Genomic DNA, 230,686 nt, shown 5'->3' with positions numbered 1-230,686 from the left:
GAAGATAATCAGTATCTTCGCCCATCGCAAACTTCCTCTTAAGATCTAAGGAAACGTCAAGCATTGTGTCAATTTCTTCTTTAGTAAAGTCCTCTAAGTTGATAAAATGTCTTCCTCTGAATACTGTATTCATTAATATATTCCTCCTAAAAATTGTTCGTTTTAACTTTATTACAGTAGCCATGAAGACTACAAAATTAATATAACTATCTCTGGCGCAACCTTATAAGTATCCTAAGGTAACCCCGGAGCGCAGTAGCGTTAACCGAAAGTCAACGCCTAATCGCGACAAAGCCCCCGTCGTCCCCAGCCACCCGCGACCTTGCAACAGGAGGCGTCATTACAGAATGAACACTTTAGTGGAGTCGCGTAAGCGGAGGCTGACGCTGAAGCGTGAAGAAACGTCGTGGTTCACATGCAGAAAGCACAAGGGTTTAGACGTTTTAGCTTCAGTGACAGCCGGAGTAGCGACGCAACGTGTGTGAATGGAGTAATGACGCCTCCTACTCCATTCAAAACTTATTTCTTAATCTCTACTAAATTCTCTGTATCCTTCGGCATCTTATCAGCATACTCCTGAACATAAATACTTGGAATCGCTGCATACATAGCTGCACAATCCACGAGTTCCTTTTTCCAAGTCCGCTCATTCGGAGCATGTGCTTGGTCTTCATGTCCTGGTCCAAAACCGATACAAGGGATTCCATAACGTCCCATGATTGAAACGCCATTTGTGGAGAATGTCCACTTGTCTACCACTGGATCTTTGCCAAATAATCCTTTGTAAGCATCCTCGAGAGTGCTGGTTACCGGATGACCCTCTTCAATAAGCCATGTTGGGAAATAGCATTCCGTAGGATAAACAAGATTAGTGTAGGATGGTCTTTCATAGGTGTACATCGTGACTTCCGCTCCTGCAGCTTTGACCGAAGGAAGGTTTTTAATCTGTTGTACAGCATATTCCCATGACTCTCCAGCAGTTAAGCGACGATCGACGGAGATCCAGCAGCTATCCGCAACTGCGCAACGTGAAGGAGAAGTATGAAAGATTTCCGAAACTGTCAAGCTACCTTTACCAAGAAACGGATGATCCATGAGGTTTTCATGTAAGCTACGAAGTTCTTGTAGAATCGGAGCCATTTTGTAAATTGCATTGTCGCCACGTTCAGGAGCAGAGCCATGACAACTAATACCTTTCGTCAATACCTTAATTTCCATACGACCGCGATGTCCGCGATAAATCTTGCCATCAGTTGGTTCGGTAATTACAACAAATTCGGGTACAACCTTGTCTTCTTTAATAATGTACTGCCAGCATAATCCATCACAATCTTCTTCTTGTACGGAACCGACAACAACCAGGGTGTAATCATCTTCTAAGCCAAGATCCTTAATAATCTTACCAGCATAGACCATCGAGGCCATTCCACCGATTTGGTCTGAGGCTCCTCGGCCGATGATGATCTCATCATCTTCAAATCCTTTGTAAGGGTCATACTGCCAATTTTCAAGACTACCTACGCCCACTGTGTCAATATGTGCATCCATAGCAATTAGGTGTTTACCATGTCCAATATAACCAAGAACGTTACCCTGCGGGTCAATCTCAACTTTATCAAAGCCGACTTTTTCCATCTCTTCCTTGATGCGAAGTACTGTCCCTTTTTCTTCACAGCTTTCCCCCGGGATGGCGATAAGGTCTCGTAAAAACCGACTCATTTCCGGTTCATATTTCTTTGCTAGATCAAAAACTTTTGCAAAATCTGTTTTCAAAATAAATTCCCCTTTCCGCTACTCTTGGATATTAGTCTGATCATGGTTTAATATGATCTTTCACGACTTAAATATTGCAAGAACCGTGCCAAGACTTATTTAGTCTTTAAGACAATCTTTTGCCTTGTTTAATGCGGCCTTAGCCTTAATTCACCGCAATTTGTCCCCATAGCAGTCTCATATTGAGACTGAATCTAAATGAAAATGCCTGATTATTCTCTCCAAAGCGGTTATCAATTCGACTTATTTTGCAACCAATCTCATTTTGATACATTCGTCTATCTATGATACACCAATCTTCATGGGCAATAAGACACCCTATTTAAACAACACAAACTAAGAAAATCTTTTACTTTCTTCGATTTGATATTCCTTAATCTTACGATAGAGAGATGCTCTGCTAATTCCCAATAGTTTCGCCACATCCTCCTTGTGCCCCTCGGTCTCCACGAGAGTTAAGGCCTTCATGATCGCTTCCCGTTCCAGCTCTTTTAAGTTTAAGGAGGAAATCTGGAATTCAGGTTTGGGTCCCGTTTTAATCCTTTGTGGCAAAAATTCCGAAGTAATCATACCTCCTGCCACCATTGTAACGCAGTATTCAATCACATTACCTAGTTCTCGAACATTACCCGGCCAAGGATAGCGGGTCAAGATTTCTATAGTTTCCTGGGTAATTCCGCTCACCGACCTGTCAGTTACCGTCGAATAATAATCCAAATAAAATTGGATTAACGCTGGAACATCTTCCCTACGATCACGAAGTGGCGGAATCGTTAAAGGAATTACATTTAATCGATAGTAAAGATCCTCTCGGAACTCTCCCGTTTTCACCATTTCATCTAAGTCTCGGTGAGTTGCAGCGATCACGCGAACATCCAGGGGAATTGAACGCGTACTGCCGATGCGTTCAACTCGTCTTTCCTGCAAGACTCTTAAGATTTTGACTTGCAAGTGAAGCGGCATATCCCCTATCTCATCTAAAAAGATCGTACCATTGTGTGACAGCTCGAATTTCCCTAATTTCCCCCCACGTTTAGCACCGGTAAATGAGCCTTCTTCATACCCAAACAATTCACTTTCTAGTAGATTTTCAGGAATAGCACCGCAATTTATGGCGATAAACGCATGCCCTTTTCGGCTACTACTCTGATGAATCGCGCGAGCTAACAGCTCTTTCCCCGTTCCACTTTCACCTTGAATCAATAAAGTTGCCTTACTAGGAGCCACGTGCAAAGCCATTGCCTTTAGTTCCTTCATCCGGGTAGAATTACCGACAATCTGAGAAAAATGGGTTTCAATTTCACTAACGGTAGCCGCTTTAACTAACTTCTTGATTTGCTGCATATCTCTAAGAGTAATAACAGCGCCTTCAATAACCTCATTGTTTTTGATAGGCACTACATCACAGTAGAGTTGAGTGGCGACCCGCTTCCCCTTGATCGGACCAGAGAACGGTTCACCCCGTTCCACTGCAAGCCAAAGTTTCTTATTATCTAACAATTGATATAAAGCGTGCTCTTTTTGCGCGTCAATATCCAACATCTTTCCAGCCAACGTATTATAATGTGTCACCTGCTGTTGGTTATTGATCAGAAGTATTCCATCATGTAATAGATTTAAGACAGTAAGCAGTTGACTTGTTAGCCGTTGTTGCTCATCATTCTGCTGACTTTCGACGACCTTTCCGACGAGAAGTTCGGCCATCTTTTCCAGAAAGAGCTGAAGGGACTTTTTATTGTCCATCAACCGTTTTGTCTGCTCCTCGTCAAAGCTGACTAAGCCAATAACCCCAATGATTTGATCTTCGACACGAATGGGTATCGCTACTTCGGCATACTCTAAACAGTTTCCCCGGCAAGTACAAGGCTGACAAAGCTCATTAAATCCGGGATTGTCAATAATAACCGCTACCCCAGTTTTCATCACATGTCGATAGACAAAACCCGCGTCCATGGGGCAACCGCATCGACTTTTATACTTTCCCGTCCCTGCAACCCGTATGAGATCGGCATCTGCAATTTCGACCTCGATTTTTAGCGCTTCAGCAATAGCGTCAGCAGTCTGTTGTACTGTACTTTTGATATCGCGCAGGTGATACATGCTTTACACCTCATATTATTTGCTCTAAATGATATTATATACGACTCTTAGGTGCTTTTCCCTAGTATCTTAATTCAAAAGGTGTAATAACCAAATTCATCAAACTAAAAGGGAAGCACCATAATCTCCAAAGACCGTGTGCTTCCCTTACTTATTAATTATCGGCCAGCCGATGGTAGTTCTCCATCCCACACAATGCTTCGGTATTTATACGGATCAGTATTTCCTTCTGTATTAAAGACTAATATCTGTGATTTTTCATCCAGTTGGAGTGCTTCTCGTGCCCCTTTGAATGCTTCGTCTAGCAGGAACGAACTGAGCAACCCGGCTGTCACAGCACCGGACTCGCCAGAGATTACTTTCGGATCCCCAAGTAGAGGATTAGCCAATACTCGCATTCCCTTTGCAGCAATCCAGTCAGGGCAAGAAACAAACATGTCGCTGTAATCTCGCAAAATATTCCACCCAATCAGATTAGGTTCTCCACAGGCTAGTCCAGCCATAATCGTTGGCATATCTCCACCGACTACCCTTGGTTTGCCATCCCCCGCTAGGGCTGATTTATATAAGCAATCCGCCTGGTTGGCCTCAACAATCACAGTTTTAGGGCGATCTTCTTTAAACATGGACGCAAAAAAACCTTGCACAGACCCCGCTAAGGCTCCTACACCTGCCTGAACAAAAATGTGGGTAGGTTTCTCCACGCCTAAGTTATTCAACTGTTCTAAGGCCTCTGCTGACATCGTACCATACCCTTGCATAATCCAACTGGGAATTTCCTCATACCCTTCCCAAGACGTATCTTGTACAATCACCCAACCATTCTTTTCAGCCTCTTCAGCCGTCATACGCACAGCATCATCGTAATTTAGATCTGTGATTTCTGCATATGCGCCTTCCTCTCTTATTTTGTCTAGACGGTATTGTGAAGATCCCTTTGGCATATAGACCACGGATTTTTGCCACAATTGCCTAGCAGTCCAAGCAATTCCCCTACCATGATTACCGTCCGTAGTGGTAGCAAACGTAATGTCCCCCAATTGTTCCTTAACCTCGGGGGAAGTGAGAACATCATAGGGCAGTTCACTAATATCCTTGTTAAGCTGCCGTGCGAGGTATTTACCGATCGCATACGAACCCCCTAGGGCCTTAAACGCATTCAATCCAAAACGATAAGACTCATCTTTAACATAGATTCCGCCTACACCATAATTCAGTGCAAGTTTCTTTAGTGAACGCAACGGAGTGGGCTCATAATCAGGGAATGTCGAGTGGAATTTCCTGGCTTTATCTATTTCCAGCTTACTAAAAAGTTCGGTGGAAACACCGCCTCCAGCGTTTTTAAGCATATTGTTTTGTACCCATTTAATTTTATCGTTCATATTAATCCTCTCCTATTCCTTGATATTGTGTAACCAAAAAGCACTTTCCATACGGTATCAAAAAACAATTTCTTGTTTCTTTATAACTCTATATCTCCCCCTAAACGAATTGATTGATCCTTGGTTTTCACTTAGAAATTAATGCAATCATTGTGCCAGCTTCTAGATTTTCCTTGAAAAAATTTGAAAAAAAATAATCCTAAGGCATTATTAGTGACCTCATGATTATTTTAAAATGTTACAGCTCTTGCTTATTTTGTTGCTGCAATTTGCAGTTTTCGGGAGTTAGGCGATGATTTCATTTTGATCCTGCTTAGGAATGGGAAAAAATATAAGGAATGTAGTCCCTTTGGCACTTGAATCGATATGTATTTTGGCGTTATGAGATTCTGCAATTTTGTAGCATGTTGCCAGGCCCAATCCAGTCCCGCTATCTTTGGTAGTAAAGAAGGGGGTTCCTAACTTATTAAGATTTTCTAGCGGTATACCACATCCCTCATCCTCAATCGCAAGAACTACCTTATCATCCTCTACATAACTTTTAATGGTCAGGGAACCTCTTTCCTTCATGGCTTCAAGTCCATTACGAGCCAAGTTAAGAACCAGTTGGGAAATTTCTTTCCCATTTAGTTTTAGGTTGAAAATCTCTCCCGGGATGAAACGAATTTGTTTATTTTGAGTAAACGTGTCCGCTTCTAATAGAGGGTATAAATTGTTTAGAATGTCATTTAGATTTTGAGATTTTAGTTCAGTTTGTTTCGTACGAGCTAGAGAGAGGAATTCTGTAATAATCGAGTTTGCGCGATCTAATTCCGAAATCATTAACGCGAAGGTAGATTTTTGAGCTGCATAATCAGGTTTTTCACCCAAGAGTTGGAGGTAACCACGCACGGTAGTCATAGGATTCCTTATTTCGTGTCCGATTCCAGCAGCCAATTGCCCTACTAGGTTGAGACGGTCGAGTCTAGCAATTTCATTTTCTGCTATCTTGCGACTTGTTATATCACGAAAATAACAGGTCAGTCCAGTTTCCGATGGGTAGAGACTTATCTCTAGCCATTTGTTACCTAAAAGTTCAGAAATAATTTCAAAATTAACAGACCTCTTCTCGTTCATTACTTCATGAAAGTGTAGTTGGGAGGTATCGTTGATCTCAAATACTTCAGTGAAGTTTCGGCCCAACAACTCATCACGAGAATTCCCGAAGGCTATTTCTCCTGCGCGATTGACATAAGTAATTTGCCAATTCCTATCCATGGCAAAAAAACAATCTGTCATGCTTTCGAGAATTGAAGCTGTCTCTTCTTGTGACTTAGTTAATTTCTCACGCGATAATTTCTGTTCAGTAATATCCCTATAATAAACTGACAATCCAATCTGAGAGGGGTACACGGTTACTTGATACCATGTGTCTCTAAGGAAAAGACTTGGATTTTCAAACGTGATAGAAACGCAATCATTCTTCGCCTTTTGATAATTCGGTTTGAGTAAGCTACCTCTCGTTTCAGGAATTACCTCCCAGAGAACTTTACCTAAAAGCTCCTCACGTGTTTTTAGCATTAACTCCTCTGCTTTTTTATTTATAAATGTAAAACGCCATTGATTATCTAAGGCATAAAAACCGTCTGGCATATTATCAATAAGATCTGCTATAAGTTGGTTACTTTTAGAAAGTTCCGCCTCTAATTCTAAATGTTTGGTAAGTTGTTCTACTCTTTCTGTTTGCATTCGTTTCATTTCAGTAACGTCATTATACGCAAACAAAATACATTCCTGATCATCTACATGTATCGTTTCAGCAGAAAGAATTACTGAACCTTTTGAACCATATTTCGTAAATAGGGCACATTCCAAGTTTTGTACTGAACCTCGTTCCTCAAGAGTCTTAATGATTCTTTTAAATTCACTTCCGGATACACCAAGTTCGATGGGTGTTTTACCGATAGCATCTTCATAGGCAAAACCCCGTGCTTCAAGGAAACGACGGTTTACATCCACATATCTATAGTCTGACTTCCTAATAATGGTCATCATATGGGGCCCTAATTGAAAAGCTTTAGCGAATCTCTCTTTTGCTCCTCTGAACATTTCCTGTTCCCATTTCCGCTCAGTTACATCGTTTATAATTGCTAAACATGCAGATGTTCCACTAGGCATCTGAAAACTAGATAAATCAGTAGCAAAGTGCCTTCCGTCTTCTGTGGTAATGTATCTGAATTGCTGGTTTTCCCCATTCGGCCACGTTTTATCGGTGTCCAACAGGATCGAATTTTCGATGTTTGAGGAAAGTCCTTGTTGTCTTTTTAGATTTTTACTGAGTAGGATTGGTCCATTGGTATCAAAAATCATTAGGTTTATGGGACTGAAGTTAATTATAGTATTTAAAATCGAAGCTTTACCCAAGAATTCATAGATCCAGAAGTAAAAGTTAAATATTATAGTAGTTGCCAACGGAGTAATTATTAAAAAAGGGCCGGCAACAATTCTAAGAACCTTGACGGAATCGCTTTTCCACGGGGGGATAAAGGCAATAATAAATATTAAAATAAATGCCATAACTATGCCGACGATAAACCAGAATAATACTTTCTTTCCATTTTGGCTACTCTTTACACGTCTACCCAAGATACTTCCAAAACACGCAAAAACAAGAATATTTGTGATTCCGCCCATCGAACCACTTCCGCCCACATTATACCGATACAGAGAACTGATCATAGCGGCAATTATAGCGGTCACTGGACCACCGGCGAAGCCCGCCATCGTCATAGTGATATGCCGAAAATCATAAAAGCGACCTTCGATAACCATGATTTTGCCAGTCATTGTGAAAATAGTAATCAGACCGAACATAATTCCCAAAATGTAACGTGAGTATTTTCTATTAAACGACAAGTCTAGGAAGGTAACAACGCCACAGAGAAATAAGACTACAATCACATTAATTATAAACTGATAGTACAAAATAGCTTCCTCCATTTTTCGAAATGCTAGCAACGTCAACGTCTCAAGAGTTACATAACGTTGTGTCCTATCTAATAAGTATCTCTATTGTACCTCCAGCACTAGTAGAAGTTTGTCGTATTATGTTAGTGATTGCGCTCATCGAGCATAAAGAAATAACTCACTGAACAACCAAAATTGGTATCCAGCAAGTTATTTCTTTACGCTAAAAGCGTGTCCGCACCAATAGTTTGGGCTGATACTTTAGTCCAGTAGATACTTGATTACTTAAATACCCCAAAAGATATTGTAAAGATGGCCAGCAATACCAAACCAAGCCCTAATGTATAGGAAATAAGTTTTTTCTCGATGGGCAGCAAGTCGTACCACTCATCCACTTCGAGCTCTGGCTGAGTCGCTGTTGGCTGCTTAGCTTTACTGAATTGAGTTTTTTCCATAGTCACACCCCTCTCTATCGCGTTATAAGCTAGCCGCCAATTACTGGTGGTGTAATACCGTGGTAGAAAATCCAGGAGACAAAGAGACCGATCCAAAGAATAAAGCCAAACAGGCAAACGGCATAAACCCCTACAATACGGCCCATACCTGCGGCCCAGAGCTTCCGTACGTTGGTTACCAGACCTATTGAGAAGAAACACAAAGCAAAGAAAAATGTCCTCAAAGCGTTTGCCTGATCTGAGCCTGCTGTCGCGGCCTTTACAATACCTGGGTTCTTCAAGCCCATCACAAGCAGTATCACAAAGGTCAGTACAAAACCGATAACAAATTTAGGGAAACGCTCCCAGATCTCCCCCGCTGAAACCTTGCTTCCCGCATTCGGGTTCTTGGATTTATCAATCCGGAAAACAGACCAGATGACCGCTAGGATAAATGCCCAAACACCAATAAATACATCAATAAATACTTTGGTAGTAGTGGCAGCCATCAGGATCCAACCTTCTTGCCAATTAATCCCAAGTTCTTTCAATGCCTTGGCTCTAATAAGCGAATCAGTGATCGCGCCGCTAGCTACCGCACCGCCGTCACTCTTCACGGCCAGGCCCATCCAGGCTCCGGCTACCATTGGTTCACGAAATAGCCAAGACTGTGCCAGCCAAGGCAAAAAGAGCAGTTCCACGGCTACAAATACAATAATAACTGCAGACAAAACAACCGGTATCATTTGCCGGGCTCGTATTGCCCCACCCGTGGCGATGGCTGCCGCAACCCCACAGATAGAGATGCCGGACGCCAGAGGTGCAGCCCATTCTGGTGTGAATTTAAAGTATTTACGCGAAATGAAGTAAACTATTGGCCAATAAATCAGATAGGCTTCGACCACTGCGCAAAGTCCACGGACAATGACCGTGCTGGCCAGTCCCATTGCACCAACAGTCTTTATACCGATAGCGGCGCCCAGAATCACGATCCCTGTTTTAATGAACCATTCTGGCTTAGCAGCCTCTTCCAGAAACTTAGCAAAACCGAGAAAAAAATTACCAATAATAAGTCCGATAATCATAGCAAAAACAAAGCCCATCTCTCCCAGGCTCAAAGACCAGGGAATTTTTAGACTTGCTTGTTTATCCGGGGTGGCGGCAATAAAAGCATAGTTACCTAAAAACAAGCATGCAAACGTTATCCAGTAAATTATGCTAAAACCGACGAGGTATTTCGCGGGCCTTGCGCCCATAGCCACTGCGCCGATGGTGGTTATTACTAACAAAAACAGATAGGTTAACAAGGCGGCGTTAGTGCCAGACATAGTTTGAAAGGTTTTGGACACCGGCGCCAGTGCCTTGGACGTGTCGATCCAAACATTAAATTTGACAACCCACCCCAACAAATCCATCCCGATAATGGGACCGAGACTTAGCACAAAGACAAACAACCCAAGCCAGACCGCCCACCAATCTTCACTTTTGAGCACTGGTTTCTTTTGGAAAAGTTCACCCTCCGAGATCATGTTTTTCACCCTTTCTTCCCTTCATTTAAGACACAGCTTATTAACGTTTGCTAAGCCATTATCTCACCCCCCTTATCCTCTTTTATTCTATTTCTTAAAAAATATAACAAATCATTATACTTGTTTCTTGTTTGAAATTTTTTGATGTTCTTCATTTCCAACACCACAACTAATTTAGAAATGATTGTAGAAGATGCCGATAATGCATTGTATAAAGATAAAAATATGGGTAGGAACAGAGTAGAAGTGATATAGTTGAAAAAACTCAGTGATTCTTTTGCGATTATCTTGCAATATCTCTAATTAAATGGTTATTATAGGAAGAAAGATGTTCATTAAGGGAGCGATATGATGGAATTAATGGAATGGGTAAAAATCCAGACCCTCTATGACTCGGAGAAACAAGCCTTAAAAACCGCCAATATTGTTGCTACGACCGAAGCAAGGTTAGCTAATCAACAACGCGGACCCCAGTATGAAGTAGAAACCCGTGTCGAACAAACAGATGAAAAATGGCAAGTTTTTTGGCGCAAAATATTTATTGGTAATAAAACGGGCTGTGGCGGAGGATGCGAATCTTGCAGTGACAGCGAGCCCTCACCTAGGAAACGTGAAGGCAAGGTGATACCTTTTAAGCGACCTTCTGTCTAAGACAAATAAATTGGAGATAATTAAGCAAAAAACACCGTCATCGAAACATAGTAAAATGTGCTCTACAGAATAGACTTTTTTATACTGTCTACTCCAAGGTGTACATTTTATAGTGTCTGATGACGGTGTTTTGAGCTCCACCCACTTTGATTTAGCGGTACCAATTTATTTTTTCAATCCCCGCTCCTTCTGCACGAGTTCGCTAGCCACTTGATGAGCTTTTTTCCGAATTTCTTCAGTATCTTGAGTGAGAAGTTGTCCCTTCTTCACAACCACTTTTCCGTTAACAATTGTGGTGTCTACCAGGCTCTGGTTCCCGCAGCACACGAGTGAAACCAATGGATCATGACAGCCCGCATAGGCCACGTCTTGGAGATCAATAAGGATGATATCCGCCGCTTTACCCGCTTCAAGTCGCCCAGTATCTGGACGTCCTAAGACATCTGCTCCCCCACGCGTAGCACATTTCAGGGTCTCGTAAGCTGATAGACCTTGATCTTTATAACGCAGATGATTTAACAGATAAGCCCTACGGACTTCTTCCCACATATTTGAGCCATCATTACTAGCACTTCCATCAACCGCAATCCCAAGCTTGGCACCCGCGTTGACCAGATCTGAAGTTGGGCAAATCCCACTTCCGAGTTTCATATTCGAGCTTGGACAGTGTGCGACTCCAGATCCACTCCGGGCCAATAGATCAATTTCTCGCTCACTGAGATGAATGGCATGGGCAAACCAGACGTTCGGTCCTATCCAGCCCACATCTTCCATTAATTCAACTGGACGACGTCCGTAGCGTTCCAAGCAAAACGTTTCTTCATCGAGTGTTTCTGCCAAATGAGTATGAAGCATAACTCCTTTTTCTCCTGCCAAGATTTGAGACTGGCGCATCAAGTCAAGGCTCACAGAAAATGGCGAACAAGGGGCCAGTGCCAGTCGAGTCATGGCATAAGGAGACGAATCATGGTACCGCTCAATCAGACGTAGCGAATCTCTAAGAATGGTCTCTGCATCCTGAACCACTTCATCCGGGGGGAGCCCCCCTTCGCTTTTACCTAAGGACATAGAGCCACGGGTAGCGTGAAAGCGAATTCCGATCTCACGAGCTGCCGTGATTTGTGAATCAATTAAATCATTAGCTTGTCCTCTCGGAAAAACATAATGGTGATCGGTTGTTAAGGTACAGCCCGTACGCAGAAGCTCGCTAAAACCTACCATAGCCCCATAATAAACTGCGTCTGGGGTGATATGACGCCAAAACTCATAAAGATTAATAAGCCAAGAGAAAAGTGGCATTCCCTGAACTTCTGGAAGCCCACGAAACAAGGTCTGATAGAGATGGTGATGAGTATTCACTAACCCCGGAAGGACGACCATTCCTCGTGCGTCAATAATTTGAGTGTTCTCAGAAGGAGTTAAACTCAAATCTGACCCAACCGCAAGAATTTTTTCTCCTTCTATTAGAAGATCGCTATTCTCTACTATTTCGTTACGATCATTAAAGGTAACTAGATAAGAAGCATTTTTGATTAAAAGTGACAAGGAAGTATCCCCTTTCTTTAAAAAAGAGGCAGTGGTTCCTGCGCAAGAACCGCTGCCTTCTTTTTATCTAACTATTTTACAAATGAATAAACCCTTATAGTAAGCAATGTTGGGCAAGGAAATTTAATTATTTGCTTGTCAAGCCCGTTTGTTCATTGAATCGTTCGATTAGTTTATCGAGATCTGGCCCCATTTGATGTAACTTACCCCAGTATTCATCATAATCGTACCATTGTGCATTCAGCTCATCCAGATCATACTCTTGTTGTTCAATCCAAGTGTAATACTTGAGGTTATGAATGCGCTTTTTGCTTTGGTACGTTAACTCTTCCATACTGTCGGTTCTAACACCCAAAACATTTCTGTTGTGATCAACGGCCGCATTCAGGGAAGTATACTCTTTACCTCTCTCAGCTTGCATTTCTTGCAATCTCGACTGATACATTTCCGCAGAGTCTGTGAGGACTGTTATGACAATATCATCCTCTGTCAGCTCGTAGTATTTTGCAAATTTGATGCAGGATAGAATATTAGCTGCACCAGAAATCCCTACCCAGGAAAGCTTGGAAATGACCTCTTCAGAAATCCCTTGTTCTCTTAGATAGTCCTGCCCAGCAGGTTCATTAAAGAGACGGAACATGCCCAAACTATCATTGTCATCAATCGCGATCACCATATCGGTATTCTTAACATTATGAATCCAAGGTATATGTTTATCCCCAATACCTTCAATTCTATGGTCGCCAAAACCGTTATTTAGTAACGTTGGACATTGTAGTGCTTCACCCACTGCAATTTTAGCATTCGGATATTGATCTTTCAAGTAATCTCCGCTACCAAGTGTGCCAGCAGAACCTGAAGTTAAACATACCCCTGCAAGTCTGCCCTTTGAACCGGCTTCTGCTTTGATAATCTCATCCATGGCATTACCCGTGACTTCATAATGCCATAAATGATTGCCAAGTTCTCCGAATTGATTAAAAATCACAACATTATCTCGGGTTCTTCTTAGTTCCCAAGTTTTATCATAAATTTCCTTCACGTTACTTTCACAACCAGGCGTCGCAATAACTTCACCGGCGACTGTTTTAAGCCATTCGAAACGCTCTTTACTCATATTTTCCGGTAAAATAGCAATTGACTTACAGCCTAATAACGCTGAATTATACGCTCCGCCTCGACAGTAGTTACCTGTTGAAGGCCAAACAGCTTCATGATATTTTGGATCAAATTGTCCAGTCACTAAACGAGGAACTAAACAAGCAAAACTTGCTCCAACTTTGTGCGCGCCTGTCGGAAAATATTTCCCCGCCATAGCAATAATCCTTGCTTTAACACCTGAGATTTCAGGCGGGATCTCTACATAATTTGGTAATTTATTGTATAATCCGCTTTCTTTGACCGGTTCGTTTTTCCAAGAGATTCTAAATAAATTAATGGGGTCCACGTCCCATAACCCAGTCTTCTTCAACTTCTCTTTTACAGTTGCAGGTATCTTATTAGGATCCTTCATCTGAGCTAGAGTTGGGATTACGACGTTTTTTTCTTTAACACTCTGCACCGTTTTTTTAAGTTGTTCCTCATTAATGGTTAAATCGATCAAGTTTTTCATTCTACTACCTCCCGCAATCAATTTTAGATTATCTGCTGCCCAAGGCAACTTGATTCTCATCCGATTTCTACGGCTTCGATGTACGAGGTTAGAATATCACATTCCATACATCACTAAATACTTTAGATCTTGCCATCCAACTTCACCAACAGTTCTTTCAATGAAGGCTCGACTTTGATGGGCTCACCCACAGCCTTAATTGCATTGCTTACATCCTTTAATCCATTACCGGTGACAATAGAAACCACTTTTTCATCGGTTCCTATAATTCCTTTTTCCACCAAAACTTTAAGCCCCGCTGTTCCTGTCACACCTGCTGGTTCCCCGAAAATACCACTAGTTCGACCTAACTCGCGCATCGCATCCAAGATCGCCTCATCGGATACAGCAACCATTGTACCACCCGATTCGCGAACAGCGTTTAAGGCCTTATCTGGGTTGCGCGGCACTCCGACGGCAATACTATCAGCGATTGTGTTCTCTTCCTTTGGACGCCAAGGGCGATCTTCCAAGAAGGCATCGACGAGTGGACAACATCCTGTTGACTGAACTCCCGCAATTTTAGGCAAGCGTTCGATCCACCCAGCTTGATAGAGATCCTTAAAACCTTTCCAAACCCCCGCTATGGTGCAACCGTCCCCAACGGAAAGGATCACCCAGTCAGGCACTTCCCAATTTAACTGCTCCGCGATTTCCAACGCAACCGTCTTTTTACCTTCAACAAGGTAAGGATTTATCGCTGCATTTCTATTATACCAACCGAAGCGATCAATCGCCTCTGCAGAAAGTCTAAAGGTATCTTCATAAGACCCCTGAACACTGATCACCGTTGCGCCGAAGACCAGCAACTGGGCAATCTTTCCTTGTGGTGCGCGACTTGGGACAAAGATAACTGATTTTATTCCCATAGCAGCAGCGCTTCCGGCCAATGATGAGGCCGCATTACCCGTCGAAGAAGCGGCAACCGTCGGGGCCTTTTCCTCGACTGCTTTAATGACAGCAATAATCGAGGCCCGATCTTTCAAGGAAGCGGTCGGATTCTGTCCATCGTCTTTGATATAAAGGTTACTCATTCCCAAACTCTTGCCCAGCCCTTGAGGTTTGTAAAGAGGGCTCCAGCCCACTCTCAGATGGGGGCGGGCAGAATCAGGACGAATCGGCAGAAAAGGTAGATAGCGAAAGATGGAATTATCTTTTGATTGACTTATTTGCTCACGAGAGGTCAGTCGATTAATCTCTTTATAGTCGTATTCGACATCCATGATCCCGCCCTTTGAGCCGCAAGTCGGGCAAGTATACGTCCCTGCCTCAGCAAGATGTTCCTTGCCACATTGAACACAGCGTAATCCCAATACGTTTTTCAACTCAATCACCTCAAATTCTCTTCCAAATGTCCTGCGCCAATTCCCTTGAACGGGCACAGATGGCTTCTTCGTCAATATCTATGAGTTTTCTGTCGAGCATGCGCACGCGCCCATTAATAACCGTCGTTTCAACACAGTGCCCCGAAACGCCAAATAGAAGGTGTCCGCTCCAATTGTTCGCATCCATGGGGGTTGGCGGCACATAATCAACCACGATGACATCCGCCCATGCTCCTTCACTCAATTCGCCGAACGTCCCGCCGAAAAGGCCTGAAGCGATCTGCGGGTTATTTGCATAAAGCATTTGCGGAACTTCAGCCCAAGCCACACTAGGATTGGCTGCCGCATGTTTTTGGAGTACATTTTCCACTTTAGCACTTTCGAACATATCGCAGGTATACCCATCCGTTCCCAGTCCCACTAAGACCCCTTCGCTTAGCATTTTAAGAACTGGAGTGACTCCTACAGCGTTGCCCATATTTGATTCAGGGTTATGCACAACTTGAGTTTTTGAAGCCTTAAGCAGTCCAATTTCATGATCATTAATATGCACGCAGTGCGCTGCGATGCTCTTGGGTCCCAGGACGCCAAATTTATTCAAACGTTCCACCACACGCATTCCGTGTTTCGCGAGACAGTCTTCCACATCTTCAATCCCTTCGGCAACATGAACATGAAAACCTGCTCCGAGCCGTTTGGCTGATTCACTACTCGCAGCCAAGGTTTGATCTGATAACGTTAACGAAGCATGGAGCCCAAACATCCCAGCAACCATGGAATCCGGCTGAGCCTGACAAGCCGCAATGAAGTCAGCATTTTCCTTAATGCCTTCTTGTGCTATTTGATCCCCATCTCGATCAGAAACCTCATAACAAAAAGCTGCACGAATTCCCATTTCTTTAGCCGCCTTGGCAAGGGTGGACAAGCTTCCCGTGATAGCCATAGGGCTAGCATGATGATCAATAATCGTCGTTGTACCTGTTTTGATGCACTCAATCAAAGGAGTCAGTGCGCTATAATAAACATCCTCGAGCGAAAGCAATTTATCAAGTTTCCACCAAAGTCCTTCTAATATATCGCGAAAGTTTTCGGGTGATTTACTTTTGGAATCCATTCCCCGAGCAAAGGTGCTGTAGAGATGCATGTGGGTATTGATCATCCCCGGCATAATCAGCTTACCATGAGCATCGATAAACCTCGCGTCAGGAAAGCGTGTTTTTAGATCTTGCGTTGATCCGATTTCTTGCACCTTACTTTCTTGAATTAGAACGGCGCCATTTGGAATCACTTGATTACGTTTGCCGAGGGTTAAAACTGTACCATTACCAATTAGTAGCATTGAATTCATCCTCTCTAGTAATTAATTTTCCTAGAATACTTTGTACGCTACGCCTTATGTCTCAAACGGGTCGAATTAAAGTTATGGCCTTTGCGGAACACATCGCCCGACAAAGACCGCACCCTATACATTCACTCCTGATAACCTGTGGAAGTCCTTCGACTAAAGCAATTGCTTCATGCCCACCTGTTCTACACGCGGTATAACAACTACCACAGCCATCGCAGTCTTCTGTCCGAATATGTGAAACAACTTGAATACCCCTTGGAAGCTGAGAATGTTCAACTAAGTAAGGTAATGAACGTCCTATAACATCCGTCATACTCTGGAAACCTTTTTCCTCCATCCAGCCGTCCAATCCTAGTATAAACTCTCCAATGATTCCTATACCGAAACGCAAGACCGCAGTGCAAACTTGTAAGGTGCTCGCTCCAAGAAGAAGGAATTCAGCACTATCTTGCCAAGTGGTAATCCCACCGCTTCCCGCGATATCCAGATCCACTTTTTGCGCGATCTCCGCAGTACAACGCAAAGCAATTGGTTTTATAGCTGGCCCAGAAAGGCCTCCGTAGGTTGAAAGCCCGGCTACATTGGGGTAAGGAATCAAGGTATCTAGGTTAACGCCAGTTATACTTTTTATGGTATTTATAGCACACACTCCATCAGCTCCACTACGTTGTACGGCTTCGGCTGTGGCAATGATGTCGGAATCCTGTGCTGATAATTTGATGACAACGGGAACGTCTCCGACAGCTTCCTTCACCCAACGAGCGATTTGCTCTGTACCAACGGGCTCTTGAACCCTAGTACATAAACCCCATTCCGCTCCATGCGGACACCAAATACTACACTCTATAATGTCTGCTCCCGCATCGGCAAACCTTTTGGCCAGGGATTGCCAATCTTCCTTGGTGCTAGCCATGATACTGGGGATTACTATTTTAGTTGGAAAACGTTTTTTTAAACTTCTCACGTTTTGTTCTATGTGCTCTACCGAATGTTCAGAAACGAGATCTATGTTCTGCAGGCCTAAAAAACCAGCCTCATGTTCAATACTCATGACCAAAGGAAAAACACGACTCACTATATTGGAACCTACTGCGACCGTCTTCAACACAGCCCCAGCCCAACCGGCTTCGAAAGCCTGTATTAAGAGATCGAGATGATCTGTACTAGGCGAGGGAGCCAAGATAAAAGGGTTTTCTAGTCTAAGTCCGCAAAAATCTACCGATAAATCGACTGGCATTTCCATAACCCCTTCGCGTCACCGGATTTGTCTTAAGTTATAAAGGTGGAAAAGGTGGGAAAGGACTCACTTTCCCACCATAAAAATTATTCTCTAATTCCTGCATTTGCTGCAAGTTCTTTTTTAACGTCCTCTCCGCCTTTGCTCCCATTAAAGAAAGCATTGAGGATAATAGCCGTTAGTGAACCTAAGGTAATTCCACTGTGTAGTATTGTCTGGCTCCAGTTAGGAAAGAGTTGGAAAAACTTCGGATCCACCACTGGAATTACACCCATCCCGATACTAATAGCAACAATGAAAATATTGTTAGCATTTTTCTCGAAGTCCACTTTAGCAAGCGTCTTAATTCCACTTGCAGCAACAATTCCAAACATGGCGATCCCTGCACCACCGAGCACCGCATTCGGCAGTGAGGCAATAATTGTGGCTAATTTAGGGAAAAGACCCATCACAACTAAGATCACCCCTGAGGTTGCAACGACGAAACGACTCTTGACACCCGTCAAACCCACCAAGCCGACATTCTGTGCAAATGCAGTGTAGGGGAAAGCATTGAAAATGCCACCCAGTGTCGTAGCTATGCCATCTGCACGTAGTCCCGCAGTGAGTTCTTTCTCGCCGATCTTTTTCCCTACCATCTCACCAATAGCCAGGAAATCACCAGTGGACTCAACCATAACCACCAACATAACAATAATCATGGCGACGATCGCGCCGACATCGAATATGGGCATACCATAGGCAAATGGAGTGTCAATACCGATCCAAGCAGCTGACGAAACTCCCGAAAAGTTTACAAGTCCTAAGGGAATAGCAATTATAAGACCGACACATAAACCTATCAAAACAGAAATATGGGCGAGAAAGCCCGTGAATAGTTTATTGATCAAGAGAATCGTTAAAAGTACAACACCGGCAACACCTAGGAAGGTTAAGGAACCATAATTCTTATTCCCCGTTCCTCCCGCAGCCCAGGCTATCCCTACCGGCAAGAGAGAAATACCGATGACTGTAATAACACTCCCTGTAACAATGGGTGGGAAAAAGCGGATCAGTTTGCTAAAGAAAGGAGCCAATAGGAACGTCACGAGTCCCGCTACAATAACAGACCCAAAGACTGTGGGCATGCCACCCGTTTTAGCAATCATGATCATCGGTGTTACCGCAGCAAAGGTGACCCCTTGAATGACGGGAATTTTGATTCCTATTTTCCAGATACCTAATGTTTGGAGTAGTGTAGCCAGACCACAGGTAAATAAGTCAGCATTAATTAGAAAAGCCGTTTGTGATTTCGAGAGACCAGCTGCTGCAGCAATAATCAAGGGCACCGCAACCGCTCCAGCGTACATCGCCAGTACATGTTGAAGCCCATAAATGAATAGTTTTCCAGCGGGCATCATCTCATCGACAGGGGCGACTGAACCTTTCGTGTTAGCCATTTACTTTCCTCCTCTATTTCCAATGCGGGTTAACTCTATAAGTCTCAGTCACCTCCGTCTTTTCATCGTCCTTGAATAAAGTCCCGCCACTACTTCAAGGTCAGGAAGCAATTTAACGCTTCCATTCAGTAAACGATGCAAGTTTCGTGCCAATTAGACAAAATACTACAAACGAGTCAAGACAGGACTTTGTGCCGACACTATCATAAGTCTTTATCTCAAAATGATAAACTCAGATTTGGATTTCTGAAGAATCTCTCAATAAACGCAAGCATATAGCACTAATTTCACAAGAAGCTCGCACAATATTCTTCTCACTATGATAAGTATATTACTAAATTGATAAGGAGCAAGGGGCCAAGGCGGACCTTAACCCCTTCATAAACTAAGAAAACTTCTTAAATCTAAGCTTAGAAAATATAACGATGCTGATCGAAGGAAGTCCAGATAATGGCCGCAATAGAGTCATCGATGGACACGTTCGGTTTACCAGATTCATTAAATTTAATATTAGTAATTTCCTCATTAAGGCGAAGTTTGAATTCCGGCTCTGCTCCATCACTCAGGAGTACGAAACCAGAATTGGCGCTTTCTTGGAATTCCTTTTCACTCCAGAATAGTGTTAATTTAGCTTTGTATGGCTCACTTGAATACGGACAGAAGGTCGCGCAGTTACCGCATTCATTACACATTCCGTCGACATGAAGGATCTGATTTTGATTAGTCAAGCCAGGTCCTTTAACAGGAATCATCAGGTTTGCACGATTCGGGCAAACCTCCGCACAAATATCACATACTTTATTACATTCTAAACATCGGCCTGCTTCTTCTTCGTTATCGCAAACTGCCTTCATAACTGCTTTTTTCTCAGTAATTTCCAATAACTGCTTTTCCTTCTCAAACGAGATTCGTGAAGCAAACTCTTGATTTAATTCAAACGCTTCTTTCGCTAGAATTGCCTTGGCAACTTGCGTACCATGCTTAATAGCTCCGACCACAGTCCACGGCCCCGCTAAGGCATCCCCACCAACAAAGACATTCTCGACACTGGTCTCGAGTGTCTTGTCATTGACAATGATTTTACCCTTACCCTCAAGTTTGATTCCATTATCCTTCAGAAGATCATAATCAACCAGTTCCCCAATCGCCGCTAAAACGGTGTCGATCGTTAACTCTTCAAAGGCTCCTTCTTTGGCCTTCGGGCTCCTGCGTCCAGAAGCATCCGGTTGTCCCAGTTCCATCGTCTGACACTTCAACACTCCCTCTGTTAAAGAGATTGGAGCAAGAAGCTCTTTGAAAATAACCCCATCCTCAGTCGCAAAATGTAATTCCTCTTTATCTGCTGGCATGTACTCTTTCGTTCGACGATAGATGATGTAGACATTCTCTACGCCTTTAACACGTAAGGCAGCTCGCGCCGCATCCATGGCCGAATTACCGCCTCCGACTACTGCTACATTCTTCCCGAGCTTTAAGGAATCCCTGTTCGTGTTATATGTTTCTAAGAACGGAATGGCTCCCATAACCTTTTCGGTATCCCCTTTTATATCGAGAGCATTCGTTTTGCCTGCCCCAATCGCAAGGTAGACGTAGTTAAATCCTTTGGCTTTGTAGTCAGTCACGGAAAAATTAGGATTAATTCCGAACTCGAACTTCACACCCATTTTCCTGATAAGTTCAATATCTTTATTGATGGCTTCTCTAGAGATCCTAAAATCCGGAATCACGTATTCGACCGTACCGCCAGCCTTTTCACGTTTATCAAAAACGGTGACATCCAAACCCGCTTTAGCCAAGAAATATGCCGCTGCAAGACCAGAAGGCCCTGCTCCAATAATTCCAACTTTAGCAGATGATTTGGAACTAGGTGTAGAAATCTTCTTCATATATCCCTCATACCCGTTTTGAGCGGCGACCAATTTTTGCCCACGGATATGCACAGATTCATCATAGTCCAGACGAGTACACTTCGTCATACAATTATGAGTACAGATCGTCCCAGTAATGAAAGGTAACGGATTTTTGGAGACTACGACATCAAACGCTTCCTCATAACGCTTTTCACCCACCAAGCGGATATATTCAGGAATGTCCTGTTCAATCGGGCAGCCTACAGCACAAGGCGCGATGAAGCAATCTGTGATAGGTAGCTTTAGTTCCGTTTTGCGATTTATGATATCTCTCTTCTCTTTCAAATGATTGGCATCATCAAACGCACTTTCAGCGAGACTCTTTAACTTTTCCACATCTAATTTGCTCGACTCCATATTATCTAGCTGAGAATCCAAAATTTCCGCAAGTTGCTTAAAGCGTTGGTACCCACCCGGCTTTAGAAGGGTTGTAGCCACGGTAATCGGTCGGATTCCTGTTGCAAAAATCCGCTCAATATTGAAGGCATCGGCACCGCCCGAATAGGAAATCTTTAGATCACCATCGAACTCAGACGCCAATTTCAACGCCAAATTTATCGTCAAAGGATAGAGCGCTCGTCCAGACATGTACATCTCTTCGCCCGGCAGTTCGGATTTACCAATTCTAACCGGCAATGTGTTGGACATCTTAACACCGAAGTCCTTCTTATGGTCCAGAGCAAAGGCTTTAAGTCGTCTTAACATAGCAACACCGTCATCAAACTGAAGGTCATGAGTAAAGGACTCTTCTTTCAGTTCAATATAGTTGTAGCCCATCTTATCAAAGGTATCTCGCACATACTGATACCCCAGTAGCGTCGGATTCATCTTTACAAACGTGTGCAATTTCTTTTCGCTGAGTAGGTATTTGATAATAGCTTCAATCTCTGCAGGTGGGCAGCCGTGCATGGTCGATAAGGTAATAGACGAACAAATATTAGGTGAAATACCCTCTACAAATTCGCGATCCACCGTCTCAAAGTTCCCTAGTTCCTCGAGTAAAGCCGCTTGGCATTCTTTGAAAATATCAGTCTTAGACGCATCTTTCAGTCCTTCAACGAATTGATCCACTTTGGGTGATTGAATCCCCTTGAGATCATATCCCACACTCATATTGAACATAAAGCGACGGTCGCTTTGCTTAAACAGCTCTTTCTGAAGTACATGAAGGACAAACCATGCCTTCACATACTCGTCAAACGCACCCATAATTGGAAGTTCCGTGGACCACTCAGTATTGTAGCATTCATCTTCTGCAAGGATACATGGTTTAGGAATTTCTAACTCATCCATGATTTGAACGGATTTCAGCTCAAAAAAACGACTTCCGCTTAAATACGATGCAATAATATTTTGGGCTAGTTGGGAATGTGGGCCAGCCGCTGGCCCGACTGGAGTGTCGAGAACTTCCCCAAAAAGTTGAATGTGCTTGTCATCCGCTTTACGGTAAAATTTTGTTTCAGGTATACCGTAAATAGTTTTATTCTGTTTGTATTCAGAAATCACCCAATGAATTAGTTTCTTAAAAGGAATTAGTTCCATCTTGTCACTCATATTATCGCTCCTCAACTTTCTCTGCTTGTTGCTGCTTATAATGGGGGCTATCGACGCACGTGCAAATATGCCCTTCCAAGGATTTTTCCGCTGCTTTTAGAATGTCCTGATACCCTGTACAACGGCATAAATGACCTGAAAGTTCTCGCTTAATCTCTTCTCGGGTGTAGTCTTTTCCGCTCTCAGTCAGAGCCGTAGTGGTTAGAACGAGACCAGGGGTACAAAAACCACACTGCACGGCGCCTTCTTCGACGAAGGCTTTTTGGACATCTGACAAATCGCCATTTTTCGAAGCCACGCCCTCAATGGTCGTAATTTGCTTTCCATCCGCCCAAACAGCTAAATAAATGCAAGAATCGAAAGGAACGCCGTCAATAAGGACACTACAAGCACCACATTCTCCGACTCCACACCCTTTTTTGGCTCCGGTGTAGCCTAAACGATTTCTCAAGACCTCCAGCAACGATTCCCGAACGTCCACTTCATAATTGAAGGCTTTTCCATTGACTGTAAAAGATATTCTCTTAAACAAGCTCCACACCTCCCGCGTTGACAATGGCAATTTTGAGTGCTCTTTGCGTGAGTTCTTCGACGAGATGTTCCCGATATTCTTTAGAAGCCCGCCAAGAAGTTCTAGCTTTGGCAGATTTAACGGCTAACTTTCCGATCTCAGACAGCGTTTCAAGGGAAACTGTTTTCCCTTTAGCATACTCCTCCGCTTCGAGGCACCTCAAAGGGGTTGGGCCCGCAACCCCAAGTCCCAATCGAACATCCTCAAACTTTCCATCCTGTAGTTTGCAAACGGCCGAGACGGCAAGCGTGGCTATATCCATCGCTTCACGCATAGCAAACTTAATATAATGCCCTCCGAATCCTTCGTAGTCTGCTGGAGAGATAAGGATTTCGATAAGAATTTCTCCAGGTTTCAAAGCCACCTTGCCTGGTCCAAGATAAAATTCACGGATTGGAACAAGGCGCTCCCCTTGCTGACTCTGTAGCTTCAACTGAGCATTGAGCGCAAACAAGGAAGATGCACTGTCCGCCGACGTTGCCCCGTTGCAGACATTTCCGCCAATGGTGGCGATATTACGGATTTGTGGCCCCCCCATGGAAATAGCCGCTTCCGTTAATATAGGAATCGTTTCCCGAAGAATAGGATCATTGAAAACCCGAGTAAAGGTAGCCATCGAACCGATTGCAATCGACCCGTCCTCCGCTCTCCGAATAGTTTCCAGGGATTTTATCTTGCGGAGACTCAGGAGCTCAGCCTCTTCCAGTTGCCCGCCGTGCATTTTTATGAGCACATCCGTCCCACCTGCAATGATTTTCAAATTAGGGTTTTCCGCGAGTAATGCCACTGCCTCATTGACAGTTTCAGCTTCATAATATCCTTTAATATCGTACATCTTATCACCGCCTTTTCTAGATTAATCCAGCCTTTTTAAACCCTTCAAAAACACGTTGTGGATTCATAGGTATGCGATTAAATGCCAAGTTCGTTGCGTCTAACACCGCGTTACGGAGAGCTGGTGCTGGGCTAATCACCGGAGGTTCTCCCAGTGCCTTCACACCAAAAGGCCCCGTAGGATCGTCTTTTTCTACAAAGGCTACCCCAATATCCGGTGTATCCATCATGGTAGGGAGCTTATAATCCAGCAGATTATTGTTAAGGGGTTTACCCGTCACTTCATCAAAGAGTAACTGTTCAGACAGAGCATAGCCAATTCCCATACTCACACCGCCATGCACTTGTCCTTCCGCCAGAAGTGGATTAATAATTTTACCAGAATCATGAACATTGAAAATCTCCAGAACCTTGATTTTTCCAGTCTTCATGTCTACTTCCACCTCTGCAAAAGTGACACCAAAAGGAACTGCATTAATGCGGGCATTATTGGAGGTATCACTCGTTATAGGTTTGGCATGAACTCGGTCATAGTAAGACTGCATTGCGACTACTTCCAACGCCAGAACATTCTCACCAGTTTGTTGAATGACAATGGTTTGATCCTTGAGATCTAAAAGGTGAGCCGGAATATCCGTCATGCGCTGTGCGAACTCGAGGATTTTCTCCTTAACTTCGAGGGCAGCCTTTTCCACCGCCATTCCAGTTACGTAGGTTTGTCTCGATGCATAAGATCCTGTATCAAAAGGGGTTATGTCCGTATCTTGAGTAGAAATCACATGAACCATATACATAGGGATGCTTAGTACCTCAGCAACCATCTGGGCAAAAACCGTATCACTACCCTGTCCAATTTCAGTCGACCCTAGTTGCAGCTGAACCGAACCATCTTGATTCAAAACAATACGTGCGCTTGCAAGTTCTAAGGCGACAGGATAAGTTCCTGAACCATAACTGAAGCAAGCCATACCCACCCCTCGGCGTTTCTCTCCACTTTGTTGTTTATACAAGGCCTTTTTCTCATCCCATTTAATCAATTCTCTGCCTTTATCGATACACTCGCGGATGCCGCAACTCATAATCTTATTCTTACTGTGCGGATCTACATATCCGACGTCAACTAGGTTTTTCTTTCGGATCTCAATGGGATCCATGTTAAGTTTTTTAGCAATATCTTCAATGTGGGATTCGAACGCAAAAAATATCTGAGGGGTTCCGTACCCTCGCATCGCCCCGGCAACTGGCAAGTTAGTGTAAACCGTAATCGGGTCATATTTCAAAGACTTTACCGGATAGAGATACCGGAATTTGCCTCCAGCACTACCTGCAATAGAATGCCCATGTGAAGCATAGGCTCCCGTATTAGAAATGGCCGAAATATGAATTCCATTCATGGTTCCGTCATTATTGATTCCCGTTTTTATTTTAAACTTAAACGCATGGCGAGTTCTTGTGTCAATCATAGTTTCTTCCCTAGAGAGTTCGATTTTCACCGGACGACCACCCACCGCTAAGGTCATAGCTGCATTTAGAGGTTCAATGCAGACATCTTGCTTGTTTCCGAACCCGCCGCCAACATATGGCTTAATGACACGTACCCTGCCCCAGGAAATACCCAAGGCTTGAGCAACGATCCGTCGCACAATATGTGGAATCTGGGTCGAGGTTACAATCACAACTCTGCGATCCGTGTCCACATAAGCATAGGACGTCTGATTTTCCATATGGCAATGCTGTACAATGCTCGTTTCGTACTCTCCTTCAATGACATGATCGGACGCTTTAAAGGCTTCCTCCACATCCCCCCTGGCGAACCCACCCGAAGCAAGGATGTTTCCCTCACTCTCATCATGAATCAAAGGGGCGCCTTCTCTGAGTGCAGAGTCTGTGCTCGTTAAAGCCTCTAACACTTCATATTCAACTTCAATTAATTTCAAGGCCTTCTCGGCGATCAGTTCATCCGTGGCCACCACCGCCGCAATATTATCTCCTACAAAGCGAGCTTTCTTCGTCAAAATATGACGGTCCTCTTTGTCTCTATGACTTTCATCAAGCGAAAAAGGATGCCCTGCCGTACCGTATTTGAGCTCTGCAACATCGACTTCATCCGTGGCAATCGCCTCTATAACACCCGGCAAGGCCGTCGCATATCGGATTCTTGGTAGATCCTTGTACGTTAAAACAGCCTCTACACCAGGCAACGCCTCCGCTTTACTCACATCAATATTTTTAATAATAGCGTGAGCATGAGGACTGTGTAGGATTTTTCCGATCAACATATCCCGTTCGGAAAAATCATCCGTATATTTGGCCTTGCCTGTCACTTTGGCAACAGCATCAACTCTTTTAACACTTTTTCCCACAACTGAATAAGCCATATTAATTCCCTCCATTCCAAACATTCAATAGATCTTTCTGCCGCCCAAGTAGCTTTAGTCAGAGAAAGTAACTACATTTCACGTTTCTTCTAGTCTTTCTCTTTTACTGTGCAAAATACGTGCCAACGAGTAAGCGAGGTAACAAAAGCCTAAAATTCAACTTTTCTTGTCAAACTAAATAAGTTGGCTTTATCAATGTGATAAAGCCAACTTATTGCCTACACCTTATATAGCAATCTATGCAGCAGTTTTAAAAATACTCAAGTTTACGAAGGCTTCCAGAGACTACCATCTATCCGACCCCTTCTCAAGGCACTTCTCAGGTAATATCCTTACCTTCCCCAATTACTCCTTATGAACAAAAGACTACCAGTAAGTGTACCGCCAAGCCGGCAATCTCTTTAGATATACACTATCTAAAAACGATAATACCCCTATCATATTGATAAAAATATTATCGTTTTGATAAATTCCAGGCACAATTTTCTTTTCACATTGGGTATTTGCTCTCGTTACCTCAAAAAATTACTCAATATTATAGCGCGCTAGTTTCCGATAAAGTGTTGCCAATCCAATTCCCAAGGCTTTCGCTGCTCTTTCTTTACCTCGAACACCAGGTTCGCAATTTTGAAAACAACGCAAGATGGTTTCTCGTTCAATTTTTTCTAAATTAAAACTCCCTAGGTCATCGTACATTGAATTCTGTTTCAACCTTGAGGATAAATGTTCCTCAATCAAAGTAGCTCCCTCTGTCAAGTTCATGGCATATTCGATCACATTCTGCAGCTCACGAACATTGCCAGGCCACATATACTCTTGTAACCTCTGTCGAAATCCATCTGATAAAAACTGGACATTTTTATTAAGCCGCTGATTATAATCTTTAACAAAATGCTCACATAAAATTGCTAAGTCTTCTTTTCTATCACGTAAAGGTTTTATATCCATAGGAATTACATTAATCCGATAATACAAATCCTCACGAAACTCACCCTTCGCCATCATATCTTCAAGGTTCCGATGAGTTGCTGCAATCACTCGGACATCCACTGGAATCGGGGTCGTTCCCCCAATTCGTTCAATTTGACGTTCTTGGAGCACACGGAGAATTTTAGCCTGTAGAAATAACGGCATATCTCCAATTTCATCTAGGAAAAGCGTCCCCTTGCTTGCCAATTCGATCTTTCCAATTTTGCCTCCTTTGCGCGCGCCAGTAAAAGCACCCTCTTCATAACCGAAGAGTTCGCTTTCAAGCAAAGATTCAGGAATAGCCGTACAATTAATCGCCATAAACGTCCCGTGTTGTCTAGGGCTGAGATTATGAATTGACCGGGCTAACATCTCTTTACCCGTCCCGCTTTCTCCTCGAATCAAAACCGTCGAGATACTCGCGGCAACTATTTTTGCCCGTTCGCGGATTTGGCACATAGCCTCACTGACTCCTAAAATATCCCGAATCGTATAGCTGGCATCTTGAAGAGCAAGTCGATTGGCAATTCGAGTAATTTCATCAAACGACCGCAGGACCACAGCAATACTTTTTACCCCGTCTTCACCATCAATCGGTGTGGCTCTCAAAACCATTCGAACCCGATTTTTCTTCGTATCAATATGAACTTCTCGTTCAACAATTTCGTCCCGATCACGAGCTACCTTGAGAATATCTGCGACAATTTGCTCGGATAATAGGGTCTTTAAATTGCTTCGCGGTGTCAGCAAACTACCGAACAAGCCCTTGGCCGCTTGGTTGAAGTGCAGGACTGAGCCGTCGAGATCAACCGTAAGCAACCCTTCTTCCAAGCAGTCGATTATCGAATTCAGATAGTGATTGGCCGAAACCAGACCCGCTAAATACTCTTGTTCCTTCAATTTCAAGGCAATAGTTTCAGCCATTTTTGTTAGGAAAATAAGATAGGAGTGTTGATTTTCTTCGATAAGCTTCGCTTGCACTTCTGTAAAACAAATAAGTCCGATTGCACCCACTGCCTTACCGTTCACATTAATTGGAGAGACCACTTCATATTTTTCCGAACAATTTCCACGGGCTTTACAAGGAGCACATAGTGGATGGTTTCCCGGTGTTTCTATAACAAACTGATGTCCAGTTCGCAAAACCTCTTTATAGATGTACCCCTGCCGGTCCATTGACTGACCGACCCCCTTGTGATATCTCCCTGTTCCAGCAATGCGCACCAGATTATGATCTGCAATCTCAATATCAATTTTAACAACGGTCGCTATCGCTTCAGCTATTTGTTGAGCATAGTCTTTGACGGCCATGAGTTCAACCATTCGAGTTACCCCCATAAGAACTATTATTCATCATAAAGTTAATTATTTCGACAGTTATCTACTTTATATCCCTTTCATCTATTCGTTGAGAGTTAGATAATATCCTTTAATAGTCCTTATAACACTTGAAATATTCTCACGTGCCCCCATGATTATAATTTTTATTTTCTTTACCAATCCAAGCCCAGATATCTGTTAAAATCTAAAATAGATTTAACCGAAAATGCCCAGTGTATAATAATAAGCTAATCACCAAAAAGTTCACAACAATTAAGACAGGCGCACCGATGACAAACTTTGAATGGGCAGTCTTATGACGGAAATACTTCATTCCAGTATAAAGTCCAACTCCCCCGAAAGCTGCTCCCATCCAAAGTAAACTTGCCTCAGAAATCCTCCAACGGTGCAACCTAGCTCGGCGTTTATCTCTCCCCATTGCAACAAATACATAACCATTCCAAATGACATAAACTACCACGAAAACCTTCAAGATAGGCATTCTAAGCACCTCCAATCCAATCTACTGACATTCCGAGTTAAGGTAAGGATCATTCGTTCACACACGCACTCTAAAAAATCCCTTTTCTCAGCACAAGCATTTCTCTTTCTGCACTTAGCCATTCAAAAGACCCCTAGCATAATGTAATGCAGGAGCCTTCTACATTTAGCATAATTTAATAATTGTATCATTGTCCCCCTACTCTTACAATGGAATTTTCCAAATACCACTGTAACGTAAACTTATGAATGACTTTCAAAGAGAAGAATTTGCTATTGACAAACTGTCCCTCTTCTCATATAATAACCTATGTTACGCGGTCGTGGCGAAACTGGCAGACGCGCTAGATTCAGGTTCTAGTGCTCGCAAGGGCATGGAGGTTCAAGTCCTCTCGACCGCACCATACATAGCAAGGCATTGAGAGATTTACAAAGTATTTTGTAATCTCTCTTTTTCTATTTTTCTCCCTTTTACTAATGGTTTACTAACGGACTCTTTTCTCCTTTTTTTACTAACCTTTTCGTCACCTTTACTAATATCAAATAAATTGTTGATCATGAGTGCTGCATTTTGCTTCATTTCCATATCAACATGTGAATAAATATTTGCCGTTGTACTCATATCAGCATGACCCAACCAAACTTGAACTTCTTTCATGCTTAACCCTTGTTTCAACAGGTAACTGGCTGTCGAATGTCTCAGATCGTGAAATCTGATATGAGGTAATTCATTATCTCCAAGTGTTTGCTTAAACTTGTGATTGATAAAAGTAATGTCCAATGGGTTACCATTATCCCAACAACAAACATAATTTTCGTCAATGTACTCGTCTCCAAATTCTTGTTTGTTCTGAAAATGTTTTTTCCTTAATTCTAATAGGTACTCCTTAATCTTTGGAAAAGAGGCAAGGAAATTTACCCTGCACTCCCCTGCCCTTCTCAGTTCTCCCCTGTGTTACTTTTCACATACGCTAATTAACTAATAGGAAATGCAATCTGAACAGTTGTGCCTATTCCAACTTTTGAATTAACTGTAATGCTTCCATTATGTCTTTGCATGATCCTTTTACACACTCCTAGACCCAATCCTGTCCCATCCGTTTTCGTCGTATAAAAAGGATTAAATATTTTGCCTAGATCCTCCTCGTTAATTCCACTACCAGTGTCTGTAATACATAATATTGCTTGGTTAGTTTGATGATCAACCCACGTCGAGATCCTTAAAGTTCCTGAGTAATCCATGGAGTCCGTTGCATTTCTAACAATGTTAAAAATTACTTGCTTAATTTCTCCTATATCAATAATAACATTCGGCAAACAATCTGACAGGTCTAGAATAATTCTAATCCCTTTGTTGACACATGCAGCATAGAAAAGCGGATACTCACTTGTTATAAGGTCATTAATACTATGATCTTTCATCACAATCCCTTTATTACGAGCTAATGGCAAGAAATTTTCAATGACCTGATTTATGCTCTTTATTTCATTAATAATCAATTGAAAGCGTTCTAACGACTTGCCCTCGAAATTTTGAGACATCAATTGACAATAGCCCATCACGACCGTCATAGGATTACGAATTTCATGTGCAAGGGTTGCTGCCATTTCTCCTACAATGCTTAGACGATCCAATTGGGCTATTTCATATTCTTGCTTTTTTATTTTTTCTTCTGCTATTTTACGCTCTGTAATATCTTGCACTACTCCATATCGAAATAATTGGTTTTCCTCATTTTTTGAACTTGACGTGAAACGGTCACTAAGCCAACGATACGTACCATTTTTACATAAAAAGCGATATTCCATTTCTGTGACAATCTCGCCGCCCTGTGAGGTTTCTATTAGCGTCTTGGTGACATGAGGTAAATCCTCTGGATGGACTTTTGCCAAAACGATGTCGAAGGGCATAGTCTTTAATTCTTCTACTGAATAACCTATAATTTTCTCGATAACAGGACTTAAATATTCATACTCGTTCTTAGTATAATTTCTTCTGTATAAAGCATCTTGGGAATGCTCGACCAGACAGCGAAATCGGTCCTCAGATTCAGCTACTATCAAGTTATATGTTTTAGTTGCTGTTATGTCATTAAAGATTACTGCAAAATGATCTTTCTTTGTTGAACAAACTGTAACCTCGAACCATTTGTTCAATTCCTGAGAATAATTTTCAAATTTCTCAGCAGATCCAGTTGTTGTTACTCTACAATAGGTTTCAATCCAATAACTTTCAGTGTTTGGCAATACTTCAAGAACACTCTTACCAATAATATCTTTAGTTTTTAAACCTGTTAGCTTTTGAAAGGCATCATTAGTTTGGACAAAAATATAATCAATTGGTCTTCCATCAATATCATAAACAACCTTATGATAAGCAAATCCATATAGCATATTTTCGAATAAAGACCTAACACTTTGTTCGTCATTAAAAAAGTTATACTCGCTCAAACTAAGTCATTTCCTTTCCCCTATGCCCCATTATTCTCTTATTCTTTCTATATTTTATCAATAGTTCCTGCAGACCAAGTATAAATTAATAAATATTTAAAATTACAAATTCTTTTACATCAGCAGAGGTCGTAGTGTCAAGCGAAAAGCTGACCACTGTGACAGTCAAGAATTGACCACCCCAAGGCGGTTCTTTTCGTTACTTAATTTAGCGTGACGATGTAAGTGGATCTACTCTACAGGGATTGCATGATAGAAAAGGTATCATTTGGTGTTAAACCACGCCCCCACTACCTTAATCTCGCATACAGATAAAAAGAACTGGCTTTCACCAGTTCAAATCTTCTAAGCTCTTATCCATTTTATCTTGTGTAGTCTTTGTATAGATAGCAGTAGTCTCCAATCTCTCATGTCCCAAAATTCCTTGAACTGTAGTAATATCGCTACCTAACTCAACAGTTTCCTAGCTAATGTATGTCTTAAAGTATGAGGACTAACCCTATACCAATTCGATCAGCATATTTCTTGATGGACTTAAATACTCCATTCCTAGTTAGTTAACCCCTTTGTCCTAGAAACAAAACATCACAATTAGCGATTTGTATATATCATTGTTGTCCGGATTGACACATGTCCGCTTTATTTACACTTCAGCTACACTATAACCAGTTTCAATTAAGCAAAGCAAATGAAAGGAAGCCTCGCAAGACTCCCTTTGATTTGCTTTGCTATATGAAGTCTTTATATTCATTCTTTATAACTATTATTTACTAACAGGCATTATACTGATATCCGTATATGACCAAGAAATGTATTTCGTCTGAATATTTAGGTTACTATCCCCAACCTTTGGCAAACCTTGAATACCTGTGGTGATGTGTACTTCTTTTATTGTAGAAAGCGGATAGATAGTTACATCCTTTTTAAATCGCCTTGTATCAACAATATTTCCGTTGTCATCTTTCACATTTATTTCTATTGTAAATCCATTAATGATAAAGTCTGTTCCATTATAAATGTCAAAGTATGCTTCGCCATAATTTAGTATGTAAGCAGTGGTTTTAATTTTTGTAAAATCTTCTTTAGGTAAGAATTTTGGCATTTGAACGCCACTTTTAGAATTTTCAACAGAGGTATTTTGGGTTTAAACTCCTTTATAGCTAGTATTATATATCATGATAAGAACGAGGATGTAGGGTCTACGCCCTACAACATCTTTGCTATAAATAAAAAGATTTGGTAATGTTTTGATTAAGCAAGAAGAATCCCGTCCGCAAAAAAGTTGAATGCAAAACAATGTTTAATCCTATTTAATCTCTATATTCAATTCTCATTATTCTGAAATGTACTGATCATATAGTCAATAAATGGATTCAAATACGGAAGTCCATCGATATACCTACCAATGCATTATTTATTTCAAGAAATAACAGGAGGATGACAACCAAAGCTATTCAAAATGTTGTTAAAAAATATATTATTGCATCTGGTCTTGACCCTAAATCCATATCGACTCATAAGCTCCGGCATACGGCCGCAACACTTATGTACAAATATGGACGGGTTGACATACGATCACTTCAACAGATTCTTGGGCATGAGAGCGTAGCAACTACTGAGATATATACCCATATTGATGAGCATCAATAGCAGTCTGCTGTAAATTCCAACCCTCTTGCAATGATGTTTAATTAAGTGATTTCCCTCAACTGAGCTATAAGATTATTTCGGTTTTCTTGTTGATGCCGCCCTAAAACTTAGAGATTAGGCGGCATTTGTACTTACGGGTTTAAGAATAACGTGAATTAAGTATGTTCGACCCCAGTTATTTTATTATGCAACCCAATGCCCTTCCATCGGTATTTCTCTGGTCTCTTTATATTTCCTAAATATATGTCTGATGGTCATTAGCCCTAATATATCCGTTCCGTACATATTCTTACAGGCATAGAAGCAATCTTTTACGATTTTAGCCTTCTCTGATTTTATTTCATCATCCTCAAATGCTGATAATAAAATTTCAATTCGACCATCATAAGAGCGGGCAATTTCTTTATCATACGGAAACTAAAGTCGTCTCCAGAATAGGCAAATATGGCTTTTCCATTTTCAAGATTTAATAACTTATAAACAGCTTCTAATCCTCGACTCATCAATTTTCTCCTTTTCGGTTAAATTTTCCCTACCTATGATGGTACCAGTTTAAGAATAACAGGAATTACACCTATTCGGGATAGAAAGTGGAATAGTGCCAATTACTGTTACAGATGAAAATAGATTTTTTATTACCCTTCGATAATTGATGAAGGGTATATTTTTTCGCTCGAAATGTCCATGTGTTAAAACTTCAGAAAGTCTTTAGATTTTCCCTCCCTAAAACTTTATTTTTATCAAGTATTATTAGTTTCATTGAAAGGGAGTGAAAACATGGAAATTACAAATTCCAATCTCAGCTCAAATTTAGCTAACAAATTATTTTTTCTATTTAAATTCATGGAATCCCCATTTCAAGTAGGGAGTGTTACACCTAGTTCGAAATTTCTTGCTGCTAAAATGCTCGAACCCCTCGATTGGAGTAGTATTAGGTCTATTGCCGAGTTGGGTGCAGGTACGGGTGCGTTCACAAAATATATTCACTCAGTTAAGCATCCTGATTGCAAAGCTGCTGTGTTTGAAAAAGACAATGAGATGCGTTGCAAACTGAAGACTTGTTATCCTGAAATGATGTATTTTGAAGATGCACTAACATTATCCGAACAGCTCCAATCGGCTGAAATGGGTTCGCTTGATGCCGTTGTTTCAGGATTACCCTTCGCACTGTTTGAAACTTCTGTTCGGAAACGAATTATTGATGTTGTTATAGACTCTTTAAAACCGAACGGAATCTTTGTTGCGTTCCAATATTCGCAGCAGATGAAAACGTTACTAAAGAATAATTTCTCAAAGGTTGAGATTTCCTTTGTCCCACTTAATCTTCCCCCTGCCTTCGTCTACGTCTGTCATAAGTAAGGAGGAAATGAAGTGTATTACGATATATTACTTAATTTAATTGGACATTACGGCTATCTAGCCTTGTTCTTTGCATTATGGCTGGGGATTGTTGGGATGCCCATTCCTGATGAAGCCATTGTGATGACAGGCGGATTAGCGACTACCCTTGGGTTACTTAACCCGATTCCAGCGTTTATTCTTACGTATATGGGAGTAATATCAGGTTTATCTTTAGGATATATCCTAGGAAATCGTATAGGTGTAAGAATTCTTAATCGAATAATTAAGAATAAGCAATCAACCAAGAGCTATCTTTATAAATCCCAAGATATACTTGAAAAATTCGGACAGTATGCTCTAGTTATTAGTTACTTTCTGCCAGTTGTTCGCCATCTAATGCCATACCTTGTTGGAATCGGCAAAATGCCTTATCCTAAATATGCATTATATTCTTACTCAACAGGCTTAATATGGACCTTAATCTATTTCTTTCTGGGAAGGCTATTTGGAAATCATATTGAACAACTTGGTATCCTGGTCGAAAAGTATGGTTGGTATACACTTGGCTTATTATTTATAGTTCTCATAGTCTTTCGCTTATATCGTTATGTAAAACCAAGCCCAACTGTTTAGGAGGTTTATCATGGAACAACCCGTAATTTTAGTGATTGATGATGATACTGAGATACGTAATCTTATTGAAGTCTACCTAAAGAATGAGGGATTTCAAGTCATTAAAGCTGGAGATGGTTTGGAAGCTCTGGAGATACTTTCTAGTAATAATGTACAACTTATAATATTGGATGTCATGATGCCTAAACTTGACGGGATTCAAGCGTGTCTAAAAATTCGTGAAGAAAACCAAGTACCGATTATAATGTTATCAGCAAAGACTGAGGATATGCATAAAATTCACGGACTCAGCGTTGGAGCTGATGATTATATGACAAAACCTTTCAATCCCCTGGAGCTGGTTGCCAGAGTTAAGTCCCAGTTAAGACGTTACCTTCGTTTTAATCACTCAAATGAATACACAGATGCTGCCTACGAAAATGAAATAGATATTGGCAATTTAAAAATCAATACATCAACTCATCAAGTCAGAGTTAATAAGAAAGACGTTAAACTTACTCCCAAGGAATTTGCTATTTTAGAGCTGCTCACACGTCATAAGGGAATGGTTTTTAGCAGTGAACGGATTTATGAGAGTGTGTGGAAAGAACCAATGATGGAATCTGAGAATACCGTCATGGTTCATATTCGTAATATCCGTGAAAAAATAGAGGATAATCCTCGTAAGCCTAAATACATTAAAAACGTTTGGGGAGTCGGATACAAAATTGAATAAAATACGAACTAAAATTAGTCTACAATTATTTTTGGCAATTATACTGAGTTTTTTTGTTTCATTAGGAGCCACCATAATTATTTTTAATTTTATATCATGGTTGAATAATGTTTTTAATATCCAAGAAAAGAGTGTTAACATTCTTATTGCTATTTCATTGTCAGTATTTGTTATTAGCATTGGAATCTTTGTCCTTACCTTCTTTCTTATTATTAACAGGAAAATCAAATACCTTAAATATATTTCTCAACGAGTTAAATATATTGCTCACGAAGAGTTCGGTTCGACGATTGAAATCCGAGGTAATGATGAAATTTCAGACCTCTGCCTAAACATTAATTTAATGTCGCAAGAGTTAAAGTCAAAATTTGACCATGAAAGAGAAATTGAAAATAGTAAAAGTGAACTAATTAGTGACGTTTCCCATGATTTACGAACTCCGTTAACATCAATCAAAGGGTATCTTCAATTGTTAAAGGATAAACAATATAAGACTTTAGAAGAGCTTGAAACTTATATAAACATTGCTTTTGGTAGAACCGAAATGCTTGAAGACTTAATTGAAAACCTGTTTGAGTACACAAAGCTTCAGGGAAAGGAAATTGAATTAAATTATAAAAGATTATGCCTAAACGATATCGTTCAGCAAATTGTAGTGGACTATGGACCTCTGTTTGACAAAGAACATCTAAATTTACAGCCTTCTATCCCCAATGATAAATACTTTGTAAAAATCGACCCTGAGAAATATGTAAGAGTTATAGAAAATTTATTGGGGAATGCACTAAAATACAGTCTTAAGCCTGGAATTGTCGCTGTAAGTCTTTTTTCGGAAAACAACGGAGTAAGAATGGCCATAAAAAACAGAGCTAAGTCTATTGATGCTGAAAGCTTAGCCCATCTATTTGACCGATTTTATAGATTTGAAAAATCCAGGTCAAAAGAAACAGGCGGTACAGGTTTAGGACTAGCTATCGCAAAGAGTATTGTAGAACTACATGATGGGTCAATTTGGGCAGAAGCTGAAAATGAAACCCTTAGCTTTAATGTCTGGTTGCCATTAAGTTTACAATGATTTCTCGTTAACCTATATATCCTATTAACAACTGCACATTATCCTACTAACTATGACTTAGCCTAAGCTAAGCGTAGCCTCCAGTTATAGACAATATTGGCACTCATACTCGATAACTCCACTTTCACTGAAATCAAGATTCATTGCCTAGTTGGTTATCGCAAACCTCACTTCGGATAATTTTTGCACCCCTTAAAATCTCCATATTTGCCCTTTCTCGTGATTAACTCACACCACCACATTTAGGACAACTATTAGCGCCAATTTAACTCACTTTTTCTGCTTTCTTTTTATGTATTCCTTCGACATGCTGAGTTCTGACTTCCTTATCACTTATATTTAAACCTAGTAGTTTCGAATATATTTCTTCCTTTTGCTGTTCAGTAATGGTTTCGGCCGTGAATTCTTTTATCGTTTTAAGCAATTTAACTGAATGAAATAAGCAACCGGCTCAAGATCATCGTGATAATCGAACCATCCCTGTAATCTTGATATAACGGAAATGTTTGACTTATACTTTCTTTTTCGCCGAACTTCCTGTATCTCCTTCCACCAATCACCAAATTTTTCAATAACTATGTAAAAGGGCACCAATCAAGTTCTATAACCTGATTAGTGCCCAAATATTTTTTCAAGCAAAGATGATAATTTCTTATAACCCGGGATCGACAAGTGACTAAAGTAACAATTGAAAGGCGTTTTTAGCAAATGGTACGACATAAAAGTAACGCAGATTATTACGCTCCAATCGGTAACTTTCTACTTATTGATTAAATCTGTACCATATGAGTTATCTATTGCACAAAACCATTCCCCTTGTGAATTTTTCTTAAACACATATGTTGACTTTCCTTCCATGGAATATTCTGAGTCCTTTTTATCGGCAGAAAGTAGCGCTTGATTCTAAAGCAAGAGGATCGAGTAGCTGAGCTGGCCGCTACAGTCCAACTGCTCCAAGCGCTACGGTAGAAATTTCCATTCTGCCTGGGTCAACTTTCCGGGGATTTTGAGCAATTCATCCTTTTCGAGCTGCCCGCCGCAGGAATAATAGTAACCATTGTCCTGCCAATCGAGCATGTATTTGACACCCACCAATTCGATCTTGATGAGTCCTCCTGTTGCTTTCCTGCCGTCAAACTTAAGTTCTACGGGTTCCGTGCTTGCATTTGGAGGCAGATTGGTATGCGGCACAGGCCCTTGTGTGACAATCAACAACGGGTTTTGCTCACCGAGGACGGAATACATACTGAGCAGAACACCTTTACCCTCTTTTACTTCAACCCATTGATGTTTGATCTTATAATTCTGACCAGCCAAAACATATGGCGCTTGATCAAAACGCTCTGCTGCCTCAGTCAGCGTTATATCCTGAGGAAGATTGACGACTTGACTGTTTTCTTCCTCAAGGGTTACCCCTTCAGGAAGATCCAGTTCAAACAGGGAATCAGGCAATCCCTGATTGAGGCGAAGCTCTCTCACTTCTCGGCGGTTTACCAGCTCTCCTTTGACATTATAATATTCCGTTCGTATTGGCATCCAGGTTTCTTTGTCCATCCAGTGATGAGTATTCATTTCCCCCAACCCTGGAACTTGTTCGCTGAATTGTACATGAAGAACCGGCCGGCCTTGCAGGTATTCCGTACCTAAGATCCGGCTGGATTTATTCTCGGCCATCGCTTTGAGGCTGTCCGGGAAACTAAAGTTGCCACGTTCTCTGTATTCCTGGCTTAAAATGAGTTTTCTGACGTGGCGCTTATCGGCAAGCCAACTCAGCATTATTCCATCTTTCATAATTACCGTAATGGGACCTGTTGCCGCACTGTCCCCGTCTGTCCGATAGCGATCAGGCTTCTTGAACCAGATATGAGAGGTCACGGTCGACGGTTTTCCCTGCTCAAAGAAAGTAGCATCCACGATTTCCTCGTAATCCTCTGTTTTCTCTATCACCGCCTGCACCTTATCCTTAATCTCAGCTACGGAAAGGGTTATTTTTCCTGTCAGTAAATGCAAGAATGTCAAAAAGTCCTTCTGCTTTTTCATCTCCTGTTGCCATGCAGGGTTTTGCAACAGTTCTTGTTCAAAGGCATTTCTGGCAGTAGCCTCCATGGTTCCTTCCAAATAGTCACAAATTCGGTCCTTTATATCGGAAGACTCTATAGTCATGTCGACTCGCTCCTTTGGCTTTTTTCTATACTGTTTCAGTGTCTCCTGCAGACGAGCCCGGGCCCGGAACAACCGCGACTTGACCGTTCCCAGCGGAAGATTGTATTCTTCCGCAGCTTCCTGTAAATTAAATCCTCTTACATCAATATCAAGCAGAATTTGCTGTTGTTCCAGAGGAAGCCTTTTAATCGCCTGCCCCATTTCCAACTTCAGCGTGACAGCATCCTCGACAGATAGTTCCCCGGTGTTAAGCAGTTCCGGTGTTATCCCCGACATTACCCTACTGCTGAAGCGTAGCAACAAGTATATTTCGTTGGTTAATATCCGCCGCCACCAACCGGTAAAAGCGCCGTCATCTTTTAAACCTGACAGGTTATTAAAAACCTTAAGCATAGTGTTTTGTACGGCGTCCTGGGCCAGATCTTTATCCCTCAGCAGGCAGAAAGCCTGTTTGGAAGCCTGGGGATAGATTTCCCGGATTAATACTTCCCAAGCGTCAAGGTCACCCTGCCGAGCCCGCCCAATCAGATCAATATTCACGCTTTAATCCTCACCTCAACTATTTTAATTCGAAATGCATTTCAGTACTTAGGATTCATATTGGGGTTAAAAAGTTCCACTGTTTTTTAAACATCATGAGCATAGTCTAGTCATTTATATTTAGACCGAGCAAGCTGGCCAGAGAAACGGCCTGCAAAGTATTGACGATCGCGCCGTCAACATCTGCGATATTCACAAAAAGAAAGGACTGAAGGATGACCTTAAAATGAATGCCGTTGGCTTGTTTGTCAATGATATGAATCCTGAGGCTAAATAAACCTAATGCAGTTGTCAAGTATTCCTTGACAACTGCATTTTAACAAGTTCTCCTTTTGGATGGATGGCAACTCTCGAAACCTCAGTAGATATTATCTCTAACCAAAATCCATTCCTGTTGTCAAACTCGATTATAAAATTTCATTGAGTTTGGGATAAACCTTAAGTGCATTTCGATAAAACACAGCCTCATGGTACTCCTCCGGTATAAGCTGTTTAATAAATTCCACATATGGTTCAATCGGTACAAGTGGCCAGTCCGATCCATAGAGAACTTTATCGTAACGATTCGATATAACTAAGGCTTGTTGAATATACTCGATGTAAAGCCTTTTCTCTTTCATTTTCATCACGTGCTCTTTATTACCTGCCAGGAGTCCAGATAAGTCCGCGTAAACATTAGGATTCTTGGCCACGACCTCTACCGCATCAATCACCCAGGGGACGCCCATATGGCAGATCACAAACGTGACCTCCTCTTGTTTTACGGCTAGCTCATCGATCGTTAACGGATGGGAGTATTTCAAGAGTCCTTTGGGGGATTGTGTATCACCACAATGAATCGCCACGGGAACCCGGTATTTCCGAGCAAGCTCATAGATGGGATCATAGATCGGGTCATAAACATAATACGGAAAATAACCGGGATAGAGTTTAATCCCAGTCACCCACCTTTTTTTAAGTTCCCCTTCAATATAATCGAGTTCATTGTGATCTTCCTTTAGTTTTTCAGGATTGACTCCGACACAAGAAAGTAAACCTTCTACAGTCCCATCCTCTAAATCAAATTCTTCTTGACTCCCCGATGGCTGATCGGGTTCCAGCCTAGATGTTGCCATGATGATCCCAGCCACCACCCCTGCTTGCCCAAACTCTTGTCTTAGCCCATGAGCACTAAATTCTACTTGCGATATATGTTTGGCAGTTTCTTTAAAGCCAAGCCGATTCGAAAAATGAAAATGGGCATCAATGATCTTCAAAACAACATTCCCCGTTCGGAATTAATTCGGACCTAATTATTACCTATCTTCTCACACTTATTTGTAATTTACCCAGTTTAATTTTGTCTTCTGGCAGGAATCATAAGAATCGTTACGGTCATTAAGTAAATGCGTTTAGTGCCGATCATGATAGCTATTAAAATTGAAAGCGTCATTTTAATGGTGCAACTTGTTTGACTCCAATCTTCCGTCCGGCAAAAAGAAGCATTAATCCGAGAAAAATAGCTCCAACAATATAGGGCAGCCCGATGTAGAGCCCATAGAACGCTCCCCCTGCAATGGGGCCGATAACACGACCCAGACTGGCAAAGGATTGAAAGATACCAAGAGAAGTTCCTTGCCCGTAAGTACTTTGTTTTGTCACCATGCTCGAACTTGTAGGTCCCATTAAGGAGGTTCCTACCATAAGGAGTAAAGTCGCCGTAACTAGTAACAGGGCATTTGGGGCAAGTAGGATAGAGATCATACCCAAGGCACTGAAGATTGTTCCCGTTTTGAAAATAGGACTATCCCCGAAGCGTTTAACCAGTTTTCCGATCAGCCAGCCTTGCACAATCGTACCCGCGATGCCAAGGATCATAAAGGTCGTTCCCATTTGCTTCGGGCCAAAGCCAACCTTCACCATAGCTAATAAGGCAAAGGTACTCTCAAACATAGCCATTGTAAAATTCAGAGCAAAGTTCATGGCAAAAAGGGGTCCTTTAGCACGGCCAAACTTAATCTGGGTACTTGCTTTGTTGGTTTATCTTTAGGGTTCGTGAGGGTCTCCGGTAAGAATTCCCAGGCAAAGGGCAAAACCAGCAGGGCCAGCCCTCCTGCGACAAAAAAGGGTAAGGTGAAACTATTCTGGCCTAACACGCCTCCTAAAGCCGGACCAAAAATCATTCCCAAACCCGATGCAGCACCTATCATGCCCATACTCTTTGACCGATCATCCCCTTCGGTAATATCCGCCAGATAGGCCATTACCGTGGGTAAGGTGGCCGAAGAGACCATTCCGGAGAGAGCCCGGAATACAATGAGGAGTGGTATAGTGTTAGCCAAACCAAAAAGGAAGAACGTTACACCATAACCACTCAATCCGATTAATAAAACCGGGCGTCTGCCGATTCGGTCGGAAAGTCTGCCCCAAAAAGGAGCAAAGAAAAATTGCATAATTGAATAGGCTGACATAAATAAACCGAGTGCTAAGGCTCCCCCGCCTAGTTTTTACACCAGGTACGGGAGAATCGGAATAACCAGCCCAAATCCCACCATGACCAGGAATTGCACGATAAAAGGAATAATCATTGGGCGAACATGTTTCTTCATCAGATCGATCTCCTATCCCTTTAATCGGTTACTCTCTAAAAGTTCAATTAACCGGGCATCTTGAATTGCACGGGGAATTTTAACCTGATTTAAAGACGCACCCCGCTTAACTAGTTCCTGCCGAAGCCTATCAAAGGTTCCGGATCGAACAAGATGTACAACACAGGGAGCAATGCGGTGACTTTCAACCCCCGCTCGGTAACGAGGATTTGCTGCATAAAGTTTCGTTTCTAGGGTATCACACAGCCGAGATAGTTCTTCTGACTTAACACCGTCGGATTCAACTTCAAGGTAAAAAGCATACTTACCCACCGCAGAACTTAGGTCTAAAGTGATCGTAAAATCCACGATACGTTGCTTAAGAGTCTCCATCGTTTGGGTCATTGCTAGCCGAACTGCTTCCTCAGATGTTTTTTCGCCGGCAATATTGAGCAACTGACCTTTACGATAAAGAAACTCTACTACCGGAGACTCGTTATAAAAGTCCACGACCTTTACAATATCCCCTAAGCGATAACGATAAAATCCGGCATAATTTGTAATAACAATTTCATAGGTTTCCCCCACCTTAACCTCGTTTAAATTCAAGGTGGCAGGATTAACCGCATCGATCTCCTCCGCTTTAATAAATTCAAAGTAACCTGCGCGGGGGACTAACACATAGGTTGGTTCGTTGACCCTCGGGGATAAGCCAATGAGTGATTCGGTTGCCCCGTAAACGGCCGAGTAAATCGGTAATTGACCGGTATAAAACTTAAGTTTTGGTTCATAAACGCTAAAACTTCCCCCTGCAACACAGGAAACATGGCTTAGCTTTGGCCAGATACGCGGCACAATATGAACCATCCCCTTTTGATAGGCCCATTCTAGTTCTCGAGCGCGTTGCGGGTCCGGGGCAACCTGGTTCTCGAGGTCTGCCCGAATTTCCGGTGCCAGGTTAAGCTTTGACGAAATGCTTCCTATTTTAATATCCTCCACAAGTTCTTGATACCGTTCCTCCAGAACACCCAGTAATTGGACAACTCCAGAAGCAAAGGGAGCCATAATATAGGCTAAATCACGATCTTTTAAAGCAAAAAGGAGATGGAGATAATTCGCCTCTTTTTGGTCCGGTAATGCAAGAACCTCCATGGGTGTGGTCCAAAAATACGGTAAAACTTTCCTCATGGACTGGACCCCGCCGGAAGTGCCGGAACCGGTAGGTATACCCGCAGAACTATTACTTGACTGAAGCATGTTCATCAGCAGCAACCCCCTACCCCCTTTGCGGGCAGAGGGTAAAGCCTGGCGTAAGAGGCCTTCCTGTAAAAGCATCATAGCCATAGTAACAATTTTTCGGGAACGACTGGTAACGGGTATTCTCTTTTGTTTTCCGGTCGTTCCAGAACTTAAGCCAAAATATATAATCGGATCTGAGGTTAGAACATTTTCCTTACCCGCAGCAATTTCATCAATAAAGCCTTCATAATCTTGATAATACGTTAAAGGCACCTGTTTTTTATAATCCTCGGGATGAAGACCGTAAAATTTGTAGCTTTGGCCATAGGTAGTGGCAGCATTTAGCCGCAGAATTTCTTGTAAAACCTGTTTGTTTATTTCCCCTGCATTTTTAGTATCCTTATTAAACTTTCTATAGGATGTATCCGCACTGAAGCCGTAAATTAAGTTAATTAAAGTCTGCAGGAACTTCAATCGATCACTCCCTCTTGGTTAGTTCGTTTAAAACCCCAGCAAATTTGCCCAAAGCTTGGTTCAGTTCTTGAATTTCCCCTTCACTCACCCGCTTAATAATTTCGGCATGCCTTTCCTTCCGATGGAGATAAAACTCTTCAAGCCTCTTTTGACCCTCGGCAGTCAGTTCAACTAAGACTAACCGACGATCCTCTTCACTCCGGGTTCTATTTATGAGTCCTAGTTTATAGAGACGATCAACAAAGCCCGTGACCGCACCCAGAGTAATGCCAAATTGATCGGCAATCTCCGAAGGGGTGACGGTCTTCTTTCTCTGTAAATAATTTAAAAAGTATAACTGATGGGGCGAAATCTGACTTGAGTCCGGCATAAGGTATGCCTCATAATCCTGCCAAATCTTTCGAATGAGTTGCCCGGTTTCATCTAAAAGATCCACCTTACATTCCCCTGACAAAGGTATCACCCTTCCACATTTAATAAGTCTTTCTATATTGTATATCTCATAAATATTTTGTGTAAATTATTATTTATTGCTATTATTATTTAGGCAAAAACATAGCCTCCTATGCTATCAGGGGGCACAAAGAGCAATAAGATCGTATCCTGTCTACAATAACCAAAACTATTGGTTCAACGTATTTCCATAAATTCGAATATTTGCCCATCTATACTGAATATTTCATCAATGGGAATCGCTGTGCCATCGGTCATAACGACAACCCGTTCATATTCGTCTATCTTTTTAGCCGTACTGATAGTAGTAACATAGGCGCCGCCATTCTTCTTCGCATCCGGCTGAAAGTAGGTAATTGCGATTTCAGGATACTCTTTAATCCGATCTGCTATGATTTGCAGCCTATCACTCAAAGCGTCCTTCATATATTCGTCCAATTTTACTCTCTCGTCAGTCAGTCTTGCGGTTTCTTTGATGGCGGCCTCATAGCCGGTCAGTGCGGCGAAAGGGGAAAACTGAGCTGCCCGGTCAATAGCAGTCATATGAGGGCGCGTCGTAGTGACATGGTGAGGTAGATTAATGATGTCGTCATATGTCCTCGTCATGCCTTGTGCCCTCCAATCTGCCTGTTCCGGTCTACAGTGGTAGCGCCTTCCTCCAGATTCATACCCTTTAGAATGGCGTTCTTGCCGTATTTCTTTTTTATTTCAAGCATTGCTTGCTGCATCTTTTTTTCTCGTGCAAGCTCAGCTTCTTCATCTTCTTTTTTCGTCTGCGCAGCCGCGTAATCCGTAAAGAGATCAAGTTGTTCAAAGTTGCCCGTCTTTTGAACAGTTGCCTCATCAACGACATGATTCGCAGTGATGTTGACTCTTCTGATCAGAAGATTTTTGTCAACGATGCGTTCAAACAGATCTGTGACGGCATCCAGGATTAGCTTTGTAGAGGAGGTCTGTCTGCCAAGATTTACTGAACCATGCGCGGATTTCGGAACGGCGCGTCCGTAGTGGTCAGTGGTGATTGCCCCGTGATATGATTTTTTTATCTCTGTATTTGTTAGATTATCGATATCATATCCGACCGTCAAAACAAGCTGGTCGCTCACAAGCCTTTTATCTACCAGATCAAGTACCAGCAGATCTGTCATTTCCCGTACGATCAGCTTCGCTTTGTCAAAAGTATAGGCATAGTGCAGTACCTGACCCGATCCAATACTGTTTGTGCTTGGCTTATACGCTTTAATATCGGCAATTGTGCATGGCTCCCACCCCCACGCATGGTCGATCAGCAGCTCAGCGTTGATGCCGAACAGCTTATACAGTAAATCCTCGTTGTAGTAATCGGTAGGTTTACCGAGAGAGCATCTTGCAATATCTCCCATTGTAAAGAGACCTTTTTCCTCCAGCTTGTTGGCATATCCTTTTCCAATGCGCCAAAAGTCTGTTAGAGGCCGATGCGACCACAGGGAGCGACGGTAGCTCATTTCGTCCAGCACGGCGATCCGCATACCGTTGTTATCAGCAGGTATGTGCTTTGCCTGAATATCCATAGCGATCTTGCTAAGATACAGGTTTGTGCCAATTCCCGCCGTTGCTGTGATGCCAGTTGTTTTGAGTACATCCAGAATCATTTTCGCGGCAAGCTCACGGGCTGAAAGATTGTAGGTGTTCAGATAATCGGTGGCGTCAAGGAATACCTCGTCAATGGAGTAAACATGAATATCTTCGGGCGCGATGTACTTCAAATAGATATTGTAAATCTGCGTGCTGTACTCTATATAATACGCCATCCTTGGTGGAGCAACAATGTACTCCAACGAGAGACCCGGTGAGGATTTCAATTCAGTATCGTTGCAGGAAACGCCGGAAAAGGCTCGTCCTGGTGCTTTGCGCAGCCTTGCTGCATTTGCTTCCTTGACCTTCTGTACGACTTCAAACAGCCTCGCCCTACCGGGAATGCCGTATGCTTTGAGGGAGGGAGAGACAGCGAGACAGATGGTTTTTTTTGTGCGGCTTGCGTCAGCGACAACAAGGTTGGTGATCAGCGGATCAAGCCCTCGTTCCACACATTCGACCGAAGCGTAGAAGGATTTCAAATCAATTGCGATATAGGTTCTGTTCTTCATGCTTATTCTCCGGTTGTCTACTTAATTACAAATTATCTACTCGACAAATTTCTGTTTATATGTGCGTTATATTATTAGTTACTCAACTTTCGCTATGCGAAAGTTGAGTTAATTATTATCTAGTTTCGAAAAACACATTTAATGAACAGTTTATAGTACCAATGTACAGTTTAATTTGTTTTTTGACAGCAGCAATTTTTCTGCACCTGTCACGTTTTAACCTTCACAAATTGAGAAGGCAGCTGATTATGCTTGATGTTGAGGATTGGCTTTTTCATTCTGATCTCATATTGTCCTATAATGTTGGAGTTATAAATTTTGAAGTAATAGGACAAAAGTACGTTCCAATATAAATGTTATAGCGACGTCCAAAATTAAGGAGCAGCATGACATGTTTTATATAATAGGAAAAAGTGTATTTAGAAAAGAAGCCTTGGATAAAGTTACAGGCGAAGCTAAATATACAGGTGATTATAATATTACCGGACTATTGCATGCTGGCATTGTTGCAAGTCCTTATGCACATGCAGAAATTAAACAAATTGAAACCTCTGAAGCATGGAAAGTACCTGGCGTACGTGCCATCGTGACCGGAAAACAGTACCCTATCCTCACAGGTTCTGTTATTTTAGACAGACCACCTATTGCTTTAGATAAAGTACGATATCACGGAGAGCCGGTAGCAGTAATCGTCGCTGATAGTGAACAATCCACAAGAAAAGCAGCCGCTTTAATAAAGGTAGATTATATTCCTCTGGATGTTGTAAATTCCTCTAATGATGCTATTAAAAGTAATGCTCCACTCATTCATGAAAATCTAAAAGATTATAAGCTCTTAGAAGAGGCTTATCCGGTACCCGGCACAAACATTGCCAATCGCACCAAAATCCGCAAAGGGGATCTTAAAAAAGGCTGGGCTAAAAGTCAAATTACTATTGAATCTACTATTTCATTCCCACAATCTGACCATGTGGCAATGGAAACCAGGTGCTCTATCGCTCAAATCAAGCCTGATGGAGAAATCATTATTCATACATCTACCCAAGACCCTTTTTCAGTAAAAAGATTAATCGGTTTATATTTTAATATTGAGCCGCGAAAAGTTACAGTGAAAACGCCTCTCGTGGGCGGGGCTTTTGGTGGCAAAACGACTATCCAATTAGAGATTTTAGCCTACATTGCTTCAAAATCCGTAGGTGGTAAAGCTGTTAAAATGTTAAACTCCCGGGAAGAAGACATGATCACATCCCCGGTTCATATAGGACTTGATGCAAAAGTTAAACTTGGATGTACAAAAGAGGGGAAAATTACTGCAGCAGAAATCACCCATTTATTCGACAGTGGTGCTTATTCAGACAGAGGAGCAATTATTAGCAGGGCTGCAGCAGTCGATTGCACCGGTCCCTATAATATCGAAAACTTATGGTGCGATTCATTATGCCTATATACAAACCATCCCAATGCTGTGGCTTTCAGGGGTTTTGGTCACCTTGAGCTTACCTTTGCTATAGAAAGAGCAATGGACATTTTAGCTGATCAGTTAAATATGGATCCGTTAGAATTAAGACTGAAGAACGCCATTATCCCCGGAAATACCACACCTACCCAAACTTTGCTTAACTCCAGTAATATTGGTAATTTGCCGGCCTGCTTAAAAAGATTGAGAGAACTCATCTTATGGGATGAAGGAAGAAGGATCCCAATCGGAAACAACAAAGTTAGAGCAAAGGGTGTCAGTTGTATTTGGAAAAACTCAAACACACCCATTAAGGCAAGTGCAGGGGCTATTCTTACCTTTAATCACGATGGAAGCATCAATATCCATACCGGAGCAGTTGAAATTGGCCAGGGAACAAAAACAGTACTTGCTCAAATACTAGCCGAAAGAATGAAAATGGATATCTCTAAAATTCATGTTAACATGGAGGTTGATACGAAAATTGATCCGGATCATTGGAAAACAGCTGCAAGCAGGACTATTTATCTCGTTGGAGGCGCAGTTTTGGAAGCTGCTGAAGATGCAATGAATCAGCTCAAAACTACTGCCTCTAGAGTTTTAAACACCTCCACTCAAGATCTGGATGTATCGGAAGGCAGGGTATTTTGGAGGCAAAATCCAAGGGTGGGCCTTGGTTTTGAAAGTATTGCCTTTGGCTATAAGTATCCTAACGGCACAACTGTAGGAAGCCAGGTAATCGGACAGGGACGTTTTGCTATGAAAGGTCTAACCGGTCTGGATCCTGAAACCGGCAGAGGAAATCCAGGTCCTGAATGGACAGTAGGCGCTCAAGGGGTTGAAGTAGAACTGGACTTGAAAGAATATACCTATAAAATTTTGAAAGCAGTATCGGTCATAGATGCTGGAAAAGTGCTGAATCCGGAAGCTGCAAAAGGGCAGATTACAGGTGGTATGAGCCTAGGCCTCAGCTTTTCAAGCAGAGAATATTTTATTTTTAATGATAAAGGAATCATTCAAAACCCACAATTACGTACATACAAGATATTACACTTTGGAGAAAACCCTGAATACATAGTAGATTTTGTAGAAACACCTCAGATGGATGCTCCCTACGGTGCCCGGGGAATTGGTGAACATGGTGTTATTGGAATGCCGGCGGCACTGGCAAACAGCCTATCTGCTGCCATACAGGTACCACTTAATTTTATGCCTCTCTTACCGGAATTTATTTGGAAAGCAAAAAGGGGGGTTAAGAAGTGATTCCATTTGACTTTGAATATTATAAACCATCTTCAATGATGGAAGCAGTAGATACATTTAGATTATTGAATACCCAAGGAAAAGCGCCTTTATATTTTAGCGGCGGAACAGAAATTATAACCATGGCAAGAAGATCCCATATTTTCACCAAAGCTGTAATTGATATAAAAGGAATACCTGAATGTAATACCTTTAAGGTGCAAAATGAAAAACTTGTCATAGGTGCCTCAATAACGCTTACACAGCTTGAAGAATCCAAAATTTTTCCCCTTCTGGGGAGAGCAGCCAGAAAGGTTGCAGATCATACGGTCCGCAATAAATTAACTGTAGGCGGCAATATTTGCGGTAAAATAACGTTTAGAGAAGCTGTTCTGCCTTTTTTGATTTCAGACAGCACGGTGGTTTTGGCAGGACAAATAGGAATAAGAAATGTTTCTATCAATCAAGTATTTAATAAAACATTAAATCTGGAAAAAGGAGGGTTTTTAGTCCAGCTTGTAACAGATATAGGCTACAGTCAATTTCCTTTTATGAGTATAAAAAAGACGAAGCAGGAAAAGTCTGCTTATCCGCTTATTTCTATCGATTCATTAAAAAAGGACGGACAAATCCGGTTTGCTTTTAGCGGTGTCTGTCCTTTTCCCTTTAGATCAGCCAGTATAGAGCAAGTATTAAACGATAAGAATATTCCCTTGGAACTCAGAATAAATAAGGCACTGTCCATCCTTCCGACTCCTATCAATAACAATATTGAAGCATCCGCTGAATATAGAGAATTTGTCCTTGAAAATACATTATCAGATATTATTAAGGTGCTTGAAAGGAGTTAATATGCTGGTATCCCGCAACAAAAATAAATTCCCTCTGGAAATTGACGTTAATGGTGAAATAAAAAGCGTTGTGGCAAGACCTGCAGATACTCTGCTTTACGCACTGCGTGATTCCCTTGGTCTTACAGGTGCCAAACCAGGTTGTGAGAATGGAGATTGTGGAGCCTGTACAGTTCTTGTAGACGGATGGCCTGTTAAATCATGTCTGATGCTCGCCGTTGAAACAATAGGGCACAAGATAACGACAATAGAAGGTCTTAAAGATACTCCTATTCAAAAGTCTTTTATAGAAAACTGGGCTTTTCAATGCGGCTATTGTACATCTGGATTTATCATGAATTGTTACGCATTATCAAAAATCCACCCGGATGCAAATGACGAAGTCATTCAAGAGTGGTTACAATCTAATCTTTGTAGATGTACCGGCTACGAAGAAATAAAAAAAGCTGTAAAATCGGTGTTATCTAAAAACAATTCTAAAAATCCAGATTCGAATCATCATCATTCTTCTCTTGGAATAACTATTAAAGAAAATTGGAGGGATGCAAAAATGAATTATACCATCCAACCAGGTGATTCGTTTTATTTAATTGCGCAAAAATATAATTTACCGCTAAATGAACTGATAAGAGCAAATCCTCAGATTTATAACCCCGAGCACATTTCTCCCGGGCAAATAATTAACATACCCCTAAGCAGTTGTTCGCAATTACCTAATCGATATCGTCTGCCGGATCCTTACCCTGAAAGACGTGTTGCCGGTAAAAATCCCTACTATGCTCAACTTATATTAGACGATTATGCCGGAAAAGTGAGCGAGACAACAGCCATCATGCAGTATATTCATCACCACATGGAGATGTATTCAGTCCCTTCCTGGCAGGAAGTATCCGACCTTGAAGAAGGGATCAGCATTGTTGAGATGCTTCATCTGGAAATGTTAGGGGAAATAATCATCCACTTAGGTGCATCACCCTGCTATAACGACGGCAGACAACAGCCCTGGACCCCTCAATATATCGCCTATCACAACTTCGACCCATGTGCACAGCTGCGTGCGGATATCCAATCCGAACACGATGCCATCCGCCAGTATCAGGCCCATATCCAAATTATTCAGGATCCCTTTATTCAAGCCCTTCTTGCCCGGATTATTAAGGATGAGGAGTTTCATATCAAGCTCTTTTCCGAAAAACTGGCGAAATTCTGTGGATCTTAAATCTCTCTTAACCCTTAACCTTTCCCATAATAGTATCAACAACCCATTTTACTAATATGGCTATAAGTACACCAATTATGGTATCTCTGACTCGATCTATAGTATATCCCCCATTATTTTGGACTGCCAAAATCAGGAGAGCACTTATTGCTGCATGATTTCCGACCTCATTGCTTAAAGCCAACAGCTTGGCCATTCCCATCCCTAATAAAACAACAAGTCCGATACTCCAAGCGTTGCTTCCTATAAAAGGAGCAATAAAACCAGTCGTGAATGCTCCTAAAAACGTACCAATTATTCTCCGGTACCCGTGCAGAATGGATTCATCTAGCGTTGCATGTAAACATATTATCACTGCAAGAGGAGCTAGAAAAGGATGACTTGACCCGGCAATCTTAGATAATTCCCAAGCTAAAGATACACCGATAACATTTTGGATAATGGTAATAATGGTAATATTTTTTTTATTCGAATTATTGATACTCGTTGACATATATTCTATTCTTCCTAACGTTTCGAATTAGATTTTATTGTTCTATATCTTTCTTAAGGTGAATTACAGGATTAGTTTATATTTTACAACTTAATTAACTTATATTCTCAAAATATTGTAATGAACTTTTCTGAATATACAAAATTTATCTGGCGCCCGCGGCCGCCATTAACGGATTGGTTGATATACCTCTGCCCTGTCATCGATTCCACTGTCGTTCTGCTCTGCGATTGCCAACGAAATAGCTCCTCACTGATGGAATAATCCTGATACATAGTCGAAGAGGAATTGCCACTTCCTGCATGAATTAGAACAAAAAATACCCACCGCAACGCCCAAAACGCTCCGGTGAGTACTAATGTTATCATAAGTATAGAAGCTATGAAATTAATCAATTAACCTAAGTCCACATGAAGGGCACTCTATGTCCTCCTATGCGGCCAGAAGTAAGCTCGACCCAGACTTGGGATTACAACTGATCGTTTAGCATTTTGACAAGCTCCTTTTTTCCATGGAGACCAGCGATTATGTCAACCACCTTGCCCCCTTTGAAAATAGCGAGTGTCGGAATACTAACGACTGAATAGTTGCTGACAATAGGATCATTATCATCCACATCGACCTTACCTACCACAATTTGGCCGAGGTACTCATCCGCAAGTTCATCGATGATAGGAGCTTCCAAACGGCATGGTTTACACCACGAAGCCCAAAAGTCCACTAAAACCGCTTTCTCAGATTTCAGAACCTCCGATTCAAAGTTTGCTGTAGTAAAAGTTTTAACGTTTGCACCTGCCATTTTGAAATTTCCTCCTTAAAAATATATTTAAATTCAAACAAAATGGATCTAGCTACATCCGGTCCAGAGCCAGCATTAAACCGTGAATAATAGCTTGTGGCCGTGGAGGACAGCCAGGCACGTAGATATCAACGGGAACGAAGGAATCAACGGCTCCTCTAATGGCATAGCTCTCACCGAAAATCTGGTCGCCGCTGCAGGCACATGCCCCCAGGGCCATGACCAGTTTAGGTGTGGGTGTTGCCTCATAGGTCATCATAAGAGCCTGGGTAGAATTACGGGTGACAGGCCCGGTTACCATCAACAAATCAGCATGGCGTGGAGAGGCTACGAAGTCAATACCATATTGTTGGATATCGTAAACGGGGTTGCAGACGTGGTTCATTTCAAAATCACAACCATTGCAAGAACCGATGTCTAAATGCCTGATATGAAGAGATCGACCAAGGACCCGGCGGATTTTATTTTTCAGTTCTGAACCGGTATTGTCAGCCAGTGAACCACCTAAGGTTGCCAATTTGTAATTAGAGGTTTGTTTTAAACAGCCATCCTGGCAAGAATCTACGCAGAGTCCACAAAAGACACAAGCCTTTTGGTTAATCACGGGAGAACCCTCGATCAATTTTATAGCATTGGTCGGACAAACATTAACGCATAAAGTGCAACCCTTGCAGGGTACATTTTGAACAACCACTTCACCCCTCGAACGTTCCGGGGGTACTGACTTTTCCCAGGGTTCTGTTACATTACCGGTGGCGATAACTTTTTTCCAAACCTTTAACATTGCCGTACCCTCCTATCTGTCAACACAGGCGTATGATAACTCATAGCTCTTATTTATGAGCGGGAAGTCGGGGATGATGTTACCGGGCGCTGCTACGGTTAGGGCCGGCCAGTTAGGATAAGCGGCCGCCCGGGCATATAGGCGGTAAACCGTATTGTTTTCCCCAACCATCAGCCAGTGAATGTTATTGCCCTGGGGTGATTCGCACCAGCCAAACCCGCTGCTGTAAGGTTTAATAGCGGGGATAGCTGTCTTGAGGGGACCTTGAGGCATTTTGGCTAATATCTGGCGGATCAGGTTCACAGTCTGTGCCACTTCATCGACACGGACCCACAGGCGGGCTGCTACATCACCGCTTGTGTAGACCGGAACGTCGAATTTTAGTGAGGAATAACATCCATAGGGGAAATCCCGCCGGATATCTACATCAACACCGGAGGCCCTGGCGCCAACCCCAACGACTCCCAAATCCAGGGCTGCCTGCCGGGGCACAATGCCGGTAGTTTCAACACGGTTCAGGAAGGCATCGTTTCCTATAAAGAGTTCGATCATCTCCTTGAAGTCAGGCATCAGTTTGTCCAGCATTTCCGTAATCTCAGCACTCAACTGATCATTAATGTCAAGGCGCACACCACCAGGGACAACCATGCCCCGCAGGAAACGGTGGCCGGTAAGTGCTTCGTTAACCCTCATGATATCTTCTTTCAGACGGGCACCTGCCATAATTCCTACAGCAAATCCCATACCGGCACAGAGGTTGCCAATATCGCCGACATGGTTATAAAGGCGCTCCATTTCACCCACAAGCGCTCTTAAATACTGCGCTCTGGGCGGAACGGTTACGACCGCAATGTTTTCGATAGCGTGGCAATAGGACAAAGAGTGGGCAACTGTGCAGATACCCGAGATCCGTTCTACCTGGTAAAAAGCTCTTTCAATCGGCGCCCCTTCAATGGCTTTTTCAATGCCGCGGTGCAGGAAAAACAACTTGGCATCCAAGCGGATAATGTCCTCCCCTGCCTGGCTAAAGCGGAAGTGACCGGGTTCAATAATTCCGGCGTGGATTGGACCTACAGGGACCGTAAACACTCCTTCCCCTTCCACCCCAGCCATAGGGAATTCTTTCTTAGCAGTGGGTACAGGTGTTTTGCTGTTAAAGTCTTTGCGCAGCGGGAAGATCCCCTGGGGCCAGTTCTCATGCAGGGCCAGCGGTCTTAAATCAGGGTGACCCACAGGCTTTAGACCAAACATGTCGTAAATCTCACGCTCATACCAGGCCGCGCCTGAGATCTTAGGTGTAATCGAAGGGAACTCCAATTTCGCTTTTTCTTTCAAGACAGCTTTAATGACCTGCATACTTTTACCTACAGAAAACAGGCAGTAGATGGCATAATAACCGTTTAATTGCCGTTCGTCATTGGCGAACATGGACATAAGACCATTTTGTCCGTCACCATATAGCTCGTAGGCAGTCTCCCTTAACTCGGCAGCCGGAATCGTTTTGTAATTTTTCATGCTTCCTAACCTCCTATCACAATTTCTGCTGCCTTGGTTAAGATTTCATTTATAAAGGTTGGCAGGTAAACTCCACCGACTATCATTAGGCAGATGGAAAGACCAATGGCGGTTAGAGCGACAGGCGAAACATTGGCAGGCTTCATTTTTTCAGGAACGTTGCTAAAGGTCATCTTTAAGCAGTAGTTCATTAAACCGGCAAAGACGCCGACCAGCAGCAGGAGAATTAAACCACCCAGGAGCCACATTTTGCTCTCGAACATGGCCAAGATCAGCGTGAACTTACTAATAAAAATGTTCAGCGGAGGTGTACCTGTGATGGCTAAAACGCCAATGACAAACATAGTGGCTACGGCAGGCATAACCCGGGCAATACCTTGAATCTCTTTAATGTGTCTGGTTTTATACTCCTGGCTAATGATACCGACCAGATAAAACAGAGATGACTTGGCTATGGCATGGTTAATGATGTGTAGTAGTGCCGCATACACAGCCAGGGGGGTACCAACACCGAAACCGATGGCGATAATGCCCATGTGCTCTACGGAAGAATAGGCCAGCAATCGTTTAACATCATGCTGTATCAGGACAAAGGGTATGGCAAGCAAGATTGACAGGATACCTAGTCCGAGAAGCACTGTATGAATAAATTCTGTACCAATGGTTCCTTGGATAATAATGACGTTGCGAATCAGAGCGTAGAAAGCACAACTCAAAAGCGCGCCGGATAAAAGTCCACTGACGGGAGACGGGGCCTGACTGTGGGCGTCCGGCAGCCAGGTATGCATGGGGGCCAGGCCGGCCTTTGTGCCGTAACCAATCAAAATGAAGACAAACGCTAATTTAATAATGGAAGGATTAAGGGTGTTACTGATTTCCTTCAGGTAGAGCCAATTCAAGGCGTGGGCCTCGCCAACCGCATTTACCTGAGCGTAATAGAGAATCATAGTACCCAGCAAGGCTAAACAAATACCAACGGTACAAATCATGACGTATTTCCAGGCAGCTTCCAGGGCAGAACGGTTGAAGTAGAAGGCCACCAGCAGCGCAGAAGCCAGAGTTGTACCTTCCACAGCCACCCACATCAGGCCGAGGTTTCCCACAACCAGAACACTTACCATCGCAAAGGTAAACAGGTTAAGCAGGGCATAGTAGCGGGGAATCATCGCTTCCGTAACATGTCCTTCTTTTACTTCCTTCTCCATATAAGGCAGGGAAAATAATGTGGCGGTAAAGGTAAGCAGAGCTACAACTAAAAGCAGTACAGCACTCAGGTAGTCCACATACAGAAACTCGCTGCTAAACACTTTAATTTCTGTAATCTTATTGATAATCGCCAGTATAATGCCACTGGTTAAGGCACTCCCTACCAGATTGGTATAGCGGATGGAAGTTAGATTCTTTTGCGGCAGTGTAATTAACCCTATTATGATAGGCAGCACTAAGGCCACTAATATCAATTCGAACATCGATATCACCCCTTTAGCTCGTTTAATATGCTGGTGTCTGTGGTCTCAAAGGAGTACTTCAGTCTATGAGTAAGAATGACCAACACAACCACAGCAACCAGGATATCAAAGAAGATACCCATCTCGATGATCAGCGGTAACCCTTTGGTGATGGATAAGCCTAAAAGGTATAATCCGTTCTCCATTGTTATTAGACCGACAACCTGCATAATGGCCTGGGACCGGGCAATGATCATCAAGAGACCGATAACAGTTAAGGCGATGGCTGCTCCCAATGTTTCTCCGGGCACCTGGGGCAATGCTTTACTTACAAACCCGTAAGAAGCGATAATCGCCAGAATTGCCAGGAGGAAGGAGAAATTGAAGTTAGCAATTTCCCTTTCATTTTTTAATTGTAAGGTAACCTTCCAAAGAGAATAAACGATCAAACCGACTTTAATGACCGCCGTCAGAACAGCAGCAATATACATATGAAATTCACCAGTATTAAGGCCAATTATCAAACAGGCCAGGGCCACAATCACCGATTGGAACCCTAAGATACCGACAGCAGTCCGCAGAGAGGATACCCTGGTTAAGATAACCGCACCGGCTAAAAGCAGGACTGTCAATAGTGTCATTTTTATTTCCTCCTTGCTACATGGCGATGATCGCCAGTAGTGATAAGCAGCCGGTTGCGATCAACAAACCTGGCAATCTAAACAGACGCATCTTGTTGGTGCTGGTTTCGATACCGGCCAGAACCACAGCAATTACCAACACTTTAATGATCATCCAAACAACGGGTGTCAGAATACCAACAGGGTTCCAAGGCAGAAAGAGGTTGACCATCAGTAGGATTGTGACAAGCTGCTTAATAGCGGAACCCCAAAAGATTAAACCAACAGAGCGTCCGGAATACTCTAAGACCATAGCTTCGTGGACCATTGTTAACTCCAGGTGTGTATCCGGGTTGTCTACCGGGATACGTCCAGTTTCAGCCACAGTAAGAATCAGAAAAGCGATGGCTGCCAGGATGGAAGACAGGGAAATTCCGGAAGAGGCTGCGGCAACCGCCATTTGAGACATTCCTGTGCCATTGGCCCGCAGGGCCACAGTGAACAAGGTCATCATCATTACTGGCTCAACCAGGACATTGATAAACATTTCCCGGGAACCACCCATCCCGCCAAAGGTACTGCCTGCATCCAGGGAGGCCAGGGCCAGAAAGAACCTGCCCAGCCCCAGCATGTAAACTAGGATAAAGATGCTGTCATAGTTCAAACCCCGGTCAAAGATGAGGGTCGGTGCCAGGGCTGCCGCTCCCAGAGCGGTGGCAAAGTAGATATAGGGTGCTCCGTGGAAAATCCAGGAAACTGTTGGAGAAATTACATTATCTTTTTTGAAGAATTTTCTTAGGTCGAAGTAAACCTGAAAGTAACCAGGTCCCCTTCTGCTTTGCATTTTGCCCTTGGTGTTTTTGATCACACCGGCTACCAAAGGAGCCAGCACTGCCAGCACGACAACCTGTAAAATCGTGAACAATACTGCCATGCTTACCACCTCACTCCCAGAATTAGAATAACGACCGTCACAAAAAGGACATAACCAATGTAATGTTGTAAATTACCGGATTGCAGGGGCTTGATACAGTTGGCTAATACGAAGATCCACTTTTTGGCCGGTTGATAAAGCCAACGGTTGATTAGATAGCTGACCTCCACTGCCACTTTCATCTTAACCCCGTGGTAGGGATTAAGGGATTGATCAGCAACAACATTTTGTTTCGAACGAAGAAAAGCCTTATAGGCCCTGCGAACCGGTTGAGCAAAACCAGTAGCAGTGTATTCCATCCGGGCATTGGGGATAATCCCGCAGGTCCAGGTTTCACCTTCAACATTTTGCGGTTTACCATTGAAGTTATAGGCCAGCACAGCGACGATTAGACCAACAACCAGCATACCCACGACCACCGGCATAGCGATGACGCCATTGGCCTGTTGGATGTTAAAAGCCACGGCATACCAATGATTGTTGAACAGACTGCTGACATCAAGTCCGGCAGATTGGGATAAAACACTCTGTAAAAGGTTGAGCATCCATTGGGGCCAAAGACCCAGGGCCAAGCACATTAGGGACAGAAGGCCCATGCCCGCGAGCATTGTGCCGGGAACCTCTTGAGCATGTTCTGCGTGTTGACTGCGGGGCTTGGCCAGGAACGTTACTCCAAAGGCCTTGACAAAACAGTTAGCTGCCAGGGCACCCGTTAAGCCCAGCAAAGCAATCAGAATCACAGCTCCTAAACGAGGAAGCATACCTGTTACAGCCTGGGGCAGATAGAAAAGTGACTGGTAGGTCAGCCATTCACTGACGAAACCGTTAAGGGGCGGCAACGCTGAAATTGCTGCGGCACCGGTCAGGAAGAATACTGAGGTGTAAGGCATTTTCTTAATCAGACCGCCCAAGTCCTCTATGTTTTTAGTATGGGTTGAATATAGTATAGAGCCGGCACCCAGGAAAAGCAGGGATTTAAAGACCGCGTGGTTAAAAACGTGGTAAAGTCCTGCCGCAAAAGCAAGTCCCGCTAGGACAGGCTGATTTTTACTCATGAAAACCATACCCGCGCCAATACCAAGTAAGATGATACCGATGTTTTCTACCGAGCTATAAGCCAGCAGGCGCTTTAGGTCGTTCTGCATCAGGGCATATAAAACACCGAGGACTGAGGAGATTATGGCCAGGAAAAGAACCACTTCACCCCACCAGGCAGGTCCGACACCCAAGAACTCCAGGTAAAACCGGCACATGCCGTAAATTGCCGTTTTGATCATAATACCGGACATCAGGGCCGATACATGGCTGGGTGCCGCCGGATGTGCTTCAGGTAGCCATATGTGCAGCGGGATCACACCTGCCTTGGTACCGAAACCAATTAAGGCACATAAAAAAACAATATTGCGCATGGTATTCGTTAAGGAAGCACCTTTGAACATTTGGAAGTCCAAACTGTGAACTGTCATACTTAGGATTAAAAATGCCGTTGTAATAAAGACAGTTCCCAGGGTAGTCATCAAAATGTACTTATAGGCGGCCCGGGTGTTTTCTGTCTTTTCATATTCATGGTTTACCAGGAAGAAAGAAACTACGGCCATTAGCTCCCAGGCGATGAGGAAGTAGGCCACCTGGCTAACGGTCAGGACCAGAGCCATTGATAAGATAAAGCAGTTATAAAGTGCGGCCATCAGTCCTAATCGCTGCTTGTAATACTCCTGGCTGTAACCGAGAGCATAAATACTGGCCGCTGTCCCTACAACTCCCAAGGCCAGCAGGAAAAAAGCAGATAGATTATCAATTCTGATGATTAAGGAGCCAACCGGCAGGCCCATAGAATAGGTGAACGTCACGCCGCCGGAAATAAATACTTCAACTGAACAGGCCACAATGGCTAAACAACCTAACAATGATAGACCGTGAGACAAAATGTTCGTTACTTTTGGGCTACTGTTCGTTAGGCAGGGCAGTAAAATACCTGCGGTAAAAAGCAGCAGCATAACTAGATAGATATTTTCTATCACGAAATTCACCACCTACTAATTTATTTTTTAAGAATCAAAGTACTTTTGTTACTCATTAGGTCGTCAGAATTCGGACTACAGAATTCTGAATGCCGGTCGTATAGGTACTTTGGGACCAACTTGGTAATTATTTCACTAGCGTGCCAACTCCTTCCCCTGAAAAATATTAGTTGCTTCATGGTTGAGTGGTTTGACATGTTACAACATTATTTTGCAATAACTATGCCACAATATTAACTTTTTATAGTTCTGCCAAATACAGGGTTAAACCCGCATATTTACTGGATTCGATGGGAGTTTGCGGCCAGATCAAAAACTTATCATCTTCCGTGCAATCTATAAATGACGTATACGTTATTGTAACGGGTATGAAAATATTGCATGGTTTTGCGTAAAGAAATCCCCCAATCCATCATTCATAAGTAAACTCTTACAATGATGGATTGGGGGAAGATATTTAGATATTTAGGTATTTACTTCTTTCTGACAACGGTTTTCTGCATTCTTTCAAGGCGGTAGTAAAGAGCACGCACAGAAATTCCTAGATGATGGGCTGCTTTTGTTTTGTTGCCATTGTATAGTCTCAGGGCTTCCTCAACTAGATCATCTATGTGCTCATCAAGGTTAATAGGGTCAGGCGTTAAAGATTTAGTTTCCTTCCTCTCCCCTGTACCCTTTGGAGTAAGATTACTCAGATGTTCTAATTTTAACTCTTCATCATCAAACATAAATGAAACCCATTCCATGGCGTTGCGAAGTTCCCGCACATTACCCGGCCATTGATAGGACATTAGAAACTTTGCAGCTGGTTCGCTTATCCTGCTAAAATGTTTTCCCCTGCGTTTTGAAAAGTCTGTTAAGAACATTAGGGTGAGCGGCAGAATGTCGTCTTCTCTTTCACGCAGGGGAGGAATTAAGATCCGCCCTACTTTGAGCCTATAGTATAAATCTTTACGGAACATACCATCCTCAATTTGCTTTTCTAAATCCAGGTTTGCAGTGCAAATAATCCGCACATCCGTTTTAATCTTTTTCAAGCCACCAACACGATAGAAACTTTTTTCTTCTAATACTCGGAGAAGTTTAGCTTGCAGTTCCAAAGGTAGTTCGACTATTTCATCCAGAAATAGGGTGCCGCCGGCTGCAATGTCAAATTTGCCTTTTTGCCCTTTGGTCACCCCTCCGGTAAAAGAACCGCCCTCGTAGCCGAATAATTCACTTTCAAACAATGTTGGGGAAATAGCAGCACAGTTTATATCCACAAAGGGCCCCGGGGTTTCTAGATTCCCATAATGGATGATTCTGGCAATGACCTCTTTCCCCACTCCCGTTTCACCTTGAATCAATACAGGAACCGTTCGATCAGTATGGTATTGCTGGGCATGCTTGACCAGGCTTTTCATATCATCAGAAAAAACCCCAATATTTTCAATCCCGGCCTGTTTAGCAACCAGTTGCTTTAGTTGGGTTAATTGATGTTCAGCGTCCCTGGTGGCCTCTTTCAACTTCTCATCAAAGTGCTCTGTAAGCTCTTTATTTTCATAGAGGAGATTCTGATGTTCCTCAACACGTTCTAGGATAGACGTTAATTCCTCAAAGTTAATGGGTTTGGTCAAATAATCATAGGCTCCTGCTCTTAAAGCGGAAATAGCCAGCGATACGTCAACAAAACCTGTATAAAGTACTAGGTCTGCTTTTGGTTCCATGTCTAAGGACTTAATTGCCTCAATCAGTTCTATACCTGACATACCCGACATTTTTATGTCTGATAAAACCATCTGAAAGCGGTTCTCTTTGTAAACCTCCAAAGCTTCTTCGCCGGAATCACACTCGATTATAGTATGACTCTGGAGAGCTAAGTAGTTGGCTAAAAACGACCTGCTCTCCCGTTCATCATCTACAAGTAAAATCTTCACAGCTTCTCGCCTCCATGATGATTAACAACTAGGAAAGGTAATATGAATAATAGCTCCACCACTGGGGTTATTAGCAACTGAAATAGTTCCGTTACTTGACATAACAATGGAATGAACGATAGACATCCCAAGGCCCATTGAGTTACTTGCATCCTTAGTACTAAAAAACGGTTCAAATATTTTTTGGGCAATCTCCTGGTCAATCCCAGGCCCATTATCACTAACAGTTAGATGGATTTTATGATCTTCTACCCAGGTACTAAGAACGATTTCTTTTTGTTCCTGTTTACAGGGTTCTAAGGCCTGTACGGCATTCATTATTAAGTTTAACACAACTTCCTCAAAACGAACAAAGCAGCCACAGACAGGTAAAACTGCCTCTAGTCTTTTGGTTACTTTAATACGCCTTGATAAGATCTGGTTTTTTACCAGTGGCAAGGAATTTTCAACCACTTCATTTATATCACAGGGTACATACTCAAAACTCTGGCTATATTTAAGGAAGGAACGCAAGTGGTTTACTATGGAATCGATGCGGTCAACCTGTCGGGATATATTTGTTACACTTTTTATAATTTCGTGGGAAGGTACCTCTTTCCTGGAGTTATATAGATATAGCATTGTTTCAGCCAAAACCTTAATAGCGTTTAATGGTTGGTTAATCTCGTGAGCAATTCCCCCGCCTATAACGGCAAGGGTGGCAACCCTGGAAGCCCTTTCAGTAGCTTCTCTGGCTTCGGCAATCTTTAATTCCGCTTCTTTTTGTGCAGTTATATCTCGTCCCACAGACTGGTATTCCACAATTTCACCATGCTCATTTAAGATAGCCCGGTTCACCCACTGGGTCCAATGTACTTGACCTTGATTGTCAACAAATCTCGGTTCCGTAACGACAACAGGGTTTTCCGGGGTCAAAGAGTAAACTTTTTTCCTTATTTCCTCCCGGTCATCGGCACGAATAAACGTAGTAAAATTTTGCCCAATAATTTCTTCGACAGGTTGACCAATAAATTTGGCAAAGGAACCATTTACATAAGTAAAGGTCCCATCAGTATTAAACCGCCTTATCAGTTCAACCTGATCCTCCACAATCGCCCTGAACCTGGCTTCACTTCTTTTTAGCTGCTCCTCTACTTGCTTTTTTTTTGTAATATCCCTGCCAACGGATTGATACTCAACAATTTGACCGCTCTCGTTAAAGACAGCCCTATTTGTCCACTGCTGCCAAACTACTTCCCCATTGGGTCTGATAAAGCGGCGCTCAGCTATAGCCACAGGGTTATCTTTGTTAAGGGAAAATATTTGCCGTTTTACTGTTTCCCGATCCTCCGCCGGGAATAAATTCATGAAATTTTGTCCCAGCAATTCATCCATGTCCTTACCATAGTATTTGCAAAAGGCACTATTGAGAAAGGTCAGCGTACCGTCAGGTCGAAAACGTCTGATAAGTTCTATCTGATCTTCTACCACTGCCTGGTAGCGGGCCACACTTTCCTTTAAAGCCAGTTCAGTCTGCCTGTATTTGGTAACATCCCGGGCAATCCCTTGCAGTCTGCCGCCGGCAAGTATATTAATTGTTAATTCACACAAGAAAACAGAGTTATCTTTGCGTCGGCACCATAATTCTTCAACAATTGTCTTACCTTCCTGAATATTAGAGGAAAGTTCATACCCGTTATTTAGGCTTTCCGTAACGATTAACTCAACGAAATTTTTCTCTATAAGTTCCTCCTTAGCATAGCCAAACATTGAGCAGAGCCAAGAATTTATGTTTATCAAGCGGTATTCGCAATCGGTTACAAAGATGCCAACCCCAGCTTGATTGACTAGTACCCTGAACAATTCTTTGCTTTGACTATAGGATTCCATTTTTCGAGATATATCTATAGATGGAGCAGCGCTAGGGCTTATATTGATTTTTCTTCTGTATTGTCTTGACATTTACATAACTCCTTTGAGCAATGCTTTATAAAGCTCTAAATGGAACTTCGCTGTTTATACCCTCAAACCCTTCAACATTACCTCTCTCTTGGGTGGATTTTTAACCGCACAGACACTGTCTTCGCAACGTATTAACCTTCTCATAGGATAGCGAGAGGGGACCGCTAGCAAGACAGTAAGGGTATAAGGGCATCGGCAATCTTGTTCATTTCCGCTTCTTCTGTCCTAAAGTCACCTATGCCTATGTTACTTTCCTGACTACTTGGGCTTATATACCAAGGAAGCCATCTTATCCTCGACTACGGTAAGGCTTGGATTGTTTAATCGAGTGTAAATGTAGCCTTTGTCCTATCCCCTAAAACGGGCACTGGCTTGCTCAATAGAATCAAACTTAAAAAGGCTCACTGACATTTTGCAGTGAGCCTCACAAATAATATAAAAGCACTATCTGTGAATCATTTATTTATTAATTTGTGAATGACTCCAATGGATATCGACTTAAAAACGGCGTTGCGCCAATTGAAATAAGTCTCCATCAATTTCAATATTAAAGTTTCCCTTCTGAACTTCAATTAGGTGATAATGGAGGTTAAGGGAGTTCATATATCATGAGATACGTTGGGATTAACTCTGTTTTTTTGAAAGATTCACTTTATAACCATCTCGTACTGGTATATAAATACAAAAATATCATTCTCGTCACCATTGGTTAAAAGGAATTGTTGGTCCTGTAGAAATTCTTTTAGTCTTACGTTAAGAACACTAAAATAGTCAAATTCACGAATATTGCCAAATGTGATTTCAATGACGGGCAGCCGGATATCCTTGTCGTCTATTCTAACGACTCCACGGTTTAATTCCACAGTTAACATATTAAGATCAGAAATAAGTATCCTTGTAATAAAATCTTGGATCGACCTTGGAGATCTCATGCTATGTTCACCCCTTTCCGATTATCGGCTTGTTTCGTCGGTTTTGCCGCGGTTAGTTTTTTTGTTGAGCAGCCCAGCCGAAGCGATAAACTTAATAGCATCTTCTGAAGAAACTTCAACTTCCTGGACCTTTTCTTCCGGTACCAAAATTAGATTCCCTGCCCATTGCATTGACTGCATTAAGTAGACAGCCACGTAACCCTTAGGAATAAAGATGCTTTCCTCCTCATTTGTTAGAAATCCCAAAAGCTTAATATCATCTGATATATTGACAAGAACTAAGCGAGAAAAGCCCTTTTTATTCGACGAAAAGGAACTCACCGTATCTTTGATAATACCGTAGATATTACCGGCGAGTGGTATTTTAATTAAGATCTTATCTAAATAATTCAAAAGCCTGTTCGAAAACCAGTTTGAGGCAAGTAATCCTACTATAAAAATTACTGCAACTGTAACAATCACTCCAAGCCCAGGAAAATATAACCCGACTCGTTCCAGCAATCCTTTAAATAATCCATCAGTCATTAGAAACATTTTATAAAGGATGTAAAACGTTATCGCTACTGGCATTAAAACAAAGAGACCCTTCAGAAAAATTCCGATAACCTTTTTCAAATCTGCTCACCCTACTAACTTAAAATAATGATAGTCTTACTATAAATATAGCGTTTCGAGCAGCGTAAGCAGCTCATAGCAAGAATGGAAGATATCAAGAAAACGCTAGAACTCCTTAATCATAAAATCGAAAGTTACTAGAATGCACCAATTTTAATACCAACACCGATTGTATTAATCATAACAAAAAATGAAAAAACAGCTGCTCCTATCAGCAAATATCCACCTTTAAATTTTTTCTTTACTTGGGAATTAGTATGTATACCCATGAATAGCATCATTAAGCTAAGACTTCCTTGCATAAAAATCCGAAGGAACCAGTTCTCGATATTAAAGAATGATGAAACCGCAAATATTAAGGTTGTAACGGAAAAGAACTTATGTAGAAATTTTACTAGCCCCTTTTCCCACCCGAATTTCATGAGCAATAACCTTCCCTTCCTTTTGCAACGCCAGCAATTCTCGTTTAGCCAAAGCTTTTCTCCCCTACGAACTAGGGTTTAATATGAACTTTTTAGCCATCCCGACCTAGGGTTGCATCGGGTTTTGGCCGAGCGTTGTCCACAGCTCCGCTCTTTCGCATATCATTCCAACAAGAGATTGAGCATCTTTTGAGTATTATTTAAGAAAGTGCGCATAACTTGGTAATGTTCTGTTTCTTCATAACTTACCTGTTCAATTTCATCTTTTATTTGGTATATCATAGCGTCTGGATATGCCATTATTACTGGGGAATGCGTTGCAATAATAAACTGAGACCCCTTTCTAACTAATTCGTGTATCCTAGTGAGCATGGACATTTGTCGAGATGGGGATAATGCAGCCTCAGGTTCATCCAGAATATATATACCTTCTCCACTAAACCTATTAAGAAATACCGCGAAGAATGATTCTCCATGTGATTGTTCATGTAATGAACGACCTCCATAAGAGTCGATTAAAGGCGGTCCAAAAGACATTTCCGAATCCAAATCATCAATATTTGAAGCAAAATTATAGAAACTTTCGGCCCGCAAGAAAAATCCAGTGCGAGGTTTTTTTATACCTTTAACAACCTTCACATAGTTATTTAAATCAGAATGAGTTGCTCTGGATGAAAAACCGAAGTTTTTGGTTCCCCCCTCAGCATTAAAACCATAAGCAACAGCTATTGATTCCAAAATTGTTGACTTTCCGGAACCATTTTCACCAACAACAAATGTTACTTTTGGATGCAATAATAACTTATCTAAATTCTTTACAGCTGGTAAATTAAAAGGATATTGAGAAAATGATGGAACCTTACTTCTGTCTAATTCAATATATCTGATGTACTGCCTGAAGTCATTTAAATCCATCATACATCATCTCCACATAAAAAGAAGCTTTTCTTAAACAATCCACGACACGGTGTCGTTGCCGTGCGAGTGGCGGAATTCGCCACTTCTTTGGAACAAGTTTTACAGGGCTTTAGTTCATCATTCATGACCTTACTCCCACTCCATTCTTTGGTCTAAAAGGAAGAGACCCTAAGTTGCACGATGCTATTTCTCCCACAAACTATATCCCTCAATACTGGGATGGACTCGGACCTAACGTTTCAATTCAAAGTATCTTGGAGATCAATCCAGAGATAACTAATCCTAATACAATCTTTGCGGGTCAAGTTATAAGAATCCCCGCAAATTAATAAATTCCTTTATTAAAGAAAGTCTACGGCTAAATAGTACATTATCAGTTCTCTCAAAACAAAGTTTCGGGTAAAATAAATGCTTTGTCAATAGTACAAACAAATATCGTATCGTTGTTTCCGCTTACGGAAAAAGAGCACCTTACCGATGCTCTTTGCTGAATTAATTTATTATAGAACGAACACATCATAACAATGTGGAGCATGCCCAGGTCACCGACCCCGGGGAAGCTAAATATCCAAGACTCGCTATGAGCGAGTTGCTAAATCTTACTCACTTTGGATAATGAGCGGTCTCCCTCGCATCCGAGCCTTCGGGCAAATTAATCCGAGTTCGAACCATTCCGGCAAACTCCCCATCCTTAAAATAGCTACTATAAGTAATGACCATCCCGAAGGCTATTTTTGTAAAGGATTTTAATTCCCCGGTTTTAAATCGTGCCACAAAGTCGGCAATCTTTTGGCGATTTTCTTCCTTGTGGCACTCTACAGCCCACAAATCCATAACGGGTTTCCCATAGAACTTTTCCTCGAAGGTATTGGCCCAGACCACATTGAAATCAGCATCCGTAACCAAAATTCCCGCCGAAATATCCTTGAAAACTTCACCAAAATCCATTCCTATCGTCCTCCTCGATCATAAAATTTCATTGAGTTTGGGATAAACCTTAAGCGCATTTCGATAAAACACAGCCTCATGGTACTCCTCCGGTATAAGCTGTTTAATAAATTCCACATAGGGTTCAATCGGTACAAGTGGCCAGTCCGATCCATAGAGAACTTTATCGTAACGATTCGATAGGACTAAGGCTTGTTGAATATACTCGACGTAAAGCTTTTTCTCTTTCATTTTCATCACGTGCTCTTTATTCCCTGCCAGGAGTCCAGATAAGTCCACGTAAACATTAGGATTCTTGGCCATGACCTCTACCGCATCAATCACCCAGGGGACGCCCATATGGCAGATCACAAACGTGACCTCCTCTTGTTTTACGGCTAACTCATCGATCGTTAATGGATGGGAGTATTTCAAGAGTCCTTTGGGGGATTGTGTATCACCACAATGAATCGCCACGGGAACCTGGTATTTCCGAGCAAGCTCATAGATGGGATCATAGATCGGGTCATAAACATAATACGGAAAATAACCGGGATAGAGTTTAATCCCAGTCACCCACCTTTTTTTAAGCTCCCCTTCAATATAATCGAGTTCATCGTGATCTTCCTTTAGTTTTTCAGGATTGACTCCGACACAAGAAAGTAAACCTTCTACAGTCCCATCCTCTAAATCAAATTCTTCCGGACTCCCCGAAGGCTGGTCGGGTTCCCGCCCAGGCGTTGCCATGATGATTCCAGCGACCACCCCTGCTTGTCCAAACTCTTTTCTTAGCCCATGAGCACTAAATTCTACTTGCGATATATTTTTGGCCGTTTCTTTAAAGCCAAGTCGATTCGAAAAATGAAAATGGGCATCAATGATCTTCAAAGCAACATTCCCCCGTTGGAATCAATTTGGACCTCATTATTACTTGCGCTCATTTCGCTTGAAATTTGCCAGAGTATCCGCTAAGGCGGTATTCAAAGGTTGATCATCCTTTGCGTTCACCTCACGGACTAACTAACATTTTATATTAACCGCCTTAACGCTTGATTATATCACCTCCATTTGACAAATTGTGAAGAATCCATAACGAAGTATATATGTATTTTCGGAATTACCCTTATAAAATACGCATCTTCAACTAAAAAACTTAGACGAAGATGCTCATTTATTTAACCGAATATCTTCTCACACTTATTTGCAATTTACCCAGTGCAATTTTGATACTTTGCCACCGCTGCTGCGGATTCATAATGTCCTGCTCACTCAGCAGTACTTCGTTCGGATGGTTGGTCGTCGGCCCGCCTACAAGCATCCACCTATCATAATTATGATATAATACAAGTATATAAAATGATAGGGTGATGAATATCATGCCCATTAAAGCCCGGGGCTGTATGATGATCGAACTCATCGCCGGCATGAGTGCCTGGAGCGAATACTATGCAGAGGCAGTTCGTAACAACCCCACTTCTCTCTTCGCCCCTGCTGCTCTTTATACCAAAGAGGAATATAACGTAGCAATATACCTTGAATAGTCATCAAATTGATAGGTATCATTAACCACAAGCGATTCTAAAAACCCAAAAATATATTTAAACATTTCAACAGACATGAAGTGTTGCTCATAGGACACTCAACTTGGAAGACCAAATTTAAATAAGAGAATGTGGGCGGGGAGACTTATGTGGGGTATTATATCGAGTACTTTCCTAGGGATCTATTGTTTAATCAGTGTTTATATAGCCCGTCGGGGATGGAGTGTACTTAAAGCTTCAAAAAAGATTATCCAGCGTATTTATTGGTTCTGTTTTGGGATTCTTGTTTTAGCCTTTCCTATCACGGAAATAGGGCAGGGTTTTATACCGCTAATTAACAAAGTTTGGATATCCACCTGTGGTTGGTACTCGATGTTAGCCGTTGTCTACATCTTCTTTTTCCTTTTGCTTGCAGATTTAGTTCAGCTGCTCGATAAGTATTTGAGATTTGTTCCGAAAGTTATTAAGCATCATAACAGAACCCCCCTGATTATTGGCTGCTTAATTTTGCTTTTGGTTTTTTCAACGTTAACCTACGGTACCTATAACGCTCAAAATCCTGTCATAACACGGTATGAACTATCGGTTGATAAAAGTGCACCATCCCTTAACCAGCTTCGAGTTGCAATGATATCGGACATTCACTATGGGAAAATTGTCGATGTACAACGCCTTAATAAAATGGTTAATTCGATCAATGAACTTAACCCAGATGTCATAGTAATCGATGGAGATATTTGTGACAGTACGGTCAATCAACAGGAATTCCAACAACTATTGGAAGCGTTCAAACAGTTGCATTCAAAGTATGGTGTTTTTGCTGTTCCCGGGAACCATGACCGTTGGGCACGCGATGATAATCAAGTGCGTTTAATGAAAGAAGCAGGGGTCAATGTTCTTAGGGATCAATACATTAAGGTGGAAAATAGCTTCTACATGATCGGGAGAGATAATCCCAGTAGGCGTGGCGGAGGCAACACTGAGGGACGAAAAGAGTTAGGGGATTTAACCAAGGGAGTAGACTCCTCGCTGCCGCTGATCTTGTTGGATCACCAACCCCTTGAATTGGAAACAGCTCAACAAAATCAAATAGATCTTCAGTTAGCAGGGCATACACACGAAGGACAAATATTCCCAGGCAATTTAATCACCAAGCTTGTCTATGAAATAGACTGGGGATACTTGAAAAAGGGCAATTATAATTTAATCGTCTCATCAGGTTATGGGACTTGGGGTCCGCCTTTAAGGATAGGGACTCATTCGGAAATTGTTTGTGCAACTATACGCTTTAAGTAACCGCTATAAGAAGTGGTCCTGTTTTTGAAGTCCCATCAGTCCTTTGTATTCCGTTTTCGTTGAACTCCACCCTCAAATTACTCCAAACGTCTCGTGAAATTCCAGCTCCTCATACCAGGGACGTTTATTTCTACCCTTAAATTCAAAGGAAGAATAGTACAGGCGCAGCAGGAAATCACCCAAATAAGCGAAGTCCATATCTGCCCTGTATCTCTGGTCATACAACGTATTTGGCACCCTTATGTCCCTATGGACTACGCCCTTTGAGTGGAGATATTTTAAGATTTCAATAAGCTCGCTAACTCTGTCAATTGATACGGCAAAAAAACTCCCAGATATTTCTGAGAGTTAAACATTTGTATATGCTCAATGTGCAAACCAATTACAACACGCATGAGCTTGCTATTATTAGCTGATCATTTTATTCTTTCCTACTCCATTTTAGGTATAGGAAAAAGAATTGAGATTGTTGTACCTTTAGGACTAGAGTCAATACAAATCTTCGCATTATGAGATTCTGCAATTTTGTAGCATGATGCAAATCCTAACCCAGTCCCAGTATCTTTAGTTGTAAAGAAAGGTGTTCCTAACTTTTTAAAATTTTCCTTTGGGATACCACAGCCTTCATCCGCAATTTCAAGCACTACCTTGCAGTCCTCTACATAACTTTCAATGCTTAACGTACCACCTTCCGCCATTGCCTCAAGTCCATTGCGGGTTAAATTAAGAATCAGTTGGGAAATCTCTTTTGCATTGAGTGCTAGATCAGGAATCTCTCCTGCAATAAACTTAATTTGTTTGTTCTGGGTAAACGTGTCCGCTTCAAGAAGTGGATACAAATGACTGATTATGTCATTAAGGTTTCGGGATTTCATTTCAGATGGTTTTGTCTGAGCGAGTGAAAGAAATTCTGTAATGATAGCATTTGCCCGATCCACCTCCGAAATCATAAGCTCGAACGTAGATCTCTGAGTTGCATATTCAGGTTTCACCCCCAACAATTGGAGATAACCACGCACCGTAGTCATGGGATTCCTTATTTCATGAGCAATACCTGCCGCCAATTGTCCGACAAGATTAAGGCGGTCAAATCTTGCAATTTCACCTTCTGCTATCTTACGGCTTGTAATGTCACGGAAATAACAGGTTAGTCCGTTTTCCGCGGAATAAGCACTTATCTCTAACCATTTACCACCTAAAGCTTCGGAAATGATTTCAAAAGTAGCTGACTTCTTTTCACTCATAACTTCATGATAGTGTTGCAGTGCGGTATCATTAACCTTAATTACTTCAGTAATTTTTTGGGACAATAACTCATTCTGAGATTTTCCAAAGGCAATTTCTCCTGCGTGATTTATATAAGTGAACCGCATGTCCCGATCCATTGCAAAAAAGCAATCTGTCATACTTTCCAGAATAGAAACCTTTTCTTCTTGGGCTCTAATTAATTTCTCGCTCGCCAATTTTTGTTCAACAATATCGTGGTTGAGTTGCTCATTGGCAAGTTTCAGCTCCTTTGTACGTTCCTCTACTAGTCTTTCAAGATTGTCGTTTTTATATCTGAGTTCATCTTCTAAATTAAATCTATACATTGCTTCCCCAATTAATGGAGCTACTTTTTCAATAAACTCTATAAACTCTGAAGGTAACTTCCCCTCCTTTTCATCCGCAAGATGAATTACTCCGAGAACTCTCTCTTGATATCGTATCGGAATTATAGCGACGGACTTATAACCTAATTCTATGCACTTACCTCTAAATCTTGATTGCTCTTCCGTTGACATTTCACAAATAAACTCAATTGTATTATTACAGCAAAAAGAACCAACATTAGTCATGCAGATAGCATCCTGCGATTCAGGTTTCTCTAAAATCACCCTCATACAGGCACATTGATGATGATTAACAGAAAGCCAATTCTCTGATCCCATGAATTCTTGACTAAAACCAGCAAAAGATTCATATGGAACATAGCCTTCATCATTCAATACCCTTATACCTGTACATCGACAGTCAATCCACTCTTGAAGGAGTATTAATACTTCGTCAAGATATGCTTTTCGATTAGTTTTTTGAACAAATAGTTTCAGTAGTGAATTGGTTCTGCTTAGTTCATCCTCGATTTCCTTACGCTTTATAATATTTAGAATATCCATACTTGCATAAAACCCCATTTACAAAGAATCCTTAGGATATATTATAATTCTCTGTAAATATAATATTTCCTTTAGATATTTTGTCGCATTAGGTCAACTGTTGACATCATTTTGAGTAGCCCCTTTTGGCGCTAACACTCATCTTAAATTTTTTATTCCCTCTTCTGACATGCCAGTAATTTCAGAGATTAATTTTAAGAGGAGCATATAGTCGAATTTACAGCCGGGATCATAGATTCTCGCTACGGCTGCCACGAGGGTTTTCCGGAGGACGGCTTGGGTATAGGGGGTATCCTCTGCGTATGATTGCTGTAACCAGTTCCTCGGCATGAATCGTCATCTCGAGTTTAGTCATGATGTCCCCCTCCTTTTGTCCTATGTCCTCCGAACAATTCTCTTCACAAATGACCATATACGAATAATTCGTTCGATTAGAGTTAAAAAAATAGCTCGTCCACCGTCACAGTAAAGAAGTCGGCAATTCGTTTGGCTAAGGCGAAACCAGGCTTACGCCTTCCATTTTCAATCATGTTGACATAGTCTTTCGTAATTCCTAAGACGTCTCCTAAGCCCTGAGGCACTTACCAGCACATGCGGCTTCTTCCCTTTAAGCTTAGCGATGCATTCCACTAACTGCCGAGTAATATTAATTCTACTGTCTAAAATTCTTCGTTTCTTCTCCTCAGTCCAACGCCCGGTAAAAATAGGCTCTCCGGCCATATTGATGATTCCATCGACTTTTCCCATTAGTTCAAGGGGTAATTTGCTGTCGTGTGCGTATTCGTAGGGGAAGAGTGATATACCAGGCTTTTGCAAATCCGCTCTAATCTTATCATTTACCCGAGTTAACAAAATAATTGTGTGACCTTTCTGAAGAAGTTTATTACATATCTCTCCTCCAATAAAACCTGTACCTCCCGTAATTAATACGTTCATTTTTTACCTCCACATAATGGATTAATACCATATGGTTTCTCGGCCTACTGCCATAACCTTACCTAACTATAAGTTGGTGTCAGGCACCACACCTTTGGCCTAAATTGTTTTTTCAATTGCAAGTAGGGGTTCAAAGTCTGTCAGTTTGCAAATTTCTTTGAAATACATGAGTAAAATGAAGATTTTGCGGGGTTCTTCATATTCATCGACATGCTCGATTTTGATTCCCTTCCTTTTAAAGAAACTTATCAGGCTTAACTCTTGGCGTTCTCCCTCGTTAAGTAAATAATACTCCTCGACTAGCTTCTGAAGCTTCGCCTGATTTTCTTCGTTAACTTCTATATTCGGGAAACGACAGTTGCTTGAATTTTCTCCGAAGTATACCATCTCTTTGAGGGATGATTTCGGAAATTTCGTAGCATCCCCAGGCTTCTCGGAATTCCAGATTACATATTTTTTTTGCATAGTTTAAAAATCTCCTTTAATGAGTGTCGAAATTTATTCCCAATGGCTTCATTGATAAATTAGTGTCAGGCACCACACCATTTTCCATTCTAGAACCGCGGTCATAAATCTCAGCCCTAGCCCCACCCTTCGAGTGGGCTAGGGCTGAGGTTACGTTAAAGTGCTACTATTACAGAAAGGGTTGCACCCTCTCTCCGGAGAAGATTCACATGGGAGAACAAAGAAATCATTGATTACTGATGCCAATTAAGTGAATCCACTCGGCAATATCTGCAATTACCTGTTCTTCCACATTCGCTTTAGTGTTGTATTCTGTCACATCTGCTTTCCCGTTGGATTTCATAAATAAATGGTTAAGTCTCGGATAAAGCTTGAACTGCGCATCTTTGCGGCCTTGCAAGAGTTTCTGCCAAAGCGCAAAATCAGCTTTGATAGTCACTTGAAAGTCCGCGTCGCCATGCAAAAACAACATGGGCAAGGGAAGAGCGGCAACAATATTATAAGCATTGGTTTCGTTCAAACTTAGCCAGTACTCGCTATTTATATTGAAGATGGCGCAATGCGGGCTTTCCGGTGTCAGCGCTTTAACTTGATTGACAAGGTCAGTTACTCTGTCCAATATCGCCTGTTTTTCGGCATCCGTCGTGTTCATGGCTTTAATTACGGCCTTGTTTTGATCGAGAATGATATCCTCAAGTTTTCTCGCGCTGCCGGCAAGCGCTATAAAACCTGCTATATCCGGATTTTCTCGGGCAATTTCCGGGGCAAGGACCCCGCCGAGGCTGTGCCCAATAATAAATAGTTTGTTCTTATTAATACCGTTCGTTGTTCTTGCCAGGGCAATAGCGGCGTTTACATCATTTATGACCTCCTCCCACACTGTAATGGTTTGGGTTACGGTCTCTGGATACTGATAATAACGCTTGTTATAACGGATTGAAGCAATACCTCTTTCAGCAAGACCGTAGGCCAGATCGGCAAAGACAGCGTTTCCCGCACTGCCAATGGTTTCATTCATATCGTGAGAGCCGCTGCCGTGCACAAGGATAACCACAGGCACATCACCGATCGCTTTTGACATGGTCAGCTTTCCATCTAGGGGATACTGCGGGTCACCTATCTTAATGGGCGTTTCGCTAAATTTATCGGAGTGCTTTGCTTCGGTAGGTGTCGATGGATGCGGTACATAACTTACACCCAGTCGGGATATTTTGCCGTCATGATCAAAACCGAAGGAAATGCGCAGCCCGCTTGAACTATAATCAAGCACTACGCTTACGAAGTCCATGCCTTGTGCTTTCTTATAATCCTCAGATAGAATGCCTTGACAGGTCGGTAGGGCCTTTATGGCAGAGTCCCACGACTGCCTAAGGACAGAAGCATTGATTTGAGAGGCCAGTTCTTCATTAAAATTCGCTACAATGGAATCAAAATCTCCGTTCAAGATAGCCTGCACATACTGTCTGCTTTTTTCAATGAAGCTGCTTTTCTCGGTATTCATAACGTTTCCCTCCTAATAATTTGGTTGTTTTGCAAACGCTCTGAGTTTTTGAAGAATACTCTTATACCCCGGCTCAGCCTTTAGAAGATCGAAGACGGGGTTTTCCGCAACGCTTTGCACAATGCTGGTTTTGATTGTCTTTTCATCTCTTGGCGCCTGCAAATCGAGATCCGCATCGGTAAACCACTCCTCTATACAGTCAAAAAACCGGTCGCCTTTTACTTTGAACGGCAAGAGAGACGTTGTGCAAACATGGGCATATCGATTGAGCATTTCCAGCGCTTTTTCCTTGTTCTTAAGCAGCGCGTAGCCATTGGCGGCAGCATAATACAGCTGACAGATTGAATTAGGGGTTAACCCTTCCAAGTCAAAGCATTCCGCAAGTTGAATAAACCGCTGCAAAGCCTGTTCAAATCGCTCGGGCTCATCTTTAATCAGGAAAAGATAAGCGTGCGCGTTTGCCGCGAAATGAAGCAAATGTTGATACAAGCTGACCTGCAAAACCGACTTCGCTTTTTCAATGTTCCCGGTCATCTGGTAGGCGGAGGCAATCATCATATTATCGTCTGTTATTGGTTTGGTGTTTTCACCGAGCAGTTCCAACACTTCATTAGGTTGCCCAAGTGCCAGACGGCACATGGCCTCGATAGAATTGGCCTGTTTGGAAAGGTGGGCATCACCGCTTTCGGTTTTAATCCGTGTACATAAGCCGCATATCTCTTGCAATAAGGCTTGCTGTCTTTCCTTTTCTTTCAGAAGCGAACAATAATTAAATAGCAACGCCGCCATCTTAAACAGCAAGGGAAAACATGAGTAATATTTTCTGATGATAGAGCGGCATTCGGAAAGCACCTCATCAAAGGGCTTTTTGCTAAAGTCATCGGCGAGCCTGTGGTAGGTTTTACGGATGTCCTGCATAGTCATCTGCGGGATATAGCCAACAAGTTCGTCAATGCTAATGTTAAAATACGCCGCCAGCTGCGGCAGCAAGGTTATGTCGGGATAGCTCTGGGCGGTTTCCCACTTGGAAACAGATGCTTTGGACACGCCGATGTATTCGGCAAGGTCATCTTGGGTAACACCTTTTTCTTTTCGCTTTGCTGAAATAACCTTTGCAATGTTTATTGCTCGCATAACTTCTCACCTCACACTTAGAGTATAGTCCTGGAAACAGTTTGAGCACAATGGATTCATCCGATACTTCGGTTGAAAAAATCAACCAACAGGAAACTCATAAGCATAAAAAAACCGGCCCGAGGAAGCGAAGGGAGATCCACCGCGCGCGTACAAGCTCGGACAATAATGCGGCTAAGCCGGCACAGTTTATACTACAAAACAAGCTCTGTCCGAAGACAAAGCTTAGAAAGAGCATATAATGATAAACTTTAATTGAAACCGCTAACGCTAAAACATGCAGAGGCCTAGAAGCAGAAAAGTTTACCTTGGCAGTTAATTAGGAAATTTTTTTTGAAAAGACACACCTTTAATTGTAAAGGATGGTTCCAATAATGGAAGATCTGAATTTAAATCAATGTGAATTTGATTCGACACCTTCAGGGTTTTATCAATATATATTTTTATTCCTTGATGTTGATACTCATCATAGAACTTTGAGCTTTCAGTTTTGTTGCCAGCCTCTGACCAGAGTCTGCTAATCCAACCCTTTCAACTGTAGCTGAGTTCTTGTTTGATAATTAAATTCCCACCGTTTTCTTCAATAATAGTTCTTGTTTTGTCCTCAAGAATAAATTCCAAACGCCATTAACCCCCTAATTTACTATTTTAAGTACTGTTTTTATTCTATCTTTGCTTCTTTTATCTTTGGAATATTACCATTTATTGTGTTGATTATATCATACTGGCGTTTGACAGTTTAACTATTGCAATATACCACGTTTCTGCTACTAAAAAGGGTTAAAAGAGTATTATTTAATCTCTCTTAACCCTTCTGCTCGTTAATTTACATCCCAGACAGCTTGTCTCTTAGCCCAGGAATAGTTTCAGGTCATCTTCTACGTTGGTGCCCTATGAGGCAAATACGACAACCAGAAGCATTTTAAATTTCTTAACCGCCAATAAGGCATGAGGAATACCAGCAGGCATGACTATTGTTTCTCCCTTTTTCATGGAGAACTTTTCTTCCCCAATCGTAATTTCCGCTTCTCCATCAAGTAAATAGACCATCGCATCACCGCCGGACGAATGTGAGCTAATTTCTTCCCCTTCAGTAAAAGCAAACAACGTAATACTTACTGTCTTGCTTTGAGCCAGAGTTCTGCTCACAACTTGGCCTTCTGTGTATTGAACCAATGATTCCATTTCTAATACCTTGGAAAAATCAATATTCTTAATTAAATGTTGTGTCATATAAGAACCCTCCACTCTAAATTATTACGCTTACCCTTCATTCCAACCAGGAGATAACCGGTCTTAAATGTTGGATAATTGTAAAATATTTTTCATACAAACCATTACCTGTCTCCTGAGTTTGAACGCTTGCGAAATCCAGCGTAAGTTTTTTTTGTTGGTTCAGAAAGATGCATTTCTGCTATTGGATAAAGAATATTATTCTCTTTCTCAATATGCGCATACATAAGTGCTGTATATAGCTTCATCCTTTATCATGTTCATAGAGCATTACCCCAATAGGCCCACCTTCTTATGAAATCCCCACGGATTCCATGGCCTCAAAAATCCTTTTCCTTCATGATTTTAATAACCTCTGGGTCTTTGGAACAGATCTCATAAACTGATTTTGAAAGGTCAACGATCTTGTTCATTTGGATCACTCTCCTTGTTGAGTCCATTATATTAAATTCATTAGGAATAAAATGTGATCTCATGCACAAGAAGGTAATGATTTTTTTACTTGCTTAGTAGAGTTGGAATTTAGTGACTACTCAACGGGAAGAGGAAAGTTTATTCTCAAGAAAAATTCTCACATTAAATTTCCCATAAGTTAAGTAGATATAATGATTGGGCTAAAGTATAGGGGAATTATTGAAATATTTTGGGCATTATGGATTCAGCAGCCATAAAATGGCCCTGCCGATTCTCTGAGGTATTTCTCGAAAATGCCCGCCGGGCTCTTTCACATAGGTCACTTTGGCGGATTTTGCAATCATCTCTTTGGACTTCTGTGTTGCTGTGCCCACTTCGCACATTAAGGGATCTTTGGTCTTTTCTTCTTTGCCACCTAAGCTCAGGTAGACTTTGCCGGAAGGCTGGTGCTTCTGCAAAAATTCCAGCCATCCCGGATACCATAGCGACCCAGAACAACTGCCACAACCGGTAAAACCTAACATGCAGTGAACATATAAAGCCGTCAGTCCCCCCAGAGAATAGCCCACCAGATATACTTCGCTTTTGAGGAAAAAAAGGCTCTGCAGCGATGGCATCAGAGTATTTTTCATAAAGCCAAGCGTTTCGTCGGCTTTTCCGGCAAATATCCGGCCACCCGTGCCTTCCAGATACCATGGTGAAAAGTCCCGGTTCCAATCGATGGGGCCGAATCCTGTGATAAGAAACGGCTGGCACATCCCCGCTTCGATCCGGGGCAATAGCATTTCACTGATTTCTGACAGTTGCTGCATGCTGTCATCACCAGACAGCAAAATCACCAGTGGTAAAGGTTGATCCGATGATCCCAACTGCTCTGCCCAGCAATATTTTTCACCCAATTCGAATTTCATCATCAGCGATCCGGCTCCTGCATCAACTCAAAACGATATTTTTGCTTGACTTCCGGATATTTCACATGGTCTACTTCGCTCAAAAACATGTCGTAGGGACGGATATATACCCTGAAATCGTCATACAGCGCCTGATAAACAATATATTTTTCCGCAGTTTCGCTGTGAGTGGCAACCGCCAGCAGTTGGTACATTTTGTTCTTGAAATGGCAGTACTTGCCGCCGATCACTGGTTTTCTTGGTTCCATAAGTACCTCCTACGATATGTTTCAGATTGGGATTTGGAAACCTCTGATTATTAGCCTAATGAGTATATGAATAATGCAAGCTTACTTTTGTATGCCATGAAAGTAGCTACTTATTAGAAGCTGCCTTTTTTAACGGTTTCTTAATAGCTTTTTCAAACTTTACCATCGCGTTGCATAGGAAGTAAATTATTTCTTCCAATCATCACGATTCGTGATATCCACATTAACCATCCTATCCGTAATTCTGGATGGTGTATATACACGATAATTATCAACAAGTTCGTGCGTTATATGCCATTAATGCAGCATCAGCTCTTCCGCAATTTATCCACATTTCGGGAACTATTTTACAGATACACTGCAGGTAGGAATAAACACTTCACCTTCACTCTCCTCCAAATCACTAAACGCTAGTTCTGTCAGCCATTCACCAGCTAGATTTCTCCACTCCTTCAGGTCCTTACGGCTTGAAGAAGCTACCAGGCAAATCCTCGTAGCCTCCTCTATAGACAGTGGAAATTGTGGATCGCGCCTGTATATACGAACAAGGATTCGCAATTCATCAGCAAGCGAGTAACTTCTAGTAATCGCAGCAACAGTAGCCAGCCCATTTAATATTGCGAGAAGATGCGACTGGTTCTCTACGTTAGAAAGCCGGTAACTACCGAGTTTCAATGCTTTTGCTGCTAATTCCGCCTGATCAACCCCAACGCGAAATATCAGTGCAGAGTTGACAAGAGCGATAAACGATTTTGCCGTGACCTCCTCTGCACGGAGTTGTGTTTCAATGGCTTGGGAGATTTCGACAGGTAGTATTTTGGGATAATCCTGATTACCTTCTAAGGGTCCAGGGTAATATGAAAATGGGAATTCACAAAATGAATACAGACATTCAGAACTATTCCCGGAAAAAAGTTCAGATAAATCTCTAGATTTGATATTATGCTCATAATGATGAGAGGCAATCAATATACGCCCCAAGAAATTTGCTTTTAATTGCGGACCATCAGAAAATTCAGGACTCCAGCATGGCTCCAAACGCATATCGGCTAGGGATTGTAAATAGTACTGTTGTGCGCGGCCACGAAACGCCCAATCACAAAATGATTGTATGTTAACAGGTGAGTTCACAACTTGTCAAAAATCAATTCTGCTTGTGACAAGGCCGCCAATCTTCTGTAGAAAGGCGGTTCTTTAGTAAACAGCCGGATCCTTGACAACTCTCCATCAACAAGAACGAACATTGCCGAGAAAAGATTGAATCCGTTTTCTTTTTCGTTGAAATCATCGTCACATAGCTGCTTAATTAGACGAATGAGTATCTGTTCGACCTCGGGTGTCGATTGCATAATTCGCAGGCCGACTTCAATTGCTCCTAGTTGTGAGATTCTGTCTCCATGCTTATCTAAGAATTCGAAGGCCCGTATAAGCTCTTCACTGCTTAATCGATCGGTGTGAATTTCTGAAGTCAGTGAAGGATGAGATGATAACAGAAGACTATATAGGAACCCCTCATAAAGACGCCACAATGCTTTTATATACTTACTATCAACCCTATCAAAGGGTAAATCAAAAGATGTTACGAATTCCAACTTTTAGGCAAAAAGATAAAGGGTAAGTTTTTTGTATACTTAACGCGTCAAAGACATCGGGATCATCGTAGATAATACCTGTCCATTTTATTTGTGATCCGCCAATCCTAATCTGAATTTTCGTCATCAGTGGTGCCGCTTCGTGGTATTTAAGTCTGACTGTATAAAGAAACGAAGTGGCTCAATTGGGCCGCTTCGTTTCTTTATCTATCAATCTATATATCATTGCTTCATAGCGAAGTTTTAGAGGAACGACTTAGGGCTACTCATCCTCATTACTTTCTTTGCCGTTTTCCTTACCGCCTTTTTTCTCTTTGGAATCCCCTTCATGAACCGAACCCTTTTTGCTGTTTTCCGAGTGGCGAACCGTACTGGAAGTACCGGACACCGCTGTTCCTTGATTTGCAGTGCTTTGGTTAGCTGCCTGTGCTTGGGGAGCAGGGCTCTGGGCAACGGCAGGGGTTGATGGTTGGGCTGTCTGATTAACAGCATGTTCGTTTTGGTCATTATTATCTTGATCTTGTTCGTCTTGATCTTGATCCTCTACGTGAAGTTCTACGGATTTATTGAGGGACTTCTTAAATTCTTTTAAAGCAATTTTGGCTTGTTTTTCTAAAGCTTTTGTATCAGGTGCTGTTGCCGGAGCTGTGGTTGTTTCTGTGGTAGGAGGAGTTGTGGTGGAGGTGGAGGTAGAGGTGGATGTTGCTGATGTAGAGGTTGTGGATGCGGTTGGTACTGCTCCTTCTTCATGAAGCTTCGTTACTGCTTTCTCCATAGAGCGTACAATATTCAGCGCCAATCTTTGAGCTGCTTGGGGGGGAAGTTTATCTAATAAACCAGCTAACACCCTGATATTGTTGGTATTAACATTTGACAGGGCTATGGCAAGAGTTTTAGCCGCATCAGAGTTTGGATCGTTAATCTGATTGACAAAATCCTGAGCCTGGGAGATTCTATTTGAGTATTCGGTAAAGCAGTCTACTGCACCATTTTGATCTCCTTTTTGAAGGAGTTGATTCGCTTCCGCTAGCTTTGCCACGGCATGATTCTCATTAATTAAAGCCTTTTTGGCCGGGTCAAAGGTAAGTAAGAGCTGGATTTTTCCGATTAATTCGGTGAACCAGTTTTCCGCTGCGACGGGATTGCCATTTGCATCAACAACCGTAGTAGTTGTACCAGTAGTTCCATTTATAGCAGAGCTGGTGGTTGTTGTCGTTGTGCTTGTGGCAGAAGTTGATGTGGAAGAAGCCGCATCAGCAAGAGCCAGAGTACTTCCGAGTGGAAGTGTTAATAAAGCCAAGGTAACAGCAGCCGCCATTCTTTTTTTCATTGTTTGAGCCTTTTTCATACTTTTTCAATCTCCTTTTTGTAAAACCATTGTTGTACGTACACACTATATCTTACGTACCCCCATGTTGTTTTAAGGGGGTGGCAGGCATTAAAGTAATTGGTCCAATATATTTCAAATTTGACTGTACTAAGTATTTAATTCCATCCAACCAAGTATTTTTGTAGAAAATTCCATTGACTAAATATGAGTGAAAACTTACAATGCGACAAAGAGTTGTCTGTTCTCGTGACGTATCCTTCCATCTTAGAGCATTGTACCAAGTCCATGTCTACAACATACTTGTAGCCTTCTGTAATATGGTTCTGGCATTTCCACAGTGCATCATGGGCACTGCGTTTCGGTCTAAAGCCATAGCTGTTGTCTGAGAATTGCTTCTCGAAGATTGGAGATAGGACTTGAGTTATCGCTTGTTGGATTAACCTGCCCACGACAGTTGGTATCCCTAGCTTTCTGGTCTTTCCGTTTTCTTTGGGCATTTCCACCCTCCGTACGGGTTTTGGACGGTATTTACCATCCCAGAGGGATTGTACGAGTTCATTCTTGTGTTCTTTCAGGAATGGTAGAAGTTCATCCACCTGCACCTTTATTCCTCTTTACCTGCTTATAGGCTTGGTTCAGATTCTCAGGACTAAGAATTTGCTCAAGCAATCCTTCTGTCTGCTTGTTCGTGCTGGTGCTGTCGGTTTTAGTCATCTTAGGTGACGCCCACACTTCTGCATACTCTTTCCGTTCCGCAGATACCCTTTGCAGATAGTTTTCATGTCGAAGTTGTCTGTGTTTTAAATTGTCACTTTCAGTAACTTTCATTGACCTACACCTCCTTTGGTTCAGCCCTTCCGTCGATGTCTAGAACATCTCTGTACTATGGCCTCTGCTGACTCCTCACGATAAATCTTGTTTCAACCGGGTTTCATACTCTGTTTCCACCCGTCCGTGAGGCCTCCCACGGTAAGACGATTACTTTCATTCCATGTACCCGCCGCATCTACACCCTCGTGTCCGTACAGTTTATTGGATTTTGTCTTGTTTGGCAGACTCATCCCACTTCAGATGCCTAATACGCTTCGTGTTCCTCGGGTCGGAACTTTGCTCATCACGCTTCCTTCAGATTCCACCTCACGGTGGACACCCTTGCGCTTGGCTAATGGTTGGCAACTGTAAGCCCCCATAGTGGACTTTCACCACCGAGTTAATCGCCATGCATGGCGCACCAAAAGAAAAGAGCCGCCCGCTTGGGTGACTCTTTTATACATCACATGGTTTGATTACATCTGGAATTTTCACATGTAGCTCGGCTAAAAGCATTTTGAGCTCATCCCGTTCTTCGCGGGCCAGGGCTAGCTCTTCTTTGATCAAAGTAATCTCTTCCATAACCGTATCATGCGTTTCATTTAGTACCCGTTCCTGATTCTCTCCAGCCTTACGAGAAACATAACCAAGTACTGGAAGTGCCGCCCCTTGAAACAGGCTCTGGATAAGAAATTGCACCCAGCTAATAAGGCCATCGGGACGTTGCCAAATAAGAGGTACTAAAACAAAAGCCGTAACAATATAGAAGGCAGCCATCGTTGACAGTCCAAATGAGAGTTTATCTCCCAACCAATCATTAAATCGTCTCAATACCTTATGCCCCCCTTTAAGTCAGATTAATTCTAACTTATTTTCTTCAAGGATTAAAGTATTTAGACTTGCGGATCAATCTCCTTCAACTCCTCCTGCGCTTGCTCTGGTCTCTCTCCATCTTGGGGCACAGGATCTTCACGCTGTTTAGCTAATTTCTGCACAATCCACGCTGGAAAAGTAATCTCATGAATGCCGTTTGCCGCTCCATCCTTAGATCCTCCAGTATGATGTTCCTGACACAAAACGAGCATATTCCGCACATCTTCGGCACTGGTCATAGGCTGATTTCGCAATAATCATCAAGCATCAATCCCCCTCCTTTCGGGCATAAAAAAGACCATCGATTGACGGTTTTAGGAATAATTTAAGCAAGTTAATGAAAGAAGTTCTAGCCCCTAGTCTTTGTCGACTGGGGGCTTTATTTCGTCATGCCTCATCGTCGCTATGTGTGCTCCGTGATTAAAAGCTAAAAACAAAGTAAGCAATACTATATAGCCTAATACTAAAAAGTAGACCATGGAATCACTTCCTTAATAGACTATACGTTAAGCAATCTAGTTTTAGGGGTACTTCCTCCGTGTATTATTGGGATTTTAAACTTAAAATATGCAAAGTCCCCTGGTCATTGTGACTAAGGGGACTTCCTTCGCTTTTGCAATAAAGGGATGCCCCCAATCAAAAGAGATAGCCTCTCGATCAAACCTTCATTTTATGTGACAAACGAAAAATCCCTCACAAATATTAGTAAGGGATCGAAGATATTGCCTTACTTTGTTCAAATTGTCACAGGATGATACATAGAAAACCCTTTATCTCAGTTGAAGAACTTAAAAAAGTAATTAGCAATTAGTTCTTTGATTGAGATAGAAGTTATCCCTCCCAAAATCGTAGTTAATTTTTCTGCTTATTAATCCCATTCCCTTTAAATATCTCGTGTACATTCCTATACACCTAAAATTCATTATCCATATTCCTATTATTAATTCGCATTATAAGAATATTTAGCACAACTAATCATAATGTTGTTTGCTTTATAAATAGGAATTTATCTTTCTGACTCTAATATGGCATATTCCAATTCGTCTTCCCATGTTATATTGCCACCCTTAATATACTTACACTTTTGTATAAAATGTGCTTCCCTACGCATATTGCATTTTTCCAAAACTCTCCATGAGTCGATATTTTTAGGGTGACATAATGCACAAACTCTATGCACGTTTAATACATCAAAACTGTAATCAATTAATGCCCGTGTCATTTCTGTTGCATAACCTTTACCCCAATCTTTTTTCAATAGTAGCCAACCAATCATTACTGTATCAGTTTCATAATCTAAGTGGATTCTGGAACGTCCAATTTTTTCCTGGTCATATTTTGAAATTACTGCCATTTCAAAACTCACTTGTGGTTTTTCTTTCCAATCACATACAACTTTATTTAAATGCTTTTGGGCTTTCTCTACATTCATGACATCATTGGGCATATATCTCATTATTTCTTCATTAGAATAAAGACTCATAATAATACCCAAGTCGTTTTCATAAAATGGTCGCATTGTTAATCTTTCTGTTTCAATCATTAATTACACCTTTCAAATTTCGATTTATCAGTTTAATAAAATATTGCTTGAGAGCATCGACCCAAAGTACCGGATAGACTTTATCCAGCCTTCGGGTACGAAAGGCTTCAACCTGTTCGTTCAGTTCTTTGGCTATGATCGATACTTGACTTCGCGACATGGATTCAATGCCTAAAGACTTGGTGAGTTTCTCGATTTTCCGGGTGGATACGCCATTTACATAGGCTTCTTGAATAACGTTCAATAAGGCCAGTTCAGAGCGTTTGTCAGCTTCTGGCTATTCTCATTAATTCAGACCGATGTTCTTGTGCCATCCGGCCAAGCATTCCTAAACTATCCGGACACCGTTCCTACGGTATCCGGCCGGCGTTCTTATCTCATCCGGCCAATGGCCGGCACCTCATTGCATGGAGTTTAACATAGATTATACGGTTACGCTATCACCTCCTTCATTTTGTGGATGGTTAGGTCTCAAACTTGGACCTTTTAACTCAATTCGGTGGGCACTGTTAACCGTTTGACTTTCCCCATCTTTCACTTCTCAATCTTATGGACTGTTCTAACAGTCACACAAAAGAAAGAGAGGTATGCTAAATGAGCCGCCATAAAACAACCAATTGTACCAGCCTAAATCCAACATCAAGGCCAACAACCCAGTGTGGTCCATTGCCAGGAACAATACTCCGGATATTTATTCCACCTGGCGCAGTTATAAATCTGTTAAACCTTATTGAGGTGGCTTCTCCTAGCGGGGTCTGCTTAATCATTCTTTGCCTTTTCTAGGTGGAGGATCAAGCAGCAGCGCAATTGATGCGCAGTCAATCATTAACGCTGTTCAAGCTCTCATTTTTACATTTTCCATAGAAACAATTTGGCTTGTGGTTTATGAATTAGCTCTTCTCTCATTACTTTAAAATCTCAAACATAATCCCCTCAATTCCGGAAATACTGTTTTAGGGTAAATATTTAAGGAGGCGTTCTTTTTGAGCCATAAAGATGAAGCTACTAGAGAAGATTTGGCCAGTGAATTAGAAGAACTTAAAGATAAATATTCCAAGTTGGAACAGGCTTATAATGTGTTATTAAACCAGAACACCCAAGATCAATCATTTGGATTATTGCACACACAAAGACAACAAAATCAAATAACCTAAGTACAAAACATGATAATCCGTTTCACTAAACAAAAGGGAGAGCTGGTAGCTCTCCCTTTTACATTCTTCATAAAAACCATTTACGGGTGCTCAAACTCAGATTGACATAAAGATGAGGTCAAACTATATATTTCCATATTGCTCCACATAACTCAGCTTGTGCATATCATGTACTATCTCAAGCAAAGGAGGAAATGCAAATGGCATCCGGTGATGTAGATGATTGTTGCAGACCAAGACACCATTTTACTGAAGGAATCGCAAAACGCAAATATCCCTCCCCCCACAATTTGAGCTATGGCCTTTTTTACTAAAAAGAATCTCATCACTTGGGTTGTAGGAGAAAGAATAAACTAGTAAAACGTCGTTTCTAATCATAATGATTAATTAAATGTCATAATAAAGTAAATATACACTATAATGAAATTAGTTTGTTGTACTTCAGCATATTATGTATTATACTACGTTTCAGTGATGCTTAGGTCCTACTAAAGTAGACTTGGATGGTCCTTAGGTAATTTAATATTCTGCGATAAGGGCAAACTCAGTGAGAACTGAGGACGCAAAGCCACGGGTCTTACCTTAAGTGTTTAAGATAGCCGGGTTACCGAACGAACAAAATTCTGTCGCCGATCATTGATTTAAGGCGTCATTTTTGTTTTATAAGGGGGGAGGAAATTTCTATAAATTTTTAACCTTATATCTGTAACTAATAATGAATGGTCGCATAAAGAGACTTGCCTTATAAATCAAATATATTTTAAAACATAAGTATAGGGGTAGCAACGGGAGGAGGGTAAGACCAATGTATTGGTCGTTGGAACGCATACAAGCAAATTTCGAAACTGGCTTGACGACGAGTGTTGATCTTTTTGATAAAATTGGAGTTCTATTATTGCATAAGGGGCAGCTGGTTACAAAAGGAATACGAGATCTCCTGCAAAAACGAGAAGTTTATGTTTGGAAAGGACCGGAAAACAGCTATCAAGCTGAGAAGGTAAAATCCTTTTCAAAGGATGTGTACATAAAATTAGTAGGTTCTTTATGGGATATTTACCATAAAGCAAAGCTTATTCAACCTGAGCAGATTAAAAGTACGGTGCCACTCGTAGAAACTATTATAAATGAACTAAAACCCATAAATGTCTATTTGAATCTTAATACAGTTCGATTAGACGTAGAGACGTTTAAACATCATGATTATGGAACGTTCGTGCATAGCCTGAACGTCGCTATATTAGCAACACTGACAGGTATGCGTTTGGGATATATAGATAGGAGACTTAAGTATTTGACATTGGGGGCATTGCTTCATGACATTGGAAAGCTTAAGGTGCCAAAGGAAATCTTAAATAAACCAGGTAGTTTAACGGGTAGAGAGTTTGAGGTTATGAAACTACACCCCCTGTTTGGGATGGAAATGCTGAAATATACCCGTTTATTACCAGGAGTGCTAGCAACTATTGAAAAACATCATGAACGTTGGAATGGGACGGGATATCCAAATGGATCAAGAGGAAATAACATTCATCTCGATGCTCAAATTGTAGCAGTTAGCGACGTTTATGAAGCATTAACTGCCGATAGACCATATCGCAAAGGTCTACCGCCCTACCATGCTCTCGAAATGATTCTTGCTTGGTCAGGAAAGGACTTTAACCCGCTAGTGGTACAAGCTTTTCGAGAATCCCTCATTTTGTATCCCGAAAATGCAATCGTTACTCTCAATACCCGAGAAATGGGAGTGATCGCGGCGGTACCCTTGAAAATGCCAACTCGACCTCTTATTCGTCTTTTAATTGATAACAATGGTAGACTTCTCAATAAGGAGATATACGTAGATTTAATGCAGGATTTAACTCGGTTCATAGATCGTGTGGAATTCAAAGAAGTAGGCTGAAAAGAGATGTAGGCATTCATACTGACTAATTAGCCAAAAAATGATGATCATGATATCCAAAGGCCTCCAGCGAAATCTGGAGGCCTTAACTATTTCTCACATCTTCCACAGATACCACTTACACGTACTAATTCCCAACTATGATCCTCTCCCGAAATTTACCTTTTTTTAAACTTTGCGTCCTATAACGAAGGATATGGAAAGCACCCAGTATTGAATCTCTCATTTTCTGTAATACTAACTAAATGTGTTGCCTTGCTATGGATGGCCAAGGCCAAGTGTCCTTATAGCCAGAGATCGCGAGAAAGTCCCACTAAGGAAGAAATTATCGGGCGAATTTAAAGAGAGGATGATTATTAGATGAAGGATAGGACATTATATGGTTTTTTTGCAGGAATTATTGCGGGTATATTGGAGGGAATAGGAAATTTAATATCATATTACTCTAATTTTGCTCAAAGACGTTTACTAGACGAGATGGCTATAATTCTATTTGGTAACAAACCCATAGATAGTTTACAAACCATTACTGCTTTGACAGCACGTACTATTTTTTCTGGCCTTTTAGGTATTCTGTTTGCTCACCTCATGAAATATTTAAATGACGAACATTATTTGTTTAAGGGATGGGTCTACGGGATTAGTCTTATGGGAGTTATTTATAGTATAACAAGTATATTTAAAATGCCAGAATTAGCTTATACACACACTTATACCATCGTTTCTAACTTTCTAGGCGCCTCAATATTTGGATTAGCATTGGCAGAATCTTTGAAACGCTTACTTCTAGTAAGGGATGTGACTAAAGAGTAAAGTCTAGAAAAGAAACATGTTTCGTAAGTTCCTTTAAACTGAGTCCGATATGCACACTGTACTGAACCGCTGCGCGGTGGCTTTTTAAGGCCCTAATTTATTAAGTTTCAAGATATCATCCTTTCAGTTTAATTCTATCAATTTTAAAAGGATGATTTTTTATGTCTCAAAACTCCCAAGTTCTTTCCTCTCATCTTCAAAAGATGATCTTCGAGATGGAACTTTGCGGCTATTCTCAACATACCCACCCTTGTTTTACAAAATCAAAAACTTCTTTATTCCATCCTCTTTCAATCAGTAGGACATACGTTAATGGAACTGGCCAAAGACCCTAAATTTCTCGGTGCGACGATTGGAGCCACCACGGTTCTCCATACGTGGGGCCAAAATCTCTCGTTCCATCCTCATGTCCACTGTATCGTCCCTGGAGGGGGACTTTCCAATGATGGACTTCGCTTCGTCCGTTCTCGTAAGAAGTTCTTTATTCCGGTTAAAGTTATTTCGAAAAAGTTTAGAGGTAAGTCCCTTGACCTTCTAAAACAGGCCTATGACAAGGGGGAATTTGCTTTCTTTAACAAGGCTACCCAACTTGCGTCAAAAAGCAATTTCCTTTCTTTAGTCGACACTTTATATGACAAGAATTGGGTTGTCTTTTGTAAGAAACCGTTTAAATCTCTGGGTCGTGTTGCTCGTTATCTTGGACGCTATACTCACAGAGTCGGGATTAGTAACTCTAGAATTCTGGCGTTTGACGGTCATTCGGTTAGTTTTGCTTGGAGAGATTATAAGGACAGAGAAAAGGCCCCCACCGTTTCCGATGCGGGCACAAATGAAGAGGAAGCGTGAGCAATGCCAATAGATGTTTATGCCACGAATTTAATTATAGTGCAAGTACAGGAGTCTTGGTAATATATACAAAAAGAGGAGAGCACCTAAGCTCTCCTCTTTTATGTAACATTTTTGGACAACCAAACATAATATATATCATTCTCGTAGCTCTTTCCCATCTTTCACTTCTCAATCTTATGGACTGTTCTAACAGTCACACGAAAAGAAAGAGGGGAATGCTAAATGAGCCGCCATAAAACAACCAATTGTACCAGCCTAAATCCAACATCAAGGCCAACAACCCAGTGTGGTCCATTGCCAGGAACAATACTCCGGATATTTATTCCACCTGGCGCAGTTATAAATCTGTTAAACCTTATTGAGGTGGCTTCTCCTAGCGGGGTCTGCTTAATCATTCGTTTACCTTTTCTAGGTGGAGGATCCGGCAGCGGCACAATGGATGCCCAATCAATCATTAATGCTGTTCAAGCAGCTGGCGGAACAGCTGAGATCGCTCAATAAGATTTTTAGGTGAAAAGGAGAGTCGGCCAACTCTCCTTTATTACATCTTCTACAGAAACCACTTGCACGTACCTAACTCGAATTTTATCTCGAACAGCCTTAACTCTCCCTTAATCTCGCTCTGTCATCGGAAGCAAAGCATCGTATTACCGGCCAGCTTCTCTTCGGTGACTGATATGACCTGCTCGATTCTGAGTTCCTTGTCGTCGAGCGTAAGGCGGAGTGGATGAGGGGTACCGTCTTGCTCGAAGTGCGTTAGGACTTCGATGGGGGTTGGTCGTGTTTTCATGGTATCACTCCATTGATTTTTTTATTCTCTTTACTCCGTATACTTTGAAAAGCGTCTTGATTCACTTTTATCCTGAAACATGTCGAAACACGCCTGAAAACGTAAAAAAGCCCTCCCACTAATAAAGTCAGGATGGCCAATACATAACAAACCAACTCCAGCATATACTACCTCTCATCACGCAAGAGGAGATGAGCTAAATGAAACGAATCAAAGTCAGTATCGCCCTCATTACAATGTTTGGGCTACTATTAGGAACAGCCGGTGTGGCTGGTGCAAAGACGGTTGCATCGGTAAAACATTCCAACACGCTACAAAATTTAAAAAATACCCATCATACATCTAATAGCAAGACCCAAGCGACATCGACCCATAAGTTAACCAAAGCGACAAAATCAGTTAAGACAGTAAAGTTAGTAAAGCACTAAGCCGAAAGTCAATCCCAACTAATACACTCAATACTTATATGACCCTAAGCCATCGGCAATGCTGGTGGCTTTTTCATTAACAAAAAAAATCCCCTAAAAGTCTCCCCCGTGCTTAGTAGAGGGAAGAAGTCAAGGGAGGAAATGAAAGAAGGTCTATATTTCAACCGTAAAACTACGAGTTCTTGAAAAAAGATCCCCTCTCTATGAGGGGTATAGATTAAGTAGGAGGAGCAAAAGATGAGAAAAAACCGACTTATGTAAACCGCTAAATTAGCGAGTTGTTATCCTACTAGTCCGATTACTCGTCAATAGCTGGAAAGGTCCTAAATAATGAGGGAATCATACCGATCAACACTAAGATTATAATCAATTTCATTCTATATACAATTCTTTCTCGACTTATTTTGCAGTGATTATTTGTTGTATTTATCATAACTTATTCTTGTCACCTTTCCATGAACTTTTCGTAAAGAGTATGTTAAATCCTTATAAATTCATAAAAAAATCCCCTCACTAGGAGGAGTAGTAAAAGAAGGAGAAGGAATGAAAAAAGCTGTATGTTAACCGCTAAAGTAGCGCTGTTGTATTTATAATAAGCTAAACCTGTTATCGTTCCGTGACCTTTATGTGAAGAATATATGAAGGCCCTATGAACGCAAAAATCCCTCCCGCCAATTAAGGTAGGAGGGCTTCGCTATTCATACGAGCTGTTAATAGTTTACTTTAAAGTTAACCGTCTACAAGTTGTATTACAGCGTTAATTTCACTTGTCTGTGTTTATCATCGAAGCTAATCGATTATACATGTATTCTGACATTAGCTTATTCCCTGTGTCATTTGGATGAAGTCCATCCTTCAACAATGCACTTAAGGCAACTTGATCTTGCGGAAATGCACTCCACACATCTAATAAGTTTGACCCAGTCTTAGCACATACATTAATAATTGCTGTCCTGATACCCAAAAATAAAGATTCGTCTGAAGAAACCATAGGAGGTTCAACAATACAAAATATATCTGCGTTAGGGGCTTTGCTTTTAATGTCATGGATTAACTGTGTATATTTTTCACCGAACTGATCTGGCGTGCCGAAATTTCTATCTATTCTTCCTGCGCAAATGAATACAGCGTCCGTAGTACCTACTATCTCTGTTGCTCTCTTTAAGCAATAATCTATAAGATTTCCTGATGAAGCTTTGTTGTCCCACACTATTTTGTTTGAATATGTGTTAAATAAAGATGTTTCAAGAACAGAATTCCATCCAGTTTTAAAGGGATCTGAAGCACCTTGGCTAACAGCAATCGATTCCCCAAGGATCACGGCGTTAACTGTACCGCTTTTTAGCTTACTAATACCTGTCAAGGTATGAACTTTAGTAACCGCTACTGTGGGTACAGTTTTCTGTGCTGACTGTACTGTTTCCGGAATACTAAGACTTGCCAAAGCGAGCACCCATGTCGCTGCTAATAAATACATATTTATCTTCTTCATGGTCCTCGCCCTCTTTCTTGTGCCTAATACTATTAGTGCTATTTGGGACTGATTTTGTTCGCTCATCTCTTTCGTCATATTATACTATATTATGTATTATTTTCACTTGGCAACTTATTGGTAAAAACCGGACACAAAGTTAAGTAAATTTTATGAACTTAATTCATGAATAAGCTCTCTTTTTATCGTCCTATAAAAAGATTCCATTAAGGCGTTATCGTAAGGGTTACCTTTTCTACCAACACTGGACACTGCTCCATCAGCTCGTAGCAGAGTCCTTCATCTGTCGACCCATGGACCATCCAGCTACACGGCCCCCTCCCGATTACATATTAATTATCCTCATACAAGTACATACACAACTCAAGGGAAACTGCCCGTAAAACCGATCATCACACATTTACTACTGTGGCTAATCTTTGGGACCAATATAATTAACGAACTTGGGCATTCGAACCATTTTTTCTCTGGATAGGCACTTACAATCCCAAACATTGGAGATATATTTATTCATTTCCTATTTTTATTGCAATTTATTTAATAAGTGATTGGCTTTCCAAAAGGCCATATTTCGAAAAAACCGAATAGTATCATCTACTAACAATTGTGTCCAGCTCTGCTGAGGGCTGTTAGGGCCCTTCTTTTTTTGTATACCTGCTTCCTTACCCTACTGAGGATCACTGAGGCACTAAAGAATACTGATGTAAAATGGTCTGATCAAATCGCAACCAAGCACTGAGTGATATGACAAATCTTATTATGGTCAATAGTTCTGGATAAGCTAATGTAATAGCATTAAAAGATTGGAGGTTTTCTCATGTCACTACCCATCTATTTAAAGTTCTTGGAAAACAATGATCCTGATTTTGCACAAGCTATCGAAAAGGTATTTACTTCTGCAATGACGCCGGGTACTCTCGATCAAAAGACCAAACTATTGATCGCCCTGGCTTTGGATGCCGCGCATGGTGCCGGTCAGGGGGTTGCATCTATTGCCAATCAACTCCGGGCACAAGGGGTAACCGATACAGAAATTGCCGAGGCTTTAAGGATAGCCTATTTTGCTTTTGGCAACTCAATTTTGGCGACATCGTCAGCGGCGTTTCCTTCAGAGCAGAATCCTAAATGATTTAGACCCATTGGATGTCCGATAGCCCCTCTAAAAAGGCGGTCTTTATAATTTATAGTTTGTTACTTGGCTCCTTTTGGCTTTGCGAATTGATGTTCCTGAGAATCATAGCCGAATTCCCAAAAAGAACCTTATGTAATCAAAAATCCTCTGAACTCACGTACTTCGAAATAGTCTAATCTAATTTACCTTAAATTTACCAACATAATATAAGGAACTAAAGGCAATAATACGATCATAAGGGTATGTAATGGTTGAGCCAAGATGTATATATGCTCATTATCGGGTGTATATAGGTCGGCCAAAGATTATCTGCAGGTGCTAAAGCGCTTGTCTATAGTCGGAGGGAAGATCTTTTGTGGTTAGGAAAAGCTTTACTGCAGTCTATTTCCGATTGCTTTGAGGTTCCAACTTATCATAAAGGGTCGAGCTAAGATTTTACTGGGTGTTGAGTTTCTTACTCAACCATATGTCAGTAGATGTATGCATGTGTAAGAGAGTCGGTTATATACAGCCGAAAGGTTGTATGTAGCTGGGTAGATATCTTGTAAGGTCGAACGAATCATTAATATGGGTTGTGATTTGCTTTATTATGGTCGCAAGATCATGACTAGGTGATAAGGGATCTATATTGGTGTTAGCTAAGATCATTGCGTGCTCTTATTTATACCCTTGAAGCTGCTAGAAATAGTGGCTTTTTATTTTGATATAACGCTTAAACAAAGTCTATTTCTTTGCCAATCAGGCAGTCCGACTACAAACAAACTCTTCCCCTTTATTACATTACCACCTCATTAAAGACGCCCAATCCGACAACATCCCTTCAAATCCGCCGGGTGTGTTCTATGACTGTCTCTGAATGACTGGTTAGTTTTCACAGAAATCTTAAGGTTCTGTGAAGTTTTCTAGATTCATTAGAAAAGTACGTTTAGTAGTGATAAAATATGGCTATAGATCTGGTCGTCTAAATTTGGATGAGAGAGGTGAAAGTGTATGCCTTCTTCTGAGAATTCTTCCCATTATTATCACAACCCTTCCATCATTGAACTGAGAAAGGTCAAAACGGTTTCATTGACTCAAATTATGGGACTTTTGTCTTTCATGTTCTTGGCCATGGCCGCTGGAGCTTTCCTAGTGCCACCAAACTATTTTATGATAGCAGTTATTTTGGAGTTTATTTTGTTATTTACGATTCCTGTGATGAACCGGCGTGCTTTAACTCGTGGAGATGACCCGAGCGCTGGACTTACAGGTGGTTTAGCCTTAGTCTTTGCAGCTTGCGCAGGAGTCGTTCTCGGACCTCTAGTTCAGACACTTGCGGCATCTTCTGACGGACTTGCAGTACTTGGTCAAGCCGCGCTGGTCACTTTTATTGTCTTCGCTGCCTTTGGCGCATACGGGCTAATGACAAAGCGTAATTTGAGTAGTATGTCTAAAGTACTCTTCATCGGCTTATTGGTTCTGTTAGGGATTATGATTCTCTCTATGTTTTTCAGCAGTTTTTTTAGCCCTTTCGGACTACTGATTGGCTTAGGAGGAGCAATTCTTTTTAGTTTGATGACCGCTTTAGATTTTCAACGCGCTAAGTATGCTACAGCAGACAATGCAGTGATGGTAACACTCAGTATTTTCCTGGATTTTGTAAATCTATTTACGTTTATTCTTGATATCTTTTTGATATTTGGCGGCGGTGGTATGCGGAAGCGCTAATGTATTAAATAATTGCAGTGGAATATTGTGATCACAGAAAACAGAAGGAGCCTCTTCGTATTATTCTTATACTATGGAAAAAATGAAAAATGCTGATTTCCTTCCAATAATGGTGAATCAGCATTTTCCTTGTTTACTGAACAATATTTTACTCGTATATTTCTTTTACTTCCTTATAGTCCTTGGCATAGCAGTGATGGCGTTTATTCCCTACCTCCGTAAAGAGTCTTTAATTCTTCTTCTTTCATCGTAAAACTATGCTGGTCATCAGGGAAAAGTTTATTTCGCACTTCGTTTACATATGCTTGTAGGCCGTCAATAATTTGTTTATTTACATTTGCATATGGTTTAACAAATTTCGAGACGCGTTCTACTCCGTAAGTGAGAATGTCATGGTATACAAGCACTTGCCCATCAGTATGAACACCTGCTCCAATCCCTATCGTAGGAATCGACAGAAATGATGAAATTTCCACAGCGAGCTGTTTTGGAACACATTCAAGCACAACAGCGAATGCCCCTGCATCCTGACATCGTTTTGCATCCTCGACCATTTTCCTAGCGGCTTCTGCATCCTTCCCCTGAACTTTAAATCCGCCAAGGACTCCCACTGATTGTGGAGTCAGCCCTAGATGAGATACAACAGGAATACCAGCTTTTACAAGCGCTTCGATATGTAAGAGCACTCCATCAGCACCTTCCACTTTTACAGCATGAGCACCAGTTTCCTGAATAAGCCTTGCTCCGTTTAAAAGTGTATCCCTTACCGATAGATGATAGCTCATAAATGGCATATCAACTACTATAAAAGTGTTGCAAGCCCCACGTTTAACCGCCTTAGCGTGATGAGTCATATCTTCCATCGTCACATAGATGGTTGAATCATAGCCAAGCACAACATTGCCTAGAGAATCACCAACAAGAATCATGTCCACATCTGCTTGCTCGGCTAGTTTGGCTGATGGATAATCGTAGGCAGTTACCATGACTATCTTTTCTTTTTGGTTTTTCATTTCCATGAAGTCTTTTGTTGATTTCATAATTTTTCCTCCTTTTTTCAGGAGAGGTGAGAAAACAATGTTGACATAAAAAAAGTTCCTTTAGCCAGAAGGAACTTTCTAAATATAACAGTTTCATCCCTCTGTCCTGGCCCGTAACAGGTCTAGGCAGAACCATTTAAATTGTTAGGATTCCATGAAAAGGTGCAGTTCTAATGATACTGCCCAAATTAAGTATATCAGGTAATATTTAACCTGGCTACCATTAAATCATTTTAACTGAACTTTGCAAAAATTCATGTTGTGACGGATTTGCAGGATAATGGAAAGCAGACAAGATTAACCCCTCCAGCAAAAAAGACGAGCATTTTTCGATACTCGTCTTGATGCTCGTTTGTTAAGATACTGGGGCGATGGCCAACTACTGGGATTTACGCCTTTGGAAGATTATCTCCACTAGATTGAACTTTCCAGAAAAAAATCCAATTACATCTTGTTGCGATTTTGTATTACATCTGGCTATTTATTTTTGCCAGTTGTGCTTGGTAAGCTTCTAATGATAAATCGCCTTTGACAAACTTATTTTCCAACAGGGTAATCCTTTCTGCTTTGGATAACGGTCTTTCGCTATCAATATTAACTGCACTATTTTCACCTTCAAGAGGCATCAATATATGTTTTAGCTTGTCAAAGGCTTCAAAATATCGTAGACCAAATATTCTTTGAGAAACTGCATTCATGTGAATACCGTCCGGATTGGCTTGAAGACCTGAAGCTGTAACAAAGTAGCAATTTTTCTGCGAATTAGAAAAATTTTCAAGTTCTTTATTGACTAATGGGTACACTTGAAAATATTCACCAAACATGCCACTACTTAAATAGTCCCCAAGCCCCCCCATAATAAGAGGTATGTTTGGCACAGAGAGTTCATGGCGGAATGCCTCGACAATGAGTAAAAACTTTTCATAGTAACGGCTAGAGAGTTCCGGAGAGCATTCATTTTCGCCTTGATGCCAAAGTATTCCATCCAACACGCTAGTTCGTTGGGCAATCTTTGCCTGGAACACCGCGTGTTCAAATAATACTCCCCCCACAGCCCAGTCATCAAGGCTGGTGCCACCATCAGCGCAAGGAATTAGCCCAATTTCTTCATTTTTATGTTTTTGACACCATGCCGCCGCAAAGGAGGCTGCAAGGCCAACACCAGAAAAAGGCCGATCATAGTTTATAGGTTCCGTCATAATTTGCCAGCGCCCGTTTCGCAGCATCTTTATTCGTTCATTGCAAATCGGAGGGACATCTTTCAGAAATCCCCGTCCGGCCATATTGGATTGTCCAACCATTAAAAAAGAATGTATCATAAGTATTTAATTCCCCTTTATTTTACCTCTGTTCTTTGCTGCATATTATCTGCGAGAATTAACTATTCTATCACTCAAAGTCTACTACTGGAATTTATTATACATCATTTATAACGTAGGAGCCAAAAAGCTATCCCGCCTGCATCGCAAACGGGATAGCTTTTTGGACACTCTGAGGCAATTACATTCTGTCCGCTCCCGTAGTCTCCCCTAGCCGGGGAGCCTCCGCTCGCTGAGATATCCTTTGCGGTCTTAGTAAATCCGCTGCGGGTGATCTGGCCTCATCCGGCCAGCAGCCACACATTCCCTCAAGAATTTCGGGAATCCATGGCCACGGCTGATAAGCCGCTCTTTCCCTCCTGTTAGTCGGAAACAAGCTGACGGAAACGACAGCCACGGCATACCACGCCTGTTACCCCACCCTGCTAAAATAAACCTTCAGTGAAGGTAACACCAACGTGCGGTGAGATGACAGCATGAATGTCATGTGTAATAATTGCACTTGTGTAATTGTATGTTATATTTTAATTTTTCTAAAATGATATAACTCGCCAAATGCAGCACCGCCTAAAATCAAAATCGCACCAACGATTTGAACCATACTCAGATGTTCGTTAAGAATGATTGCCGAAAATACCAGAGCGGATAAAGGGTCAATATAACTACATATAGCCACCGACTGTGCTGGAAGCTCATGAATAGAAGAAAAATACAAATAACATCCAATCCCTGTATTAACAACCCCGAGAAATAAAATCAGTATAATATTTGTACCGGATATAGAAATTGTCCCTTTGTGCATCAGCAAGGTGTAAAGAGTAACTACTGCACAGGCAGTAACAAGTTGAACGAGGGTAATTTCAAGTCCGTTAAGTTTTTCCACCTTTTTATTCGAAATTATCATTGTGGCATAAAGCAATGCAGAAATTATTCCACACATAAGTCCCCAAGACATACCCTCTGTTAAAAAATCCGAACCGTTGACGAACACCATACCCAAAGCAACCATGATAATACCGATCATTTTGCTTACTGTCATTTTTTCATGGAATATGAAAGGCGCAACTGCTATTACAATTACCGGCCCACAATAATATACAAGTGTTGCAGTACTGACACTAGTTAGCCGATAAGCCTCAAATAAAAATATCCAACTTAACCCCATAGAGATACCAGAACCCAGCAGATAGACCCATTGCCTTTTTATTTGCTCAAATTGTGGTCTTTTCCGCCCTAATATGAAAACGAGTCCTAATACCAAGCTGCCAATAATGGTTCTTGAAAATACAATTTCAGAACTGCTTAGCATAATATGACTGGCCACTATGCCATTTGAACCAAAAATGAGTAGAGACACTATATATTTCACATATGATTTCGTCATTTATTCTTGCTTCCCTTTCGTAGTAACCTAATAATACTTCTTTGGAAGTCCCTCTTTTTTTAGGCTGCCAGAGATACTTGTCTAAACCTTTCAGACAAATTACACTTTAAAGTCATGGGCACCCTTCCTTAAATAAAAAGGCCCCGCTATGAACGATGCCTAATGTGCCCAGAAATGCCGAAAAGTCCAGTATTGCTGGACTTTTAATTGCATCAATAGTTGAGTTATGTATTGAGATGATAAGGCTAAACCGCAATCTTTGATACAATTTAATGATGCACTCGGCTATTAAATAAAGGGGGTATTTGCATTTTTGAGTGTGCATTTTTGCGGGTTATAAGAAGAATGTGTCATAACTTTATGCACAAATCTCTAAAGTCCTGAGCGAATTAACTTCACCATATTAAATCTAAAAACCTTCCTTAAACGTTTAATCCATGTGTTCTCATAAGAGAGACCAACTTTTCACGGTTTGTATCCTCCATTGTTGTGAGAGGCAATCTGAGATAATCCTTGCAGAAACCCATAGCTGCCATAGCAGCCTTGACCGGAATAGGGTTTACTTCACAAAACAGTGCGTCTATAAGGGTATAAAGTTTACATTGCTGCTCTGCACTGCCGGCAATGTCACCATTAAAGAAACGGGTGCAAATCTCACGTGTCTGTGCAGGCATAATGTTTGAAAGTACAGAAATGCCGCCAACTCCACCAAGCGCCATAAGTGGAACTATCTGATCGTCATTGCCTGAATACAAATCAAGCTTGCCACGCACACGCGCCATCGTTTCAACAACTTTTGAAATGTTGCCATTTGCTTCTTTAATCCCTACTATGTTTTCGTGTTCAGCTAATACCTCGTAGGTTGCAGGCTCAATATTTATACCTGTCCTTGAAGGCACATTATAGAGAATGATAGGCTTTGTACTTTTGTCGGCAATTTGAGTAAACATTTTAATCAGGCCTTTTTGCGTAGCCTTGTTGTAATAAGGAGTAACTACGAGCATTGCATCCGCACCTGCTTCGCAGGCAAAACGAGTGAGGTCATGCGCATATTCGATGTCATTGCTACCTGTGCCCGCAATAATCGGCACTCTGCCTTCTGCGTGCTGAACTGCAAATGTAATTGCTGCTCTGTGCTCGGCGTCAGTTAGGGTCGACGCTTCACCTGTGGTTCCACAAATCACCAGAGCATCAATCTCTTCTGCAATTTGCCAATCGATCAATTTGCCAAACTGCTCATAATTAATTCCTGTTTCGTCCAGAGGAGTGATAAGAGCGGTGGCGATACCTTTGAAAACAGTGTTCTTTTTCATGTTAATTCCACGTCTCCTTTTATAAAAAAAATAGCTGACGGAATCAGCTACTAAATTACCTTATATGATTTTTCAATCATACTGTAATATAGATAGCTCTCCGCAAACGCGACAGTTGAACAAATCTTATTTTGTTCATCCAGCCAGTCCCCACGTAAAGGGGACCAACTTCGGCATCTACACCTTTCACCGAAGCTACGGTCTTACGTAAACCTTAACAACTTCGGGTACTGATTGTACGATGCACCTCTATCATTTTATTTAGTCTATTCATATTCCTTATACTTGTCAAGCCCAAATTAGAGGCACAAAGAGCGGTGCTGGACAGTATTTCACCAGTGCCGTATAAGTAAAATTAGTATACGACATAATTTGCTTACTTATCATTTTCTTTTTTAATCTGTTCTTCTATCTGCTGTTTTGCTTCTGGAGACAATGCATCCATTAGATAATTACGGTCTCTTCTCTGTATTTTCTGATATTCCTGATATATTCTTTTATTAGCCTCTTCGATCTCAGCCTTCAGTTCTCTGGCGGATAATAAGGCACATCCTGCCCCCCTGATAATGATCTGCTGTAAACCGTCTGACGTTGCAACTGTGATATTATATTTTTTTTGATTATCATGGGCAAATTTTTCAATATACTGGTCCGCCGTTTGAGCCTCCTTGGTATATACCATATGGATATTATGATAGTCGATTACTTCCTCAAGGTGCCCCTGAACACGGTAAGCATCAAATACAACGATAATCCGACATTTTCGAATCCCCTGATAATTACTTAAAGTATCAAGTAATTTCATCCTTGCGCCGTCCATATTATCATCTACAAGCTCTTTCAGCTCAGGCCATGCATGAATAATATTATAGCCGTCAACAAGGAGATACTCTTCTTGGGTTTCCTTCTGTCTGCCGACATAGGTAACTGGTTCATAATAACTTTCGAGGGCTGTCTTGCGTCTTTTCCAGACAGACTTCTTCCCTTGGTTCGCATAGAAGGTGTTATTGATAATTTGGTCAATCTCATCTAAACTGATCCACTTCTCTTCTTTGTATGGGGCCTGGTTTTGGGCTGTTTCTTTCGATAAATCGTCTTTTTTCTGAAGATAGCTTTCAACATGCATGTAGTCCTTTACTTTATCCCAATCCACCAAAAAGCCTGCACCATGTGCACAAAATACCGAAGCTGTCGGATTTCCTGTGTCTCTTTCAGAATCATATCCGATATTTTCTATGACCTCTAACCCATTATGGCATGGTTCGTACCCTTTCAGGCTACAAAACAACCTGCCAAGACCTTTGGTGTAGGCAACTACCTCTTTCTGATAATTCCTCATGGTAATAACAGGGGCGCTCCCCACAAGAACTGCCATCTCGCCATTTGTCTGTGATATTTCGTATGTGCCATGCATTTTCTCAATGTCAGTCATAGCTCTTCCAACCATTTTCACAGGCAGTTCCAGTTGAAAGGCATAATATGGCTCCAACAATATGGATTCTGCCTCCATTAAGCCCTGGCGCACTGCACGATAGGTAGCCTCCCTGAAGTCACCGCCTTCGGTATGCTTATTGTGCGCTCTACCTGAGACTAACGAAATTTTCATATCTGTAATCGCTGACCCTGTTAGAACTCCTTTGTGAGCTTTTTCTTCCAGATGAGTTAAAATGAGTCTTTGCCAGTTTCTACCTAAGCTATCCTCACTGCAGTCTACCCCAAATTGCAGACCACTGCCCGGCTCACCAGGCTCCAATAACAGGTGGACCTCCGCATAATGCCGTAATGGTTCAAAGTGCCCTACCCCTTCTACTACATTGGCAATCGTCTCTTTATACACAATCCTTCCAGCATCGAAGGCTACCTCAACACCAAAACGGCTTTGTATAAGGCTCTGTAAAATTTCAATCTGCACTTCTCCCATGATCTGTGCCTGTATTTCCTGTAACTGCTCATCCCAGACAATATGAAGTTCCGGCTCCTCTTCTTCAATCTGACGCAGCTTGGGAATCATCACTCTTGGGTCACAGCCTTCCGGAAGTATAATCTGATAGAACAGTACGGGTTCCAATACTGGTGTATTTGAAGCTTCCTCTCTCCCTAAGCCTTCTCCCGGTCTGGTTTGGCTGAGACCTGTTACTGCGAATAGAGAACCTGCTTCTATCTCATTCACTGCCTCGAATTTCTGTCCGGAATAGATACGAATTTGATTAACTTTCTCTTCCCAGATGCTATTTCTTAAGACATCTTTCACCTTAAGTTTTCCACCTGTAAGCTTCATGTGCGTAAGACGGTTTCCCTGCTCGTCTCTGGTTATTTTGAATATTTTAGCCCCGAATTCATCGGGATAGTAAGGTAGCATGGCATACTTCACTATGCCCTGCATAAATTGCTCAACGCCCTCCAATTTCAAAGCTGAACCGAAAAAACACGGAAATACTTTGCGCTCCTTGACAGCTTTTTTAATCCGCACGTTTTCAACATGTCCTGTTTCCAGATAGGCTTCCATCATTATTTCATCACGCATGGCCAGTTGGTCGTAAAAGCCGTCTGTCTTAACTTGTTCAAATTCAATGCATCCATCATCCAGCTGCTTTTTCATTTCTTTCATTAACTTGTCCTTATCCGTCCCATTCTGGTCCATCTTATTGACGAATAAAAAAACAGGTATCTGATACATGTCAAGCAGCCGCCATAATGTTTTGGTATGCCCCTGCACCCCATCCGCACCGCTTATTACTAAAATGGCATAATCCAGCACCTGAAGTGTTCTCTCCATTTCAGCCGAAAAATCTACATGCCCTGGGGTATCTAGTAAGGTAATCTGAGTCTCACCTATTTCAAATATGGCCTGCTTGGAGAAAATGGTGATTCCTCTTGCCCTTTCTAGCTCATAGGTATCTAAATAAGCATCCTTATTGTCCACTCTTCCCAATTTCCCAATTTTACCGCTCAGATAAAGGATACTCTCTGATAATGTCGTCTTGCCCGCATCCACATGTGCTAATATTCCAAAGACTAATTTATTCATAATCTGTTTCAAATCCTTCAATTTGTCTGTTTCTAAAACCACAGCCCGATTAGACCTGCATGTGGATTCTTAAATGATACCAGTAAGTTTGGAATTTAACAATTTTATGGAATTACTTTCACATTAAGAATAAAAGCTTAAAAATTATTTTTATTGAATAGCTTGGCGAAACTCCATGAATCAAACAACCTCAAGGAGGTTAATTATTTGTTCCTATTTACTTTATTCTAGTCCACACTCTTTGTACTCCACCTTCATACATTGTAGGGGAGGTTCACAGTGTTGAAGAGTATTTAAACGCCGTAGACGAAGCATTCCAGAGGATATGCTCTACGCCGGATAGATGTGAATTATGGTACCGTGGGCAAAAACAACTAAACCAGCCGTTAAACCCGCCAGAAAGTCGATGGGATCTAATACCTTCTATCACTCGACCACCGTTCAATCCACTAATGGAAGTTATCTTTCTATCTAAATTTAAATCCTACGCTATTCCTTTTGTACAGGAGTTACCCTCTTTCCCCATACCAAATGGTCAGGCTGCTTATTGGCACTGGCTCTTTATGATGCAACACTACGGAGTGCCGACCCGAATATTGGATTGGAGCCGTGATGCGCTCACTGGCCTTTTCTTTGCATTGGATGGTCGGGGTCCGAGCGATGCAGGAAAAGATGCTGCAGTATGGATTTTGAACCCAGTTCGACTCAATGAAGCATTCTCCTTTCATAGTTTTGTTAAACCAGGCTATATTCCAAATGTCGATGAAGAAGTTGTTAGCCTTTACTTTGGACCAAATGCTGAAATACTTGCTAATAAGAAACCTGCTGCTGTCATCGGTCCCTTGAACAATCCACACATCGTAGCTCAAAAAGGAGTTTTCACCGTATTCCCTCATGAACGAGAGATTACACCACTAAATCTCTTCACAGACGCATCGAACTATCTCCTTGAGATATGTGTCGCCGAGGATAAAATCCCTTTAATCTTAAACCAACTTAAGCATTATGGCATAACACACTTTACGCTCTATCCAGATATCACTGAAGTTAGGAACCAAATTAACATTGAGATCCGAGAGGAAAGCCAGTTGCCTCCTGCCAGTTCCAATTAGAAAAAACCAAAACAAGCTGTTCAAAGCAAGTGCAAATTCAAAAAAGTTCCAAGATAAAATACCGTTGAAAGAGCCCTTCTAGCCCTTTTAACGGCATTTTATTTTTATTATCCATCAACCCTTGACCAACTTACTGACGCAATCATACAGTTGCTTATACTTGACAAGCAACCACGGAGTTGCTTATGATAGATATATGAATAAGGACAAAGACGCTATATTCAAAGCACTTGGCGACTCGACTCGGCGGCTTATATTAGACGAACTATCCGAACTCAACGAGCTGACGTTGTATGAACTTACGGTGCGTCTCATTATGAAGCATGACCTTTCCGTTTCGCGACAAGCTATAGCTAAACATCTTTCTGTATTGGAAGATGCAGGACTCGTAATATCAAAACGAAAGGGAAAATATCGAGTAGTTATATTCAATAACCAACCACTTAAAAATTTGCTGAAAGGATGGATAGAGTAATTTTATAAAATCGATCAGGTCTTCTGACGAATGTTCGAGTTGTTTTGCTTGCAGCCAGATTGTTAGCACAGCACTATGCGTCACAAATATCAATGGAGGTAAAAACAGTATGAAAATCATTGTTACAAGTATATTCGTACAAGATCAAGACAAGGCACTGGAGTTTTATTCAGAAAAGTTGGGGTTTGTAAAAAAGGAGGACGTTCCCGTCGGAGAATTTAGGTGGATAACGCTTGTTTCTCCCGATGATCAAGACGGTACCGAGCTTTTAATTGAACCGAATGACCATCCTGCCGCAAAGGATTATCAAAAGAAGATATTTGCCGATGGCATCCCAGCAACAATGTTTGGCGTTGCAGATATTCGCAAAGAGTACAAACGATTAATGGAAAAAGGCGTGAAGTTTACTATGGAACCGACAGAAATGGGCGAAGTCACAATAGCCGTCTTCGATGATACATGCGGCAACCTTATTCAGATAGTGCAGAAGTAACTACATGGCCAGTTCTTAAACGACTTTATTTGTAGTTTTACGTGTTAACCCTGTCTATTATTAGGATGGGGTTATTTTTAAGGTCTGATAATAAATGAGATTGTTGCATTCTACAATGGAAATGTTTGAATAAATACATTAAACAACGGGTAACGATCGTTAAAAAACGAAATTCAAGCCACCCAATTGAGGTGGCTCATTCTTTGGAGAAAATCAAAAATATTCATGCTGTATCTATATCTTAGTGCATAATAAAGAAAAAGTTAATAACTTTATTGGCATCTGCGGTATAGTAATAGAGCCGCATCAAATAGCAGACAAATGAATAGGGGGTTTAACATGAAAAAGATTAAAATTCAAAATCAACCTTTTGGTCCCTTTCCAACGATGATTATTGGAGCAGATGTTAATGGAAAGCCCAATTATGTTACTGTGGGAGCATGTGGGGTAGTAAGTTTGAAGCCAGTGCTTTATGTTTCATTAAAAAGCACCCATTATACAACACCAGGGGTTAAGGAAAACGGGTACTTTAGCGTGAACATTCCCCCGACTTCCATGGTTGAACAGACAGATTATTGTGGAATTGTGTCAGGAAAAACAGTCGATAAGTCAAGCTTATTTACTCCCTTCTATGACGAATTGGGAAGAGCACCAATGATAAAGGAATGCTCAATGAATTTCCTCTGCAAAGTAATTCAGGTTATTCCTTTATTTGATTTTGAAATGTTTTTAGGAGAGATTGTTGCTGTATATGTTAATGAGGACTGCATCACAGATGGTAAGCCAAACCCGTTGAAACTGAATCCCATTATTATGATGGGTGCTAACTATTATAGCTTAAATGAGGTTGTAGGGAATCTTTTCAGAACAGGGTTAAAGCTATCGGAGAAATAAAAAGAAACCTTTATAAAACGATGAATAGTATAACTCCTGGCCAACACCTAGACCTAATGGTTTACCTTCTTAAACTCTAGAGTTTTCTTTGCTACTTCTGTAGCATCTTCTTCCCGCCAGAATCAATACTAAACAATGAAATGAAAAATCAGGAAAATAACCGCAAGTAAACTCATTTTTTTGTACTAATTAAGATTTCGAATCAAGTTCACTTTTCCATCCTCTAGAAAACCTTTCCTCTATTATTGGGGATAGGACTGATTAGTACCTTAAAATTAGCTGAACATTAACTGAAAAATATCAAGAATCGAGGCGAATTTGCGCTCACCCCCTCTATAATCGAAAATGAAAGTGGATACTTGCCTAAAGAAAGTAGGTAGTTTACATATTTACATGCGTACCCTTATACAAAACTGGTATTGCCGCTGCTATAAGGATCATACCCATAAAAGCGGGTGCGGCATGACCAAGTGATACATAGATTTGACCACCAATGATAGGCCCAATCATTCTTGCTAAAGCCTGAATAGATTGGCTACCTCCTTGAATCCTTCCTTGTTCACTAGAATCGACAGACTTGGAGACCATCCCATTGAATGAAGGCCCAAAGATCGAATCTCCAAAACCAAATATAAACATTCCAGCGATAAAAAGAGGATAGAACGAGAATAAAGCCGATGCTGCAATAAGACTGTAGCCTATAATCTCCGAAACCATTCCAAGAATTGCGATCTGTTTATCACTAAGTTTTATCAAAAGCTTTGGCATTATGAAACCTTGTGAAATAATGTCTTGGACGCCCATAATTGAAAACATAAGTCCGATTAGTGCAGGCTTCCAACTGAAAGTATCCATTGTAAATTGTGAAAAAACTGCCTGTAAAGATCCGTTGGGGATCCAAAGTAAGAACGCTGAGACAAGTAGCCTTTTTAAGTTTTTCATGGAAAGTACGTTTATAAGCTGTGTGAATGGATTCAGTCTTGAAAAGGTAATTTTTTTCAATCTATTATTCTTGTCAAGGCTCTCAGGCATAAAAAAGAATCCATAAACAACATTTAATAAAGTTATTATTGCTCCAAAATACATAGGTACAGAATAACCAAACCTGGCAAGTAATCCGCCTAGAGTTGGACCAATGACGGTGCCTACACCTACAACCGCACTCACCCACCCAAAGTATTTGGTTCTCTGTTCTGGAGGAATGATGTCTGCAAAATATGCGAAGATAGTGCTTATGGTCCCGCCTGTTATACCATCTATTATGCGCCCAGCAAATAGTACCCATAGAGCTCCTCCTATGCCAAAAACTAAGTACCCGATTGCGGAACCCAAAAGGCATACTAAGAGTACTGGACGACGGCCATATCTATCGCTCAAAGCTCCAAGTCCGGGGGCCGCAAAAAACACGCAGACTGCATAAACAGAGGTCAGCAGCGTAACAACTATAGCTTGTTCTCCCGGATTGCTTGTATAAGGCTGCACTAAGAATGGGACGACAGGTGCTATGATAGTGAAGCCTATTCCGCAAAGAAACACAGACATAAGACCGAATATTAAAGCCTTTTTATCTACGGTTTGTTCTGTGTTCTGTTCATTGTCCGTTCTAAATATGAACACTTAAATTCTCCCCTCAAAAGTTATTATTTTGCTTCCTCGGAAACATATTTATCGTATTATAGTTTTGTTTCCTTGTCAACAAAATAATAGCAATAAAAATGAAACCACAGGCAGCCCATTCTCAATAGAGTTGGGCTGCCTGTGGTTTCATTTTTATTATTCAAATTTATTCCGACTTAATATCTATACCCAGTTTCTTTATTTCTGCATCCAAATGCCTACTATACTTTTCCACGAAGCTAAGCATACTGTCAAATTGTTCCTCGGTTACCTGCTCAAATACGGCTTTATCCCGCTCTTGAAACTCTTTGTGCAGTTCCTCATGGATTTTATAAATTACTTTCCCTTGCTCAGTAAGCCTAAAATAGATTTCTTTCTTATTATCAGGCTTCTGGTAGCTTTCGATAATGCCTTTTTTTATGAGCTTCTTAGTTATTTTACTTATGGCACCACTAGTCATATAAAAGGACTCTGCAAGTTTTGTCACGTTGGAATCTATATTTCTTCCAATGTATTCGATGCAATGTACTTCAGAAGACTTATAACCCTTAAGACTGTCTTCCATCTTAAACTTATTAAGCCAAACCATCTTGTTTAATAAGTCCCTGAAACCCGTCATGACCTGTTCTTCCTTGTTCATGACCTGTCCTCCCACCCGTTGGTACATTAACAATATTATATTAAATTTTTGTTTCCATTTCAACAATAGAATCCCCAATTTTTAGTCAACGGGTTCACTTCAGAGGTGCAAAACACTAAATCACAGTCCAAATCACATGGGGATTCACATGCACTAGACTTGGGTATTAACGGTATTAAAATGTCTTCTTCATATTTTGAAATCCTTTCATCAAAGCGTGAATTTTATTTTACTGGCTTTCTAGCTCGCTCGCCGCCCTCTTCTACTATATCATCAAGGCAGCAGTTCGAAACGGCGTACAGCAAGCCTAATCGGGGTTGATTTAATCAGTGAGGGAGATCGAAAGATTCGTCTTTGATATTAAAAAGGCGAATGAATAATTAACGCCCACAACCGTTCAGTCTGGCGGCTATTCATTATGTGTTGCCAAATAGTCGTAAAACCATTAAAATTACGTATTGTAGGAATATCAGTCGAATATAGAAAGCTATGAAAATGTATACAAGAGGTAAATGGAGGAATATCGCCCATGTGGAAACAGTCAATCTTCGTCGTTATAGCGCTTCTTATTCTATCCAACGCCATTTCAACTGCATCGGTAGCAACCAATGTTACGGTCTTCTTGGTGGTTTCATTTCTCCTATACAAATTTTCAAGTCGTAAATTTCGCAAATAGACCGAATCCGCCATCCGTCCATAATACTCGAACAAAAAGGAGAGCAATTAAGCTCTCCTTTTCTACATCTCCCACTAACCATTTTAACTGGCAAACTATAGGAACGAGGAAGTCTCAAAAGTCCTGCTTTAGTTAACATTCGATATTTGATCTTGCATTTAAGCGAATCATTCGGAAAATAGACATAGTCCCAATTCATCGTAGAGTACGAGTATACGAATCCCGTCTAGTTTTAATTCACTTACCCAATCATCGTTTATGATGAGTTGCAATTTTGCGCAAAGCTCTTTAAACCTTAGGTCTAGCCGAGTAGAGGGATTTTAGAGCGTAATTTTGATTTGCACAAAAATCAAATCTTATTAAGTGCCCGAAAACGTTTTCGAGCTAATAACAACGTTAAACTTTTGCACAATTAAAAAAAACCTAACACATTTCAAGCAGCAAAAAGGAGAATTGCTACTGCCATTAAGCGGTTCAGTTTTGGGGTGCAAAAGTTCAAATTAGCAGTAAAAGGTAAGCAAATTAATAAGCAATTTGCTTACCTTTTTTCTTCTTTAACGGATGCAATCATCAAATGATGGATGTAGGCAGTATAAGAATAATGCGAACTGACGATAGTCCATTCACATAACGTTCTAGGCATTCACGAAGCGTCCCAACCACATTCATCTTGGCAAGTTTCGTGAATGCCGTGTTATAAGATGTGGCAACTTACTAGACGAGCCATGAAACAGTTATGGTATAAGATGATTGCACGATGCAAATACTCATTACATTCGAATTATCTTTAGCGTCCTAAGGAGATACAATGTTCAACACTCCGCACACTAATAGTTATGTTATCTTACTAAAAATGGGGGAGTTATTCTGAAATTCGATAAACCGTTAATGGCTGCTCTTTTAGGTGCTTTATCTACAATAGCAGGTGAGATTGTGACGCGAGCGTTAGTTTTTTTTGGTATTGGTAAGTATAGTATTTATAATTTGGATAGTCTCCTTGTTACGTTTAACAGACCTACACCAATTCTGGGTCTAATTGTGAACTTTATTGTTGGTGGCTCTGTTGGTGTAATTTTGTATTATAAAATAAAACAAATAGGTCTGGATTATTTAGTAATAAAAAGCGCGTGCGTGGGTATTTTGGCATGGGCACCGCTTGAATTCGCATTTACGGTTACTGTTGAGGGTAAATATATAGAACTAAGACCTATAAGTGATTACTATGTTCAAATATTGGGTGCAATAATTTTTGGAATCACTATGGGAATACTTTTTAATAAATATTTATTTAAAAGGACCATCAGCTAAATTTAAGGTTCAATTCTGTATTCCAAATATTTTTGAGCTTCTGTGCCTTTTGTCGGACCACAGACTAGAGCCTTGACAAATCCGATTCACATAGCTGTCCTCGATTTGGACTTAATAAAATCCTCCGATATTGCCATGTCTTATAACGTCCCGAGGGTTTGCGACATCGGGTTATTACATTCATATTCTCTCCGATGTCTCAAACCCTCTGTTCTACGACGTATCGTGCCTCCAGACTCAGACAGCGCCATGGACGGCGCTGTCTTGAATTTCACCCGCAATGCATCTAATGCGCAAAATAAGAATTAGGGGAACTTGAGAAAATTGGGGAGTAGTAGTTTTAGAGTTAGTTTGGGGGGAGTGATTCATGTGTATACAAAGGCGCAGAAGTGAGAGTAACTATGTTTATTTGAGCAGACTAGGATCTCGTAGTTGAATATATTGAATAATAGTTTTTTCCGCATTGTCAAGCCCAACAATGCTCGTATCAATAGTTAGGTTGTAATTTCTTGTATCATACATGTCTTGACCAGTAAACTTATGAAGATGTCTCTGGCGAGCAATATCTGTCTCGTTTATAAGCTTTAAGGCCTTTGTCGTAGAAAGATTGAACATTTTTTGAGTTCTCAATTGGCGAAATTCGATGTCAGCATGCAAAAAAATACTGATGTGCTTGGGATGGTCTTTAAGAATGTATGAAGCACCTCTACCTACAATAACAACTGGTTTCGCGCTTGCTGTTTTTAATATGATGCCAGCTTCTACTTCATATATCTCTCTATCATTTGGTACTATTAGATTCGGTACAGGAGTATAAGATAAATCTGCATATTGGAGGCTATGTAGTAGGGTTTTCCAAACTGAGTTGATTTTTTCATCGTTATTAACTAATTCTTCATCAAGGATGCCAAATTTGTCCGCTGCTGCACGAACAATTTCACGATCAAGGAATAAAAAGTTTAGTTTATTTGCAATATTTTTTCCTAGTTCGCTACCACCGCTGCCTAATTGACGGCTAATTGAAATTACAAGCGGAAATTCACGTCGCATGACTTGCCCCCCCGTTTCTTATAGTACCTTGTTCTATTTTGTACTTGCCATAGTATATTTAATCCCAATCATAGTTTGAACTAATTATTGCCAATAACTTTAATCAAATGAATTAATATAGTTCGATGCAGAACAGTTCTGTTCAAAATCTATTGTATTATTATATATTTTATAAGTCAATTGAAAAGATCGTCTTTACATTTATTATTGACTCTACCAGAACTCCCCGCTAAAATAGTTCTATACCTAAATGTATTTTACAAAACATTTAGGTATAGAACATATTGTTGCTTAAGAGATGGAGGCATAGAATGGATCAAGAAAATAGCGAACCTATAGTAAAATGGCTCGGCTTGTTTGTGGTTATAATAGGTACATTTATGGCAGTCTTAGATTCAAGCGTATTGAATATTGCCATACCAAAATTGATGGCGGTCTTCGCCGTAAATGTTGACAGTATAAAATGGGTATTAACTGCCTATACTCTTGCATTAGGTGCAATAATTCCATTATCCGGGTACCTGAGCGAAACCTTCGGAAACAAAAAAGTTTACATAGTATCTCTGGCAATTTTTACAATAGGTTCTGGACTGTGTGGCGTTGCCTGGAGCAACTCCTCGATGATTGTATTTCGAATAATACAAGCGATGGGAGGGGGCATGCTACAACCTGTTGGTATGTCTATTATCTATGGGCTTTTCCCACTTAAAGAACGCGGATTAGCTATGGGCTTCTATGGAATTGCAGCGATGGCAGCCCCTGCCATTGGACCGACTCTTGGCGGATATGTCATTCAAAATCTAGACTGGAGATTAATCTTTTTTATTAAAATCCCTATTGGGATAATTGGCATTTTCTTAGCAACGATCTTTCTAACCGATTCACCTCGTAAACCGGCTAAATCATTTGACTATGTAGGACTTATCTCTTCAACGGTGGCTATTGTCAGCATATTATATGTATTAGGTCAAGGCACAAATATCGATTGGAACGATATATCTTATCCATTGCTAATTAGCTTGGGATGTTGCAGTTTTGTTTTATTTATTATCTATGAATTAATGCATCCAGACCCCTTAGTGGATTTACGAGTGTTCAAATATTATGATTTTAGTATCAGTCAGATCGTCTCCTCGATCTTGACATTCGCATTAATGGGTGGATCGTATATTATGCCTTTGTTTCTACAAAACATTTCTGGTTATTCAGCTATGCAAACCGGCATAATTCTTTTTCCAGCAGCAATTGCTACTGGAGTCATGATGCCAATAAGTGGCGTTCTTTTTGATAAATTAGGTGCAAAGCCCGTAGTTATCCCTGGCCTTATGATTCTTGCTTTTGCTTCATATAAACTTGCCTTTGTAAATGTGGATATGAGCAAGGAAACAATTACTCTATTACTAGCGATTCGGGGCATTGGTCTTGGAATTGCTATTATGCCTATCGCAACTGTAGGATTAAATGCTATACCACTGCAAAAAATAGCTAAAGCATCAGCAATTTCGAATACATTAAAACAAATTAGCGGTTCTCTCAGCATCACTATTATTACGAATATCTTACAAAGTCAGTTAACTTTAAACTACAATCATATGTCTAACCAAATCACAGTATTTAACAATACTGCAGTGGTGTATATTAATAAGATTCAATCGTTGTATGTTCAAAGGGGGTTATCTCAATCAGCGGCAAAAGCCGCTGCATTGTCTACTTTGGCGGGTATAATCCAAAAGCAAGCATATACTAACGCAATTGACTATGCTATATTCATAACGAGTGCTATAACTGCCCTTGCACTTGGATTAACTTTTATTATGAGCTCCAAGAAAAAAGTCAGTTTGCCTATGAGCTCAGATAAACTCGGCTCATAAAGGGGAAGGAATATATGGTGGATTTACTTCAGAACAAAACAGAAAAGCCTAAGCGAATATTGGATTTGTTCCGCGCTATTAGGAAGAACTTAAGGGATTTAATCGTAAAAAACAATAAGCAGCATAATCTCACAGAATCTAAGTTATTACTCGTTTCTGAATTAAAGTTGACCCCATTCATTACTTTACATGAACTAAGTGATCGGTTATCCTTATCAAAGGGGACAGTTAGTGGTATTGTCAGTGAATTAGAGGATCAAGGAATTGTTATACGTGAAATACCAAAAGATAATCGGAGAATTGTCAAATTATCATTATCCTCTGATTATGCCGACACAATGAATATTGGTCTGGAATTCTTTGATAAATTAATTGAAAATGCTAATCCAGAAGATATTGACTGCATTATTAAGGGTTTGGAAAAGTTTTGTGAATTATTCGAAAGTAATCAAAAATAGGGACATCGCTCGAAGGAGAGTAATATCCTTATTTAATAGTTTCTAGATTAGATGAAGTAGGATTCATTATCTCAGATTCAGTAGATATATCCTCAAACCGCAGGGCAGTCGTTTCATTAAAAGACATGGAAGATCATGTGGTTTCCAACTGACAGAGTCGTTGGTGTTGCTTGGTTATGTTTTGGGCTAATTATTTGTGGAAGAAACGTGTAATGCGTTGGTTGAGACGATAATGTGTTTCGGAAAACCATCGGATATATCACCCTTTAATGCAAGGAATAGACACAAATATAAACAAGAGCTTTACTCTATTTTTTAAAATATGATTCTGGAAAAAGCAGTTAAAATTCGAAGTTCACATTATCCTACTTTGGGGAAATTATAAAGTGGCTCGCCATCCGGACGGGTGGCTCAAAAAATCCGGAACAATGGCTCAATTTACTCTGGATTATTCACTTGTCCAAAGTGAAGGGACATCACTCCTGATTTTTGCTTCTTTTGCTCATTTTAACTACTTTTGTTTCCAAACCCTTCAGTTCGGCTATTTCTAGTGAAAGCCTTAGATTGGTTTCATCCAGAGTATTGTACGCTTGAATATTTTGAGTGATGTCCTCATTAAGCTTATTAACTTCATTTTTGAGTTTTTCAATATAGACATCCCTAACCTGCATTCTCTTGATAGCTACATCGTACTCTTTGATTCTTTCTTCAAGAATTGCGATACGCTCAAACGGGTCTATTTTTGCATCTTCCTCTTGAAGATTTTCTATGAATTTAAGGGCAAGCTTAATATTGTAAAGAGTTCTTCTTGAAAAGCTAATTTGCTCCGCAACAGCCGATGTTGATATTCACAACTCTACATAACATCGTTATCGAAGGGTCCCTCGACCCTGTGTAATAGCATTGAACTAATGAACATTTATCTCACCTCTCAGAGAACTATATATAGTACCAATTAAAAAAAGGTCCCTCCGGCCATAAAACGGAAGGACTAAATGATGTCGACATATTATACTATATATTTACATATTTATGCTAAATAGTATCTTGGTAATTTATGACTCCCGCTCAATTCATCGATCGACACCCTGAGCCCAGATACGAACCGCGCAAACGTCTGGATACACGGAACCTTTCGCCCGGTTTCAATATCAATGATGTACTGAATGGAAGTCCTATAATCAGCTAACTCTTATTGGGTTAGCTTTCGCTTTTTCTGTAGGGGCTATTTGATGTTGTAGTCATTTCTGTTATCAAATCATGTGGTAATTAGAAACAATTACTCAAAGAATCTTCAAATCGCTTGTTCGCATACTTTTCAAGAGTTTTCCATATGAACCTAAGCATATTTTAGTTTTGCTTCATCGGTAGCAAACTGATATCGCCTGCCCAGATACGAAGTCCTCCAGAATTTTACATAAAACTTTTTTGGGAAATTCAAGTAGAAATACGTTAGGCAACTCTATTGATCCTAATATGAAAAAACCAGATTTTAGTGACTCTCATAATTATGAAATTGACTCATGTAATTACTTTTTTCCGTCTGAGAAAGCGACCCTGATTGGACCGCCTTCCTAGCTTTCATCTTTTATTTAATTCTCCAGGAGGAAGACAACGTCTTCCCCATCATAGGATTTCTACATAGCCTTCAGTTCCATTTACCCGGATTCTCTGGCCGTCTTTGATTATTTTGGTAGCATTTTCCACTCCAACAACTGCTGGTAAGCCATATTCACGTGCGATAACTGCTCCATGAGTCATCAATCCACCAACTTCGGTGACTAGGCCTTTTATGGATACAAACAATGGTGTCCAGCTAGGGTCAGTAAAGGAGGTCACTAATATATCTCCAGCTTCTAGATCAGCATCTTCCATGTTTAAGATGACACGTGCTCGTCCCTCTATGACTCCGGAAGAAACAGGCAGACCTACAATAGCTTCGGCAGGGAGATTTTCTCGTTTGTACTCACCTGCAATGATTTCACCATCAGACGTGATAACACGTGGCGGAGTCAGTTTTTCATATAATTTATACTCGTCTTTTCGTTTGCTAATGATCTGGTAATCCAGTTTATTTGTGCATACGACTTCGCGAAGTTCTTCAAAAGTGAGGTAGTAAATATCTTCTTTTTCATGAATAACGTTGGCTTGTACAAGTTTTTCGGCTTCTTTCATTAAAGCCTGTTTATAAACGAAGTATCGATTAACTATGCCGTATTTTGGATATTCACGATAACCGATGAAATTCCGGATTAGGTCAATCATTCGTTTTGTTTCTTTGGCTTTTTGTTTACCATCCGGTAATTGCTTCAATTGCTCTAATAACTCTTGTTCTTTTTTCAAAGCTTCCTGTCGCCCTTGCTCAAATTTCCGATTGCTAGCATTAGGCTCATGGTTTTTGATGTTACTGAGAATCATGGGGACAAGTGTAGTTGGTTTTTCACTCCAACGAGTTTTAGTAATATCGATTTCTCCGGCACAGCGCATTCCGTATTTGTTGAGAAAAGCATAGATAGCGTCTTGGGTTTCCTGTCCACCATCAAACTTAACTATTTTCTCCAAAAAGTTATCATCTTTTACATGTTGTAAATAATCAATTACTTCCGGATAAGGACGAATCACATCTGCGACATCCAATAAGTCCAGACCCATTTCCGAAGTAATATTGTTTGGTACAGATTGAGAAAGCGTGTCTGCTACGTTTCTTTCACCTAACCACTTGTTCATATTTTCATTGATCCATGATGAAGCATCTATAGCAGCCATAAACACACTAAAACTTTGTGGGTCAAATAAAATCTTTTTTAATATCTGTAAATCTTCCAGAATAAAATCTAATAAATCCGATCCTGATTTCGTTTGGATGTTATGTTTTAACTTTTCTATCGATGTTTGACTACTCTTAATCAAATCAGAAACGATTGTCGGGTCGTTTTCGATTTGTGCTTGAGAATCCGCAGACGACACACTTTTATTGCTCTGTTCTTGCTTATCATTTGGTAAAGATTTTATGAAATCTCCTCGCTCTATTATGGTCATAAGTGCGTCTTTCATGAGCGGATCGTGTTCTCCCATGTTATTTAATAACGTTTTTCTGCTGTCAGGGGAAGCCAGCATATGTGTAACATCAACAAACAACCTTCCACCAGCTTTAAACCTGGGTCCAAAAGATGTTAATTGGAATAAAGACATTCCCAATGGTTTCAAGGGGTCGGTCATCATTTGTTGATGACCGACAGATACGTACACGTGATTTTCTTGATCATTCGCTTCAGGGATGGGGTATAAAGTAGTGATTGGCCGACTCTGGACAATATAAAATGTATCATTAACCAAACACCATTCGATATCTTGTGGGTAACCAAAATAAGCTTCGATCTGTCTTCCTATGCGTGCTAGTTCTAAAATTTGTTGTTCAGTAAGTGTTTGAGTCTTTTGCTGATCAGGATCGATCTCATGTGTCTCTGTTCCGCCTTCTTTTAGTTCATAGATAGCCAATTTTTTGGTCGCTATCATCTTATCGACTATTTCCTCTTCCTGTACTTTATAACAATCGGCAGATACCAAGCCAGAGACCAGTGCTTCTCCAAGTCCAAAACTGGCATCGATAGTTAGCAGCTTTCGGTTAGAAGTAATCGGATCAGCGGTAAATAAAATCCCTGAAGCCTGTGGGAAAACCATCCTTTGAACGATAACGGATATATAAACTTGGCTGTGGTCAAATCTGTTTTGCATTCGGTAGATTACCGCACGATCCGTAAATAGGGAAGCCCAACATTTGCTGATATACTTTAGGATTGCTTCTTTTCCGATGATATTCAAATAAGTGTCTTGTTGACCAGCAAAAGAGGCATGTGGTAAATCTTCAGCAGTCGCACTAGAACGCACTGCATAAGCATGTTCATCGCCAAACTGGGAGAGATAGTGAGCAACTGCTTTCACAATATCGGAAGGAATTTCTACTTCCATAATGATTTGTCGAATCTTCCTGCTAAGTTCACCGATTTTATCCCGGTCTTCCACCTTTAGAAGTGATAACTGATCAAGTAATTCGTTAATCGACGGCGTTTCCCCACTGATTCTTTTAAAGGCTTCAGTAGAAATACAAAAGCCATCCGGTACGCGTATTCCTTCAATCTTGGAAAGTTCCCCCAGGTTCGCGCCCTTACCCCCAACAACCATGAGTTTTGTTTTGTCAATATCCTGAAAACCAAGCACAATGGAATTCATACGTTCCCCTCCTTTGGCAATTCTTTCAAATAACCGGTAGATAAGGTCTCCTTTAACTAAAACCGCCTTCTAAGAATAACCAGTAGTTCATGGGATGAAAATTTCCCTTTACTACTGATTCTTTCTCATTTGATCACTTTGCGTAAGACCTTTTAATCGGGTGCGGATAGCATCCTTGTATCCAGCCAAAAATAAAGGAAATCAGGTGGTTAAAGGAGTTCTAATATGTCTTTTATTATATTTGATTTAGAATTTAATCAAGACGTTTCTTCTTTACAGAATTTTGAAAGAAAACGATCTCCCCATCCCTTTGAAATCATTCAAATTGGTGCCATCAAATTAGATTTGGAATTTAACACCGTAGGCACTTTTAACCGTTACGTAAAGCCAACCTTCTACACAAGAGTCAATCCATTTGTCACTGAATTGACCGGTATCACCACAGAGCAGCTTCTAACTGAAGAACCCTTTCCTGAGATTTATAAGGCGTATACAACGTTTATCAATGAGAGCGATTCTATATTTTGTACTTGGGGCATGTCCGAAATAACAGAACTATTTAGAAATGTCGAAGATCATCAATTAAGCCACAGGTTTTTACCGAAAAGGGTTATCAACTTACAACCCTATGTCTCCATGCATTTCAATCTTTCTCAAAAAAACTTATTACGTCTTCAACATGCTGTTGAGTTGCTCCATATCCCAATTACATATGCATTTCACAATGCACTTCATGATGCTTTTTATACGGCTGAAATATATAAAAAAGTATACAATTCATCGATTCAACCAAAACCCTATGACCCATCCCACAGGACAATTAGACCAAAACGCCGAATAAGAGTGATAGACACCGATAAACTTCTTCAGCAATTCGAAAAAATGTATGCCCGAAAAATCACCGAAGAAGAACAAGAGATGATTAAACTTGCCTATAAAATGGGGAGAACAAATCAATTTTCGAAAGACGTATAAAGTGGTTTTTCAGGAAGGGACAGGTACTTGTCGAATCATTATTATATATTTCTTCGAAATTGGGTACGCAGAATTCTCGTTTACCTTTTTGCGCTTTTTGATTTATAGTTTTCTCCTCATTCTTAATGAATAGGAAAAAGCTGACGTGTCATTCTGAGCCAAGCGAAGAATCTTCCCACAAGAAACTATTACTTGAAGACCGATGAGAAAAGCATCTTAGATGCCACTTAGGCTTACCAAGGATGCTTTTTATATCAAATATAAGCCAAGACTTTTATAGTTCTAGCTTATATTTGTTCATGTGGATAATGCGAAGACGTTATCGTTACATATTTTGATAATAATGGTAGTTTAAGGAAAAAGGCGCGAATGTCTATAACTTCTTTAGCGTCATTTGTCTTTATCATTTTAATGCTCCGTTCATGTACTAATTGTTCACTTTATCCTACGAATGCGACAATAGTAGAGTAATTGGATTTTTTTCATGTGGTATAATTAACATTGTGACGCATTCGTAGGATTTAGCGCGACAAAAGTTAATTTTGGGAGGAATATGAGGAATATATGGAACACGAATTAAAAGAGTTTATCAAAAAGTGTGATCTTGCGATAAAGCAGGAAGATTTTAATACCCTGGTGAATTATTATACTGATGATGCAATTCTGGTTGTAAAGCCTGGAATGATTGCACGAGGTAAAGAGGAAATCAAAAAAGCATTTATTGCAATTGCAAAATATTTCAATAACAGTGTTGTCCCAACACAGGGAGAAATGATTATTTTAGAAGCTGGAGACACTGCGTTAGTTATTTCCCAAACCCTACTTGCTGCCGATAAAAAGGATTCCGAATATTCTATGGATAGAAAGGCAACATATGTATTTAAGAAAAATTCATACGGTGAATGGCTTTGTGCAATCGATAACTCATACGGTACAGATTTAATCAATAAGTAGACATTAAAGCTATTGAGTATGAGCATAATCAGTATTTAAAGTTATGTCGCAACGTTCTTATTTTGTGCAACAATCTTAGAGTTGGGAACCAGCTTCCCATTATCCTACTTTTGATTTTCAACTCCAAAATGCAATCCCTTACTTTGAACTGAACCCAGTCCTTCAGACACGAAAAAGCAGCCTCTTACAGTGAACTGCTTTTTCGGTATCTAAATGGATATTTGGACTAATGATTTTTTGGTTTTTGTCTTTTATACCCTAGACTATTCTAAGTAGTTTTAGGCTTGATCTTTTTGGTTCAAGCCGTTATTTTCCGTTACATACCCTATTCGACTATTTAACATCGCCACATGTTTGTACATATCCCCTGTCATGTCCTTAAACATTTGTTTAGCGGATTGGTCTTGTGTGGATTCTGCAAATGTAGCATAGGTCCCCAACGCAGATTGAGCAGCAGCAACTGCTTTCTGTAAATCTTGTTGAACGGTCATATAATACCCTCCTTTGATGTGTACAAAAAGTAGTATGAAATAAAACGTCTACTCTTATGTAGGTAAGATATTCCTGAAACACAAATGGCATTCGGTGGTGGTAATGTAGATGATTGTTGCAGACCGAGAAACCATTTTGTATAAGGAGGTGTGAGTTTCACTCAAGAAAACCTCGTTTCATACTAGAATTGCATTGCACGCTTGGTTATTCTAGTCTAGGGAAACGATAACGGCAACCGTAAAAAAGGTAATGTTTTGTCGTAATATAAAACAGAGTAAGACCCCGCATTACGACGAGGCCTTACTCCTACTCTATCATTTGAGGCCCAGTTTTTAGATGTGTTCTAGCTTAAAGGCTTATTCATAGCGTTATTCTGAGTTACGTAATTTAACCGTCCTCTCAGTTGCCCAACATGACGTTCCATATCACTGGACATTTCCTTAAACATTTGTTTAGCGGACTCGTCTAGGGTTGAGGTTGAAAAAGCTTCGTAGGTTCCAAGTGCCGATTGTGCAGCGGCTACTGCTTTTTCCATGTCTGCTTGAACTGTCAAATTAATTCCTCCTAACTGTTTGATATTAATATGTACATCGTTCTTTTTTCTATACAAGCTGAGTCCATAAGCTGGCATGTTTTGTCTATTGACTTTCCGTATAACAAATTGAATCTAGAACTAAAAAACTCACTTGCATGTATCATGTCAAACTTAATATGAATAAGGATAAAAATTATATTACATCAACAAACAAATTAGCAAAAGTTATTTTCCATTTTGCTCCACGCAACCCAGGCTATACCTATTCTAGTCGAATTAAACCCCAAGCCGAAAATCTATCTCTAGTAAGTAACCATATATTCTTATATTGATTTATTGGAACCTTTATCCTAGAAATAGCCCCGCAGAAATCCTCTTTAGCCCATATCGGTGAAGAATTCCGAATTAAAAGCGAGCATGGATATTCGGTTGAATAACCTCGTCCTGCTATAGATTTCTTTTCTAATAATGAATTCAATACCTTTATGTAACAATCAAAATTCTCTAGTCCGTGCATTTGTTGTTCAGATCTACCAAGAAGCATTTTGGCTTCGGTCACATCATAAAATAGATACGTTACTTCAATCCCTAATCTTCTCCCGCTTTCATCTACGACAATCGCATCTGGTCGCTCTTGTTGTAAAACAAGTCTATATCCCATCCCGTATGTTTCCTTAAAGCAGCTTATAAACAAATCAATTGCTGATTTTTCTAAAATTCTCTTTTCCAAATCATGTTCACTGTATAAGCTCACCCTAAAACCAAAACCTTTCTCAAAATGATTACCCTGAAGTTGGTTGCACGGATTATGTATTGCTTAATGAATAATACTATCAATAAAACACAAAATAATCTATATCTTCTTGCATAATAGGGGCAAGCCTTTTAATCTATAAAAGGCTTGCCCCTATTATAATAGTAAGGACCCTAGCGTATTCCACTCAATTCATCGATCGATACCCCAACGAGCAAGCGTATGGATCCTCTGAGCATTTCGCCCAGTTAATGTATCTGTGTGGGAATCAAAGATTCCTAGCTTGTTTTAGACTATTTGTTGGCTGAGGTTGCATTGGATAAGATCAAGGGGGGCAGCCAACTCCTTGAGTGTGCCCAACGTGCCTGGTGAGGAATCCACAAGTGTATCCACCTTAGTGTCAGTATAGGACTTTGCGCCAACAAACTCTCTGCCTATGAAAAAGCATACCATAAGTGGGAACGACAACCAATTATGCAATCATTTCACCCTGTTCCTGCTCAGGTATCGGAAATAGTATACAAAATGTTGTCCCACTCGAACTAGAATTGATATGAATCTTTGCGTTATGAGACTCTGCAATTTTGTATGATGTTGCCAACCCCAAGCCAGTCCCAAAGTCTTTGGTCGTGAAGAATGGCGTTCCTAACTTGTTAAGGTTTTCTTTTGGAATACCGCATCCCTCATCCTCAATTGATAGAACTACCTCATCACCCTCTACACAGCTTTTGATGGTCAGTGATCCTCTTTCCTCCATAGATTCCAGACCATTGCGGACTAAATTAAGAATCATTTGAGAGATTTCATTACTATTTAGTTTTAGATTAGGAATCACTCCTTGGATGAAGGAAATTTGTTTATTTTGGGTATAAGAATCAGCTTCTAAAAGAGGATACAAATTATCAAGAATGTCGTTAAGATTTTGATATTTGAGTTCAGTTTGTTTTAATTGAGCCAGTGAGAGAAATTCTGTAATAATCGCGTTTGCACGATCTAGTTCTGAAATCATTAGCTCGAAGGTAGATTTCTGAGCTAAATAATCAGGTTTTCTGCCCAATAGTTGGAGATAACCACGCACCGTAGTCATCGGATTTCTAATTTCGTGAGCAATTCCTGCAGACAATTGCCCCACAAGATTGAGCCGATCAAGTCTAGCAATTTCCGTTTGCATTCGTTTCATTTCAGTAATGTTATTAGTCGCAATTAATACACATTCTTGATCGTTTATCTGAATCTTTTCAGCAGAAATAATTGCTGTACCTTCTGAACCATGTTTTGTAACTAGCGAACATTCAATGTTCTGTACTGATCCTTTTTCCTTAAAAATCTCACTAATCATTTTAAACTCTCGATCGGACATACCAATTTCAGTCGGTGTTTTACCAATTACCTCTTCATATTCAAACCCCCTCTCTTCAAGGAAACGACGGTTTACGTCCACGTATCTATAGTCAGATTTTCTAATAATAGTCATCATATGAGGAGCGAACTGAAAAACCTTGGCAAATCTTTCTTTTGCTACTTTAAGCTTCTCCTGTTCCCTTTTCCGATCAGTTATATCATTCACAATTGCGACACAAGCATATTCGCCATTAGGCATCTGAAAACTAGCCAAGTCAGCGACCAATTGCCTCTCGTCTTCTGTTTCTATTTCTTTTCGTTGTTGTTTTGTAGTAGTAATCCATGTTTTATCGGTGTCTTGTAAAGGAAATAAACTTTCGATATTTTGGCAGACTAGTGGTTGTTTTCTTAGAGTTTTACTGACAAGAATTGGCTCGTAGGCATTAAAAATTATTAAGTTTATTGGACTGTCATTAATTATGGTATTCAGAATTGACGCTTTACCGCAGAAATTATAGATCCAGAAATAGAAGTTAAATATTATGGTCGTTGCCAAGGGAGTGAGGATGAAAAAAGGAATAGCAACAATTCTAAGGACCATTAATGAGCTATTGTTTAATATGTCGAAAAATGAAATTATGAAGAGCAAAATACAAGCCATGCAAATGCCGATGATAAACCAAAACCATACTTTCTTTCCATTTTGACTACTTCTCAAATTTCGACCCAAGATGATTCCAAAACACGCAAAAACGATAATGTTCGTGATTCCGCCCATCGATCCATTACCACTAAAATAATACCGATATAGAGAACTAATCAAAGCAGCTATTACAGCAGTAACTGGACCGCCTATAAAACCTGCCATTGTCATGGTAATATGTCGAAAATCGAAATAACGATCTCCAACAATCATGATTCTCTCGCTTATTACAAAGACAGTGATAAGACCGAACATCACACCTAATATGTAACGAGAATATTTTTTATTGAGAGACAAGTTTATCCATATAACAAAGCCACAGAGAAGTAGGACCTCTATGACATTAATTACAAAATCATGGTACAAAATTGCTACCTCCTTGATAACTATATACATTACTTTCAAGTGTACTTCAAAGCCTTAAAGAAATTTGTCGTATTTGGTATGTCAAAAGAATTAATACAAAACGGGCGGGCTTTAATCTATTTTTCCCTAGAATCATGTAGAATGTCTTGGCGATAGATCGCGGCATACATTTAGAAATCTGAATCTCCCAAAGCTAATGCTAACATAAAACCAACCTCTCAGAGAACTAAAAGACCCCCTCTTTTTACCCAAAAGAAAAGAGCTCCTCATTGAGCTCCAAGTTTATAATGTTGAACTATCTTGTTGTCAAAACCTTATTACAACTTTCTTTCTATACCATCGATTTCAGCCTGAACTTCTTTCAGTTTCTTGCGTAACTTTCTTCGGAGTAACCACCCTGTCTCAATGGCTGTCAACTCAAGTTCTAATTCTAACACTTTGGCTTTAAGCTTGCTAATATCTGGTCCATCCGCATTATTTGAAGAATTCATTTCAACCTCACTCCTTCATTATTCCATATAATACAAGATTCATAAGAACTAGACAAGTGAATAGATGAATCCGTTGATTAGCCCTCAACCCTCTTGGCATTGCTGGTGCAGTTTAGCTGGACAAGGCTTGGGGAGATGCTAACGAACATTAAGATAAGGACCGTCCAAAAGCGTGGCTCTCGTCGCCACATCCCCTGTTTGGTCACTTGTATTCCCGATGGAGCGTCCAGGGCTCAGGCTAATCTGCGCAGTATTGCTTAGGAATTCTTTTTAAGCGATACTGTCAGGATTTCAGTCGTAGTTTATCTTGCGTGTATGTAAAAATCCGAGCACCGTTCTCTGGTACCATATCAGCTTCTCGCGTTTTATCTTTCCCACAAGTCACGACTTCAGGTGTATCCAAGCCCCTTATCTCCTTCCTTTACTGACTTGAAAACAGGTCTTCTCTTAACCTTCGTAGAATAAAACCAATATTAACAAACCACTTAGAGAAAGGATGAAACGATATGGATAATACATTTATGATCTTTTTCGGAGGAATTGTGTTTGTCATGTTTATTGCCGTTATCAACTCAGGCCGACGTAGAGCAAACTCACATATAAACAACAATACAACGAACGCATCTGACTTTGTTTATTTTGGTGACAATGACAATAATAATCATCATTGCCACCACCACGGGCATGCTGATCATAGTACGAGTTCAGATTTCTCTCATGGAGATTCAGGATCTTGTCATTCCGGAGGCTGTGATGGAGGCGGCGGTGGGTGTGACTAAAAGAATAATTTCACACATATACATAAGAAACTAGCTCCCATTTCACGCACATCTTGCATCGACTTACCTTGATCACACGGCCACCAGACTCATCGCAGCCGGGCCTATTCCATGATAAAACGTACTGATTCCATCTGGATGATTACAATCGCTAATCCTCTCCAAGTAAGCGCATCCAATAGGCAACCAGTGTATCTATACCCTTACGCAACCAACAACCCCGTAGAGACACAGGATTATTCTGGCTTGAATCTAACCCTAAAATGGGAGCTATCCTTGCCATCATGGAGCACACTGCTGAACGATGAATTTCAACAAAATACAAAATGGCCCTAGCGAAAGCTGTTGGGCCCTAGTTTTTTTATCATGCTATAATCCATTTTATGTTTGCAAATAGTCGAATAACCATTAAGAATGACGGGCGGCAGGAAATTCTTTTAATGCGTTGAAAGTCTAAGAGGTTTTTTATCCATAAAATTTAAAAAGGGAGATAATTGATGAGCAAAAAGAAAATTTTCGCCCTCGGAGTCGCGTTCGTAATGGTTTATGCTATCGGCTGGTCCATGGGGAATACCTCAGCTATCAATAATATGGATAGAGTAATTCCAGGTAAAGGTTCTCCCAGTTCAGTGTCTTTATCTAACCCCGTCGGTGTACCAGCAATTACTCAGGAAATTAAACAAGTTGATTTCGGTCAGGTATCTGAGCTTGGACAATTTGATTTTAAAGTTCTAAGCTTAGAGAATACCAAGGAAGCAAAAACGCCCACAAAAAGCATCTCCACCACGCCTAACAACTATGAGATTATAAAGATGGAAGTTGTAAATAAGAGAAATATCCCGGCGGATCTAAAGGATTTTAAGTTAAAATTGTTAGATCAAGACAAGAAAATTTCTTATGATTTGAACTCTGATGTGTCAATTAGTATGAATAGTACCTTGGAAATATATGACAGAAAGCCTGCAGTTTTTCTTTTCGATGATATGAACCCTAACCTAAAGAATGAATTTACGGCCGTATTCGAAGTCCCGTCAAACGCCAATTATGCTCTAATTATCATTTACAAAAATGACGTCTTGTTCTTCAAATTGAAGTAATTAAAAGTGGCAGTCCGGAACGGCATACAGCAAGCAAATGCGGGGCTTTTTTCTTCCTCAAAACTTACCCGACTTTTTCATTCTCATCAGTATTCCTTGGTACCTGTCTAAAGCAGCATCTAACTCTTGGCACGCAGCAACGACTTCTGAATCCGTATGAGATTTACCCTCTTTTACCTTGATCATGCTTAAGCGCAATCCTTCGATTTGTTTTATTAGTCCTTCGAGTTCAGACATACATTATCCCTCCAATTATTTGGGAATTAGTATGCCCGTATATTACTTAAATACCACTTGGTGTACAAAAAAGGGCTCCCAACCGTTTCCGATGAGAACCAAATGGTAGGACGAGAGTTTGATGAGTTATTCTGCCCCGGATTCGTTTTATTATGTAGCAAAGGAAGGAGAGCACATAGGCGCTCCTTCCTTTGCCACATCTTCGGCAAAAAATTATACTGAAAAACCGCCCCACAGCAAGGACGGTTCTTCATCTTTTTCATGTAGTTTTTTCTATCTAAGTAAGATCTTCTGCTATTAGAATACAATAGAATTGTGGATATTTAAGGATGATTATATCAAGAATTTATCAAGAATTTAAACGATATAATAAAAGATCGCTATGACTTAATTTTCTCAAGAAATAAGAAGTGCTCATTCTTTTTATGGAATGAACACTTCTTATTGTGTCTACGCTACTGGCAATATTGATTTATGCATGGTTTTCTAATCATCTACATTTTGTTGTCGTCCTAGATTTCTCCTCTTATCAAAGACTAAGGTTTTGTCTAAGGGATAATCAAGGGCACCTGGCCCTAAAATACGCGAGTGGGTATGAAGGGGACCAACCTCTCATTAAACAATAGCTGTTACAAATCCATTTTCAATAAAAATAACTTTATCCGCAGCATATTCCCACTGTTCCTGTTTTCCAGCTATCGTCATAGTAGTAATAATTCCATCCGGTGAACCCCAAGACGATGCTAATACTTCGTTTGTCGTCATTCCAATATAAGGTTTAGGCTTACCCGTCGACGTTTTTCCGCTCAATAGGTTGCGCATATGTGTAACTTCGTCTGCATTTTGATTGACCATTTTTGTTATTTCTTCTGAAAGTAGGCCATTATAAGGCATAGAAATATGAGAAAGGCTAACTATCATTGCAGTCCGAATACCCTTTTTTTGATACTCTAATGCGCTAAGGAAGCTATATATAGCATTATAGTCTGCATCCAGGGAAACTTTCTCAACTGTTTTCGCCCGTAAGGTTTCATAGTCTCCTCTGCGAATAAGCTCCTCGTAGTATTTCATGTCTTGAGCTTTTGCAAGAGTTTTTGCTTCTGATTTAATCTTCTTAATCTCGTCTTTCAAATCACCAAAGTAGTCAGCTGGTATATTATTAGCCACTCCAATGGCATTGTCAACTTTGTTTTCTTTGAGATATTTGAGGTAACTAATGTATCGAGCGATCATCGGAGTATCCCTGTAAGTTATTAATTCGTTTATTGAATTTTGGACATCTTCCCACTCTTTTGGCTCGGCCTTGCCCCAATCAGTTGTCTCGATCTCCTTTACTAACTGTTGGTAAGCCTTTTCATTGGCAATTACCTCATCGGTTTTCGCCTGAGTGGCCTTGGATGGGGAAGTTTGGGCGCATCCCGAAATATTCAATACGAGAACTATTAACAGTGACACAAATAGGAGATTTCGGTTTTTCAAAGTTTTACTACTCCCTTACTGGACGCTTTCTTACACATCCTTTACTACATGAGCGGGTAACATTTAGAAGTGGTAATCTTTCATCGATGAAATATATAGCAATTCGTTTATATTTTCATTCAAGCAAGACATAGTTATTCTCAAATATCATAGCTTATTTGAGGAATTCATTCATTAGGTTATTGATGGGAATCAAGAAGCGCTCCAGCCAAATGAGTACGGCAAGCGATTTTTGTGGAATATGTAAATCTACCTATTTTCTACCAAATACCACTTCTACCGTATTATACTCATTCTTTGGTTGATTTCCGGTGATCACGAGTTCTGCTTAAACCGAGTTAAGGTCGCCCCCTCCATGTATAAGCAGCAAGGATAAGCGGTCTGAATTCTCGATCGCCCAAAGCCCGGCTTGATCTAAACATAGGGATCAAAAAAAGAAAGGATCACCAACTACTTTTTGCACTTTTTTACATAATTCTGAATATTCTATGTAATAGGAAGCCGTCAATAACATTACTTCTCTTTATGGAAATATCCCATAATAAACCAAAATTCACGAAATCGATTGAACGGAGGATTACTATGATTGACTTTTGTACTCTTAACATGATCTCCCTCAAATGTCCCGTCTGTACCGAATCATCCCACGTTAGCAAATGGGGTGCAATTGCAAGCTTTGAAGGACTGACTTATCTACGGTTTACACTGAGAGAAATGCAATTGAAAGATGAGAGCTGCATGATTTGCCCAAAGTGTTTTAAGAGTAGTAAGTATTGTGAACTAATTAAAATGCAAGAAGGCCCTAGCAATTAATTGCTAAGGCCTTACTCTTTTCTTGAAGAGTGTCAACAAAAAAGAAATCTAATCAAATTATCTTCGAATTCCAGAAGGTTTTTTAATAGTTAAAGCGAATCTAATGTTTTAGAGGTGATTTTTTGAAGACGCAATATCTTGTTATCCCAGTCTCAGATGAAGAACGTAAACGTCTTAATTATGTATGCACGAAATTAGATATTACCATCGAACAATTCTTTGACACTGCACTCCGTGAAGGGGAAATGGTAATACTTAGCACCGAGGCTTTAGGGCCCGATGGCGCGTTTTGGAAGAATAATGAAGAACAAACGTTCAAGAAGGACGCTGAATAAGCGTTCTTCTTTTTCCTAATGTATATTAAATCTAACATAAAAAGTCGTACCCGAAGGGGAAGATTCTACATCGATCTTTGCATTATGTCGTTCAGCAATATTGTAACACGTTGCCAATCCCAAACCAGTACCGCTTTCCTTGGTTGTCAAAAAAGGCGTTCCTATTCTTGCAATAAGATCATTGCTAATACCTGTACCTTGATCCTGTACAGCAAGGACTATACTGTTTGACTCCATATAGGTCATTATTTTGAGTATACCCCCAGAAGACATCGCTTCTAATCCATTTCTTGTAAGGTTCAGAATCAATTGTCTAATTTCTCTCTCTATCATGGTCAATTCAGCGACTTCATCAACTACCAACAACACTTGCTTATCTTGGTTCAATGCATCTGATAGTATCAACGGATACAATGATTTAACTAATTTGTTAAGTCTTACGTCCGAATATAATCCTGTTTTTGTTTTTGAAAGTGATAAGAACTCAGTAAGAATACTGTTAGCCCGGTCTAATTCACTGATCATCAAGTCAAAATAGTCCTCGTTTTCGTGTGAAGTATTTCTACTTTTTAAGATCTGTAAGAAACCTCGTACTGTGGTCATCGGGTTACGTACTTCATGTGCGATACTAGCCGCCAATTCACCTACAAGATTTAATCGGTCTAATCGTGCTATTTCCTCTTCGGCTATTGTTCTTTTGGTAACATCAAGTAGTTGCATCAGAAATAACCGTGTGCCATCCGAATCATAAAAAGAGTGCTCAAACACTTCATAAATAGTATCCTTAACGACACACTGCCATTGATTTAACATGTCTGTTTTTGAAGTTAATTGAGTTTGACAATGACTACAAGGTGCATCCTTATTAAAAAGTATCGAGTAACACTTTTGATTATCTGGTTCACCATGAGCCTCTATAAAATTATGATTTGCAAAAATAACATTCCCTTCGCCTGTCCGAAGATAGACCAATCCCGGTAATCCGTTAATCAAAGCATAAAGGCGGTTTCGCTCAGCTTCTAAAGATTTCTCATATTTCTTCTGTTCAGAAATATCTCGAAAATAAACTGAAACACATTCGGAGGACGGATAAACGTTTACCTTCACCCACCCCTGTGTGAAAATAGACACGGCTTCGAATTGCACATGTTTTTGCGAAAGTGAAGCTTCTAACAACTTCAAAAAGAAGAAATCATCTTTTCCCGGAAATATATCCCAGTAATTTTTCCCGATAACATTTTGGTCTGTAACCTTAGAAAAAGCAATCGCAGCAGACTTATTAACATAGATAAATCTCCATTGATCGTCTAAGGTATAAAAGCAATCGGAAATATTATCGTATACACTTTCGATCATTAAAGATGATCTCTTTTGCTTTTCTTTTAAAATTTTCTCTTTGTTTGTCTCACGACCAACTGCATAATACAATTTATTATTCGCAAATGGGATAAGCATCCAAGATAGCCTTATATAAGACCCGTCATGTATGCGATAACGGTTCTCAAACCTACTAAAACATTGTCCTTTTGTCACAGTGCTGATTTCTTGGAGGGTTATATGTTTATCATTAGGATGAACATATTCTTGGATAATGTTTTGTGCCATTTGGTCTAAGAGGCTATCTTTATTTATCCCAGATATGTTGGCAATTCAGCGTTTATATATTGGATTCGACCATCAAAGGCAACTATCTTAACTATGTCAGAGGAATTATCAAAAACATCTTTAAACTTTTCAAATCCCTCTGACAAAGTAATTTGTCTACCTCTCTCACTCGAAGATGAAAGTTCATTTTGAATAAACATTTCGCACCTGCTTCCAGCTTTTTGATGGTGTATTATCTTTCTATTAATATTCTTATAACTCCTCTTATAATGAAGTCCACGGTCTTTAATTCCAGATCAAGCTGTTTCCCTAATTCATTCAATCCTCCATAATATATTGCGCATTTCTCTATATTATAACGTATTTCCATTAATATTTGTTTGGAATATTTGATCTTTCCCTCGCAATCGACAATAATCTAAATGCAGCCATTATTTAGGCACACTAATAAGCAGCGGTTTCTTTTAAGAAAACCGCTGCTTATGGATCTGAACCATCGTACTTCATAATATTTTGTTGATTCACTGAGGGTCTTTTTTAAATTTACCCCTTTATTCCGGCATTAGCGGCTAGTTCCTTTTGAACCTCACCCGCCCCTTTACTACCATTAAAGAAAGCATTGAGGATAATGGCCGTAAGTGAACCAAGGGTGATTCCACTGTGTAGTATTGTCTGGCTCCAGTTAGGAAAGAGTTGAAAGAAATTTGCATCTACTACTGGAATTACACCCATCCCAATACTTATCGCGACAATAAAAATGTTGTTCGGGTTCTTCTCGAAGTCCACACTACCGAGCGTCCTAATCCCGCTTGCTGCAACAATTCCGAACATTGCAATCCCTGCACCGCCAAGCACAGCGTTCGGTAAGGAGGCAATAATCGTAGCCAATTTTGGGAAAAAGCCCATAACAACAAGGATCAAACCGGATGTCGCGACAACAAATCGACTCTTGACACCGGTTAGTCCGACAAGACCAACATTCTGTGCAAACGCCGTATAGGGAAAGGCATTAAATACTCCTCCAAGCATTGTTGCTATACCATCCGCTCGTAATCCTGCCGTAAGCTCTCTCTCGCCGATCTTTTTCTCTACCATCACACCAATGGCCAAAAAATCGCCAGTAGACTCAACCATAACCACCAACATAACTATAATCATGGCGGCAATCGCACCGACATCAAATATAGGAATTCCGAAGGAGAATGGGATATCAAAGCCAATCCATGAGGCTGTCGCAACTCCTGCAAAATTTACAAGCCCTAGGGGTATAGCAATAATAAGGCCAACGCCTAAACCGATCAAAACTGAAATATGAGCGACAAAACCCTCAAAATATTTATTAATACAGAGAATGGTTAAAAGCACAATCCCTGCAACCGCTAGGAATGTTAAAGAACCATAGTTCTTATTCCCCACGCCTCCCGCTGCCCAGGCAATACCAACTGGCAAGAGAGAAATACCGATAACTGTGATAACACTGCCCGTAACAATAGGTGGAAAAAAACGCACCAATTTACTAAAGAAAGGAGCTAACAAGAACGTAACCAATCCTGCCACAATAACCGATCCAAAAATCGTGGGCATACCACCCGTCTTGGCAATCATGATCATGGGTGTTACCGCGGCAAAAGTGACCCCTTGAATAACGGGTATCTTAATACCAATTTTCCAAAGACCGAGAGTTTGGAGTAATGTCGCCAGACCACAGGTAAATAAGTCAGCATTAATTAGAAAAGCTGTTTGTGATTTCGAGAGACCGGCTGCTCCCGCAATAATTAGAGGCACTGCAACCGCTCCAGCATACATTGCCAAAACATGTTGTAATCCATAAATGAAGAGTTTTCCGGCAGGCATCATCTCATCGACCGGTGCAACTGTATGTTTTGTATTAGCCATTTACTTTCCTCCTTAGTATTTCAATGTAGCTTTATAATCTAGTGAACGCTTGTCACCTCCATTTAATCGTTGTCCCGCAACCTTGTTTAATATTTGATTTAAGGGTTCATATTATGTATTCAATTGCTAATATCTGATAGATTCTATGCAAATATTGGTATTCAGCAAAAACTAAAAGCCATCACCGTTTAAGTGATGGCTTTACTATCTTATTATTCGTTGCTAATCTATCCACCGATTTTAATTTGCTAACTGAAATACTCCTTTTTGGGCGTTGTAAATGAACACTTCTCCAGTTTCAATTGTGTAATACATACCCATAATATCAATCTCTTTATTGTTATACTTTTCTTCAATAAAGGGATAAGTTAACAAATGTTTTATCTGCTCAACGATATTCACTTGTTCTGTAAGCCATTCTCTCATTTCCAAATCGTTGACTTTCAGTTCTTGCATAACCCTTGTTTTAACATTCTCGGCTAGTTCTAACCATTTCTTCACAGAGGGAATTTCATCAAGAACTTCATGGGGTAAATAGATCGATGAACAACCTCCACAATTAGAGTGACCGCAAATAATTATATTTTTTACTTTTAAAACCTTTACTGCGTATTCAATGGCTGCAGTAGTCGCTGAAGTTGCATCTATATGTTCATGTGCTATTCCATACATTGGTACGATATTGGCAATATTTCTAACGACGAACAATTCCCCTGGTAACGATTTCGTAATTAATTCTGGTACAACACGTGAATCAGAACATGCGATGAATAATGTATGTGGTTCTTGTCGTCTTTTCAATCTACAAAATAGATTTTTATGTTCTTCATAATCTTGTGTTCTAAATTTAATGAGTCCTGCCACTAAATTGTCCATCAGTCAACCCTCCCATAAATTGTTTTCGGTGCTCCAGGCCCAATGAATTTGTTAAACTCATTACTGATGAACAGCTACCTTAATACATGTAGATTAGCATTAGGACTATTAGAAGTCAATATGACCATAATCAATTTATACTATACATAAACTTATGCAATCTGAACTTAATTGTCATAATTACACAGATTTTGTAATCGAAAAACAATTACCATTTCTTTGGAATGTGCATGAATGCACAAAGATTAACAACATTGTCTATTCTGTAACCTATTCCTTCATAAAATACAGATAATTATCCATAATAATGTTTAATGGCCGGTTACGGTTTTTGCCAAACATATTAACAAAATAACTCATCTTATATGAAAAAAAGCCAACGACGAGTCCTAAAGGCTTGTTGTTGGCTTTCTTTCACTTAATAGCAAATATACCGTCAAGTTTCTAACTATTACTCGCCTTTTCGAGGCGAAAGGCCCCCTATCGCTCTCGCAGCTTCCTGAATGGCATGAAGTTTATACACTCGGTTTTTTTGAGTAATCCCTATGAAGTCGAACTTCTCAGCTTTAACATGGGTTAAGAATCTTTCCATAGAGGTAAGGCAAGTAGTTAATCCATTGCCGCTACCGCCCGCTGCAGCTACCGAAATGACTGGCTTTCCTTCGAAGAAAGATTGATCTTTTTTTAGGGCCTCACACCGTCGAATCCGGTCAGAAAATGCTTTAGCCGATTCACTCATTTCTCCCCAATAAACTGGAGTTATCATCACAAAGGCATCGATATTAGCTATTGACGCATGTAATTCTTGAAAATCATCTTTTACTTGACACACATGTTCTTCACGACAAGTTCCCCATCCGTTGCTACAGGCGAGGCACCGACCGATCCGTTGCCGATTGAGGTTCACCATAACCACTTTTGCTCCAGCCTCTTCTGCTCCAATTTTGGCGGCATTACCACAAGCTGCAGTTAACCCGTCAATATTGGGGCTACATGTAAAAATCATCACATTCATTTATTTCAATCCTTTACTCATTTGTTTTAGATACTTCTACATTCTATCAGGAAGAGAAGATCTATAAAAGTATATTCTTTGGTTTCAAATTACTTACCATTATTATAATAGACAATTTATGGAATGATTTTGCTATTTATATAGTGTTTCGTTAAAGTGTTTCGTTAATATGTTATAATTATTGAGCCACTTAAGACAAACAACATGAAAAGGTGTTTACAATGAATATCTTTAAAGTTTCCAGAAATATAATCAGACAAAGTTTTCCTGCTTTAAGCCATGATAATTTCCGAATTTTTTGGTTCGGACAATGTGTTTCCTTGATAGGAACCTGGATGCAAAGCATAGGGCAGACATGGCTCGTTTTTTCACTAACTGGGTCTCCATTCCTATTAGGTTTACTAGGAGCGGTTCAATTTTTACCACTCACTCTCTTCTCATTGTTTGCGGGTGTGGTAATTGACAGATACCCCAAACGACAAATACTTTTAATATCTCAATTCACTTCGATGATCTTAGCCTTTACATTATCTGCACTTGTCTTTACCCATACAGTAAGATATGGATATGTTCTTACGTTGGCATTAATCTTGGGCTTTTGCAATACCATTGACCTGCCTACAAGACAGTCATTTACCATTGAAATGGCCGGCAAAAAGGATTTAATGAATGCCATTGCCCTGAACTCTGCTACCTTTAACCTAGCTAGAATAGTAGGACCTGCAATTGGTGCCTTAGTCATGGCGTCTTTTGGTGCAGGTTGGTGTTTTCTATTAAATGGATTTAGCTTTCTGGCTGTATTAGTCAGTCTAATTAAAATTAAGATAACCCCCTATGTAAGAAAAAGGGGTTCGAACAACGTGCTTCAAGAGATCAAAGACGGCTTAAAGTATATTGCTGGAGAACAGTCCCTACTTCAGACAATTTTGATGGTTTTAATTGTAGGTATCTTCATCTTTAATTTTAATATTTTAATTCCTGTGTTCACTAAAAATGTGCTTCATCTAGGAGAAAAGGTCTATGGGGTCTTAATGTCAGCCTTGGGATTAGGATCATTATTCGGCGCATTAATGGTATCCGTGAAAAGTAAATCTGGACCTAAAGCCAAGGTTTTAATAGGAAGTGTAGTGATGGTCTCCATCATGCTTATATTAGTTAGTTTTACTAAGTCTTATTATTATACTGCAATCTTATTAGTCGTTACTGGGCTATTTAATATATGGTTCAGCACAACTGCAAATTCCACTCTTCAGATCACGGCCATTGATGAATACAGAGGAAGAGTCATGAGCGTCTATTCCTTGGTGTTTGCTGGTGCGACTCCAATTGGCAATATGTTTGCTGGTTTTACCGCTGATAAATTCGGAGCTGATACATCGTTTTTATTGAGTGGAGTATCAGCCATTAGTTTGACTGCCTTATTAATGCTCTTATTTATGATTAAAGCTAAAGGAAGGGCCAAAGTCAAAACCTGCGACTATGAACATTAAACTTTTACGAAAGCCAGCTTTAGAAATATGTACTATATATATAATAAACACCAGCTATCCCGGCGGGGATTGCACACGCAAGTATGTATGCAATTATGGTTGGTTTGATTAGATCCTTCCACACGCTATATTTAGCCATTTACTCCTTCACCTCTATATTTAGTCTACCACCTATACCTAATGCTAATACCCATTGCTTGATACAACATGCCACCCATATCTTCGATAACTTTCTGCCAATTAACGATCTATATATTAATTAAATCAATAAAAGCGAGGCCCTTTTTAAATAGGGCTTCGCTTTTATTGTCTCTAGTTTATTTGAGTTTAAATCTATTCTATTTGAGTTCCTTCCATGATCCCTTTATTGTGGAATATTTCATCAATCTCTAAGGTAAGCATTCCACCCTTTGCATTCTTGCGCCCATTTTTACCGTAATTCGGGGTTGTGTCATCCTGAACAACACTCACAACCCCGGCTGGTTCCCATGGTTGGCGATTTAATTGTGATGCATGTTCTTTATCATTTTCATTACTCATTTAAATTCCCTCCTCTACGTTTATTATTGTTAGATTTCCCCACTGAATGATTCTTACTCAATTCTTTTACTTGTTGGAAATATTTTTTCCTATAGGTATCCTATCTTTACCTTTGCGACATAATATAAAGGCAATTTGTAATTCTAGATAGAGGGCAGAGGCGGATGCTATGAGCATACAACAACTTTATAACACAACGGACTCGTCGATTCCTACTCTTCGATTTACTGAGCTGCTCTTTGTTGAAGATCAGTTACAGATCGTGCTTGATAAAGCGGATGGCCTCATTCAACAAACCAGTATGAATTTGTTTCAATCCGGCGGGAAACGGATTAGACCACTCCTCACTCTTTATAGCGGGATGTGTTTTAGCCCTTTAAACCCCATGATGATCCAAGCAGCTGTTGCGACAGAACTTATTCATATGGCTTCATTGGTTCATGATGATGTGATTGATGAATCTGCTACCCGACGTGGAAAACCAACCTTAAATTCCCTCTATGGTAACCATGCAGCGATTCTGACTGGGGATTACCTCTTTGCAGAAGCCTTTAAAATTCTTTCTACCCATCAACTACTGGCTAGCATGAACTACCTTGTCGAAGCTATCCAGGCCATGTGTGATGGAGAAGTGAATCAAGCGGATGAGCAATTTTCAATTTCAGTTAGCACGCAACAATATTTCAACCGAATTGCCAAGAAAACAGGCATTCTATTGGCTGCATGCTGTCAATCGGGGGCTTCACTTGCTGGTGCATCTTCAAATGAAGTAGCTCTCATGAGAGAATACGGACTAAACATTGGCTACGCCTATCAAATTACGGATGACATCCTTGATTTCAGTGGTGATTCAGAATCTTTAGGCAAACCTGTCGGTGCAGATCTCGTCAATGGAAATATTACACTACCTATTCTTTATCTTCTCGATAACCCCATTTATGGAAATTGGCTCAGAGAAATTATGAACACGCGTAAGGTTACACGTCAAGGCACCCAAAGCATTAATGAGGCTCTCATTTGTTCTGGCTGCCTTGATCAAGCTCATGCGACAGCCACTGAATGCATTAGAAAGGCCAAAGCAAGCTTAGATAAACTTTCTTCTAGCCCATACAAATCAGCTCTTCTTGATTTAGCGGATTCTATCTTACATCGTACAACTTAGACCCTCGTCCCATGAAAAGAGATCAACATTGGCATTACTCCATGCCAATGTTGATCTCTTTCTTTTTAAAGCAACTTCATTTTACGCAAATAGCAGCACAACCTGTACATCAGGTTTACTCCTAACCCACTAGCTTTTAATAGATACTTTGTCATGGATCGAATATCTATGTCCATACTCTTTTTATCAGACAAGTACATGGCTAGGAGGCCTTGAACAACTGCTTTATGGAACTTTGGATAATCCAACCGTTCCGCTTGTTTAAAGGAATTTTCAATAAACAAATGCAACCGCCGCGACGTCATCGCATTATCTTCATAATACGCCACAAAATTCAACTGGTTTGTCTCTTTGTCTTCTCGTAAATCAATGAAATAATCTAATAAAATATGTAGACCACATATCCATGGAAAGTAGGTCTGCTTAATCTTCTCTACGTGCCTTGCCGATAATTGAGGGTTATAAGCGGCCGCATAAAGACAAAAAACTCCTAAGGTTGAACCTGTTGCCGCGGCAAATTCCCAGGATGTTAGTTCCGAATATACACTTAAATATGGCTTAATCCAGTTCAGCATCACTGATTCTCGGTCTACCAGCGCTAAGTGTTTGTAGGTTTGTAAGTGAGAATAGAGTTTAGCCAACTCAAGGGCTTCTTCCCGAACTAATTCATACGACGGTAACTTCCTGAGGCTTTCTTGGCAGGTTTTGACCAGCCGGTTTAAATACCCTCCGTCGTCACGATAAGGGTAATACAAATAGTAATCAGAAAGGACCGCCCTGGGATCTAAAGCCTCCTGCATCGCTAAATGCAATTGATAAAAAGCCAATTCATCCTGAACCTCAAGGCTATCGACCAGATTATCAAGATAATCGCTCATAGTTTGATAAGCAACTATGAATTGAATGGCATCGAAGCTTTTGACACCCGGATAAAGTGCGAATATGCTTCCTCCTTGGCAATGGAACGCCTTTAAGCGAATGCTCTCTGAGGCCTGCAGTCTTAAGCTTGCATCCGGTAACTGAGCGGCTCTCCTCTGCCATTTGTTAAGCTCCTGTTTAACCATCGGGAAAACCTTCGATACAAATTGATATATTAACTTAGGGCGATTCATAGGTACAACAAACAGCGTATTCATAAACTGATTCCCTTCATTAAATATAGAGGAGATTTTTCTTCTTTAAAAATAGTCTTACCAAAATAGGATCATATTCAACCTTCATATCCATTTTAAAACAACTTATTTCATTGTGACAAACTAGATCTCAGAAGTATTCTTCCTTTATCTTCCGAACATACTTTATCCTTTATTGCGACATTCTATATGTGTTGTTAAATTGTACTGAGAGGAGAATGATTATGACTTCAATGCCAGAACTGACAGCCAAAAATTTGGACATTTTAAATGATCAACTCGGAGCAGAAGCTTTACTAGTTCATAAGTTTGCTCAAGCGGCACAATCTGTCCAGGATCCCGCAATTAGCTCCCAACTTTCTTCTATTTCCGGGCAACATCGTAAGCATTATGATACCCTGCTTAATTATTTGAATTCTCATCAATAAAATAAAGAAGGGACGGGATTAAGTTGACTATGCAAAACACTCTGTCAGAACAAGAAATTTTAACAGATCTCTTGACGTCTGAAAAACATTGCACCTCTACGGTGAATACGTTTATTACGGAATCAACATGTGCTAATTTAAGGCAAAACCTTAAGGATATCCTTACTGAGGAACATAGCATTCATGAAAATCTGTATAATATGATGAATCAAAAGGGATGGTATCCTACTTCTGATGCCCAAGCTCAGGAAGTTCAAAAGGCCAAGGATAAGTTCAAACCATTACAGGCGTAATTTGAATCAAATTACGGTTAAATCTAAATACCATTACACCATAAAAAGATGGAGCCGAATTTCGGCTCCATCTTTTACATATTAACAAATCATTCTTTTTCAATTTTTACAGCCTTAACCTCTTTAACTTCTTCCTTTACCTCTTCGCCCTCACTGGCAGCTTTGAATTCTTTTATCCCTTTGCCCATTGCTTTTCCCAATTCTGGCAACTTACCGGGTCCAAAAATAACCAAAGCGATGACAAGAAAAATACCTGCTGTCATCGGCGTAAGAAACCCAAACGTTGTAAGCATAATGTCCACCTCCAAATAATTCTAAGGTTTGAGCGTTAACTTTTATAGTATCTGTAATCATACACAGGCTTATCCTACAGCATAAATGGACGATACGCAACATGTTTTTCGTGGGAAATTCATGAAAAATCAAACCATAAGCGCTATGAAAAAAGGCTTCCTCAAAGCAAGTCTTTTTTCATAACCCAATGACCGACATTCATTTTTTATCATCTCGGTCTTTAAAGATTTCATCATATCCAAGATACAATTCCCAAATTACGTCCCAAAGCTCGTCTTGGGCTTCAGTGACTCGAAGCCCAAGTTCCTTGGCTTCACGACGACCAATTGGGTATCCATGTGAATAATACCCCTCTATCAGAGCCTGTGCAACGCTCTCAACCCGTTCAGGATCGTCTTTTAACATGTAGCATGATAATAACATTTCAGCGTACTGTCGGGATGCCTTCAAAGTTTTTTCGTAATCTCCAATAAGCCATGGGTCAAGCTTGTTAAGCAAGGGGGTTACGATAAATGCTGCCATATCTGGGTCAGGACTATCAATCATTAACCTTTGCAAGTAATCCAAACAATGCCAAACAGCTTGAACGGGTATCCAGACATCTTTATAAATTGGGTGCTTAACGAGTGGATCGATCGGTCCAAGCTCAGAGATCGGCCCCATAACGATTTCGTCAGCTCCAAGTGCGAGCATTGAAGCTGCTGATTTAGCCACAAACGGAACAATGACCGCGAACTCTTTACAAAACTCCCTGATCAGCTTCACAACTTTATAGGGTGTATCTACTGCACCGCCATAACTCAACAAAAACAAATCGATTTTTCGAGTATGACCAATTTCTTTCAGCTGTTTATAGAGAGGGACCAATATAGTGTCATCTAGCGGTGTGTGAGAAAAATATACCAAGACTTTTGAAGCTCGCAAATGTTCTAATCGCTCAATGTAGTAAACCCGATCCTCTGCGTTCAAACTAACCCCCCCAATACCATCCTTATTTACCATATTATTACAAGTAGGTATATATGGTGAATCTTGGGAGGACCTTATTTAGTTTTAATGTATTTTGGTGTATACCTTTAATCAGTTAATTGATTTAGTGCTTACTATGCGGTTGGACACTTCTGCAAGAGCTAAACCAAAGATCGAAGTAGATATGAGATTTGAAAGAACTGTATAGGGTTGAATTATTTGTAGTCCTGGAACTTTATAGATCAAGGTTACGGAATAAGTAAGAAAAAAAATTCCCATAGAATAAACCCAACCTTTAAAAAGATAATGTCTGCTCGTCACCAAGGGAATAAAGTGAGCAAACACTATTCCTGCAAATCCCAAAAATCCGAAATGAACAATTTGGGCTAAGATCGAATCAAAAGCATTTAGCGGGAAATTCCCATATATCAAGACCGCTGCCCAATTCAAGTATCTGATACGTGCAAGATTGAGTAAATAATAAGAAACCAAGTTGAATATTACCATTGGAATACCCGCAATGACTCCGGCAAAAAAGCCATAGTAAAATCGATCTTTCAAAGAAGCAACCTCCCTTTATAAGTAGTATTTACAAGGTGACTTGTAATTACTACTTATAAAGGGAGGTTATCTAGAATAAGAATCACTGCGGTTTTTTAGGAATAACTACTTTCACGCCCGACTGATCATGGCAACTCTGACAATACGTTTCTCCACCAAGCCCTTTCTTCTCATGACAAGTATAACACTGCTTCCAAGGCTGCTGATTGTTTAACACAGCATATCCATGGCCTTTCGGTCCATGAATCCAGGTCTCTTTAGGTACTGAGCTATGAGGATTGGAAGGATCGCGATTTTGGGAAATAATAATCACCGCTACAAGGGCCGCAAATAATACGAAGGTGATAAAAGTTCTTATAACGCGTTTGCGTTCCATTCAGACAAACACCCCTTAAAATTAAGGATCATCACTTTCTCCCTACTCAAAACGCCCCATTTTACCCACTTTATAGAGTTTTAAAGACTTTACGAGCTAATTCTAGTGTCTGGTCAATGTCTCCCTCTGTATGAGCTGTCGAAACGAAGACAGCTTCAAATTGACTGGGAGCTAAGTAAATGCCCTGTTCCAGCATTCCTCGGAAAAACTTAGCGAACCGTTCCACATCTGATGTGCAGGCGCTGGAATAATCCTTGACCGGAACGTCTGTAAAAAAAGCCGAAAACATCGCCCCAACGGCATTAACCCAAATAGGGAGTCCTATTTCTTGGGCAAGCTGCTTTAGGCCTTCAGCAAGTCGGGATGTTTTATGTTGCAAACCCTCATAGGTTCCTGGGTGCTGCAACAATTTTAAGGTCGCTAATCCAGCATTCATGGCTAACGGATTACCTGAAAGGGTTCCCGCTTGATAAATAGGACCACTAGGAGAAATTTGTTCCATAAAACGTCGTTTTCCCCCGTAAGCCCCGACCGGAAGTCCCCCGCCAATCACTTTACCAAGACAGGTTATATCCGGGTCAATTCCATAGAAACCCTGTGCCCCACCATAACTGACCCTAAAACCAGTCATCACTTCATCAAAGATAAGTAAGGCCCCATACTCTTCCGTTAAATGGCGAACTCCTTGTAAGAAGCCTGGATCGGGCAAGACCACGCCCATATTGCCGGCTACGGGCTCGAGAATCACACAAGCGATCTCCTCCCCTTCTCGCCGAAAGAGTTCCTTTAAACCTTCCAAATCATTAAACTGAGCTGCAATTGTGTTAGAAGCGATCTGTGTTGGAACTCCAGGAGACGTGGGAACACCAAAGGTCAGCGCTCCACTCCCCGCCTTAATCAACAGTTGATCTGAATGCCCATGGTAACAGCCTTCGAACTTAACAATTTTTGTTCTACCTGTAACCCCACGCGCCAAACGCAAAGCACTCATAGTCGCTTCCGTACCGGAGTTGACCATACGGATCATCTCCATGGAAGGATAGGCCTTTAAAACTTCTTCGGCCAAAACGGTTTCAACTTCCGTTGGTGCGCCATAACTCGTCCCACGCTCAGCTACTTGTTTAATCACTGCAACTACGTCTGGATGAGCATGCCCAACAATGAGCGGTCCCCACGAACCGACAAAGTCCAGGTAACGATTACCATCGATGTCCCAGATGTGCGCTCCTTCACCCCTGTCGATGAATATAGGGTCCCGCCCTACGGATTTAAAGGCTCTTACCGGTGAATTCACCCCACCGGGAATAACCTTTTGGGCTATCACAAAGGCTTGTCGGCTTTTTTCATCTATAAAAGACAACCGAATGCCCCCTTTCTCGTTTCTAGTCAGTCTCTTCTTCTAAAAAATATTGCATACTGCTCTTTTTTAGTTCAGCTGTACTAAATAGCATAGAATACGTCTGTACTCCTGTAGCAAGGGAAATTCTCTTCATCACATCCCCGCAATCCTCCGCGGTTCGTCCATGTACCATCGTAAAGAGGTTGTATGGCCAATCGGGTAGTGTTGGTCTTTGGTAACAGTGGCTAACTTCCTTAAAAAGCGCCATGGTCTTCCCAACCTCTGCGGCCTTTTCTGGATCAACTTGCCAAACGCCCATGGCGTTCGCTACGAAACCTGCCTTTTGATGTCGAAGAACCGCGCCAAAGCGGCGGATTACTTTCGCTTCCGATAAACGATTTGCACAAGAGATAACATCCTCAACCCGCCACTGGAGAATTTGAGCCAATGCGGTAAAGGGTGTAGGGGAATCCGGCAGATTCCCCTGTAACACCTGAATCAGTGAAATGTCCATATTGCTCAATTCAAAAGGGGTGATAGTTTCTCTCTGCGCGCTATTGGAATCATTTTCACCTGAAACATTGACATCTTCTTCGTCGATATCATCATCTGATAAATCAAAATCAAAATTGACATTGATCTTAAACAATTGGGTAGCTGGAAGGCTATAGATTTCAGAAATCCCTATCGCATCGCGGATAGTCTGCAGAATACGTTCTGCTTCGGCCTGAGAGCGGGCAATGAGCGTAAACCAGCTGTTATACTCGTGGTTACGAATATAGTTATGGGTCACACCAGGGATCTCATTGAGTAGTTTCGCCAAAAGGGGGATTTTTTCTTCTGGAACTTTGCCCGTACACAAGGTACTGTAGTACCCTAAACGACGAGAATCGAAGACGCCACCTAAACGACGAATAATCCCTTCCTGCCGAAGACGTTGAATCCGTTTAAAGGCATCTTCTTCCGTCGCACCTACCGCTTCACCGAGAATCTTATAGGGATGAAGGGCAATCGGGAATTGATTTTGGATGGCATTCAATAGGGCTCGATCGATTGAATCCATACTAACTCCCCTTCCTTCCATGGTATAAGCACCAAGGCTCCTCCGCCATGTAATCTCCTTCATTGTAATAAGATGCGCGGGCACGACAACCGCCGCACGCGGCATCTCGGTAACAATGATCACAGTACATATTACAGTCGTTTGTTGTATTCCAAGAAACTATCATGTTTGTCCCACCTCTTTGAGCCAGCGCGCTACATCCAACGCATGATAAGTGATCAGTAAATCCGCACCAGCTCGTTTCATGCCTACCAAGGCTTCCAGTACAATACGCTTCTCATCGATCCACCCATTTGCTGCAGCCGCTTTCACCATCGCGTACTCCCCGCTGACATTATAAGCGGCAAGCGGCACGCCAAATTTTTCCTTAGTTCGATAGATAATATCTCCATAGGATAAGGCCGGCTTCACAATAATGAGGTCAGCTCCCTCTTCAATATCCAAGGTTGTCTCCCGCATCGCTTCGTCCCCGTTCGCCGGGTCCATCTGGTACGTTCTACGATCTCCAAATTGCGGGGTAGAACCCGCCGCATCGCGGAAAGGTCCATAAAATCCTGAGGCAAACTTAGCCGAATACGCCATAATAGGGATATGAGAAAATCCTTCTTTATCTAACATTTCCCTAATAGCGCCGACACGCCCATCCATCATATCCGACGGGGCAACCATATCCGCTCCAGCGCGTGCCTGAGAAACCGCGGTCTGAGCAAGTAGATCAAGGGTCGGATCATTTAAGATTTGCCCATTATCAATCAATCCGCAATGCCCGTGATCAGTGTATTCGCACAGACAAACATCAGTAATGACATAGAGTTCTGGGAATTGTCTTTTGGCCAAGCGTACAGCTTCCTGAACAATTCCATGCTCATGGTAAGCCCCTGACCCTATACTATCTTTGCTCTCCGGAATTCCGAATAACAAAACTGCAGGAATCCCTAGGTCGACAACGTCCTGAAGGGCTAAGACGAATTCATCCAGAGAAAAATTATAAACTCCAGGCATGGAGGAAATCTCCACCCTCTTTTTCTCTCCTGGCATGACAAACATAGGGTATATTAAATCCTCAACTCTAAGATGGTTTTCTCGAACCATACTTCGAATCGTCTCGTTAGCCCGCAAACGGCGCGGGCGCCTTATAAGTTCCATAATACGACCTCCCAAGTACTAAATCTTCCTCCTCGTCGTAGCTAAGCCAATGAATGAAACGTGCAATTTCATTTCCGTTCATCCTATTTCCGTTCCTATTTAATCCCAATCTCTTCATCTGTCAAATAGCATGCTGGATCTGATTCCCAGAAATCCCCGCTCACTGCTTCCGCACGCGTCCGGAAGTTTCCATTACACATGTCAAGGTACTGACAAGCCGCGCAACGTCCTTTTAACAAGGTCTTGCGCTCTTTTAAACCCGCTAGCGTTGGGTGAGACAAATCTGTCCAGATATCCTCAATCTTACGTTCACGGACATTCCCGAATGTGATGTGCTGAGTGAATTGGTCCGGGTGCACGTTTCCCAACGGGTCAACTTCTCCAAATGCAATTCCCGAACGGTTTCCCCCATTGAGACCGATCAAGCCCTTGATTTTTTCAGCTCTCGCAGGGTCTTCTTTCAAAGCCTGGAGGTACATATAGACGCCATCACAATGGTTATCTACCGTTAATATTTCCTTTTTCAAACCGCGTTCTTCGAAGTCACGAGTTCTTCGAATAATCGTATCCATGGCTTGACGAGATTCTTCCGGAGTCACATCTTCTGCAATCATTTGGTTGCCACGGCCTGAGTAGACCAGATGGTAAAAGCAAACACGATCAATATTTTCCGCTTCAATGAAGTCGAAAATCTTATCTAATTCTTTTATATTGTGATGATTAATGGTAAAGCGTAGTCCCACCCTTTGATCCACAGCTACACAGTTTTGAATTCCTTGCATTGCCGCCTTAAAGGCTCCCTCTTTGCCCCTGAACTTGTCATTGACATCTTCAAGTCCGTCGAGGGAGATTCCAACATAGGAGATTCCAATCTCTTTGATGCGCTTTGCCACTTCAGGGGTGATCAGCGTACCATTCGTAGAAAGTGTTACCCGTAGTCCTTTCGAGATTGCATACTCAGCCAATTCGAAAAAGTCGGGTCGGATTAACGGTTCACCGCCGGAAAAAAGAAGGACGGGAGACTTGAATTCTACCAGATCATCGATAAACTGCCTAGCTTCTTCTGTCGTCATTTCTCCCTGGTATTTTTGAGCATCAGACTCCATATAACAATGAGCACATTTTAGGTTACACGTCTTGGTCGAATTCCATACGACAACAGGCCCAGAACCGATCGTTGTTCCGTTCCTCGCACCATGAGAGTCTTTGTTATAACGCAGAGAGTCTCCAAAATATTCCGTACCAAATAAAAGTTTCGTAACACTAATCATGTTTTATTTCCCTCCAGTAATGCTTCGACAAGTCCGCTAATCGTGTATTGAGTGGCTTCTTTATAAATTGTTAACCCAAGTCTACGAGCTGTAGAACTAGTGATGGGCCCAATGGAATAGAGAGCGACATTGTCTAATAGGGATACCTCGCCATCCAATAGGGTCATGAAATTCCTAACCGTCGAGGAACTCGTAAATGTGACTGAATGAATCTCTTTATCGCGAAGGAGGCGTTGCAATTCTTCGCGATTTGCTCCACCAAGCACAGTCTTATATACCGGTACATCCCACACATCTACGCCCATAGCCTTCAGTGACTCTGGCAAAATATTCCGCGCTTCCTCGGCCCGAGCCAGTAAAACTCTTTGTCCAGATGTAACCCGGCTTGATAAACCTTCAACAATCTTTTCAGCCCGGTACTCTTCCGGTACGAAAGCAACGCGTAGCCCTCTTTTCTCTAAAGATGCTTGCGTCGCGGGACCAATAGCGACTATTTCGAGTCCCACTAGGTCTCGTACGTCTCGCTTTTGGATTTTTAGCTCAGTAAAAAATGCTTCGACTCCGTTTACACTAGTGAAGATGAGCCAGTCAAAACAGTTGAGATTATTAATCGCTTTCAAAAAATAGGACTTGTCCGAGGGAGGGGCAATTTCAATAGTCGGGAATTCCCAAGCTTCCCCACCCAATGATTCAATAGCCTGGGACAACTCGCTCGCCTGATGCCGCGCCCGAGTCACAACGATCCGTTGCCCAAACAAGGGTTGCTTCTCAAACCACTGGAGTTTTTCCCGCAAAGAGACGACTTCGCCGACAATGATAATAGCCGGATTTGTAATTCCCTGCTCTTTAACCTCTGTTGCTATCGTCTCAAGTTGTCCAACGAGCGTGCGTTGTTCTGGCCGCGTGCCCCATTGAATAATCCCCACTGGAGTGCTAGGCTTTTTACCATTTTCTATCAACTTTTGTGCGATCAAAGGTAGGTTTTCCATACCCATGAGGAAAACGAGCGTTCCGTGGGACTTAGCAAGGTGGTCCCAGTGAATGGTTGTTTCATTTTTAGTAGGATCTTCGTGCCCTGTAATGACTGCAAACGAAGAGGTTAAGTCCCGATGCGTCACTGGGATACCTGCGTAAGCTGGAACAGCGATGGCAGAAGTAATGCCCGGTACGACTTCGAACTGAATACCTGCGTCGAGTAAAGCTTCTGCTTCCTCTCCTCCCCGGCCAAAAACAAAAGGATCTCCCCCTTTAAGGCGGGTCACAACTTTCCCTTCCAGTCCTTTATCCACGAGCAATTGGTTAATTTCATCTTGTTTTAGTGTATGGCGATCGGGAGATTTCCCCACATAGATAAGCTCACAATCCGGACGGGCTAACGTTAAAAGACGCCGCGAAGCTAAGCGATCATAAACTAAGACATCTGCCTTGGCAATACATTCTGATCCTTTAATGGTGATTAGCTTCGGGTCTCCTGGACCAGCACCCACTAAAAATACATATCCTTTATTCAAAGCTGAACACTCCTATTCAATTATCTCACAATATAGATTGTATACTATTTTAAAGTATTTATAAATAACTTTCTCCTTGTCAAATAGTTCCACAAAATCCGACTTCGTGAACTGCTCTCATGGCGCAGCCCCTTCAAACTCCCTAATTGGCACACGACATTACGAGGTGAGCGTTGTAGTGCAGGTGCTTATCGTATTTCCGCTAATATTGAGGTAGCGCCTAAGTCAATCAGCCGGTCGGCGACTTCGAAACCTACTGCTTCCGGATCGGTTCCCTGAGCTTCTGCACGAATCAGGCGAACCCCATCTACGCTCGCCACCATTCCTCGGAGAATAATCTGTTCTTCTTCAACCACTCGCGCCAAAGCTCCTATGGGGACTTGGCATCCCCCTTCGAGTTTACGCATTAGAGCACGTTCCGCTCGCACTGCTTGTTCAGTGGCACGATGATTAAGCGGCAAAAGTAATTCCATAATGTCCAAACGCTTCTCGTCAATTTCTATCGCAATAGAACCTTGTCCAACTGCAGAAAGCATCATGTCTTCCGGTAGTATCTGAGTAATTCGCTCTTCCCACCCTAACCGTTTCACACCAGCAGCAGCAAGAACAATTCCATCCATATTAGACTCTTGTAACTTCCTCCACCGCGTTTGAAGATTCCCACGCAAATCCATAAAGTCAAGGTCTGGGCGATAGTGTTTGAGTTGCGCTTTCCGCCGTAGGCTACTTGTGCCAATAACGGCCCCAGGGGGCAGTTCTTCAAGACGGGTTCCATTCCTACTCAAAAAAACGTCTCTCGGCTCTTCTCGTTCGCAAAAGGTACAAATCATTAACCCTTTTGGCAACAAGGTTGGCATGTCTTTGAGACTATGGATTGCCATATCAAGCTCATGATTCAGCAAACCATTTTCCAACTCTTTGGTGAATAATCCTTTGTCACCGATTTTAGCAAGTGGAACATCCAAAATCTTATCCCCTTTGGTCTTCATGGGAACAAGTTCAAATTGAAGATGAGGATAAACGATCGTTAGTTGATTTTTAACCCACTCGGCTTGCCACATGGCCAATTGACTATCCCGAGTCCCAATACGAATGTTTTTCATTCTGCCCTCCCATGACGCACTTGTCCTGGATGCTGATTCACTACTGAGACCTGACGTTTGGTTTCTTCTTCAACATCCAAATCAAAAAGGTTTTGTAAAATTTCTGTATAAAGATGGCCTTGACTTGTCGTGGCATACTCTTTAAGGTTCGTAATTGGTATATGAAGGAGATGGTTAACAATGGAGTTCGCCATGGAACGTACGTGCTTTTCCTGTTTCGGCGTTAATCCACCTAAACGCTCAAGCGCACGATTTAGCTGCAATTCTTTAATTTGTTGCCCTTTTTGCTGTAGGGCAACAATTGTTGGAACAACAAACAATGAATTATGCCATTTAAGAAAAAGATGCATTTCCTCATCAACAATCTTCTCTGCACTTAGAGCTGCAATTTCTCGTTCCTGATGATGGCGATCAATAACTCCACGTAAATCATCAATATCAAATAACGTTATGAGTGGAATATCCCCTACTTCAGGGTGGATATCGCGTGGCACTGCTATATCAATCAACAGCATAGGTCGCCCCTGCCGCTTGCTCATGACCTCCTGCATTCGTTCCGGCAAGAGGACAAAATGGGTTGAAGCTGTTGCGGAAATCACGATATCCACTTCTTCGAGGTACTGATCCATATCATCAAAGCGCACGGCGCGCCCAGAAAATTCATTAGCCAAGATAATGGCTTTTTCATATGAGCGATTCGAAACCAAGACGGTTGAAGCTCCTGCAGCAACCAAATTCTTAGCAGTTAGAGTACTCATCTCCCCTGCTCCCATAATTAAAATCCCTTTGCCGTTTAGTTCTCCAAATTGTTGTTTGGCGAGCTCGACTGCAGTATAACTGATTGAAACAGGGTGTTGGTCAATCAACGTTTCCGTACGAATCCGTTTACCAACCGCCAAAGCAGTCTGAAAAAATACATTGATCGCTTTATTAGTGACTTCCGCATGACTCGCTTGTTCATAAGCATTGGCGACCTGTCCGAGGATCTGTGTCTCACCACGAACCATCGAATCCAAACCGGAAGTTACACGAAATAGATGACGCACTGCATCATACAAGGTGTGTACATATAGATACTGATCAAGAAGTTTTTCTTCAATGCCATGGTGGTCGGCCAAGAATTTTTTAATCGAAATAATTCCTACTTCTACATTTGTTGTGGCAGCATAGACCTCTGTACGATTACAGGTACTGAGAATTACAACCCCCTCAAGTCCTGGATAACTTTTAAGTTCTCTTAAAACTTCCTTCATTTGGGAGGGATGAAAGCTCATCTTTTCTCGAATTTCAACTGGCGCGCTCCGGTGATTTAATCCAATAGCGACAGGAAACACCGCTCTACCACTCCTTCCGCCTCGGCTAAACGGTCGGCTTTTATGAGTTCCTTCACTTCACCATCCGTAGCACGATTCCAAAAAATACCCCGCTTTTCGAGCGATAACTTACTCTTAGCAAGGTTCCGCCAAGTTTTAAGCAAGCAGAGATATTCTGCCATTTCGTGGCCGTACAAATTTTCTAATTCAACTCGGACTTGCCGCGCTACAATGGGACTGCTTCCTCCCGTAGATACTGCAATTTTCAAATCCCCTCGTTCCATCATCGATGGAACAATAAAACTACATTTTTCAGGGTCATCTACGACATTCACTGGTCGATGATGTGCTATAGCATCAAAAGACACATGAGCATTAACGTCCTCTTTTTCAGTGCATGAAAAAACAAGAACAGCCTCTTGAATATCTTCTGCGGAATATTCCTTCTCTAACCAAAAACATGCTTTGTCGTCGATCAGCTCCTTAAGCTCTGGAATAAGCCGAGGAGAGACAATATTAACAATAGCTTCATGATGCAAGAGGGTCTGCACTTTGCGTAAAGCCACGATCCCTCCTCCGACGACCAAAATCGGCTGAGCTTTTAAGTCCATAAATATTGGATAATACTGCGACATGAACTATAGTCTCCTTCTCCAACTTTTATTCTCTTTTTATTCGTCTTAGTTTAACATTTTCCTTGTAATAAATGAAATATCTTCTAATTATCCAATAATTAGCTCATGCTATTTATGCAATTTTAATCATTGGGCATAAGAATGTAGCCCGGGTAGAAGGTAATTGACACCGAAGAAGGTAAATAGCACTGCTAGAAAACCGAAAACCGCCATCCATGCCGCCCTTTTCCCTTTCCAACCATACATCAACCTTGCATGCAAAAATCCAGCGTAAATAATCCAAGTGATTAAAGACCACGTCTCCTTAGGATCCCATGACCAGTACGTACCCCAGGCATAATCCGCCCATATTGCGCCCGTTATAATACAGAGTGTCAAGAGCGGAAACGCAAATCCGACAACCTTGTAGGACAGTTCATCCAATACCTCCAGCGAGGGGAAACGAGACACAATCCCCTGTGGATTCGATTTATTCCCGTTGTCACCTTTACTTAATTTAAGCAAATACATAATTCCTAGTCCGAAGGATACTGCAAACGCGCCGTAAGCAAACATTGCCGTTAGCACATGAAATGTGAGCCATTGGCTCTTAAGCGCCGGAGGTATGGCCTGGGCAATTCGCTCCTCGGGTCCCATTGTCATTATAATAAACATCAACAGCAAGAATGGAATCGGCATGACAAAAGCGCCGAGGGACCTTAGCTTATAGCGGAACTCGGCAAACAGATAAACAGCTAAAATCCCTCCTACGAACGTCAGAAGAAATTCATACCCATTAGAAAGTGGCGCATGCCCCGAAGTGATCATTCTTAAGATGATAGCAGTGATATTAGCAATCAAGGCGACGACGGTAAGATATGTCGCAAAACGCCCAACGATTTCTTTTTTTGAGCCAATCCAAATCCAATACAACAGCGTACATAAGGTACAGGCCATTACTACAATGTAAAACATGGCTGTTTCAAGACTTTCTAACATACAGTACCCTCCTTGTTCCCGTCAATTTGCGACATAATTAACAAATTGTTCCAGTGCATCGTGAGAACTACTCGTCGCCTTCCCTGATAACGCTCCCACTGTAAGGGTTCCTTGGGTTCCGTTTTCGGGTATTAGAATTCCAGAGATAACCACAGGCTGCCAATAAAAGGCAAGTAACAACCCACCTACCAATAACGCACACCCCAACCAGATAATAACGACCCCTGGATCCTTTTTGACTTGTAACCCAGTAAATCCAGCAGTGCCGTCAAACGTTAATCGATAGGTTCCTTGTACATCAATTGTTTGTCCAGACGTGAGCTGACCGGATTGGACTGGCTCTGCCCCAGTGCCTTTGTATACCTGGTACAGAACACCCGCCTTCTGTGAAGAACTTGTTTTCATAATAGTCGTTGCTATGAGATAAAGTTCCGTTCCTGGGGCTTGAAAGTAATTTTGTCCCTGCTCACGCAAAACAACTGGGGTCTTTTGACCGTTCATGTCTGCCGTGAAATGGGCACCATTGGCGAAATTCGCTTGATAGAAGGTAATTCCCTTATAATTAAACGGATGGTTCACCGACAAGGTCTTCCTTGCCACTTCTTGTCCATTTTCTAAAATACTCATATCTGTATACCAATTATCCCGTTCGCCGTTGGGCAAAAGTCGATCCTCTGCAGAATTTATGCGAACACTAAACGTTTCGGACACGTTCCCTTTGGAGAGCTCGATTCCTTGTATTGGAAAAGTCTTTCCGGCTCCTTCCATAAAGTATCCTTTAAAGCCTAGGACAGATCCTAACAAGGCCCCAAGCACTAAAACTACAAATGAAAGATGGGTGATAAATGATCCCCAGTTTCCGAATCGACGTTTGATGGCAGTAAAACTCCATTGATCAGATTGGTCACTAAACATAAATCGGTATCCTTTTTGTTTCAAGAACTCCTGTACGGATTCCCGAAGTACTGTACCCTCTCCTTTGACTACCCTTCGATTTTTCTGTGGTACTCTTGCCAAATTTGACGGTGGACTCAGCTTAAACGTCTGTCGATAAATACCTCTAAACCTCTGCAGGCTACACACGATGAGATTAATACACAATAGACCCAGCAACAAACGAAACCAAACGGTACTAAAAAGATGTGTCAATCCCAACGTTTGCCATAATTGTCCGACTGCTTTAGCCTTCTCAGGGTCCTGCTCTGACTGAGGAATTAGTGTTCCAATCCCGGACACAAGAGCAATGATCCCTAAAAGAGCTAGTCCCATCTTCATGGAACTAAAGGCCCTCCAAATTCGATCAACCCAATCCTTCGAATTTTCATTTTCCTCCATCAATTTTACCCTCCCAGTCTATGACCTAATTCAAGTATTATTTACACAAATATATCGTAATATGCGACGCCGGAAGATCGACAAGTCTTAACTATATTTAAACCTATTCGGACATTGAATTCCGATCTGGTAGGGTTGAACTCAGAACTGAAAAATAAGAGATTATCACACCTCGCCCTCTTTCTTCTTAACAACACCTTCTAATAGCAAAGAAAGTTTATAATTGATATTATCCATAAAGCGAAGTTCAAGGTTGCTACACATTGTGGAGTTTAAAATACCAGAAAACATCTCATTGATTATTTCGGGCGGAATATCTTTTCGGAACTCATTTGTGTCTTGTCCTTCTCGAATGATACTAGTTAGAATCTCCTTAAACCTGGCTCCATGGGGTGCCTTCCTATCGACTTTATCGTGATTATGATAAAATTTCATGTATAAACTTATTAGTGGCTGGTTTTCTTCATAAGTTTTTCCTACGGCTTGTAACATTTGAAACAATTTCTGGGTTGCATTTATGGGTGATGTCTGTATATCTTCAGGAGTTTGTTGAGCACTGACAATTCTTTCAGCAAGGCAGTATTTTAGAATAGCTTCCTTAGATTCGAAGTAATTATAAAAAGTGCCTGTTCCAAGATCTGCTTCCTCCATAATTTCCGCAACTGTAGTTTCATTAAGTCCTTTGTTGAAAAATAACTTTACCGCTATTTCTGATATTGTCTTTTTTGTCCGAAGCCTTTTTCTTTCACGCTTACCTATTTCTTGCTGCATTTTTGCCCCCCCAGAGAGTCAGCCATTTATGAATATATTCACATTGATCAGGAACAGGTTCTTAGTCAAAATTCGTTGAGAAATAAATAGGTGCATACCTAATTTATCGGAATTTTTTAGGTATGCACTTATTATTGTCACTAAACAGTAAATATAAGAGGCTTTTCAGAACAGACCTTTATTTTTTTCCTATAAAAAATGAATCCGATCATTTAATGAATCTGTTCATTTTTATTTTAACCACGAATAATGATGTTGTCAATAAAAAATGAACAGATTCATCTCACTAGTGAGGATATCAGAAAGTAACCAACCCTTGTTGTAATAACTCTTACTTAGTGAGTAAGAGTTATTTTATGCACCCGAATCAGGTGCAGGCTCGGATACAGCCTGATGACAGGATGTTGTACATGAAGAATATTCCCACTGACCTGTTCCTGCTTTATTATCAATAGCTGTGATCGGATTGCTGGCACCAACTAACAACCCCTTCACGTTATCTCCATGGGTTATATGACATGAAGAGCAGGTTCCTAAATGCCCTCCAGAAGTGCCTGAAAAGTTATGCAGGTTTTGTTGCGAAGTATTAGAGAAACCAGAAGTTGTGGTATCAGGATCACTCGGCATTCCATATTGTGCGGGGACATGACACTTCCAACACAAATCATTGCCGGAACTAACCGTAATATTGTCTGATGTTGAGCCATGCGAATAGTGGCAAGTAAGACACGTCATCTTAAGGGTATTGTTATCCCTGTCAGTCGTTGTTCCTTCTAAAGGCAGTGAGGTTGTCAATGCTCCAAGAGTAGCATTGACAGGGTGGCCACTCTTACCCGTTGTATAGTCGCCATGACAACTCTGACAAAGTGTTTCTGCGCCGGAAAAATACACAGGGTTTTCACCCGAACTTGGATTTTTCGTCACCGCACCCGCAACCACGCTGACATCGTAAGAGGTCGAGGTATCCGGCGCAGTTGGCACAGCAATGGTGTTTTTCAACATGCGGTAGTTACCAGTCCCATGCGCACTGTGACAAGATGTACACCCCAAAGTCATAGGTTGGCTAGCATTCGTCCCACCGTATCCAGGAGCTGGTTCAGCCGTAGTCTCATCGACTTTATGGGCAGACGTAGTTGAAACTCCTCCCCAAGGCTCCCCTGCGTCTCCGTTACCGTTATGAGCAAATGCCCCTCCTAATGAACGCACAATACCATTTTCAGTCTTAGTATAGCCATTGTTTACATCGTATTTTGAATTAGTTGCCCCCTCATGGCAAGTAAGACATAATGCTGATGTCGTCGTAACATTATTCAGGGTCAGGAGTTGGTCTGCTTTTCCGTTATGAGTAGAGTGACAATTACTGCAGAGATTAGTATTGCTCATGTAGTTGTCATGGATATTTATGTTAGGAGGAAAGACTTTAACAGGCCAACCATAGGGGCTAGGGGTAGAAGTTCCACCAACTGTCTCTTCACTCCTGAGGCGGTAAATGACATTAGTGTAATTCGGCACTCCGTTGCCTCCATTATTATCTGTCCAGGTTGTAACAGAAATATTTGCTATGGGCACAAATGTTAACCCACCGTCAGTACTCTTCTCTATATCATAGCTGATTGTTCCACCGTTAGCAGGTGGCACTAATCGCCAGCTAAGTGTGATTTGACTTGTGTCGCTCTGAAGCGCCCCAATTTCGACTGAGACATCGTTAATGCCCTCTGTACCATCTGCTGCTTTAACAAGTTGATCCGACCAAAAGATAGATAGGCATATAATACCGCCAAAAAACATGAGCAACAAACAACGTTTTGAGAAGATACTCATATTAACAACACCTTCTTCTTTATAAATACACATTGAACAGGTTCGTCAGAGAATGGTTATGGTATATTACAGCTCAAAACCCGTTCTTCCAAATCATTTTACTAGCGGTGTGGTATTGCCAACGTTTAGTAGCCTAAAACCTGCACCCTGTTATTCTCACGGTCAGTCACATAAATTCTTCCCTCTGAATCGATACAAAGCCCATTAGGGAAGTTGAACTTTTCATTACCATTACCGTTACCACCGAAAGACCATAACTCATTACCCTTCTCATTATAAGCCCGCAAACTATGTGTAAAAACATCAACTACAAAAATAATTCCAGAGTCTGTCACTGCCAAACCTCTCGGTAGAGCTAATGCGCCGCTTTTTCCTTGAGTACCAGTAATCTTGAGCAGAAACTGTCCCTGCTGATCGAAAACCTGAATCCGGCCATTATTGGTGTCTGACACGTAGACCTTGCCGTTTTTCGCAACGTATAAGGCATTAGGATATTGAAACTTTCCATCTGTTATACCGGCACCACCAAAGTAGCGAATAATTTTGCCACTAGTATCCATAACTAAGACTACTTGATTGCCTACATCAGCTACATATATAAGGTTATCCGCCCCAACTTGAACCGCTGTTGGGCGAATAATTTCTCCTTGTTTACCACTCGTTAATTTTAACCTCTGTTTATTTAAAAGCGCTGTCTGCTCATTGCCCTTTATATCGTAGGTAAATAGTTCCATGAGGTTTGGATCAGCAATATAAAGTTTATTATTACCGAATGCCAGAGCAAAAGGATAATTTAACTTTCCTTTCCCCCAAGAAGAGATCCATTTACCTTCACGGCTATACACCTGTATCTGAGAACGACCTGTATCAGCCACAAAAACTCGATCAGAAGAAACTGCTACTGCTAACGGTCCCTCTAGCGCTTTAACAGTATTGATGGGATCAGAAGCATTAAGTCTTCCATCGATCGTAAAAATATAATGAGGCAGACCTGCTCTCACCTTTTCCGCAGTTAAGGGAGCGACCGAGGGGCCAGTATGAACTTTCATCCACCAATATCCGCTGATTCCTGCAACGGACAACAATACTAAGAGAATAACAGCGAATAAGCGATTTTTCTTAGTAATAATTTTCTTCAACCTTCTTCCTTAGCCTAAAACTATTTAAATACATTATAAAAAATGTAAAATATTCAACTTCAGTTCATTACACCTATAGCATTTGCATAATTTAGTACAAATATCACCAAGTTTGATTCTCGTCAATATGAACTGTGCTCTTTCTAAAACCCTTTGGAAACACTAGAAAAACTTCCTCGTATAATTTCAGACAAAACGTTGAAAGAGCCGACCACCCGAAGGCGATCGGCCTTTCTGAAACTTTTTCGAAGTCTTAGGGGATACGACCTCTATGATCATTAATGTGGTATTGTTGATTCAGACTTCTTTGTAATTATTATTTACCGTAAGGAAGAGTACTTTGAGTTGGGTCTACCCAGCCACTAGGAACATTTGTGCCCTGAGTGCTGTATTCAGTCGAAGATTTAACACTTGAATTGACACCACTTACATAAGTGTTGTTGATAAAGTCTCCAGAGTGTGAGCTGGTATGGCACTTCCAACAAATTGACATGTTAGTGTATCGTTTGAGTGCTGAAGACGGGTTAACATCGAGCAGGTAAGCTGTAGCGGCTGCCACATTGCCATCAAATTGTCCGCCTGGAGCAGTCAATGTTTTAATAGATTGATCTTTGGAATCGAGCATTACACTGACGTCCGTACCATGGGCAAAGTGACATTTCAAGCAAGTATAGGTGTCGCTAGTCGTGGTATGACGGAATGCAGTAGACCATACACCAGTTGCGGTTCCGGATTGAGCGAGGTAATCCGTATGGCAGGCGGCACAGTATTGAGCTATTTGTACGCCATATCCACTCTTGGCGTAGCTGCTAATGTCAACTTGTTTGATTGGCAGACCATTGAAGGTCCCTTCATCGGTTGCCATGAAGTCGAATTTGACGACAACGGCACGAGAGATGTCCGCTGCGACGGCAGATGCGAGACCATTTAAAGCACCATTTTTGGCATAAGCATAGCCAATCTTAAGAACTATTTGATTGGTTGCAGCTGCAGGATCTGCGGAGAATGCAAGCTTAGTTTTGGTTCCATTATACGTGTAGGCACTAAAGAAGTTAGTAAAATTAGCTCTCGAGCTGGAAGCGGAATCGTTAATCCAAGGAGTCAGGTCACGTTTATACGTAGTACCGGATTTCTTCATCAGAACGATAACTGGTGTACCAGCGGCTTCTTGAGTCACTTTAGTATCTAAGGTAGCGCTATCAGAAGTTGTTCTGTAAACAACATAGTTTGGAGCCGAGGCATCGACAGGAGTTGGCAGTGTATCTAATACAGTTGCCCCACCTACTTTCAGACTACCTGTACTTACAGGAGTAGCCGAAGCTTTACCATCTTTATCTGTATAACTTCCGTCAGCTGCTCTGAAGTACATATCTGTGCTACCAATGCTGTTCGGGTTGTAATTAAGCAAACGGTCACTGTACGAACCGTGTGGAGAATGGCAGCTAGCACAGTTAAATTCTGAGTTCCAGCCTGTTCCACCCGGGGCATTAGCGCTTGTATCCGAATGGTTACCGCCAGGAGCTGCTTTGGTTTCCATGGCACCGGTCGATAAATGCATTGAAGCGTTTCCAGCTGCGTTACCACCAAAGGTACCCGCTGTAGAACCTTGAAAAACGTTCAAGACACCAAGTGTACCATCATGACAAGCTATACAGGTATCATACACGCCGTCTTTGAAGAGTAAGTTAGCAGCTGCCGCGGTATGTGTTTGGTGACAGCTTGCACAGGAGTCGGTGTTGTTTTGGTATTCTCCGTGTACTCTCTCACTGGGTTTAACCTTGACTGTTGAAGTTGCTGTAGTACCATTATTAGTACCTACACCTACCCCAGTTTGGTTGGCATTGACAAGACCATTGTCGTGGGCTGCGTCAGTCGTAGAAATAGTGGTTGTGAGATCATTTCCCGGTACCTGATCACCATTAGGATAAGTTATAGGGTACGTTCCTCCAGCGGTGTTAGTGCCATCACCACTAGTATTGGCTGCGAAAGCAACGCTAGCCATTGACAAAGATAATACCATTGTCAGACCAAGCACTAAGAACAAAAACCTTTTCTTCATCTGTTACCCTCCTTGTTTTGCGTAGAACATCTTTTTCTTCCTATATGCCTTTTTAGCCTTGCCTATAGGATCCCCCCCCTCAACAAAACCCCTTGATGAATCCTTATTACTTATACACTGCTACCCTTTGATTCGACGAGTCTGTAATGTAGACGTTATCGTTTTGGTCTACAAAGAGCCCGTTTGGCAGAGAAAACTGTGTATTGGATTCCCCATTGCCACCAAAAGTGAAAAGTTTCTTATCCTTGTCACTAAGGTCAAACCCATAAACGAAATGAGTAAGATTACTTACAACGTAGAGGATACCGCGAGAGTCAATCCCAATCCCTCGTGGGTTCACGAATATAGAATCGCCAGCGCCATTTAAAGATCCGTTAATCGAACGAACATATTTATAATCCTTGTCGAAAACTTCCACTCTTTGATTTCCTGTATCGACTACATACAGGTTACCGTCTTTATCAAGTGTGAGTGCGTTTGGTGCTTGGAACTGCCCTGGCTTCTGTCCTAAGCTCCCGATTTCCTTGAGCAGCTTTCCTTCCAGGTCGAAGACTAGAACTTTGCTTTTCTTGATATCTGTGACATAAAGTTTGTCACCAACAATTCTCAGTCCACCGGGAGCTTCGATGATCGTTTCTTTGGGATCTTTCTCTGCAAAATACTTAATAAATTTTCCTTTACTATCAAATACGGAAATACAACCATTGTAGAGATCCGAAACATATACTTGACCTTGTTTATCCCCAGCAATCCCATAGGGGAACTTGAATTCTCCTTTTCCTTCTCCTTCTTTTCCAAATTTGAAGAAGGGTGTTCCTCCAAGGTCAAAAACTTGCACACGTTTATTATTTGTATCTGTTACATACACAAACTGATTTATAACAGCCACATCCATAGGTTTGTTTAATGCATCAGGTCCAAAACCACCATATATCATCTGATTAAAGGCTGGTTGGGCCTTACTATTTACCACCCTCTGTACCTGAGCAGATAAATTGGTGTCTTTGTATAAGAAAAAGTAGCTGAACACACAGGTTACCGCGATAAACGTTGCCAACATGCTAAGGTACACTTTATATTTTTTCATTATTTCACTCCACCCCTTTTACTTTAGACGTTCCAATGCTGCAATGGCAGGTTTGTAAAGTGGATCGTACGAAAGAACTTGTTTATAGATCTGGATAGCGTTATCTTTTTGCCCTTGCGCTTCCGCTACCATACCAATTTCAAAAATAATATCGGTATTTGTCGGCATTAGTGTATTGGCCATATTTAACGAATCTGTCGCTTCTTTGTACATTTTTAGATTTCTATAGACAATACCCTTCTGAAAGGGCACCTTGTAATCCCTGGGAGAAAGTTCACCTGCTTTATTCAACTTTTCTAATGCTTCATTAAATCTTTTTTCTTTAATAAGGACCAAGCTAAGGTTGTAATAGGCGTCAAAATCTTTTGGATCAATAATCAACGCTTGATTAAACTCTTGAATTGCTTGTCCGTCATTTCCTTTTAAGAAGTAGGTGTGTCCAAGATCAACTCTTGCTTGGGTGTTATTGGGATCGGTCTGTACTTTTTGTTTATAGAATTCCAACTGTTGATTAACGCGCTTCATGTCGAGGTCGCTCCAGAAGAAGTATTTTCCGACTCCATACCATCCTCCCACACTAATCACTAGGGTTAAAAGGATCAAGACTGCACTTGTCAAAGGTGTGAAACTATCTTTTTTAGATTTTGGGGATTGTGGTTGTGGTACCTTTACCTTCCCAACCGCTGCATTGACTACCAAGTTGTTATCTATCATTTTGATTTCCTCCTAAATTAAACGCTTCTATTTTCCCCCTGTTGAATGGCACTTACCGCACGTATTTTGACTGTGGCAGGTATAACAAAACTCAGATACTTGTGGTTTATCAGGTAATTGAATAGGATGTCTCTGTTGCCAGGGAACATCAGCGTGTATTGACGGGTGGCAGGAAGCACAAGTAATTGTTGTCACGGGTGAATTTCCCCGTGGAGTATTGTCATGACAGGTAAAACACTTGTCTTTGTTTTGGTCAGCTATGGCCCCGTGAGTTTCTTGCCAATTTTCGGTATGGCTTGGAGGTTTTTTGGAGTGACAATCCTTGCAAAACGTGTTGGCTTTCGCATAGTCGCTTGCCGATATCGTCGCTGTTTTTCCGCTATCCTTTGCAAGAAACTTTTGGAATGCTCCACCGTTCCCTGTGGAAACTTCTACTGGGTCCTTACTCATATAAGAGTGACAAGAATCACAGTTCAAGATATCCTTTTTTGCCAATTCTCCATGTCCCCCGTTTTTAAAGGCGTCGTCGTTGTGATTACTAGGTTTCATAGAGGTTGTATGGCAAGCGCTACAATTCAAAGGCTCTTTTCTTACTTTGTGGCAATTAAGGCAGACATCCATGTTTGGTCTGATGCTATTTAAATCTGACATGAAACTTTTCCCTGTAGATTCATCCCATTTTCCGTAATCAGTTATAAAGGTCGCTCGTTTTTCTGCGATATTACCGTGAGCAATTCCAGTGTGGCACTCTGTACAACTGACGCCCGCTTGGGTATGTTTGCTATGCGGGATGATAAGATCTCCGGAAGGCGTAACCTTCCGTGTATTCATGTCGTGGCATTGAGTACAGGTTGCATCTGGAATCGGCGTAGTCGATGTAATCGCGATCCCATAATTACCGGTTAGGGAAGCAAACAACTCCTCCACTGTAACGAGTTTATATTTGACTTTTGTCAGGATTCCTGGCTCGACATGGCAGGCGACACATTCCAGTTGACTATGTGACGAAGCCTTTAAGGTATAAAACTCAGGCTTCATCATATGACACGAAGAACAATAGGAAGTTTGGGATGTTTTCTGAAATGTCCCCCAGAAAAGGGCTACCACACCCACTAATATCAACAGAATGGTTAGTAAGAATTTCTTATTTATTTTGAAAGATTTGATGCTCATATAGCAGCCCTCCTACCCATTCTCTTAGGGTATTACCCTTATTGAAGGCCACATGGCAAAGCTTCATGGCACTTTCATATCCCATTGATCACTGTGATGAACATGAGACGTCCCACCATATGAAGTGATTCTGTAGTGAACCTCACATAATATGGTATCTAAAACGTAGTCTATAACACGATAACATCTTTGTTTAACCGTATGGATAATGTCTCTGGGAGTCGACAGTCCGACCATACGGAAGGACATATCGTTAAGCAATAGTACGAGAGAAAAGTATTGCAGTGTAAGAAGACTTCTTTGCGAACGAGAATGCATTTGATTCCTTTCACTTAGAAGATTGAATTTCTTACACTGCGCATTGCTGTTACCTCAACGGGGTTATACACCGTTTGTGTTTATTTCCAGTTTTAAGATACCTTATTGTTTTTGAACCAGTGGCACTGGTTGCAGTTGACTGGATTGGGACTAGGAAGAGCTTGCCCTGGTAATGGAATCTGTGTGGGAGATTGAGGCTTCGGCGTTGGCTTCTCTATATCATGGCAAGTTAGACAACTAGTAGGACCTTTATCTTGAATGACCAATGGGTGAGCCGGTAGCCACTCTTCTTTCCCAGCTAAGTGCCCGTCGGGACGCTTAGCATGGCAATCCGCACAAAATGTGTTACTACGGGCGTAATCTTTAACGTCGGTATTCTTTGTCACCAAAACACGCTCTTTTTCTCGAGAATGGCATGATGCGCAATAAGTGACATCCTGTCTAGCTGTAATTCCGTGCGTTGTTTTCCAGCCATCCGTCTGGTGAGAAGTAGGGGTCTTGATCGCTGTGTGACAAGCACTACAATTCATAGGGGGATGTAGTCCGCTAGCGTTTGCTGTCGTAGCAGGCTTAGCGGGCTCAAGAAGCTTTCCTGTTGCATTCGCAGCTTTTTCTTTTAATTGCCCCTGTTCTTCCACTCTCTGCTTTTCTGTCTGCCCCTGACCTGAATTCTCCAACCAGGGCTTTTTCCCTTGGTTCACTTGTTCATGACAGTTCAGACATACTTCCATCGCCAGTTTTGTATCATCAAAGGTCATCATTTTTTCCGCCTTGGATTCAGTCCAAGTCTGAAAATCTTTTTTCTGGGTTAAGCCCCGTTCGGCAACAAAACCATGTACTACTCCTGCATGACATGCTACGCAGGCAATTCCTTGCTGGAGGTGTTTATCATGAGGGATGTTGATATCCCCCGAGGCCGTTACTTTGCGTGCCGTACTGTGGCATTGTTCGCACACTTCATTTTTTATCGGATCGGGCATAACAATTGTATTGGGGACCTTTCCGGTAAGGTGAAGATATAATTGGTTAAGTGAACTTATTTTATGCTCGACAAAACTCATAGTTCCAGGTTCGATGTGACAGGTAACACAAGCTATCTTAGAATGAGAGCTTGTTTCCCAAGTAGCGAATTCCGGCGACATTTCATGGCAACTACTACAGAATTGGGGAGTTGAGGTAGCTTTTAGGGCCACTCCGGTCAGTAAAGAAATCGCCACGACACCTCCCAAAGCGATCAACAACAGCTTTTTGCGGTTCATGCTAAACAATCTCTTCTTCCCGTTGGAGAAAAAGCGCCCAATGGTAGCCAAAAGTCGTCTGACCCAGCTCCCTATTTTCTTGAAAATCATTTTAGGTTGTCCCCCGTTCGTGCAAAAATTCATTTTTTCCGTCTCGAACCTTTAAATAACATTCTGTAAATTTTCACAAGCACGGAGACTCGCGGACGGAATAGACAAGCTGCGACATTGTTCGCTAAAATTTCTTATAATGTACTAAATTTCTTAACATCATATTAGCATACGTTATTTGTTTTGAATATAGCATGTATCAGTCCAAATTATGGCACTAAATTGATATATGGGAGCAGTCAGTTTGCCTAGACATCACTACTGGAAGACATTTTCAATTCCGCAGATAGTAAACGTCACTATATTAACTCGACGTTAGTTATTTGAACGTAGTGTTATTTTACTGAACAAAAAAAGAAACCCGTAATTTATAAATTACAGATTTCTTTTACAGATTGGTTTTTTTCTTTCTAAAACTTCCGAACTCGAATAAACTCAGCCAGCTCTTCCAAGGCCTTTCGTGTTGGGACCTTAGGAAGATCTTGGAGATGCTTTTTAGCCTTTAGAACATATAAATCGACAAGCTGCATCGACTTATCGATGGCTCCGGTGGACTTGATAAGCCCAATGGTTATCGCTACATCCTCATCTGTTTTGTCCAATTTCCCAAGTAAGGCCCGCAAGCGATAAGGCTCTGGTGACGATTGGAGAGCAAGGATCATAGGTAATGTCATAATTCCCTGGCGCAAATCTCCCCCGATGGGTTTCCCAAACTCAGAGGGCTTGGCCGTAATATCCAATACATCATCGACAATCTGAAAGGCCATACCCAGTGAATGTCCATAAGCACCCAATGCCCATACTTGTCGCCGAGGAGCGCCTGAAACTAAGGATCCTAACTTACAACAGGCAGAGATTAGCAACGCAGTTTTTCGTTTAATACGATAATAGTACTGTTTTAAGTTTTGTTCTACATCAAAAGAAGATTTGATCTGTTGAATCTCGCCTTGGCACATTTCAACGCTGATTTCTGCTAAGATTCGTGCAACTTCCGGATGGTCAATCTTTGATATTAGAACAAATGATTTCGCAAACAGGTAGTCACCCGTTTCAATAGAAACTATATTTCCCCAATTAGCTTTAACCGTTGGCCGTCCTCTTCGAGTCATCGACGCGTCCACAACATCATCATGGACAAGTGAAGACATATGTATGAGCTCTAAAGCCATTGCCACAGGCATTAGCTTTTCTAAGTTATAGCCGTAGAATTTACCGGCTAAGAGTGTAAAAGCTGGGCGCAGCCGTTTGCCTCCAGCAGCCAATAAATGGACGGCCGATTCATTGAGAATCGGGTAATCCGTCTCTACGAATTTTGTCAGTTCTTTTTCAACCCGTTGTAGATCTGAATTTATCTGATTGAAGAGCCAGAGTTGTTTCAAAACCGGTTCACCTGCTCGCACCCTTTTCTTCATAAGATACCATATCTGATGGTAGTTCCGCTAGTGGATCATCTGGGATTTCGTCTTCATACGTTAAAAGTTCTTCGTCAGCCTTACTATTTATCGCCACAGTTTGCGGCGAGTGTGGCTTGGCTACTCGTGATGAAGTGGTTTGTTCAAATGCTTTGTTCAGAACATCAGTAGGAAGATTTATTGAGCTTTGAAATTCTTTGGTTAATTCATGGGTCGCTTTACGAATTTCAAAAACTACCTTACCTATTGTCCGAGCGATATCCGGCAGATCCTCCGGCCCAAATAAAATCAGAGCAAGAGCCAATATCATTAGAATCTCAGTAAAGCCCACGTCTTTGCCCCCTTATTTCGCAGCTAGTTCTTTTTCTCTTCTGCGTGAGACGAGATACCCTAGCCAGATACTCATTTCATAGAGGAGATACATCGGCCCAGCCATGAGAAGCTGCGTAAACAGATCTGGTGTTGGGGAAACCACAGCAGCCATGATGACAATTGTCAAGATCGCCCAGCGTCGTTTCTTTGCTAAAGTCTGAGGAGATAACAATCCTATCCGAATCAAAATCAATAAGACAATTGGAAGTTGAAACACCAACCCAAACGTTAAAAGAAACGTCAACAGAAAACCAAGGTAAGATGTTTTGGTCACAAATGGCGTCGATTGAACTCCCCCACCACCAGTTAAAAGCAAAAACTTGATCCCAATAGGTAATACCACATAGAAACACAGAGCGGCCCCACCTAGAAAGAGAAGTACCGAGCTTGGCACAATCATATATAAGTATTTCCGTTCATTTTGCTTTAATGCTGGTAACACGAAACTCCAAATTTGCCACATAATTACCGGAAGCGAAAGGGCAACACCAATGAACACAGAAACTTTAAATTTGACTAGCATAGGCTCCATTGGAGTTGTTGTAATGAACATGATTTTTTGCAAGCGAGTAACTGGAGTAGCCAAGTATGCAAACGTTAGATCACTGATAAACCATCCAATGATTGTACCCAGTGCAATAGCATATGCCGCGATAACCAGAACTTTACGCAGGGCTATGATATGTTCCATTAGCGGCAAATTGCCCTCATCGAGCGGTCGCTTGCGCCTGCGCATCGCTCTACACTTCCTTCCCGTACACCTTTAGCCATTCGTAGTGCGTATTGCGTTGAACAGCCTGATAACCTGCATCTTCAATACAACGAATAATTTCCTGTAATGGGACACGTGTTTGTACACCAGCAGCTCGCACCACATTTTCCTCTAACATGGTACTGCCAAAATCATTCGCTCCAAAACGTAAAGCAACCTGTGCCATCTTCGCGCCTTGAGTGACCCAAGACGCTTGAATATTTGGGACATTATCGATCATCAGGCGTGCTACTGCAAGTGTCCTCAAATACTCAACACCCGTACTTCCTTCTCCACCAAGTTCAGTGTTCGTAGGGGCAAAACTCCAAGGAATAAAGGCCGTAAACCCACCCGTTTGATCCTGAACATCTCGCACACGAACCATGTGCAGAACTCGCTCTTCAAACGTCTCTACATGTCCAAACATCATGGTCGCAGTGGTTTTCATACCTTGTTTGTGTGCTGTGATCATCACATCCATCCATTGCTGCCAACCAATTTTGTTAGGGCTGATCAGATGACGCACGCGATCATCAAGAATTTCCGCCCCTCCCCCGGGGATCGAATCTAAACCAGCCTCTCGTAGACGGCGAATGACTTCCTCGAGTGCCAACTGGGACTTGTTCGCAAGATCCCATATTTCAGGAGGGCTAAACGAATGAATGTGAATGGGGAAATGAGCTTTAATATCTCTCAGGAGATTCTCAAAGTACTCAAGATCCAAATCGGGATGTAATCCCCCTTGAATCAATAGTTGAGTCCCCCCAACTGCAATAGTCTCTTTAATTTTAGCATGTAATAAGTCGCGTGACAAAATATACCCCTCGGGGTCTCCTGGTTTACAATAGAAGGCACAAAACTTACATTGACAGGAACAGACATTAGTATAATTAATATTCCGGTCAATAACAAACGACACTATTCTTTTCGGATGCATTTGCTTTCGGACGAGATCCGCTCCTTGTCCCAATGAGAGAAGATCGGCATCTTGTAATAGTTTGACCCCATCTGCGACAGATAATCGCCCACCCGCTAGACGTTTCTCAATGATTTTTATGGTCTCTATTGGCACATTCTTCTCCCCCCAACACGTACTAATGGGTCTTGAGGACACGATAGAGAGTATCCCGTTCTACCGCATCTCGACCTGCTTTTTGAATCATGTGGACCATGGCTCGTTTACTCATAGCGTGACTTGTTTCAGCCCCGGTTACATGAATTATGCGTTCTTCCACAACTGTTCCGTCTAAATCATCCACTCCAAAAGCCAACGAAACTTGTGCCAATCTAGGACCAAGTATCATCCAAAACGCTTTGATATGATCGAAATTATCTAAAAGGATTCGTGAAATCGAAAGCACTTTCAAATCTTCAAAACCCGTGGTATTTCCCACTCCCATGGTTCCTTCTATTTTGGTATTTTTAGGGTACAAAGGAAGTGGGATGAATGTTAGAAACCCTCCAGTCCGATCTTGTAGCGCCCGTAGTTGCAACAAATGGTTAATTCGTTCCTCTGAAGACTCTAAAGAACCATAAAGCATCGTAGCATTTGTGCTATTATCGAGATCACCACAAACATCTGCATAGTTAATAGGCCGATTGACAATAAAATAGGTGCGATTACCGTTTTTTCGTTCACGCATAAGATTAGCCATATACCCCAGAGCCAAGATGTCTTGACTTTCCATCATACGAATCCCAGCATCAAAGTCCAATCGCTCGCCCTTTTCAATTTTTTCAATCAGATCATTGAGTTCACTTTCAATAAATAGTGAGGGCATAGCATACTCTCCTTTTTAGCGCAATAACGTTAAATCCAAGATTGAGAATACAAAAAGCAAGATACTTAAGTAGCCATTTAGATCGAAAAAAGCAACTCCAATCTTTGAGAAATCGTCTGCAGAAACAAGGCGGTGCTGGCGAAAGAGTAATATAATCGCGATCGCAACACCCACATAGTACAGCCAATGCATGGACATAACCACTCCAACCGCGATAAAGAAGAGTGGTGCGAGCATATGTAGGAACGACGAAATTTCCAAGCCTCTTCGCAAGCCAAAAATTGCCGGGATCGAATGCAGACCCTCCTTGCGGTCAAATTCCACATCTTGACAAGCATAAACGACATCAAACCCAGCTACCCAAGTCACGACCCCCAATCCTAATAGGATTGGGGCTAAAGCCCAATGACCCGTCACCCCGATCCAGGCTCCAGCAGGGGCTAAGCCCAGTGAAATTCCTAATACGAGATGGCACGCCCATGTAAATCGTTTTGTATAGGAATATAAGACCAAGAAGAAAACAGCAATTGGCATTAGCCACAAGGCCAGAAGATTGAGCCTGTACGCCGAAAACCCCAAAAGCAAGAAAGAGAGCAGTGTATAAATGTAGACTTCATTTACTCTTAGCTGACCTGCCGGTAGTGCCCTCTGGGCCGTTCGGGGGTTTCGCGCATCAATATGCCTGTCAATTAAACGGTTTAGGGACATCGCGGCTGTCCTAGCCCCAATCATAGCCAGCGTAATCCATATAAGCTTAAAAGCCGAAGGAATTCCATCTGCCGCCAAAAAGGCACCTAAGTAAGCAAAAGGAAGGGCAAAAAGGGTATGTTCTAATTTGATCATTTCGAAAAAAACCTTTAGTTTATGCATACTCCTACTCCGTTCACAACTTGGGGTTTATAATTTGTGCTCACTTGCTTTTCTATGTATTGATACACCTCGCGGAGGGGATGTAATTTTAGCTGTGAGCTCAAGGAAGTCTCATTTAAAATATTATTTGCCCGTTGAAGGATTGATTGTACAACAGTGTTCTCCAACTGTTCCTTCCACGCTCCCCACGCTAATCCTAGTTCCCAGCCAAAAGCTTCAAGCTGTTCCTGGACAGGAAGTGAAGCACCCGCAAGTTCTGCACTAAGACGGGATGCTAACGCCATTAATGATGCGCTCTCCATCTCAACAATATGAAGACACTCATCGATACCGAGTCTCTCGTCACGAGCAAGCCATCTAGATATCCCTCCCTCGCTCATCGTTCCAATAACTTGAGCTAGAGGGTCGAGAAAGAACAATAGCTTCTCACGGCAGAGCTCTAAAAAGAACTTTCCATATAATAAATCCCCGACAAGCACTGGAAACTGTCGAAGCTCTTCCGCAATATCATGATCATCTTTTATTAACTTATGAACCTTATGGGCCATAAATATAAATTGTATTATGACTGCCAGCGCTTCTGATTTTTGTCCATGTTCTGCGCAAGCCCGACTCACGGCTAAGACAATAGCCGGATGAACTGTTTGATCAAGTTCATCCATCTCCAGCTGAACCAATTCATCGAAGCCCGCTGGCTTAAAGTTAATTTCTTGACGCAAACGCGCCTGCACTGCTTTCAGTTTCTCAAGGAAGCTGAATTCTACCGGAACCATCTTATCGCTCCTTGTCTATCATAGAACATTAACCTATTATGTATTCGAGATACTTATTAAAAGTCCTGCCTTCTTTAATATACTGCACCTTGATAATATGACATTATTATTGATAGAATATGTAATCAATCCTGAAATACAATAGACCTTGCAACTTTTTCAGTCACAAGGTCTATCTAGGACCAGTCAGAAAATATAACTTGTCTCCATTATCCGTACTTATCTTAGTCCGGAGTAAAATAAATATCCCTCCTAAATATTTACCGCTTCCTTTGGATCCTCAACAATTCCCCGCTTTATTTCCGTTGCAGTCATATGACCTGCTTTGAAATGATCCGTTAAATAGTTACAGGCATCCCAGGGATTGACACGGTCCCCGCAAGTAAAGACGTCTACAGCAGCATATCCGAGTTCTGGCCACGTGTGGATGGCTAAGTGTGATTCGGAAATAACAACAACACCGCTCACCCCTTGAGGACTAAACTTATGAAACACTACCTCACGCACCTCGGCACCTGCTTCCAAAGCTGCATTGACCATTAGGGTTTCGACTTTTTCACGGTCATTTAAAATGTCGAAACTACACCCATAAATTTCAGCCAACACATGACGTCCAAGAGAATTTGCCAATTGTGATCGTTGCCCCCTTTTCTGTTAAAAAACAATATGGAGTATGAGCCGGTCATTTCTTCCACCGACTACTCCAAATTTCCATCAGGTTAAATTTTAGCATAAAGTACGGTGTTGTCAATAAAAATAATATCTTGTATACAATCATTTTACTCTATCACACTTCAACTTGTGTTAAACGCATTGAAGATTTCTGTCGAAAGATTTAAAAACGCCAAATACAACAAACTAAACAAAATTAAAACCCTCTGTTTTCAACATCTGTATTGACTTGCTAGTCTCACTATTCTAAACTGAATAATGTAAGGTGAATGGTGTGGAGGTGAACTATTTGAGCCTAACCTTAACAGCTGCTGAAGCGGCAAAAATTCTCAAGATTTCGAAATATACCCTCTATGAACTTGTTAAACGGGGAGAGATTCCCGCTCATCACATCGGTCGCCAACTCCGCATTGATCCGGCTGTCCTAAATCACTATCTGCACGGAACTCTTGGAACCCATATTTCAGTTCATTCAGACATACCCTCTGAGACTCCTGAATTGCCTATCATTCGCTTCGTTGGTAGCCACGATCCAATCGTCGAGCTACTTTTTGAGTTTCTTAAACATACACCCGTACCCATCAAATCCTCGCTTTCATTCAAAGGTAGTATGGACGGACTCATCGCACTTTATCGTGGGGAAGCGGAAATTTCAGGGGTACATCTTTGGGATGAATTGTCAAAGGACTATAACATTTCCTTCGTCAAACATGTTATCCCCGGAGAACCCGTTCGCCTTGTCAATTTAGTCCAACGGGAACAGGGTTTCATTGTGGCTCCTGGCAACCCTCTGCAGCTTCGTAACTGGGCAGATATCACCCTTGAAGGACTACATTTCATCAACCGTCAGAAGGGATCAGGAACCCGTCTACGCTTGGATGCATACCTACAAGCAGCAAAGATATCACCTGGTCAAATTCTGGGTTATGAAGATGAAGAAACCACACACTCCGGTGTTGCTTGCCTCGTTGCAAATGGGCAGGTCGATGTCGGCGTCGGAGTGAAGGCTGCCGCTCAACGACTTGGACTGGATTTTATCCCTCTGTTCCAAGAGCGGTATGATCTGGTTTGTTTAGGTAAAACCGCCAAAACCGATGTTTGGCAACAGCTCATGAGTGTACTGAGATCTTCCGGATTTATCCAAGCCATTCACCAGCAGAATGGGTATGATACTTCTCTAACAGGAAAAGTTCTATTAGATGTTTAAAGAACGAGATGGTACGGAAAGGAACAGAGAGGTCGTTCGTTTTTTAGAAAGATGAGATGGAGGAAATAAATGTGAAAAAGAATTTTAGATTTAGACTTAATTTTGGTTTTGCACTCCTTATAATTGCCCTATTAGTAGTTGTCGTCGGATGTGGTAAATCTGCAACTCCCACAACTCCTGCAGCAGCACAAAAAACCGAAGTTCCCAAGCCAGCTAATCCTGACCTAATTTTAGCGACCACCACAAGTACTCAAGATAGCGGTCTACTCGATGTTCTCATCCCTGCCTTCGAGAAAAAAACAGGCTATAAAGTCAAAACAGTTGCCGTCGGTACAGGAGCCGCTTTAGCCATGGGGGAAAAAGGGGATGCTGACGTTTTACTAGTGCATGCCTTTGCCTCAGAAAAAAAATTAGTGGATAACAAAACAGCCATTAACTATCAGCTTGTGATGCATAACGATTTTGTCTTAGTTGGACCTGCAACAGACCCTGCCAAAGTAAAAGAAACAAAAACAGCGGTCGATGCCTTAAAGGCCATTTATGCAAGCCCTTCAATCTTTGTCTCACGTGGAGACGATTCTGGAACGGATAAAATGGAAAAAGCTTTATGGACAAAGGCTTCTATTAAACCTGCCGGAACTAAGTATCAGTCGACAGGTCAAGGCATGGGACAAACACTCACCATTGCCTCGGACAAAGAGGGTTACACCCTTACAGACCGCGCGACCTATCTTGCTACAAAGAAAAACTTAAAGCTTGATATTCTCCTTCAAGGGGAAACTTCTCTCTTGAATATTTATCACGTCATGCAGGTTAACCCTGAAAAATTCCCAAAAGTCAATGCTGTTGGCGCCAAAGCCTTCGTAGATTTCATGATTGATGCTGACACTCAAAAACTCATCGGATCCTTTGGTCAAGACAAATACGGCCAGCCCCTCTTCTTCGCTGATGCAGGAAAAAAGATGGAGGATCTTAAATAATTATTGCTAATAACTTATTAAAGCAGTTAAGGCTTGGCGCTAGCCAAGCCTTTTTCATCTAAATTGAAACGGGTAGGTAACAGTATGGAAATGATCTGGCAAGGTGTCCTAGCCGCTATCCGCCTCCTTATAACCGGGGATCCCGAGGTGATCGATATTACGCTCCTCACCCTCAAAGTCTCTTTCACTGGAACGTTCATAAGCTTACTTATCGGGATTCCGTTCGGCACGCTCCTAGCTTTGAAACCCTTTCCAGGGCGGCAATTCGTTTTAAGCGTTGTTAATACCGGGATGGGCTTACCCCCAGTGGTCGTTGGACTTTGGGTCTCAATTTTCCTTTGGCGTTCCGGCCCTTTTGGCTTTTTAAATATTATGTATACTCCTATCGCGATTATCATCGCCCAAGCCATCATCGCTTCTCCCATAATCGCCGCCTTAACCTGTGCTGCTCTTCAACAAACTGACCCCAAACTCAGGCTCCAAATCCAGGCGCTGGGTACAACTCGCCTCCAGTATATTTGGCTACTTCTTAAAGAAGTCCGTTTTTCTCTCCTTGCTGCAATTATTGCTGGTTTCGGGGCTATCGTTTCCGAGATTGGGGCGTCGATGGCGGTAGGGGGTAACATCAAAGGACAAACTCGTGTTCTGACAACTGCCACCGTCCTGGAAGTTTCCAAGGGTAACTTCGACATCGCTATTGCCTTGAGCATTATCTTATGCATACTAGCATATGGGGCTACATTAGGCTTGACCCTACTCCAGCAGAAACAGCAAGGAGGGCAATAATGTGCTTGAAGCCCGAGATATAACCTGGACAAAGGAACATAAAATCATCTTGCGAAATATTCATTTTCATATTTCCCCTGGAGAATGTGTAGGACTAATCGGGCCAAACGGATCTGGTAAAAGCAGTTTGTTGAAAATCCTTGCTTTTTTGGAATCTCCAACCTCCGGACAACTCTATTTCCAGGGCCAACCCATACCAAAGAACGTTCCGCTTGCTATGCGTCGTAAAATTGCTATAGTTTTTCAGGAAGCCCTCTTATTAAACACACGCGTTTTTGACAACGTTGCCATTGGCTTAAAGATCCGGCACCTTCCTAAAGAAAAGATTCGGAAACAGGTAGACTATTGGTTAGAACAATTTGGGGTAATCCACCTTTCTCAGCAATCTGCGCGATCGCTTTCCGGGGGTGAAGCGCAACGTGTCAGTTTAGCACGAGCCTTTGCTATGGAGCCAGACGTTCTTTTTTTGGATGAGCCTTTCTCCGCTTTAGATGCTCCCACTAAAGAAGGACTACGCATTGACCTTGCGCAAGTTTTTAATTCCACTCGAACAACTACCGTCCTCGTAAGTCATGACTTCAAAGACATTGCACAGTTGACAAACCGCGCCTTAATTCTCTTGAATGGGCAAGTCTTGGCTGAAGGCTCTCCATCAGAACTTCTATCGAATCCTCAAAAGGAAGATGTAAATCGTTTTCTTGCTCACTTTGCTTCTTAACTCGGCTTTCGTCCAACCTAGGCTATATCGCCTAGGTTTTTCTTTTCAAGTTATTCTAGTTACTAATTCTCATCGGAACGAATGTCACGATAAAAGTCCTCATTAATAACACGCCCACCACTCGACAAAAGAGCATAAGAAAAAGGCCCGGAATCCGAGCCTTTTCTTATGCTATCTTCATGAGTATCTTTTTATTGGTCTACTTTTGAGAATTTTCACCTAGGTAGTAGGCAAATCTCAAATTACATAGCATTTTTATAGATTTGAATGACTTGTTCAAGCGTTGCTGTGCGAGGATTGGTGAATTGACAAGCATCTAATTTCGCATTTCCAGCCATCAGAGCGAAGTCTTCTTCTTTTACATTCAGTTCACTTAGCCCTGAAGGAATTCCGACATCTTGAGACAAGGTGGCGATTGCGGTTAAGCATTTTTCAGCAGCATCCCGTACAGAAAGTCCGTCAACATTTTCTCCCATTGCTACAGCGATCTCAGCAAAACGATCGAGATTACCAATCATGTTAAAGCGTGAAACGTGGGGCAGAAGGATTGCGTTACATACACCATGAGGCAAATTATAGAATCCACCTAATTGATGAGCCATTGCATGAACATAACCTAAACTGGCATTATTAAACGCCATACCAGCTAATAATTGCGCATAAGCCATTTTGTCACGAGCCTCGAAATCATCGCCATTTGCTACGGCACGACGTAAGTACCTAGGGATTAATTTAAAAGCCATTAAAGCAGCCGAATCAGTCACTGGTGTAGCAGCTGTGGAAACATACGCTTCGACAGCATGAGTGAGTGCATCCATTCCTGTGGCAGCGGTTAAGCTAGGCGGTTGTTTCATCATCAACAAGGGATCATTAATCGAGACATTCGGGGTTACATGCCAATCAACGATGGCCATTTTAATATGCCTTGCAGCATCTGTGATAATACAGAATCTGGTCATTTCAGCGGCAGTACCAGCTGTTGTGTTAATAGCAATCATAGGAGCCATTGGTAGTGGGGATTTATCGACGCCTTCATAATCATTAATTCTTCCGCCATTACCTGCAACAAGGCCAATTCCTTTTGCGCAGTCATGGGAAGATCCTCCGCCTACGGATACAATCAGGTCACAACCCTCTTTAGTATAGATGTCAAACCCATCATGCACGTTTTTATCTGTTGGATTCGGTTCAGCACCGCCATAAATAACAACTTTGACGCCTTCTTTATTAATAATGTCTGCAATTTCTTGAGCCATTCCAACTTTTTCGAGATAGGCATCGGTTACCAATAGTACCTTTTTTCCACCCAGTAATTTGGCTTGTTTTCCTGTTTCTTGAGCTGCCCCAGCTCCCATAAGGTTTACTGTTGGCATGTAATACCCATATACTTGATGAATGATCGACATATTCGTTTCCTCCCATTTCTATTTAATATTTATCGTTGTCTTTATATATAGCAAGATTCATGCCAAGAATCTGAATATTTTTGTTATTCTATTCACAAGGCATTCTCCCTAACGAATTATGTATCTTTTTAATATAAGATTCTGATTTGTAAATAATTTCGGATCTTTTACGTGCCCTAATTTGACGCACTTTGCTCTGAACAACGTTTTATTTCGGAACACTCTTCATATTGCCTTTGAATTGCAAATTTAAACTTATTGAAATAAAAGATGGATTAAATTGTTGCGAACAATTTAATCCATGCCGTTTGGGTCACAATTCACTTCATTGTTAAGATATTTCAACCGGTACATTAAACCATCCTTGGAGATTAGGTTTACGCAACCATAGCTTTGTTCAAAACGAAAGACGTTTTCTAAGGGTATTCCGAGTACTCTACATAAGATTACTCGGTTTATACCTGCATGTCCAATAATTAAAATGGTATTTTCATTGGATTGGGCAAGGCTTTCAAAGATAGGTATAACCCTTTTGGAGCAGTCGGAAAAGCTTTCTCCCTCTGGTGAACAGTAATTCGCTATATCTTTACCACGTTTTTCAAATTCCTGAGGATTCTTAGCTCGAATTTCAGAAAATAGTTTCCCCTCCCAATCACCCATATTCAATTCACGTAACTCAACGCGAGCTGTTGGAATGATTGAATGAGCCGAGGAAATAATCTCTGCTGTTTGTTGCGCTCGCTCTAGATCACTGCAATATATGTTATCTAAGGGCATCCGACTAAATATCTCTTTCAATAAGGTAGCCTGCTTCACTCCAAGAGCACTTAACGGAAGGTCCGATTGACCGATATAGCGTTTATCTCTTCCAAGACCGATATCGCCGTGCCTAGCTAAATAAATAAGCTTTTTACCCATTGTTTTTGAGGATCATCGTAGTTTCCCATTCTGATCCAACTCCCTTTGAACTTTAATCAGCTCACTGAGAATGCTCACGGCTATTTCTTCAGGAGTTTCTGCCCCAATTTTTAGACCGATTGGAGAATACAGTTTTTGCAACGATTCACTCGAGACTCCTTCCTCCTCCAATTCAGCGATCAATGCTTTAACCCTTTTGCGACTACCGATCATGCCAATATATGAAGCTGGTTGATTAATCACTTTCTGCAGACATACTTTGTCATAGCGATGCCCCCTAGTTATAATCACAACAAATGTCTGCGGATTAATATTTATCCCATCTAATGCTCGTTCAAAATTATTGCATATAATCGTATCAGCAGTGCTAAATCGAGCAGAATTAGCAAAAGATGGCCGATCATCGACTACAGTAACCTCATATCCAACGATTTTGGCCATGGTTGCAAGGGGAAGCGCAATATGTCCTGCACCTAAAATCAGCAATTGTACGACAGACGTTGGGGGCTCAATTAGTAACCGGAAAGGCGCTTTTGTCACTGAGGTTTCACATGGCTCAAACTCGGAATCCAAACTAATTAATAACGGTTGGCATCTTCTCCCCCCTGTTTTAGCACTCTCTAGTGCAACTCTATTTAATTTTTCTAAACTATAATCACCTACGACGTCTCCGTTATTCTTGATGAATAGCTTTTTTCCTATCAATTGTTCCTCAACCGATTCAATCACTGTTATAAGTATGGGGTTTTTGTAGTTCTCTAAAGATGACAGATAATCTTTGTTGAGATTGGTCTGTTCCACGGGGCTTTGAGAACCCAAATATTCAATGAATAATCCCATGATACCCCCGCAAACCATTCCCTCCTCCTGGGCAATGTCCGCGGTCATATTTAAATAATGTATCTTTGGGGTGTATGCTGCTATTACATTAAAGGCCTCCCGCCTGGCCTCGGCCTCACCACATCCACCTCCGATGGTTCCAACCGTCGTCCCATCAGCGAAAACTAACATTTTAGCTCCAGGCTTGCGAGGTGTTGACCCAAGCACACTGGTTACAGTAATCAGGGCTGCCTCCAAGTTTTGATCAAATGCTTTTTTGAGCCCAAGTTGTATTTCTTTTTCCACTAGCCTTGCCCCCCTAGATCAGCCTTCCATAGGTCATGTAAAGGCATCTTAATTATTTCTTCTATTCTTGTCTGGATTCTTTCAGCATTACTAAATCGACGCCTAATCTTTTTCGTCACCTCTTGATCGTTCTTGTGCTGCTCCAAGGGACCTGCGAATCTGTCCTGGAGTGAAATTATCTGGTCTTCAATAACAAGCTTATCAGCCAAATAGACGATTTCTTTTTCTGTTAAGGATTGGTCAGGGTTCAGGCAAATGTCCGTATGTTCGGCGACAATTTCTGCCACCTCTGGATAATTGATGAGCATTTTGGCTCCAACTTGGGCATGGTGGGGTTCACCTTTGGCCAAGTCATGTAACAGCGCAGCCGCCCTGATTAGTTCAATGTTCATTTGACAACCTGACCTGATCAAATAGCTTCCCATTGCACTACTTAAGTGGGCAACCTGCTTGCAGTGATTAAACACCCTTACAGGAGTGTTAGCATTTTTTATTATAACATAACACTCTTCTTCTGAGGGTACCTGGATATGTCCACAGTATTTCAGCATCTGATGGTAGTCCTCCGGTGTGTCCATGTCAAGCAAAATACCTGGGTCATCAACCTCAACATCTATGGCATCATGTTCATACTGTTCTAATAAGGCCCTCATTCCCCCCGGTTTGTTCCATGTTATTACATTGTTCACATAGCGGCAAGAAATTAAGGGGGGATGTCCCCTCATTCCCTGATGGGACGGATATATAATACCAAATTCCGTTGTAAAGAACGTGTTCTGAAGCTTTTTCAAGGTATCACGGTTCACTATCGGATTATCGACGGGTAAAAGAAAAAATCCTTTTACCATTGGTGATAAGCTTTTAACCCCAGATGTAACTGATGAGAACATTCCTTCGGAAAAATTGGGGTTGACGATAGTCTGAACTTCTAATCTATCTAAGACAGGATACAATTCATTCGCCCGATGCCCAACGACCACCCGGATATCCCTAATTCCGCTCTTCTGAAAACTGTGTACAGCTTTTTCTAATACTGTGCCACCGCCCAGCGATAAAAGCGGTTTAAAACGTTTCATTCGAAAAGAGTATCCTGCGGCAACTATAATTGCTGCTAAGGAAGCCTCACCCGGTTTGTTCTCTGGTTCAGCCAACAATTTAAACACTCCCTCTCTTATCTTGAATCTGCCGTTTAGCTGTACTTCTTCTAGATATCACTACAGGGCTTGATACAAGGTAAAAGGACGCCCTCAAGCTACCGTTTTTTCTAGCATCCCTTACTACAGGGATTTGATCTAATGCCTGTTGAACATTTCTTTTCGCTTCCCAGGTAAGAGGTCCCCTTAACTGAACATCAAGTTGTAACTGGTTTTCTTTTTCTATACCCTCTGTTAGGGTTACCTCAAAATCGAGAACATTGTTAAGCGCAAACAGAACCTCATCGAAGTCCGCCATGGTTAGGTAATCGGTCTGGGTCAGATAAACTCTGTCTCTCGACTTTATCAATTCCAGCCGCTTCAATACCGTATTGCACGCACAAAGGCCTGGAATAAACCTCGACATGTCACCGGTGCGATACCGAATTAAAGGCATAGCTGCTCTGGTCAAAGTAGTAACTACTACCTCTCCTGGTTGCCCATCCACAACGGGCATTCCTGAACTGGGATCGACGATTTCAATATAGAGGTCTGCTTCCCTGAGGTGGTAACCACAGAAACCCTCACATTCTAGTCCGCCGCCTAGCCCCATCTCAGTCATGCCATAGTGATTAAACACCTTACAACTCCATGCCCTTTCGATTTCTTGCACAATAGCAAGGGGTACATAATCGGTACTCAGTAAAACACTTCTTAAGTTCAGAAGGGGAGAAGAGCCCTTGGAATCTTTAAACCTTGCTAGGCTCAATACTTGTGTGGGTATCCCGACTAAAACATTAATATTGTCCCGTTTGATTTGCTTTAGGGTTGCCTCTGGGTTCGTAACCAGACCGTGGGCAACCCCTATTACACCCGCCCTTTCTAAGCCTAAGCGCAGTAAATCCCCGACACTGCCCGGTGTTTCCCCGGGTAACATTATCAAGACCCTGTCTTCAGGCCTCACCAAAGTTAACATTCCATGATGAAAGAAATCGATGGTCAATTCTTGATCAGCCTGAGTAAAGAACAGGCGTTTAGGTTTTCCCGTAGTGCCGGAACTCTGTAACGTCACGATCCTGTTGATGTCATTTTGGGAAACACACAAGAAATCGAGAGGATTATCTTTCAACTCTTCGGACGTGGTAAAGGGCAGTTTTAACACATCTTGAAAACTTGATATCTTACAATCTAATCCTGAGTACAGACGTGTATAGAAACGGCTTTTACTGATTGCCCAGTCAAGGGTTTCCTGCAATTTTGCCAACTGATAGTCCTCGATTTGCTTTCTGGTTAAGCGTCCTGAACTATCTCCGGTAATTTTGTGTTTGATCCAGGGCTCAAGCGATGTGGATTTTATATTCAAGCCCTATCTCCCCCTCCGATATATTGAGTGTCCAAACTTATCTGTAAGGTTATAAGCGCAAAAAGGAATTAACTTACCTTCCGGGCTTACCACATGTATACAACAATTCTTCAACCTGTCTATATCTAGATTCCACACATCTTGAAAGGCCATGCCGCTGATGGAAAAGGCATAGGTCTTTAGCTGTTGAATTAGATTGTCCCAGGAATTGGTGCTAGGAGACTGAATCGTTGATTTTTCTGTTCCTGACCACTGCCGCGCCACAAAAGTTCGTGTTTTTCTAGCCAACTCATCCGCTCGCTCTGGTCCGGTACAGCACGAGCTGTTTACAATAGGCTTTAAACTCCCATCCAGTTGTCTTGTAAAGTTGCCGCTAAAGGAGCATCGGCCATTGTGGGGTTTCAGGTTCGTTGCTTTAATGAGCCCATCTGTCTGTTCCTCGATCGCTTGAATGACTTCCGGGAGTGTGATCCGGTCTTGATCCATGGGTTCTTTAGGTATTCTTCCGAAATAACTTACGGGTTGGAAGTGCACACCTCTGACGACGGGATGATTTTTCAAGGCAAACTTAATGATTCCTCCGATATTATGAGTGTTTATGCCTGGTATCAAGGTAGGTACTAACACAACACCAATCTCGTGTTGTGCACAGCACTCTATAGCTTTGGCTTTAACATCAAAAAGCCTACGCCCCCTTATTGACTGATAAATCTGGTCCTCAGTACCGTCAAATTGTAAAAACACGGAGCTGAGACCAGCCTTTTTCAATCGGCTCAAAAAGATAGGATCTTCTGCCAGTCGCAATCCATTCGTGTTAAGTTGGATAAAGTTAAAGCCCTGTGCTCTTCCCATTTCTACTATTTCCGGCAGATCGTCTCTGAGGGTTGGCTCGCCGCCAGACAACTGGATATTGACAGGGCCACTGGCAGCAAGTACGTTTTTGTACCACTTTTCTATCCTCTCCAATGAAGGTTCGTCAAGCTCCGTTCCTGCATTGGCAAAACAAAATTTGCAGTTTAAATTACAACGCTGTGTAACCTCTATCAAAGCCGTACAAGTCGTCTGGTAATGGTTTTCGCACAAGCCGCAATCAAAGGGACAGCCTTTCTCAACGGGTGTAAAACACTCCTTGGGTGGGGTTGGAATCATAGGCCTGACCCATTCATCCCATTGAGGGCTACCACGCCACAGCAGTGTTCGATAGGCTCCATGTTCAGGGCAACGTTTCACAAGATAAACCTTTTCTCCTTTAACCACTCTTTGAGCCGAAATCCTCTTCAAACATTCTGGACACAAGCTCTCTGTTGTGGAAATCAAGCGTTCGTCCATTACTTCCATGTGCTATTCCTCTCTAACTACAGCTTGCTTCTTTCTTTGCGATCAGTTGAAAGTATCCCATCTTGGCTTCCTTAATCGCAGCCTGGGCAAGGATAGGATCAACAGATCCTGAACATGAAGAAGACTTAAGCCAAAACTTTGTCATAGAGCCATGAGTCATGATTAGGTTAACCGTTAGTTGTGTTAATAGGTTTGTATGATCACTCCAATTAACGATGTTAAATCCCTGTTTGAGAAGTTTGTTGATTAATTGCTCCTTTGGCAACGCTCTTCTGATACATGAATTGAGATTGAGTTCCTGAAGACCTTTGATACCGTCAGGATTTCGAGCATACACATCATTAGCGACCAACAACCCACCAGGTTTGAGAACCCTGAAAATTTCTATCAGAACCTGATCCAGGTCCTCCATTACAGACAAGGCACACTCCGCTAATACCCCATCCATGTGGTTAGCCGGAAAGGGTAGGTCTTCGCCTAGCCCTCGGATCAGATTTAAGCCTGGATTCTTCTTTTTCCCACTCTCTAACAGCACCTCTGAAGGGTCTAAACCTGTGGCTCGGAGCTGATAAAGAGAAACCAAACGCTCTACCGTTGCACCGCTGCCGCAGCCCACATCTAAGACCCTTGCGCCTGGAAGAAAATCACAGCTTTCAACTCCCAAGTCGGTTAAGGAAAACCCACCCGGTCTTAACGTATCACCTGTAGTAAGGCGCAGAACGTCACTTTCATATAATTTAAAAACATTGTTTTTCACAATTTTTATTCCTCATCATTGGACTCAGGGTCTTCTGAATAGGCTGCTAAAATCTCTTGCACCTTACTAAAGGTCGTTGCAACAATATTGCCACATTGCACAGGATACTCGTTGCCCTCATCAAGTGAGTGGTCTAGTATCCCATCGCAATCGATACTGCCATGGGTGTTTTCAAACCATTCCATCAAGTCATTGATCATAAGGTTTATTTTGGCGTGACCGAATTCGAGGAGATTTCCTTTCCCAACGTTCAAACCAATTAAACATGCCCCCCCGGTAAGTGCACCACAGGTTTTTCCCGACCGTCCTATTCCTCCACACAAACCATGCATTGCTTTGATTAAATCGGAGTTTTCCTTTCCTTGTTCGTCCAAACCCAGAATTAACATAATTTGGCTACAACAAAATCCCTGTGTGGCCAATTGAAACATACGAAAGGCATCGACCGCCATCTTACTCCCTCCTACTTATCCTCTAAACTTTGTTCAACTTCGAACATCTTACCTAAAGCCAGTTCCTCCGTAATCAATACCAAGCCACAGTTAAGACATTTTAATTCTTCCACCACAAAATCATTACCCAAGTAGGATGCCTTTACCGAACCACGCTGGAGCTCTCCACCGCATTTACCACAATTCCAAAGGGTTTTCTGCGTCTGTTTTGGTGTGTTATTCATGACTGTCCTCCACAATTTCCATGCGGTGGCTATACACATTTAGGACCACAAAGCCTTTTTCCTGTGGTTGATATTCAACCCAATAGGTCACCTTGACAGGGCGATAATAAGCTAAACTGTGACCATTGTCCGGATTTATGAACTTTCTTCCTGTTCGCTCCGCAAGTTCTATTACCTGTTGAATATCTTCTATAAGAAAACGTCGATCTTCCATTACTTCCAGAACGCTTTCATTTAACAAGAGGTTAATGATTCGATACGCTCCTTCCTTTTCTTGTGGAGCTTCTTTCCACAGCGAATGTAAAAACTTTCTTTTTAGTTTTGCCCGGTTCTCATGCCGATTGGAAAATCCTACACTTGGCCTGATGGCAGCTTTTTCAAGGTCAGTTCCAAAAATTAAATCTAATAAATGAAACGTGCGTTTACCCTTAGACGCAAAATTATCTCTGCACATGGCACAGTAGGCTACATAGTCTGTTGTGCTTTCACTTATTCGATCTTCCACGATCTTTTTCGCCAATCCCGGATTGGCAAAAGACGTCAGCCCTCCAAAGCCACAACACTTGGTTCGTTCTTTGCTGTAGGGCAATTCTTCAACTTCGTAACCCAGCCTAGTTAAGATGTCTCGGACGGCATCCTGTATGACTGGTTCATGTCTCGTAGTACAAGCATCCTGGACAGCTACTTTGCCTCTACTCACGCTGGCACCTTGCACAGGTAAATCCGAATCAGCCATCAACTCCCACAGAGAGACTACTCCTGGAAACTTTTCTCGGAACATACTGTGACAGGTGGAACAAGCTACGATCAGCTCCGGTTTGCCTAAGGTTTCCCACTCCGCAACCAAAACCTTCAAACTGTTTTGGAACAGGTCTTGATTACCAGCCCAATCGGCCGGAGCACCGCAGCAACGTAACATTAGGGCTACTCCTCCAGAAAGCTTTTCAGTTAAATATGCGTACACTTTTTCAACCTGTTCCGGTGAAGAGCCACTTAATTGGCATCCGGGAAAGAAAACATACTTACTAGAATTATGGCCAGGTTGTTGTCTGGTTAAGGAAAATTCTTCACTGTTGTTAAATGCCATATCCCTCAGGGCAAAATCGTGGGCTGAAGGGGGCATTTTTCCTTTGCTCACCATGCTCTCCCGGGTTGCTTTGCAGGTCTCCCCAAGGTCTAGTCCTTGAGGACAAACTACAGCACACTGCCCACACAAACTGCAAGAATTGATCATTTTATTCCCGTGGCGCATGCCCATGACGATCGTATCATTATTGTAAATTTGTCTTAAATACTTTTTGGGATAACTACCGTATTCTTGCATATATTTACAGGCCTTCACACATTCGAGACATTGACAATTCAGGCACCTACCTGCTTCCTGAACGGCTTCTTCGGGTGTATAACCCCCAGTTTCGTTACTCATTGCCACCACTGGCAGAGGGGGAATCCCATTCGTATTGACGAATAGTTTAGTCTCAATAGGCCCCTCGCCTTTACGAGAGGCAGTTAAGGAAACGCCCTGCAAATATCTATCAATGGAAACGGCAGCCTTACGGCCATCGGCAACAGACTTAATGGGGGAATCATTCCCCAAAAGTGCCCCGCTAAATATTCCTGGAATCTGTGTAGCACACGTGACTGGGTCGACCCACAACTGTTCACCCAAGAGCTCCCTGACTTCTTTAGATTGCTCAGCAAGGCCAAGATACACTACATTAAAGTCTTCTTGAAGCTTGGCTAAACCCTGCCCAGTTATTGCAGTCTTTAACTCTATTTGAACGTTAAGCCGGTTCAAGACGGACAGTTCCTCGACAATAACCTCTGGAGGCAATTGATGTTCCGGAAAATTCCACAGGTTTCCACCAAGGCGATCTGCTTTCTCAAACAGACTAACCTTATATCCTTTTTTAGCCAAGTCATAGGCTACAGTTAGGCCTCTTAGTCCAGACCCGACGACTGCAACTGTCTGGCTTTTTGGGGGAACTATCCCTGCTTTGGCTATTTTTCCAGCTTGGTTTTGCACGCAAAATCTCTCCAGGGCTGAAATAGCGATAGTCGTTCCAACCTCTTTGCGTTTACAGACATCCTCACAGGGATGATCACAAACCCGACCAATAATTCCGGGAAAGGGCTGTTTTTTTTGCAGTGTTGCTAAGGCACTTTTCAAGTCCTGATTTTGAATATCCAGCATCAATTTCCGAGCATCTACGTGGATTGGACAACCTGCTGTACAAGCAGGGGGATTCTCTTGGGTACACTTATCTTCTTGTCTTTTTAATTCGTCCTGTTCCATAAGCAACACCCACTTCCTTAAGTTATTGCGTGCGGGTATAGAATACTTGGCTAGCGCCAAGCCCTTTCGTAGGCGGTCGCCTTAGTAGCACTGATATGCGCTGGCCATGACTCGAACAGGACGTTCGAGGTTAGAGCGCCGCCAAGACTCAAACAAAGATGTTTAAGATTAGAGCATCGCCGGGATGGCTAGATGCCATGATGGCAAGGCGCTTGAGCTGGCGAGAACGGGCCCACCAGGAAGTTATACATTCTACCCTGGTATAAACGGGAACCTAAAATTGGATAAACCAATTTTAGGTTCCGATTTTTAGTTTTGTGGGCCAAAAACGAACTAATTATTTTTTAGCATCAAGTGCAGCAAGTACTTTTTCAGGACGAGCAGGTAAATGAGTAATCCGTGCTCCGCAGGCATTGTAAATAGCATTAATAATAGAAGCATGAGGGGATGTCAGCGGCAATTCTCCCGAGCCTGCAGCACCGAAAGGACCATGAGGTCTTAAGGTTTCTACATAGAGAAGTTCAATATTGTCCGGGGCATCTTTGATAAAGGGTAGTCCGCAGCCGATCAAATCTGTATGTTTCTTCAGGTCCTCGAAATCCTCACTCAGGGCTAGACCAAGACCTTGAATCAACCCACCATAGAGTTGTCCGTCTACTACCAGTTTATTAATAATTTTACCCACATCGGCTACCATCGTCATTTTTACAACTTCAGTCTTACCTGTCGTGATGTCGACTTCAACTTGAGACAGGAAGGCTCCATACATATAAACAGCAAAGGGATTCCCTTGTCCAGTCTCTACATCGCAATCTTTAGCAGGAGCGGTCCAAACACCTTCAAAATATACTGGTAACTTTTCAGCAATCATTTCTTCATAGGTTCGGAAGGATCCATCCGCTTTCGTGATCCCTTTCAACAGCATTTCGCAAGCAACCCGAGTAGCATTACCGCACAAAACATTAGAACGACTTCCGCCGGCAGGTCCGCTGTTGGGGGTTAATGCCATGTCACACATAACAAGTTTAATATCTTCCGGTTTAATTCCCAACGGACGCAAAGCCTCATGAGCGATCGTTAATGTTCCCATATCCGCGCCTTGACCATGATCTTCCCATGAAGAATAAATTGTAACGCCCGTTGCAGTTAGCTCAGCATTGACTGCAGAACTGTCCGCTCCGTCTAGACCTGATCCATAGACACCGATGGACATTCCAATTCCGCGTTTCTTGTCAGCAGCTGATGCTGGCTGTTTTGCCCATTCTTGTGCTTTTGTGTAAGCAGGTTTAAGTTTATCCATGATCTCCACCATGCAGTAAACATCTGGTTCACAACCGGTAGGTGTAGTGTCACCAGGTCTGTAGACGTTTTTATAACGCAGTTCAAATGGATCTATGCCCAGTTTTTCTGCTAGTTCATCCATCAAAACCTCAGACGAGAAGGTACTTTGAGGAGATCCATAACCCCGGAAAGCTGAACCCCAAGCATGGTTCGTACATACGGTTCGTCCATTACCGCGAATATTAGGGATGTTATAACCACAGCCTATAAACTGAGTGCCCCGCATGGTGAGCAAGTCACCAAATTCGGAATATGGACCATGGTCTACTGTCCAATCAGATTCCATAGCCGTTAATTTACCTTCTTTAGTGGCCCCTAGTTTAAGGTCAATAAAGAAAGGCGAACGTTTTCCGGTATAAGTCGTTTGTTGGAAATAGTCAAACTCTAGGTATACAGGTTTACCTGTAGCAACTGCGGCAACCCCTAATAAGGCTTCAATTGTTGGGCTGAACTTATAACCAAAGGTTCCGCCGGTTGGGTTCTGTACCAGAATCAGTTTTTCTGATTCAATTCCGATTCCTGCAGCAATCATAGCCTGGTGGAGATGAATTGCAATACTTTTAGAATGGATGATCAATTTGCCATCTTCATCGTAGAAGGCAAATCCGACATCTGGCTCAATGGGTAGGTGAGGCTGACGTCCGACATAAAAACTATCTTCAACTACTACATCTGCTGCCTTCATTAAAGGCGCAGTATCTTCGCCTTTTACCACCTTGGTTTCAAAATAAACGTTCGGTGTTCCAGGATGAATTTCAATAGCGTCATCTGCCATAGCGGCAGGAGCGCTCATATATTCAGGAAGTAATTCGAGCTCCACCTTTACTTTTTCAACGGCAGCCTGAGCATGTGCAGCAGTATCGGCTGCAACAATGGCTATGGCATCACCAAATTGGAACACTTTTTTCTCGCATAGGATCGGACGGTCCCATCCATCCCCTTTGTTCGTTGGAAAAGTGATTAAACCAGTAATTTGATTTTTGCCGACAACATCTTTATAAGTAATAACTTTATATACGCCAGGCATTTTTTCAGCCTCAGATGTGTCGATAGAAAGAATATTGGCATGAGAAACCTTGGCCTGAACCAGTTTAAGTTGCAGAGTTCCGCAAGGCATTTTGAGTCCGGCATCAGCACCAAAGTCCCAGGTACCGGTAACCTTAGCCATAGCGGACGGACGAATGTATTCAGTTCCAATGATTTTGCCATCAGCAGGTAATTTTACGAATAACTCTTCAACAGTAACCTCACCCCGAATTAACCGAGCAGCTTCCATGACAGAGTCAACTAAAGGCTTATACCCAGTGCATCTGCACGCATTTCTGTGTTTTTGGAACCAATCCCGGACATCTTCTCTAGTTGGATTGACATTTTCCTCTAAAAGTTGTTTAGCTGAAACAATGAATCCAGGACTACAGAAACCACATTGAGCAGCTCCATGGATCATCCAAGCTAGCTGCAAGGGATGTAAGTGTTCCTTGGTGCCCACTCCTTCAATAGTGGTGATTTGTGCATCATCAGCAACCCGTTTCATTTTGGTAACGCAGGAGCGGATGACTTTTCCATTCACAATAACAGAACATGCACCACATTGAGCTTTTCCACATCCTATTTTAGTTCCGGTCATATGCAGTTGTCCCCTCAACACATTGGCTAGGGTAACTTCTCCATCGACAAGTAACGTTTGGGGGACACCGTTAATGACTACATTTTTTTTAAGCAATTTTTTTCGCTCCTTTTTGATTCAATTCATTCTCTACAAGGTTACTGCATGCGTTCTTCCGGTTATCTTGAGTTACAAATTCTCATACCACTTCTACTTATGTTGAGCAAAGTATCGATCGTCAGTAAAGCAATTTCCCCACCCATCCATCTGATGAACAACTGACAAATCTGTTCCTCCCATTCTTTTTTGTGTTTAATTTGGTCTAGATTGTTTTGATTTGATTGGCTTTGCTTTACTTGGCTCGATCAATAAAATATGCAAAATTCGTGCCAACAATTCGGATAATTCCAATACTTACTGTTCTGCTTAATTTTGAAACTCAAACCACATTCTTTTGTTGTAATAATTTGTAAAGTATTTTATTGCTCAATTTAAATCTTAACATCGGGAATGTTACTCATACTTGACCTTGTGTGAAGAATACGATACCATTCAAGTGGGATAGATTGTTTTCCCCTCAGTCTGCCCATGAACCTCTGACAGTTTCAATCCCACGCCAGGGTGTGTTTAATAATAAACACGCCTTCCATGATGTATTGGAGGCTATCGCTATGGAAAAAATTAAAGTGCAAGATTCTGTTGGTGCCATTCTAATTCATGACATGACGCAAATTATCCCCGGTGTCATTAAAGGCCCCCGGTTTCGCAAGGGGCATGTCGTCCGGGAAGAGGATATTCCTGTTCTCCTGAGCATGGGAAAAGAACATATTTACGTCTGGGATCAAACGCCCGGGCTTATTCATGAAAATGAAGCGGCAGAGCGCCTCGCCCAAGCAGTCTCCGGTTCAGGGCTAACCCTTGACGAGCCCAAAGAAGGAAAGGTCACACTTACCGCTGCCCAAGACGGTCTTCTTTATGTCTCAGAAGACGGCATTTTGGCCTTGAATACTTTAGAATATATCGTCCTCGCTACGCTTCACAATCATCGCCCTGTGAAAAAAGGGGATAAAGTCGCTGGGACCCGTGTCGTTCCTCTGATGATCGATGAAAAAGTGGTTATCGAAGCGGAACGAATTGTCCAAACGTTTTCAAATCCTATTCTAGAGGTGCGGCCTCTAAAGCAGTTGAAGGTTGGGATCGTCACAACGGGAAGTGAAGTCTATCATGGACGGATCCAAGATAAGTTCGGCCCAGTACTACGCTCAAAAATTGAAGGTTGGGGATCCGTTGTCCTAGATCAAACGTTTGCTAGCGATGATGTGCCTCTGATTCAAAGCAGCATTCAAGACCAACTAAGTCAGGGGGCAAACATGATCTTAGTCAGCGGAGGCATGTCCGTCGATCCTGACGATGTCACCCCCACAGCCATTAAAGAAATGGGAGCAGAGCTCATCACTTACGGCGCACCGATTTTACCAGGAGCCATGTTTCTACTGGCCTACATCGGAGATGTCCCAATCATGGGGTTACCCGGGTGCGTGATGTATTCTAAAACAACAGCATTTGATTTATTCGCTCCACGCCTGCTTACAGGAGAGCGACTTTCGCGCCTTGACATTGTCAAACTAGGACACGGTGGACTTTGTCTTGACTGCCCGGTCTGCACTTACCCGCATTGTTCTTTCGGCAAATAAACACATCGCCCTCAAATAATTCTCAAAAAAAACACCTACCCGATAATGGGTAGGTGCTTTTTACATTAATTTTATGATTGCCGATTTCCTTAAGATTATTGAAAGATGTGCTCAAACATGCAAATAAAAAACTGACTCCTTAAACGTAAAATACCCCAGTCTCACGGACATCATACCCGCCCAGCGCGAGCACATCCTCCTGGAAAGCCTTGCTTTTAATAACGGAAATCATTGCTTTCATTCGTGGCTCCTCAAGAAATTCCCGTGGAATCGCCAGATCATACCGCTCTTCCCCAATCAGCACAAAATCAAGCCCTAGGGCTTCAGCGGCACTCTGAATGCCCAGCCCAACATCGGCTGATCCAGAGGCGACTGCGACTGCTACCGCTAAGTGCGTAAATTCTTCCCTCTCATAACCTAAAATTTGCTCGTTGGTAAGACCTTGCTTTTGGAGTAGATAATCAAAAAGTACGCGCGTTCCGGAGCCACCTTGACGATTGACGAATCGTATTCCCGGCTTGGCTAAATCCTCAAGGGTCTTAAGGTTGAGTGGGTTTCCTTTTGGTACAATAAGAACTTGCGTTCGATAGACTAAGTTCATCAAAGCAATCTCTCGTCCTGGCAAAAATCGTTTCAAATAGGAGTGATTGTATTCTCCAGTTTCAGGATCAAGCAGATGAATCCCTGCAAAGTGGGCTTCCCCTTTGCGCAGGGCTAGAATTCCAGCTAGACTCCCGACATGTGCAGAGGCAATCCCCCCCCCATGCCCATCTCTTGCCTTCATATGGCTGCTCAAGACGTCCAAGGTCAAATCGTGGGAACCAATACATACAAGAGTTTCTTCAAGTTCTGAAACAGGTCGCAATAGCTCAACTGGTACTGTTTCTCCCTCGTGAAAGCCTTCCTGGAAGCGAGGAACCCGAAGCATTCCATCCGCTCTCACTAAGCTCATCGTCACACCCGCGCCTCGATTTAAAGGAGCCGCTACCCATCGTTCTCCAACTTTCCCCACTTTGACCCGAACGAACTCTTCACTGCCCAACGAGGAAAAGACCTTCTTGCTGATGACAGCATCCAAAGTATTCGGTGAGACCTTACTTAACCCTTGCAATCGATAGACCCAAGGCTCTAAGAACAAATGAGCGGTCAGATAGGTAGACACGGGATAGCCTGGAATGCCAAATGTGGGCTTTCCTTGAACATCTCCTAAGGCTACTGGTTTGCCTGGTTTAATAGCGACTCCATGCAAATAAAGTGTCCCGTGCTTTTCTATCATGAGGGAAGTGTAATCATCCCGTCCTTGAGATGATCCAGCGATAATTACCAACATATCTTGGGATTCTGCCATCTTGAGAATAGCGTCTTCTAACTGTTCTGGTTTATCGGGAGTTATGGGCCATATCGTTGCGGTTCCGCCCCATTCCTCCACTAAGGAAGCAAGAACTGTGGAGTTACTATCGACAATGTCTCCTACCTGAAGGGATGCTCCCGGTGATCGAATTTCGTCTCCTGTCGGTAAGATCCCCACCCGTGGTTTACAGCGAACTTCGACTTCTAATACTCCTGCAGCGAGTAACGCCCCTTGGTCTTGAGGACGAATGCGGTGATGGATCGGAAGAAGCACTTCCCCTTCCACGATGTCCTCTCCTACGGGTCGGACATGATTCCAGGGTACAACGGGAGCCTGGAGTAGGATTCCTCGCTCACCCAATTCTAGGACTTCTTCTAGCATCACAACGGCATCCATTCCCTCGGGGACTGGATCTCCCGTATCGACTTGAATCGCTTGGACTCCGAGTTCTAACCAACGGGGCTCTCGCTCTGAAATTCCGTGAGTATCCTTAGCCCGAATAGCATATCCGTCCATTGCAGACGCAGCGAAATGAGGCGAACTTCGTTTGGCACGAACGATCGTCCCTGTGATTCTATGAAGCGATGAGCGAACATCGACCAACTCATTTTTGGGAACACAGCGCCCAGCAAGCTTTTCCGTCATTAGAGCCAATCCTTCTTGCCAAGCCTTATTTTCAAGATATATTTGGCGTTCCACTTTCTTTTGCCTCCCCATTCCTACAGTTCTGTGTATATAACGTTAACGCAATAGCCGGAAAAAGACGTCTTTCCCTGCTTCAATGCCCTCAGTATCGATGTTAATGTGCACTAAGGCGTCAGCCAGCACCATGGTTCGAATCAAGCCGGATTTTCCTCGGATTGGTTCAACTTGCCAATCGTCTCCATAAGGAACCAGCCGTACACGCACAAATTCCTCCCGGCCGCTCCCGGAATATAAATTTTGAGTTAGTTTTCCCTTAGGCAAAGGATCCACTTGTGAGTGTAACACAGAAACGTCTAGCCAAGGTCGGACAATTGTGTCGAAAACGATCATCGCAGAGGCAGGGTGTCCCGGTAGTCCGAAGATGAGTTTACCATCCACGACTCCGCCGATCGTAGGCTTACCCGGTCTGAGTGCTAAACCGTGAAAAAGTAATCCTGGATCTCCAAGTTCACCAATAAGTTGAGCTGACAAATCGCGTGACCCCACTGAACTCCCGCCGGAAAGTAAAACGATATCGTTCTCTTCGAGCATCGTTGTTAGCACTGAACGAAGTTCTTCCAGATCGTCTTTCACAATCCCATAATGACGAGCCTTGGCACCACAGGCCAGCGCCTGGCCTAGCAAAGTGTAACCATTAATATCCCTTGACTGGCCCGGAAGTGGCTCTTGTTCCGGAGGAACAATTTCATCCCCTGTGGAAAGAATTCCGACTCTAAAGCGGGGCAACACCGGGACATCTATTAGCCCCTGGGAAGCCAACAAACCCATTTCTTGGGCTCTAATTCGCGTAAACTTGTGAAGAATGACTTCCCCTTCGGTCACGTCTTCCCCGATCTCGATGAGATTTTCCCCTGGCGCAACGGCCTTCGTTACTCCATAGAGTTCCTCTCCAAAGTGTTCGAGGTGTTCGACCATCACGACAGCATCAGCGCCCTCGGGAAGCATCCCGCCCGTAGGCATCAGCATTCCTGTACCTTTCACTAACGGTGCCGTTGGAGCCTCACCCATCCGTACTTCCCCATGACACTGAACCAACGCTGGCATACTTTCACTAGCCCCAAACGTGTCTGTAGCCCGAACAGCCATCCCATCCATGGTAGATTTGCGAAAGTGCGGTAAAGCACCGGTCGCTGAGATATCCTGGGTCACATAACGTCCCAACGAATCAGCCAAGGGAATCGTTTCAACGCGTTGATAAAATGAGAGAACATAGGGTTTTAAGGAATCGATGGCCTCCGTCAACGTTTTGACCTTGAATAATTCGCTACTGCTTCCCATGTTCCATAACACCTTTCGTGATCTTTTTGTATTAGTATTAAGTTAGAGTTCCTATGTTCTTGTATGAATGCAACGGTTTAGAATTAATCGTAATATATACCCTAATTTACCCTTAATTATCTCAGCAGATCTCAAATCGTTCAAACTCCATAGTTAGCAGATCCACTTGCAACCAAGCATGTCGCAAAGACGGGGGTCGTCCGACAAGTAATTTTACACCCTCAGCCACACTGAGGCTCGCCAAGACGGCAGGAGTAAACGCAGGATTTCCCCATGTGTTTTCAACCCCCCGTTCCCCTCTCCCAAAAATGCTCAAAACGCTAAAATCCCCCGGCAGACTTACGCCTAGTTGACCAAACCAGCCTGCGATACTTGCAAAGACTAACGGTAGATTCATTTGATGACAGACTCGTTCCAACACCACACGTATGTTCATCGAGTCAAGAGCGTCAAACACTAAGTCGACTTCCCGAAGCAATTCCGGACCCTTTTCTTCATCAAACCATCCTCTTACAGCATCGACCGTTACCTCTGAGTTTACACTCCTGAGTCTTTCCTGTGCCGCTTCCACTTTCCATTGCCCCATATTCAGTTCTGTCGCCAGAATCTGTCGGTTGAGATTGCTAACTTCCAGACGGTCACCGTCAATAAGTACTAGCTTTCCAACCCCGATCCGCGCGAGTTCTTCGGCTATATACCCTCCAAGCCCTCCACATCCAACAATCGCCACACGTGTTGTAGCGAGCTTGAGTTGATCCAGCTCTGACAAGGTTTTTCTATTCCGTAAATAACGACCTTCTAAGTTCATTTAACCCCCTCCCACTGGTGGAAAGAGTGCAAGAGTATCTCCATCTTTTAAGACGTGCTGTTCATTAACATTCCGCCCATTAACAAGACAAATAGCAACTTCCTCTGTCTTTATGCCCAGCGTTTGGAGGATGTTCAGAACGCGACTTTCGTCCGGAAGATCCCATTCTTCCACCTTAAAACGACCATCTCGAAACGTCGCGAATAATTTAACGGTCACATGCACTCAGATTCCTCCTTTCTCTCTTGCCATGAGACTTCGAAGGGGGACCCCAAAAGGTCCCCCATTAACAATTTTATCCTTATTTTTCTAGGTTTGCAATAGATATGGCCCTAAATCCCTAGGTTTTTGAGACATTCAGGCGTTGGAACACCCGCATCATCCCAACCACGTTCAGTATAATACTGAGGTAGCAGTTCTGGCAATCTGTGTACACTTCCTTTTGAAGGCCCTGTAGGAATTGCAACTTTTAATAAACGTTCAGGAAGTGTGTCATCCGCTGTGGTCATACCGATCCGTAAGTTTTGTAAGCGTTCAACGTTCCAAATACGATCGCCACAAGCCAGAAGCTCGGCATCAGTATAATTGAAGCCGGTCACTGCATTGACAATAGCAGTGTAGTCCGAAAGACCCAAGGCAAACGACGTGAACAAGCACATCCCCACTGAGTCAATAACAGCCGTGAGATCTTGGAAGATCTTGACCCAGGTTGCTTTTCCTTCAAGTGAGTCCTTGTCAAGTTTTTCGGGAAGTCCTAAAATTTCCGGAGAAACCATGTACCCACGAACGTGACAACCGCCACGGTTATTGGTAGCATATTGAAGGCCGTGACCTTGGATGCCCCGAGGATCATACGCTGGAATCTCTAGCTTTTTCACCGTCATGGACAGCTCAGGATGACCATAGCTTTCAGCAAAGCGATAGGAACCCATGGCCATCTTAGCGCCAATTCCTTCTCCGTAGGCTATTTTACGTACCCATTCTACCATACCTTTGGCATTACCGAACTCAAGTGGTGTCCCATCAAGTTCTTCTGGCTTAATATATCCGCGTTGAGCTAGTTCCATACCTGCTGCAATGGTACAGCCAACTGAGATCGAATCCATCCCTAATTTGTTGCATAGATCATTAGCTGCATGAATCGCGTCATAATCATGGATGCCACAGTCGGAACCAAAACACCATACTGCTTCATACTCAGGGCCAGCGCCTTCGCCGCCTTCCCATTTATTATGGCGCCCACAAGCGATTGGACAGCGATAGCAAGCATCTTTTTTGATCAAGTGATTTGCGGTCATGGTTTCCCCACTGATAGTATCTGCATCCGGATCATAGGATTCTTGAAAGTTATTGACTGGGTAGATTCCGCTCTCATTAATAATATTTACAAGCACGGCTGTACCATACATTCCAAGTCCTTGACCTGTTACGCCATTTTCTTTAAGTTTGCCCAAAGCCGCACTTAGGACTTTCTTCATCTCATCAGGATTATTATTTTCGACCTTTCCAGTTCCGCGAACGATAATAGCCTTAAGGTTCTTGGACCCCATAACAGCACCAACGCCACTGCGCCCTGCCGCCCGATAGAGATCGTTCATAATAGCTGCCATCAAAGAAAGCTTTTCACCCGCGGGCCCAATAGTCAAAACTTTCGCTTTGTCATCCCCAAATTCCTGCTTTAAGGCGTCAGTTGTAGCGTAAACATCCTTACCCCAAACATGGGTAGCGTCTTTAATCTCCACCTTGTCATCGTTAATGGAAATATATACTGGATGCTCTGCCTTGCCTTCCAATATAACCATATCATATCCTGCAAACTTAAGCTGTGCTCCCCAATATCCTCCTGAATTCGAAGAAGCGATAACTCCATTTAACGGAGATTTTGTAACAACCATAAATCGTCCCGAGGTTGGAGCGTTCGTTCCAGTGAGTGCTCCTGTAGCAATATACATTGTGTTTTCTGGAGAAAGCGCATCAACATCTGCGGCTACCTCATCATAAAACATTTTCCCCGCAAGTCCGCGCCCACTTAAATATTTCTTCGCAAGTTCCATATTTAAAGGTTCTGAACTAGTTTTTCCGTCCGTAAGATTAATCCGCAAAATTTTTCCAGTATACCCACCCATTAATATTCCTCCTATTTTCTACTTCTTATTTCGTCACACATTTTCTTTAGAGACTTAACTTACCATACTTATCCGTAAACAGTAGTTTGCTTAATTATATAGCAATTATCGTGCCAATTATTTAAATCACTAGAAAAGATTGAATTATCTAATTTATCTAAAAACAACAAGTTAGAACAAATTAAAACAAACTAAAACTCACACCAACATTAGTTATGAAGGAATTATTACAGGACATTTCAACTATCTGGGATTACATCTGTTCCATGTTTGAACATTTTGTCTTTTTATTCTGTTCCAATATCGAACACTGAACGGGCTGGTTATTACTAACCAGTTGTTTCAATGAAATATGTATGTTATTGTTAATAAAAGACAAGCAGTCTCTATACCTAGAGAGGAAGGGGCAAGAGATGTATGGGTAATCATTGGGAACGTTTTATCAAAGGAGAGAGCGTTGAAGCGGAGGTAACTCCTTCTATTTATCGTTCTTGGCAAAGAAGCTTAGAGTATCAAGTAGACCATACTCTAGTGTCTAGGCAGGACATACTCTCCACTCCGCATCTCTGCGAGCGCAGAGATGCTCAAGAATCTCTAATTCGAGCGGGAGAACATGTTTTGCCTTATATATTCAGCCTACTTGGGAGCACCGACTATACTGTTTTGTTGAGTGACAAAGAGGGCTACATCATGGAAGCCATGGGGGACGCCCCCTTCATGAATAAAGCTCAGAAGGTAAATTTGAGTCCAGGCGCGAGTTGGAGTGAAGAAATTCGAGGAACGAATGCCATCGGGACGGCTCTCCGCGATAATGCCCCCACTTCTGTGTTTGGTTGGGAGCATTACTTGCGTGACAATCACTTTTTGGCCTGCTGGGCTGCTCCAATACAAAATAGTCAAGGTGCCCCGATCGGTGTTTTAGATATCAGTGGAGAAGCAGAACGAGATCGTCATAGAATCCTAACAATTGCAAGGATGGGCGCAAGTATGATCGAGAAAAATTTGCGGCTTATTGAGTTGGAAAATCAACTGAGATTTTACCGAGAGGGATTCAAATTGGCATCCTCACTTTTACAACAAGGATTTCTCGCTATTGATAAAGACGGCATCATTACGGACATTAACCCTCTCGGCGCAGCACTGCTGGGTCGCAGATCGGAAGACATCATCGGTCAACTCGTAGGCAACATCTTTAGCTCCCCAAAAGGGTGGATGTTAAGTGGTCACTCTCTGGATCTCGAGATTAAAGAACGCTCTGGAAAAGAGATGTCCTCCCACTTAAACCGCGTAGTCAATGAAACTGGCCAATCACTCGGAACTATAGGAACAATTCAACTTGCAAGCAATCCCCCCCCCACTGACACATTGTGGATCGGACATAGCCTTTCTACTCAGCGGATACTGGAACGAGCCTCAAAAGTTGCTAACACTCACTCTTCCGTACTCATCCACGGGGAAAGTGGGACTGGAAAAGAAATCATTGCCCAAACTATTCATCAACTTAGTCCCCGGCGTGAAGGTCCTTTTGTCGCTTTGAACTGTGCCTCATTACCACCTTCACTTATTGAGAGTGAGTTGTTCGGCTATGTTGACGGTGCCTTTACTGGAGCACGCCGTGGTGGAAAACCTGGAAAGTTCGAATTAGCCAATAAAGGGACAATTTTCCTTGATGAAATTGGAGATATGCCTTTAAATGTTCAAGTCGCCCTCCTCAGAGTACTTCAAGAAAAAGAGGTCTCTCGAATCGGCGATACAAAAGCTGTGAAAATCGACGTACGAATCATTGCTGCAACACACAAAAACCTCTCCGACCTTGTTACTGCGGAGCGTTTCCGCTTAGATTTATTCTACCGTCTGAAAGTCATCACCTTAGAACTCCCCCCCCTACGCGAACGGCCCGAAGACATTGGAGATTTAGTTCCCCACTTCATCCGCAGAATTTGTGAATCTTTGGGCAGGCCAATATTAGGAGTTGATGCAGAAGTTTACGCTCACTTCCTAGCCCACCCGTGGCCTGGCAATGTCCGAGAACTAGAGAACTGTATCGAGAGTATGGTGGCCATGGCAGATGGCACCGTTTTGACTACAGCAGACTTACCTGATGAACTTCATCAGACCACCGCCAAACCCGAACCCTTACTGAACCAGCAGACCAAACAAACAATCCTCTATGCGCTCAATCAGACCAAAGGAAAAATCGCACCTGCTGCAAAACTACTGGGTATTGGCCGAAATACGCTCTACAGAAAGATAAAAGATTTAGATATCAAACTCTAACTTGTAAAAAAGAGCCCTTAGGCTCTTTTTTTACGTTTACAACGAAGCTTATTGTTTTCAAAATAACGACAGCGAATCAATTGGATAGTACTTCTTCACATAAAAATACTCCCCTGTTCAGTAACGAGATTAATTATTTAACCTGTCTACCTAAAGGAGAGCAAATCATTATTTCGGGTCCAGGGATTATTTCACTTATTATTAAGCCTCATCATAACTTATCCCGTCGACAACAGCCCGAGGAAGTTTTTAAGTTTAGAGAAGTAATTTGGTTGAATTGACTCCTTCAACTCTTTCCCATGACCTCCAGTAAAGCTTTCATTATATTATCTGGTGAAGGTGGGCATCCCGGAATCTTAATATCCACTGGCAATACATTACCAATTCCTTCTGCGCTGGCATAAGCCCCTTTGAATACACCACCATTAATGGCACAATCTCCGACTGCCACGACCCATTTCGGCTTAGGCATTGCTTCATAAGTTTCATGGGCAGCATACAACAATTGTGTAGAACCAGGCCCTGTGCACATTAATAGATCTGCATGACGGGGTGACGCTACGAAGTCAATTCCGAAATGCTGATGATCATATAAGGAATTACCTATGGCTGTAAGTTCCCAATCACACCCATTACAGGAACCACAATCAAGGTGCCGAATTTGAAGGGACTTTGTAAAACTCGATGGCAATTTGGAGGATTTTTGCGATGATAACAAATTCCCATCCTTCTCCGTGAGCCGACCCATTTTTAGTTTCCGGAGCAGCAAACTCAACATGTTATCTCCTCTTTTCGGTTAACGGTCACAACAACTATAACATAATTCAAAACTCTTATTGATTAATGGAAAATCAGGTACAATATTACCCGGTACTGTCAGCGGGACCGCTGGCCAGTTGGCATAGCTTGCGGATCGAATCCGACAGCGATAAATCTTATTTTCGTCATCCATCATCAACCAGATTACATCTGTCCCTCGCGGAGACTCTACACATCCCCATGCAGGTTGCCAAGGTCTGAGCTTCTGTTCTAAAAACAGCTTAGAATTTTCATACTCGTAAACAGGTCCCTTCGTCCCTTCTTGCAATAAGTTCTTTAGGAACCGAAAACTCTCCCTAGCTTCTTTTACGCGAACCACTAAACGAGACCAAGCATCACCACCGTGCTCAATCATTGAATTCACTTTCAGTTCAGGATATAAAAGGTGAGCATGGAGTTCTCGCCAGTCATTTGCAATACCTGAAGCGCGTGCAGCTGGTCCTGTAACTCCCAGATCAATCGCACTCACAGGATTTAAAACTCCAGTGTTGACAGCACGCTGTCTAAAGCCATCATGGTTTAATAGAAGGGGGATCCATTCTTCGAAATCATAGGCTAGTTCATGAAGACGGTCTAGTATGGCCTGGCTATCCTTTTGACTAGGGATTGACCTGAGCCCCCCTGGAACAACTATTCCCCTCAAGAACCGATGGCCAAAGAAGTCAGAATTAAGTCGTTGAAGCTTTTCCTTACATTGCGAACCATTAGCGTTTCCCAAGGCAAAGCCTACTCCAGCACACATATTGCCAATATCGCCCACATGGTTATAAGCTCGCTCTAATTCAGCAAGGATCGTTCTCCATAATAAGACTTGACGCGGAACTTCAATTGCGGCGAGTTTTTCCACTGCTTCACTATAAGCAAGAGCATGACTCACAGTGCAAACTCCACAAACCCGTTCGATGATGCGTAGCCCTTCTTCGATACTTTTTCCTTCGAGGAGTTTCTCAATTCCTTTGTGTGTAAAAAAGAGTTGTGCCTCCAGATGAAGCACCGCTTCTCCAATGGTATAAAAGCGAAAATGTCCAGGTTCAATGATTCCGGCATGAATTGGTCCTACAGGAACCTCAAATATTCCTTCCCCATGAGCCTGAGGGAACTCTAAAGGGGCTACTTTAAAGGCCTTCGCTTCTTTCCCCACTTTGTGATCCTTTCGCAAAGGATAAAATTCTTTGGACCAACCCGGATGTAAAACCAAAGAACGCGGGTCAGGATGTCCGACTGCATTTAAACCAAATAAATCTTGAGCTTCTCTCTCCGACCAATTCAGGGCTGGATAGATCAAAGTTAGCGAAGGAAAATCTTCTTTGATATCTTTTGCCACAAGTGTAACAGAGAAATCGTTCCCCGGAAAATGAAGTACTAAGTAAAGACAAAACCCATTTCCCAGTTGACGCTCATCATTAACAACATGAGTCAACCAAATAGGGCGTGGTGACATTGACAAACAGAATGTCAATAAATCCGGAAGATCTCTAGAAGGCACATCAATCATACCCTCATGTTTCTCCCACTCTACAATCTCAATATCCGGATTATAATTCTGTAAAGACTCCCGTAAACCCAGCATCTTATACGCCCCCCAATATCACTTTAACGACCTGATTTAGCGCCTCATTCAAACTTTGAGGAATGAACAAGCCCAAGAAAAGGACCACCAAAAGAGGGAAGGCAAGGGCTAGCGTGCTTACACTTTCTCCAGCTTGATAACGGCCCCTGGGTTGCCCAAAGAGCATCTGAAGGAAATGATAGAGAAACCCCGCAAAGATTAAAGTCAGAAATAAAATCGTTAAAAAGCCCAGTAATGGATGCCCAGTTTTATACAGACCCGTTAAGATGCTTAGCTCTGAACGAAACGTTCCAAATGGTGGTGTTCCCGTAATTCCCAATAAACCCAAAACCATGATTACACCAGTATAAGGCCAAACTTTGAAGATCCCACGGATCCTCGGAATTTGTCTTGTGCCCGTTTTTTGAACCAAGCTTCCGATAATCACAAAGAGATTTGCTTTAGTGAGAGCATGAAGTAAGAGGTGCAACGATGCCCCCCAGACAGCTAGCTGAGTTCCCAAGCCAAAACCTAACGCTAAAATCCCCATGTGCTCTACACTCGAATAGGCCAATAGACGTTTGATATCTTTTTGCATTATGATAAATCCTACCATAAGTGCCAATGACAAAAGTCCAAAAATCATCAGTATCTTCCCGACAAAATCCGGCCCCAATGTAGTTAGACGAGCCAGGCTGTACCAGCGTAAAATCGCATAAAGTGCACAATTAAGTAAGACAGCCGATAACAAAGCACTGACTGGAGAAGGGGCCTGACTATGAGCATCCGGAAGCCAAGCATGCATGGGTACAAAACCAACCTTTGCCCCGTAGCCAACGACTGTGAATATAACACCTAGGCGAACTAGGTTAGAATCTAATTGATGGGCTACCTTCGGTAGCATACGCCAATCCAAAGCCGTTATACTTTGACCCAAATGCGGTGCTGCTGCAGCAAAAAGCAACATGGTACCCAGCAACGCAAAACTGATACCTACCGTACATAAAATCACATATTTCCACGCGGCTTCAACGGCCTTCTTGTTGCGATAAAAGCCAACCAAGAGAGTTGTTGCTAAAGTCGTCCCTTCTATACCTACCCAGATAATCCCAAGATTAGGTGTGCTAACAACTAAAAGCATGGTTGCGATAAAAACCCATATCCAAAAATAGTACCACTTCAGACTCTTTCTCGGCAGCTTCTTCTCATGGACTTCCCTTTCCATATACCCTAAAGAATATAGAATAACATAGACAGAAATAATGACAATGACCGTCAGCAACAAGGCACTCAGGGCATCCCAATAAAATGCGCCTGATGCATATCCGTGAGCCCCTTGTGTTAATGTTTTCCGAATAGTCCACCCACCACTTACTGTTAATAAGATAAGAGCCACACAGTTCAATAGTTTTAAGTAGGTGTCCTTTGCCGAAATTAGCATTCCCACCGCCGCGATTACAGCTACTCCAATAAACATCGCATACTATCCTTTCAATGACCTCATGTGATCAACATTCAGGGAATTATAATTCTCCAACATTTGTCTTGATAGGATCACTATAATGACAATCCCCACTAAAATATCGAACATACTCCCCATCTCCACTAACAAAGGCATCCCTTGAGTTAGAAAGAACCCCGCTAGGAATATCCCATTATCAATCAGCAAAATTCCCAAGACTTGTACTATAGCGACCTTACGGACCATCATAAGTAGCAGGCCGTAAAAAATCAGGGCTATACCAACGGCTAAACCGTTGCGAAAGCCTGGCAGCGGTAGTGCCATCAAGGGTTTTGTCACTTCATAGGCTATGAGAGTTAAAGCACCAGCTACCACTAACGAAGAAGTGCGTTTTAAGTAGATTTCGCCCACCCATTCTGTCTTTGAATCACGCAAAACACGTCCTAAAAGCACGGGGATGATTCCGACCTTGCCGATTAATAACAACGCACCGACTATGATAACCTCCAATTCGCGGCTATAAAGTCCTTGAACTAAAACAAGAAAGGAAACAGCGAATGTTTGTAAAGTCCACCAAAACAGAGCTTTTTCCACCCGTGAGCTATAGACAACGCACAGTCCGCACGTCAAAAGCACAAATACTAATAGATTAAGCTCATTCTCAGGAATACCTACCACTTAAATCTGCCCCCTTATAAACCAGAGTGATACTAAGGCCAAAATGGCCGAGGCAGTGCTTGTCGCCAAATAATTTGGTAGTAAGAAAAGTCGCCTCTTAACAAAGAGACTTTCTACTGTAGCAAAAAAGAATCCTAGAACAGCAACTTTAACTCCAGCAAAGCCTAAAGCCCAGAGTAATCCTAGTAACCCGTTACTCCCAGAAATCAGTCCGCTAGGCCAAACGATTTGGGCCAATAAACTAATCAGTAAGAGTTGCTTGACCTGCTCAGCAAAATTCAGAAGAGCGAGTGAAGGCCCGGAATACTCTATCAACATTCCTTCATGGATCATCGTTAATTCCAAATGGGTATCAGGATTATCCACAGGAATTCGCCCCATCTCCGCAATGCTCACTATCCCTAAGGTTAGTAAGGCTAAAATGCGGGGAATAAAAATTGGTGATATAGTTTCCAAGCCAGAGGTAATCCCTTGTAGAGAGGTTGTCTGAGTTATAAAAGCTAAAACGATGAGTCCTAGAAGCAAAGCAGGTTCAGTTAATAACCCTAAAAAAAGTTCTCTGCTTGACCCCATCCCTCCAAACGTTCCTGCTCCTTCTAATCCCGAAAGTGTTATAAACAAACGCACTAAGCCGAGGCTTGCTCCAAATAGAAAAAGATCTCCCCAGCCACTTAATGGCGCCCAACCCCAAGCATTCGGAATAACAAGCCCAGCCATTATGGTTGCCGCTATTCCAATCCTTGGCGCTAGCAAAAAGATCCAGGAAGCATGTTCTGAAATCAGTTCCTCCTTCTTTAGCAATTTTCTTAGATCCCGGTACGGTTGAAGGATTGAGGGGCCTTGTCTCATCTGCCAGAACGCTTTGCTTTTTTTAATAAATCCCTGAAGTAACGGGGCTGCAGCTAAAATCAAGGCCAAATGTCCAAATCCCATCAGCAGACGGGGTATACTTATTGATAATTCGTCCATCCTTTCTCCTCCTAACGCCCTAAAATTAGTACGACGATAACTGTAATCAGCAGGTAGCCAATGTATAGATGAATGCTCCCCTCCTGCAATTTACGGATTTGAGACGCCACCCAAAACAATCCATGAATTAAGGGCCGATAGAAAACATCCTCGAAAACTTCCTTACTTCTTCCTTCATATCTTAAAGAACGCAAACTGTAACTCGATTCCACGAAATTCCGTTCCACATGCCTATGAGAACCCACTGCTTTAGAAAAGAGGATGCGAATGGGTTTTGTTAAGCCGGTAGCAGAATATTGCATTCTCGAAGTGAGGGGCGTACCGCAATTCCAAGTTGCCGTAACTCTTCGCGTTCCTCGTTTAGTTAGAACCACTACAACAACAGTCAGTAGACTAATTAGGATTAAATAAACCGACGTCATGAAAAGCGGTTTTCCCAAATTTGACCCTATACTGATCACTTCACCTGTTCTCAAAACCGACATGGGCAAGTTGATAAACTCTAAAGTTGCTGCCGGCCAAAGTACACTTAAGATTGCTAATCCACCTACTAATAATGGAGTAATAAATTGAACAGGGTGTGCCTCTTCAGCCCTTTCCGCCACATTGGAACGAGCTTGTCCGAGGAAGGCGATTCCAAACCACTTGACAAATGTTGCGAGAGACAACCCTCCGACGAGGGCGAGAATTCCAATGGATATCGGTAAAAAAACTTTACTCCAACCGCCTGTCAACTCCAAAGTATTTAGCCAAAGAGATTGAAAAAGGATTAACTCTCCCCAGAATCCTCCCAATGGAGGTAAGGCAGTGATACCTACGATTCCAACTAAGGCAGCAAGACCCGTTTTCGGCATCCGTCTAAGCAATCCACCTAAACGCTCTAAATTTCGAGTATGCGTTGCCTGTATGATATTTCCTGCACCCATAAAGAGCAGGGATTTAAAAAGCATATGTTGCAAAGCATGCCAAAAGAAAGCGACAAGAGCTAAATTCATCGCCCAATCGTTTTGCCAAGATCTTGCCAAAAAAGCACTTCCCAAAGCCATCCCTAGAATACCCACGTTTTCTATCGTCGAATAAGCAAGCAGTTTTTTTAGGTCTGACTGAACTGAAGCAAAGAGTATCCCAACGAGCGCTGAGAGTGCTCCGATCAGCAAAAATAACCAGCCCCACCAAACCGGACCAGGTCCCAACATCAACCAAACTAATCTGAAGAAGAGATAAAGCGCAACTTTAACCATGACTCCGGACATTAAAGTAGACACTGGACTAGGTGCAGCCGAATGAGCATACGGTAACCAAATATGAAACGGAACAAAACCTGCTTTAGAGCCTAAGCCTACAAAGAAAGCTAGAAAAAGCAAATTAAGTTGGACTGTCGTTAACATTGGAACGACACCCGCCCATACCTCAAAAGCAAAGCTTCCTGTTTTAGAGTATAAGAACATGGTCGCAGCAGTTAAAAAGACCGTTGCAACGTGAGTCATTACTAAATAAATGTAAGCAGACTTTCTATTTTGAGGGTCTTCGTGCTCATAGAGAACTAAGAAAAATGAGAACAGAGACATCATTTCCCACATTAATAAAAACGAAAAACCATCATCCGCTAGCAACACACCAAACATGCTGCCAAGAAATAGAAACCAACCCGTAAAAAAAGGCCAAAGAGACTTTTTCTTTTCTTCATATTCTTTGAGATATCCAATTGAATAAAGAGACGATAAACCCTGACCTAAAAGCAAAATAAAAAGGAAGAATACCGTTAGGCCATCCACTTTCCAAGTGAGTGAAAGTCCTGCTCCTTCTCCAGTAAAGAACCTAAACCCTGTTTTAATCCATTCCCCACCTCGAGTCATCACAATTCCCCAGATGAGTCCCGCTCCAGCCAATGCCAAACTTAAAGTCATGAGCAATTTACGAACGGATTGGCCTCCCTTATTAATCATAGATGCTACCCCCTGATCACCTTTATGTGTCATTATGTACTAAGTCATTCAGACGGATGAACTCCGATTTAATCATAAGCAATAACTTTGTAAATATCAAGCGGCTAAGAACAGCCCATTGCACGATACTTAGCAATAAAAGTCATATTTCGATGTATTTAACCGAAATACAAAGTTTTAAGAATTATATGTAAATGTAACTTTCAACCGTGTTGGAGAATAATCTAAATTACCAAACTGACCACACTGGTCCAGCTAGGAGGAACAGTATGAAAATCAGAGGCTTCCTAAAAACTTACACTATATTTTTTGTTATCATTGCTTCACCATTTCTTCTTCTCTCCTTTAGTAATCTGTTCATTCCCATAAATATCGAGCTAACAGTTTATGGTTATGTCTTCTCAGTCTTGGCGAGTTTTTATCTTGCTTGGAATCTAAGAAAAGATCGAATCACGGTCTCCTTCGATAACCGAGAACACTACATTGATAAATTAAACTCCCGCTTGCAAATCCTTGGGTATACTGAACAAGGTAGAGAAGGTTTTTTAACAACCTTTGAGCCATTAAACGCTTATTTTCCTGGCCATGAAGTCTCAGCTTACATATTTAAAGATACAGCCGTGATCATAACACCCAGAAAACATAGTTCGATTTTACAAGAATCTAAAAATATGTGCCTTTAGCGATCTACAAGATTCTTCGATTAGATTACGCTCTGGCCCTTTAAAGTGTATACAAAAGAGGCGCCTCAAAATATTGAAGCGCCTCTTAAAAAGCAATTAGCCTACTTGTAAACCATAGTTCGAACAAAGAGCTGCTAAACCACCAGAAAAACCACTACCCACTGCATTGAACTTCCATTCCCCTTGATGGCGATATAGTTCGCAAACAACCAATGCAGTTTCTACGGAAAAATCCTCGCCCAAATCATACCGCATAACTTCTTGTCCGTTGACTTCATTGACTACGCGAACAAATGCATTCGATACCTGTCCAAAGTTCTGCCCTCGTTGTATCGCCTCATGAATTGTAACTGTGATCGCAATTTTATCAACATGAACAGGCACTGCAGCTAGATCAACCTTGATTTGTTCATCATCTCCCTCACCGTCTCCAGTAAGGTTATCACCCGTATGTTTAACTGAACCGTCTCCACCGACCAGATTATTGTAATAAATAAAGTCTTCAATCCCACCTGCTCGACTACTCTTATCGAGTAAAAAAGCTGAGGCATCTAGGTCAAAATCCGAACCACCGGAGTACTTATTTGTATCCCAACCTAATCCAACAATAATCTTTGCAAGCCCAGGGTTTCCTTTGGTAAGGTCAATCTTTTGTCCTTTTTGCAGACTGATCAACTAAAACACCTCTTTCATTCTAGTAGATAGAGCCCATAGACTATAATAACAAGGTCCAAAAACGAACATGTATCGATTAAACATCCAACCCGAAATCTTTACACAAACCTGCTAAACCGTTTTGATAGCCACTACCAATCGCATTAAATTTCCACTCTGTATTGTTACGATATAACTCTCCAACCACCACAGCTGTCTCAACTGAGAAGTCTTCACCAAGGTCGTAGCGTATGATTTCTTCTCCGGATGCTTCATTTAAAACGCGTACATAAGCATTGGAAACCTGCCCGAAGTTCTGATTACGTTCTCTTGCCTCATGGATCGTAATGCCAAAGGAGATCTTAGCAATGCTACTAGGTACTGTAGAGAGGTCAACCTTTATTTGTTCATCATCCCCTTCTCCAGCACCAGAACGATTGTCACCCGTATGCAGGACAGAACCATCTGAGCTCGTGGAGTTATTGTAAAAAACAAAGTCCTTATCATTGACAACTTTTCCTTCAGTATTAAGCATAAAGGCAGCGGAATCTAAGTCAAAATCCTTTCCGCCGTCATATTTATTGACGTCCCAACCAAGACCAACAACGATCTTCGAAAGACCCGGATTTGATTTCGTCAGATCGACCTTTTGACCTTTTTGTAAACTAATTGCCATCTGAATTATCCCCCTTATACTAAATTATTGATATCGACGGATGAGTTCGCTTAAGGATGCATCATTCGTCCCTTCGCCGATTGCAGCGAATTTCCATTCATTATTGTGGCGATAAACCTCTGCAACCACTAGACTTGTCTTACCTGAGTAACTTTCAGCTAGATTATACTTACAAAATTCTTGCCCATTAACTGGATTTACAACACGGATAAAGGCATTGGCAATCAGCCCAAAGTCTTGTTTCCGTTTTACACAGTCATAAATATTCACGACAAAAACGATCTTTTGGATGGCACTTGGGACATTACTTAAATCGACTTGGATTTGTTCGTCATCACCATCGCCTGCGCCTGTAAGGTTATCACCGCTGTGTTTTACACTTTTATCAGCACTTTTCAAATTGCCAAAGTAGACCAAACGATCTTTTGAGGTTAACTTGCCCCGTTCATCAAGCAGAATCGCGGAAGCATCGCAATCAATGGCCGCAGGTGCCCCGCCTCCAAAAAGGCCACCAAGAATACCTCCTGATTTTGGTTTCGATACTTCATCCCATCCTAAACCAACCATAATTTTGGCTAATCCCGGGTTTCCTTTCGTTAAATCAATTTTTTGCCCTTTTTGTAAGTTAATTGTTGCCACTGTTAATCCCCCTCATTTATTAAACAAATTAAGATACTTTTGTCTTTGACTTTTTAACACTGTCAGTTTTTTCGTTGTTTGATTTTCCTAGCTTAACGTTTATGTAATGGAAAAGGAACGTACTAAAGAATACCACAATCAAAATTATAAAAAACAGCTCATCAGAAATAAGATAACCAAACACCGAAGCCATCATTTTTGCACCAATGAGAGCAATAAGGACATAAGCAGTTGTCTCAAGTTCAGGATATTTTTCTATCAGAACCAGGAAGATTCGCGCTACTCCCCTCATCATTAAGATACCGAAAATAGCACCTAGAAAAAGTACCCATACCTTTCCACTCACTCCAAAAGCGGCTAAAACACTATCAATACTAAAGGCAATATCCATTAACTCAACTTGTAAAACAACGGCCCAGAAACTCTTATCGCTTGTTTCTATAGAGCTATCATCCTCGTCCTTACTAGAGAAGAAATACTTAGCTGACATCCAAAGTAAATAGAGTGCCCCAATAATCTTTACCCAGCGTATTTGAACTAAATAAAGCCCAAAACCAATCGCTAAAAACCTAAAAAGATATGCTCCCCCAATACCGTAAAACAGTGCTTTCTTCTGTTGCCGCTTTGGTAGGCCTCTGACAAGAACGGCCAAAACAAGCGCATTATCAGCTGATAGTAAGCCTTCCAAGATAATTAATGATCCTATAATCCCAAGACTAACAGGGTCAGTCAATGTTGCCAGAAGGGCATCTAAAGAAAAAAACTGTGCATAACTCGCAAAGATCCCCTGGAAAAAGTTCGCGACCGAATCCATATGTACCTCCAATTTTGTTCCAAATTGCACTTTGCTTTTATTTCATTTACATTATTACATATATTATCACAGGTTTGACCCTGAAAAATACCTAACGGCAATGTTCACATAACTTTCACATTTCAAACTTCTACTTTCGTAATTAACACTTAACACTATCTTCAATTCTCCCACATCTTTCCTTTACTGATATGTTTCAATAATTGCGATTAAACTCTGAAAGATACTTAAATGACTGTTTTCTGGATAAGTGATTCGGCTACAACCTCTAAAATTTCTTCTGCCGCTTCGATCCCGGTTTTAGTCGTGAATCTTAGCCCACCTAAGCCTGAATCACCCTGCAATAAATGCGTATATAGCTCACCGTGAGATGGTACTAAACCCAATTCCGCTGCTTTCAGCATCTCTAAATCCAATAATGAATCTCCTGCCGCTATAACACGACTAATTCCTTCTTTTTCCTTGATATATTGAATCGCTAATTTCTTGTTAACATTTATAGGGACAAGATAAAGTTTTCTCCCTTGTACAGATAACTCCCAGTTATGCTCGCTAGCCCAAATTTTGAAAGCCGCCAGTTCTGAGACGGGGACCTGCTCTCGTTCGATCAAACAATAATAGAATAAATTATCAGCTAATTTACCCGAATCCTTAATCACCCACATCGGATCCGCGATTTCTTCAAACTTCTGAATAAGATCTTGGGCTGCAGCACATTGAGTCCTGCCTTCTAACACCTGCCGGCTCCACTCTCTATCCTCTATACCCCGACAAAATATTGTTCCGCCATTACTAGTGACTGCATATTGATGGGCAATCTCATATCCCAGAAAATTAATTCTCTGATACTGAACTTTAGTCCGAGTTGTTACTGGAACAAATAGAATCGATTGGCAAATTTCCTTTAATTTGCTCAATGCGCTTTGAGTCATATAGGATATAAATCGATCATTTAACCATTCAACCGGTCGAATATGATCAATCATCCCTTGGCTCATCTGCGTTCGATACGAATAGATCAAGGTTTGATCAAGGTCGCTTGCAAATAACATGGATACCTCCATTAAAGTCGCCGTACAATACCGCAACATGAATACGTAAGATCTGGGTACTCCTCAACAGGTACCCCTTTATCCTTAGATAGCAGTAGAATATGCTTCAAGTTAGGGTTTTCCAGATTATCCACCAGAATTCTCTCGGGTATCCGCCGCAAGAGAACTCTCGTAGTTTCTCCAATGCCTGGTTTAATGAAGTTAATATCCTCAATCCTAAATTTTTCCATGATTGTATTTATCCCTTTTATACCTTGCCAGGTAACCTCAGCATGGTCCTTGGTCTCCCCAAAGCCAAAAGGGCATTGTCTGAGCTTTTTAAACTCCGCGGATATTGTATCGACAAAGAGATTGGATACCTCTTCTTGCAGGAGTTCTTCATAAAATCGAACCCCGTGAAACTCCTTATCTCCGATAAGATCCATGCGACAAACAGTGCGACTCACTAGCCCAGAGACAGTAGAATTTAGGCACGCACTGGGAATTAAGAAGTCTTCCCTTGTACCAAACGTTTTTACACAGTACCCAGGATCGGCAAGAACTGCTAAGTCACTATCTAACTCGTAACCAAATCTAACTGTGAACTCAGTACACGCTTGGCTCAAAACGGCTGTGATCGCGCCTTTACCTGTCCAGCCATCAATAAACTGGATCTTGGATTCAGGGTGGTTCTGCAAGATATACAGTATAGCATTTTCATCAATTCCCTTGCCCCGAATAATGGAAATACTATAGTGTGGTAAATCCAAGTCGTGAATTTCCAGAAGATAACGTTTAATTAAAACTCCTATCGGGGTACCCGCACGGGCTAAGGAAACTAGAACTACCTTAGGTCCGTTCCTCTTCAGGATAAGTTCAGCTACCACTCTGACAGCTTCAGCGACCTTAGTAGCATTTTTACTTAACGTCTCGTGAAAAAGATTCAGGTACTCTTTGCTCGGTACATATTCGATCGGCAGCATTTCCGAATAATGACCGCCCGACTGGATTCTTTTCTCACGCGTTTCCAAATCAGTTTCCGACAATAAGCCATTAAGGTTTTTAAGTAGAAAGATGACGTCATTAGTGTTATAACATCCTATGGAAAGTGGATCTGGAATTCGATCAGCGAAGAATTTGTCAATCATCTAAAGGCACCTCTTTCCCTGATGTACCCATCACTAAAACCAAACGTGGAATACCTAATTCTCGAAAAATCGTTAACATTGGTACCAATCGCTCGTGAGAAACTTCCCTTTCCATGAATAAATATACTTCATCGTAGTACTGCAAAGGCACGTTATATAGATAATTAGTAATACTTGCTTCGTCAGGACTAATGTAAGCAAAGCCATTTTGAATCGCGTATTGCGGTTTCGCAAAAGGGTAAATTGGACTCCTCGTTGTCGAATGATAACGAATACCTTCTCCCATGTGGGCAGCGACGAGCATGGGGAAATACATGAATTCCCCGGTTCCCAAACAAAGTGTCTTTTCACCCATCCGATCTTTTTTTAGCTCTTCACCGATGTCTTTTGCTAATCGCACAAGTTTTAAATTGTCTTTGCTCGACAAGCCAAATCTTCCTGTTAATTTCAGATAGGGTGAAACATTTTTATACCCTGTAGAGTCTTTCGAACAAACTTTAACCCTATCTGGAATATCGAGAAACTTCAGTTCTGGAAAAACATGAGCTTCTTCGAAGCCATCCGTCCCCACAGTAGAGTCAACACGATCTATTGGCTCACGAATAGGATCCCCATCTACCGCTATTTCCCCCTTTAGGAGAGAAATGGTATGAATTTTTGTGTCGAGCTGTTGTTCCAGCTTTGAAAAAACCGATCGGTCTTCTGTCGTTCTCCAATCTAATAAGGATAGCACCACGTAATCCGACTTCGGAAACTTGCCGTGGATTGCCCGAATAATATTCAGGGCCGTATTTCCCGTTGTAATTTCGTCATCAACTAGAACGATCATTTTTGAACTCTCAAGTGACTTAGTGTCCAGTGGATAACACCGATGATTAACCGCGTGAGAATGGTCTTCCGTAAAATTGAGTTCCGAGTCTAATAGAGGTATCTGTTCACGTGTCGTGTGCAGATAGTGAGCATTGTCAAATAAGCTAAACGCTGCATGCCCTAATCCAGTGGCCGTTTCAGCAAAGCCTATGAATAAAGTTTCCTCCGAGAGGACAACAAGTGATCGTTGTACCATTAATTCATAAATTCTTTTCGCAGGTTCTTCACCCTTTAGGGCCTTTACGATCGCTTGGGTGTCGGCATGATACACCCCATGGATTTCACTCAGAAATTTAACAGCGAGTGCCACCCCCGCCAACATCGGAATAAAGGGATTGACGGGTACATGTTTTCCAAGTACATTGCTGACAAACAGAAATCCTCGTTTCTTGTTTTTCCTAGCTGCTAAGGAAAATAACGTATGAGGGGAGAAATCAAAGGGATTATTCGTTATCTTAACCGTTAATCTTTGCCCTTCAAGATTGTATATATGCTTCTTCGGTGAGAAGACAGATGAAATTGTGCTGTTCATTAAACACTCCATAATTCTTTGCTCTTAATAGAATCTTCTGGGCCCAATGATAATGAGGTTTTATCTCATTCATTTTATTGGTATAGTGACTTTTAAGGACACCTTTTTCGCCATGGCTGTTTTCAATGATGCTCAAAGCATCTAAATATTCTTCATGCCCCACAACATATAATGCCTGAACAGGTAGGATATGACTTGGATGAATAATGGTTTTTCCGACAATCCCATTTTGTCTATCAAGAATCACCTCTCGGATTAAACCATCTACATACTTATTTAAAAGCTGGCTACGAATCTTCGTACCACTACTCTCACTACACCCATTGTCACTATGAAATTCTTCGAAGGGGCTTCTACGCAACTGAGGTTTAAGCACTCTTTCAACATTTGCGAAGTATTCCCAAACTGGTCCAGAAATGATGTAATCACTCTCAACACGTCCAAAAATATTCGTAATATCTGCGAGGCAATCACGGATCACCATAATATCATAAATGGTTACATCCGGTCCTCTACGTATACCGAATAGACCCGAAAAATCCGTCGCCCCAATTCGAACATTCAAGACCAAGTTATGATAAGAATCTAAGAGTCGCTTAATTTCCATCAACTCATGGACACGCGATTCACTGTAAATAGCTCGATGGCTTTCTATAATGGGCATTCCGTAAAACGGCACAGTCGATCGGTCATTCAAACTCTCTATAACTTCAAAATATCGATGACTTTCCGAGGTGAATTTAGGAAAAACAAAGCCTGTAATAATCTTCGAACTATCTCCCATCCCCTCAGTTAGCTTCAGGATTTGTTCTGGATTTCTAACCCGAATAAATATCAGTGGGAGATCATCAGACTCGATTTCCTGATTCATCAAGGCCTCATGAATTTTTTGTACTTGGTTTATGATATTGTCCTCGGCAAAGACAACTTCCAAATCTCCAATCGAATCTTCTAAGCAGAACACAGTCGAGGCTAGACCAATATTTTTCTTTGTGATGATGTCACTAGCTATTGTTTCACGTGTCCCAGGCATATAGAGCGTCGCTCCAAGCGCATAGGAAAGTATCGCTCGGGGCGTTTCTTTATCAAAAGACTCCGGCGCTCTGAAGAAGGTAGCTTCCCTACCCTCTTTCGACAAGTAATTAAAATATCTCACTTATTCGTACTAACCTAATGGAAGTACTTCTCTCCTTTCTTCTATTGTCATAAGTGTTTATTAAGGTCCAATCGAAGAACTTCTAAGGAACTTTAATGCTCTTTTTAGCACAAAGTATTTTGTTTAAAACTATTGACTTCTTATATGTTTTTAGTACTAATTAGTTTAAATATATCAGTTTAATGTATCAAACGCAAAGAGAGTCCGCGACTCAACACAAATAGAAATTTCTCCAAAGTTATTCCTCCTTAATTTCTCATAAACACCAACAGTATTCTCATTCCTAATACTGGTACACATGTATCATTTCTCCACATGCTGCCATTTTCCTTGTGCAAGATAAAATAAACTTGCATCTAAACAGGCTAAATTTGCTACTATTCATACCTCGACGGCTGGCGTTTAGAAGAATCTACATAATCAATATGACGATGATTTAATTTAAAAGAGACAATAAAGTATCGTAGCAAAAGAAAGGGGCAGCCTCTTCATAGAAACGTAATTTCTATGAAGAGGCTGCCCCTAATAATTATTTCTTTAATTTGTCAGCTAACCACAACTGCATATAGTTTCCCCAGCTGCAATCTCTTGCTTTTAAACAATAGTGAAGGCCCTTGTTATTGATTTGATCCAGAAGATCTATCAAGAACACCTAAAGCATAATTGATATGTTCCCTATCCTCAAAAATATCTTGAGCAGTCAACGGTACCAATTCTTTTACCTTTCTGCCAACATCATTCGTATAACAAAACTTTGTAAGTTTATTTTGTTTATCGATCGTAATGGTCACGGGCAAACTGTTAACCTTCGAATGACCATCTTCGTTGAGCAGGTTACGTTCATAACTCCAACTTTGAACTCCGTATAAGGTTGTTGATTCTTTCCCTAAATACCTGAAGTTGTCTATAAAGTATTGGGCATCTTCTAACGTCTCTATCTTTTTCATTTTTACATCTCCTTTTATTTAAGGGGGAGCGAAGTCCATAAACTAATCGAACGGGGTATACTTAGTTTTTTAGTTACCTATATAACATTTATAAAAGTCATTGGTGTAAATTATTACTTTATTCCCCCTTGTTTCAACTTGCCTATTATTCGTATTATAGCACATGGCAAATTATCAGCGATCAAAATGTTTAACAGGACGGGTAGTAAGATTTTAATATTCGACTTAATAAAGGTAGGCTTGAATCCGAAACTCAGACCATGCCCGGCAAAACCGCTTCTACTCTTTTCAGTAGACCAATTCAATAAGCTCGCAAGGGTATGACATTTGATCAAGCAGTTTCAATTCTGGGTCCAGACTTTCAGGAAAGCAGACTTAAAAAGGCTACCAATGGCGTTAGGATGCGACCTGACACTACGAATATTACAGTTGTGCTTCAACATGACAAGGTTACTGATCTATATAATTTTCTAAAGTAGTTCCTTAAACCAAAAACCAAAGAGAGTAATTAAGCTCTCCTTTTCTAAATCTTCTACAAAAAATATACTGTAGAACCGTCCCACAGCAAGGATGGTTCTACAGTATATTTTTTGTGTAGTTTTTCTATCTAAGTACGAACTTCTGCTATAAGAATACAATAGAGTTGTAGATATTTAATATTATATTAAGAATATAAGCCAGCCAATAAAATAAAGATCTCCATCGAAGGAGATCTTTGCACAATATTATAAAGGTAAAAAGAGTCTTTTCTAAACTAGATCTTCGAAAAAATCCCCTCCGAATTGCTGTCCCCGGAGGGAAAAAAGAGGAATGCTACATGAAAAGGGTTAAAGGGCCAAAAGTCCCTTCGGCCTATTATACCATGTTGAATTACGTTATTGTTGGATTCTATGCTGGTAAGTTATAGGTAAAACCACTAGTGGGCTCAAAGCCCTCCCTTTGCTATCCACAAAAACCTTCTTAGCAAATTCAAGGTACCTGACTTGAAACCTCTCCATCAACGCTTCAAATTCCGGCCAATTTCGTCAGTGATAATAATTTCACCATCGAGGATCGTACCCTTGGGGATTGATTTGTAATAAGCTAGAGAGAACGTTCTGTTACTTCATTTCATGTCTGGTATTTAAAGTCTGAACCATTCATCGTAGAGTAGAGTAAGCGAATCCTGTCTAATTTTAATTCACTTACCCAATCATCGTTGTCAAAGGGGTTCTTCTACCTTGTGTAATAGCATTGGACTAATGACCATAAATCTCACCTCTCAGAGAACCATATACAGTAGCATAAAGAGACCCCCGCGTCCGGAGGCCTTTGCGCAATGTCCCATAGGGCTTAGTTATTGCCCAATATATGGGACAAGATTATCTAAAAAAGTTCCCACCGCCCATAAAGCGGACAGACAAGAGTTTTAACTACATGAAAAAGCCTAAATACATCCTTCGACATATTATACTACATATTTACATATTTGCGTTAACATTTTGGTAATTAATTACTTCTTGGAATCTTGGGACATTTTATTACACCTTATACAAAAACCATGCCCTATAACTAACTCTGATTCTCACTACGGCACCTTTTCTTTACAAAAAATCCCCTCGCTAGGAGGGGTATAGAAATGAAAGGTGGAATAATCGGAAATTGCACTCTATATTTAACCGCTAAAATAGCGAGTAATTGTGGTTTGATCTTTACTATCGCTTCGTGACTTTCTTTGTTAATATATTATTGCTTTTGAATAATAAAAACAAATTCATTATAGTTAAGTTGAGTATGAATTATAGTCATAGTTAGTTTTTTAAGGGCTTTAGCTATGTCATCTCGCTTTGTCTTTATAAACATACCCTTTGTAGTTCTTCAAGCATTCCTAGGAATTTGCAATTTCTGCAGTCGAAACAGCAACGCTCTCAATTGACTGCGCCGTATTATCTACTGCAATTGTAATTTGTTTAATCTGCTCAACCTGTTCACTAAGTCCTTCATTCTGAACACGAATAACCTTAAGTTCTTCATATGTAGCTGAAATAATTTTAGTAAGTCCATGGGTCGTCCCCTTGAATGCTAACTCGAAGTTATCGATAAGCATGTTTATTTTTCGGGAGAGCTCCTGCACTTGTGTTGTTGCTCCTAATTCCGTGACGATGATTCGCTTACTCAAATCTCCAGCACTTACATCATCGGCATCGTTATGATCGCTGCTAATTCAAACTCACTTCTCCGTATGCATTCAAAGTCTTTATTTCCTTAGCCAAACATTTATTAACCCTTCTTTCCTTGATTAAACGTCAATTTGCGTTAAATATCAAAAAAATATTAATACAGGGCACACCCAATCATCTCATGAAATTCCTGCAAAATTAAGGGGAACCTCTTTAGACAATACAAAAAGCCCCCTCACTATGAGGGGGAGAAGTAGGAGGATAAGAAATGAGAAAAAGCTCTATATTAACCGCTTAAGTAGCGGGTAATCATCTGTTGCTCTTATCATAAAATAAATTTGTTACCATTTCGTGACCTTTGTATGAAGAATATATCAAGGCTTAAGATCGAATGACATGATTGCGACAATGAACACTCAGGGTCGAACATAGAACAGTCGTGACCTACTATGCGCTTTACACAGGGTATAACGAAGTCGAAATCGCAGACAAAATTTTGATCGATTTATGAAATGCGACCTACAAACCAATTTCACGAAGGGTTGCAGAGCCTCCGCAAGAAGCCATACTGTCTTTGGGTATCAGAACTTTTTTCAGTGCATCTTCTCTTGTCTCACAATAAAATCCTTCCATATACATATGTTATAATTAAGTTATGGAGAGAGTTCTATTTAGAAACTTTAATTGTTCGAGGCCCTAGACTAAAAAATCTTTAAAGAAATGCTTAATGGATACGGTGGAATTAAAATACAAAGGATCACATCGTATTAAAGGTGTGATCCTTTACATAAAATGTAAGTCAGTTGATTTACATTGAAATTTTTTAGTAAGTCCCCTAAGGATACTCTGTCATTTGATGGTCAATACATATTCCAATCAGATACTTTACACCTCAAAACGGAACCCGTTAGATAATTTGTATCTATAGTTAGTAGTGTGCTAAAAAAAGACACGCTTTAAATATGTATTAAGCGTGTCTTTTTAGTCCACAAATGTTTGAGAAATATAAAATCCAAAACCCATTACGCAGTATAAGAATAATTGAAAGTTAGGTGCTGTGGCTTATTAATAAACAAACGATTATTGTACAGTCTTTCACTCTCACATTTTAATCCTATCATGTCGCTGTCAATTTAGGATGCAATTTGCGCTTATTTTAAGTGTTATTTTGCGACTAGTAATTATTGCAAAACTGATTTCAGTAATACGGGTTATCCGTTATGAGGGGCAAAACGTGAAATCGCAAATCTATCTTAAAATCGCTTTAAAATTTGAAGCTAAATTATTTGATACATTTTGCTAAAAAATAAATAGAGCCTTACATATTGACTGAAAATTAACTACGAATATATAATATAGTTGTCAAGACAACTGGGATGGTGATATAGATGGAATTTAAGTTAGATCATTCATTGGGATTTATTCTAAATAAGACGAATACAAAACTTAAAAATAAATTATTTCAACGATTCAATGAATATAATATTACGCCAGAGCAATGGTCTGTACTTAACTGTTTATGGGCTCAAGAAGGTACTAGCCCTAAAGAGTTAGCAGATATCATCTTTAAAGATAAACCAAATACTAATCGCATTCTTGAAAAGTTACAAATGAAAGAATTGATTGTTCGAAAGCCTCATCCGGTAGATAAAAGAGCTTATCAAATTTTTTTGACTAATCGTGGCTGGGCATTAAGGGATGAATTAGTTCCGAAAGCTATGCAATTACTAGAGGAAGCAACAATAGGAATAGAAAAACATAAAGTCTTAGAAATGAAAAACCTGTTAAATCAAATGTATGATAATCTTAAGTAGCTATCTATTTTTTATTATTTTAGTTGTCATCGCAACTAATAATAAATGACATTGGTTATAGTCATAAAGGCGAAAGGGAGGTAAATAATATGTAAAACGTTTAATTCAAGGATTGAGTTTACATTATGAAACGGTAGCTGTTTTGCTTAGCAATGAAAAACCCGACTTATATGACATGCTAGATTAATAATTGGAAATAAGAATAAGGAGTGTTAATATGAAAAGCAAGATTGCCGATTCCATAAAACTTAAAACCCAACCCGTTGCTGTATTCCGTACAGATGTCAAACCTGAAGGGTCCCTACAGTTTAAGGAAGGAAAATGGGGCTGCGTAATTTCAATGTTAAATGCCGCATCCAAAGGCCGCGTCGCTGTTTTTGAAGAGAAAACGACCGCGTGTCAGGGTGGCAAAGTTGGACTTGGTTTTAACCGATTTCGATTGGGCTTTATTGAATATTTTTTGTCAACCGGCGGTGTAGGTGATAGAGAAGGAGAATTTTATAAGAAGAGTCCTGAACTAGCAGCAAAATTTGCTACTGGATTACCCGAAGTTGCCACAAAAACTTATATTGTTTTCAAACCGTTAGAAAAATTGGTTGAGGGCGAAACCCCAGATATTATTATATTCTTAGTTAATGCAGACCAACTTTCCGCTCTTGTACAGTTCGCAAATTATGATAAAACAACCCAGGACAATGTTAAAGTGGACTTTGGTGCTGGCTGTCATCAGTCGGTACTTTATGCTCTAGATCAAGTGGAGGCAGAGAGTCCAAAGTGCATGATAGGGCTTACCGATCCCTCGGCACGTAAATTCATCGACAAAGACATCCTTTCATTTAGTTTCCCATATAAACGATTTTTAGAACTAGAAGAGCAAGTGGATGAGAGTTTTTTGACTAAAGAGACATGGTTGCCAATTGCCGCGCGGATTGAATAGTATTTCTTAAAATCAGGCTTTCAAATAGATCGAATTTAGCTACTAGAATAAATTCAAATGCGGAGGAATGATTAAATGTCTTTTAACCAAAATCTAGATGAGATCATCAAAGCTCGTCGCTCGATCCGTATGTTTACTACAGATATGCCTGTTAAACAGGACATTGAAGCCATTGTACAAGCAGGAGCTTTTGCTCCTTTTGCAGGGTTAGCCAACACAGGTAGGGATGGACGAAGATTTTTCATTGTTTCAAGAAGCAGTCCACTTCTTAGTCAATTATCAAATGTTGTAAAAAACCGGGCGAGTATCCTAGCCGAACAATTTAAATCCCAAATGAATTCCAATCCATTACTACAAGCTCAAGGACAAGGATTCCTAAAGCGTTTAGAAATGACTGCTCAGAAAGGTCCTTTGGGTATTGGAAGCGCACCATACTATATTGTGGTTGCTGAAAAAAGAGGAATTCCAGATGTTCAACATCAATCCATTGCCTACTGTATGGAAAATATGTGGTTAAAGGCGACATCTCTAGGCCTTGGTTTTCATCTAGTATCAATAACTACCCAAATGGAACAAGATATTGAGTTTTGCAATCTGCTTAATATCCCTATTGGGGAATATAGATTAGATGGATGTGCTATTGGCTATCCTGCCCAAAATCCGCCACAGACGGACCGTGCCACTGGTGAGGAAGTATCCACTTGGTATATTTAAAGAATTACAGAAACCTCCTTGTTTTTAACGGATTAACAGATTTCTGATAAAATCTTGCTTATCAGGTTTAACGAAAATATAATGTCTCCTCGGAAAATTGACTTTTTTGAGTCAAGCGAAAGAATATTCTACGCATTCGTGGGATAATGCGTAGAAACTTAGATACTCTTTTCTTCGCAATAAAATCTTTCACCAGTTTTGCGATTGTAATAAATCCTTAATCTTCTTCCATCACTAGCCGCTCACAGTATCATCTTCATTCTTTCTTTTTGATACATACGAATGCGTCACATCATGGATAGCACCAAGCTTTCGCCTACGCTTTATAAGAATAATGCGCATTAACGTTGATGATTCCCTACACGCCATCTCTGCTTTCATCTTGGCAAAGTGTCGGGAATCAATTGTTTTATGCAGTGCGGCGCTATTGCTCAGAATACCGACTATTCACTTTATCTTTTCTTCTTATATTTTAAGAAGAAAAGTTTTAGCCACTGACTTCATGTTCATTCTGAATTCGCTCTGTCCATTATCTCCTGGATTATCGAGGTTTTGGCATCCGCGTAGTTCTGTACATGCCGCCAAACACGTTGAGCCAAACTGCGTTTGGTATGCGCGTATTTATCCCGGTCGGAATTGTTGGCACGTAGCCAGTCGCGAAAGCGTATCATACGCTCGACCTCTGATGTGCTCTCACTAAACACGTGCAGGTTAATGTCGATATCAGGTCCCTTGAACACACGGTGCTCGAACCATTCAGGCTCCCGTATGCGCAGTGTATAACCGGCTACCTCCAATGCCGGAACATAGGACAATTCGTTCGAAGAATCTGCCACTACAAGCAGTATATCAATGATTGGCTTAGCACACAGTCCGGGCACTGAGGTTGAGCCGATGTGCTCCACCAGCAATGCCTTGCCTCCAAGTGCGGAAATGATACGCTTAGCTTCCCGTTCGAATAGATGAGGCCAATGTGTGTCGTACTCGACGAGGTTGATCGCTGCATTGTGTGGTTTTAGCTTGCCCACCGTGACCTTCTGAAGATCATCATCGTTCATAGTTGAAGAGCAGTATTGGTCCTTCATTGATGGCATAAATCCACTTCCTATTAATAGGTATTCGTCTAAGCCCAATAAGTATAGGCTTCCCGAAAAAGGTTTGTCAATTTTTAAGAATTAGCGGAAGTAGGATGAAAGGGTGCGAATGTCTATCATCGTAAGTTTGAAACATTACTTACACTGGCTTATGCAAAGTTTACTTCATGACGAGGGCTCAATTCCCCCTATGTGTTGATATTTAACATTGGAATAAGTTGGAATGTATTCAATTACTGTATATTATTCGATTTTAGAGACTAATTATATTTACAACAAATGCCGTCCGACACTGAATAAGAAGTGGGACGGCATTTATACTGATGGGTATAAGAATAACTAGAAGTTAAAAGTTTCAAAGATACGTTCAAAATATGGGTCTTTAGCGAAGTTGTTCAAGCAGGAAGTTTCTTATTATAAATTCGATAGATTAATGCAGAAACTGAAAACCATATGCCAAATGATATGATTTGCGATATTACAGATTGAATAGTACCTTGACCAAATTTGAAATAACCCAGATTTTGCTGAATAAACCCTAACATCACTGCGAAACCAACAAATCCTGCAACGTAAGGTATTAGAAATTCGACTCTTACTGGCAAAAAGTATAAAAAAAGCATCCAAACAAATGTGAAGGCTATTGGTATAAACACTGGGATTCCAAATGCTTCAAGCGGGCCTGCAATATATGAAAATGCTCCTAACATATTTCCAATAATGACAATAGTCATAACATCCACTACTCCACCAAGAACAAATCCGAAAATCAGAAACTTCTTATATTGTTCTTTCGGGATAAATATAAAAGTTGGTATACCAAATACAATAGCTAAACCAGGCCAAAATATTAAATTTGAATCTATTGTCACAATATCACCCATTTCATTTTTCATTTAGTTTTTGCATTCTGCAAATATATTATTCTTTTTTAGAAATTCCCTTTTTCATTCGCTAAACTCCCATTTAGTGAACTTCCAATTATCCTACAAATGTGTTATTACAGGATTATACAATCGTTTTCATGAACTATGGGTATTCCTTTATTTCTCGTTATTCTCAAGTGTTTTTTGGATAGGAGTCACGAATCCCGGTTTAAAAATAGTTCGACCCTTATTATTCTTAATGCGGCCTTGTTCGTCAGATGACCAACCCTGATCTTTCATGAAGTCATTAGAAATGGCTTGTTGCAACGCCTCAACTTCTGAGGGTAAGAGATTATGCTTTCTTGGAGCTATCTCCACAGTGGGGCTTAAGTGGACCACAACCCTATATAGTGTGTTTGTCTTTCTTCGGTAAAAAATTTGTTTCCTAAAGGTTCAAATGGTAAAATATCACTATGATATTTCGCATTCGCAGGATACTTGCGAAGTAGGATGAGAGATAAAGAAAGAATCCTATAAATCATGGAGGTTCTAACGTTATGTGGAACAAGGATGCAAATGGTCAGATAAAAGTATTATTTTGGATAACCATAGTAAATTTTATTGCCCAAATACCTTATTTTTTTCAACTATATTATCATAAAACTTCTGATTTAAAGAAGTTGGTGAATTTACCTATGGGATTAGTTTTAGCTCTTTTTCTAATTGCGTATATACTGCTTATTAAGCATAAAAAGGGTGGCTATTGGCTAATGATTGCCTTTTTATTAATGGAGTTTTTATTTTATTTTTCGAATGTTATTTTTTCATATATGAATGGTTTGGGATTATTCTTTCAGTTATTTAATCCCAATTTGGTACTTAGGATTGTTTTTACTATTGGATACATTAACCTTTTTGCTTCAGGCTATTTCCTTTTCCTACTCTTTTATAAAAAGGGAAATGTTTTAAATACTTAGATAAAAAGTAACACCCGTACTCAAATATCCAAGTAACTTTTAAATTAATATGATTGTAGTGGAGGTTACCAGAATGTCTTTTACGATTAAAACGACCAATGATGTGTTCAAATTTGCCCTTCCTCTTTATGACTATCTGAGCCAGCATGGGCATTCCAAAGAGGCTGAAGCACTAGTCAGTTTGGTGGACTCTTGTTACCCGCAAGATGCTCAGGCTCTTGATGCACATCGCAAGACCTTTAAACAAATCCGGGAATTGGTTAAGGACTTGCCACCACAATATCTCCTTGCTCTAGATGATGCTTTGAAAGTTCTGTCAGAATAATTGGTCGCTTAATCAAAGGAATCCCAGGAGTTTTCCCAGTACGGCAAGTAACCCGTACTAAAACCAAAGCTTTTAGTATTTTTCTATTTTTTTAAAATCTGAATACTAAATTAGCAAACAACGCATCTTGGTTATATGCCCGAGGCATACCTGATCAGTACGACGCTCAAAGTCTTGGACATGACATAACAATTTTAAAATCAATTTATCAGCACCTTGGCTTACATAAATGATAGAAATAGACTAGCATAAGAAATATGTATGGTGATAAAATGGCAAAAAAAAGAGACCCGCCGAGGGTTTCTTTTTTTTCTAATACTTATCCGCCTTTTTCAGCATCACTTCTTGGTACTTATCTAAAATAGCATCCAACTCTTGACTTGCTGCTAGGACTTCTGGATCCGTATAAGATTTACCTTCTTTAATCCTAATCATGTTTAAGCGTAATTCTTCGATTTGCTTGATTAATTCTTCGGACACGCATATCCCTCCCTGTTAGTCGGGGATTAGTAGCCCGCATACAGTTGCATTTTTTGCATTCGTGATCTTAGTTTTTCGTTCATAGGTTGTGAGTTTCACTAGAAAACCTCGTTTCAATACCTAAATTGCGCACTCGGATATTCTCTTACTACATAACTGTATTAACTTTATAAAAGGTAATGTTTTGCCGGAATATGAAAAAGGGCCCCCACCGTTTCCGATGAGGCCAGTTGTGAGGGTACATTGAGGAGGGATGCCATAGCAGATATTCTATGCAATATTCATGCCTATTATCAGACTACTTCGATACTTCATCCATAGCTCTATTTCTATTCGGAATTAGAAGTCATTTTCATACGGTTAGGTCTTCGTTATTTACACTTTTTCATCAATCCTAGTTTAATTTAATTTCAGTTAAATTATTTTTTGGTTTGGTTTGATACACTTTGCCCGGAGCAATATTCTATTTCGAGACACTAAAGGAAATCAACCCCCGTATCGGACTTGCATCGACTAGTAAGCGCCTATGTTGGGCACACAACAAAAAAGGAGAGCGACTAAGCTCTCCTTTCTACATCCTCCACAAAAAACACTTAAACCACCCTTACAAATTACCCATCATTAAACCAACTTGTCAGGAGTTATGTTTCTGTCATTTAGTTACATTCTACCCAATTTATGCATATTATGTACTATCTCTTAACAAAGGAGGAAATGCAAATGGCATTCGGCGGTGTTGATGTAGATGATAGTTGCAGACCAAGACACCATTTTGGAGAAGGAATCGCAATTGTAGTCGTGATTATTCTTCTGCTTATTGCAATGGGAATCGTATTCTAAATTGAAAGGAGGAACTTTTTATGTATGGAATGGGTAGAGCGTGTTGTCCTCCCCCGGTATGTTGTCCTCCCCCTGTTGTCGGCACAGGAGCAGGCGTAGCAATTATCGCAGTTGCAATCCTGATCCTTATCGCTTTAGGCGTGATCTTCTAATAATAGATAAGGGGGGAGCTTTAAAAGCTCCCCCTTTATGGTAAATAGAATTTGCGGAGCTTACCCATGTACGATGATGGAATATTTTATGTAGAAGGAGTTAATCTTATATTTGGACTTATTCCCTTTCTTGCCGCTCGATAAGATAAGATAATTTTATCGGGATTGAATAATTTTCTGACTAAACTCCCACTCGTTTACAAGTATTTTGCAGTAATTGACTCGTTGCAGTTTCTCAAGTTACCAGGTATTCCTTCAAAAAGAACCTGTCCGCCTCTGCTGCCGCCCTCAACACCTACGTCAATAATCCAGTCGGCATTACGAATTACATCGAGGTTGTGTTCTATGACGATAACTGTGTTGCCCTTGTCAACAAGACGGTCAACAATGGTCAAAATGCCGGTAATATCGGACATATGCAAACCAGTTGTAGGCTCGTCCATGATATAGATGTTGCCCTTTTTGCTTAATTCCTTGGCAAGCTTTAAGCGTTGACACTCTCCGCCGGAAAGGGTGTCTAACGGCTGTCCCAGCGTCATGTAATGAAGGCCGACATCAACTATATACTTTAGCTTGTTTTTAATTTCTTTTTGTATAAAAAAGTCAACGGCTTCTGCAATTGTCATTTCAAGCACTTCAGCAATCGACCTGCCATTATACTTATACTCCAAAACCTCATACTTAAACCGTTTGCCGCCGCATTCCTCACAGAGGGTTTCAACCGAATCCATAAAGGAAAGATCTGTTTCTATATAACCCCGCCCTTTACATGCCTCACATGCGCCCTCTGAATTATAACTGAACAATCCGGCGCTTACCTTATTTTCATCAGCAAATAATTTACGTATATGATCCATTATTCCAGTAAAGGTCGCCGGATTTGACCGCAAATTTGCGCTGACTGCGGACTGGTCGATAATGATGGCATCTTTATATTCCTTCGCAAAGACACCATTAACAAGCGTAGACTTGCCCGAACCGGCAACTCCTGTAACAACAGTGAATAGACCTTTCGGGATTCTTAAACTGACATTTTTCAAATTGTGTAAACTACTCTTTTTCGTTTCAAAGAAATCATTACTTGTCCTGGGCTTACTCTTAATCGGCAGGCTCCTTCCAATATATTCGCCTGTAAGTGTTTCGGCTTTCAGAAGGTCGCTATAGCCGCCCTCAAACATGATCCTACCGCCGTTTGTACCAGCTTTAGGCCCAATATCAACAATATAATCGGCAATCTTTATCACATCAGGATCATGCTCAACCACAATCACCGTATTGCCTTTATCCCGTAATTTTACCAGCAGTTCGTTAAGCCTGTGCACATCTCTGGGGTGTAATCCGATGCTTGGCTCATCAAAAATATACATTACATCCGTCAAGCTGCTTGTAAGGTGCTTGACCATTTTAACACGTTGTGATTCGCCGCCGGATAATGTGGAAGTTTCCCTATCCAAGCTTACATAAGCAAGCCCTATTTGAATTAAATCGTTCAATCGCTCAGTCAGATTTTTAATAATCGGTTTTACGTTAGTATCATTAACTTTTTGTATTAATTCCATGAGCTTATCCACCTGCAGAGCCGTAAAATCCGTAATTGAATATCCCATGATTTTCGACGATAAAATACTTTCGTTATATCGTTTGCCCCCGCAATCATGGCACTGCTTTTCAGTTATAAACGGAGCAATTTTCTTCTTTGATGCCTCTGATTTTTCAAACTCGGTTTTGATGTTCTGACTTATGAATTTCTCAACAAGCCCTGCATAGGTGGAGTTCATTCCTTCAACGATCGCCGATTTGATTTTTTCCGGTTTACAATATACAAGCTTGTCGTATTCCTCTTGCGAATAATCCTTAATTTTTTTATCACAATCAAAAAAGCCGGTTGCGGCATACATTTTCCACTGCCATGTGCCAGGTGTAAAGCCCGGCAACAAAATCGCTCCCTCGTTTAACGACTTTTCTTTATCCAACGCTTTGTCAAGATCAAGCGTAACAATCCTGCCGATACCCTCACATGTCTTGCACATTCCATTTGGGTCATTAAATGAAAAATAATAGGAAGGGCCTATATGCGGCTGCCCGATTCGTGAAAACAGCAGCCTGAGTAATGGATTGATATCCGTTATTGTGCCGAGAGTTGAACGTGAGTTACCGCCTATTCTTTTTTGATCAACAATAATCGCTAATGATAGGTTTTCAATTGCATCAACATCCGGATGACCATACTTAGGTAAAAAACCTTGAATAAATTTGCTAAAGGTTTCATTCAATTGCCGGCCAGCTTCCTGGGCAATCGTTTCAAATACAATCGATGACTTGCCCGACCCTGACACTCCAGTAAAAATCGTTATCTTCTTCTTCGGAATTTTCAAACTGATATTCTTTAAATTATTCTCTCGTGCACCTACTATTTCGATATACTCGTGTTCCATTTTGGTCTCCTTTATATAGAATATTTTCAAGCCTTAACAGCCATTAGAAATGCGGAGGACTCCCTAAAGACAAGGGGGTCGTGGAATTTCGTAAGTTTGTACTTTTGCGAAATCTATGTGTAAGCGCACTTAGATCCCACTCTTCAATATCCTGAATTACATTATGAAGTTCTTCACCAAAAATTATACTTATAATCCCTCCCGGCCTTAAAAATTTAATAATCTTTCCGCTTTACTGGCTCTAGGGGGACGAGTTGTCTTCCCATGTATTCTTCTAGTTTCTGTGATATCTTTCATAAACAAAGAGATCCTTTTTAATATTTCGGACGACTTAGAATGATCTCTTTATTAAGTAGATACTATCAAAAACAGAGCACGAATTCCTGCATTATTTTCAATATCTTCATCGATAACACACCCTCAAAATAAAGCACAGGGCGATTCTCCCCTGTGCTTTATCTGATGAGTTTGGGTAATTATCTATATTTCTATTCTATTTCTTGCTCTTCAAGTCTAATTTGCTCGAATAGTTTCTCAATGTCTAAAACGTTAATTCTCTTTTTACACTTCTGAGATTCGATAATGCCTTTATCCTTAAGATCATTAAATATATGGTTTATGTTACACGATGTATTCCAAGTAGATCTCCTAACTCTTTCTGCGAAACCTCTAAAACACTATTAGTTGAGTTTAAAAAATATAGTATTTTACAAACGCACATTAGGGCTATTTAGACATATGTCATTAATTTGAGCTGAAAGATTCCGCATCTGTTTTGTGCTCCACGTTAGGACATCCAGGTCGGTTACTACACCGATAATATCGTAATATTTAGGGTTACCCTGGAAAATCCAACCGATGTTCTCGTATACTATTCGACTTGTTGCCAGTCTGCTCATAGTAATACTGTATATTTTCCTGCGTTGGGCGTAACGCATTCGTCAGAGCGTTCTTGCCGTAGTCAAGACCAATATGCTCAATGAAATAATGAGTGATTTCAGTGTTGGCACGGCGAGTATATTTTCTGCCCTCAATCATGCTCTGGAAAAGCGTAATCGTCATCTAATAAGGGGCCTCGCTGAAGATGCCGAACTCTTTAAGCAACTTCGAAACCGCATCATTCATCTTGATTTTGTTTTCATGGACGTCCCGCATAGACGCACGGTTTATAAACATATTCGAACGCTTCTTCCTTGGACCGCTCTTCCGCGTTCAGCTCATATTGTGCCCCCAAAAATAATTACTATTTTTGTTCAATTTCAGTAACACATTCGCTTTTAATCTTTTCAACCAGGAATTGCAGGGCATCAACAACATGTGGTCTAATGTCGCCGCCTATCAGCACAAACATTATGTCGTCGCCAAGTTCAAGCTGGCCTTCATTAAGCCAAACCCTGACATGGAAAATACCGTCCATCTTATAGGTTTCAATAATCGCCGCATCAACCTTTGCCGCATCATAAGCAAATTCCATTCCCTTCACCATCGAACCGTCATCAATTCCTTGGCGTACCTTGGCTTTGGGCGTTTGGCGCACAACGCCATTATGAACTAAGAACATCCCTTCCTGTAAAGCCGCTGGATCAGTTTTTGCTTCTTTGAGCCATACATCGATTGATGGCAATAGTTTTTTCATTTTTCCATTAATCATAA

The 230,686-nt window shown here is 41.4% G+C and carries 207 protein-coding genes, 1 tRNA gene, 8 pseudogenes and 2 riboswitches (1 of these 218 running past the window's edge); of the genes and pseudogenes, 52 read left to right on the top strand and 164 right to left on the bottom strand.

What is annotated here, in order from left to right:
• Positions 1-133, bottom strand: partial view of an ornithine carbamoyltransferase gene (locus E4K68_RS02545; RefSeq protein WP_135377146.1) — the start only. It extends 872 nt beyond the left edge of the window; only the first 133 of its 1,005 coding nucleotides appear in the window; the start codon lies at positions 131-133; the stop codon falls past the left edge of the window.
• A 214-nt stretch (positions 134-347) separates the two neighbouring features.
• Here E4K68_RS02545 and E4K68_RS20260 point away from each other — a divergent pair, with 214 nt between their 5' ends.
• Complete coding sequence (locus E4K68_RS20260) at positions 348-485, top strand: hypothetical protein (protein WP_158291359.1); 138 nt, start codon at positions 348-350, stop codon at positions 483-485.
• 34 nt (positions 486-519) lie between these two features.
• On the opposite strand, the gene E4K68_RS02540 is transcribed toward E4K68_RS20260, so the two are convergent.
• The 6 genes from E4K68_RS02540 to E4K68_RS02520 form a co-directional block, all read right to left on the bottom strand.
• A complete protein-coding gene (locus tag E4K68_RS02540; protein WP_135377145.1) occupies positions 520-1,773 on the bottom strand; it encodes a YgeY family selenium metabolism-linked hydrolase in 1,254 nt (417 codons plus the stop codon).
• Positions 1,774-2,109: 336 nt separating this feature from the next.
• Complete coding sequence (locus tag E4K68_RS02535) at positions 2,110-3,873, bottom strand: sigma 54-interacting transcriptional regulator (RefSeq protein ID WP_135377144.1); 1,764 nt, start codon at positions 3,871-3,873, stop codon at positions 2,110-2,112.
• Positions 3,874-4,031: 158 nt separating this feature from the next.
• Positions 4,032-5,255, bottom strand: a complete 1,224-nt coding sequence (gene dpaL, locus E4K68_RS02530) for a diaminopropionate ammonia-lyase (RefSeq protein WP_135377143.1) — start codon at positions 5,253-5,255, stop codon at positions 4,032-4,034.
• Between the two features lie 285 nt (positions 5,256-5,540).
• Positions 5,541-8,219, bottom strand: a complete 2,679-nt coding sequence (locus tag E4K68_RS02525) for a PAS domain S-box protein (RefSeq protein WP_199241664.1) — start codon at positions 8,217-8,219, stop codon at positions 5,541-5,543.
• Between the two features lie 263 nt (positions 8,220-8,482).
• On the bottom strand, positions 8,483-8,656 hold the full coding sequence (locus E4K68_RS20255; RefSeq protein WP_158291358.1) for a hypothetical protein: 174 nt from the start codon (positions 8,654-8,656) through the stop codon (positions 8,483-8,485).
• Between the two features lie 29 nt (positions 8,657-8,685).
• The gene (locus tag E4K68_RS02520; protein WP_135377141.1) at positions 8,686-10,164 is read right to left on the bottom strand and encodes a putative sulfate exporter family transporter; all 1,479 of its coding nucleotides are present in this window, start codon (positions 10,162-10,164) and stop codon (positions 8,686-8,688) included.
• A 348-nt stretch (positions 10,165-10,512) separates the two neighbouring features.
• Here E4K68_RS02520 and E4K68_RS02515 point away from each other — a divergent pair, with 348 nt between their 5' ends.
• Complete coding sequence (locus E4K68_RS02515) at positions 10,513-10,815, top strand: hypothetical protein (RefSeq protein ID WP_243450222.1); 303 nt, start codon at positions 10,513-10,515, stop codon at positions 10,813-10,815.
• A gap of 165 nt (positions 10,816-10,980) precedes the next feature.
• Here E4K68_RS02515 and E4K68_RS02510 read toward each other — a convergent pair whose 3' ends face one another.
• The 12 genes from E4K68_RS02510 to E4K68_RS02455 all read right to left on the bottom strand — a co-directional run bounded on the left by E4K68_RS02510 (position 10,981) and on the right by E4K68_RS02455 (position 29,398).
• Entirely contained in the window at positions 10,981-12,360 is a 1,380-nt protein-coding gene (locus tag E4K68_RS02510; RefSeq protein ID WP_135377140.1) for an 8-oxoguanine deaminase, read from the bottom strand.
• A 127-nt stretch (positions 12,361-12,487) separates the two neighbouring features.
• On the bottom strand, positions 12,488-13,972 hold the full coding sequence (locus E4K68_RS02505) for a pyridoxal-phosphate dependent enzyme (protein WP_135377139.1): 1,485 nt from the start codon (positions 13,970-13,972) through the stop codon (positions 12,488-12,490).
• 122 nt (positions 13,973-14,094) lie between these two features.
• Positions 14,095-15,336, bottom strand: a complete 1,242-nt coding sequence (gene thrC / locus E4K68_RS02500) for a threonine synthase (protein ID WP_135377138.1) — start codon at positions 15,334-15,336, stop codon at positions 14,095-14,097.
• Between the two features lie 10 nt (positions 15,337-15,346).
• The gene (ssnA, locus tag E4K68_RS02495; RefSeq protein WP_135377137.1) at positions 15,347-16,675 is read right to left on the bottom strand and encodes a putative aminohydrolase SsnA; all 1,329 of its coding nucleotides are present in this window, start codon (positions 16,673-16,675) and stop codon (positions 15,347-15,349) included.
• 61 nt (positions 16,676-16,736) lie between these two features.
• Entirely contained in the window at positions 16,737-17,921 is a 1,185-nt protein-coding gene (gene preA / locus E4K68_RS02490) for an NAD-dependent dihydropyrimidine dehydrogenase subunit PreA (RefSeq protein ID WP_135377136.1), read from the bottom strand.
• A gap of 86 nt (positions 17,922-18,007) precedes the next feature.
• Entirely contained in the window at positions 18,008-19,360 is a 1,353-nt protein-coding gene (locus tag E4K68_RS02485) for a nucleobase:cation symporter-2 family protein (protein WP_199241663.1), read from the bottom strand.
• Positions 19,361-19,770: 410 nt separating this feature from the next.
• Positions 19,771-22,824: a putative selenate reductase subunit YgfK gene (gene ygfK / locus E4K68_RS02480; protein ID WP_135377135.1), complete on the bottom strand. Its 3,054-nt coding sequence runs from the start codon at positions 22,822-22,824 to the stop codon at positions 19,771-19,773.
• 1 nt (position 22,825) lies between these two features.
• A complete protein-coding gene (gene xdhC, locus E4K68_RS02475; RefSeq protein ID WP_135377134.1) occupies positions 22,826-23,356 on the bottom strand; it encodes a xanthine dehydrogenase subunit XdhC in 531 nt (176 codons plus the stop codon).
• A complete protein-coding gene (gene xdhB / locus E4K68_RS02470) occupies positions 23,349-24,230 on the bottom strand; it encodes a xanthine dehydrogenase FAD-binding subunit XdhB (protein WP_135377133.1) in 882 nt (293 codons plus the stop codon). The genes xdhC and xdhB overlap by 8 nt, the downstream gene beginning before the upstream one ends.
• A gap of 16 nt (positions 24,231-24,246) precedes the next feature.
• Positions 24,247-26,607 (bottom strand): xanthine dehydrogenase molybdenum-binding subunit XdhA, encoded by a 2,361-nt coding sequence (xdhA, locus tag E4K68_RS02465; RefSeq protein WP_135377132.1) that lies wholly within the window; start codon positions 26,605-26,607, stop codon positions 24,247-24,249.
• 525 nt (positions 26,608-27,132) lie between these two features.
• Entirely contained in the window at positions 27,133-28,899 is a 1,767-nt protein-coding gene (locus tag E4K68_RS02460; protein ID WP_135377131.1) for a sigma 54-interacting transcriptional regulator, read from the bottom strand.
• Positions 28,900-29,101: 202 nt separating this feature from the next.
• Positions 29,102-29,398, bottom strand: coding sequence for a DUF1294 domain-containing protein (locus tag E4K68_RS02455; RefSeq protein ID WP_135377130.1), 297 nt, complete (start codon positions 29,396-29,398; stop codon positions 29,102-29,104).
• Positions 29,399-29,714: 316 nt separating this feature from the next.
• On the opposite strand from E4K68_RS02455, the gene E4K68_RS02450 reads away from it, so the two are divergent.
• A tRNA-Leu gene (locus E4K68_RS02450) sits at positions 29,715-29,801 on the top strand.
• Between the two features lie 23 nt (positions 29,802-29,824).
• Here the strand turns inward: E4K68_RS02450 and E4K68_RS02445 are convergent.
• The 3 genes from E4K68_RS02445 to E4K68_RS02430 all read right to left on the bottom strand — a co-directional run bounded on the left by E4K68_RS02445 (position 29,825) and on the right by E4K68_RS02430 (position 32,950).
• On the bottom strand, positions 29,825-30,289 hold the full coding sequence (locus E4K68_RS02445) for a site-specific integrase (protein WP_282432959.1): 465 nt from the start codon (positions 30,287-30,289) through the stop codon (positions 29,825-29,827).
• An 83-nt stretch (positions 30,290-30,372) separates the two neighbouring features.
• On the bottom strand, positions 30,373-31,848 hold the full coding sequence (locus E4K68_RS02440; RefSeq protein ID WP_135377128.1) for a PAS domain-containing sensor histidine kinase: 1,476 nt from the start codon (positions 31,846-31,848) through the stop codon (positions 30,373-30,375).
• A 763-nt stretch (positions 31,849-32,611) separates the two neighbouring features.
• Positions 32,612-32,950 carry a hypothetical protein gene (locus E4K68_RS02430; RefSeq protein ID WP_135377127.1) on the bottom strand — a complete coding sequence of 113 codons (339 nt, stop codon included), beginning with the start codon at positions 32,948-32,950 and terminating at the stop codon, positions 32,612-32,614.
• A gap of 257 nt (positions 32,951-33,207) precedes the next feature.
• On the opposite strand from E4K68_RS02430, the pseudogene E4K68_RS02425 reads away from it, so the two are divergent.
• Positions 33,208-33,498 (top strand): annotated as a pseudogene (locus E4K68_RS02425) (tyrosine-type recombinase/integrase); the annotation flags it as partial.
• 335 nt (positions 33,499-33,833) lie between these two features.
• Here E4K68_RS02425 and E4K68_RS20250 read toward each other — a convergent pair.
• Positions 33,834-34,001, bottom strand: coding sequence for a hypothetical protein (locus E4K68_RS20250; protein ID WP_158291357.1), 168 nt, complete (start codon positions 33,999-34,001; stop codon positions 33,834-33,836).
• A gap of 274 nt (positions 34,002-34,275) precedes the next feature.
• Between E4K68_RS20250 and E4K68_RS02420 the strand changes: the two genes are divergently transcribed.
• The 4 genes from E4K68_RS02420 to E4K68_RS02405 are packed head-to-tail and all read left to right on the top strand — an operon-like array spanning position 34,276 to position 37,262.
• Complete coding sequence (locus E4K68_RS02420; protein WP_135377125.1) at positions 34,276-34,857, top strand: methyltransferase; 582 nt, start codon at positions 34,276-34,278, stop codon at positions 34,855-34,857.
• A gap of 12 nt (positions 34,858-34,869) precedes the next feature.
• A complete protein-coding gene (locus E4K68_RS02415; protein ID WP_199241662.1) occupies positions 34,870-35,472 on the top strand; it encodes a DedA family protein in 603 nt (200 codons plus the stop codon).
• 10 nt (positions 35,473-35,482) lie between these two features.
• Complete coding sequence (locus E4K68_RS02410) at positions 35,483-36,187, top strand: response regulator transcription factor (protein WP_135377124.1); 705 nt, start codon at positions 35,483-35,485, stop codon at positions 36,185-36,187.
• Positions 36,180-37,262 carry a HAMP domain-containing sensor histidine kinase gene (locus E4K68_RS02405; protein WP_135377123.1) on the top strand — a complete coding sequence of 361 codons (1,083 nt, stop codon included), beginning with the start codon at positions 36,180-36,182 and terminating at the stop codon, positions 37,260-37,262. The genes E4K68_RS02410 and E4K68_RS02405 overlap by 8 nt, the downstream gene beginning before the upstream one ends.
• Positions 37,263-37,527: 265 nt before the next feature.
• On the opposite strand, the gene E4K68_RS20950 is transcribed toward E4K68_RS02405, so the two are convergent.
• The 9 genes and pseudogenes from E4K68_RS20950 to E4K68_RS02355 all read right to left on the bottom strand — a co-directional run bounded on the left by E4K68_RS20950 (position 37,528) and on the right by E4K68_RS02355 (position 46,824).
• Positions 37,528-37,686: a hypothetical protein gene (locus E4K68_RS20950; protein WP_243450221.1), complete on the bottom strand. Its 159-nt coding sequence runs from the start codon at positions 37,684-37,686 to the stop codon at positions 37,528-37,530.
• A gap of 536 nt (positions 37,687-38,222) precedes the next feature.
• A complete protein-coding gene (locus E4K68_RS02390; RefSeq protein WP_135377122.1) occupies positions 38,223-39,965 on the bottom strand; it encodes a sigma-70 family RNA polymerase sigma factor in 1,743 nt (580 codons plus the stop codon).
• A gap of 106 nt (positions 39,966-40,071) precedes the next feature.
• On the bottom strand, positions 40,072-40,260 hold the full coding sequence (locus E4K68_RS20945; protein ID WP_243450220.1) for a hypothetical protein: 189 nt from the start codon (positions 40,258-40,260) through the stop codon (positions 40,072-40,074).
• Between the two features lie 112 nt (positions 40,261-40,372).
• A complete protein-coding gene (locus tag E4K68_RS02380; protein ID WP_135377121.1) occupies positions 40,373-41,221 on the bottom strand; it encodes an amidohydrolase family protein in 849 nt (282 codons plus the stop codon).
• 172 nt (positions 41,222-41,393) lie between these two features.
• Positions 41,394-42,556, bottom strand: a pseudogene (locus E4K68_RS02375) (MFS transporter).
• 9 nt (positions 42,557-42,565) lie between these two features.
• Positions 42,566-44,245: a GH3 auxin-responsive promoter family protein gene (locus E4K68_RS02370; RefSeq protein ID WP_135377120.1), complete on the bottom strand. Its 1,680-nt coding sequence runs from the start codon at positions 44,243-44,245 to the stop codon at positions 42,566-42,568.
• A 4-nt stretch (positions 44,246-44,249) separates the two neighbouring features.
• A complete protein-coding gene (locus tag E4K68_RS02365) occupies positions 44,250-44,681 on the bottom strand; it encodes a MarR family transcriptional regulator (protein ID WP_243450219.1) in 432 nt (143 codons plus the stop codon).
• Between the two features lie 194 nt (positions 44,682-44,875).
• On the bottom strand, positions 44,876-45,304 hold the full coding sequence (locus tag E4K68_RS02360; RefSeq protein ID WP_135377119.1) for a hypothetical protein: 429 nt from the start codon (positions 45,302-45,304) through the stop codon (positions 44,876-44,878).
• Positions 45,301-46,824, bottom strand: a complete 1,524-nt coding sequence (locus tag E4K68_RS02355; protein WP_135377118.1) for a DNA methylase — start codon at positions 46,822-46,824, stop codon at positions 45,301-45,303. Before E4K68_RS02355 ends, E4K68_RS02360 begins: the two co-directional genes overlap by 4 nt.
• A gap of 391 nt (positions 46,825-47,215) precedes the next feature.
• Between E4K68_RS02355 and E4K68_RS02350 the strand changes: the two genes are divergently transcribed.
• The 4 genes and pseudogenes from E4K68_RS02350 to E4K68_RS02335 all read left to right on the top strand — a co-directional run bounded on the left by E4K68_RS02350 (position 47,216) and on the right by E4K68_RS02335 (position 51,592).
• A complete protein-coding gene (locus E4K68_RS02350) occupies positions 47,216-49,543 on the top strand; it encodes a xanthine dehydrogenase family protein molybdopterin-binding subunit (RefSeq protein ID WP_135377117.1) in 2,328 nt (775 codons plus the stop codon).
• Positions 49,540-50,373, top strand: a complete 834-nt coding sequence (locus tag E4K68_RS02345; protein WP_135377116.1) for an FAD binding domain-containing protein — start codon at positions 49,540-49,542, stop codon at positions 50,371-50,373. Before E4K68_RS02350 ends, E4K68_RS02345 begins: the two co-directional genes overlap by 4 nt.
• A 1-nt stretch (position 50,374) precedes the next feature.
• Positions 50,375-50,845: pseudogene (locus tag E4K68_RS02340) on the top strand ((2Fe-2S)-binding protein); the annotation flags it as partial.
• A gap of 78 nt (positions 50,846-50,923) precedes the next feature.
• Complete coding sequence (locus E4K68_RS02335; protein ID WP_135377240.1) at positions 50,924-51,592, top strand: LysM peptidoglycan-binding domain-containing protein; 669 nt, start codon at positions 50,924-50,926, stop codon at positions 51,590-51,592.
• A 7-nt stretch (positions 51,593-51,599) separates the two neighbouring features.
• Here the strand turns inward: E4K68_RS02335 and E4K68_RS02330 are convergent, their stop codons facing one another.
• The 15 genes and pseudogenes from E4K68_RS02330 to E4K68_RS02260 all read right to left on the bottom strand — a co-directional run bounded on the left by E4K68_RS02330 (position 51,600) and on the right by E4K68_RS02260 (position 66,947).
• Entirely contained in the window at positions 51,600-52,085 is a 486-nt protein-coding gene (locus tag E4K68_RS02330; RefSeq protein ID WP_135377115.1) for an FUSC family protein, read from the bottom strand.
• A gap of 179 nt (positions 52,086-52,264) precedes the next feature.
• Positions 52,265-52,408: pseudogene (locus E4K68_RS21340) on the bottom strand (DUF3427 domain-containing protein); the annotation flags it as partial.
• 146 nt (positions 52,409-52,554) lie between these two features.
• Complete coding sequence (trxA, locus tag E4K68_RS02320; protein ID WP_135377113.1) at positions 52,555-52,884, bottom strand: thioredoxin; 330 nt, start codon at positions 52,882-52,884, stop codon at positions 52,555-52,557.
• A gap of 52 nt (positions 52,885-52,936) precedes the next feature.
• Positions 52,937-53,668, bottom strand: a complete 732-nt coding sequence (gene nuoB / locus E4K68_RS02315; RefSeq protein WP_135377112.1) for an NADH-quinone oxidoreductase subunit NuoB — start codon at positions 53,666-53,668, stop codon at positions 52,937-52,939.
• Positions 53,669-53,680: 12 nt separating this feature from the next.
• On the bottom strand, positions 53,681-55,183 hold the full coding sequence (locus tag E4K68_RS02310) for an NADH-quinone oxidoreductase subunit C (protein ID WP_135377111.1): 1,503 nt from the start codon (positions 55,181-55,183) through the stop codon (positions 53,681-53,683).
• Positions 55,184-55,188: 5 nt separating this feature from the next.
• Positions 55,189-56,652, bottom strand: a complete 1,464-nt coding sequence (locus E4K68_RS02305; RefSeq protein WP_135377110.1) for a hydrogenase 4 subunit F — start codon at positions 56,650-56,652, stop codon at positions 55,189-55,191.
• 5 nt (positions 56,653-56,657) lie between these two features.
• Positions 56,658-57,272: a hydrogenase gene (locus E4K68_RS02300; protein ID WP_135377109.1), complete on the bottom strand. Its 615-nt coding sequence runs from the start codon at positions 57,270-57,272 to the stop codon at positions 56,658-56,660.
• 16 nt (positions 57,273-57,288) lie between these two features.
• Positions 57,289-58,185 (bottom strand): NADH-quinone oxidoreductase subunit H, encoded by an 897-nt coding sequence (locus E4K68_RS02295; RefSeq protein ID WP_135377108.1) that lies wholly within the window; start codon positions 58,183-58,185, stop codon positions 57,289-57,291.
• A 2-nt stretch (positions 58,186-58,187) separates the two neighbouring features.
• Positions 58,188-60,206 (bottom strand): hydrogenase 4 subunit B, encoded by a 2,019-nt coding sequence (gene hyfB, locus E4K68_RS02290; protein WP_135377107.1) that lies wholly within the window; start codon positions 60,204-60,206, stop codon positions 58,188-58,190.
• Positions 60,207-60,679: 473 nt separating this feature from the next.
• Positions 60,680-62,122, bottom strand: coding sequence for a sigma-54 dependent transcriptional regulator (locus E4K68_RS02285; protein ID WP_135377106.1), 1,443 nt, complete (start codon positions 62,120-62,122; stop codon positions 60,680-60,682).
• A gap of 21 nt (positions 62,123-62,143) precedes the next feature.
• A complete protein-coding gene (locus tag E4K68_RS02280) occupies positions 62,144-64,063 on the bottom strand; it encodes a PAS domain-containing sensor histidine kinase (protein WP_135377105.1) in 1,920 nt (639 codons plus the stop codon).
• A 647-nt stretch (positions 64,064-64,710) separates the two neighbouring features.
• Positions 64,711-64,995 carry a hypothetical protein gene (locus tag E4K68_RS02275; protein ID WP_135377104.1) on the bottom strand — a complete coding sequence of 95 codons (285 nt, stop codon included), beginning with the start codon at positions 64,993-64,995 and terminating at the stop codon, positions 64,711-64,713.
• Positions 64,996-65,016: 21 nt separating this feature from the next.
• On the bottom strand, positions 65,017-65,610 hold the full coding sequence (locus E4K68_RS02270; protein ID WP_135377103.1) for a DUF502 domain-containing protein: 594 nt from the start codon (positions 65,608-65,610) through the stop codon (positions 65,017-65,019).
• A 137-nt stretch (positions 65,611-65,747) separates the two neighbouring features.
• Entirely contained in the window at positions 65,748-65,891 is a 144-nt protein-coding gene (locus E4K68_RS20245; RefSeq protein WP_158291356.1) for a hypothetical protein, read from the bottom strand.
• A gap of 303 nt (positions 65,892-66,194) precedes the next feature.
• Positions 66,195-66,947: an AAA family ATPase gene (locus E4K68_RS02260; RefSeq protein ID WP_135377239.1), complete on the bottom strand. Its 753-nt coding sequence runs from the start codon at positions 66,945-66,947 to the stop codon at positions 66,195-66,197.
• 176 nt (positions 66,948-67,123) lie between these two features.
• On the opposite strand from E4K68_RS02260, the gene E4K68_RS21335 reads away from it, so the two are divergent.
• Positions 67,124-67,279: a LysM peptidoglycan-binding domain-containing protein gene (locus tag E4K68_RS21335; protein WP_282432952.1), complete on the top strand. Its 156-nt coding sequence runs from the start codon at positions 67,124-67,126 to the stop codon at positions 67,277-67,279.
• 274 nt (positions 67,280-67,553) lie between these two features.
• Here the strand turns inward: E4K68_RS21335 and E4K68_RS02250 are convergent, their stop codons facing one another.
• Both E4K68_RS02250 and E4K68_RS02245 read right to left on the bottom strand, forming a co-directional pair.
• A complete protein-coding gene (locus tag E4K68_RS02250) occupies positions 67,554-67,898 on the bottom strand; it encodes a hypothetical protein (RefSeq protein WP_135377102.1) in 345 nt (114 codons plus the stop codon).
• 18 nt (positions 67,899-67,916) lie between these two features.
• Entirely contained in the window at positions 67,917-68,765 is an 849-nt protein-coding gene (locus E4K68_RS02245; RefSeq protein ID WP_135377101.1) for an amidohydrolase family protein, read from the bottom strand.
• A 494-nt stretch (positions 68,766-69,259) separates the two neighbouring features.
• Here E4K68_RS02245 and E4K68_RS02240 point away from each other — a divergent pair.
• Together E4K68_RS02240 and E4K68_RS02230 are read left to right on the top strand one after the other, a co-directional pair.
• Positions 69,260-69,391: pseudogene (locus E4K68_RS02240) on the top strand (class I SAM-dependent methyltransferase); the annotation flags it as partial.
• A gap of 174 nt (positions 69,392-69,565) precedes the next feature.
• Positions 69,566-70,714: a metallophosphoesterase gene (locus tag E4K68_RS02230; RefSeq protein WP_135377100.1), complete on the top strand. Its 1,149-nt coding sequence runs from the start codon at positions 69,566-69,568 to the stop codon at positions 70,712-70,714.
• A 431-nt stretch (positions 70,715-71,145) separates the two neighbouring features.
• Here E4K68_RS02230 and E4K68_RS02220 read toward each other — a convergent pair whose 3' ends face one another.
• The 19 genes and pseudogenes from E4K68_RS02220 to E4K68_RS20240 form a co-directional block, all read right to left on the bottom strand.
• Positions 71,146-72,870, bottom strand: a complete 1,725-nt coding sequence (locus E4K68_RS02220) for an ATP-binding protein (RefSeq protein ID WP_243450218.1) — start codon at positions 72,868-72,870, stop codon at positions 71,146-71,148.
• 229 nt (positions 72,871-73,099) lie between these two features.
• Positions 73,100-73,225: a hypothetical protein gene (locus tag E4K68_RS21330; protein WP_282432951.1), complete on the bottom strand. Its 126-nt coding sequence runs from the start codon at positions 73,223-73,225 to the stop codon at positions 73,100-73,102.
• A gap of 82 nt (positions 73,226-73,307) precedes the next feature.
• Positions 73,308-73,400 (bottom strand): helix-turn-helix transcriptional regulator, encoded by a 93-nt coding sequence (locus tag E4K68_RS02210; protein ID WP_135377097.1) that lies wholly within the window; start codon positions 73,398-73,400, stop codon positions 73,308-73,310.
• On the bottom strand, positions 73,393-73,806 hold the full coding sequence (locus tag E4K68_RS02205; RefSeq protein ID WP_135377096.1) for an NAD-dependent epimerase/dehydratase family protein: 414 nt from the start codon (positions 73,804-73,806) through the stop codon (positions 73,393-73,395). Before E4K68_RS02205 ends, E4K68_RS02210 begins: the two co-directional genes overlap by 8 nt.
• 99 nt (positions 73,807-73,905) lie before the next feature.
• Entirely contained in the window at positions 73,906-74,271 is a 366-nt protein-coding gene (locus tag E4K68_RS02200) for a hypothetical protein (RefSeq protein WP_135377095.1), read from the bottom strand.
• A 226-nt stretch (positions 74,272-74,497) separates the two neighbouring features.
• The gene (locus E4K68_RS02195; protein WP_135377094.1) at positions 74,498-75,772 is read right to left on the bottom strand and encodes an alpha/beta fold hydrolase; all 1,275 of its coding nucleotides are present in this window, start codon (positions 75,770-75,772) and stop codon (positions 74,498-74,500) included.
• A 12-nt stretch (positions 75,773-75,784) separates the two neighbouring features.
• A complete protein-coding gene (locus E4K68_RS02190; protein WP_135377093.1) occupies positions 75,785-76,906 on the bottom strand; it encodes a helix-turn-helix transcriptional regulator in 1,122 nt (373 codons plus the stop codon).
• Between the two features lie 891 nt (positions 76,907-77,797).
• Positions 77,798-78,139, bottom strand: coding sequence for a cupin domain-containing protein (locus E4K68_RS02185; protein WP_135377092.1), 342 nt, complete (start codon positions 78,137-78,139; stop codon positions 77,798-77,800).
• Positions 78,140-78,789: 650 nt separating this feature from the next.
• Complete coding sequence (locus tag E4K68_RS02180; RefSeq protein WP_135377091.1) at positions 78,790-79,467, bottom strand: alpha/beta hydrolase-fold protein; 678 nt, start codon at positions 79,465-79,467, stop codon at positions 78,790-78,792.
• Entirely contained in the window at positions 79,467-79,712 is a 246-nt protein-coding gene (locus tag E4K68_RS02175; protein WP_135377090.1) for a DUF1653 domain-containing protein, read from the bottom strand. The genes E4K68_RS02180 and E4K68_RS02175 overlap by 1 nt, the downstream gene beginning before the upstream one ends.
• Before the next feature lie 342 nt (positions 79,713-80,054).
• Positions 80,055-80,756, bottom strand: a complete 702-nt coding sequence (locus E4K68_RS02170) for a hypothetical protein (RefSeq protein WP_135377089.1) — start codon at positions 80,754-80,756, stop codon at positions 80,055-80,057.
• 83 nt (positions 80,757-80,839) lie between these two features.
• Complete coding sequence (locus E4K68_RS02165; protein WP_158291355.1) at positions 80,840-81,241, bottom strand: hypothetical protein; 402 nt, start codon at positions 81,239-81,241, stop codon at positions 80,840-80,842.
• 325 nt (positions 81,242-81,566) lie between these two features.
• Entirely contained in the window at positions 81,567-82,652 is a 1,086-nt protein-coding gene (locus E4K68_RS02160; RefSeq protein WP_135377087.1) for a DUF5667 domain-containing protein, read from the bottom strand.
• Positions 82,653-82,912: 260 nt separating this feature from the next.
• Positions 82,913-83,462: pseudogene (locus tag E4K68_RS21580) on the bottom strand (reverse transcriptase domain-containing protein); the annotation flags it as partial.
• Positions 83,463-83,900: 438 nt separating this feature from the next.
• Complete coding sequence (locus E4K68_RS02145) at positions 83,901-84,275, bottom strand: hypothetical protein (RefSeq protein ID WP_135377086.1); 375 nt, start codon at positions 84,273-84,275, stop codon at positions 83,901-83,903.
• Positions 84,276-84,337: 62 nt separating this feature from the next.
• Complete coding sequence (locus tag E4K68_RS02140) at positions 84,338-84,571, bottom strand: hypothetical protein (RefSeq protein WP_206751197.1); 234 nt, start codon at positions 84,569-84,571, stop codon at positions 84,338-84,340.
• Positions 84,572-85,323: 752 nt separating this feature from the next.
• On the bottom strand, positions 85,324-85,860 hold the full coding sequence (locus E4K68_RS02135; protein WP_135377085.1) for a GNAT family N-acetyltransferase: 537 nt from the start codon (positions 85,858-85,860) through the stop codon (positions 85,324-85,326).
• Between the two features lie 49 nt (positions 85,861-85,909).
• A pseudogene (locus tag E4K68_RS02130) lies at positions 85,910-86,125 on the bottom strand (transposase); the annotation flags it as partial.
• A 325-nt stretch (positions 86,126-86,450) separates the two neighbouring features.
• On the bottom strand, positions 86,451-86,627 hold the full coding sequence (locus tag E4K68_RS20240) for a hypothetical protein (RefSeq protein ID WP_158291354.1): 177 nt from the start codon (positions 86,625-86,627) through the stop codon (positions 86,451-86,453).
• A 216-nt stretch (positions 86,628-86,843) separates the two neighbouring features.
• On the opposite strand from E4K68_RS20240, the gene E4K68_RS20235 reads away from it, so the two are divergent.
• The 6 genes from E4K68_RS20235 (at position 86,844) to E4K68_RS02100 (ending at position 91,794) form a co-directional block, all read left to right on the top strand.
• Positions 86,844-87,014, top strand: a complete 171-nt coding sequence (locus tag E4K68_RS20235) for a hypothetical protein (RefSeq protein ID WP_158291353.1) — start codon at positions 86,844-86,846, stop codon at positions 87,012-87,014.
• Between the two features lie 527 nt (positions 87,015-87,541).
• Positions 87,542-87,626, top strand: a riboswitch (cyclic di-GMP riboswitch).
• Between the two features lie 193 nt (positions 87,627-87,819).
• Positions 87,820-88,914: an HD-GYP domain-containing protein gene (locus E4K68_RS02120; RefSeq protein ID WP_135377084.1), complete on the top strand. Its 1,095-nt coding sequence runs from the start codon at positions 87,820-87,822 to the stop codon at positions 88,912-88,914.
• 360 nt (positions 88,915-89,274) lie between these two features.
• Positions 89,275-89,727 carry a hypothetical protein gene (locus E4K68_RS02115; RefSeq protein WP_135377083.1) on the top strand — a complete coding sequence of 151 codons (453 nt, stop codon included), beginning with the start codon at positions 89,275-89,277 and terminating at the stop codon, positions 89,725-89,727.
• Positions 89,728-90,039: 312 nt separating this feature from the next.
• On the top strand, positions 90,040-90,573 hold the full coding sequence (locus E4K68_RS02110; RefSeq protein WP_135377082.1) for a transposase: 534 nt from the start codon (positions 90,040-90,042) through the stop codon (positions 90,571-90,573).
• A 225-nt stretch (positions 90,574-90,798) separates the two neighbouring features.
• Positions 90,799-91,077: a hypothetical protein gene (locus tag E4K68_RS02105; RefSeq protein WP_135377081.1), complete on the top strand. Its 279-nt coding sequence runs from the start codon at positions 90,799-90,801 to the stop codon at positions 91,075-91,077.
• A 489-nt stretch (positions 91,078-91,566) separates the two neighbouring features.
• Complete coding sequence (locus E4K68_RS02100) at positions 91,567-91,794, top strand: hypothetical protein (protein WP_135377080.1); 228 nt, start codon at positions 91,567-91,569, stop codon at positions 91,792-91,794.
• Positions 91,795-92,557: 763 nt separating this feature from the next.
• Here E4K68_RS02100 and E4K68_RS02095 read toward each other — a convergent pair.
• Both E4K68_RS02095 and E4K68_RS20920 read right to left on the bottom strand, forming a co-directional pair.
• Positions 92,558-93,286, bottom strand: coding sequence for an SGNH/GDSL hydrolase family protein (locus tag E4K68_RS02095; RefSeq protein ID WP_135377079.1), 729 nt, complete (start codon positions 93,284-93,286; stop codon positions 92,558-92,560).
• Positions 93,287-93,448: 162 nt separating this feature from the next.
• A pseudogene (locus E4K68_RS20920) lies at positions 93,449-93,571 on the bottom strand (IS3 family transposase); the annotation flags it as partial.
• A gap of 532 nt (positions 93,572-94,103) precedes the next feature.
• On the opposite strand from E4K68_RS20920, the gene E4K68_RS02090 reads away from it, so the two are divergent.
• Both E4K68_RS02090 and E4K68_RS02085 read left to right on the top strand, forming a co-directional pair.
• Positions 94,104-94,415 (top strand): carboxymuconolactone decarboxylase family protein, encoded by a 312-nt coding sequence (locus tag E4K68_RS02090; protein WP_135377078.1) that lies wholly within the window; start codon positions 94,104-94,106, stop codon positions 94,413-94,415.
• Between the two features lie 993 nt (positions 94,416-95,408).
• Positions 95,409-96,125 carry a Bax inhibitor-1 family protein gene (locus E4K68_RS02085; protein ID WP_135377077.1) on the top strand — a complete coding sequence of 239 codons (717 nt, stop codon included), beginning with the start codon at positions 95,409-95,411 and terminating at the stop codon, positions 96,123-96,125.
• A gap of 203 nt (positions 96,126-96,328) precedes the next feature.
• Here E4K68_RS02085 and panB read toward each other — a convergent pair whose 3' ends face one another.
• From panB to E4K68_RS02055, 6 genes are all read right to left on the bottom strand, one after another.
• Positions 96,329-97,165: a 3-methyl-2-oxobutanoate hydroxymethyltransferase gene (panB, locus tag E4K68_RS02080; RefSeq protein ID WP_135377076.1), complete on the bottom strand. Its 837-nt coding sequence runs from the start codon at positions 97,163-97,165 to the stop codon at positions 96,329-96,331.
• A gap of 467 nt (positions 97,166-97,632) precedes the next feature.
• Positions 97,633-98,484 carry a sialate O-acetylesterase gene (locus E4K68_RS02075; protein ID WP_135377075.1) on the bottom strand — a complete coding sequence of 284 codons (852 nt, stop codon included), beginning with the start codon at positions 98,482-98,484 and terminating at the stop codon, positions 97,633-97,635.
• Positions 98,485-98,665: 181 nt separating this feature from the next.
• Complete coding sequence (locus E4K68_RS02070; RefSeq protein WP_135377074.1) at positions 98,666-98,881, bottom strand: hypothetical protein; 216 nt, start codon at positions 98,879-98,881, stop codon at positions 98,666-98,668.
• Positions 98,882-99,001: 120 nt separating this feature from the next.
• Positions 99,002-99,868, bottom strand: coding sequence for a DMT family transporter (locus tag E4K68_RS02065; protein ID WP_135377073.1), 867 nt, complete (start codon positions 99,866-99,868; stop codon positions 99,002-99,004).
• A 422-nt stretch (positions 99,869-100,290) separates the two neighbouring features.
• On the bottom strand, positions 100,291-101,181 hold the full coding sequence (gene dapA, locus E4K68_RS02060) for a 4-hydroxy-tetrahydrodipicolinate synthase (protein WP_135377072.1): 891 nt from the start codon (positions 101,179-101,181) through the stop codon (positions 100,291-100,293).
• A gap of 85 nt (positions 101,182-101,266) precedes the next feature.
• Positions 101,267-101,441: riboswitch (Lysine riboswitch) on the bottom strand.
• Positions 101,442-101,557: 116 nt separating this feature from the next.
• Positions 101,558-104,209 (bottom strand): TetM/TetW/TetO/TetS family tetracycline resistance ribosomal protection protein, encoded by a 2,652-nt coding sequence (locus E4K68_RS02055; protein WP_135377237.1) that lies wholly within the window; start codon positions 104,207-104,209, stop codon positions 101,558-101,560.
• 215 nt (positions 104,210-104,424) lie between these two features.
• On the opposite strand from E4K68_RS02055, the gene E4K68_RS02050 reads away from it, so the two are divergent.
• From E4K68_RS02050 to E4K68_RS02035, 4 genes are all read left to right on the top strand, one after another.
• On the top strand, positions 104,425-105,321 hold the full coding sequence (locus E4K68_RS02050) for an FRG domain-containing protein (RefSeq protein WP_348982830.1): 897 nt from the start codon (positions 104,425-104,427) through the stop codon (positions 105,319-105,321).
• Between the two features lie 196 nt (positions 105,322-105,517).
• Positions 105,518-105,796, top strand: coding sequence for a metalloregulator ArsR/SmtB family transcription factor (locus E4K68_RS02045; RefSeq protein ID WP_135377236.1), 279 nt, complete (start codon positions 105,518-105,520; stop codon positions 105,794-105,796).
• A gap of 109 nt (positions 105,797-105,905) precedes the next feature.
• Entirely contained in the window at positions 105,906-106,289 is a 384-nt protein-coding gene (locus E4K68_RS02040) for a VOC family protein (RefSeq protein WP_135377070.1), read from the top strand.
• A gap of 339 nt (positions 106,290-106,628) precedes the next feature.
• The gene (locus E4K68_RS02035) at positions 106,629-107,183 is read left to right on the top strand and encodes a flavin reductase family protein (RefSeq protein WP_135377069.1); all 555 of its coding nucleotides are present in this window, start codon (positions 106,629-106,631) and stop codon (positions 107,181-107,183) included.
• A 381-nt stretch (positions 107,184-107,564) separates the two neighbouring features.
• Here the strand turns inward: E4K68_RS02035 and E4K68_RS02030 are convergent, their stop codons facing one another.
• Complete coding sequence (locus E4K68_RS02030; RefSeq protein WP_135377068.1) at positions 107,565-108,800, bottom strand: MFS transporter; 1,236 nt, start codon at positions 108,798-108,800, stop codon at positions 107,565-107,567.
• A gap of 166 nt (positions 108,801-108,966) precedes the next feature.
• Positions 108,967-109,440: a MarR family transcriptional regulator gene (locus E4K68_RS02025; protein ID WP_135377067.1), complete on the bottom strand. Its 474-nt coding sequence runs from the start codon at positions 109,438-109,440 to the stop codon at positions 108,967-108,969.
• 1,564 nt (positions 109,441-111,004) lie between these two features.
• Here E4K68_RS02025 and E4K68_RS02020 point away from each other — a divergent pair.
• The gene (locus E4K68_RS02020; RefSeq protein WP_135377066.1) at positions 111,005-111,424 is read left to right on the top strand and encodes a hypothetical protein; all 420 of its coding nucleotides are present in this window, start codon (positions 111,005-111,007) and stop codon (positions 111,422-111,424) included.
• A gap of 405 nt (positions 111,425-111,829) precedes the next feature.
• Here the strand turns inward: E4K68_RS02020 and E4K68_RS02015 are convergent, their stop codons facing one another.
• Complete coding sequence (locus E4K68_RS02015; protein WP_135377065.1) at positions 111,830-112,474, bottom strand: cytidylate kinase-like family protein; 645 nt, start codon at positions 112,472-112,474, stop codon at positions 111,830-111,832.
• Positions 112,475-112,785: 311 nt separating this feature from the next.
• On the opposite strand from E4K68_RS02015, the gene E4K68_RS02010 reads away from it, so the two are divergent.
• Entirely contained in the window at positions 112,786-114,345 is a 1,560-nt protein-coding gene (locus E4K68_RS02010) for a DHA2 family efflux MFS transporter permease subunit (RefSeq protein WP_135377064.1), read from the top strand.
• 14 nt (positions 114,346-114,359) lie between these two features.
• Positions 114,360-114,803: a MarR family transcriptional regulator gene (locus E4K68_RS02005; RefSeq protein WP_135377063.1), complete on the top strand. Its 444-nt coding sequence runs from the start codon at positions 114,360-114,362 to the stop codon at positions 114,801-114,803.
• A gap of 476 nt (positions 114,804-115,279) precedes the next feature.
• Here the strand turns inward: E4K68_RS02005 and E4K68_RS02000 are convergent, their stop codons facing one another.
• Both E4K68_RS02000 and ppsA read right to left on the bottom strand, forming a co-directional pair.
• Entirely contained in the window at positions 115,280-115,474 is a 195-nt protein-coding gene (locus tag E4K68_RS02000) for a hypothetical protein (RefSeq protein WP_135377062.1), read from the bottom strand.
• 955 nt (positions 115,475-116,429) lie between these two features.
• Positions 116,430-119,033 carry a phosphoenolpyruvate synthase gene (gene ppsA, locus E4K68_RS01995; RefSeq protein ID WP_135377061.1) on the bottom strand — a complete coding sequence of 868 codons (2,604 nt, stop codon included), beginning with the start codon at positions 119,031-119,033 and terminating at the stop codon, positions 116,430-116,432.
• A 225-nt stretch (positions 119,034-119,258) separates the two neighbouring features.
• Here ppsA and E4K68_RS01990 point away from each other — a divergent pair, with 225 nt between their 5' ends.
• Both E4K68_RS01990 and E4K68_RS01985 read left to right on the top strand, forming a co-directional pair.
• Positions 119,259-120,008, top strand: a complete 750-nt coding sequence (locus E4K68_RS01990; RefSeq protein ID WP_135377060.1) for a 3'-5' exonuclease — start codon at positions 119,259-119,261, stop codon at positions 120,006-120,008.
• A 564-nt stretch (positions 120,009-120,572) separates the two neighbouring features.
• Positions 120,573-120,962, top strand: coding sequence for a nuclear transport factor 2 family protein (locus E4K68_RS01985; protein WP_135377059.1), 390 nt, complete (start codon positions 120,573-120,575; stop codon positions 120,960-120,962).
• Positions 120,963-121,240: 278 nt separating this feature from the next.
• On the opposite strand, the gene E4K68_RS01980 is transcribed toward E4K68_RS01985, so the two are convergent.
• The 5 genes from E4K68_RS01980 to E4K68_RS20230 form a co-directional block, all read right to left on the bottom strand.
• Positions 121,241-121,453, bottom strand: a complete 213-nt coding sequence (locus E4K68_RS01980; protein WP_135377058.1) for a DUF1657 domain-containing protein — start codon at positions 121,451-121,453, stop codon at positions 121,241-121,243.
• A gap of 344 nt (positions 121,454-121,797) precedes the next feature.
• Positions 121,798-122,007 carry a DUF1657 domain-containing protein gene (locus E4K68_RS01975; protein WP_135377057.1) on the bottom strand — a complete coding sequence of 70 codons (210 nt, stop codon included), beginning with the start codon at positions 122,005-122,007 and terminating at the stop codon, positions 121,798-121,800.
• Between the two features lie 244 nt (positions 122,008-122,251).
• Positions 122,252-122,719 (bottom strand): hypothetical protein, encoded by a 468-nt coding sequence (locus E4K68_RS01970; protein WP_135377056.1) that lies wholly within the window; start codon positions 122,717-122,719, stop codon positions 122,252-122,254.
• A gap of 496 nt (positions 122,720-123,215) precedes the next feature.
• Positions 123,216-125,153 (bottom strand): ATP-binding protein, encoded by a 1,938-nt coding sequence (locus tag E4K68_RS01965; protein ID WP_135377055.1) that lies wholly within the window; start codon positions 125,151-125,153, stop codon positions 123,216-123,218.
• A gap of 317 nt (positions 125,154-125,470) precedes the next feature.
• Positions 125,471-125,644, bottom strand: coding sequence for a hypothetical protein (locus E4K68_RS20230; protein WP_158291352.1), 174 nt, complete (start codon positions 125,642-125,644; stop codon positions 125,471-125,473).
• Between the two features lie 506 nt (positions 125,645-126,150).
• Here E4K68_RS20230 and E4K68_RS01960 point away from each other — a divergent pair.
• Both E4K68_RS01960 and E4K68_RS01955 read left to right on the top strand, forming a co-directional pair.
• A complete protein-coding gene (locus tag E4K68_RS01960; protein ID WP_135377054.1) occupies positions 126,151-126,423 on the top strand; it encodes a hypothetical protein in 273 nt (90 codons plus the stop codon).
• A 497-nt stretch (positions 126,424-126,920) separates the two neighbouring features.
• Positions 126,921-127,520 (top strand): DUF4352 domain-containing protein, encoded by a 600-nt coding sequence (locus tag E4K68_RS01955; protein WP_135377053.1) that lies wholly within the window; start codon positions 126,921-126,923, stop codon positions 127,518-127,520.
• A gap of 57 nt (positions 127,521-127,577) precedes the next feature.
• Here the strand turns inward: E4K68_RS01955 and E4K68_RS01950 are convergent, their stop codons facing one another.
• Together E4K68_RS01950 and E4K68_RS01945 are read right to left on the bottom strand one after the other, a co-directional pair.
• Complete coding sequence (locus tag E4K68_RS01950) at positions 127,578-127,757, bottom strand: aspartyl-phosphate phosphatase Spo0E family protein (protein WP_135377052.1); 180 nt, start codon at positions 127,755-127,757, stop codon at positions 127,578-127,580.
• A 615-nt stretch (positions 127,758-128,372) separates the two neighbouring features.
• Positions 128,373-129,236 carry a hypothetical protein gene (locus tag E4K68_RS01945; protein WP_135377051.1) on the bottom strand — a complete coding sequence of 288 codons (864 nt, stop codon included), beginning with the start codon at positions 129,234-129,236 and terminating at the stop codon, positions 128,373-128,375.
• Between the two features lie 935 nt (positions 129,237-130,171).
• Between E4K68_RS01945 and E4K68_RS01940 the strand changes: the two genes are divergently transcribed.
• Complete coding sequence (locus E4K68_RS01940) at positions 130,172-130,384, top strand: hypothetical protein (RefSeq protein WP_135377050.1); 213 nt, start codon at positions 130,172-130,174, stop codon at positions 130,382-130,384.
• Between the two features lie 15 nt (positions 130,385-130,399).
• Here E4K68_RS01940 and E4K68_RS01935 read toward each other — a convergent pair whose 3' ends face one another.
• The 5 genes from E4K68_RS01935 to E4K68_RS01920 all read right to left on the bottom strand — a co-directional run bounded on the left by E4K68_RS01935 (position 130,400) and on the right by E4K68_RS01920 (position 135,776).
• Positions 130,400-131,989: a PAS domain-containing sensor histidine kinase gene (locus E4K68_RS01935; RefSeq protein WP_135377049.1), complete on the bottom strand. Its 1,590-nt coding sequence runs from the start codon at positions 131,987-131,989 to the stop codon at positions 130,400-130,402.
• Positions 131,990-132,012: 23 nt separating this feature from the next.
• The gene (locus E4K68_RS20225) at positions 132,013-132,189 is read right to left on the bottom strand and encodes a hypothetical protein (protein WP_158291351.1); all 177 of its coding nucleotides are present in this window, start codon (positions 132,187-132,189) and stop codon (positions 132,013-132,015) included.
• A 343-nt stretch (positions 132,190-132,532) separates the two neighbouring features.
• Positions 132,533-133,885 carry a nucleobase:cation symporter-2 family protein gene (locus E4K68_RS01930; RefSeq protein WP_135377048.1) on the bottom strand — a complete coding sequence of 451 codons (1,353 nt, stop codon included), beginning with the start codon at positions 133,883-133,885 and terminating at the stop codon, positions 132,533-132,535.
• A gap of 240 nt (positions 133,886-134,125) precedes the next feature.
• Positions 134,126-134,761: a carbonic anhydrase gene (locus tag E4K68_RS01925; protein ID WP_135377047.1), complete on the bottom strand. Its 636-nt coding sequence runs from the start codon at positions 134,759-134,761 to the stop codon at positions 134,126-134,128.
• A gap of 451 nt (positions 134,762-135,212) precedes the next feature.
• Complete coding sequence (locus tag E4K68_RS01920) at positions 135,213-135,776, bottom strand: flavodoxin family protein (RefSeq protein WP_135377046.1); 564 nt, start codon at positions 135,774-135,776, stop codon at positions 135,213-135,215.
• Positions 135,777-135,997: 221 nt separating this feature from the next.
• Between E4K68_RS01920 and E4K68_RS01915 the strand changes: the two genes are divergently transcribed.
• A complete protein-coding gene (locus tag E4K68_RS01915) occupies positions 135,998-137,266 on the top strand; it encodes an MFS transporter (protein WP_135377045.1) in 1,269 nt (422 codons plus the stop codon).
• A 333-nt stretch (positions 137,267-137,599) separates the two neighbouring features.
• Here the strand turns inward: E4K68_RS01915 and E4K68_RS01910 are convergent, their stop codons facing one another.
• Entirely contained in the window at positions 137,600-137,806 is a 207-nt protein-coding gene (locus E4K68_RS01910) for a hypothetical protein (RefSeq protein WP_135377044.1), read from the bottom strand.
• 169 nt (positions 137,807-137,975) lie between these two features.
• Between E4K68_RS01910 and E4K68_RS01905 the strand changes: the two genes are divergently transcribed.
• On the top strand, positions 137,976-138,968 hold the full coding sequence (locus E4K68_RS01905; RefSeq protein ID WP_135377043.1) for a polyprenyl synthetase family protein: 993 nt from the start codon (positions 137,976-137,978) through the stop codon (positions 138,966-138,968).
• 65 nt (positions 138,969-139,033) lie between these two features.
• Here the strand turns inward: E4K68_RS01905 and E4K68_RS01900 are convergent, their stop codons facing one another.
• A complete protein-coding gene (locus E4K68_RS01900; protein ID WP_135377042.1) occupies positions 139,034-140,104 on the bottom strand; it encodes a tetraprenyl-beta-curcumene synthase family protein in 1,071 nt (356 codons plus the stop codon).
• 221 nt (positions 140,105-140,325) lie between these two features.
• On the opposite strand from E4K68_RS01900, the gene E4K68_RS01895 reads away from it, so the two are divergent.
• Together E4K68_RS01895 and E4K68_RS01890 are read left to right on the top strand one after the other, a co-directional pair.
• Positions 140,326-140,529: a hypothetical protein gene (locus E4K68_RS01895; RefSeq protein ID WP_243450215.1), complete on the top strand. Its 204-nt coding sequence runs from the start codon at positions 140,326-140,328 to the stop codon at positions 140,527-140,529.
• A 29-nt stretch (positions 140,530-140,558) separates the two neighbouring features.
• Positions 140,559-140,822, top strand: a complete 264-nt coding sequence (locus tag E4K68_RS01890) for a spore coat protein (protein ID WP_135377041.1) — start codon at positions 140,559-140,561, stop codon at positions 140,820-140,822.
• An 89-nt stretch (positions 140,823-140,911) separates the two neighbouring features.
• On the opposite strand, the gene tatA is transcribed toward E4K68_RS01890, so the two are convergent.
• The 30 genes from tatA to speD form a co-directional block, all read right to left on the bottom strand.
• Complete coding sequence (tatA, locus tag E4K68_RS01885; RefSeq protein ID WP_135377040.1) at positions 140,912-141,115, bottom strand: twin-arginine translocase TatA/TatE family subunit; 204 nt, start codon at positions 141,113-141,115, stop codon at positions 140,912-140,914.
• Positions 141,116-141,314: 199 nt separating this feature from the next.
• Positions 141,315-142,085: a peptidase gene (locus E4K68_RS01880; RefSeq protein WP_135377039.1), complete on the bottom strand. Its 771-nt coding sequence runs from the start codon at positions 142,083-142,085 to the stop codon at positions 141,315-141,317.
• A gap of 111 nt (positions 142,086-142,196) precedes the next feature.
• The gene (locus tag E4K68_RS01875) at positions 142,197-142,646 is read right to left on the bottom strand and encodes a hypothetical protein (protein WP_135377038.1); all 450 of its coding nucleotides are present in this window, start codon (positions 142,644-142,646) and stop codon (positions 142,197-142,199) included.
• Between the two features lie 82 nt (positions 142,647-142,728).
• A complete protein-coding gene (locus E4K68_RS01870) occupies positions 142,729-143,022 on the bottom strand; it encodes a hypothetical protein (RefSeq protein ID WP_135377037.1) in 294 nt (97 codons plus the stop codon).
• A gap of 70 nt (positions 143,023-143,092) precedes the next feature.
• On the bottom strand, positions 143,093-144,382 hold the full coding sequence (hemL, locus tag E4K68_RS01865) for a glutamate-1-semialdehyde 2,1-aminomutase (RefSeq protein ID WP_135377036.1): 1,290 nt from the start codon (positions 144,380-144,382) through the stop codon (positions 143,093-143,095).
• Between the two features lie 22 nt (positions 144,383-144,404).
• Positions 144,405-145,424: an AsnC family transcriptional regulator gene (locus E4K68_RS01860; protein WP_135377035.1), complete on the bottom strand. Its 1,020-nt coding sequence runs from the start codon at positions 145,422-145,424 to the stop codon at positions 144,405-144,407.
• Positions 145,425-145,586: 162 nt separating this feature from the next.
• The gene (hemB, locus tag E4K68_RS01855) at positions 145,587-146,570 is read right to left on the bottom strand and encodes a porphobilinogen synthase (RefSeq protein ID WP_135377034.1); all 984 of its coding nucleotides are present in this window, start codon (positions 146,568-146,570) and stop codon (positions 145,587-145,589) included.
• A 95-nt stretch (positions 146,571-146,665) separates the two neighbouring features.
• A complete protein-coding gene (nirJ1, locus tag E4K68_RS01850) occupies positions 146,666-147,841 on the bottom strand; it encodes a putative heme d1 biosynthesis radical SAM protein NirJ1 (RefSeq protein ID WP_135377033.1) in 1,176 nt (391 codons plus the stop codon).
• Positions 147,838-149,352 carry a uroporphyrinogen-III C-methyltransferase gene (gene cobA / locus E4K68_RS01845; RefSeq protein WP_135377032.1) on the bottom strand — a complete coding sequence of 505 codons (1,515 nt, stop codon included), beginning with the start codon at positions 149,350-149,352 and terminating at the stop codon, positions 147,838-147,840. The genes nirJ1 and cobA overlap by 4 nt, the downstream gene beginning before the upstream one ends.
• Positions 149,353-149,540: 188 nt before the next feature.
• Positions 149,541-150,455: a hydroxymethylbilane synthase gene (gene hemC, locus E4K68_RS01840; protein ID WP_135377031.1), complete on the bottom strand. Its 915-nt coding sequence runs from the start codon at positions 150,453-150,455 to the stop codon at positions 149,541-149,543.
• A complete protein-coding gene (gene hemA, locus E4K68_RS01835; protein WP_135377030.1) occupies positions 150,452-151,789 on the bottom strand; it encodes a glutamyl-tRNA reductase in 1,338 nt (445 codons plus the stop codon). Before hemA ends, hemC begins: the two co-directional genes overlap by 4 nt.
• Positions 151,765-152,403 (bottom strand): bifunctional precorrin-2 dehydrogenase/sirohydrochlorin ferrochelatase, encoded by a 639-nt coding sequence (locus E4K68_RS01830; protein ID WP_135377029.1) that lies wholly within the window; start codon positions 152,401-152,403, stop codon positions 151,765-151,767. The genes hemA and E4K68_RS01830 overlap by 25 nt, the downstream gene beginning before the upstream one ends.
• Before the next feature lie 126 nt (positions 152,404-152,529).
• Complete coding sequence (gene ccsB / locus E4K68_RS01825; RefSeq protein ID WP_135377028.1) at positions 152,530-153,381, bottom strand: c-type cytochrome biogenesis protein CcsB; 852 nt, start codon at positions 153,379-153,381, stop codon at positions 152,530-152,532.
• Between the two features lie 21 nt (positions 153,382-153,402).
• The gene (locus E4K68_RS01820) at positions 153,403-154,716 is read right to left on the bottom strand and encodes a cytochrome c biogenesis protein ResB (RefSeq protein WP_135377027.1); all 1,314 of its coding nucleotides are present in this window, start codon (positions 154,714-154,716) and stop codon (positions 153,403-153,405) included.
• A 165-nt stretch (positions 154,717-154,881) separates the two neighbouring features.
• On the bottom strand, positions 154,882-155,487 hold the full coding sequence (locus tag E4K68_RS01815; protein WP_135377026.1) for a TetR/AcrR family transcriptional regulator: 606 nt from the start codon (positions 155,485-155,487) through the stop codon (positions 154,882-154,884).
• Between the two features lie 354 nt (positions 155,488-155,841).
• Positions 155,842-157,308: a cytochrome c3 family protein gene (locus E4K68_RS01810; protein ID WP_158291349.1), complete on the bottom strand. Its 1,467-nt coding sequence runs from the start codon at positions 157,306-157,308 to the stop codon at positions 155,842-155,844.
• A gap of 125 nt (positions 157,309-157,433) precedes the next feature.
• Positions 157,434-158,447, bottom strand: coding sequence for a hypothetical protein (locus E4K68_RS01805; RefSeq protein WP_135377024.1), 1,014 nt, complete (start codon positions 158,445-158,447; stop codon positions 157,434-157,436).
• 316 nt (positions 158,448-158,763) lie between these two features.
• The gene (locus tag E4K68_RS01800; protein ID WP_135377023.1) at positions 158,764-160,506 is read right to left on the bottom strand and encodes a cytochrome c3 family protein; all 1,743 of its coding nucleotides are present in this window, start codon (positions 160,504-160,506) and stop codon (positions 158,764-158,766) included.
• A gap of 106 nt (positions 160,507-160,612) precedes the next feature.
• A complete protein-coding gene (locus tag E4K68_RS01795; RefSeq protein ID WP_243450214.1) occupies positions 160,613-161,593 on the bottom strand; it encodes a 6-bladed beta-propeller in 981 nt (326 codons plus the stop codon).
• An 18-nt stretch (positions 161,594-161,611) separates the two neighbouring features.
• Positions 161,612-162,307 (bottom strand): tetratricopeptide repeat protein, encoded by a 696-nt coding sequence (locus E4K68_RS01790; protein ID WP_135377022.1) that lies wholly within the window; start codon positions 162,305-162,307, stop codon positions 161,612-161,614.
• A 27-nt stretch (positions 162,308-162,334) separates the two neighbouring features.
• Positions 162,335-163,480 carry a NapC/NirT family cytochrome c gene (locus E4K68_RS01785; RefSeq protein WP_135377021.1) on the bottom strand — a complete coding sequence of 382 codons (1,146 nt, stop codon included), beginning with the start codon at positions 163,478-163,480 and terminating at the stop codon, positions 162,335-162,337.
• 410 nt (positions 163,481-163,890) lie between these two features.
• Positions 163,891-165,147, bottom strand: a complete 1,257-nt coding sequence (locus E4K68_RS01780; RefSeq protein WP_135377020.1) for a NapC/NirT family cytochrome c — start codon at positions 165,145-165,147, stop codon at positions 163,891-163,893.
• A gap of 410 nt (positions 165,148-165,557) precedes the next feature.
• Positions 165,558-166,526, bottom strand: coding sequence for a polyprenyl synthetase family protein (locus tag E4K68_RS01775; RefSeq protein ID WP_135377019.1), 969 nt, complete (start codon positions 166,524-166,526; stop codon positions 165,558-165,560).
• A 7-nt stretch (positions 166,527-166,533) separates the two neighbouring features.
• Entirely contained in the window at positions 166,534-166,890 is a 357-nt protein-coding gene (locus E4K68_RS01770) for a twin-arginine translocase TatA/TatE family subunit (protein ID WP_135377018.1), read from the bottom strand.
• A gap of 12 nt (positions 166,891-166,902) precedes the next feature.
• Positions 166,903-167,667: a twin-arginine translocase subunit TatC gene (gene tatC, locus E4K68_RS01765; protein WP_135377017.1), complete on the bottom strand. Its 765-nt coding sequence runs from the start codon at positions 167,665-167,667 to the stop codon at positions 166,903-166,905.
• A gap of 4 nt (positions 167,668-167,671) precedes the next feature.
• On the bottom strand, positions 167,672-168,754 hold the full coding sequence (mqnC, locus tag E4K68_RS01760; protein WP_135377016.1) for a cyclic dehypoxanthinyl futalosine synthase: 1,083 nt from the start codon (positions 168,752-168,754) through the stop codon (positions 167,672-167,674).
• A 22-nt stretch (positions 168,755-168,776) separates the two neighbouring features.
• Positions 168,777-169,463 (bottom strand): FO synthase, encoded by a 687-nt coding sequence (locus E4K68_RS01755; protein WP_135377015.1) that lies wholly within the window; start codon positions 169,461-169,463, stop codon positions 168,777-168,779.
• 15 nt (positions 169,464-169,478) lie between these two features.
• Positions 169,479-170,333 carry a UbiA-like polyprenyltransferase gene (locus tag E4K68_RS01750; protein WP_135377014.1) on the bottom strand — a complete coding sequence of 285 codons (855 nt, stop codon included), beginning with the start codon at positions 170,331-170,333 and terminating at the stop codon, positions 169,479-169,481.
• Positions 170,321-171,106 carry a polyprenyl synthetase family protein gene (locus E4K68_RS01745; RefSeq protein ID WP_135377013.1) on the bottom strand — a complete coding sequence of 262 codons (786 nt, stop codon included), beginning with the start codon at positions 171,104-171,106 and terminating at the stop codon, positions 170,321-170,323. The genes E4K68_RS01750 and E4K68_RS01745 overlap by 13 nt, the downstream gene beginning before the upstream one ends.
• 252 nt (positions 171,107-171,358) lie before the next feature.
• On the bottom strand, positions 171,359-171,736 hold the full coding sequence (speD, locus tag E4K68_RS01740) for an adenosylmethionine decarboxylase (protein WP_135377012.1): 378 nt from the start codon (positions 171,734-171,736) through the stop codon (positions 171,359-171,361).
• A 331-nt stretch (positions 171,737-172,067) separates the two neighbouring features.
• On the opposite strand from speD, the gene E4K68_RS01735 reads away from it, so the two are divergent.
• From E4K68_RS01735 to E4K68_RS01720, 4 genes are all read left to right on the top strand, one after another.
• Positions 172,068-172,985 carry a helix-turn-helix transcriptional regulator gene (locus E4K68_RS01735; protein ID WP_135377011.1) on the top strand — a complete coding sequence of 306 codons (918 nt, stop codon included), beginning with the start codon at positions 172,068-172,070 and terminating at the stop codon, positions 172,983-172,985.
• Positions 172,986-173,056: 71 nt separating this feature from the next.
• Positions 173,057-173,965 (top strand): substrate-binding domain-containing protein, encoded by a 909-nt coding sequence (locus tag E4K68_RS01730; RefSeq protein ID WP_243450213.1) that lies wholly within the window; start codon positions 173,057-173,059, stop codon positions 173,963-173,965.
• 84 nt (positions 173,966-174,049) lie between these two features.
• Complete coding sequence (locus E4K68_RS01725; RefSeq protein ID WP_135377009.1) at positions 174,050-174,751, top strand: ABC transporter permease; 702 nt, start codon at positions 174,050-174,052, stop codon at positions 174,749-174,751.
• A 1-nt stretch (position 174,752) separates the two neighbouring features.
• Positions 174,753-175,469 (top strand): ATP-binding cassette domain-containing protein, encoded by a 717-nt coding sequence (locus tag E4K68_RS01720; protein WP_135377008.1) that lies wholly within the window; start codon positions 174,753-174,755, stop codon positions 175,467-175,469.
• 242 nt (positions 175,470-175,711) lie between these two features.
• Here the strand turns inward: E4K68_RS01720 and E4K68_RS01715 are convergent, their stop codons facing one another.
• From E4K68_RS01715 to E4K68_RS01665, 11 genes are all read right to left on the bottom strand, one after another.
• A complete protein-coding gene (locus E4K68_RS01715) occupies positions 175,712-176,875 on the bottom strand; it encodes an iron-containing alcohol dehydrogenase (RefSeq protein ID WP_135377007.1) in 1,164 nt (387 codons plus the stop codon).
• A 294-nt stretch (positions 176,876-177,169) separates the two neighbouring features.
• On the bottom strand, positions 177,170-177,793 hold the full coding sequence (gene cobC / locus E4K68_RS01710; protein WP_135377006.1) for an alpha-ribazole phosphatase: 624 nt from the start codon (positions 177,791-177,793) through the stop codon (positions 177,170-177,172).
• A gap of 12 nt (positions 177,794-177,805) precedes the next feature.
• Entirely contained in the window at positions 177,806-178,918 is a 1,113-nt protein-coding gene (locus E4K68_RS01705; RefSeq protein ID WP_135377005.1) for an XdhC/CoxI family protein, read from the bottom strand.
• Positions 178,918-180,072, bottom strand: a complete 1,155-nt coding sequence (locus E4K68_RS01700) for a DVU_1551 family NTP transferase (RefSeq protein ID WP_135377004.1) — start codon at positions 180,070-180,072, stop codon at positions 178,918-178,920. Before E4K68_RS01700 ends, E4K68_RS01705 begins: the two co-directional genes overlap by 1 nt.
• Before the next feature lies 1 nt (position 180,073).
• The gene (locus E4K68_RS01695; protein WP_135377003.1) at positions 180,074-181,414 is read right to left on the bottom strand and encodes a DVU_1553 family AMP-dependent CoA ligase; all 1,341 of its coding nucleotides are present in this window, start codon (positions 181,412-181,414) and stop codon (positions 180,074-180,076) included.
• Between the two features lie 3 nt (positions 181,415-181,417).
• Positions 181,418-182,752 (bottom strand): radical SAM (seleno)protein TrsS, encoded by a 1,335-nt coding sequence (gene trsS, locus E4K68_RS01690; protein WP_199241660.1) that lies wholly within the window; start codon positions 182,750-182,752, stop codon positions 181,418-181,420.
• A gap of 13 nt (positions 182,753-182,765) precedes the next feature.
• Entirely contained in the window at positions 182,766-183,509 is a 744-nt protein-coding gene (gene trsM, locus E4K68_RS01685; protein WP_135377002.1) for a DVU_1556 family methyltransferase, read from the bottom strand.
• A gap of 5 nt (positions 183,510-183,514) precedes the next feature.
• Positions 183,515-183,961: a DVU_1555 family C-GCAxxG-C-C protein gene (locus E4K68_RS01680; RefSeq protein WP_135377001.1), complete on the bottom strand. Its 447-nt coding sequence runs from the start codon at positions 183,959-183,961 to the stop codon at positions 183,515-183,517.
• Positions 183,962-183,972: 11 nt separating this feature from the next.
• Positions 183,973-184,185, bottom strand: a complete 213-nt coding sequence (locus E4K68_RS01675; protein WP_135377000.1) for a DVU_1557 family redox protein — start codon at positions 184,183-184,185, stop codon at positions 183,973-183,975.
• Entirely contained in the window at positions 184,178-186,520 is a 2,343-nt protein-coding gene (locus E4K68_RS01670; protein ID WP_282432958.1) for a pyridine nucleotide-disulfide oxidoreductase/dicluster-binding protein, read from the bottom strand. Before E4K68_RS01670 ends, E4K68_RS01675 begins: the two co-directional genes overlap by 8 nt.
• A 298-nt stretch (positions 186,521-186,818) precedes the next feature.
• Positions 186,819-189,545: a molybdopterin-dependent aldehyde oxidoreductase gene (locus E4K68_RS01665; RefSeq protein ID WP_135376999.1), complete on the bottom strand. Its 2,727-nt coding sequence runs from the start codon at positions 189,543-189,545 to the stop codon at positions 186,819-186,821.
• A gap of 554 nt (positions 189,546-190,099) precedes the next feature.
• Here E4K68_RS01665 and E4K68_RS01660 point away from each other — a divergent pair.
• Positions 190,100-191,122, top strand: coding sequence for a molybdopterin-binding protein (locus E4K68_RS01660; RefSeq protein ID WP_135376998.1), 1,023 nt, complete (start codon positions 190,100-190,102; stop codon positions 191,120-191,122).
• A 139-nt stretch (positions 191,123-191,261) separates the two neighbouring features.
• Here E4K68_RS01660 and E4K68_RS01655 read toward each other — a convergent pair whose 3' ends face one another.
• The 5 genes from E4K68_RS01655 to E4K68_RS01635 all read right to left on the bottom strand — a co-directional run bounded on the left by E4K68_RS01655 (position 191,262) and on the right by E4K68_RS01635 (position 197,390).
• Positions 191,262-193,172: a molybdopterin biosynthesis protein gene (locus tag E4K68_RS01655; RefSeq protein ID WP_135376997.1), complete on the bottom strand. Its 1,911-nt coding sequence runs from the start codon at positions 193,170-193,172 to the stop codon at positions 191,262-191,264.
• A gap of 42 nt (positions 193,173-193,214) precedes the next feature.
• Positions 193,215-194,456 carry a gephyrin-like molybdotransferase Glp gene (gene glp / locus E4K68_RS01650; RefSeq protein ID WP_135376996.1) on the bottom strand — a complete coding sequence of 414 codons (1,242 nt, stop codon included), beginning with the start codon at positions 194,454-194,456 and terminating at the stop codon, positions 193,215-193,217.
• A gap of 121 nt (positions 194,457-194,577) precedes the next feature.
• Positions 194,578-195,264: a HesA/MoeB/ThiF family protein gene (locus E4K68_RS01645; protein WP_135376995.1), complete on the bottom strand. Its 687-nt coding sequence runs from the start codon at positions 195,262-195,264 to the stop codon at positions 194,578-194,580.
• Positions 195,265-195,489 (bottom strand): MoaD/ThiS family protein, encoded by a 225-nt coding sequence (locus E4K68_RS01640; RefSeq protein WP_135376994.1) that lies wholly within the window; start codon positions 195,487-195,489, stop codon positions 195,265-195,267. It lies immediately after the preceding gene.
• 107 nt (positions 195,490-195,596) lie between these two features.
• Positions 195,597-197,390 carry an aldehyde ferredoxin oxidoreductase family protein gene (locus tag E4K68_RS01635; RefSeq protein ID WP_135376993.1) on the bottom strand — a complete coding sequence of 598 codons (1,794 nt, stop codon included), beginning with the start codon at positions 197,388-197,390 and terminating at the stop codon, positions 195,597-195,599.
• Between the two features lie 417 nt (positions 197,391-197,807).
• On the opposite strand from E4K68_RS01635, the gene E4K68_RS01630 reads away from it, so the two are divergent.
• Positions 197,808-199,667, top strand: a complete 1,860-nt coding sequence (locus E4K68_RS01630) for a sigma-54-dependent Fis family transcriptional regulator (protein WP_135376992.1) — start codon at positions 197,808-197,810, stop codon at positions 199,665-199,667.
• Positions 199,668-199,953: 286 nt separating this feature from the next.
• On the opposite strand, the gene nuoB (E4K68_RS01625) is transcribed toward E4K68_RS01630, so the two are convergent.
• The 6 genes from nuoB (E4K68_RS01625) to E4K68_RS01600 are packed head-to-tail and all read right to left on the bottom strand — an operon-like array spanning position 199,954 to position 207,090.
• On the bottom strand, positions 199,954-200,445 hold the full coding sequence (gene nuoB, locus E4K68_RS01625; protein WP_135376991.1) for an NADH-quinone oxidoreductase subunit NuoB: 492 nt from the start codon (positions 200,443-200,445) through the stop codon (positions 199,954-199,956).
• An 18-nt stretch (positions 200,446-200,463) separates the two neighbouring features.
• Positions 200,464-202,056 carry an NADH-quinone oxidoreductase subunit C gene (locus tag E4K68_RS01620; RefSeq protein ID WP_135376990.1) on the bottom strand — a complete coding sequence of 531 codons (1,593 nt, stop codon included), beginning with the start codon at positions 202,054-202,056 and terminating at the stop codon, positions 200,464-200,466.
• Position 202,057: 1 nt separating this feature from the next.
• Positions 202,058-203,512, bottom strand: a complete 1,455-nt coding sequence (locus E4K68_RS01615; protein ID WP_135376989.1) for a proton-conducting transporter membrane subunit — start codon at positions 203,510-203,512, stop codon at positions 202,058-202,060.
• 6 nt (positions 203,513-203,518) lie between these two features.
• A complete protein-coding gene (locus E4K68_RS01610; protein WP_135376988.1) occupies positions 203,519-204,175 on the bottom strand; it encodes a hydrogenase in 657 nt (218 codons plus the stop codon).
• On the bottom strand, positions 204,176-205,144 hold the full coding sequence (locus tag E4K68_RS01605) for an NADH-quinone oxidoreductase subunit H (RefSeq protein ID WP_135376987.1): 969 nt from the start codon (positions 205,142-205,144) through the stop codon (positions 204,176-204,178).
• Positions 205,145-205,155: 11 nt separating this feature from the next.
• Positions 205,156-207,090 carry a proton-conducting transporter membrane subunit gene (locus E4K68_RS01600; RefSeq protein ID WP_135376986.1) on the bottom strand — a complete coding sequence of 645 codons (1,935 nt, stop codon included), beginning with the start codon at positions 207,088-207,090 and terminating at the stop codon, positions 205,156-205,158.
• Between the two features lie 269 nt (positions 207,091-207,359).
• On the opposite strand from E4K68_RS01600, the gene E4K68_RS01595 reads away from it, so the two are divergent.
• Positions 207,360-207,773 (top strand): hypothetical protein, encoded by a 414-nt coding sequence (locus tag E4K68_RS01595; protein WP_135376985.1) that lies wholly within the window; start codon positions 207,360-207,362, stop codon positions 207,771-207,773.
• Between the two features lie 96 nt (positions 207,774-207,869).
• Here the strand turns inward: E4K68_RS01595 and E4K68_RS01590 are convergent, their stop codons facing one another.
• The 10 genes from E4K68_RS01590 to E4K68_RS01545 form a co-directional block, all read right to left on the bottom strand.
• Positions 207,870-208,448 carry a TerD family protein gene (locus E4K68_RS01590; RefSeq protein ID WP_135376984.1) on the bottom strand — a complete coding sequence of 193 codons (579 nt, stop codon included), beginning with the start codon at positions 208,446-208,448 and terminating at the stop codon, positions 207,870-207,872.
• Positions 208,449-208,524: 76 nt separating this feature from the next.
• On the bottom strand, positions 208,525-209,103 hold the full coding sequence (locus E4K68_RS01585) for a TerD family protein (RefSeq protein WP_135376983.1): 579 nt from the start codon (positions 209,101-209,103) through the stop codon (positions 208,525-208,527).
• A 24-nt stretch (positions 209,104-209,127) separates the two neighbouring features.
• Positions 209,128-209,742 (bottom strand): TerD family protein, encoded by a 615-nt coding sequence (locus tag E4K68_RS01580; RefSeq protein WP_135376982.1) that lies wholly within the window; start codon positions 209,740-209,742, stop codon positions 209,128-209,130.
• A gap of 28 nt (positions 209,743-209,770) precedes the next feature.
• The gene (locus E4K68_RS01575; RefSeq protein WP_135376981.1) at positions 209,771-210,556 is read right to left on the bottom strand and encodes a TerC family protein; all 786 of its coding nucleotides are present in this window, start codon (positions 210,554-210,556) and stop codon (positions 209,771-209,773) included.
• A gap of 227 nt (positions 210,557-210,783) precedes the next feature.
• Positions 210,784-211,608: an HAD hydrolase family protein gene (locus E4K68_RS01570; RefSeq protein ID WP_243450211.1), complete on the bottom strand. Its 825-nt coding sequence runs from the start codon at positions 211,606-211,608 to the stop codon at positions 210,784-210,786.
• 11 nt (positions 211,609-211,619) lie between these two features.
• Entirely contained in the window at positions 211,620-212,735 is a 1,116-nt protein-coding gene (locus tag E4K68_RS01565) for a cysteine protease StiP family protein (RefSeq protein WP_135376980.1), read from the bottom strand.
• Positions 212,728-214,137 (bottom strand): phosphoribosyltransferase family protein, encoded by a 1,410-nt coding sequence (locus E4K68_RS01560; protein ID WP_135376979.1) that lies wholly within the window; start codon positions 214,135-214,137, stop codon positions 212,728-212,730. Before E4K68_RS01560 ends, E4K68_RS01565 begins: the two co-directional genes overlap by 8 nt.
• Complete coding sequence (locus E4K68_RS01555) at positions 214,082-215,293, bottom strand: HpcH/HpaI aldolase/citrate lyase family protein (RefSeq protein WP_135376978.1); 1,212 nt, start codon at positions 215,291-215,293, stop codon at positions 214,082-214,084. The genes E4K68_RS01560 and E4K68_RS01555 overlap by 56 nt, the downstream gene beginning before the upstream one ends.
• A 617-nt stretch (positions 215,294-215,910) precedes the next feature.
• Positions 215,911-216,240, bottom strand: coding sequence for a hypothetical protein (locus tag E4K68_RS01550; RefSeq protein WP_135376977.1), 330 nt, complete (start codon positions 216,238-216,240; stop codon positions 215,911-215,913).
• A 1,867-nt stretch (positions 216,241-218,107) separates the two neighbouring features.
• Positions 218,108-218,398 (bottom strand): hypothetical protein, encoded by a 291-nt coding sequence (locus tag E4K68_RS01545; RefSeq protein ID WP_135376976.1) that lies wholly within the window; start codon positions 218,396-218,398, stop codon positions 218,108-218,110.
• Positions 218,399-219,787: 1,389 nt separating this feature from the next.
• Between E4K68_RS01545 and E4K68_RS01535 the strand changes: the two genes are divergently transcribed.
• From E4K68_RS01535 to E4K68_RS01525, 3 genes are all read left to right on the top strand, one after another.
• Positions 219,788-220,213, top strand: a complete 426-nt coding sequence (locus E4K68_RS01535; RefSeq protein ID WP_135376975.1) for a MarR family transcriptional regulator — start codon at positions 219,788-219,790, stop codon at positions 220,211-220,213.
• A 217-nt stretch (positions 220,214-220,430) separates the two neighbouring features.
• Entirely contained in the window at positions 220,431-221,150 is a 720-nt protein-coding gene (locus tag E4K68_RS01530) for a DUF169 domain-containing protein (protein ID WP_135376974.1), read from the top strand.
• Positions 221,151-221,225: 75 nt separating this feature from the next.
• A complete protein-coding gene (locus tag E4K68_RS01525; RefSeq protein WP_135376973.1) occupies positions 221,226-221,864 on the top strand; it encodes a nitroreductase family protein in 639 nt (212 codons plus the stop codon).
• A 506-nt stretch (positions 221,865-222,370) separates the two neighbouring features.
• On the opposite strand, the gene E4K68_RS01520 is transcribed toward E4K68_RS01525, so the two are convergent.
• The 3 genes from E4K68_RS01520 to gmtX form a co-directional block, all read right to left on the bottom strand.
• Positions 222,371-222,958 carry a GrpB family protein gene (locus E4K68_RS01520; RefSeq protein ID WP_135376972.1) on the bottom strand — a complete coding sequence of 196 codons (588 nt, stop codon included), beginning with the start codon at positions 222,956-222,958 and terminating at the stop codon, positions 222,371-222,373.
• Positions 222,959-223,353: 395 nt separating this feature from the next.
• Complete coding sequence (locus E4K68_RS01515; RefSeq protein WP_135376971.1) at positions 223,354-223,854, bottom strand: hypothetical protein; 501 nt, start codon at positions 223,852-223,854, stop codon at positions 223,354-223,356.
• Positions 223,855-224,001: 147 nt separating this feature from the next.
• A complete protein-coding gene (gene gmtX, locus E4K68_RS20915; protein WP_282432950.1) occupies positions 224,002-224,223 on the bottom strand; it encodes a gamma-mobile-trio protein GmtX in 222 nt (73 codons plus the stop codon).
• Positions 224,224-224,381: 158 nt separating this feature from the next.
• Here gmtX and E4K68_RS01510 point away from each other — a divergent pair, with 158 nt between their 5' ends.
• Positions 224,382-224,801 carry a hypothetical protein gene (locus tag E4K68_RS01510; protein ID WP_135376970.1) on the top strand — a complete coding sequence of 140 codons (420 nt, stop codon included), beginning with the start codon at positions 224,382-224,384 and terminating at the stop codon, positions 224,799-224,801.
• 73 nt (positions 224,802-224,874) lie between these two features.
• Complete coding sequence (locus E4K68_RS01505; RefSeq protein WP_135376969.1) at positions 224,875-225,126, top strand: adenylate cyclase; 252 nt, start codon at positions 224,875-224,877, stop codon at positions 225,124-225,126.
• Between the two features lie 312 nt (positions 225,127-225,438).
• Here the strand turns inward: E4K68_RS01505 and E4K68_RS01500 are convergent, their stop codons facing one another.
• Positions 225,439-225,606, bottom strand: a complete 168-nt coding sequence (locus tag E4K68_RS01500; protein ID WP_135376968.1) for an aspartyl-phosphate phosphatase Spo0E family protein — start codon at positions 225,604-225,606, stop codon at positions 225,439-225,441.
• An 860-nt stretch (positions 225,607-226,466) separates the two neighbouring features.
• Between E4K68_RS01500 and E4K68_RS21325 the strand changes: the two genes are divergently transcribed.
• Positions 226,467-226,598 (top strand): hypothetical protein, encoded by a 132-nt coding sequence (locus E4K68_RS21325; protein WP_282432949.1) that lies wholly within the window; start codon positions 226,467-226,469, stop codon positions 226,596-226,598.
• 197 nt (positions 226,599-226,795) lie between these two features.
• Here E4K68_RS21325 and E4K68_RS01495 read toward each other — a convergent pair whose 3' ends face one another.
• From E4K68_RS01495 to E4K68_RS01485, 3 genes are all read right to left on the bottom strand, one after another.
• Complete coding sequence (locus E4K68_RS01495) at positions 226,796-229,033, bottom strand: excinuclease ABC subunit UvrA (protein ID WP_135376967.1); 2,238 nt, start codon at positions 229,031-229,033, stop codon at positions 226,796-226,798.
• Positions 229,034-229,870: 837 nt separating this feature from the next.
• The gene (locus E4K68_RS01490; protein ID WP_135376966.1) at positions 229,871-230,095 is read right to left on the bottom strand and encodes a hypothetical protein; all 225 of its coding nucleotides are present in this window, start codon (positions 230,093-230,095) and stop codon (positions 229,871-229,873) included.
• Positions 230,096-230,276: 181 nt separating this feature from the next.
• Positions 230,277-230,684: a molybdenum cofactor biosynthesis protein MoaE gene (locus E4K68_RS01485; protein WP_135376965.1), complete on the bottom strand. Its 408-nt coding sequence runs from the start codon at positions 230,682-230,684 to the stop codon at positions 230,277-230,279.
• Positions 230,685-230,686 lie beyond the last annotated feature (2 nt).

Origin of the sequence: Desulfosporosinus sp. Sb-LF (assembly GCF_004766055.1) — a bacterium.
In the GTDB taxonomy this organism is placed as follows: Bacteria; Bacillota; Desulfitobacteriia; order Desulfitobacteriales; family Desulfitobacteriaceae; genus Desulfosporosinus.
Note: the sequence above shows the minus strand (reverse complement) of the source record. Positions and strands in the feature narration are given on the sequence as shown.

What these genes read in the sequence shown, in the direction of transcription:
- E4K68_RS20260 (WP_158291359.1), top strand. Translation starts at nt 348, where the DNA reads ATGAACACTTTAGTGGAGTCGCGTAAGCGGAGGCTGACGCTGAAGCGT.
- E4K68_RS02535 (WP_135377144.1), bottom strand. Translation starts at nt 3,873, where the DNA reads ATGTATCACCTGCGCGATATCAAAAGTACAGTACAACAGACTGCTGAC.
- dpaL (WP_135377143.1), bottom strand. Translation starts at nt 5,255, where the DNA reads ATGAACGATAAAATTAAATGGGTACAAAACAATATGCTTAAAAACGCT.
- E4K68_RS20255 (WP_158291358.1), bottom strand. Translation starts at nt 8,656, where the DNA reads ATGGAAAAAACTCAATTCAGTAAAGCTAAGCAGCCAACAGCGACTCAG.
- E4K68_RS02520 (WP_135377141.1), bottom strand. Translation starts at nt 10,164, where the DNA reads ATGATCTCGGAGGGTGAACTTTTCCAAAAGAAACCAGTGCTCAAAAGT.
- E4K68_RS02515 (WP_243450222.1), top strand. Translation starts at nt 10,513, where the DNA reads ATGATGGAATTAATGGAATGGGTAAAAATCCAGACCCTCTATGACTCG.
- E4K68_RS02505 (WP_135377139.1), bottom strand. Translation starts at nt 13,972, where the DNA reads ATGAAAAACTTGATCGATTTAACCATTAATGAGGAACAACTTAAAAAA.
- ssnA (WP_135377137.1), bottom strand. Translation starts at nt 16,675, where the DNA reads ATGCTACTAATTGGTAATGGTACAGTTTTAACCCTCGGCAAACGTAAT.
- preA (WP_135377136.1), bottom strand. Translation starts at nt 17,921, where the DNA reads ATGCCAGTCGATTTATCGGTAGATTTTTGCGGACTTAGACTAGAAAAC.
- E4K68_RS02485 (WP_199241663.1), bottom strand. Translation starts at nt 19,360, where the DNA reads ATGGCTAACACGAAAGGTTCAGTCGCCCCTGTCGATGAGATGATGCCC.
- ygfK (WP_135377135.1), bottom strand. Translation starts at nt 22,824, where the DNA reads ATGAGTGACAAGATGGAACTAATTCCTTTTAAGAAACTAATTCATTGG.
- xdhB (WP_135377133.1), bottom strand. Translation starts at nt 24,230, where the DNA reads ATGTACGATATTAAAGGATATTATGAAGCTGAAACTGTCAATGAGGCA.
- xdhA (WP_135377132.1), bottom strand. Translation starts at nt 26,607, where the DNA reads ATGGCTTATTCAGTTGTGGGAAAAAGTGTTAAAAGAGTTGATGCTGTT.
- E4K68_RS02460 (WP_135377131.1), bottom strand. Translation starts at nt 28,899, where the DNA reads ATGGTTGAACTCATGGCCGTCAAAGACTATGCTCAACAAATAGCTGAA.
- E4K68_RS02455 (WP_135377130.1), bottom strand. Translation starts at nt 29,398, where the DNA reads ATGCCTATCTTGAAGGTTTTCGTGGTAGTTTATGTCATTTGGAATGGT.
- E4K68_RS02430 (WP_135377127.1), bottom strand. Translation starts at nt 32,950, where the DNA reads ATGCCAAAATTCTTACCTAAAGAAGATTTTACAAAAATTAAAACCACT.
- E4K68_RS20250 (WP_158291357.1), bottom strand. Translation starts at nt 34,001, where the DNA reads ATGAGTCGAGGATTAGAAGCTGTTTATAAGTTATTAAATCTTGAAAAT.
- E4K68_RS02420 (WP_135377125.1), top strand. Translation starts at nt 34,276, where the DNA reads ATGGAAATTACAAATTCCAATCTCAGCTCAAATTTAGCTAACAAATTA.
- E4K68_RS02410 (WP_135377124.1), top strand. Translation starts at nt 35,483, where the DNA reads ATGGAACAACCCGTAATTTTAGTGATTGATGATGATACTGAGATACGT.
- E4K68_RS02360 (WP_135377119.1), bottom strand. Translation starts at nt 45,304, where the DNA reads ATGACGAGGACATATGACGACATCATTAATCTACCTCACCATGTCACT.
- E4K68_RS02355 (WP_135377118.1), bottom strand. Translation starts at nt 46,824, where the DNA reads ATGAAGAACAGAACCTATATCGCAATTGATTTGAAATCCTTCTACGCT.
- E4K68_RS02350 (WP_135377117.1), top strand. Translation starts at nt 47,216, where the DNA reads ATGTTTTATATAATAGGAAAAAGTGTATTTAGAAAAGAAGCCTTGGAT.
- E4K68_RS02335 (WP_135377240.1), top strand. Translation starts at nt 50,924, where the DNA reads ATGAATTATACCATCCAACCAGGTGATTCGTTTTATTTAATTGCGCAA.
- E4K68_RS02330 (WP_135377115.1), bottom strand. Translation starts at nt 52,085, where the DNA reads ATGTCAACGAGTATCAATAATTCGAATAAAAAAAATATTACCATTATT.
- trxA (WP_135377113.1), bottom strand. Translation starts at nt 52,884, where the DNA reads ATGGCAGGTGCAAACGTTAAAACTTTTACTACAGCAAACTTTGAATCG.
- nuoB (WP_135377112.1), bottom strand. Translation starts at nt 53,668, where the DNA reads ATGTTAAAGGTTTGGAAAAAAGTTATCGCCACCGGTAATGTAACAGAA.
- E4K68_RS02310 (WP_135377111.1), bottom strand. Translation starts at nt 55,183, where the DNA reads ATGAAAAATTACAAAACGATTCCGGCTGCCGAGTTAAGGGAGACTGCC.
- E4K68_RS02305 (WP_135377110.1), bottom strand. Translation starts at nt 56,652, where the DNA reads ATGTTCGAATTGATATTAGTGGCCTTAGTGCTGCCTATCATAATAGGG.
- E4K68_RS02300 (WP_135377109.1), bottom strand. Translation starts at nt 57,272, where the DNA reads ATGACACTATTGACAGTCCTGCTTTTAGCCGGTGCGGTTATCTTAACC.
- E4K68_RS02295 (WP_135377108.1), bottom strand. Translation starts at nt 58,185, where the DNA reads ATGGCAGTATTGTTCACGATTTTACAGGTTGTCGTGCTGGCAGTGCTG.
- E4K68_RS02280 (WP_135377105.1), bottom strand. Translation starts at nt 64,063, where the DNA reads ATGTCAAGACAATACAGAAGAAAAATCAATATAAGCCCTAGCGCTGCT.
- E4K68_RS02275 (WP_135377104.1), bottom strand. Translation starts at nt 64,995, where the DNA reads ATGAGATCTCCAAGGTCGATCCAAGATTTTATTACAAGGATACTTATT.
- E4K68_RS20245 (WP_158291356.1), bottom strand. Translation starts at nt 65,891, where the DNA reads ATGATGCTATTCATGGGTATACATACTAATTCCCAAGTAAAGAAAAAA.
- E4K68_RS02260 (WP_135377239.1), bottom strand. Translation starts at nt 66,947, where the DNA reads ATGGATTTAAATGACTTCAGGCAGTACATCAGATATATTGAATTAGAC.
- E4K68_RS02250 (WP_135377102.1), bottom strand. Translation starts at nt 67,898, where the DNA reads ATGGATTTTGGTGAAGTTTTCAAGGATATTTCGGCGGGAATTTTGGTT.
- E4K68_RS02230 (WP_135377100.1), top strand. Translation starts at nt 69,566, where the DNA reads ATGTGGGGTATTATATCGAGTACTTTCCTAGGGATCTATTGTTTAATC.
- E4K68_RS02220 (WP_243450218.1), bottom strand. Translation starts at nt 72,870, where the DNA reads ATGGATATTCTAAATATTATAAAGCGTAAGGAAATCGAGGATGAACTA.
- E4K68_RS21330 (WP_282432951.1), bottom strand. Translation starts at nt 73,225, where the DNA reads ATGACTAAACTCGAGATGACGATTCATGCCGAGGAACTGGTTACAGCA.
- E4K68_RS02210 (WP_135377097.1), bottom strand. Translation starts at nt 73,400, where the DNA reads ATGATTGAAAATGGAAGGCGTAAGCCTGGTTTCGCCTTAGCCAAACGA.
- E4K68_RS02205 (WP_135377096.1), bottom strand. Translation starts at nt 73,806, where the DNA reads ATGAACGTATTAATTACGGGAGGTACAGGTTTTATTGGAGGAGAGATA.
- E4K68_RS02200 (WP_135377095.1), bottom strand. Translation starts at nt 74,271, where the DNA reads ATGCAAAAAAAATATGTAATCTGGAATTCCGAGAAGCCTGGGGATGCT.
- E4K68_RS02195 (WP_135377094.1), bottom strand. Translation starts at nt 75,772, where the DNA reads ATGAATACCGAGAAAAGCAGCTTCATTGAAAAAAGCAGACAGTATGTG.
- E4K68_RS02190 (WP_135377093.1), bottom strand. Translation starts at nt 76,906, where the DNA reads ATGCGAGCAATAAACATTGCAAAGGTTATTTCAGCAAAGCGAAAAGAA.
- E4K68_RS02185 (WP_135377092.1), bottom strand. Translation starts at nt 78,139, where the DNA reads ATGACACAACATTTAATTAAGAATATTGATTTTTCCAAGGTATTAGAA.
- E4K68_RS02180 (WP_135377091.1), bottom strand. Translation starts at nt 79,467, where the DNA reads ATGATGAAATTCGAATTGGGTGAAAAATATTGCTGGGCAGAGCAGTTG.
- E4K68_RS02175 (WP_135377090.1), bottom strand. Translation starts at nt 79,712, where the DNA reads ATGGAACCAAGAAAACCAGTGATCGGCGGCAAGTACTGCCATTTCAAG.
- E4K68_RS02170 (WP_135377089.1), bottom strand. Translation starts at nt 80,756, where the DNA reads ATGCGTTTGGAGCCATGCTGGAGTCCTGAATTTTCTGATGGTCCGCAA.
- E4K68_RS02160 (WP_135377087.1), bottom strand. Translation starts at nt 82,652, where the DNA reads ATGAAAAAGGCTCAAACAATGAAAAAAAGAATGGCGGCTGCTGTTACC.
- E4K68_RS02135 (WP_135377085.1), bottom strand. Translation starts at nt 85,860, where the DNA reads ATGATTGAAACAGAAAGATTAACAATGCGACCATTTTATGAAAACGAC.
- E4K68_RS20240 (WP_158291354.1), bottom strand. Translation starts at nt 86,627, where the DNA reads ATGATTAAGCAGACCCCGCTAGGAGAAGCCACCTCAATAAGGTTTAAC.
- E4K68_RS02120 (WP_135377084.1), top strand. Translation starts at nt 87,820, where the DNA reads ATGTATTGGTCGTTGGAACGCATACAAGCAAATTTCGAAACTGGCTTG.
- E4K68_RS02115 (WP_135377083.1), top strand. Translation starts at nt 89,275, where the DNA reads ATGAAGGATAGGACATTATATGGTTTTTTTGCAGGAATTATTGCGGGT.
- E4K68_RS02110 (WP_135377082.1), top strand. Translation starts at nt 90,040, where the DNA reads ATGGAACTGGCCAAAGACCCTAAATTTCTCGGTGCGACGATTGGAGCC.
- E4K68_RS02105 (WP_135377081.1), top strand. Translation starts at nt 90,799, where the DNA reads ATGAGCCGCCATAAAACAACCAATTGTACCAGCCTAAATCCAACATCA.
- E4K68_RS02100 (WP_135377080.1), top strand. Translation starts at nt 91,567, where the DNA reads ATGAAACGAATCAAAGTCAGTATCGCCCTCATTACAATGTTTGGGCTA.
- E4K68_RS02095 (WP_135377079.1), bottom strand. Translation starts at nt 93,286, where the DNA reads ATGAAGAAGATAAATATGTATTTATTAGCAGCGACATGGGTGCTCGCT.
- E4K68_RS02090 (WP_135377078.1), top strand. Translation starts at nt 94,104, where the DNA reads ATGTCACTACCCATCTATTTAAAGTTCTTGGAAAACAATGATCCTGAT.
- E4K68_RS02085 (WP_135377077.1), top strand. Translation starts at nt 95,409, where the DNA reads ATGCCTTCTTCTGAGAATTCTTCCCATTATTATCACAACCCTTCCATC.
- panB (WP_135377076.1), bottom strand. Translation starts at nt 97,165, where the DNA reads ATGAAATCAACAAAAGACTTCATGGAAATGAAAAACCAAAAAGAAAAG.
- E4K68_RS02075 (WP_135377075.1), bottom strand. Translation starts at nt 98,484, where the DNA reads ATGATACATTCTTTTTTAATGGTTGGACAATCCAATATGGCCGGACGG.
- E4K68_RS02065 (WP_135377073.1), bottom strand. Translation starts at nt 99,868, where the DNA reads ATGACGAAATCATATGTGAAATATATAGTGTCTCTACTCATTTTTGGT.
- dapA (WP_135377072.1), bottom strand. Translation starts at nt 101,181, where the DNA reads ATGAAAAAGAACACTGTTTTCAAAGGTATCGCCACCGCTCTTATCACT.
- E4K68_RS02055 (WP_135377237.1), bottom strand. Translation starts at nt 104,209, where the DNA reads ATGAATAAATTAGTCTTTGGAATATTAGCACATGTGGATGCGGGCAAG.
- E4K68_RS02045 (WP_135377236.1), top strand. Translation starts at nt 105,518, where the DNA reads ATGAATAAGGACAAAGACGCTATATTCAAAGCACTTGGCGACTCGACT.
- E4K68_RS02040 (WP_135377070.1), top strand. Translation starts at nt 105,906, where the DNA reads ATGAAAATCATTGTTACAAGTATATTCGTACAAGATCAAGACAAGGCA.
- E4K68_RS02035 (WP_135377069.1), top strand. Translation starts at nt 106,629, where the DNA reads ATGAAAAAGATTAAAATTCAAAATCAACCTTTTGGTCCCTTTCCAACG.
- E4K68_RS02025 (WP_135377067.1), bottom strand. Translation starts at nt 109,440, where the DNA reads ATGAACAAGGAAGAACAGGTCATGACGGGTTTCAGGGACTTATTAAAC.
- E4K68_RS02020 (WP_135377066.1), top strand. Translation starts at nt 111,005, where the DNA reads ATGGCTGCTCTTTTAGGTGCTTTATCTACAATAGCAGGTGAGATTGTG.
- E4K68_RS02015 (WP_135377065.1), bottom strand. Translation starts at nt 112,474, where the DNA reads ATGCGACGTGAATTTCCGCTTGTAATTTCAATTAGCCGTCAATTAGGC.
- E4K68_RS02010 (WP_135377064.1), top strand. Translation starts at nt 112,786, where the DNA reads ATGGATCAAGAAAATAGCGAACCTATAGTAAAATGGCTCGGCTTGTTT.
- E4K68_RS02005 (WP_135377063.1), top strand. Translation starts at nt 114,360, where the DNA reads ATGGTGGATTTACTTCAGAACAAAACAGAAAAGCCTAAGCGAATATTG.
- E4K68_RS02000 (WP_135377062.1), bottom strand. Translation starts at nt 115,474, where the DNA reads ATGCAGGTTAGGGATGTCTATATTGAAAAACTCAAAAATGAAGTTAAT.
- ppsA (WP_135377061.1), bottom strand. Translation starts at nt 119,033, where the DNA reads ATGAATTCCATTGTGCTTGGTTTTCAGGATATTGACAAAACAAAACTC.
- E4K68_RS01990 (WP_135377060.1), top strand. Translation starts at nt 119,259, where the DNA reads ATGTCTTTTATTATATTTGATTTAGAATTTAATCAAGACGTTTCTTCT.
- E4K68_RS01985 (WP_135377059.1), top strand. Translation starts at nt 120,573, where the DNA reads ATGGAACACGAATTAAAAGAGTTTATCAAAAAGTGTGATCTTGCGATA.
- E4K68_RS01980 (WP_135377058.1), bottom strand. Translation starts at nt 121,453, where the DNA reads ATGACCGTTCAACAAGATTTACAGAAAGCAGTTGCTGCTGCTCAATCT.
- E4K68_RS20230 (WP_158291352.1), bottom strand. Translation starts at nt 125,644, where the DNA reads ATGAATTCTTCAAATAATGCGGATGGACCAGATATTAGCAAGCTTAAA.
- E4K68_RS01960 (WP_135377054.1), top strand. Translation starts at nt 126,151, where the DNA reads ATGGATAATACATTTATGATCTTTTTCGGAGGAATTGTGTTTGTCATG.
- E4K68_RS01955 (WP_135377053.1), top strand. Translation starts at nt 126,921, where the DNA reads ATGAGCAAAAAGAAAATTTTCGCCCTCGGAGTCGCGTTCGTAATGGTT.
- E4K68_RS01950 (WP_135377052.1), bottom strand. Translation starts at nt 127,757, where the DNA reads ATGTCTGAACTCGAAGGACTAATAAAACAAATCGAAGGATTGCGCTTA.
- E4K68_RS01935 (WP_135377049.1), bottom strand. Translation starts at nt 131,989, where the DNA reads ATGGCACAAAACATTATCCAAGAATATGTTCATCCTAATGATAAACAT.
- E4K68_RS20225 (WP_158291351.1), bottom strand. Translation starts at nt 132,189, where the DNA reads ATGTTTATTCAAAATGAACTTTCATCTTCGAGTGAGAGAGGTAGACAA.
- E4K68_RS01930 (WP_135377048.1), bottom strand. Translation starts at nt 133,885, where the DNA reads ATGGCTAATACAAAACATACAGTTGCACCGGTCGATGAGATGATGCCT.
- E4K68_RS01925 (WP_135377047.1), bottom strand. Translation starts at nt 134,761, where the DNA reads ATGGACAATTTAGTGGCAGGACTCATTAAATTTAGAACACAAGATTAT.
- E4K68_RS01920 (WP_135377046.1), bottom strand. Translation starts at nt 135,776, where the DNA reads ATGAATGTGATGATTTTTACATGTAGCCCCAATATTGACGGGTTAACT.
- E4K68_RS01915 (WP_135377045.1), top strand. Translation starts at nt 135,998, where the DNA reads ATGAATATCTTTAAAGTTTCCAGAAATATAATCAGACAAAGTTTTCCT.
- E4K68_RS01910 (WP_135377044.1), bottom strand. Translation starts at nt 137,806, where the DNA reads ATGAGTAATGAAAATGATAAAGAACATGCATCACAATTAAATCGCCAA.
- E4K68_RS01905 (WP_135377043.1), top strand. Translation starts at nt 137,976, where the DNA reads ATGAGCATACAACAACTTTATAACACAACGGACTCGTCGATTCCTACT.
- E4K68_RS01900 (WP_135377042.1), bottom strand. Translation starts at nt 140,104, where the DNA reads ATGAATACGCTGTTTGTTGTACCTATGAATCGCCCTAAGTTAATATAT.
- E4K68_RS01895 (WP_243450215.1), top strand. Translation starts at nt 140,326, where the DNA reads ATGACTTCAATGCCAGAACTGACAGCCAAAAATTTGGACATTTTAAAT.
- E4K68_RS01890 (WP_135377041.1), top strand. Translation starts at nt 140,559, where the DNA reads ATGCAAAACACTCTGTCAGAACAAGAAATTTTAACAGATCTCTTGACG.
- tatA (WP_135377040.1), bottom strand. Translation starts at nt 141,115, where the DNA reads ATGCTTACAACGTTTGGGTTTCTTACGCCGATGACAGCAGGTATTTTT.
- E4K68_RS01870 (WP_135377037.1), bottom strand. Translation starts at nt 143,022, where the DNA reads ATGGAACGCAAACGCGTTATAAGAACTTTTATCACCTTCGTATTATTT.
- E4K68_RS01860 (WP_135377035.1), bottom strand. Translation starts at nt 145,424, where the DNA reads ATGGATTCAATCGATCGAGCCCTATTGAATGCCATCCAAAATCAATTC.
- hemB (WP_135377034.1), bottom strand. Translation starts at nt 146,570, where the DNA reads ATGGAACTTATAAGGCGCCCGCGCCGTTTGCGGGCTAACGAGACGATT.
- nirJ1 (WP_135377033.1), bottom strand. Translation starts at nt 147,841, where the DNA reads ATGATTAGTGTTACGAAACTTTTATTTGGTACGGAATATTTTGGAGAC.
- hemC (WP_135377031.1), bottom strand. Translation starts at nt 150,455, where the DNA reads ATGAAAAACATTCGTATTGGGACTCGGGATAGTCAATTGGCCATGTGG.
- E4K68_RS01830 (WP_135377029.1), bottom strand. Translation starts at nt 152,403, where the DNA reads ATGTCGCAGTATTATCCAATATTTATGGACTTAAAAGCTCAGCCGATT.
- ccsB (WP_135377028.1), bottom strand. Translation starts at nt 153,381, where the DNA reads ATGTTAGAAAGTCTTGAAACAGCCATGTTTTACATTGTAGTAATGGCC.
- E4K68_RS01820 (WP_135377027.1), bottom strand. Translation starts at nt 154,716, where the DNA reads ATGGAGGAAAATGAAAATTCGAAGGATTGGGTTGATCGAATTTGGAGG.
- E4K68_RS01815 (WP_135377026.1), bottom strand. Translation starts at nt 155,487, where the DNA reads ATGCAGCAAGAAATAGGTAAGCGTGAAAGAAAAAGGCTTCGGACAAAA.
- E4K68_RS01810 (WP_158291349.1), bottom strand. Translation starts at nt 157,308, where the DNA reads ATGAGTATCTTCTCAAAACGTTGTTTGTTGCTCATGTTTTTTGGCGGT.
- E4K68_RS01800 (WP_135377023.1), bottom strand. Translation starts at nt 160,506, where the DNA reads ATGAAGAAAAGGTTTTTGTTCTTAGTGCTTGGTCTGACAATGGTATTA.
- E4K68_RS01795 (WP_243450214.1), bottom strand. Translation starts at nt 161,593, where the DNA reads ATGAAAAAATATAAAGTGTACCTTAGCATGTTGGCAACGTTTATCGCG.
- E4K68_RS01790 (WP_135377022.1), bottom strand. Translation starts at nt 162,307, where the DNA reads ATGATAGATAACAACTTGGTAGTCAATGCAGCGGTTGGGAAGGTAAAG.
- E4K68_RS01785 (WP_135377021.1), bottom strand. Translation starts at nt 163,480, where the DNA reads ATGAGCATCAAATCTTTCAAAATAAATAAGAAATTCTTACTAACCATT.
- E4K68_RS01780 (WP_135377020.1), bottom strand. Translation starts at nt 165,147, where the DNA reads ATGATTTTCAAGAAAATAGGGAGCTGGGTCAGACGACTTTTGGCTACC.
- tatC (WP_135377017.1), bottom strand. Translation starts at nt 167,667, where the DNA reads ATGCGCAGGCGCAAGCGACCGCTCGATGAGGGCAATTTGCCGCTAATG.
- E4K68_RS01755 (WP_135377015.1), bottom strand. Translation starts at nt 169,463, where the DNA reads ATGCCCTCACTATTTATTGAAAGTGAACTCAATGATCTGATTGAAAAA.
- E4K68_RS01750 (WP_135377014.1), bottom strand. Translation starts at nt 170,333, where the DNA reads ATGCATAAACTAAAGGTTTTTTTCGAAATGATCAAATTAGAACATACC.
- E4K68_RS01745 (WP_135377013.1), bottom strand. Translation starts at nt 171,106, where the DNA reads ATGGTTCCGGTAGAATTCAGCTTCCTTGAGAAACTGAAAGCAGTGCAG.
- E4K68_RS01725 (WP_135377009.1), top strand. Translation starts at nt 174,050, where the DNA reads ATGGAAATGATCTGGCAAGGTGTCCTAGCCGCTATCCGCCTCCTTATA.
- E4K68_RS01715 (WP_135377007.1), bottom strand. Translation starts at nt 176,875, where the DNA reads ATGTCGATCATTCATCAAGTATATGGGTATTACATGCCAACAGTAAAC.
- cobC (WP_135377006.1), bottom strand. Translation starts at nt 177,793, where the DNA reads ATGGGTAAAAAGCTTATTTATTTAGCTAGGCACGGCGATATCGGTCTT.
- trsS (WP_199241660.1), bottom strand. Translation starts at nt 182,752, where the DNA reads ATGGAAGTAATGGACGAACGCTTGATTTCCACAACAGAGAGCTTGTGT.
- E4K68_RS01680 (WP_135377001.1), bottom strand. Translation starts at nt 183,961, where the DNA reads ATGGCGGTCGATGCCTTTCGTATGTTTCAATTGGCCACACAGGGATTT.
- E4K68_RS01675 (WP_135377000.1), bottom strand. Translation starts at nt 184,185, where the DNA reads ATGAATAACACACCAAAACAGACGCAGAAAACCCTTTGGAATTGTGGT.
- E4K68_RS01660 (WP_135376998.1), top strand. Translation starts at nt 190,100, where the DNA reads ATGGAAAAAATTAAAGTGCAAGATTCTGTTGGTGCCATTCTAATTCAT.
- glp (WP_135376996.1), bottom strand. Translation starts at nt 194,456, where the DNA reads ATGGGAAGCAGTAGCGAATTATTCAAGGTCAAAACGTTGACGGAGGCC.
- E4K68_RS01645 (WP_135376995.1), bottom strand. Translation starts at nt 195,264, where the DNA reads ATGAACTTAGAAGGTCGTTATTTACGGAATAGAAAAACCTTGTCAGAG.
- E4K68_RS01635 (WP_135376993.1), bottom strand. Translation starts at nt 197,390, where the DNA reads ATGGGTGGGTATACTGGAAAAATTTTGCGGATTAATCTTACGGACGGA.
- E4K68_RS01630 (WP_135376992.1), top strand. Translation starts at nt 197,808, where the DNA reads ATGGGTAATCATTGGGAACGTTTTATCAAAGGAGAGAGCGTTGAAGCG.
- nuoB (WP_135376991.1), bottom strand. Translation starts at nt 200,445, where the DNA reads ATGTTGAGTTTGCTGCTCCGGAAACTAAAAATGGGTCGGCTCACGGAG.
- E4K68_RS01620 (WP_135376990.1), bottom strand. Translation starts at nt 202,056, where the DNA reads ATGCTGGGTTTACGGGAGTCTTTACAGAATTATAATCCGGATATTGAG.
- E4K68_RS01615 (WP_135376989.1), bottom strand. Translation starts at nt 203,512, where the DNA reads ATGTTTATTGGAGTAGCTGTAATCGCGGCGGTGGGAATGCTAATTTCG.
- E4K68_RS01605 (WP_135376987.1), bottom strand. Translation starts at nt 205,144, where the DNA reads ATGGACGAATTATCAATAAGTATACCCCGTCTGCTGATGGGATTTGGA.
- E4K68_RS01600 (WP_135376986.1), bottom strand. Translation starts at nt 207,090, where the DNA reads ATGATTAATAAGGGAGGCCAATCCGTTCGTAAATTGCTCATGACTTTA.
- E4K68_RS01595 (WP_135376985.1), top strand. Translation starts at nt 207,360, where the DNA reads ATGAAAATCAGAGGCTTCCTAAAAACTTACACTATATTTTTTGTTATC.
- E4K68_RS01585 (WP_135376983.1), bottom strand. Translation starts at nt 209,103, where the DNA reads ATGGCAATTAGTTTACAAAAAGGTCAAAAGGTCGATCTGACGAAATCA.
- E4K68_RS01575 (WP_135376981.1), bottom strand. Translation starts at nt 210,556, where the DNA reads ATGGATTCGGTCGCGAACTTTTTCCAGGGGATCTTTGCGAGTTATGCA.
- E4K68_RS01570 (WP_243450211.1), bottom strand. Translation starts at nt 211,608, where the DNA reads ATGTTATTTGCAAGCGACCTTGATCAAACCTTGATCTATTCGTATCGA.
- E4K68_RS01565 (WP_135376980.1), bottom strand. Translation starts at nt 212,735, where the DNA reads ATGATTGACAAATTCTTCGCTGATCGAATTCCAGATCCACTTTCCATA.
- E4K68_RS01560 (WP_135376979.1), bottom strand. Translation starts at nt 214,137, where the DNA reads ATGAACAGCACAATTTCATCTGTCTTCTCACCGAAGAAGCATATATAC.
- E4K68_RS01550 (WP_135376977.1), bottom strand. Translation starts at nt 216,240, where the DNA reads ATGAAAAAGATAGAGACGTTAGAAGATGCCCAATACTTTATAGACAAC.
- E4K68_RS01535 (WP_135376975.1), top strand. Translation starts at nt 219,788, where the DNA reads ATGGAATTTAAGTTAGATCATTCATTGGGATTTATTCTAAATAAGACG.
- E4K68_RS01530 (WP_135376974.1), top strand. Translation starts at nt 220,431, where the DNA reads ATGAAAAGCAAGATTGCCGATTCCATAAAACTTAAAACCCAACCCGTT.
- E4K68_RS01525 (WP_135376973.1), top strand. Translation starts at nt 221,226, where the DNA reads ATGTCTTTTAACCAAAATCTAGATGAGATCATCAAAGCTCGTCGCTCG.
- E4K68_RS01520 (WP_135376972.1), bottom strand. Translation starts at nt 222,958, where the DNA reads ATGCCATCAATGAAGGACCAATACTGCTCTTCAACTATGAACGATGAT.
- E4K68_RS01515 (WP_135376971.1), bottom strand. Translation starts at nt 223,854, where the DNA reads ATGAAAAATGAAATGGGTGATATTGTGACAATAGATTCAAATTTAATA.
- E4K68_RS01510 (WP_135376970.1), top strand. Translation starts at nt 224,382, where the DNA reads ATGTGGAACAAGGATGCAAATGGTCAGATAAAAGTATTATTTTGGATA.
- E4K68_RS01505 (WP_135376969.1), top strand. Translation starts at nt 224,875, where the DNA reads ATGTCTTTTACGATTAAAACGACCAATGATGTGTTCAAATTTGCCCTT.
- E4K68_RS21325 (WP_282432949.1), top strand. Translation starts at nt 226,467, where the DNA reads ATGTATGGAATGGGTAGAGCGTGTTGTCCTCCCCCGGTATGTTGTCCT.
- E4K68_RS01495 (WP_135376967.1), bottom strand. Translation starts at nt 229,033, where the DNA reads ATGGAACACGAGTATATCGAAATAGTAGGTGCACGAGAGAATAATTTA.
- E4K68_RS01490 (WP_135376966.1), bottom strand. Translation starts at nt 230,095, where the DNA reads ATGACGATTACGCTTTTCCAGAGCATGATTGAGGGCAGAAAATATACT.
- E4K68_RS01485 (WP_135376965.1), bottom strand. Translation starts at nt 230,684, where the DNA reads ATGATTAATGGAAAAATGAAAAAACTATTGCCATCAATCGATGTATGG.